This window comes from Leucobacter sp. UCMA 4100, assembly GCF_027853335.1.
Lineage (GTDB): Bacteria > Actinomycetota > Actinomycetes > Actinomycetales > Microbacteriaceae > Leucobacter_A.
In genome coordinates this window covers 2,523,352-2,752,360 of the sequence record NZ_JAFEUS010000002.1, presented here as the reverse complement: position 1 = coordinate 2,752,360, position 229,009 = coordinate 2,523,352, and the positions used below count along the sequence as shown (strand labels likewise).

Here is a 229,009-nt window from a genome sequence, read left to right as displayed (position 1 = left end):
CGGTCTGGTCGGTGAGCTGCGTCACCTCTCGCACGCCGATAATGTTCACGCCCGAAACGAGACGTGAGTAGGTCGCGGGGTGAACGGTCGCCAGGTGCGCAATGAGCGCGTCGAAGCTGTCGTCGGTGACCCGGTCGCCCGAGTTAATCCCGTCGGCGAGCATAAAGCGGTAGGCCTCGTCGGTCAGGACGACTGCTTCGCCCTCGAGGTCGCGCTGGCGGTAGTCATTGCCATCAATGCGGATCGTCACAAAGCGATCGCTCATCGCCTGAATCTCGCGCATGAAGTCTTGCGCCGCAAACCGCCCCTCACCGAGCGCGTTGGGGGGCGTGTTCGAGGTGGCAATGAATTTCGTGCCCGTCGCGGTAAGTTCGCCGATGAGTCGGGTCATGATCATGGTGTCGCCCGGGTCATCGAGCTCGAACTCGTCAATACAGATGAGCTGTGCGCCCTTCAGCGTTTCGACGGTTTGCGCGTAACCGAGCGCGCCAACGAGCGAGGTGTACTCAATAAAGGTGCCGAAATACTTACGCCCGTGGGCCGCGTGCCATGCCGAAGCGAGCAGGTGGGTCTTGCCCACGCCAAAGCCACCGTCGAGGTACACGCCCTGATGCGTGATGCGCGCTGGCTGTGGCTCTGCTGGCGCCTTTTTCTTGCCGAACGAGAAGAAGCCGCCCCGCTGCTGGGCTTTCGGCGGGTTCACAAATGTTTGCAGCAGTTCCTTCGCCTCACCCTGTGATGGGTGGTCGGGGTCTGCCCGGTACGAGTCAAAACTCGCCTCGGCGAACTGCGGTGGTGGTACCAGCGTCGCTACAATCTCTGCCCCTGAAATCGTGGGCGTTCGGTTGACCAGGTGGGCTGGGGTTCTTTGTGCATCGTCAGACATCACGATCATTCTATCCCTGGCCCGGCGCCGCCGCGGCACAGGGCGTGCGGGCGGCGTCATTTGTCATATTTCGTCACACTAAACATAAGACACTCTAATGATACTGATAAGGTTTGCTTTGGCATCTTGCACTCCAACCGCTCAGCAGAAAGGAACACCGTGTCTTCTTCCCCAGCCACAGCTTCAGCCGAAGCTCCGGCCGCAGAACCGGCCCGGCCCCGGTGGTACGCCTCGTTCGGCACCCAGATTCTGATCGCGCTCCTCTTAGGTCTCGTACTCGGCGGCGTCGCACTCAGCATCGGCAGTGGCCCGAACGACGAACCCAACTGGCTTCACGCAACCCTCCAAACCATTGGGCAGAGCTATGTGAAGATCTTGCGGGCGGCAGTTGTTCCGCTCATCTTTACCGCCATCGTCTCGAGCATCGTGGGCCTGCAACAGGTCACGAACGCGGCACGCCTCGCCGGCCAAACCCTGCTGTGGTTTGCCATCACCGCCCTTATCGCGGTGACAATCGGCATCGGCCTCGGCGTCGCGCTGCAGCCGGGCGCAACCGCTTCGCGCACCGAGCTCACTCCGTCAGAGCCGTATCGGGTTGGCAGCTGGGTCGACTTCTTGACCGGTATCATCCCGTCGAACTTCCTTGGCCTCACCGTGAGCGGCTCTGCCGACCTCGAAACGGGCGCGCTCGACGTGGCGCCCGGGTTTAACATCTTGCAGGTGATCGTCGTCTCTGCCGTCGTCGGCATCGCGGCGCTCAAGCTCGGCCAAAAGTCTGCCCCGTTTATCGCGTTCACCCAGTCGGCGCTCGGCATTATTCAAACGATTCTGTGGTGGATCATCCGCATCGCCCCCATCGGCACCCTCGGTCTCATCGGTTTTGCGGTGGTCGAGTACGGCTGGAGCACCATGAGCTCGCTCACCTGGTTCGTCGTGGTTCTGTATATCGGTCTCGCGGCCGTACTCTTTGTCGTGTACCCGGTTCTCATCAAGGCGCACGGGCTCTCGGTGAAGCAGTACTTCTCTGGCGTCTGGCCCGCGGTGCAACTCGGCTTCGTGAGCCGTTCATCGATCGGCACGCTGCCACTCACGCAGCGCGTCACTGAGCGCAACCTCGGCGTCCCGAGCGGCTACGCCTCGTTCGCTGTTCCCCTCGGCGCCACAACCAAGATGGATGGTTGCGCCGCAATCTACCCGGCGGTAGCGGCGATCTTCGTGGCCCAGTTCTTCGGTATCGAGCTCACCCTTATCCAGTACCTGCTCATCGCGTTCGTCTCGGTCGTCGGTTCGGCCGCGACCGCCGGCACGACGGGCGCAACGGTCATGCTCACACTGACGCTCACGACCCTCGGTCTGCCGCTCGAGGGAGTCGGTCTCTTGATCGCGGTCGATCCGATCATCGATATGGGCCGCACCGCGGTCAATGTCGCCGGCCAGGCGCTCGTGCCGACCATCGTCGCAAAGCGCGAGGGCATTCTCGATCACGAGCTCTACAACGCACCGCGTAATGGCCTCGCCTTCGATAATGCCGACGCGAGCGCTGTATCGCAGGCGGCAGAGCCACCAGCTACGAGCGACTCGCAGCCTGGCCCAGAAAAGCAGCTGGCCAGCGTCGCCACTGAGCCCGCTGCCACCCGCTAGAAAAGCAGCTGCTGCGCACGCATCGTGCCCCGGTCGTCGTTCACACGCGATGACCGGGGCACGGCTGTATAGAGAGAGGGTTCACGACAGATAGGAGCCTCGTCACAGAGGAGAAGGCTTAGCCGCGCGACCCATCACCCAGGCACTGCCGCCCAAATCCGTAGAGGGCAGCCTCCCACACGGCGCGATCATGATTCCAGAGCTTCACGTGCTCGGCGCCAGGTACCTCGACGGTACGCACAAGATCGGGGCGCAGCCGAGCGAGCCGCAGAGCACCAGCCGCGGGAACAAAGGTGTCTTCCCTGCTCACCAGCTGCAGCACCGGCACACGCAGCCCACTGGCGAAACGCTCTGGAGTAAGCCTCGAAACCGGTACGGGGCCGAGCACTCCGGTGGCACGCGATCCGCGTTCAAGCAGACGAGCACCGAACCTCGCGGCAGGCGACGGAACGCGTGAGCGGCGCGCCTGGTGTCGCAAGATGCCTGGCCAATCAATTCCGGGGGATTCGAGCACGATGCCAGCGATGAGCCCATGCTTGGCTCGCTCTGCGGCGATCAGTGCGGCCGCGGCCCCCATCGACCAGCCCACGAGCAACACCGTTTCGGCGCCGTTCGCTACGGCATAGGCAATCGCGGCCGAGACGTCTTCGCTCTCGGTGGCCCCAAGCCCGTACTTCGCATCGGGCGCCGCCGGGGCTCCCAGGTCGTTGCGATAGCTGAGCACAAGGTGCGAGAAACCAGCCCTCGTCAGCGGATCGACCCCGCGCAGCGTCTCCTCCCGACGTGCACCGCGGCCGTGCACGTGGATCGCCCACGCTCGGCTTCCCTGCCCGGCTTCGCCGATGCGCCACGCTGGCAAGTCGCCGAGCGGCCCGGGAACCGTGACTTCGCTCCAGTCATCACTCACCTCATCAGGGCCCGTAAACCACCAGCCGGTAATGCGCCCAGTCGCGCCGGCATCGAGCCTGCCCCGCTCGATCGAAAGCAACTCGCGCTCGACCGTGCCGTGCTGTTCCCGCACGACTGCACCAACCCTTGCGTGGCCGTTCCCCTCGGCAAAGATAAAGGACTGATCACCCGCGAGCGCAGCGTCTTCGCCCTGCGTGAGCACGATGGTGTCACCGTTTGCAGAGCGCCGAACCTCGTGCACCGTAAGCGGCGCCGCTGGCACCCGGGCTGGCGTCACGACTGCGCGCCCAAACGCAACGGCGAGCCCGTAGCCTCCCGCGGCGATGCTGGCAATAATCGCCGTAGCCGAGGCAATGAACCCCCAGGTCTTGCGTGCAGGGCTCATTTTCGATCCCTCCTGCGGCGTGGCTCCGTAGCAACCAGCCGCTGGCTCTCTACTGTGTAAGTTGTGGCGACCATACATGAATCATTCCACGACGAGTTTGACCTCGCATGTGAGTCGATCCGTGGTGCGAAGATTCGCCCAGAACTCGACTGGCAAGAGATCCCTTCACCCGAGCGCACCGTCGAGCATTCGCTCGCCCTCGCGGCCGGAGTCAAGCAGGGCTCAGACACCCCTTCGTCGATCGATTCGCCATCGGGCGCCGGTCGCTTCATGCTGCTCTACGACCCCGCGTCGTTTGATGAGTGGGGTTCTGCGTTTCGAGTGGTGTGCTTCGTGCAGGCCCCCCTCGAGCTCGAGATCGGGCTCGACCCCTTCATTGCCGAGGTCGCATGGGCTTGGCTTCGCGACGCCCTCACGCTGCGCGGCGCCGAGTACGAGCATCTCGCGGGCACCGCGACCAAAATCATTTCAGAGGGCTTCGGCCAATTAAGCAGCCACGGCAAGGGCTCGCAGCTCGAGCTCCGCGCCTCGTGGAGCCCCAAAGATACGAACTTCGCAGCGCACGCCGAAGCCTGGGCTGAGGTACTCTGCTCTATAGCGGGTTTCCCGCATCAGGAGGGCGCCGTGTCACTCGACGCCTTCAGAAATGCGCACAAGCGATAACCATTTAGGAGCATTTGCCACCGTGCCTCAACCGCAGCTGCCACACGAAGAGTGGACCCTCGTCGAAAGCCCCGAAGCACTCCTTCAGGCGGCCGATCAGCTAGCGAATGGCCTCGGGCCCGTCGGCGTCGACGCCGAGCGCGCATCGGGGTACACCTACTTTTCGCAGGCCTACCTCGTGCAGATGTCTCGCCGGGGAGCGGGAACGTTCGTGTTCGATCCAACGCTCATCGACGACTTCGATCCGCTCGCTCAGGCCATCGACGATGACGAGTGGATCTTGCACTCGGCCATCGCCGATCTCGACTGCCTCCAAGAAATCGGCCTCACGCCCCCGAGCCTCTTCGACACTGAATTGTCGGCGAGGCTGCTCGGCATGGAGCGGGTCGGACTCGGCGCCGTCGTGAACGAGCTGCTGGGCGTCGAACTCGCGAAGGCGCACTCGGCCTCAGACTGGTCGAAGCGCCCCCTGCCCCATGACTGGCTCGAGTATGCGGCGCTCGATGTGAGCTACCTGCCCGACCTGCGCGACGCCATGCACGACAAACTCGTCGACGCCGAGAAGCTCGACATTGCCTCGCAAGAGTTCGAAGCGGTGCTGCACGCCCCGCCCAAAGAGAAACCGCTCGAGCCATGGCGCAAAATCTCGGGCCTTGGCCGGGTCAAGAACCGCGTGGGCCTTTCGATCGCGAGAGAACTGTGGATCGCACGCGACCAGTTCGCCCAATCCGTTGACACCGCGCCTGGCCGACTGCTGCCCGACTCGGCGATCGTTGCGGCGAGTCTGCAGCAACCCCGCTCGATGAGCGAGCTCGCCAAAAACAAAGACTTCAAGGGGCGTGCGAGCCACAGCGAGCTACGCCGCTGGTGGCTCGCGATCTTGCGTGGAAAGAAGAGCGATGACCTACCCTCGCTGCGCACCGCGGAGCGATCCGCGTTTCCGCATCACCGCAACTGGGAGCGCAAAAAGCCTGAGGCGCACCAGCGTCTCGTTACGGCCAGGGCGGCGCTCGAGGCCGAGTCTGAGCGACTCAACATTCCCCTCGAAAATCTCCTGAAGCCAATCATGCTGCGCGAACTTGCCTGGGCTCCGCCCGAGGTCATCAGCGATGAGGCCGTCGCATTGCAGCTCGAGAAGCTCGGCGCGAGGCCGTGGCAGCGTGATGCGACCTCACAGATTATTGCCCGCAGTTTTGTAGAGACCCAATAACGTCTCGCGGTTTCATCGGCGGCGATTCACCGGTTATCCAATGCCGAATGTCTAACTCAGGATTGCTTTCATAAAATACAATCACTACCGTCAAATTTCAGCCAAGGAAGGCAGAGTGGCCACAATGAGAGAAGTCGTCTTTGTCGACGGGGTACGCACCCCGTTTGGACGCGCAGGCGAAAAGGGCATGTACTGGGGTACCCGTGCCGACGACCTTGCGGTGAAAGCACTGCAGGGTCTCATCGAGCGCAACCCCAACCTGCCGCTGGACCGTGTCGACGATGTTGGTATCGCCGCCACCACGCAGCAGGGCGACCAGGGGCTCACCCTCGGCCGCAGCGTAGCAATTCTCGCGGGTCTGCCCGTCACCGTGCCGGGCTTCGCGCTCGATCGCATGTGCGCAGGCGCCCTCACGACGAGCGCATTTATGGGCGGTGCGATTGGCGCAGGCCAGTACGACATCGCAATCGCCGGTGGCGTCGAGCACATGGGGCGTCACCCCATCGGAATCGGCGCTGACCCGAACCCCCGCTTTGTTTCGGAGCGCATCGTCAGCCCCGACGCATTGAACATGGGCATCACCGCGGAGCGACTGCACGACCGCTTCCCCGAGCTCACGAAGGAACGCGCTGACCGCTTCGGCATGCGCAGCCAGGAGCTCGTACAGGCCGCATACGATCGCGGCGACATTCAGAAAGACCTCGTGCCGATCGCTACGCAGAGCAGCGCTGGCTGGGGCCTCGCAACCGAAGACGAGGGCCGCCGCCCCGGCACGACCATGGAGGCACTCGCAGGGCTCAAGACCCCGTTCCGCCCCCACGGCCGCGTCTCAGCTGGCAACGCCTCGCCCCTCACCGACGGTGCAACCATGGGCCTGCTCGCCGGTGCTGACACGGCGAACGAGCTCGGGCTCACCGCAAAGATGAAGCTCGTCAGCTTCGCTTTCGCTGGCGTCGCGCCAGAGGTCATGGGCCTCGGCCCCGTCCCCTCGACCGAGAAGGCGCTCAAGCGCGCTGGTCTCTCGATCACCGACATCGGTCTCTTCGAGCTCAACGAGGCGTTCGCCGTTCAGGTGCTCTCGTTCACCGACCACTTCGGTATCGCTGACGATGATCCGCGCGTGAACCCTTGGGGCGGTGCCATCGCGCTCGGCCACCCCCTCGCCGCATCGGGCACCCGCCTCATGCTGCAGCTCGCACGCCACTTCGAAGAGCGCCCCGACGTTCGCTACGGCCTGACCGCAATGTGCGTTGGCCTTGGCCAGGGCGGCACCATCATTTGGGAAAACCCCTATTTCGACGGCAAGAAGGGTAAGTAACGTTGACTGATTACAGCAAGATCGATTTTTCTCCCATCATTGAGGCGTCAGAAGATGAGGTGATCACCGAATCGTTCGTACGCGACGTCACACTGCCCTCGGGCGGTACGCTCGCGCTCATCACGCTCGACAACGGTCGTGACCACACCCGCCCCAACACGCTCGGCCCCCGCACCCTGCAGGCGCTCGACACCGTGATCGAGGCGCAGAAGGCACGCGCTGCCGCTGGCGAGATCAAGGCCGTTGGCATCACTGGCAAGCAGTTCATCTTTGCCGCAGGCGCTGACCTCTCAAAGGTCTCGACCATGGCGACGAAGGACAACGCACTGCTCATGGCCCAGTACGGCCACTACGTTCTCGGCAAGTTCCACAAGCTCGGCGTACCCACCTTCGCCTTCGTCAACGGGCTCGCGCTCGGCGGCGCAATGGAAATTGCCCTGCACTGCGACTACCGCACGGTCGATGCTTCGGCAGCCGCGCTCGCGTTTCCCGAGGTCTTCCTCGGCATCATCCCAGGCTGGGGCGGCGCGACACTCGTGCCAAACCTCATCGGCATTGAAAACGCCCTCGAGGTCGTCGTTTCGAACCCCGTCAAGCAGAACCGTATGCTCAAGCCCAAGCAGGCTCACGAGCTCGGCCTTTTCGACGAGATCTACCCTGCCGCACGCTTCCTCGAGCAGTCGATTCTGTGGGCCGATCAGGTACTCACGGGTGCAGTAAAGGTCGAGCGACCCAACGTTCCCGGCAAGATGGAGCGTCTCACCAAGTGGCCCATCGCCATCAAGATGGCGCGCGAGACGCTGCAGGCTCGACTCGGCACCGCTGCCCGCTCACCCTACGCCGCTCTCGAGCTGCTCTCAGCAGCAAAAGACGGCGACCGTGAGGCAGGCTACGCACGCGAAGACGAGATGCTCTCGGAGCTCATCGCGAGCGACCAGTTCGCCGCGTCGATCTACGCCTTCGACCTCGTGCAGAAGCGCGCAAAGCGCCCCGCTGGCGCTCCTGACAAGGCGCTCGCTCGCCCGGTCAACAAGGTCGGCATCATTGGCGCAGGCCTCATGGCAAGCCAGTTCGCGTTGCTCTTCGCACGCAAGCTGCGCGTTCCCGTGCTCATCACCGACCTCGACCAGGGCCGCGTTGACAAGGGCATCGCGTACATCCACGGCGAGATCGACAAGATGCACGCGAAGGGCCGCCTCTCGGGCGACGATGCAAACCAGATCAAAGCACTCGTCACCGGCACGACCGACAAGTCGCTCTACGCTGACTGTGACTGGGTCATCGAGGCCGTCTTCGAAGAGCTCTCGGTCAAGCAGGCCGTCTTCGCTGAGATCGAGCCGATCATCAGCCCCGAGGCGATCATTGCGACCAACACCTCGTCACTCAGTGTGACCGAGATCGGCGCAAACCTGAAGCACCCGGAGCGCCTCGTCGGCTTCCACTTCTTCAACCCTGTTGCAGTGATGCCGCTCATCGAGGTTGTGAAGATCGACAGCACAAACGATGAGAGCCTCTCGACCGCGATGGTCGTTGCACGCAAGCTCGGCAAGAGCGCCGTCATCACGGCCGACCGCCCCGGCTTCGTCGTCAACCGCCTCCTCGCAAAGGTCATGGGCGAGGCAGCACGCGCGCTCGACGAGGGAACCCCGCTTCCCACCGTCGAGCAGGCTTTCGCACCCATTGGTTTGCCGATGGGCCCCTTCGAGCTCATCGACCTCGTCGGCTGGAAGGTTGCAGCGCACGTTCAGGACACCATGGTCGGGGCCTTCCCCGAGCGTTTCTACGCTTCTGAGAACCTGCACAAGCTTGCAGACATCGAGGAGCCACTCGTCAAGAACAAGCACGGCAAGGTCGAAGACCTCTCGAAGACCGCGAAGAAGCAGCTGACCTTCGGGTCAACCGTCGCCACGAGCGCCGAGCTGCTCGAGCGTGTCGAGAACGAGCTCGCGAGCGAGATCAAGATCATGCTCGACGAGGGCGTTGTCGCCGCGGCCGAGGACATTGACCTCTGCCTCATTCTCGGCGCAGGCTGGCCGTTCCAGGCCGGCGGTGCAACCCCGTACCTCGACCGTGTCGGCGCCAGCGAGCGCGCCTTCGGCGGAGCGTTCCACGAGCCACGGATCGCGGCCAAGCAGTAGCGTCACCACGCACCCGGTGGTGCTCGCGGCCACGCGCCCCGAGCACCACTAACCCCGGAGGGGGCAGGAAGCCATAGCGGCTCCTGCCCCCTCCGGCGTTTCTGCGGCCTTTCGGGCCGCGACGTCGGGCTTCGGGCTTCGGGCTTCGGGCTTCGGGCTTCGGGCTTCGGGCTTCGGGCTTCGGGCTTCGGGCTTCGGGCTTCGACGCCATCCCAACTACTTGACGAAAAGCAGGGTGTTTGTCGCGAAACACCCTGCTTTGTGACAAGTAAACGCCAGAGCGGCGATCAAAAACACCAGCGGCAGTCCATTTGACGAAAAGCAGGGTGTTTCGCCAGATTTACCCTGCTTTTCGTCAAGCCACGACCGCTGCCACAGGGGTCGACGCGGCAGCTCGCCCACAAACGCCAAAGGGGGCGGAGCCCGAACGGAGTCGGGTTCCGCCCCCTTCAGGAGCGCACTCGCGCGGGGCGAGCAGCTGCGCGCGTCTTAGACGAGCGAGCGCAGTACGTACTGCAGGATGCCGCCGTTACGGTAGTAGTCGGCCTCACCCGGGGTGTCGATGCGAACTACGCCGTCGAATGAGATCGTCTGGCCGTCGGCCTTCGTCGCCGTCACGTTCACCGTCTTGGGCGTCTTGCCCTCGTTCAGCTCGGTGATGCCGGTGATGTCGAAGTGCTCAGTGCCGTCGAGCCCGAGCGAATCAGCGCTCTGGCCTTCGGGGAACTGGAGCGGCAGCACACCCATGCCGATGAGGTTTGAACGGTGAATACGCTCGAAGCTCTCGGTGATGACGGCCTTGACGCCGAGCAGCGAGGTGCCCTTTGCAGCCCAGTCACGTGACGAGCCTGAACCGTACTCCTTGCCACCGAGCACGACGAGCGGGATGCCCGCGGCCTGGTAGTTCTGCGACGCGTCGTAGATGAACGCCTGGGGAGCACCCTCCTGCGTGAAGTCGCGGGTGTAACCGCCTTCAACGTCGGTGAGCAGCTGGTTGCGCAGACGAATGTTCGCGAAGGTACCGCGAATCATGACCTCGTGGTTACCACGGCGTGAGCCGTACGAGTTGAAGTCGCGCGGAGCGATATTGTGCTCGGTGAGGTACTGACCGGCTGGAGTGTCGGCCTTGATGTTACCTGCGGGGCTGATGTGATCGGTGGTGACCGAATCGCCGAGCTTCGCGAGCACGCGTGCACCCGTGATGTCGCTGACCGGAGTCAGCTCAAGGGTCATGCCGTCGAAGTACGGTGGCTTGCGCACGTAGGTCGACTCTGCATCCCACTCGAAGATGTCGCCATCAGGAGTGTTCAGCGAGGTCCAACGCTCGTCGCCGTCGAAAACGCCCGCGTACTTCTCGATGAACATGTTCGAGTCAATCGAGCTGTCAACGATCTGCTGAACCTCGGTCGGGTCAGGCCAGATGTCGCGCAGGAAGACCTCGTTGCCCTCGGTATCGGTGCCGAGTGACTCGGTATCGAAGTCGAAGTCCATCGAGCCGGCAAGTGCGTACGCGATGACGAGCGGAGGGCTCGCGAGGTAGTTCATCTTGATGTCGGGGTTAATGCGCCCCTCGAAGTTACGGTTACCCGAGAGCACTGCCGAGACAGCAAGGTCGTTTTCGCGTACCGCGGCCGAGACCTCTTCGTTCAGCGGGCCCGAGTTACCGATGCAGGTCACGCAGCCGTAACCGACGAGGTAGAAGCCGAGATCTTCAAGGTGTGACTTGAGGCCTGACTGCTCGTAGTAGTCGGTAACAACCTTTGAACCAGGAGCGAGCGTGGTCTTAACCCAGGGCTTCGCCTTGAGGCCGCGAGCGTTCGCGTTCTTCGCGAGCACGCCGGCGGCGAGCATCACGTAGGGGTTCGAGGTGTTGGTGCACGAGGTGATTGAAGCGAGGGTTACCGCGCCGTGGTCAATCTCGTACTCGCTGCCCGAGGGATCTTTCACCTTGGCTGGGTTTGCAGCCTCGGCGTAGTTCTTGAGGTCGTTCTCGAACTGGGTCTTTGCGTTCGTGAGCTCGATGCGGTCCTGGGGACGCTTCGGGCCGGCGATTGAGGCAACGACGGTTGAGAGGTCGAGCTCGAGGTACTCGCTGAACTCGGGCTCTTCGTCTGGGTTGAGCCACATGCCCTGCTGCTGTGCGTACTCGCGAACGAGATCGATCTGCTCTTCTGGGCGGCCGGTGAGGCGCATGTAGTCGAGCGTGACATCGTCGATCGGGAACATTGCAGCGGTCGAGCCAAACTCGGGGCTCATGTTACCGATGGTTGCGCGGTTTGCGAGCGGAACCGAGCTCACGCCCTTGCCGTAGAACTCGACGAACTTGCCGACAACGCCGTGCTGGCGCAGCATCTGCGTGATCGTGAGCACGACGTCGGTCGCGGTCACGCCAGCGGGGATCTCGCCCGAGAGCTTGAAGCCTACGACGCGAGGGATGAGCATCGAGATCGGCTGGCCGAGCATTGCGGCCTCTGCCTCGATACCGCCAACGCCCCAGCCCAGAACGCCGAGGCCGTTCTGCATGGTGGTGTGCGAGTCGGTGCCGACGCAAGTGTCGGGGTACGCCTGCAGCACACCGTTAACCTCACGGGTGAAGGTGATGCGCGCCAGGTACTCAATGTTCACCTGGTGCACGATGCCGGTCCCAGGAGGAACCACCTTGAAGTCGTCGAAGGCGCCCTGGCCCCAACGGAGGAACTGGTAACGCTCGCCGTTGCGCTGGTACTCGATCTCAACGTTCTTCTCGAACGCGGTCGGGGTGCCGTAAACGTCTGAAATGACCGAGTGGTCAATGACGAGCTCGGCGGGAGCGAGCGGGTTGATCTGCGAGGGCTCGCCACCGAGATCACGCACGGCCTCACGCATCGTTGCGAGGTCGACCACACATGGAACGCCGGTGAAGTCTTGCATGATCACGCGGGCTGGCGTGAACTGAATCTCGGTGTCGGGCTGGGCATTCGGATCCCAGTTGCCGAGCGCCGCGATGTGCTCCTTCGTCACGTTCGCGCCGTCTTCGGTGCGAAGCAGGTTCTCGAGAAGGACCTTCAGGCTGTACGGAAGACGGCTGCTTCCAGGAACCTGGTCAATCTTGAACACCTCGTAGGATTTCCCGCCTACCTCGAGAGTGCTTTTCGCACCATAACTATTAACAGCTGTCATGACCAGACTCCTCTTCGTGTCATTATTGCCTTCGTGTGAGACCATTGTGCCTTTTTTGCGAGCCTTTTGCACCTAAGGAGACCCTTAATTGATGCATAATTTATCTCTACATCAAGATAGTTTAGCAGTTATTTTTCAGAGGTCCGTTCAGGCGACGGCATGTTGCGAAACATGAGCCAGGTGGCGAGGATCACGAGAGCGAAAAGGGGCGTTCCCATAACAAGGCGCGCGACACCAAGTGCCGCCACGTTCTCGGCAAAGTAGAGCGGTAGTTGAACCGCGAGCCTCAGCAGGAACATCGTGAGCCACAGGAGACTCGCAACGGTTGCGGTGCGCCGAATCTTCGGCACGCGGCGCCAGCCGGTGATATCGCCCTGGAGTGCCCCGACGATAAAGCCGAGAATCGGCCAGCCCACGACGAGTGATATGACGAGCGCGACCGACCAAGCCGTGTTGATCCAAAAACCGGGCAAGAAGAAATCTTCACCTTTGCCGCTCATGAGGGTCGTGGCAACGCAAATGCCAACGCCGAGCAAGCCCGAGAGCGAGGTCACGAGGGTCTGCCGCTGAGCCAAACGCCACACAAAGGCGGCAACGGCAATCGCGGCCGGCGCGATGACGCTCAATCGAGCATCTTGCGTGATGATGAACATCACGAGGTAGAGAAGACCGGGCAGGAGCGCCTCGGTAATGCCGCGCACTCCCCCGATCGCTTCGAGGATCCCTTGCCCGCTCACCTCTTCACCGCTGAGCCCAGCAGAAATGCCCTTGGCAAGACCACCACGTTGCACCAGCGATGGTGATGGCTCAGCCTGAGAAGCTGATTCCAGGGGCAGATCGGGCGCGACCTCGGGCGAAGGCGAGGTCGCCTCCCGTTCTTCGTCAGTCACGACCTATGACTTCCCTTGCACGCCCGCGGGAACCTTCATGGGCAGCAGCTCGTTGGGAGGCATTGGGAGGTCGCCGCGCACGACGACGAGCTCGCGGAAGAGTTGCTCGACCTGGGCTGCGGCTTCGGGATCGGCAGCGGCTTTACCCGTGATCGATCCGCGAAGAAGCCAGCGCGGGCCGTCGACGCCGATAAAGCGCACGGGGGTCACGCCGCCGCCGCGTTCTTCAGGAACGCGCACGCTCGTGACGATCTCCTGCCCGAGGAAGCCTTCACGCTCGGTGAACTGGGCCTTCTGCTTGGTAAGCAGTGCGCCGACCTGGCGGCGTACCTCGTGCCAGAGGCCCGTGCTCTTTGGCGCCGAAAACGCCTGCACCTGCAGGGTCGAGCCCTCGAAGTCGAGCGACACCGCGACGATGCGCTTGGCCTGCTCGTCAACGTCAAGCCGCATCTGCAGCCCCTCGCGGGGCGGCACCTTAATGCTGCCGAGGTCGACGTAGGGGCGCATTGCGGGCACCTCGAGAATGTCGAAGGGGCCGTTCTCGGCGCGGTCGGCGGGTGCCGACTTCGTCGTGTCGAGCTCTTCTTCGACCTCCTGAGCCTCTACCTCTGGCTCGTGTACTTCAGAACCCTGTTCAGTCATCTCGTTACTTCCTTCCCTCGTCACGAACACCCGTTGACCCAAAGCCGCCGGCGCCGCGGTCACTGCCGGGCAACGTTTCGACGGGCACAAAGGTTGCGCGCGTGACGGGCATGATAATCATCTGTGCAATGCGATCGCCCACCGCGACCTCGAACGCGTTCTCGCGGTCGGTGTTGAGCAGCGTCACCTTGATCTCACCGCGGTAGCCAGCGTCGACCGTGCCGGGCGAGTTCACGACCGTGATTCCGTGTTTTGCTGCGAGGCCACTGCGCGGGACAACGAAAGCGGCGAAGCCATCGGGCAGTGCAATCGAGACGCCCGTGCCAATGAGCTTGCGCTCGCCTGGCTGAAGCACCACGGCTTCACTACTCTTCAGGTCGGCCCCAGCATCGCCGGGGTGTGCATACACGGGAATATCGTCGGCCTTGATGAGCACTTCGCATCGTTCAATCACCTTCCGAGGGTATCGAACTTTACTGTTTCACGCAGGGTGGTGTCGCCAGCACGCAGGATTTTCTTCAGGTGAACAGGCGATAATACGAATATGGCAGAACACACTCCCGGGACATTCGCCGAGCGACTGTACCCGTCGACCTCATTCTTTCTCGCGGTGCTGCTGCTCATTCCAGCACTCACCGTGCTCTTTACCCCTTACTCGCTCCAGGCCGGCATCATCGCAGGCGTTGTCGCGTACGCACTCGTGTGCGCTATTTTCATCCTGACGAGCCGCAAGGTCGAGGTTCAAGACGGGGTGTTCAACGCAGGCGGCGTCAAGATCGACGTCAAGCACCTCGGTGAGATCGAAGTGCTCGACTCACAGCAGCTGCGCGTCGCCATCGGTCGCCGCCTCGACGCTCGCGCCTACCTGTGCGTGAGCGGCTGGGTGCACAGCGGGGTGCGCGTCACCATCACCGACCCCAGCGACAACACCCCCTACTGGGTGGTCACGAGCCGCAAGCCGAAACAGCTTGCCGCAGCGATCCGCGAGGCTCAGGGAGCATCGACCAGCGCGGCATAAGCAACCGCTTGAACGCCTGAGCCCCCGCTCTCATCAATACGAGAGGCGGGGGCTCAGGTGTTTCTGTGAACCTTTGAGAAGACTCAAGCAGCGCACTCTCGGCAAATAGGGCCGAGATCGCTCTGGTGATCCACCTGTGAACGGTGGCGCACCAAGAAGCAGTTCATGCAGGTAAATTCGTCATCCTGCTGAGGCAAGACAACAACGTCAAGCTCAACGTCAGAGAGGTCTGCGCCCGCAAGCTCAAACCCTGGATTATCGGCATCTTCTGCATCAATTGCTGAACCAGACTGGCTGGGAACGCGCTCCTTCAGCGCCTCAATCGAGTCGGCGCTGTCTTCTTCAGACTTGCGTGGTGCATCGTAATCGGTAGCCATGCTCTCCTGCTCTTGCTTCCTGTGCCTTTCGGCGTCGCATTCTCTGCGGCATTAGTTTGGTCCATGCTGGCCAAAGACGCAAACTGGCAGGCTGTGAATCTGCCGCACGCCTCGCGAAATGCCTAAGAGATTTATGCCACACCCTCGTCAATCTGGCAAAACCATGGCGCTTCATGCCACACTCTCTACCAAAGCCGTGAGGAGTGTTTACCCATGCAAGATCTTCGCTTGATTGAGCGGCGCGATCAAACCCTGGTACTTGAGTCGATCGATGGAACCGAGTTCACCCTCGAGGTGACCGAAGAAGTCGTGACCGCCGTGCACGTCATTACCCGGGCCCAGCAGGCCAAGGCGAGCGAGACGAAAGTCAGCCCCCGCGAGGTACAGACGATGCTGCGAGAGGGCAACAGCGTGATCGAGGTTGCCGTGGCCCTCAACATCGAAGAAGAAGACGTTGAGCGCTACGCCGAGCCGATCAACGCAGAGTTCCGCTTCATTCTCGACCTCGCCCTCGGTGTTCCTGTGCGCGCAGACGTGGCCGATCAGGACGAGCCACAGTTCTTTGGCGCCGTCATCGAGGCCCGCCTCGCGAAGCTCGGTGCGACGACGCATGCGTGGCGCACCTGGCGCGACCCCGAAGACGGCTGGATGGTGTTGCTCACCTTCACCTCGCACGACGTTGAGCACGAGGCGCGTTGGGCGTTCGAGCACCGCAAGCGTCTGCTCACCCCGATCACGCCCGACGCGATTAACCTCTCAAAGCAGGGCGACGTGGGAGACAAGCTCATCCCTACTCTGCGTGCCGTCGACCGCCCCGAGGAGCGCGGCAGCTTCAACGCCGTGAACTTCGAGCCCGAGGCGGCCGAAGAGCCAGCCGAAGCAGCCGAGAACGAGGCTCCGGCCGAGACCGAAGAGCCCGTTTCGCCGCACTCCGATTTCGAGCGTCGCCAGGCCATCGAGCAGCGCACCATCGCGACCGAGCCAGAGCCGCGCGACCTCGGCCAGACTTCAGACCTGCTTGATGCGCTTCGCAAGCGCCGTAGTGAGCGCGATGCCCAAGACCTCGAGCTCGACCTCGATTTGCCAGAGACTCGCACGCAAGAGGTCATCCAGGTGACCCCCGCAGCATCGGCAGACGAATCGGCAGAAGAGGGCGGATCGACGCCTGCCGACGAGCCACAGCCCGAAGTCAAGCCAAACGTCAATATCTGGGCACCGCCCGCCGGGCCTTCTGAAGCCAAAACCGAAGAAACCACAGCCGCTCCAAAGCCCGAGGCTGTGAAGTCTGCGGCTGCTGAGCCAGCCGAAGCGAGCGAGCCAGAACCGCAGGGTGACGAGAAACGCTCGAAGAAGGGTCGCCAGAGCATTCCGAGCTGGGACGAGATTCTCTTCGGCACACGAAGCGAAGACGACTAGCCTCGACGCGTCTCCGGGCCACTGCGACCGCGGTGGCCCGCTCAGTGACGCTTTTTGCGGGGCTTCCGTACGGCCCCGATCGAGCGCGCGTTACGCTCGATCGCCTCGAGAAACGCCTCACTCGGGATGGCACCGGCCATGAGCAAGGGAACGTCACGTTCGATCTCAGAGATACTCCCGTGTTGCCCCACCATGCGCCTGCTCGCTGGGGAATCTTCAGCGCCGTAGATTGCGGTCTCTCCTAGAGCCGCGATGACCACATCGCCGATGCGCTGCTCGACCTCTGGCGCGACTCGACCAAACCAGCCGGCGTGCACCGCTTCTTGCCTCGTCGCAACGCTCGCCCGCTCGCCGAAGAATGATCTCGCTCGCTCAGCAATCTCTTCCGCTCGCGCATCGTCTTCGAGATACCAGTACCTGAGACGGGGCTCTCCCCCGACGGCAGAGACGCCCTCAAGCACCTCGTCACCCGCGGTAATCTCGATGTGCGCTTCGGCGTTCACATCGACCATGCCGTGATCCGCCGTCATCAGGATGCCGGTGTTGCCGGGCACGCGCCGCAGCAGGCCCGCGACCTGGCTATCGAGCCGTTCAAGTTGCTCGACCCAGGCGTCGCTCGCAGCACCGCGCTCGTGGCCGGCACGGTCAAGTTCGTCAACGTACAGGTAGACGAGGCGAGAGCCCTCGCCAAAGGCCAGCTCAATCGCGCGGTCGAACCGGGCCTCCATCGCGTCTTCAGCGACGTAGGCTGCGCCGGTCAAGATCGCACTCGTGAGCCCTCCAGTCTCGTGCGCGGCGCGGCCAATCACGTGCGCCGCAACACCTGCCTCACTTGCGCGCTCGAAGACGGTTGGCTGCAGCTGCCAGTCCCGCACCTGCTCAATGCCCTGCCACTCGGTGAGCGTTGTGCGAAGGCCGAGCTCTGGGTGCATGATGCGGTACCCGACGAGGCCGTGCTGCCCCGGAAGCGTTCCCGTGGTGATCGCGGTGAGGGCCGCTCCCGTGGTGCTCGGAAAGACCGTGCTCACGCGCTCACTCGTGAGCTTCGACAGGGTTCTCGCATAGCCCGCATTCGCGCGGAGATTATGCCAGCCAAGGCCATCGGCGACAATCACGATAACGCAGTCGATCGCGGAGCCCTCGCCCACCCCGGGTTCGGCCTCGAGCAGCGAGAGCGCTGTTGGCATAATTGCGGCAAGCCTCGCACCGTTTTCTGTTGGAGTCTGTAGCATAAACTCCATCGTATCCGTCACGAGAAAGGCGCACCCGCGAGTGTCAGATTCTTCGCTTGATCTCGAGCAGCACCCCCTTCACGGCGAACGCATCGAAGATGTCGATGTTCTCGCCGAAATGGAGACCTCGTTTCTGGAGTACGCGCTCTCGGTCATCTACTCGCGCGCACTGCCCGACGCCCGCGACGGCTTGAAGCCCGTTCAACGACGCATTCTGTACATGATGACCGACATGGGGCTGCGCCCCGACAAGGGTCACGTGAAGTCGGCACGTGTCGTGGGTGAAGTCATGGGCAAGCTGCACCCCCACGGCGACTCGTCGATCTATGACGCGCTCGTGCGTCTCGCACAGCCCTTCGCGATGCGCCTGCCCCTCGTCGACGGCCACGGCAACTTCGGCTCGCTCGATGACGGGCCCGCCGCCTCGCGGTACACCGAGGCCCGCCTCGCCGGCGCTGCCCTCGCGATGACGGCCGACCTCGACGAAGACGTGGTCGACTTCGTGCCGAACTACGACAACCAGTTCATGCAACCCGGCGTGCTGCCCTCGGCCGTGCCCAACCTCCTCGTCAACGGCGCGAGTGGTATTGCCGTTGGCATGGCCACGAACCTTGCACCGCACAACCTCATCGAGGTCGTCGAGGGGGCGAAGCACCTGCTCTACAACCCGCAGGCGACCACCGAAGACCTCATGTCGTTCATTCCTGGCCCAGATCTTCCGGGCGGCGGCATTATCGTCGGCCTCGACGGCATTAAAGAGGCCTACGAGACGGGACGCGGCGCGTTCAAGACCCGGGCGAAGGTCACCGTCGAAAAGGTGAGCGCACGCCGCACAGGCCTCGTCGTGACCGAGCTTCCCTACCTCGTCGGGCCCGAGCGGGTCATCGAGCGCATCAAGGTCGGCGTCGAGAACAAGAAGATCTCGGGCATCGCCGACGTCGTCGACCTCACCGACCGCAAAAACGGCCTGCGCATGCTCATCACGCTCAAGAGCGGCTTCTCACCAGAGGGCGTGCTTGAGCAGCTCTATCGCACGACGCCTCTCGAAGACTCGTTCAGCATCAACTCGGTCGCGCTCGTCGACGGCCAACCGCAGACGCTCGGTCTCAAAGAGATGCTGCGGGTCTTTCTCGATCACCGCATCAGCGTCATTACGCGCCGCAGCAACCACCGACTCACGAAGCGCAAAGAGCGGCTGCACCTCGTTGAAGGCATGTTACTTGCGATCGTTGACATTGACGCGGTCATTCAGATCATTCGAGCGAGCGAAAACACCGAGCAGGCAAAAGACCGTCTCAAGACTGCCTACGACTTCTCTGATCTGCAAGCCGAGTACATTCTTGAGCTCAGACTTCGCCGACTCACGAAGTTTTCGCGGGTCGAGCTCGAGACCGAACAGGCCGCGCTCATCGCCGAGATCGAAGCGTTGCAGGCCATTCTCGCTGACCGCGACCGTCTGTACGGCGTCGTCGCTTCAGAGATGGACGAGGCGGCCGAGCGCTACGGCACCCCGCGTCGCACGCTCCTCACGGGTGCCGTCTTGCGCCCGACCCGCAGCAAAGAGAAGGCCGCGCTCGAGGTACAGGACGCCCCCTGCCGCGTGCTGCTCTCGGCAACCGGCCTCGCCCTGCGCATCGACCTGCCTGAGGCAGCCGAGGGCCAGTCGACGCTCACCGCAGCGATCGAACGCCCAAAACCCCACGGTGCCGTGCGCAGCGAGATTCACACGACGACGCGCGCCGAGATTGGTGCTGTGCTCGCCGACGGAACGGTGCACCGCTTCACCCCCGTCGAGTTGCCGCATGTGCCCGCAAACAGCATCTCGTTTGAGGCCGGTGTGCCCATCGAGCGCTACCTCGGCCTCGATGAGAAGAAGAGCCCACGCGTGGTCGGTTTCGTCGCGCTTGGTTCAGAGACCCCCATCGGCATGTTCACCCGGGACGGTGTCGTGAAGCGCACCTCGCTCGATACGCTGCCCAACAAAGACACCTTCGAGATCATCACGCTCAAAGACTCCGACGTGCTCGTGAGCGTCTTCGAGGCCCCTGACAACACCGAGTTCGCTGCGGTGACCTCTGACGCGCAGCTGCTGCGCTTCTCGGCATCGCTCGTGCGACCGCAGGGCCTCAGCGCGGGCGGCATGAACGGCATGAACGTCAAGGCTGGTGCTGCGGTGCTCTTCGCTGCAGCTTTGCCCGAGGAGACAGAGGCTCAGGTCGTGACCGTGGCGCAGGGGGCTGACTCGCTCCCCGGTGTTGCCTCATGCAGCACGAAGGTCTCTGACTTCGCAGAGTTCCCTGCAAAGGGGCGCGCAACCGGCGGCGTTCGAGCTCACCGCTTCCTCAAGGGCGAAGATCGCTTGTGTGCGGCGTGGATCGGCGCCGGCGAGCCTCGTGCCCTCGGTGAGAACGGCGAGGTGCGCGAGCTCCCCGAAGAACTTGGGCGCCGTGACGGCTCAGGCTACCTGCAGCACGACGGTGATATCGCCTATGTCGGGAGTGCGCCGACCGCCGAGGCCGAGTAGAGCCCGGCTCCGAGCGCTCCTGTGCGCGCCGTAGCGGCGTCGTACACACGAAGAGGGGCCCCCAGTGATTCACCACTGTGGGGCCCCTCTTGACGTTGTGGAGGCGCTTACGGGGCGATGCCCGCTCTAGCGCGCTCTACCCGCGACGCACTACTCGGCGTTGCGGTACTGGCGTTTGTGGTCAACGACGCCCGCGAAGCGGTAGTCGCCGTTCGTCTGTCGCTCGGTCTCGTAGCTGCCGGTGAGCTCGTCGTAGGCTGCGTGACGGGCACGGTAGTCGGCGTAATCGATGTTCGTGCGCTGGTCGAGCATCTCGGCGTGGTGTGCAACGCGGAGGTGCTTCTCGTAGCCCTCGGGAATGATGCCCGTGAAGAACTCTGCGACTGCGCCCGATCCGTAGCTAAAGAGGCCAACACGCTTGCCAGCGAGGTTCTCGCTGTTATCGAGCAGTGACAGGAGCGCGAAGAAGACCGAGGCGGTGTAGCTGTTGCCGAGCCTACGGTTGTAGATCATCGTCGGTTCGAGGGTCGCAACCGAGGCATCGACGTCTTCGACCTCGCAAATCTCGGTGAGGCGACGGTGCGCCTTGACCGCCATGCGGGTGAAGGGCTGGTGGTAGCAGAAGTAGTCGATCTCGTCGAAGCTGTTGCCGCCGGCCTGCTGGAAGTCGCTCCATGCTTTGCCAACGCTGTCGAGGTACACCTGCATCGAGTAGTGGCCGTCGACGACCGCGGTTGAGCGGTCGTTCGGGCGCCAGAAGTCCATGACGTCGCTCGTCCAGAGTCCCGTTGCCGGCTCGATCTCGAAAAGGGCCGGGTCGGCGCTCACGAGCATTGCGACCGCGCCGCCGCCCTGCGTTGGCTCGCCGCTCGAGTCGAGCTCGTAACGGGCGATGTCGCTCGCGATCACGAGCACCTTCTCTTCGGGCTTGCGGGCAACCATGGCAACGGCGAACTGCAGCGCGGCTGTTGCCGAGTAGCAGGCTTCTTTGAGCTCGACGACGCGGCAGTTTCCGGGAAGGCCGAGGAGGCCGTGCAGGAAGACACCGGCCGACTTCGACTGGTCAACGCCTGACTCCGTGGCAAAGAGAATGGTGCGAATGTTGTCGCTGCCGTGACGGTCAAGAATGGGCTTCGCCGCGCGAGCCGCCATCGTGACGATGTCTTCATCAACCGTGTTGATGCTCATCTCGAACTGGCCGATGCCGCGATGAAACTTTGCGAGGTCAGTGCCGGTGTTCGTCGCGATCTCAGCTAAATCGAGAACCAGACTTCCAGTTGCCGCGGCGATGTCGTGGATCCCGATCTTCATTTTGACTCTCTTTCAAATTTCACATGGGCCGCCATAAGTTCGCCCGGGTTCGTCTGGGCTGCCATCAACGATAGCTCGCCACATAACACGGTGGCGGCACACAACACAGCAAGCTTACGTGCATTTTCGCCAGCGTGTGCCTCTTCTCGACATCCCAGTCTCTCAAGGTTTTCTGTAATCAGGCTTAAGCCCTTACCGTTTCCTACAGATCCGACAATGAGATTGGGGATCGTGCATGAGAAGTAGAGGTCGCCATTTCGGTTCTCGGCGTGGGTAATTCCCTGCGACCCCTCAACGATATTTGCGGCATCCTGCCCCGTTGCGAGGTAGAAGCCGAGCAGCATATTCGCGTAGTGCGCGTTGGCCGAACGCAGGCTTCCCGCGACCGTGCCACCAACGAGATTCTTGCGAATGTTGAGCTGTTCCATTTCGTGTGCGGTCGTGCGCAGGCGACGCTCAAGCAGTTCTTTGGGAATGAGAATCTCAGCAACGACGTTTTTACCGCGACCCCAGATACCGTTGACCGCCGAGGTTTTCTTATCGGTGCAGAGGTTGCCCGAGATCGACCCATAGTGAAGGGTCGGCTGGTCACGCAAGATCGCGTCCATGAGCTTTTCTGAGGCGAGCGTGACCATGTTGTGGCCGGCAGCGTCACCCGTCGTGAATTCGAAGCGCACGAAGAGCAGGTTGCCCACGATTTCAGTGTTGATGCGAATGAGCTTTGCAAAGCGGCTCGTCTCGGTCACAACCTGCGCGAGTTGCTCTTCGCTCGCTGTGATCCGCTGGGCAGCCTCGTATGCCGCCGCGGCGGTTCCGCACTCGAAGAGCACCGAACGCGTCATGCGCTCGTCAATGAGGGTGCACTGAATGCCGCCCTCAACAAGGGTTGAAACGTGCGCACCGCGCCTCACCGACGGCCACAGGGTCGTTTCGTAGGTCGCGAGAGGAACCTCTTGCTCGCCCTGAAACACGTTGCCACCGATACGAATGGGCCCGAGCCACCGAAGTGGCACCGGGGCAAATAACTGCTCTGGTTCATCAGCCGTCATGCAAGCTCCTACGTTTGTGCGCGCCACGCTGGGCATAGTGAGTAATGTCGATTCCCCTGAGTCGTGCGAACTCTGCAACACCACCGGTGATGAGCAGGTCGCTTCGCAGTAAATCGCTCGGGCGCGCCGCGCCGGTGAGTGCCTGGATCGCACGGAGCTGTGCATTCCAGCGGTGGATCTCAGCAATGAGAGCCGCCTCACCTTCTCGCTGCAAGACATGAAGAAAGCCTCCCGCGACCCCGACGGCGACGCTGCCGAGGCTGAGCGCCTTGGCTACGTCGAGCGGGCCACGTACTCCCCCGGAGGCTAAAACCGTGACGCTCTCGCGCTCAGCGGTCTCGGCAACGTCGACGAGGCAGTTGGCGGTGCTCTGACCCCACGAGAGCAGGGCCGCATAGTCGTTCTGGTCGCGACGCGCGTTTTCGATCGCGGCAAAGTTCGTTCCTCCGCGGCCGCTGACGTCGACGTAGCGAACACCGAGGGCAGCGAGCTGCGCAACGGTCTCGGCGCTCAGCCCGAACCCGACCTCTTTGACGACCACGGGAACACCTACGGCGGTCACAATCGCCGCAATGTTCTCAGTCCAGTGGCCAAAGCTTCGGTCGCCCTCTGGCATCACGATCTCTTGTGCACTGTTGATGTGAATTTGCAGGGCGTTCGCCTCGACCGCGTCGACCACGCGACGGGCCTCGGCGACGGTTGCGTTTGCACTGAGGTTCGCGAACACGAAGCCGTTGGGGTTGAGTTTACGCAGCGAGGTGAAGGTTGAGGCCGAGGCCTCGTCTTTCAAGAGGTGACTCATCGAGCCCGAGGCGATCGCGGTTCCGGTCTCGGCGACAACACGGGCGAGCGACTCATTGATGCGGCCGGTCGATGCTGATCCGCCCGTCATGGCATTGATGTAAATGGGGCTTCCCCATGAACCGTCGAAAATCTGGGTCTCGGTCGTCACCGAGTCGAAGTCGGCCGCGGCAAGCGCATGATGCATGAATGTGACATCATCAAAGTCGCCCGGTTGCTGGCGAGCATCGGCTTGTTCGGTAGCGAGCCGCACGTGATCATCTTTTCGGGAGGCTGAAGTCGTCACATTTGCGTGATTCATCGGGACTCCTCCTGAAGATAGGCCGAGAGGCTAAGCTCGGTGATGTCTGCTTTGTGCCACTCACTCTTCATTCTATGGAGTTCTCTATGCCTCTCGCACATTACAACGCCGCAGTCGCCGCCGCCAGCTCCCGAGGGTTTGGCAATAGCGCCCTCGTTTTCGGCGATTTCACGCAGTTTTCGAAGCTTCATCGTCTCGATGCCGCCGTTGCCTCGGGCGTCGTACCCGAGCAGCGCGTCGCGAGAGGCGGCATAGCCTTGAAGAATCGCTTCGGCGTCGTCGCGTTCGACCGCTCGAGTGAGATCGTCAACCGCCGCCCGTGACTCGGTGAGGAATTGCTCGCGTGATGCCGCATCGTAGCGTTGCTCTGCTACGAGGGTGTCGGTGTCGGCCGGGCTGCCCGTCCAGCCAACCGCCCACTGCACCGATCGAGGTACGGGGAGGCTCCTCAGTTCGAGTCCTGGCCAGTCTGCCTCGAGCGTGGCAACGAGGCCGCGCTCTGCGAGCATCACGGCGACCGCTTCTCGGTCGGGAGCTGCATAGCGTACCCAGCCGCCGAGTGTGCTCGTTGCAAGGTCGCCGCCAGACGCGTGCGGTGAAAACCTGAGCGTGATGAGAAGGGCGAGACGGTAGCGCTCTTCGTCGGTGAGTTCGAGCCGCCATGACTGAGCGAGTGCCTGCACGAGCGCCACGGTGACGGCGCCACTCGATCCAAGCCCAAATTTGGTGCCGTGCGCGTCGACGAGCTCGCTCGTAATGGTGAGCTCAAGCGCTCGGGGAATAAGATTGCGAGCCCTGGCGAGCTCTGCGGTGCGCACGAGCGTCTCAGAAACAAGGTCTGGTATTCGCTCGGTTTCTGGATCAGCAAAGCGAATCTCGCCGTCGGCGTTCGCGCTCCAGCGAGGCGGATCTACGTAGTGCGTCGAGTGCACTCTTCCCCACGCTCCGGCTTCTCCGGTGGGTACTTCGGCGACGTCGACGTGCATGAGCCGGTCGACCGCCATGAGTATCGCGGGTTGCCCTGGGGTAACCACCGCGTGTTCCCCGGCGAGGTAGAGCTTGCCCTGGGCCGAATAGCGGGTCATGCCACCGCAGCTTCGGTGAGATGGGCGCCAGCCCCGAGACGAGAGGTGAGTGTTGTCGCTTGGGGAAAACGCTCTGACAGCCAGGCGTGAACATCGTCGAGTTCGGCAACCGTCGTGAGTACCTTGATGTTGGGGCCCGCGTCAGCGGTCGCGTACGCGGTCAAGCCTTCATTTCTCAGTTCAGCAACTGCGTCAAGCACGGTGAAGCTTTCGCCGGTGAGGTAGCGAATCGGCGGCACCGCGCCGAGCATCGAGGCGTGCATGCGCATCGTGCTGAGTTCGGTGAGCTGGCCGAGCTCAGCAAGTTCGCCCTCAGCAACGGCCGCCATGGCCTGTTCGACGAGCCGTTGATTCGAGGTGACCCAGCCTTCGTAAAAGGGTGAGGTCTCGATCGTTCTCGTCATACCCACGCGTGAAGAAATCGCCTTTTGCGCCGCGCTCAGCTGCACGATAACGAGGGCGAGGTCAGGGCCGTTCCAGTCGATTGGTTCGGCGTACGAGGTGAGGTCGTCGTGCCCCCGGTGCCAGCGCACCATGCCTCCGAATACTGATCGAGAGGCTGAGCCCGAGCCGAGCCTCGCGAGACGAGAAACGCCCGTCGCATCAAGACCGAGCGCATACGCATTGTTGACCGCGGTCGCGAGTGCGGCGAAACCCGCCGCTGAAGACGCGAGCCCCGCTGCCGTAGCGATCGTGTTGGTCGAGGTGATTGAGGCCGCTCTATGGTCTCCCGAGAGCTCTCTGGCCCGGTCGAGCACGCGGCGCATGCGCATCGTTTCGGCTTCGGTGAGCTGTCGACCGTTGAGCACGATGGTATCGAGTTCGTCATCACTCAGTTCAACCGTGGTGGTCGTCGGAAAGCCGTCGAGCGTCAGTGAAATGCTGTCGGTTGCGGGAAGAATGAGCTCCTCGTCAACCTTGCCCCAGTACTTAATGAGGGCGATGTTCGGCTGCGCGATTGCGGTGCTCATGATTGCTCCTTGTGCACTGGCCAGACGTTTTTCGCACCCGCGCTCAGGAGCGCGTTGCGTACCGTGTGCTCGTCTCGTTCTGAACCGACGAGGGCGACCATGCAACCGCCAAGCCCGCCGCCGGTGAGCTTGGCGCCGAGCGCGCCCGCGTCTTTACTAGCCTTCACGAGTGATTCGAGTGGATCAGCACTCACGCCGAGTTCCCGCAGAATCTCGTGGTTGCGATCCATCTTCGCGCCGAGCCGCTCATGATCGCCCTCTGCAAGGTCGGTTCCGGCGTCTTGCGCGAGTTGCGCGGCCTCGGCCAGTAGGGCTTCAACACGGGGTGGGTTCTCATCGTGCAGGGCTCGAACGCGACGCACCGCTTCTGCGGTGTGCCCGACGATGCCGGTGTCGGCGACGAGCAGCCGCGGCTCGCTGAGTACGCGCAGGGGCTTAGCCTCGCCTTTTTCAAACCAGATCGGCCCTGCCTCGGTTGTCGCGTAGGCATCAAGTCCGCTCGGGGTACCATGGGCTACCCGTTCGACCGACTGCACAAGTTCAAAACGTTCGTCACGACTCAGTTCACGTCCGTACGCACGCGAAACCGCCTGGGCGATCGCGCCCGCAACCGCCGCGCTTGACCCGAGACCGCGAGCGGGAGGAATGAGCCCGCTCACTCGCACCTCAATACCGCTCGGAGCTTCTTCGAGAAACTCGAGCGTGTTGCTCAGCGCGATCTCAGAAAGCTTGCGTTCAAGTTCGACGGTTTGTGCCGTCTCGCGGTCGAGCGAGTGGAACGGGGTAATTACCCGGTGCCCCTCTCCCGAGACCGTCACCTTGGCCTCAAGCTCGAGCGAAAGCACCGGAAACGCGATGGCGGGGTTGCCGTAGACAACCGAGTGCTCGCCAAGCACGATGACCTTCGCGTGAGTTTTGCCGCTGCCCACAGGGGCCGCCTGAGTAGTGTGCGTTTGCATGATCCTGCCTACGCGTCGATTCGCTCTTGGTCGAGGTCGTCGGCGTGATCGATAATAAATTCTTTTCGAGGGGCCACCTCGTTGCCCATGAGGAGCTCAAAGACGCGCGACGCTTGCTGTGCGTCAGCAACGCCAACGCGTCGCAGCGTGCGCTTGTCGCGATCCATGGTCGTCTCGGCCAGCTGATCAGCGTCCATCTCGCCGAGACCTTTGTATCGCTGAATGGGCTCCTGGTACTTCTTGCCCCGCTTCTTGAGGTCTTTCAGCAGCACCTCGAGTTCGCGCTCGCTGTAGGTGTAAATAAGGTCGTTCGGTTTACGCCCGCTGTTTTGCACGACCACCCGGTGGAGCGGCGGAACCGCCGCAAACACACGCCCTGCCTCGAGCATGGGTCGCATGTACCGGAAGAAGAGGGTGAGCAGGAGCGTTCGAATGTGCGCGCCGTCGACGTCGGCGTCGCTCATGAGGATCACTCGCCCGTACCTGGCGGCGTCAAGGTCGAAGTCGCGACCAGAGCCGGCACCGATCACCTTGATGATCGCGCTGCACTCAGCGTTCGACAGCATGTCGGCGAGTGACGCTTTCTGCACGTTAAGAATCTTGCCGCGAATGGGCAGCAGAGCCTGAAACTCGCTGTCACGAGCGGGGCGCGCCGTACCGAGGGCGCTGTCGCCCTCGACGATGAAGAGCTCAGTGCCTTCAACGTCGCGCGATCTGCAGTCAATGAGTTTGGCTGGCAAGCTCGAGCTTTCGAGCGATGATTTGCGCCGCTGCGTGTCACGCTGAGCACGAAGAGAGATGCGCGACTTCATCTCTGAGACCATCTTCTCGAGCAGCAGCGCGCACTGAGCCTTGTCGGTGCGTTTCGCAGACTCGAAGAGCGTTGAGAGGTGGTTCGTCAGCTGTTTTTGCACGATTGAGCGGATCGCTGCCGTACCCAAGACCTCTTTCGTCTGCCCCTCAAACTGCGGTTCGGGAAAGCGCACCGTCACCACGGCGGTGAGGCCCGCGAGCAGATCATCTTTTTCTGGCTTATCGCTGCCGGCCTTCAACCGGCGAGCGTTTTTCTCGATCTCTTTCCGGAAGAACCGCACGAGGCCCTGCTCAAAACCAGCAAGGTGGGTGCCGCCCTTCGGCGTCGCAATGATGTTCACGAAGCTTCGGATTTCAGTCTCGTAGCCAGTGCCCCAGCGCAGTGCGATGTCGACCTCGCACTCGCGTTCGACCTCTTGCAGATCCATGTGGCCCGTCGCTTCGTTCAGCACGGGGATCTTCTCGCTGAAGGTATCGGAACCGGTCATGCGCCAGACGTCGGTGACGGGGCCGTCAACGGCGAGGTATTCGACAAACTCTGAGATGCCGCCATCGAACTTGAAGCTGTCAACCACCGGTTCTTCACCGCGCTCGTCAGCAACAATAATCTCGAGCCCCGGCACAAGAAATGCGGTCTGTCGGGCACGCTCTTTGAGCGCGTCAAGCTCGAACTGCGCAGTCGGCAGGAAGATTTCTGGGTCGGCCCAGTAGCGAACCCTGGTGCCGGTAACGCCCTTCTTTACCTTGCCTTTTGCCGTGAGCTTTGACGCATCGGTGAAAGGCGAGAAAGCACTCGTCGGCTCGTCACCGGCGAAGGTGCCCGGCTCACCATGCCTAAACGACATGCCCCAGCTCTTACCGTCGCGATCAACCTCAACGTCAAGCCTTGCAGAAAGTGCGTTCACGACCGAAGCACCGACGCCGTGCAGACCGCCCGAGCTCGAGTAGCCACCACCGCCGAATTTACCTCCGGCGTGCAGCTTCGTGAACACCAGCTCGACACCAGAAAGGCCCGATTTAGGCTCGATGTCGACGGGAACGCCACGCCCCTCGTCGGTGACGGTCACGCTTCCATCAGCGTGCAGCCGCACCTCAATACGATCGCCGTAGCCGCCGAGCGCCTCATCAACTGAGTTGTCAATAATTTCCCAGAGGCAGTGCATGAGACCACGCGAATCGGTCGACCCGATATACATACCGGGTCGTTTGCGAACCGCTTCGAGCCCCTCGAGCACGGTTAGGTGTCGCGCGGAATAGCTTGATTCAGCCACATTAGTACCTTTCTGAGACTATCCACATAGCGTACTTCACACCCCAGACATCTCTGCACAGGCGAGCGGCGAGTATCGTGCGAAGCAGTACGCTCCCCGCGAAATACACCACGTTATTCTCATACCTATAGGTTTTCTGTGCTTGGATAGGGTCACACACAAGAGGAGGGAGTTCGATCATGACTACAACAGAACAACCCACGATGGAGCACACCGGCGTTGAAACTGCGACCGATGATGCGCAGCTTGCGACGCGCACGCTCAGTGGCCTCGATCGCTGTGACAGCTGCGGGGCGCAGGCTTACGTGCGCGCGATGCTCGGAGGAAGCGAGCTCCTCTTCTGCGGCCATCACGCCAAACAGCATGAGGCTAAGCTCAAATCAATTGCAGACTTCTGGCACGACGAGACGCACAAGCTCGAATCGTAACGAGACGCATCAATCGGTTATCGCCACGGTGCGATGATCAACAGAAAGGGCCTGGCCGGTAAAACGACCAGGCCCTTTCTCTGTGCCCCGAGTATTACTCGAGGTAATCTTTCAGCTGCTGCGAGCGTGACGGGTGGCGAAGCTTCGCCATCGTCTTCGACTCAATCTGACGAATACGTTCACGGGTCACTCCGAAAGTGTCACCGATCTGGTCGAGCGTTTTCGGCATCCCGTCGCCCAGGCCGAAACGCATGCGGATCACGCCCGCCTCACGCTCTGAGAGCGAGTCGAGCAGCGACTCAAGCTGCTGCTGTAGCATCGTAAATCCAACCGCGTCGGCCGGAACGACCGCTTCGGTATCTTCGATGAGGTCGCCGAATTCGCTATCGCCGTCTTCACCAAGCGGGGTGTGCAGTGAGATCGGCTCGCGGCCGTACTTCTGCACTTCAATGACCTTTTCAGGGGTCATATCGAGCTCCTGGCTCAACTCTTCAGGGGTTGGTTCGCGACCAAGGTCCTGGAGCATCTGGCGCTGTACGCGCGCGAGCTTGTTGATGACCTCAACCATGTGAACAGGAATACGAATCGTACGGGCCTGGTCTGCCATCGCCCTCGTAATCGCCTGACGAATCCACCAGGTGGCGTAGGTCGAGAACTTAAAGCCCTTGGTGTAGTCAAACTTCTCAACCGCGCGAATGAGGCCGAGGTTTCCCTCTTGAATGAGGTCGAGGAACTGCATACCGCGGCCCGTGTAGCGCTTCGCGAGCGAGACAACGAGTCGCAGGTTGGCGCCGAGCAGGTGGCTCTTCGCCTTGCGTCCATCACGAGCAACCCACTTCAGCTCGCGAGTGAGCTTTTTCGAAAGGTCTGTCTCGGTTGCGAGCTTCTCTTCGGCGAAGAGGCCGGCTTCGATACGCATCGCGAGCTCGACTTCTTCGGCCGCGTTCAACAGCGCGACCTTACCGATCTGCTTGAGGTAGTCCTTCACCGGGTCGGCTGTTGCACCGGGAATCGCCGTCGTAACGGTGGGGACATCGACCTCGTCAGAGGCCTTCAGTACGATCGCGCCGGTAGGCAAAGGCTCAACCGACTCAGGCTTTGCCTTCTCTTCGGTCTCGGCTTCTTCTTCGTCGCTTGCCTCGAGGTCTTCGTCAACTTCGGTGCCTTCGGCGTCGTTTTCAAGTTCTTCGAACTCTTCAGCCTCTGCAGCCTTCTTCGACTTCGTAGTCTTGGGCTTAGCCTTCGCGGCAGGAGCCTTCTTTGCAGCGGGTTTCTTCGCTGCAGGCTTCTTCTCTGCCTTCTCTTCTGCTGCCTTTTTCGTTGCGGTGGCTGTTGTCTTCTTAGCCGCGGTGGTTTTCTTGGCCGCGGTCGTAGTGGTCTTCTTAGCCGTGGTCTTCTTGGCGGGGGTCTCTTCAGACACCTTCGCTGAGGTTTCAGTGGCCACGCAGCCGCCTCTCTGTGTTAGTACGTGCCAAGCGCTTCGCTGTAGATCAGCGAAACGCGCATAAACTCCTAAAGCCCGTGTCAAGTCTGGTGTTTTTCAACAGCAGTTGGCACAGGTTTCCCTTTCATTATAGCCGAGAACACGTCAAGACCCCGTGACGGCTCCCAGGGAGCGCTCAACCAGTGCTACATTCCAGCGATGCCGGGACCGTTACCCTCCTGAGGGTTCTCACCCCAGTATCGCGCCAAGTATTCTTCAAGCTGCGTCGCAAGTTGGTCTGCCGTTGGCAACTCTTCAGCCTCGGCAAGCGAATCTGGCTCGTCAGTTTCGCTCGCCTCACGAACGCGCTCCCGCACAAAGTCGTCGTAGCGTTGCTCGAGCGCTTCGACCATCTCTAGCGACTCTCCGTTCTCACGAATCTGCTCGGTGACCTGACGAGTAAACGCGTCTTCTCTAGCTTCAACTTCTGCCGTCGAAAAGAGCAGCCCTGTCGCATTCATGATGTTCTTCAGGCTCGCGGTGAGCGTGTGCGGGTACTGCGTGTTGGCAAGGTAGTGCGGGACAAGTAACACGAATGCCACAACCTCGTGCCCCGCACGAAAGAGCGCATATTCAATCGCGTGCCCAACCGAAGCCGAAAGTTGCGTCGTCGGCTGCCAAATGCTCGTTGCGTCGATGAGCGGTTGTTTCGATCCGCTCACGGTTGCGCCAATGGGCCTCGTGTGAGGAACAGGCATCGGAATCGCATGCACCCAGGTTGTGACGGTTACGCGGAACTCTTGCACGATCCAGGAGACCTCACGTACGAACGTCTCCCAGCGAAAATCGGGTTCGTAGCCGGCAAGAAACAGGAACGGCTCACCGATCTCATCTTCGCCAAGGTACAGCGAAAGCTTTTTGGGCTGGTAGTCGGCAAGATGATCTTTAATGAAGGTGATCGTTGGGCGCCTCGCTCGATAATCGAGAAAGACGTCGTTCGAGAACTCGGCGAGGAGTGTCATCGATTCGTCGCTCAAGATATGGTCCATGAGCTGATCAACCGCGTTGCCCGCGTCGCTAAAACCCTCGAGTGAAATAATCAGCGGCAGGCCCCTGGGCGCGCGCTCGAGCCGCTCCGCATGAACTACTGAGTACAGTGACTTATCCACACCCATATTCTAAAGAGCGCTCCTGAATCCCCATGCAGGGACGGATGAGTTTCGCTCATGGCGCATTACCATGTCCTATCGGACTGCTCAGAGTAGTAGGCTTGTCGAAGGAGTGAAACGTGTTCGACCACAATCTGACACGGACCCACCCGCATCTCGATGCAACTACCACCAGCTAGGGAGAACACACTTGGCCGTTCAAAACTTTGACATTGTTGTTTTAGGTGGCGGAAGCGCCGGTTACGCAACAGCGATCCGCGCTGTTGAACTCGGCATGACCGCTGTCGTTATTGAAAAGGACAAGCTTGGAGGCACCTGCCTTCACCGTGGCTGCGTTCCCACCAAAGCGATGCTGCAGGCTGCAGAGGTCGCCGAGGTTGCACGCGACAGCGCACACTGGGGCGTCGTTTCAGAGTTCAAGGGCATTGACATCGAAGCCGTTGGCGCGTTTCGCGATGGCATCGTCTCCAAGAAGTTCAAGGGCCTGCAGGGCCTCATCAAAGCCCGCAACATCACCGTCGTCGACGGCGAGGGCAAGCTTGTCGCGCCCAACACCGTACAGGTTGGCGACGATCAGTACGTCGGCAAGAACGTCGTTCTGGCCACGGGCTCATACTCACGCTCGCTGCCCGGTCTCGAAATTGGTGGCCGCGTGATCACGAGCGAGCATGCCCTCCAGATGCAAGAGATTCCCGGCAGCGTTGCCATTCTCGGTGGCGGCGTTATCGGCGTTGAGTTCGCGAGCGTTTGGAAGTCATTTGGCGCAGAGGTCACGATTATCGAGGGCCTGCCCAACCTTGTTCCCAACGAAGACGCGACGCTCTCGAAGCAGCTTGAGCGCGCCTTCCGCAAGCGCAAGATCAACTACAAGCTTGGCGTTCGCTTCCAGGGCGTTACGCAAGACGAGAACGGCGTTGTCATCACGCTCGAAGACGGCACGACGATCGAGGCAGACTACCTGCTCGTCGCTGTAGGCCGCGGCCCTGCGACCGCGGGCAACGGTTTCGAAGAAGCCGGTATCACGATGGATCGCGGCTTTGTTCTCACGAACGAGCGCCTGCAGACCAACGTTCCCGGCGTCTGGGCCATCGGCGACATTGTTCCCGGTCTCCAGCTCGCACACCGCAGCTACCAGCAGGGCATTTTCGTCGCTGAAGAGATCGCCGGTCTGAACCCCGTCATCATCGAAGACGTCAATATTCCGAAGATCACCTACTGCGAGCCCGAGGTTGCCTCGGTCGGCCTCAGCCAGGCGAAGGCCGAAGAGCTTTACGGCGCTGAGAACGTTACCGCTTTCGAGTACAACCTCGCGGGTAACGCACGAAGCGAAATCATCGGCACCGGCGGCATCGTCAAGGTCGTGCGCGAGAACGACGGCCCTGTCGTCGGCGTGCACATGATCGGCGGCCGTGTTGGTGAGCTCATTGGTGAAGCGCAGCTCATTGTGAACTGGGAGGCGACGCCAGAAGACATGGCACCGCTCATTCACGCGCACCCGAGCCAGAACGAAGCTATCGCAGAGGCAATGCTCAACCTTGCAGGCAAGCCCCTGCACACGATGTAAGTCGCCGCACTTTTCTAGGAGAAATTTTTATGAGTGAGAACATTGTTCTTCCCGCACTGGGTGAAAGCGTCACCGAGGGCACCGTTACCCGCTGGCTCAAGCAGGTAGGCGAAGAGGTCGCGGTCGACGAACCGTTGCTCGAGGTCTCGACCGACAAGGTCGACACCGAGATTCCCTCACCTGTCGCAGGCGTTCTTGAGCAGATTCTCGTAGACGAAGACGAGACCGCCGAGGTCGGCGCTGTGCTCGCTGTTGTCGGCGATGGCTCAGGCCAGGGCGCTGCGCCCGAGGCTCCAGCAGCAGAACCTGCTGCAGAGCCAGCGGCTGCGCCCGCTGCTGAGGCTACAGCCGAGACGCCCGCTCCCGAGGCTGCTGCTCCCGCTGCATCGTCAGCTCCCGCTGCTGGCGCAGCCGAAGACATCGTTCTTCCCGCACTGGGTGAAAGCGTCACCGAGGGCACCGTTACCCGCTGGCTCAAGCAGGTAGGCGAAGAGGTCGCGGTCGACGAACCGTTGCTCGAGGTCTCGACCGACAAGGTCGACACCGAGATCCCCTCACCCGTCGCAGGCATTCTCGCCCAGATTCTCGTTGGCGAAGACGAGACCGCCGAGGTCGGCGCCGTGCTCGCCCGTGTTGGCAGTGGCCAGGCACCCGCGGCGGCTCCCGCTGAGCCCGTAGCAGAACCAGCCCCGGCGGTAGCACCAGCGCCAGCCGCGCAGGCAGCACCTGCAGCTGCGCCCGCAGCTCCGGCTGCTCCTGCAGCAGCCCCCGCTGCGCCCGCGGCCCCTGCCGCTCCAGCGGCACCTGCAGCTCCAGCCGCACCCGCTGCTCCCGCAGCTCCCGCTCCTGCTGCCGCGCAGGCACCCGCTGGCGCCGCCGCAACCGCCGGCTACGTCACCCCGATCGTGCGCAAGCTTGCACGCGAGCTTGGCGTTGACCTTTCGACCGTGAAGGGCACCGGAACCGGCGGCCGCATTCGCAAGGAAGACGTTCAGGCCGCACAGACCTCAGCTCCCGCAGCAGCTGGCGCATCAGCACCGGCAGCGGCAACCAAGGTCGAGGTTTCAGAGCTTCGCGGTACAACGGCACGCATGAGCCGTCTTCGCCGCGTGATCTCAGAGCGCGCAGTTGAATCACTCAACACGACCGCTCAGCTGACCACCATGGTTGAGGTCGATGTGACTCGCGTGGCGGCCTTCCGCCAGGCGCACAAAGACGAGTTCCTCGCCAAGACCGGCGCAAAGCTCTCGTTCCTGCCCTTCTTCGCACTGGCTGCGGCAGAGGGCCTGCGCACCTACCCGATCATCAACTCAACGGTTGACGGCACGAACATCGTGTACCCCGAGACTGAGAACCTCAGCATCGCGGTAGACACCGAGCGTGGCCTGCTTACCCCCGTTCTGCGCAACGCGGGTGATAAGAACCTCGCTGAGATCGCGGTTGAGATCGCCGACCTCGCGGCACGTACCCGCGACAACAAGCTCAGCCCAGATGAGCTTGCGGGCGGCACCTTCACCCTCACGAACACCGGTTCACGCGGCGCGCTCTTCGACACGCCCCTCGTGTTCCTGCCCCAGAGCGCCATTCTTGGCACTGGCGCAGTCGTGAAGAAGCCAGCCGTCGTGAGCGGCCCCGAGGGCGACGCTATCGCGATCCGCTCGACGGTGTTCCTCGCTATCTCGTACGACCACCGCATCATCGATGGCGCAGACGCAGCCCGGTTCCTGACCCAGCTGAAGAACCGCCTCGAAGAGGGTAACTTCGCAGCAAACCTGGGAATCTAAGACCTCCCGAGTTTCGTTTCACGGCGCCCCGGCACTTTCGACTGCCGGGGCGCCGCTGTATCGTGAGGTGGCCTGGGATGCGCGACAAGGGCTAGTTCATCGATAATGAGCTTCTCGACCGAAACCTCAGGCTGCACACTGCGCCATTGCTCGAGAGCAATAACGCGCCCCTCTGCCCCGGCCACCGCGTCACGAACGCCACGCACGATGGCCTCTTCGACGAGCAGCCTGCCGTGCACTCCATCGCAGGCTTTCAGGAGCGCGAGGAGCGTTCGTTGCGGGACGCCCACCACCCCGCAGCCAGCGTCATGGCTCACCCGTTGCCACCGTGCTGCCTCGTGAATCCACGAAGCAAACCGGTCTCGGGCTCGGCTAGCAATCGTCGATTGAGCACGACGAAGCCGCTGATCGACCACCTCGAGGTGCCTCAAGCGCAGGTTACCGAGGCACTTCCCTTCCTCCCGCATGAGCGCACCGAGCCGCAGCACCTCGATGAGTAACCAGACGAGGTGTGAGAGCCTTCGTACCCGCAGGTCATTCGTGTGCATGCCATCAGCATGACGGAGTGTGAAGCACCTCCGGTCATCGTTCACAGGTGAAGCACCACACGGGTTTTTACGTCTGTGGTGAACGGTGAACATACGAGGCGCCGAGAACCGGTATCCTATGAGGTATGGCTAAAGACAAGAAGACGAGCGCGCCGAAAGAACCGGGCCGCATTAAGCAGATGTGGCAGGTCTTTCAGACCACGGGCAAGCACGATAAGCAACTCACCGCTCTCGTACTGCTCTCGTTGATTCTGCCGATTCTCGCTGGTGTTCTCGTCGCGGTACTGCTCAAGGGCGGCATCGCTTCGATGATCCTCTGGCCGATCACGGGCATTCTCGTGGGCGTTCTGCTCGCGATGATCGTGCTTGGTCGACGCGCAGAGCGAACCGCATACCGCCAAATCGCTGGGCAAACCGGCGCCGTTGGGGCCGTGATTCAAAACGCCCTGCGTCGCGGCTGGCAGGGCACTGAAATGCCCGTCGCCGTGAACCCGCGCACCCAAGAGGCAATTTACCGTGTGGTTGGCCGCGGTGGCATCGTGCTCATCACCGAGGGTTCAGAGTCACGTATGCAGCGACTGCGGGGTGACGAAGAGCGCAAGGTCAAGCGCATTCTCCCGAACGTGAAGGTCACGCACCTCACCGTCGGCGTTGAAGAGGGCCAGGTGCCCCTCGAACGTCTCTCACGCACGCTCGTGAAGATGCCGAAGACGCTCAAGCGAGCTCAGGTCACGCAGATTCAGAACCGACTCATGTCGCTGCAGCAGAACGGCCCCATGGGCATTCCCAAGGGCATCGACCCCATGCGTGCGCGCGCTCAGCGCCCACGCTAAATCAACCACCCGCCCCTTGCCTGGCTCCCATGCCACGGGGCAAAGCGAAAGCCCCGGTCTCATCGTAGAGATCGGGGCTTTCGCTTTCGGGCGGCTACGCTCGGGGCGGTTGTTCGTTGCAATGCAGCCGCGCCCCACTGTGGAGCGCGGCTGCCGCTCAGCGGCACATCGCGCTTTACGCGCGAACGAGCACCGTGCCGGCAATCTTGTCGTGGAAGCCGCGCTGGTCTGAATCCCACACGATAACGGGCAGAATGAGCATGAGCAGCAGCGTGCGCACAGCGGGTCGCCACACGCCGACCCAGCCGCCACCGAGCTTGATGACGCGCATGCCCATGGCACGGTGTCCCACCGATCCGCCAATGGTCGGGATGAAGATGATCTGCATGACGGCGAAAATCGCGCCGGTCACGAAGCCCTCGGCCGAGCCCGAAACAGGAATAAGCATCGTGATCATGAGGGCTGCAACCCAGTCAATAATGATCGCTCCGACGCGCCTGCCGACGCGACCGATCGAGAACTGACCCTCGTTGGGAAGCCCAAGCCGTTCACCCGGCCATGCGCTGGGTTCAAGGTCACCGAACTTCTGAGGGGTACGTGGGTTGGCCATGTGCTCGATTCTATCGAACCCGGCGATGCCCACTTGTGAAAGGCGTGCGTGCGTTTCTTTCAGCGCCCGCACGCCTTTCGTGCTTAGAATTATGGCTGTACCGCTGATCCGTACGCGGTCAAACAGTTAAGGAAACTCAATGTTTCAGAGCCCAGCCGAAGTTATTCGCTTTATCAAGGAAACCGACGTCAAGTTTCTTGACATCCGCCTCTCAGATTTGCCTGGCGGCCAGCACCACTTTAATGTGCCTGCGCAGACGGTTGATGACGACTTCTTCGACACCGGCCAGATGTTTGACGGGTCATCGTTGCGAGGCTTCGCCGGTATTCACGAGTCAGACATGCAGCTCATTCCCGACTTCACGAGTGCCTATATCGACCCGTTCCGCGTCGCCCGCACCCTTGTCATCGTGTGCGACATTAGGAACCCTCGTACGGGCACCATGTACGAGCGCGATCCGCGCCAGGTCGCGAAACGCGCCGAGGCGTACCTCGCGGGAACCGGCATCGCCGACACGGCATTTTTCGGCGCCGAGGCCGAGTTTTACATCTTCGATCACGTACGCCACGAGGTAACTCCTCGCCGCTCGCTCGTCGAGATCGACTCAAACGAGGCCTACTGGAACTCGGGCGCGACCCGTGACGGCCACAACCTGGCCCACACGATCAACGAAAAGGGCGGCTACTTCCCCGTCTCACCACAGGACAAGCAGGCCGACCTGCGCGACGCGATCTCGCTGCACCTCATCGAGGCGGGCATGACGGTCGAACGCGCGCACCACGAGGTTGGTGCGCCCGGGCAGGCCGAGATCAACTATCGCTTCGGCACCCTCGTGCAGGCAGCCGATGACATGCAGAAGTTCAAGTACATCGTCAAGAACACCGCCGACCAACACGGCAAAACGGCAACCTTCATGCCAAAGCCAGTCTTCGGCGACAACGGTTCGGGCATGCACACGCACATGTCCCTCTGGAAGGGCGGTGAGCCGCTCTTCTACGACGCCGAGGGGTACGCAAGGCTCTCTGACACGGCACGCTGGTTCGTTGGCGGCATTCTGCACCACGCTCCCGCTTTGCTCGCCTTCACGAATCCGACGACGAACAGCTACCGTCGACTCGTGAAGGGCTTCGAAGCCCCCATTAACCTCGTGTATTCAGAGGGTAACCGCTCGGCAGCGATCCGCGTTCCTATCACGGGCTCAAACCCCAAGGCTAAGCGCATCGAATTTCGCGCGCCGGACGCCTCGGGCAACCCCTACCTCGCGTTCGCCGCACAGCTCATGGCCGGCATCGACGGCATTGAAAACCGCATCGAGCCGCCTGCCCCGGTCGACAAAGACCTGTACTCGCTGAGCGCCGAGGAGGCGCGCGATATTCGCATGCTCCCGGCAAATCTCGAAGAGGCCCTCACCTGCCTCGAGGCCGATCACGAGTTCTTGACGCGTGGCGAGGTATTTACCCCCGCGCTCATCGAGAGCTGGGTCGAGATGAAGCGCACGCTCGAACTCGAGCCCATGTCGCTACGCCCGCATCCCTACGAGTTCGATCTGTACTACGGGGTATAACCAGTTGCTCACCGAAGAACACTGCGCTGCGGCCCAGGCGTCACTCGCCTGGGCCGTTGAAGCGCTCACCGAGGCCGATTTGCCAACCGTTCGCGTCGCCCAGTACGTCGCGCCAAGAAAGCGGTTGCTGCTCACCCAGAAAGCACGTTTTGAAGACGTCGCGTGGGCCTGGCCGCTGGGTGTTCTTTTGCTGACCCCTGAACAGTCGCTCATGACTATCGGCGAGACGACGCGTGCGGTTGCCCCCGGCTACCCCGGCCACGTCTCAGCCGAGCGCGAGCGACGCCGCGAGCTCACGCGCGTCGCTTCAGAGAGCGGCTTCACGCCGGGCGAAGTGATCTATTTCGATTCGGAGCCGATCACGCTTGAGCCCGGCGAGCCTTTGGCAGGCGGATCGCTTCTGAGCACCGAGGGCGATACGCTCATGATTCGCTGGAACCCGCGCATGGTGGGAGCAAGTCTCGTGCCCTTCGACCGTTACCTGCGCGAGCAGGTCTCACTGCGCATCGAGCACCGCGGCGCCTAATTACCGGGCGTTCTCAAGCTCGCGGGCTGGTCGCCATCAGGCAAGGTCAGTTCAACCAGCCGATCCCTTGCCCGCACGAGGTGATCGTCGCTGAAGGTTGATTCAACGAGCCAAGCCCCCACCGCGCCCTCTGCTGCGAGGCGAACGATGAGAATGACGTCGTCGTCGAGACCGTCGGCAGCAAGATCGGTCTCCCACTGCACCGAGTCGCTCTGAAAGATCTCTTTGGCGCCCGCGTAGCTCTGCAGTTGGGTCCACAAGCCAGAGCTCGAGAACGCACGCATCACGAACTCGCTGCCGCCACAGAGGGCCCGCACGTAGGCGCGCAACACCTTGCCTGGAACGTTTTCTGAGAGATCGACGAACTGCATGACCTCTTCACGAAAGCGCTCGTTCGCGTCGATGAGCGCCGCGTAGAGCAGATGATCGCGGTTCTCGAAGTGGTGCAGCAGGCCCCCCTTCGAGACGCCCGCGTCTTGCGCGATGCGCGCGAGCGTGACCCCCGTACCCTCGGCCGAGAGGAGCCGTACGGTGCTGTCGAGGATGTGGCGCTTTGTGCGCTCGGCGTCCCTGACCTGGTTGACCTGGCTCACCGTTCCTCCTCGCTGACGACCTCGATGGGGCCCGTGATGTCATCGACCGACGACGGAATGAGCTTCCAGGCGATAAAGCCGGCTACGAGGGTGATCACTCCGGCAATGACCGAGGTGAACTGCATGGCGTCGGTGAACGCGGCGCGCGCCATTTCAAGCAGTGCCTCTGCCCCGCCGCCCTGACCGTGCAGTACGCCGTCAGCGGTCGCGAGCGACTCGTTCAGCGCATCAGCAGCACCCTTCGGGGTCCCTTCAGGCACTGCAAGGTGGGCACGGTAGAAGACCGTTTGGAGCGAGCCGAGCACCGCGATGCCGAGCGCCACGCCAAGTTCGAAGGCGGTTTCAGAGACCGATGAGGCCGCACCCGCACGCTCACGCGGCACCGAGCCCACCACCGCATCGGTCGAGAGCGTCGAGGCGACGCCGACGCCGAGGCCAATGACGACGAGCACGGCCGCCATCCACACGTAGTCGCTGAGGCCTTCGGCAACAGCCAGGGCAAAGAGCCCGATGCCGCCGAGCCACAGCCCGACCGCGATCGAGCGGCCAAGCCCCAGCGTGCGCATGAAGAACCCGATGAGAAAGACGACGGTGATCGCGGCGATCGTCAGCGGCAGCTCGGCCAGCCCTGCCTGTAGTGGCGAGAAGCCGCGCACGAGCTGCAGGTACTGCGAGAAGAAGAAGAGCAGCCCGCTGAAGGCGAAGATCGCGATCATGTTCGAGAAGATCGCGCCCGAGAACGCGGGAATCTTAAAGAGCGTGATGTCGACGAGCGGCACCGGGAGCCGCTTCTGCCTGCGCACGAAGGCCCAGCCGGCGAGCAGCCCGATGAGCAGGAGCGGCACGAGCACGGGGCTGAGGCCCTTGCCAAAGAGCTGCTTCATCACATAGATGATGGGCACGATCGCGACGATCGAGAGCAGCGAAGAGATGAAGTCGAGCGGCTGTGCGTTCGGGTTCTTCGACTCGGGCAGCAGCCACGCACCAAAGATCACGAGCACGAGCATGACCGGCACGTTGATGAGAAACACCGAACCCCACCAGAAGTGTTCGAGCAGCGCACCGCCGACGAGCGGCCCGAGCGCCGAGCCAGCGGTCGCGCCAACTGACCACACCGCGATAGCTCGGGTGCGTTCCTTTGGCACGGTAAAAATATTGCGGATCAGCGAGAGCGTCGATGGCATGAGCGTCGCGCCGCTCACGCCGAGCAGCACGCGCGCGGCGATAAGCATCTCTGCGCTTTGCGAGTATGCGGCGAGCACCGAGGCGAGGCCGAAGCCAACACTGCCGATGAGCAGCAGTCGTTTGCGGCCGATGAGGTCGGCCACATTGCCCATCGTCACGAGCAGACCGGCTATCACAAAGGAATAGATGTCGCCGATCCACAGGATCTGGGTTGCCGTCGGTTTCAGGTCGGCCGAGAGCGCTGGTACGGCGAGGCCGAGTACGGTGCCGTCAATGGCGATCAGCCCGACCGCGAGGGTTAATACGACGAGGGCGCCCCACTCGCGGGGGCCCGCATGCTTACGAATGTCTGAACTCACCCGATTAGCCTACCCTGAACCGACCGTTTGGTCGCTTAACAGAACCTGAACATTTGTTTACTCGCCTGTTTGGTCGCAAAAAATGTTCGCAAGCCCTTCTGAGGGCTCGCGCTGCCGGGGTTTTGCCTGCTACGATTACCGCTATGTTTGCAATCCGTTTCTGGTGGCCCGCCTTCTAGGCGGTGTGTTTGCAAACCCTTCACAGACCGTCGCACGAGACGGTCTTTTTCTTTGCGCCAGAGCATGGGCCGTCTCTTCGCCAAGAGAGAGAACATCATGGCCCTTACGCTCACCGAACTGCTCGCCCAGCAACACTCGTATGCGCTTCTCAGCCGTACGCCAGGCTCCATCGAGGTGCTCCAGGGAACGCTTGAAGACGTGGCGACCATCGCAGAGATTCCACTCAACACCGCCGATGGCCGCCCACAAGAGGTCCTCAGCCTCGTGCCATACCGCCAGGTGACAGAACGTGGCTTCGAGTGCATCGACGACGGCGCTCCGCTGCGCTGCCTCGTCGTCACCGACCGCAGCACCGTCACCACACAAGCATTTCTTGATGCCCACGCACAGACGGAAACCCCAACGACCATCGAGGGCGGCGCCTTCGATCAGAGCGACGAGCAATACGCCGAGACGGTTCGCCGGGTCATCACCGACGAGATCGGTAGCGGCCAAGGCGCGAACTTCGTCATACGCCGCGACTACGTCGGCACGGTAAAGGGTGGCGATTTCGCGGCCGCTCGCAACGCTTTCGCGTCGCTCATCACCCAGGAACGCGGCGCGTACTGGACCTTCATGATCGTCACCCCCGATCTCTTGGCCGTTGGCGCGAGCCCCGAGGCTCATGTGACCGTGCACGACGGAACGGTGACAATGAACCCCATCTCGGGAACCCTGAGGCACGGCACCTCTGGCCCCACGGCACAAGCGCTCACCGCTTTTCTCGACAACACGAAAGAGACCGAAGAACTTTTCATGGTCGTCGATGAAGAGCTCAAGATGATGGCTGAGGTGTGCTCGTCTGGCGGCCAGGTAACGGGCCCCTCACTCAAACGCATGTCGCAGCTCACCCATACCGAGTACCGACTGCGGGGCACGAGTTCACTCGATCCGCGAGACATCGTTCGCGCCACCATGTTCGCCCCGACCGTGACCGGCTCACCGATGCAAAACGCGTGCTCAATCATCGCCAAGCACGAGGCACGCCCCCGAGGCTACTATTCGGGAATCGCCGCGCTGTTCACGCCCGCGGCAGGTGGGAGCGGGCACGACCTTGACGCCCCCATTCTCATTCGAACCGCGTACTTCGCTGACGGCACGGTTCGGGTACCGGTCGGGGCAACGCTCGTGCGACACTCTGATCCAGCTGGCGAGGTGAGCGAGACACACGGCAAGGCCGCAGGGGTCTTGCGGGCGCTCGGGGTGCTCGGCGATGCCGGTCGCCGTGCCGCTGGCACGCCCGAGCACCACGGCCAAGCACATGACGATCACGAGCCACGCCTCAGCACCGCTGACGAGCAAGCGCTGCTGCACGCCCGCAACGAGCGACTCACCCCGTTCTGGCTCAACCCGCAGAGCGTCGCCCCAAACGCACCATACGTGGGCATGACCGCCGTGGTGGTCGACGCCGAAGATCGTTTCACGACCATGCTCGCACACCAACTACGCCACCTCGGCTTCACGGTAACCGTCGTCCCGTGGAGCGACGTGAGCACCGGATCGCTTGGAGCCGACCTCGTGGTTGCGGGCCCTGGGCCCGGCGATCCGCTCGACGTGACCGACCCCCGCATCGCCCGCATGCACGCAATCATCGCGGCTCGCGTCGAGGCCGGGCTGCCGCTACTTGCAGTGTGCCTCAGCCACCAGATTCTTGCGCACCTCAACGGCTTTGCACTCGCTCGACTCCCCGAGCCGAGGCAGGGCGTGCAGCTCACGGTAGATCTTTTCGGGAAGCCCGCGACAATCGGTTTTTACAACACGTTTACGGCACGCATCGCGGCGGGCGGAGTACCGCTCGGCGGGCCCGAGGTCGCGAGCGACCCCGCAACCGGCGATGTGCACGCGTTGCGGGGTCCTGGCTTTGCCTCGGTGCAGGGGCACCTTGAGTCGATCCTCTCGCGAGACGGGATCGAGAGCCTCGGGCGGCTCGTGCACAGCGCGCTTAGGGAGTAACGCTCTTGAAACCGCGCAACCGCAGGCTGTTGCCAACGACGAACACGCTGGAGAAGGCCATCGCGGCACCGGCGAGCATGGGGTTCAGCATGCCGAGCGCGGCGACAGGAATCGCTGCGGTGTTGTAGGCGAAGGCCCAGAACAGGTTCGTCTTGATGGTGCTGAGCGTTTTACGTGAGAGCCGAATCGCATCGACGGCCCCCATGAGGTCGCCCCTCACGAGGGTGATGTCAGAGGCCTCGATCGCGACGTCGGTTCCGGTCCCCATCGCAAGGCCAAGATCGGCCTGAGCGAGAGCCGGGGCGTCGTTCACGCCGTCGCCCACCATCGCCACGATCTTGCCCTCTGACTGCAGCCGCGTCACAACGTCGACCTTTTCGCTTGGCAATACCTCAGCGATTACCTCGTCGATGCCCACCTCGTGAGCGATGTGACGTGCGACAGCCTCGTTGTCGCCCGTAAGCAGCATCGGGGTGAGACCGATCTCGCGGAGTTTTGCGATCGCGGCCGCACTCGTTGGCTTGACCGTGTCGGCAACCACGAGCACGCCTCGCGCCTCGCCATCCCAGCCAACCGCGACCGCGGTCTTTCCCTCGCTCTCGGCCTTTGCTTTCGCTGCCGCGACCTCGGGGGTGAGGTGTTGTGCCCAGTCTGCGAGCAGCGTTTCGCGGCCAACAACAATCGAGTGTCCTGAGACGACACCCTGCACGCCCTTCCCGACGATGTTCGCAAAATCTTCGGGCGTGGGCAACGCACCAACCTCGGCCGTCGCCGCTGTGGCAATGGCCTGCGCGATCGGGTGTTCTGAGGCGTTTTCAATCGCTCCCGCGAGCTGCAAGAGCTGCGAACGCTCGGTGCCGGGCTCGGTGATGACGTCGACGAGCGACATTTTGCCCGTCGTCACGGTGCCGGTCTTGTCGAGCACAATGGTGTCAACCTTGCGAGTCGACTCGAGCACCTCGGGCCCCTTGATGAGAATGCCCATCTGTGCGCCGCGTCCGGTACCCACGAGCAGCGCAGTGGGTGTCGCGAGGCCGAGAGCACAGGGGCACGCAATGACGAGCACCGCGACCGCCGCAGTGAAGGCGGCTGAGACGGGAAAACCTGCCCCGAGCCACGCGCCGAGGGTGACGACCGCGACCATGATGACGATGGGCACGAAAATGCCCGAGATACGGTCGGCAAGGCGTTGCACCTCTGCCTTGCCCGTTTGTGCGTCTTCGACGAGCTTCGCCATCTGCGCGAGCTGGGTGTCTTCTCCCACACGCGTGGCGCGCACGATGAGACGGCCCCCTGCGTTCACGGTGGCACCAGTGACGGCGTCGCCCTCGACAACTTCGACGGGCACTGATTCACCCGTGAGCATCGACTCGTCAACGGCCGAGCTTCCCGAAACAACGAGACCATCGGTTGCAATCTTCTCGCCCGGCCGCACGACGAACTCGTCGCCGACCTGTAGCTCGGCGGTCGCAATGAGCACTTCTGCCCCGTTGCGGATCACCGCCACCTCTTTCGCCCCCAACTCGAGCAGGGCGCGTAACGCTGCCCCGGCCTGACGTTTCGAGCGTTTTTCGAAATAGCGGCCCGCGAGAATGAACATGGTGACGCCAGCACCAACCTCGAGGTAGATATTCGATGCCCCGTCGGAGGGCGCGATCGTGAACTCGAAGGCGTGCGTCAGCCCGGGCTCGCCCGCAGTGCCGAAGAAGAGCGCGTAGAGAGACCAAAGAAATGCGGCGCTCGTTCCCATAGAGATGAGCGTGTCCATGGTCGCGGTGCCGTGCTTGAGGTTGACCCAGGCGGCCTTGTGAAACGGCCAAGCAGCCCACACGATGACGGGAGCAGCGAGTGCGAGTGATGCCCACTGCCAATACGTGAACTGCAGAGCGGGAACCATGGCCATCGCGATGACGGGAACCGTGAGCCAGACCGACCCAATCAACCGGTGCCTCAGCGCGATGAGCTCGCGGTCGTCGGCTGTCTCGCCGTCATCAGCCGAGCTCGCACCTGGCGCCTTCGGGGGCTTGGGAAGCGCCGCGGTATAGCCTGTTTTTTCAACCTCGGCAACGAGCAGCCCCGGGTCATAACCCGCCGGAACCGTGACCCGTGCTTTCTCGGTCGCATAGTTCACAGTGGCTTCAACGCCATCGAGCTTGTTGAGTTTACGCTCGATGCGATTTGCGCACGATGCGCACGTCATGCCACCGATCTCAAGCTCGAAACCGGTGACGCCTGCGGCCTCTGCCGGTGCGGTCATGATGTCTTCCTCTCAACCCCTGCGTCGCTGCCTAACGTCAGCGCTGGGGCATACCGTGGGTGGTGTTAGTGATGTTCGCCGTGGTGTTCGGTGGTTGCAGCCCGCTCGTTCCAGTCATGAACCACCGAGTCAGGCACGAGCACGCCCGCGAGCCCGTATGCGGCCGCGAAGGCGACGATGAGCCCCGCCCCGTAAAAGGCGAGCTTCGTGCCGGCTCGCATTAGGCCCTCACAGCCGAGTATCCGGCTTCGGTGACGGCGGCAAAGACCTGATCATCACTCACATCAGTCGTTGCGTTCACAATCAGCTTGCCGTCGGTATGGCTTACCTGCACGCTCTCAACGCCTGCGATCTCTGAGACCTCTTCGCGAACCGACATCTCGCAGTGTCCACAGGTCATTCCGGTGACGGTGTACTCGGTCGTTGTCATAGTCTTTATCCTCTCATCAGATACCCCGAGGGGGTATGTTCACCTGTAACGATATACCCATTTGGGGTATTCCCGTCAATGGCAATTTCACACAATGCGCTTCACAGCACTGCCCCGTGCCGACCGCCAAAGACATTCACACCCCACCCTAGAAATATACCCCGCGGGGGTATATGGTGAACACATGCAGAGCAATCACCATCATCACGATCCCGAGGCCCATCCGGCAGCGATGGGTGATCACCATGGCCACGAAGCGCCAGCCGGGCTCGATCCGCACGCAAACCACAGCGATCACGATGGCCATGGCGGCCACGCCGACCACGCCGGCCAGTTCAGACGACTCTTCTGGGTCATGCTCGTACTGGCCGTTCCCGTCGTGAGCTACAACGCCATGTTTGCGAGCCTGCTCGGCTATACGCTCCCCTCTGCGTCCTGGGTTGCATGGGTCTCGCCAATCATCGGCACCCTCATGTACGCCCTTGGCGGTTGGCCATTCCTGAGGGGCGCCGCAGGAGAGCTGCGAGACCGCAAACCAGGCATGATGCTCCTCATCAGCCTCGCCATCACCGTCGCGTTTCTCTCATCATGGGGCGCAAGCCTCGACCTCTTGAGCCACGAGCTCGACTTCTGGTGGGAACTCGCCCTGCTCGTCGTCATTATGCTGCTCGGGCACTGGATCGAGATGCGCTCGCTCGCCCAAACCACCTCTGCACTCGATTCACTTGCGGCCCTACTGCCCGACGAGGCCGAAAAGATCGTGGGCGACCAGATCATCACGGTCTCGCCGACCGACCTCTCTGTCGGCGACACGGTTGTGGTGCGCCCAGGAGCAGCCGTGCCAGCCGACGGCCGCATCGTTGATGGCTCTGCGAGCATGGACGAGTCGATGATCACGGGCGAGTCGCAGACGGTGCGCCGCGATGCCGGCCAGCACGTTGTCGCGGGAACAATCGCGACCGACTCGGGGCTTCGGGTCGAGGTGACCGCGACGGGCGACGACACGGCGCTCGCGGGAATTCAGCAACTCGTTGCCAGCGCCCAGGCCTCGTCTTCTCGTGCCCAACGCATTGCCGACACCGCTGCTGGCTGGCTCTTCTGGTTCGCGCTCGGTGCTGCGGTTATCACGGCGGTCGCCTGGTCCCTCGTTGGGTTGCCCGACGCAGCCGTGGTGCGCACCATCACGGTGCTCGTCATTGCCTGCCCTCACGCGCTCGGCCTCGCGATTCCACTCGTCGTCTCGATCGCAACCGAACGCGCGGCTCGCGCCGGGGTGCTCGTGAAAGATCGCCTCGCGCTCGAGTCGATGCGCCAGGTCGACACCGTGCTCTTCGACAAGACCGGAACGCTCACGAAGGGCGAGCCAACCGTCACCGCCGTCGAACCCGCCCGCGGTTTCACTGAGCAACGCGTGCTCGAGCTCGCCGCGGCGGCAGAACACCGTAGCGAGCACCCCTTAGCTCGAGCCATCGTCGGCGCAGCCGAAGCGAAGGGGCTCAGCGTGAGCGGCGCGAGCAACTTCTCGTCGTCGCCCGCCGTCGGAGTTCGCGCGCGGGTCGGCGCAGCCACGATCGAGGTCGGAGGCCCCTACCTGCTCGAGCAACACTCGGCGAGCGAGCTACCCGTCGCTGACGAGTGGCGAGCGGAGGGCGCGATCATTCTGCATGTACTAGAAGACGGGGCCGTCATTGGAGCCCTTCGGCTCGCCGACGAGATCAGGCCAGAGTCATTCGATACGGTCAGAGCACTGCACCGTTCAGGCGTGCAGGTCGTCATGATCACGGGCGACGCTCAGGCGATCGCCGAGACCGTCGCCGAAGCACTCGGTGTCGACCGGGTCTACGCAGGCGTGCGCCCCGAAGACAAGGCCGCGAAGGTCGCCGAGCTCCAAGCCGAGGGGCGTCGGGTCGCCATGGTCGGCGACGGCGTGAACGATGCCCCGGCTCTCGCGCAGGCCGACGTTGGCATCGCGATTGGCGCGGGAACCGACGTGGCCATTGGATCGGCTGGCGTGATCCTCGCCTCATCTGACCCGCGATCAATACTGTCGATCATCGAGCTCTCGCGCGCGACGTACCGAAAGATGACGCAGAACCTCTGGTGGGCGGCAGGGTATAACCTTCTCTCGGTCCCACTCGCTGCGGGCGTGCTCGCTCCCATCGGCTTCGTGTTGCCGATGAGCGTCGGCGCAATACTCATGTCAGCGTCTACAATTGTGGTCGCCGCCAATGCGCAGTTGCTGCGGCGCCTCGACCTCGCACCAGAACAGAGCATCGCCCGCATTCTCGAAGGCCCTGCCATTCAGAGCCCGCCACCTACCCCAGCACGATCAGGAGCCGCATCATGACCGCCGAACCTCAGCACGAGCACGCACACCACGGCTACATCAGCGATAAAGACCGCTACCTCGCGCGCCTCAAGCGCATCGAGGGGCAGGCACGCGGCGTGCACCGCATGGTCGATGAAGAGGCCTACTGTATCGACATTCTCACGCAAATCAGCGCGATCACCTCGGCCCTCGAAAACGTCGCCTTGGGCCTGCTCAGTGACCACCTCGGCCACTGCGTCGTCGACGCCGCGAAACAGGGCGGCCCCGAAGCCGAGGCAAAGCTCAAAGAGGCCTCTGACGCCATCGCGCGGCTCGTGAAGTCGTAACTTGTCGCGCGGTTGCCGGCGAACGTTCTGCGAGCAACCGCGCGTCTCAGGTTATGCCGATGGCAGCGGATCAGCCTCGTAGGTCACCCACCTCGCCCGCGTCGCGAGCGTGTTGTAGAGGGCCTGGGCCTGGAGGTTGTCGTCGGCGGTGACCCACTCGACTCCCGAACGCCCCTCGGCTGCGGCCATGGCCTGGAGCCGTTCGATGAGTGCGCGCCCGACACCGCGACCACGCGCGGCAGGGTCGGTGAAGAGGTCGTCAAGGAAGATGCTCGTGGTCGCCGTATAGGGCGATGAGACTCGGCGATGGTGCGCGATGCCAAGGAGTGTTCCCTGCTGCTCGGCGACGAGCGCCTTGCACTCGTGCGTCGGGTCCATCATCCACCCCCAAGCGGTCGAGACGACGGCTTCCGAGGGTTCGAGCTCGTAGAACTCGCGGTATGCGCGAAAGAGTTCACGCCAGCGGGCTTCGTCGGCCATTTCGAGTGGGCGTACGGTGAGGGTGTTCTGTTCAGTCATGGGTTTCTTTCTGTGGGTACGTTCAATTGTGCTCGCCTCTCGGGCGACGCGCCAGTGCGCCGAGCGATGGCGGGGCACGGCCCTGAACACACTCCCTCACCGAAGAGCACCCAGTAACGCTCTTGCAAAATTGAGAGTAACGTTATCTAATAGCTTCATGATCCACGATAACAGAGCAGACGCAATCGCCGCGACTCTCGCCTATGAGGTCGCTCGTATGCGCACTGGTGAGAGACTTCCCGGAGTGCGCGAACTCTCAAAGCGGTTTCAGGCAAGTGCGGCGACGGTTTCTGACGCGCTCGCGCGGCTCGCGGCCCACGGGCTCGTGCGCACTGAGCCGGGCCGTGGCACCTTCGCGTCAGGCCCCAAACGCACGAGTGAGCCCGACTACTCCTGGCAGTCACAAACGCTCGGGCCAGCGCGTGTCGATGCCGACCGGGCAAGCCGGCTCGGCAGCTACGGTTCGGGCGAGCATCTACCCCTCTCGTGGGGCTACCTTTCGGGCGATATCCTCCCGCAAGAAGACCTGCAACGCATCACCTCAAGAGCCGCAAGGAACCCTCGCTCCTGGAGCATGACGGCCCCTGCGGGCTCGCCAGAACTCCGCCGCGTCATCGCAGCAGAGTATCGAGCCGACCCCGCCGATGTGCTCGTCGTCTCTGGCGGCCAACAGGGACTCGTGTTCGCGATGCGCACCCTCGCCGAACCCGGCGCAACGGTCATTACCGAGAGCCCCAGCTACCCCGGCGCAATTCTCGCAGCCCAGAGCGCAGGGCTCTCGATCGCGTCTGTTCCGGCCGACGCCGACGGGATCATCGTCGAGCGACTCGCGGGAGAACTCGAGCGCACCAAGGCCCGCATCATCTATCTCCAGCCAAGCTTCGCGAACCCAACCGGAGCCGTGCTCAGCCCATCGCGTCGGGCAGCCGTCATCGAGCTCGCTGCAGCACACGGCGCGTTCATCATCGAAGACGACTGGGCGAGACATCTTGCGTTCGCGCAGCAGCCTCCGCCGCCACTCTTTGGCGACGATCCGCACGGCCATGTCGTCACGGTGACGACCTTTTCAAAACCCGCTTCGCCAGGCCTGCGGCTCGGAGCGATCATCGCACGCGGGCCCGCTGGCGAGCGTCTTCGAGCATCGCGCACCGCCGACGACCTGTGCGTCTCTCCCCTCACCCAAGAGATCGGTGTGGCACTGCTCACCTCGCAAGCCTGGCCGAGACACCTGGGGCGCTTGCGCACCGCGCTCACCGAACGACGCAATGCACTGCTCGCAAGCCTCGAGACTTCGCTTCCCGAGGCCACGGTCACCACGAGACCCACTGGCGGTTTGCACCTCTGGGCGAAATTGCCGAGCGGCACCAACACCTCGCAGCTCACCGATGCCGCGTATCGCGCTGGACTCCTCGTGGGCGACGGCAGACATTTCTTCGTGAACGAACCCCCGGCACCATTCATACGGCTCTCGTTCGGCGCGGCAACACCAGCGCAAATCGCCGAGGGCGTTCGCGAGCTCGGCGCCGCGCTGAGGGACCTCACGAGCGCAGAGTAAGCGCAGCAACGCGATACAGTGAGGGGTATGCACGTGACGCAGCGAAACGAGACTCAGGCCACCGCTCACCACTTGCCCACCAGGGCAGCCGAAACCTCAGGAAGGTTCGTCGAGCGTGGAGCAATCGCTCACCGTTGGCTCGCCCTCGCGTACCGGGCCGGGGCGATTATCGCGATCGCGATGGGTATCGCGCGCATCACCGGGCTTTTCAGCGGATCACCCTCGTGGGACAGCCTGCTCTTTTTCACGGTGCAGAGCAACATCCTGTGCCTACTGTGGGTCGCAGCCCTCATCGTCGTGACCCTTCGCGACCTCGCCACTTCTGGAGCACACGGCACCTCGACGCCCTCAGCTCGCGTGAGCGGGGCTATCATGATGGCCATCACAGTGACGATGCTCATTTATCTCGTCGTGCTCGTTCCCACGACCTTCGAGCAGGCAGGCGACTACGAGGTTTTCTCACTCACCGACAACCTCGTGCACATCATCACCCCGTGCCTCGTGATCGTTGACTGGCTACTCTTCGTGCCGAAGGGATCGTTTCGCTGGATCGAGCCGCCCCTCTGGGCGCTCATTCCTTATGCGTACCTCGTTTTTGCCTTTACTGCGGGGGCAGCCGGGGTCGAGTTCAACCCCGGCCAGACCTACCCATACCCGTTCATGAACGTCGCCGAACTCGGCGTCGGCGGCGTTGCGCTGTGGATCATTGCCCTCAGCGTCGCGCTCATTGGCTTCGGCTACGTGTACGTCGTGGTCGACCAACTGCTCTCGCGAGTCGGCAAGCCCACTACATAAGCCTGGTCGACTCGATCGCCTCGATGAGCTTCTGGTTGCCCTTCATGAGCGGCCTGCGCAGTACGAGCCCGAGCAAGAGCGTGGGCACGAGGAAGAGCGCGAGCGAACCGATCGAGATCCAGAAATCGCCCTGATAGGTGCCAGCGAGCGCCGAGCGCAGCGCACTCACCGCGTGGGTTGCCGGCAGGAATGGGCTGATGTTCTGGAACCACTGAGGGAGCAGCTGCAGCGGGTATGCGCCGCCTGAACTCGAGATCTGAATCACGAGCAAGAGCACCGCGATCGCCTTGCCGGCGTTGCCGAAGGCGACAACGAGCGTGTAAATGAGCATGGTGAAGACCGTTGAGATCACCCAGCCGGCAAAGACGAGTAAGAACGGATGGGCTGGCTGCACCTGCACAAAGAGCATGAGACCAAGGCACAGGACGGTGCTCTGGAAGAGGCCGACGAGTGCAAAGATGCCGTAGCGGCCAATGTACGTTTGCGTTGGCGTCAGCGGCGTTTCGAGCTCCATGCCGTGGCGCGAAACCCCGACGCGAATCGATACGGCGGCGAGCAACGCACCGACCCATAGTGCGAGCACCGTGTAGAGCGGAGCCATCGCCGTACCAAAGCTCGAAACCTCGAACACCGGAATGCGGTTGAAGCTTGCCGGTTCTGAGAGCACGGCAGCGAGCATTTCTGGGTTCGCGCCTATGACGTCTGAAATAGCCGTGAGGTCACCAGAGTCGAGACTCTTCTCGAGAGCTTTCGAGAGCTTGTCGAAGCGCTCGGCTACCTCGGTGAGATCGTCAGCCGCCTCGGCCGTCGTCTCTTCGGCGCTCGTGAGCGCTTCGACGAGCGAGCCAGCGCCAGAGAGTCCGTTGGTGAGGCTTGAAAGGTCGGCGCCAACGCTTGAGACACCCGCCTTCACATCGGTGAGGGTTGCAGCGAGCTGCTGAAGCTTGGGTTCGAGACTCTTCGAGTAGGCGTCTGCCGCGTCTTGCACAGCGCCCTTCGCCTCATTCACAAGGGCAAGAATGTCCTGCTTCGTCTGCTGCTGTGAGGCCCGCGAGTCAGTGATGCTCTTCGCAGCAGCGTGCAAGCGGTCGCTCGCCGCCTGCTGCCGATCAATCGCACGGTCCATACTCTTGACGACCGCGTCAAAGCCAGGCTTGCTCTCGGGCGGCAAGATCGGCCCAACGGTGTTCACGAGTTCGTTGCGCACCGACCTAAAGTTCGCGATGTGCGTGTCGATGCTCTTCGCTGCCGCGGTCGTCGTTGATGCGAGGCTGCCAGCCTGCTGATCGGCGGCGCCGTACAGCGTATTGAGCTTGTCGGCGACCGCCCCGTAGCTCTCGGCGCTCGAGCTAAAGGCCTGACCCAGCGCCGAGAGCGCCACGTCAACCGTGTTCTTGAGTTCGTTTGCGCCCTGCACCGCGGTGCCTGAGGCATCGGCAACCTCACGCAACGACGAGCCGGCGGCCTCGGCAATGTCTGAAGCACTCGTCACGAGCGATGTGCTTGCACCAATGAGGGTGCTGAACATCTGCGCGGTCTCTGCCCCGGCTTTGAGTTGCGCCGAGATTTCACCCACGTGGGCCTGCATTTTCGACAGGGCAATTTGCGTGTCGGCGTCGTCGATGTACGACGAGAGCGAGTTGATGACGGTGAGTCCGACCTCGTTGAGGGTCTTCGTAAAGGCCTCGTTGATTTGTCGCGAGACCGTTCCAGCCCCCTGCTCGGTGATCTTCGGCGCGAGCGCGTTCTTCTTCTCGTTCGTGTAGTACTCGATCTCGGTTCGCTCGCTGCCGTGGGCATAGAACGAAAGCATGCGCGTGCTGAAGTCTTTCGGCATCACGATCGCGGCGTAGTACTCGCCGGTCTGCGTGCCCTCAATAGCCTCTTCCTCGGTGGTTACCACCCAGTCGAGGTCATCGTTGGCACGCAGCGCTGAGAGCACCTGCTCACCCACATTGATGCGCAACGGAAAGAGCTCGCTCTCGTGCCCCTCGTCAGAGTTCGCAACGGCGACCGTGAGCCCCTTCGTGTTCTCGAACGGGTTCCAGCTCGCAATCACGTTGAACCAGGTGAAGAGCGAGGGAATGACGATGAGGCCGAACACGACGATCATGGCCGTCATGTTCTGCGAAACACGTCGCATATCTTGCAGAAAAACCTGTGCGATATTTTTCATTCTCGCTCACCCCGGTCATGATCGTCGTGCTCACGCTCACGTTCTACTCGCTCATGCTCACGTTCGAGCATCGCTTCAAGTACTGCAAGCCCGTCTGGGTAAGCTTCATCGGCGACGGTGGTCTCTGCGATATCTTGCTTCGGCAACACCGCCGTTGCGGTCGGTTCAGCATCTGGCAGCGTGCCGCCCCACCCTGCTCCCATAGGAGCCGAGAGGATGAGTTTCTCACGAAGCTCTGCCTCACTCATGTCGCCAAGCTCGCTCGCCGAGCGAAGCGCCTGTCTGAGGTACTCGAGAATGATGAGGCTCGCGATAATGAACAGGCACACGCCAACCCAGAGGCCAAGGTAGGTCGCTGCGTTGTCGGGGTTTAGCCACGCAGCAAAGCCGAGCAGCACGAGAATCGCGATACCAGCGCTAATGACCACGCGCACAATCATTGGGTAGCGTCGCAAGAAGTTGAGAGCTTTGGGAACAACCTCTCGTCGGTAGCCTTCTTGGTTCGAGAGGGCCTGAATCACCCGCCCGAAGCGGTAGCGGCTGCCGACTACCTGTACGTCTTCGCTCACGAGCAGGTGCGTCGCAGCGATATTGCGGTTGAAGAAGAGGGTGAAGTGGCCGAGGTACTGACGCAAGACAAGCCCGAGCACCCCAGCAAGCGCGAAGAAGATCGCGAGAATGCCCATGCAGCGCCAGTACTCGCCGCCGTAGAAACCGCTCACGGTTTCACGAATCGCATCGATGCCATAGGTGAACGGCAGATACGGGTTCAACATCTTGAAGAACTCGGGCATCATCTCAATCGGGTAGAGACCCGCCGCGCCAGGAATCTGCATGATCACGAGAATGATGCAGAGACCCTTGCCCACGTAGCCAAACGACACCGAGAGGGCGTAGATGATGCTGAAGTAGGCGAGGCCAATAAGCACACCCGTTGTAATGAACACGACAGGGTTCACCGTTTGCACCCCGAGCATGAGCGTGCCGACGCACAGGAGCACCGCCTGCAGAACGCTCAGCACGGCGAGGAACAGCCAGCGGCCAACGTACGCTTCGCGCACGGTAATATCGCCCACCTCATCGCGGTCAACCTCAAGCCTGAAAATAACCATGAGCACGAAGGCCCCGATCCACAACGAGAGGTTCATGAAGAGCGGCGCCATAGCGTCGCCGTATGCTTCGACGGGAAAGAGGACGTGCTCGTTGACCTCGACTGGCGACGCCATGAAGTGCGCGATGCGCTCGGCATTCAGCCCCGTGAGGGTTTGCAGCTTGTTCCAGGTGTCGGCGCTGCTGAGTGCGAGCACATCAGTGCGAATCGTCTCGAGGCTTTTCTGGGTCGCCGCAAGGTTCTTGTCGAGCGCTGCGAGGGCATCATTCGTGCCGCCCAGCTGCGTCTCGAAGTTGTCGAGCAAATTCGAGACCTGCACGAGCTGCGTGCGCTGGCCGTCGATCGTGGCTGAGAAGGCCTCGGCGCTCGAACCCAGCAGTGAGATTGCACGGTTCAAGTCTGGCACCACCTGCGCGAGACTATCGCGGGTCTTTGCCGACGATGAGGCTGCCTGTTGCACGGCGTCGTTCAACGAATCGGCCGTCGCCTGTGTCGCGGCCATCGTTGAATCGAGGTCACCGTTCAAACTCTTCAGGCTCTTCAGCATGTCTTGATGCGCTGCGTTACTCGCCTCGACCGAAGCAATCGCCTTCGAAAGCTTGTCGGCGAGGTCTGAGGCCGGGTCGGCGTCTTCGAGCATGCTCTGCAGGTCGCGGAGCACCGCTCCATGGGCCGCCACGCTTGCTTCGACGGTGTCGATCGCGGTCGTGACCTCGCCGTTTGCCTGATGCACGCTCGTCGTGAGCTTCACGACCGTATCGTTCACCTTCGACGACGCGTCGGCAATACGGCCCGTTGCGGTCACGTAGGCGTTCAGCACCGTGTCGGTGAACTTCACGACCTCGCTCTGCAGTTCGACCGAGAGCGTCTGGATTTGGGCAACGGCGCTCTTCAGGTCGCCAAGCGTCGCATCGATCGAATCGATCGTGCGCTGGGCCGTGGCGATCTTGCCAGAGAAACCGTCCATCGTGCCCTGCAGCGAGGCGATGCGTTCGCGCGTCTCATCGACCTTGTCGGCCGTTTCGCGAAGCGCGTCGCTTGTGCCCTGCTGCGAGCTCGTGAGCTTGTCGGTGAGGTCTTCGCCAGCACCCTTGAGCGCCTCGGTGACGGCTTTGGCAACCTCAGAGATAAACGCGCTATTCACCTGGGCGTCGAGCGTTGATGCGCCGACGTCGGTGATCTTGGGGGCGATCGCGTTTTCTTTTTCGTTGACGTAGTACTGAAGCGTCGGGCGTTCGATCTTGCCATCGGCCAGCCCCGCGAAGTCTTCGCTGAACTCGGCCGGAATGATGATCGCGGCGTATGTGTCGCCCTTGCGCACCGACTCTAGGGCCTCTTTTTCACCGAGAAACTGCCACCCGAGATCATCGTTATCGCGGAGCTGTGTCTCAAGCTCTTCGCCAATATTGATGTCACCCGTCGCCTCCGAGGTTGCCCCCCTCATCGAGGTTCACCACGGCGACGGCGATATTTTCAGTGTTTGAGTATGGATCCCAAAACGCGGCGATATTGAACCAGGCGTAGAGCGACGGAGTCACAATTACGCCAACAATAATGATCCACGCTTTGGGTACGCGTGCGACTCTCTTGAAGTCGCGAGTAAAAACTCGCCAAACGTTACGCATCGCACCCCTTTTCCTAGCATCATCGAGTATATGCGCCTGGTGAGAACATACAATTTCACCGCGCCACTGTCGTTGATACCGCTACAAGTGTTCCGGGAGCTGACGTTAGTGCTGCACGCGGCTCGCCCCTAGCGAAGCGCTACCCCCATTCGTCAGGGGAGTAGCCGTTTCTGCGATCTCACGACCAAACTCTAATGGTATCCCTCTTGTGGGGCGCCATACCTGAACATCACCGTGGGCCACAATCAGCATTGTCGTCTCTGGATGTTTACTGAGAGCGTTCACGACGCGCTGTTCAGTCGCCGCGTCAAGCGCCGAGGTTGCTTCGTCGAGCACCAGAACGGGGGCGTTCTTGAGCAGCGCCCGCGCAATCGCAACACGCTGCTTTTCTCCTCCCGAGAGGGTGCTGCCACGATGCCCGACCCGCTGATGAATTCCCTGCGGATCACGCCCGAGCACCCCCTCAAGCGCTGCGAGACGCGCCACGCGCAAGACGTCATCGTCGCTGGCGAGCGGATCGCCGAGGCGAATGTTGTCGGCAAGACTCGTCGAAAAGATGACGGGGTCTTGCGCGACGTAGGCGACGCGGTTGGCGAGTTCTGAGTAGCGCAGTTCGGTGAGCGGCACCCCGCCGAGGGTGATCGCCCCTTCATCAGGGTCTTCAAAGCGCATGAGAAGGCCGAGCAGTGTGCTTTTCCCACTGCCGGTGGGGCCTGAAATAACGACGCGCTCCCCCGCAGCAATCGTCTCGTCGAGCGGACCGAGCACGCCTCGGTGCGACCGCACCGAGATGCCGAGTTCAGCCGACTGGGGTGTGCGTGGCTGTTCAGCCTCTGGTAGCACGGGAGCACCGGTGACCTCACGGAACTGTCTGAGCGAGTTTTGCAGGTCACGCAGTGACAGCCCCGCGGTGACGAGCGTTTCGAGGGGAGCCGCGGCTCGCATCGTGAGGAGCACGAGAGCGAGCGCCTCGGCGGGGCTGCTGCCGGGGCCCCAGACCAGGGTGAGCATTGCAGCGGCAAGCGGTGCTACCGTTGCGGCGCTCGCTGCCCCGGTAGCGAGCGCCGAGGCGCGGTTGATGCGTCGAAGGAGCTGCTGCTGGTCACGCTGCGCGGCACGCAGCCGCTCACTCGCGCGCTCTGGGCCAGCCATCGCGCGAAGGAGCTCTCGGTGCTCAAGCAGTTCGGTGGCGCCCACGGCAACCGCTTCGTCGCAGGCTGCTCGCCCTTGGTCGGCCCGAGCGAGTGAACGCTGTGCCACATACTGTGCGCAAAGAGCGACACCGAGACCCACGCCAACCCAAAGCGCCGCCGATGGCCGCACAACGAACGCCATCCCTCCAACGAGCAGCAGCGGAACGAGCGGAGCAACGATAAAGGTTTGCAGCGTGTGCGCTGGAACGCTCATCATCGAGGGAATAACTCTCGACGCGACGCCCGTCACGAGCGACCTGTTGCGCTCGGTAAACCACGAAAGCCTCGTTTCCGCGAGTGCCCCGCCGAGCTTCTCAAAAAGATCGCCGGCGAGCTTGGCGCCAGTGAGGTACCCCGACCGCTGCACCAGCACCGTCACTCCGAGCGCAACGAGGCTCGCCACGGCAACCGCCCCAGGCCCCTTTCCAGAAACGATGCTGAGCGCGAGAACGATATAGGCCGCAGCCTCACTAACGGCGACGACCACCCACCCGAGTGCGATGACGGCCAATCTTTTGCGTGTCTTACCGCGCATCCTGTGCTCCTTCTGGTGCCGCTACGCGCTCTGTGCGCGCGCACTGTTCTTCCTGGTGATTGTCTCCGCTGCGCTCCCCCGTGCTTTCTCCGAGCACCAGGGTCTCGTGCGCCAAGCCTGCGACTTCGTCATCGTGAGTGACGACGATGAGTGCGATCTCGGCTCGCTCACACTCGATGAGGAGCTCTCGCATGACCCGCTGCGCCGTATCTTGGTCGAGCGCGCTTGTCGGTTCATCGCACAGCACCACCCGCGCGTCGCCCACAAACACCCTCGCGAGACCAAGCCGTTGTTTCTCGCCTCCTGAGAGCACTGCGGCGTCGGCATCGAGCGCAACCGTGAGCTGGGCTCGGTCGAGGGCTTCGAGCATCGAAGCATCGCTCGCAGCGGGCGCGGCCACTGCGAGGTTTTCGCGCACGGTGCCCGCGAGTACGTCGGAGCCCTGCATAATGAGCATTACCCGCTCGTGAAGCGGGCGCTCGCCCGCCGTCTCTCCCGGGTCGCCGTGCAGCACGACGTTGCCGCTCGTTGGATCTTCGTGACCCGCCATGCAGCGAAGAAGCGTCGTTTTGCCCGTTCCTGAGACGCCACGAATGGCCGTCATCGTTGCAGGGCGAAAGTCGTGGCTGAGGTCGCGCCAGAGCACACGCTGCTCTGCCTGGAGCGAGACCCGGTCGAGTGAAATCACCGCGTCTACGGGACGAGCACCAGGAGAACCCACATCGATCCCGCTTTGCATCATCGTTGGGCCTCGCGTCTCGGCCTCCGCCGCAAAGGCTTTGAGCTCACCGGCGGCTATGCGCCCCGCACGAACGTAGTCGAGGCCGTGGCCAAGCCTGAGCGCGGGTGTGACGACCGCGAGGCTGAACATGAGCAGCACCGACAGCACCTCAACACTGTTCCCGTAGCCCACGAGGTACGCCACCGCATAGGTCACTGCGGCCTGCATCGCTGCCACCGCAACGCTGCCGAGGGTCGCGACCCGTTTGATCCACGTCACCATGCCACTGGTAAAAGCCCTGCTCTCGCGTTCGTAGTCGGCGCGAGCACCGGCCTCTGCACTGTAGAGCCTGCAGGTGGCGATGCCGCGCGTGTAATCATCGACCGCCGTGACGATGTCGCCCATGACCCGCATGCTCTCGGCTCCGTGCTTTGCCGAGGTGCGAGGCACGACCCACAGGTAGTACCCCGAGGCGATGAGCCCTGGAATCAGCGCAAGCAAGGAGAGCGGGCCGGCAACCGTGACTAGCGTCACGATCGAAGCCGCCGGCACGACCACGAGAGCGGCAATCTCTGCTGGCAGGTGCGCGACCATGTGGTGCAGAGCCGTGATGTTGTCGGTCACGAGCCTGCGCAGGTCGTTGCCACTGTAGCGCGCGACGGTACTCTCAGGCAACCGCATGAGGTGAGCCACCACCGATTCGCTCAGCCGGGCCGAGAACTGAGCCTCGGCATTGTGCGCGAGCCAGCTCGAGAGCGAGGCGCTCACAGCCGTCGCAACCCACAGCGCCCCGACCACGACCACCTGCCGCACGCTTGGCTGAACGATCACATCAATGAGTCCCCAGAGCGCGGCGAGCGAGAGGAGACCGGAGAGCGACGCGCAGAGCACCGCGCTCGCGAGCCCTGCCCGGCTCGGCCGCAGTGCACTCGCGATCATGCCTCGCTCCGCTCTGGCGCCGTTTGCGGTTCGGTGTCGTGTCATTGCAGTGCCCCCTCGGGTTCGGTGCGTTCGGTGTTGAGCGGTTGCTCGCTTGGCCGCTGGCCTGTGCCGCCGCCTTCACAACCCCGCTCGCGGGCCCGAGCACGGCCCCGCTCGCGGCCGAGCGGAACGACCTGCGGGGTGCCCACGGCGGGATCGTCAGTGATGAGGCAGCGAACCCGAAACACCCGCTCGACGAGGTCAACCGTTAAGACCTCATCAGGCGGGCCTTCAGCAACGATGCGGCCCTCATGCATAACGATGAGGTGTGTCGCATACCGGGCAGCCTGGTTGAGATCGTGTAGCACCGCGACGAGCGTGTGCCCCTGCTCATGCAGGTCAGTGCACAGCTCGAGCACCTCGATCTGGTGAGTGAGGTCGAGAAAGGTGGTCGGCTCGTCGAGCAGCAAGATGTCGGTTTGCTGGGCCAGTGCCATCGCGATCGAAACCCGTTGGCGCTGACCGCCCGACAGCTCTGCAACGAAGCGCTCCGAGAGCTCGGTCACGCCCGTCATTCGCATCGCGTCCCGCACCGCCGCCTCGTCGGCGCTCGACCACTGCCGCACGAGCCCCTGGTGAGCGAAACGACCGCGAGAGACAAGATCAGCGACGCGGATGCCGTCTGGGGTGACCTGGTTCTGTGGCAAGAGCCCCAGCTTCTTGGCAGCCTCTTTTGGCGCGTAACGCCTCAGCGGCTTGCCGTCGAGCAGCACCTCGCCGTGGCTCGGCTTGATGAGCCTCGCGAGTGCGCGCAGGAGCGTTGACTTACCGCAACCGTTTGGCCCGACGATGACGGTGAACGAGTTGTCGGGAATCGCCACCGACAGGTTCTCACTAATGAGTGTCCGCTCGTAGCCGATGCTCACGTCTTCTGCGCGCAGTCGCGAGGTCTGTGCGCCCGCCGTTTCTGAGGTTGCGCGGGTTACCTGCGCGTTCGTCATGAGTGCTTCCTTGTCTCTCGAATGAGCAGCCACATGAGATAGAGGCCGCCAAGGCACACGGTGATGAGGCCAACGGGCACCGTGCGAAAGAAGTGTGCGCTCGTGAGCGCGAGCAGTTGTGCCGCCGCGAGTAACGCGGCACCCATGCACGCCGAGGCTCCGAGCGTTACCCCCGCGCTCTTCGTGAGTCGTTTCGCGAGCTGCGGCGCAGAGAGTGCGATGAAGGGAATCGGGCCTGCCGCGGCCGTCACAATCGCCGTGGCAGCAACACCCAAGACGAGCAGGAGCGGCTTCGCGGTCACCGCGCGCACTCCCTGCGAGACCGCCGTGTCATCACCCAGTTCAAGCTGTCTGAGGGCTGGGGCGAGTGCGGCGAGCGCCACAAGCAACCCGCAGGCGAGCAGCAGTGCCGGGACGAGCGCCTGCCAGCTGATTCGGCCCAGCGATCCTGCATTCCAGAACCCGACGCTCATTGCGTCTTCAATATCGGCCCTCGTGATGAGGTACGAGTTGATCGAGCCGAGCATTGCTGAAACCCCGATGCCCACGATAATGAGGCGAAAGCTCTGGGTGCCGCCGCGATATGACAGCGCATACACGATCAGCGCGGTGAGAAGCCCGCCAACCATTGCGGCGAGCGCCACCGACCAGTAGTTATTCTTGCCCGCAATGAGCACCACGAGAACGACGGCGGTATATGAACCTGCGTCAAACCCGATGACGTCGGGTGAACCCAGCGGGTTTTTCGTGAGCGATTGAAACACCGCTCCCCCGGTTGCGAGCAGTGCGCCGCAGAGCACGCTTGCGATCGCGACGGGAAGCCGCCATTCTGTGACGACCATGCGGTGAAAGCTCTCACCTCCTCCGCCGAGTGCCTCAAACACCTGCCCGGGGCTCAGCGGATAGTCGCCAAAGCCGAGCGAGAGAAACGCCATGATGACGGCGAGCAGTGTGAGCACCGTGCACACGACCATGGTTCTCGTCCCCATACGCAGTGCGACCGAGCCACGGCGTACCGTAACAGCCCGATACCCGAAGCGAACCGGAGGCTGCGTTTCAAGACCCGCGTTCATAGACCGCTCGCTTTCTTCCGGCGCACGAGCGCGATGAGCACTGGGGCACCAACGAGTGCGGTCAAGACGCCAGCCTCCATCTCTCCGGGCCTCACGATGACCCTTCCGAGCACGTCTGCGGCGAGAACGAGCACACCCGCGGCGAGCGCTGTGTAGACGATGATCCACCGCTGATCAGGACCGGTGAACCAGCGCACGAGGTGCGGCACCGCAAGACCGATGAACGCGATGCCTCCCGTAAGTGCCGTCCCGGCACCCGCGAGCAGTGTCACCGCGACGATGCCAAGCACCCGAGTGCGCATCACGTTTGCCCCGAGAGCCACGGCTTGGTCATCGCCGAGGGCAACCGCGTTCAGCGATGTCGCGATCATGAGGGCAATCAAGATCCCGAGAGCAATGAAGGGCACGACGGTGAGCGTCTCTGTGACCGTGGTCCGAGCAACCGACCCCAGCCCCCAGCGACGAAACGATTGAAAGGTCTGCTCATCAATGAGCGTGAGAAACGTCGTGAACGCCATCAAGACAGCGGTGAGGGCAATGCCCGCGAGCACGAGCGTCACCGGCGAGGGCGACGAAGAGCCAGCAGCCCCCACGAGGTAGACAAGAACGGTGGCGACAACGGCCCCGATCATCGCGCACCAGACATAGCCCATGATGTCGGCTACCCCGAAAAACCCGACCCCGAGCACGACGGCGAAGCCCGCGCCCGCGTTCACACCGAGAATGCCTGGATCGGCGAGGGGGTTTCTCGTCATCGCCTGAATAAGCGCACCGGCAACACCAAAGGCGGCACCAGCAACAATCGCTACCAGGGTTCTCGGCACACGCAGACCCCACACGATCGACGAGGTCTCAGAGCCATCGGGGCTCACGATGCTCCGCCAGACGTCACTGAGGCTGAGCGGGTTGGCCCCGACGCTCAGGCTCAACGCAATGCCGAGTATGAGCAGGGCGAGCAGCACGACCGCCCCGAGGGCGCGACGAGCCGCGACCGTGCGGCGGGTGCTCCCGTGTTCGTCAGCCCTCACGGCTTGTGAGCCTTCAGGCATTCCGCGCGGTGGGGTGCTCGCTTGACCGAGTGCGGTCACGGGTTCTCCTTATCTGGCGTTCGGGCAACCGTTCTTGGTGGGCGGCGGCACCGAAGCGGCGGCGCCCACCAAGAACGGGTCATGGAACTCTTGCTGGCTTACAAGGTGTCGGCGAGCAAGGGCACGAGGTGGTCAGCGGCCCAGGCATTGCCGATTGGCCCACCGCTCGTGATGGCCCAGAGCAGATCGCCACCATCTTCGGTTTTGGGAGGCAGCTGAATAAAGCGACCAGAGGTGACCGCCCCAAGGTTCTGGAAGAGGTCGCGCCCCGTGAGCGCATCGAGTTCGGCATCACTTGCCGCAGCACTCTGACCGAGCAGGAGCACGTCGGCGTCAATCTTGCCGACGAGTTCGTCACTCACGGTCGTATCGCCGCTAAATGACGCGGCCTCGGGATTCTTCTCAAAGCCCAGGTCGGTGAGGAAGCCCTCGGGCGCCGAGCCTTCCTGCGAGAAGTACTGCAGCCCGTTGGCGGGGCCGTAGTAAATGGCCCAGGTTGCGGTTTTTCCAGCGAACTCTGGGTGCGCTTCACGAATCTCGGTGAAGTGCTCGTCGTGCTGCTCGATGACCGAGTGCGCGGTATCACTCAGGTCGAGCGCCTCACCAATGATCTCAATCGAGTCTTGCCAGCGGATCATGCGCTGGTCTGAGGCCGGGCTCGCAGCAACGGGAGCGATACTTGCGAGCTGGTCGTAGGAGTCGCCCAGGTCGCCGAAGCCCGGCACCCAACCCACCGCGATGATGAGGTCGGGTTCGCTCGCTGCGATCGCCTCGATGGGGATATCTTCGCCCATCATGTACTCGTAGGTCGTGAGTTCTTCAGCTCCGTGCTCGGCAAGGTAGCCTCCCTCACTCACAAAGTTTGAGCTCAGAACCGGCGTGACGCCAAGCGAGAGGAGCAGTTCGGTGTCGATCGCGTTTGGCACGATCGCAGCCACTCGCTCTGGGCGCTCTTCAAGCACTGTCTCGCCGTACGGCGTTTCGAGCGTGAGCGGGTATTCGGTCTTGCCTTCAGCAGCCGGCAGGAATGACTCAGCGCTCTGGCCGCTGTTCGTTGAGGCCTCGGCGTCGGAGTCAGCGTTCTTCGCGCAACCGCTCATGAGGAGGGTGAGGCTCAGCGCGAGGCCGACCGACCCGAAGAACCGTGTGGATGTGGTGTTCAATGATTACCTTTCGTTTGCGGCATCGGTATCGTGCCGGTGGTGTTTCCAGTAGCCGGTAAAGTCAATGTCGGTTTTCGGCACTCCGTGCACGTGGTGCAGAAACCTTCTGAGACCCTGCACCTCAGACTGTTCACCCGCGAGCCACACGAAGGGCTCGCCTTCAGGCCACTCAGCGACACGCAAGAGGTCGCTTGGGACGGGTAATGAGCCGTGTTCAGCGGTGTGCTCGGCCCGGTCTATCCAGTGCACGCTCACGGCAGCGGGATGCGTGAGCTCGATGCGGTGCGCATGCTCTGCGACCGAGATGACCGCGAGGCCACGCGCGCTGGCTGGAAGCTCTTCAAGCAATCTCGCGATCGCGGGAAGTGCCGTGTCATCGCCGTACACGAGCCACCAGTCAGGGCTTTCGGGCAGGCTTTTCGTCTGCCCTGGGCCAACGATGTGCATCGGTGAGCCCGGCCGGGCCGCCTGAGCCCACTGCGAGGCCACCCCGTCGTCGCCGTGCAACACAACGTCGAGATCGATCTCACCGGCGTCGGCATCGTGCCTGCGCACCGTGTATGCCCTGGCAATTGGCCTCCGCCCTGGAGCGAACTGCACTCGCCCGCTCTCGTCGATCTCAGGTAAGACCGGCAAGGCCTCGCCCGGATACGGAAAGAGCATCCGAACGTCGTCGTCGAAACCCGTTGAGACAAACGGCGGGAACGCTTCTGTGCACAACGCCTCGCCAGCGAGGGTCACGCGCTTCATTGCGGGGCTCACGTCACTCACCCGCACGACCTCGAGCTCGCGCACCACGACATCGATCAGGCTCACTCGCCGACCCGTTTGAGACACCCGTTCCCCACTTCCTGCAACACGCTGCGACGGCTCCAGAGCTGCCAAGCGGCAACCCACCGAGTTAGGCTAGCCTTACCCAAAGCAGATCAGTTATCCCGGGTGCACGAGACGTACCCTGCGAACCAACGGAGGGCGAGGCTTGCACACGACGACCCCATGGGCACCCGATATCAATGCCCATTGGACCGAACCGAGAACCTTCATCAACGAACACGACACCGCCGCCATCTGGGTGCACTCGGGCACCGCGATCGTTCGCACGGGAACTGAGCGGCACCCCCTCACCGCCGACACCGTGCTGCTTATTCCGCCGGGAGTTCCCTACTCGATTCACCCCGCGCCCGAAAGCACCGTCATCCCCATCGCCTTCACCCCGGAGTCGCAGGGGCCGACACCCTTCGCCCACACGTTGACCATCACCCTGGGCACCGAATGGCACACGGCGCTGTTGCATCAATTTGCCCTGAGCCTTGGCTACCTGCGAGGTCCCGCCCACACGAACACCCTCTTCGAGGCGCTCAGAGCCATGCGCCCCCCCCCCCCCCCCCCCGAAACCGCACCCACGAACCGCAGCGGCCGCGGTGAGCTCGCCCAAGCTCCCCTTCTCACCCGAAGCCCGTCTTGTCGCCAACCACCTCATCGAGCACCCTCAGCATGAGGGCGACGTACACTCGCTCGCCTCGCTCGCACACCTTTCGGCCCGCGCACTCCAGCAACAGTTCACCGACGAAACAGGACTAGCACTCGGCCAGTGGCATACGGCAACGCGCGTGAGCGTTGCCGCCCAGCTCATGCACGAGGGGCTCCTCGTCAAAGACGCTGCGACGAGGGTCGGCTTCGCAACACTCGCGGGCTTCACGAAGGCATTCACTGCACGCACTGGCATGCTCCCGAGCACCTACCGTTCCCGCATCGATGCGGTCGCTCAGCCGCGAACGCCGAGTGTGACGCTCCCCGCTCCCGGAGAGCACCAACCCCCGGCACCGACCGAGGGCTTGTCGACGTGGAGCCGAATCAACCCCTTTCACGTCATCGTTTGGGCGTACCGCGGCGGGGCCCGCGTCACCATTGGCGGCCGCGAACAACGGCTCTGCGAGGGCTGGGCCACGTGGCTACCGGCGGGCATCGCGAACACGCTTGAGCTCGAACCGGGCGCCGTCGTACTCCCCCTTGGCTCACTGCCCGCCGGCCAGTGCTCCGATATCGAGCCGGGCGCGACGCTGCGTGTTGCCCCCTTAAGCGAGTCGGCGCTCCTGCGCACGGTCGTCGCGAACTACACGAGGCTCGCCCCACAGCACCACCGCCATTCACTCATCGCGAGGCTTTTCTCCGACGAGGTACGCAAGACGAGGCGGTCAAGGCCAAGCCACAACAGCCCCACCCAGCGGGCGGTCGACCGCATCATCGCCCATACGCATCACAGCCCCGGTGACGACCGCACGCTCGCAGCGTGGTCTGATGAGCTCGGGGTTGAAGCCGGGGTGCTCGGAACCGCGTTCGCCCTGCGCACGGGCCAGCACTTCTCAGACTGGCGAGTGGGGCTACGCATGACGCTTGCTCGCGAGCACCTTGAGGGCAGCTGGAGCGTCGAAGAGACCGCACGCAAGCTCGGCTACGCCCACCCGAGCGGCCTCTCAAAGGTCTTTCGTAAAGAGCACGGCATGCCTCCCGGAACCTACCGGCGGTCGGGCTGGCACCATTCCCGAGAAACGTGGATCACGAGATAGCTCTGTTGCCCGGGCCACCGCTCGGCTAATCTCACAACTATGAAGATTCTTCAGCGCCTCGCGATCACCCTCGGAGTGATCGCGGTGCTCGGGGTGTTACTCGAGCTGTGCCTTCGTGCGATCTTGCCCTCTCTCGTCGAAACGGGCGCAAGACTCGCCCTTCGCGTTCCGAAAGCCGAGACCGTCACGGTTGAGACGCGCGGCTCAGTCCTGCTCAACGCCCTCGCGTGGCGCATCAGCGACGTCACGGTGACCGCCTCTGGTGTGCCGCTCACCCCAGAGGTCGACGCGACGGTGACCCTCACGGTTGGCCGCATGCCGCTCCTGCCCACGTTCGGCAAGCTGCATGACGGCACGGCCACGTTCACGGCCGACGCCGACGACCTCGACGGTATCGTCAGCATCATGAGCCGAGGGCTCGCTAGTCACGGCGAGATGCGCGAGGGGCAGCTCGTCATGAGCGGAGTACTCACCGACGAGCACTTCGACCTGCCCCAGAGCCCGGCCTTTGAAATCGCCTACGAAGCTCCCATCGACCTCGAAGCCGTCAATGGCGAGGTGCTCGTCACTCCCCACGACGTAGTCGTGCAGGGGGAAGGCCCCGTCGCAAGCTTCCTTCAGTCGACCATGAGCGAGCAACGCTCCGTGTGCGTCGCAGATGCTCTCCCCGCGGGGCTCACCCTCACCGGTATCGAGGTTGAGCAGAGCGGCGCCGTCACGCTCACGGGCAATCTCGCAGAGCGGCTCATCTCAGACCCAGACATGCGGCGGCGGGGCTCATGCGAGTGAGGCGGGCGTGAACGCACTCACGCCCGCCTCACTCGACGAGATCTGTTTGCCAGCTCAGGCCACCTACTCGTACATTCCAATGTTGATGGGGCCGGTGAGATCAGGAGCCGGGTTCTTAAAGCCGCGCGTCTTCACGAGCAGGTAGATGAAGCCGGCGATGATCCACCCGCCTCCAATCATCATCGAGAGCGAGTCGAGGCTCGCCCAGAGCCCGATGTTAATCGCCGCCCCGATGCCGGGCACGATGACAAACAGCAGCACGCTCTTCAGATCTCGTCGCTGCAAGAACTTGAAGAAGACGAAGATCACCGAGAGGTTCACGAAGGTGAAGGCGATAAACGCTCCAAAGTTAATCATCGAGGCTGCCTGATCGAGGTCGACGAACAGCGCGGTGAGTGCGATCGCGGCAACGATCATGACGTTGACCACGGGAACGCCCGTGCGCTTGTTGATCGAGCTGAAGACCTTCTTGGGCAGGGCGCCATCGCGGCCCATTGCATAGAGCAGGCGAGCAGCGCTCATCTGCTGCGTAATGCCGCAGCCGAGCACGGCCATCATGTAGCCGCCAACGAAGATAGCCTGGAAAGCGGCACCGCCAATGTACTGGGCAATCTCGGGCGAAGCACCCACGATGTCGCCCAGCTCGGTCACATCAGGAAAGAGCACCTGCATGACGTAGGTCACGGTGATGAAGAAGGCGCCCGCGACCGCGATGATGATGAAGATCGCCCGTGGAATATCTCGGGTCGGCTTCTCTGCCTCTTCGGCGAGGGTCGAAACCGCATCGAAGCCCAGGAACGAGAGCGCGAGAATCGCGGCACCGGCTGCAATTGAGACGACCTGAATATCGCTCGAGAAGAACGGCGCAATCGTAAAGGCAGCATCGTTGGCACCGCTCATAATGTTCTTTACGGTGAGCACCACGAAGATGACCGCCACCACGAGCTGAATGCCCACGAGAATCATGTTCATGCTCGCCGCGAGCTTCACCCCGACGAGGTTCAGCACCGTACAGATCGCGATCGTCAAGACGACCCACACCCCGAACGGCACATCGGGCATGATTGCGCCCATGTAAATGCCCGAGAGAATCGCGTTGATCATGGGCAAAAGCAGGTAGTCGAGCGTTGCCGCCCACCCCACGAGGAAACCTACGTGTGGGTTAATCGCCTCTTTGGCGTAGGTGTAGGCCGAGCCCGCGATGGGAAAGAACTTCACCATCTTCGAGTAACTGTACGCGGTGAAGAGCACCGCGACCATGACGACGAGGTACGCGAGCGGCACATGGCCACGCGTCTCTTCTGCGACGATACCGAACATGTCGAATACCGCGAGCGGGGCCATATACGCCAGGCCGATAAAGACGAGGTGCCTTAGCTTCAGCGTGCGCTTCAGCCCCTCCTGCCCCTTTTTATTTGAGGGTGTGCCGCTCTGGCCCGTCGCACTGGGTGCTGATGGCAACGTTGACATCGATGATCACTTCTTTCTGTATGAGGTTCTCGGCTATGAATTGTGCTGGTGAGGTATGCCCTGCGCGGCGTCGCCGCACGAGCTCTCGCCCACGCTCCAGTCACTGGCGTTTGCTGCGTGCGGGGCGGCTTGTGGCCCGCCCTGCTCGCCGTGACTGTCGTGAATGGCTTCGCCCCTAACAACCGTGAGGTCGGCAGACTGCTGCAGAATTTCGGCCGGCTCCATCGCGTAGAGGTCTCCCGACCACACAACGAGATCGGCGAGGTAGCCGGCCCGCAGCATGCCGAGTTTGTTCTCCTGGTGAAACGCGAAGGCGCCAGCCTGCGTGTAGGCGTGCAGGGTGCGGTCAAGGTCGAGCCGCTCGCCCTGGGTCCAGCCGTCGCTGCCATCGAGGCGCGCTCGAGTCATCGCACTGTAGACCCCAACGAGCGGATCCATCTCGCCGACCTGCCAGTCGCTCGAGAAGGTCACCTTGGCACCCGACTCGATGAGCGAGCGGTACCGCCATGCCCTGTCCCAGCGCTGCTCACCAACGTTCTCCATCCAAGTACCCGCAACGAGGTCTGGCGATGCGTGGCGTGGCTGCATAGCCGCGACCACGCCGAGCTCGGCAAAACGAGGAAGATCATCGGGTGCGAGGCACTCAACGTGCACGATGCCGTGCCGGCTGCGTGTGCCGTTCGCGCGCTGTGCGGCCTCGATCGAGTCGAGCGTGAGGCGGGTGCCCCAGTCGCCAATCGCGTGCGTGTGCACGAGGTAGCCGAGCCGGTCAAGCTCGATGAAAAGCTTCGTGAACTCGGTCGGCTCGAGGCTCGTGTGCCCCCTGTGCCCCGGGCGGTTGGCGTAGTCTTCGAGCATCGCCGCGGTGTGCGGCTCGATCACGTCGTCGGCGTAGAGCTTCACCGGCCCGAGCTTGAAGCGCTCGTGCTGCGGGGTCTCGGCAATCGCCTCAGTGATGCGGGCGCGAAAATCACCGTCTGCGCCAACCGGGTGGTAGATCGCGGCGATCGTGCGCGAGGTCAGCTTGCCCTCGTCGTTCGCCCTCGCGAAGAGGTCGAGCTCGGCAAGGGGCACCTGCGGCTCAACGACCGTCGTGATGCCGAAGCGAGCGGCCATGTCGAGGCTGTTCGTCACCTTGCGGTAGCGGCGGTCTGGCGAGTACATGGGAATATCCCGCTGCAACTCTGCGAGCCCCGAGATCGTCATGGCGCTCGTGTAAAAGTCGGTGATCCACCCCGTGGGCTCGCCCGTCACGCTGTCGCGCTCGGGCTTGCCCCACGCGATCTCGGCCCCGTTGAGAATGCCGAGCTTCGCGAGCGCGGGCCTATTGAGCCACACCGAGTGCTGGTCGTAGGTCGTGATGAACACTGGCTTATCGGTCACGCCCACAAGGTCGTCGGCATTCGGCCTACGCCCCTCGACGACCGAGTAGAGCGCGTTCTCGGCGCAGATCCACTCGAGCTCGGGGTGCGTCTCAGCGAACTCGGCGATGCGCGAACGCACAACATCGAGGCTCTCGACCTGGTCGAGGCTCACCGCGAGGTCGTCGAAGCCGAGCAGCAGGTGGTTGTGCGTGTCGGCGACGCCCGGGGTCACGAGGCGGCCCTCAAGCTGCACCGTGTGGCGAGCGGCTGGCGCGTCGGCGCTCGGCCCCACGTAGGTGATCGTGTCGCCCGTCACGCCGAGAGCTTCGGCCCACGGTTGTTCGGGATCAAAGGTGCGGATCTTGCCGCCGGTGTACAAGGTATCGAGCATCGTCGCCACTCCTGGTGTTATCGCCCGCGGTCTCGCCGCGAACCGAGAAATCTGTGGTGCGCTTGTGGCACCGTACTCACACAAGAATAAGTTATTTTACTCAGATGTCAAAAAACTCTTTTGAGGTTGCCCTCAGGCAGTGAGATACTGTTGGCATGGCACGACCGAGCACCCAGCAGCAGCGCAGACAAGACGTGGTGAACGCGGCGCTCGCCGCAGCCTCAGAGCACGGGCTGCGTGAACTCTCGCTCACCGACGTGGCAAACCAGGCCGGTGTCACCCGCGGCGCCCTGCTCTACTACTACCAAGACCTCGAGGCGATTCTCGTCGAGGCGCACGCCGCCGGCATGGAGCGCGTCGTCACCGAGCGCGAGGCACTCGTCCAGGAAAAACAGAGCGCGACCGAGAAACTCACCGTCGCAATTCACGCGGGACTGCCCCACGGGCCAGACGATGCACTCATGCGTCTGCTCTACGAATTCGACATGCTCGCGGGCAAGTCACAGCTGCACGACGAGCTCGTGCGCAAGCTCTACGACGCACAGCTGAAGCTCTACCGGGACATTCTCGGCGAAGGCGTTGCCGACGGCAGCTTTACACTCACCGGGCCACTCGACACCATCGCGATGAACTTCGTAGCACTCGAAGACGCCTACGGGCTTCACATCGTGGCGGGCGGCAGCGTGACCGTTGCCGAGGCGCTCGGCGCCATCGAGCTCTTCGCCGAGCAGGTCGGCGCGCGGGTTACCCGTTAGCGGCCGGAGCCGTACTGCTGTCTCACCCGAGCGGGAAGATGAGCAGACTACTCGACGCCGTCGCAACGACCTTGCCGTGCTTATCGAGCACCTCGCCCTCGGCAAAAGCGACTCGCCTTCCGGGTTTCGTCACCCTGCCGTTGACGATGAGCGGCCCGCTCTCTTTCGTCACCGGACGCAGGTAGTTGATCTTGATCTCGATCGAGGTGTAGCCGACCCCAGCGGGCAGCGTCGTGTGGGCAGCGCAGCCGAGGGCCGAGTCGAGCAGCGTGCAGACAAGGCCGCCGTGCACCGCACCAATCGGGTTGTAGTGCGACTCATCGGGTTCGCTGACAAAGGTCACCGTTCCCTCACCCACCTCGGCGAGCTGCATTGCCGCGTGAGCGGCGATCGGCGCCCCGGGAAGCTCGCCCGCCTGCATCTTGCGCAGGTACTCGATGCCAGAAAGGCCAGGCATCGCGTCGAGAGCGTCGGTGGGGTCTTGCCAGGTAATAGTTTTCTCACGGTGCGTCATCGCTATCCTTCGCTTCAAAGCCGGCTTCCCCAGCGACTGCTGGCTTCATTCCTAGCTGACTTGTATAATCAAAGTTAGCCAGTTCGGCTACCACGTGTCAACCAAAGGAGCACCATGCAGTGGCTCGACTACGACGCCTCAAACTGCTCGGTCAAACGGGCGCTCGAGATGATTGGTGAGAAGTGGACGCTGCTCATCTTGCGCGAGGCGTTTAACGGCATTCATCGCTTCGACGACATCCGTGACCACCTAGGCGTCTCAGACTCGGTACTCGCCGACCGCCTGCACAAGCTCGTCGCCGCCGGCATCCTGCGCGCCGTCGAATACCAGGAGCCCGGCATGCGCGCTCGCCGCGAGTACGAGCTCACGCCAAAGGGCAGCGACCTGTTTCCCGTCATCATCGCGCTGCTCACCTGGGGCGACAAGTACTACGCCGACGAGGCCGGCCCCGCGATCACCGTGACGCACCGAGGCTGCGGATCACCGCTCTCAAGCGCTGTGCAGTGCGAGAGCGGCCACACGATCGCCGCGGCTCACGAGGGCAAGGCGACACCTGGGCCGGGAGCGCTGGTATCAGCTAGCGCCGAGACTAGAGCAGCTGATGCTGGCGGCGCTCGATGAGCTCTCTCAGCACAATCGAGGTTGAGGTACGAATCACTCCGCGACAATCAAGTATTTTCTGAGTGATGCGGTAAATATCGTCAGAGTCGCGGGCAACCACTTCGAGGGCGAGGTCACTGCCGCCTGAGACCACGAGACACTCAATAATCTCGGGAATCTGCTCGAGATCGGCGATCATATGGTTCAGCAACTCTTGATCAGTCTCGACCGTGATCTTCGCCCGCATCGGCCACCCCAGGGCGGTCGGGTCGATGCGTAGCGAGTGCGCCCGCAACGTTGCGGCGTTCTGCAACCGTTCGATTCGCGCGTGCACTGTGCCTCGCGCAAGACCCAGGCGCTGTGAGAGCGCTTGCACCGTGGCCCTCGGGTCATGTTCGAGGGCCGAAAGAATACGCCGATCAGTGGCGTCAAGTTCACTCATACTGATCAGAATAGCGCTCATGCACCCGATGAGATTGATCATTCTGATCAATGAGAAGTTACCCTCTTGCACAAAACGTAAAAAGGTACTGAGATCGTCGGTAGGCACACCACCGCCATCAACGAAGAGGAATAGGTCACCATGCAGTCAGTTTTTGCCACGTTCGATCACGAGCAGCTCACGGTCGCGACGGGTACCCGCTCGGGTCTCACCATCGCCGTAGCCCTTCACAGCACGGCTCTCGGCCCCGCGCTCGGTGGTTGCAGGCTGTGGAGCTACAACAGCCGTGACGAGGCCGTGGCTGACGCACTGCGCCTCTCAGAGGGCATGACGTCAAAGAACGCGCTCGCAGGCCTCAGCTCGGGCGGCGGCAAGGCCGTTATCGCTCTCGCACCAGGACAGACGTTGAGCCCCGAAGAGCGCCACGCAGCATTTCTCGACCTGGGCGACATCGTCGAAAAGCTCGGCGGGCTCTACAAAACGGCAGAAGACGTTGGCACCACCGCGGCCGACATGGCGAGCGTCTCAGAGCGTACCAAGCACGTGGTCGGCCTGCCTGCTGGTCAGGGCGGGCTCGGCGACCCCGGCGCATACACCGCTCGTGGCGTTCATGCCGCGCTGCAAGAGACGCTGCGTCGACTGACCGGCGAAACATCGGCGAGCGGCCTCCGCATCACGATCGTTGGCCTCGGCCACGTCGGCTCGGCACTCGCGACACAGCTCGCCTCAGAAGGTGCGCACCTCACACTCTCAGACATCAACACCGCCAAGAAGTCGCTCGCCGACGAGCTCGGCGCCGAGTGGGTCTCACCCGAGACCGCGCACACCGTCGAGGCTGATGTGTTCATGCCCGCGGGTGTTGGCGGCATGCTCACCCCGAAGGTCATTAGCGAGCTCAACACGCGCGCCGTCGTCGGCCCCGCTAACAACCAGCTCGCAGAACCTTCAGGCGCCGAGGCGCTCGCAGCGCGCGAAATCCTCTACGCACCCGACTACCTCGTGAACGCTGGTGGCGTGATTTACCTCGGCGCCGAAGACGCGTCGATCGATGAGAAAATCGAGCGCATCGATGCCATCAGCCAAACACTCTCAGAGGTGTTCGATGAGGCGCAGGCTTCGGGCATCACCACCATCGAGGCCGCCGACCGCCTCGTACAGCAGCGTCTCCAGGCGGTGGTAACGGCATAGTCAAGCACTCCCGAGGCGGCATCGCAAACTTCCCCTTGCGAACACTACCTAGGTATATGCAATACTTAGGCACATGAGTGACGCGCAACAGGAACAACGCTGGCCAGCTCCATGGTCACGTGCCGCTCTCGGGACTGCCGTGCTCGCAAGTCTCGAGCTTGGCCCACTTCACGGCTACGGCATCGCACAGGCAGTGAGTGAACGGGGGTTTGGGCGCCCAAAAGGGGGCTCCCTGTACCCGCTCTTGGCCGCGCTGGAGCACGACGGTGCGGTTGTCACAGAGTGGCAGGAGGGACAGAACGGGCCAGGAAAGCGAAACTACGTTCTCACCCCGAAGGGCAAAGCTCGGCTGCAGTCTGAACGAGAAGCGTGGCGCACTCTTGTCGATGCAATGCACAACACAGGAGGCACAGCATGACTCACGAAAACTCCCAGCCTTCGAACCCTTCTCAGTTCGACCAGGTCAATACCGCATTCCGTGACGCACGTGGAGCCGACGCCGACGAACACTGGGCCCGTTCGGCGCAGGCCCGCTTACTGCTCGACGACGTCAGCCCTAAAGTTGCCGAGACAGCGCTCACACAGCTGGTGCCGTTGCTACAGGACGCCAACGAACCCGCAGAAGACCTTTTCGGGTCCGCACACACCTGGGCGCGTGAACAACAGCAGTGGTGGCGCGAGACAGGTGTGCAAGCGTACAGCCGAGACGAACCACTCACCCTCGCAACGTTCCTGAGCTTAACCTTCTCGGTAGCGCTGTGGGTGACGGCGCTCACCATGTTCGTCACACTCATCGATGATGGCTGGACAACCAAGGTTTTCCTACCGATGGTTCTTTTACCCTTAGCCATCGGCCTGATGAGCATATCGGTTCGACAGATCTGGCTACTTGCCTTGCGAAAGTTCTCTCGCCCGAAGGCGATCGCGGTAACGGGAATCTTTCTGCTCGCTGCGGGGGTAGCGCTCGGTGGCCTCGCGGTTGCGAGCAACACTGTAGTGCTCGGCACCGGTTCAACACTGTGGCTTCTCGCCCCGATACCCGTCTACGCTTTGCTGTCTCGCTTCAGCCGTCTCTTAGCCTCTCCCTCTCGACGCCGCCTTCAAGACCAGCACACTTCACCATTGCCCGATGACCAGTGGAGCAGAGGCTTAATGGAACAGCTTCGCCTCCGTCAAGACATCTCCGAAACTGAGATTCGAAGCATTGTGAGCGAAGCACAAGCACACGCGCGAGAGGCAAAAAGCTCGCTCCACGACGAATTTGGCGCGCCAGAGAGTTACGCAGCACGGTTTAGCCTAAAGGCGAGCAGAAAGGCTCGCACTGAGGCGTTTGGATGGACCTCAGGCGCGATACTTGCCGGCGGGCTGACCTGGCTATCAATCGCCACAGCGGGAACAATATTCTCCTGGAATACGGCCTTGTACGGCCTGTTTTTCGTTGCGACGTCACTCTACGCTTTAGCCGCATGGCGACGCTCTGTGACGCAGGAATAACCGAGCAACGCAATCACCTACAGCTCACGCCAGCCGCTCACATCGCCCCGCATCGCTGGGCTGGGCCGTCGACAACATTCGAGAGGGTTCCAACGCTCTTCGTGCATAATAATGAGATGGCCCGCGCGCAAGACATTCTCGACACACTCATCGACGCGGTAGAGGCCGACGGTTTTCGCGCGATCGGCATACACGTGCTCGTGGGCGACGAGGCGGCATCGCATCTGTGGCACAACGACACGCGCCGCGATGTGCAATCGGTCGCAAAAGCCGTCTGCGTTATCGCCGCCGCAATGGCTGCCGACGAAGGAATCTTCGATATTGACGGCCCGGTGTCACAGTACTTCCCGAACGTCACGCTCGGTGAGGGCGTCGAGCACGTCACGGTACGGCACCTGCTCTCGATGACGAGTGGAATCGACCTACCGTGGTCGCCAACCCTCATGACCGACTGGCCCGACCTCGCACACGAGTTCCTCTCGCGAGCGACGCAGGGCAGAACTTTCCAGTACTCGAACGCGAGCACTTACACAGCGATGCGGGCCCTCGCAACGGCAGTCGGCGACGTCTCGGCGTGGGTGAACTCACGCCTCTTCGCACCGCTCGGCATTCAGGAGCCACACTGGGATCGCTGCCCGGGCGGCTGGGTCGTCGCGGGAGGCGGGCTGCATCTCAGTCTCAATGAGCTTGCGCGCTGTGCGCAGCTCATTCGCGACGGTGGCACGTGGCAGGGCACTCGCCTTGTCGACGAGAGGTGGATCACGGCGATGCACTCGAACTGGACAGTCTGCGAGGGCCCGCGCGGCTATGAGCGCTACGCGCTCGCGGGTTGGGATGGCCCGGGAGCGGCGTGGCGGCTCCACGGAGCCTACGGCCAGCTCGTTGTCTTCACCGGCGACGCGGTCGTCACCGTTACGGCCGACGATCACGAGGGCGCAGATCTCATGTGCGAGCGCATCGTGGGCGCGGTCAGGCTCGCCCGATGACGACACCCTCCCGCGGGGCATGGGCACGCGAGCCCCATACCTTCATCGTCGATGAGATTGACTCGCCCACGAGCGTCGAGAGCCCCTTCAGCATTGCCGTCGAGCGGGCCTTCATTCCGGTGCCCCTCGAGTTCGAACCGCACGCACACCGGCTGCACGAGCTCGTGTGGGTGTGCGACGGAACCATGACCGTGAAACTGCCAGACCGCGTGGTCACGATTCCCGAGGGCCAAGGGCTGTGGATCCCTGCGCACACCGTGCACTCGGGTCGCGTCACCGCCGGGGCCTCGCTCATTGATGCCCTCTTCGAGCCAGCCCGCTCGCCGCTCGATTTTGCCGAGCCGGTCGCGGTGCGCATCACTCCCCTGGTTGCGAGCCTGCTCACGCACCTCGAGCAGTCCAGCCTCTCAGTCGACGAGAGGTGTCGCGCGGAGGCCGTCGTGTTCGACGTTGTCGAGCCTTCCCCACACCAGCTGAGCCTCAGGCTTCCGGGCGAAGGGCACATCACCGTCATCGTCGAGGCGCTCGTGCAAGACCCGACGAATACCCGTTCCCTCGCCGAGTGGGCCGAGCAAGTGGGCATCAGCGACCGAACCGTGGCGAGGCTCTTTCGTAAACACACGGGTCTCTCCTTCCTGCAGTGGCGCCAGGTGCTCCGCATCCACCACGCCGTTGCACTCCTCAGCGAGGGTCTCTCAGTGAACGAGACTTCGGAGCAACTCGGGTTCTCTCAGCCGAGCACCTTTATCGCCTCGTTCAAGCGCGTGCTGGGTACGACCCCTGGCTCCTATACCTCAACGGTGTCTGATTCGCCACATTCCCTGTCCTGATTACTTGATTGCGCATTGATTTGAGCGCGGCTACTCTTGGTGAAGCAAGGCTGCCCTAATTCACATCAGACTTAACGCATGATGCATTGGGCCCTGTTTCGTGCCAACATTTTGAGCGCAGGAGCCCCTCATCACTACCCCATTTCTTTCTGCCCAGTCAGCGGAGCCATCACCCTCGCACGGTGGCCCCGGGCGCGCAGCGAGTTCTCTCCGCGCCGAGGGACTCACCATGAGCTTTCGGGACCGCAAAGCCATTGATGACGTTTCGGTTTCACTGAGGCCAGGCCGCGTCACCGCGCTCATCGGCCCGAACGGCTCGGGCAAGTCGACGCTCCTCCGCAGCCTCGCGCGACTGCACACTCCCGCAGAAGGCACGACGGTTCTCGAGCGGGAACACGAAGAACAGCCCACTCCTATTCACACCATGCCTCCCCGCGCTTTCGCGCAAGAGGTCACCCTGTTCGCACAGTCACGCATGGCGCCGCAGGGGCTCAGCCTGCGAGAGGTCGTCGCGTTTGGCAGACACCCCTATCGCAGGCGATTCGCTGGGTTCACAGCTGAAGACCGCAACGCCATCGACGAGGCTCTCCGAGCAACCGGCCTCACCGATATGGCTGACCGTGCAACGGGCGAGCTCTCTGGCGGCGAACTGCAGCGGGTCTGGCTCGCCGCCTGCCTCGCGCAGCAGACCGGCATCGTCCTGCTCGACGAGCCAACAAACCACCTCGACCTGCGCTACCAGACCGAAACGCTCGACCTCATTCGCGACCTTGCCGACGACTACGGTGTCGCGGTCGGCGTCGTGCTGCACGACCTCGACCACGCGGCGAGCGTCGCCGACGACCTCGTCCTCCTGCACTCCGGACGTATCGTCGCAGAGGGCACCCCGCTCGAGGTGCTGACCGAGGCGCACATTTTTGCGGCCTACGAGATTCGCGTGTCGGTCACGGTTGACGAGCGAGCGGGCAGGCTGCGCATTGATCCGCTCAGGCGCCATGCCGCTCGCGTGCCGCGCTAGACCAACAATCGTTACCCACTTCTCTCACTCGAAAGGACACCACATGAAGACACCCAGGCGCGTTACCGCCGTCACCGTCGCGGGAATCGTCGCGCTCACGCTCTCAGCGTGTGGCACGACCGACATTGATGCAGCCGAAGAGACCGCTGACAAAGCGGCAATCTCGCAGAGCTGCACCGCAGACACGACCAAAACTTCGACCGACCCCGTCTCGATGACCGACAGCCACGGTCGCGAGATCAAGCTCGACAAACCGGCTGAGCGAATCGTCGTGCTCGAGTGGCAGCAAACCGAAGACCTGCTGACGCTCTGCATTGCCCCGGTCGGCGCGGCCTCGATCGACGGCTTTGCGACCTACATCAACGCCGAGTCTCTGCCCGAGTCGGTCGTGAACGTCGGCGAGCGCGGCGAGCCAGATCTCGACGCCATCTACGCGACCGATCCCGACCTCATCATCATCGAGGCCAACAGCCCCGATGATGAACTGCTCAAGAAGCTCGAAAAGGGCGACGTGCCGGTTCTCGCGACCGTGGGCACCGACACCAGCGGTCAGATCGAGAACATGAAGAAGGTCTTCTCGCTCATCGCCGAGGCAACCGGACGCACCGAGCGCGCCGAACAGGTCATCGGCGAGTTTGACGATCACCTCGCGAAGGCGAAGACCGAGGTCTCGACAGCCTCGTTGCCGACCACAGACTTCGTCTTCTTTGACGGGTGGATCGAATCAGGCAACGTCGTCATTCGCCCCTATGGCGAGGGCGCCCTGTTCACCGAACTCGGCGAAGAGCTCGGGCTCACCGGGGCCTGGACCGACTCAGTTGACGCCTCCTACGGCAGCGGCGGGGTCGACCCCGCCTACGGCCTCGCGCAGACCGACATCGAGGGCCTCATTGGCGTCGGTGACGTGAATCTCATCTTCGCCAATGACGGAACCCCCGACAGCTATGTGCTCGAGCTCGAAAAGAGCCCGATCTGGAAGTCGCTGCCGGCAGTGAAAGACGAGCGCGCCTTCGAGTTCCCTCCCGGCATCTGGGGAGCCGGCGGTCCACGCTCAAACGAGCAGGCGATCGACGCCTTCGTCGACGTGATCACCGACAGGTGACAACAACCCTTACCCGCGGCGCTGCCGGCCGGGCTCCTGAACGCAGGGGTTTGGCCGGCGGTTTCGCGCTACTCGCGGGGCTCGTCGTCATCATCGCAGCGGTGGGCCTCTGGCACCTGACGCAGGGCACCTCCGGTCTCACCGCGGCCGACCTCTTCAGAGGGCTCCTCGGCGAGCCGGTTCACGTGGGCGGCGTTTCGGTCGATGCCGTGTTTCTCGGCTCACGACTCCCCCGCCTCTTCGCCGGCGTTGCCGTCGGCTTCTCGCTCGGCGTCGCTGGCGCGCTCCTGCAGTCGGTGACGAGAAACCCTCTCGCCTCGCCCGACACCCTCGCCATCACCTCTGGCTCGTACTTCGCATTAGCCGCGGTCGCGGCCTTCAACGTGTCGGTTCCCTTCTGGGCCTCGAGTGGCGTGGCGTTCTTCGGCGGGGTGCTCGCCGCCGCGCTCGTGCTCGGGCTCACCGGCAGTGCGGCAGGCTCGGCAAACACCCGCCTCATTCTCGCGGGTTCGGCAATCTCGATGGCGCTGAGCGCAGGCACCGCCATGCTGCTCATTCTCTTCAAAGAAAGCACGAAGGGGCTTTTCGCCTGGGCCAACGGCTCACTCGCGCAGCTCAACATCGACGCCTCGGTTCGCGCGGCACCGCTCATCGCCGTCGTGCTCACCCTCGCCCTCCTCTTCTCCCGCCGGCTCGACGCTCTCGGCCTCGGCGACGATACCGCCGCCTCGCTCGGGGTCTCGGTGCGATCAACCCGCATGACCGCGGTCATCTACGCCGTTCTGCTCACGAGTACCTCAGTCACGCTCGCCGGCCCCATCGGCTTTGTCGGCCTCGGTGGCCCCGTGCTCGCCCGGCTCCTCGCAAACCGGGTCGCGGCACTGCGCAAACACGCCTTTCTCATTCCCACTTCTGGATTCCTCGGCGCCCTGCTCATTCTGCTCGCCGATGCGCTCCTGAGGGCCGCGCTCACACCAGAGGGCGCCACCACGATTCCCACCGGAATTCCCACCGCGTTCATCGGCGGCATCATCATTATTGTCTTGGCCATGCGACTGCGCGACGCGGGTTCGGCACGCGTCGCATCGAGTGCGTCGTCGATCCGCACCCATCGCCGTTTCGTCACGGTTCTCGTGATCGTCACCTCGCTGCTCATCGCTGCGATTGTTGTCGGCCTGCTCGCGGGCAACGTGTGGTTGCGCCTCGGCGATCTCGCCCTGTGGGCGCAGTCGAGCGCCCCCGACCTCGTTCGCAGGGCCCTCGACGAGCGAGCCGCTCGGGTGGCGGCGGCACTCGTGGGCGGCGCTGCACTGGCCCTCGCCGGAACCGTCGTGCAGGGCACCACCCGAAACCCGCTGGCAGAGCCCAGCCTGCTCGGCATCTCGGCAGGTGCCGGCGTGGGCGCCGTGTTCGTCGTAACCACAGGGTTTGCGGGCGGAGGGCGACTGCCCCTCGTCGTGATGGCCGTGCTCGCGGCGCTCGCGACCTTCGCCCTCGTGACGCTGCTGTCATGGCGCGGCGGCCTTCTTCCCGATCGCTTTGTGCTCATTGGCATCGGTTGCGGCTTCGCGTTGACCGCCGTGACCACGTTCATGCTGCTGAGTTCAGACCCTTGGCAGACCCCGCGCATTCTCACCTGGCTCTCGGGCACAACCTACGGCAGGTCGTTCTGGGATGCGCTGCCCGGCGCTGCCGTGCTCGCCCTCGCGGTGCCCTTCTTCGCCTCGCAGCACCGCGAGCTCGATCTACTCTCGGTCGACGACGACACCCCGAGACTTCTCGGGATCCGTCTCGAACGAACGCGGCTGTGGGTGCTCACCATCGCCGCGGTTCTCGCAGCGGTCTCGGTTGTCGCGGTCGGCGTCGTCGGCTTCGTGGGACTCGTCGCACCCCACTTCGCGCGCACCCTCGTTGGTGCTCGCCACGCCCGCGTGATACCCGTCGCGATGCTGCTGGGCGCGCTGCTCGTGCTCGTCGCCGACACGCTCGGCAGAACGCTCATCTCGCCGGCACAGCTACCCGCCGGCCTCATGGTCGCGCTCGTCGGCGCACCCTATTTCGTGTGGTTGCTGCGCAGGTCGCGCGGGTGAGCTGCATCATTTCGCTTTGCGAGTTCATTTCGCCTTGCGATCAAGGCAAAACCCGTTGCGAAGAATGGCATCGCGAGACACAGGAAGAACCCAACGTTTGCACCCATGAGCAATGAGAACACCGCGAAAACGGCACCTCCTGCGAAGTATCCAATGATCGCTTTGCGTGACGTGAACTTCATCAAGAGCCCCCTCTTCGCCCCGAGTCATTACCGTAGACCTTCCACTCCACAAAACCATGAATCTGCGAAAGATTCAATAATCACGGGCTTATCCGAGTTCGACGAGAATCACGCCCGCGATGACCAGACAGATACCGACAAGCATTCGCTTGGTGAGCGGATCACGCCAAATCGCTCGGGCGAGAACCGCGATCAGGGCGATGCCAACGGCGGTCCAGATGCCGTAAGCGACGGCGACTGGCATGCCCGCGGCAAGGGCAAAGCCGAGAGCGGTGAACGCGAGACCATACCCCGCCACCACCGGCACGAGCCAGACCTTGCGACGAAACCCGTTCGAAGCGCGGAGGCTCAGCGTTGCCACCACTTCACACAGAATAGCGATACTTAACCAGACCCAGCTCACGTCAGCACCTGCTCCGATCCGCCATCTGAGCTTGGCTCTGGCCGCGACCCGGCCTCAATCAGGAATACCCCGACAATGATGACCGCGATTCCGATGACCGCTTGAACGCTCAACATCTCGTCGAACATGATCGCTCCAAGAAGTGCGACCAACGCCACCCCGACGGCACCCCACACCCCATAGGCAACCCCGATCGGCATGCCCGCCCGCAGCGCAAAGCCGAGAAGCATAAACGCTGCCAGGTAGGCGGCGACGGTGAGCGCGACCCAGGCGGGGTGCTCAACCGTTGCACGGAGCGCGAGGGTGCCGGTAACCTCGCAAATAATCGATCCCGAGAGCAACACCCAGGCCCTCATCGAGCAGCCCTCCCCTCGGCGATCTCGATGAGTTCGAGCGCGTGGGCACGAACAGGCCCGAGGTCGTCTGCCTGCATGACGCCTGTCGCCTCTGACATCCACGCCCCATCAGCGCAGAACCGGGCCGCGGTCAGTGGGCCTCGTGCATGCTCAGACGCCCCCTCAAGCGCGAACCAAGGACCAAGCCACTCTTGCCACGCCCCTGATAGCGAGGGATGGTAGAGCGCGTCAGAAAAGATCCAGTAGTCTGCACGCGACACCTCAGCCGTCGTGGCAACCTCAACGTAGGCCCGATACCGAGCGAACACCGAGAGCTCCGCGGGCTCTGCCCCCGCGTGCTCGCGCAGCATGTCGTGCCACTGCTGCGCCGCAAATTCGACCAGGCCCACCATCAGGGCTTGCTTGTTCGGAAAGTAGTACATGAGGCCAGGCTTCGTAAGCCCGACGCGTTTCGCAACCGAATCAAGCGAGAGCGCAACGCCCTCGAGCTTCGTGTGCTCGGCCACGATCTCTTTCGCGGCCTGCATGATTCGTACGGGGGTATCAGCGGTCATCTCTCCACTTTACCATCCGGAAGGTAAAGTGTGACACTCACACGGGTCACGCTCACGCCATCGCGAGGCTGGCAATCCAAGAAATACCGAAGATGCCAATCGCAAAGAACACGAAGATCCAGTTGACGAAGAGCGGAAATGATTTCTTCTCTCGCCCATTCGCCGGCTCATCTTGCACCTCAAGCGGATCGACGACCTCGTCTTCATTACCGCCGCGCAGCGTCGCAATGGTGCCGATGATGGCCAAGATGACGATTGCCGCACCGGAGGTCACCAGAATAGCGAGCGGCGACAGCACAAGCCAGGCCTCGGCCTCCGCCGTTGGCGCAAACAGCTTCGCTGTTGCACTCGTGACAGCGATACCGAGAGCGAGCACCACGAGAAGCCAGCGTTTTCGAAACACTGCACGGGCGTAGAACGGGAACGAAAAGAGCACGACCAGCAGCACAGGAACAGACATCAGAAGCGCCTGGGGTACCGAAAGCAACACGGGGCTTCCTGCGAACCAAGGACCGCTTGCGAGAGCGAAGGCGAGGAACGCCAAAAGGCCCAGTGCCGGCAAGAAGAGCATTTTCAACGCTTGGTAACCTGCCCCTTTCGTAGGGAGCTCAAGCGAGGCAGCGTATTCACGCGCCGGCCCAAAGGCCTCTTCAGCGCCCTGCCCCGAGTCTGCAATGAACTCCCAGACGCTGGCGACCGCGTCGCCGATCACCGGGCCGGGAACTCGACGCATGCGCAGCTCGACAATCAACAGATCGATCCAGTCTTGGTCAGTCATTGTTGCGTTCATGAGCGCCCTTCTTTCCTCATCTTCGTACTGTCGAGATAGTCGCTGGTGCTGCGAGCGAAGAGCAACCAATCGGCACGCATACGCTCTAGCTCGCTATGCCCGAGAGGGGTAAGCGAGAAGTACTTGCGCCCGGGGCCAGTTGTTCCTGGCCGCCACTCAACGCCCACGAGTCCCGCCGCTTCATAGCGGGTCAAGAGCGGGTACAGAGTGCCGCCTTTCACAGACCCCATACCGTTGGCTTCTAAATCGGCGATGATGGCGTACCCGTACGACGGTCCCGGCTCCAACGATTGGAGCGTCAGTAAGCCAAGAACCGCTCGCATCCAGTCACTCGGCCATTCCGGCGACTGCGCGTCGACAACGTTGCGCTTCTCTTGCATAACTAGATTGTATCTCTAACTAGTCATGCTGTCAACCTCTGCAGGGTTGACACACTGCACCACTCAAGCAGCTCAGGAAAGCGCGCGGCTACTCCGTGGCTGCAGGCAAACGTGCGGGGCGCCCGGCAAGCAACCACGCAGCTGGCCCGATGATCGGCACGAAAATCACGACTAGGCCCCAGATCAACGCTTGCCACGAGGTAAGACTTTGGCGATTTCTCCTGATAGAGACGAGCGCAATGGCGATCATGACGACCGTGCAAGCCACGAAAGCGATCCACACAACGTCATATCCAGCGGACATAAGGGGGTTCACGTTAGCGTCCATTGCCATTCTCCGTTACTCAGGCGGGTGATGCTCTCAACTGTCAGTATCGCACGGAGCGAGCTGCTGGCAACGTTTTTCTTACTGCCCTTCTGATTGCCCTGTTCGAAACAGCGGCGTCTCAGCAACGGGCCGGTCGAGCGCCCCGCCGCTTGAAGCCGCATAGTCCTTCGAATACACTTGGCTCAATCGCGCGCAGGTTCTTTGAAAGTGTTCATTGCGGGTAGCCCCTGTCTCACGAAAGGCACGAACCAGTGGCCACCCGCAGCAAACGTTTCTCACGGTCGAGGTACCGAAGCGAAGACCAAATGACACGCTTGACGTTGATGAAGATCACCGCTGAGGCGCTCAAAGGGGTCGTCTACCTGGCAGCGCTGTGTCTCATCGTCTTCGGCTTGCCGCTGCTCCCCCTGCTCAATACCGATGAGGCATACATCGCCGTGATGCCACTCGCTTTCGGACTCTTAGGCGTCGCAACCGTGTCAGCAGTGACACTCCAGAATGGCTCAGGTGACTGGTTTATATCGGGCGTAACCATCGACGCTCTCGGAAAAATCAGCATCTTTGCTGGGATCCTGATGCTCCCCTATTGGGTGCACGGCCTTCACAGCATTCAGAACGTCTATCTCAATACCACCTTGAGCATGTACTGCATTGTGCTGCTCGCTTACCCCCTTGCCTTTGTTTATCGTTCTCCTCAGTTCACAAAGACAACGAAAAGCGTGGCACTTCTCGCGCTCAACATTCTTCCGCTCATGACCTTCGCTATCATCGCCGTGGTCACGTTGTTATCGCTTCGGTGAACACGCTTCGCCTATCGACCCTCCCAGCACGCGGCGTGCAACCTGATCCACCGATCGGCAGCGCGATAGTTACCAGCAAGTGGATCCCAAAGCGACGGCAGAGCCCAACCGACCGGAGTGAAGAGCTTTTCGGCTTCGAACGTTGCACACGCTTCGGCACTGTCGATCGCAACGGGGGCGAGAACCGTCGAATGCCTCGCAGCGTGCAATTGCGCGGCAGCGAGTGTCGCAGTAGCCACCGCACCCGTGTCGAGCCCCGCCAGGTCGAACTCCGAGGGCAGCACCACGTGCGGTCCTGTAAACGTTATGCACCTAAAGGCCGATCATTCTCGAAACCAGGTGACCCGGTCTCACGCTATAAGTGGGCTAACGGCATCAGCCGGTCTCCATTCATCGAGCGCCTCTTCACTCTCGGTGAAGCACGGCCGGAAGCTTCTCGGCCCACGCGAGAGAGTCCCTTACCCCGTCAGCAATGGTCAGCTCGGCGTTCCAATCGAGAAGTCGTGCCGCCTTCGCCGTCAGCGTCGCGCACCCCACAACATCACCAAGCCTAGGGGCAGCTGTCTGCACCTCCAAGGGTTTGCCTGTCGCGTCGCCAAATGCGTTGGCGAGCTCAAACACCGTCGTTCCCGTTCCGGTGCCGAGATTGATAACGTCGAACCCGGCCACCTCAGACTGAGCGATGACCTCATCAAACTTTTGAAGCGCCGCCACGTGGGCACGTGCGAGATCCCACACGTGCACATAGTCACGAAGCGCTGAACCATCTCGCGTCGGCCAATCAACACCTGTTACTGTGAAGGCACCACCGCTTCGATACGCCTCGATCATCTTGCCAAGGGCGTGGGTAGGCTGCGGGTCTTGAAGACCGCTCCGCATACTCGGGTCTGCCCCAATCGGGTTAAAGTAACGCAACGCAATCGAGTTCATCGCCCCGGTTGCTGCGAAGTCACGGAGCACCCGCTCTAACATCCATTTCGAGGCTGAATAAGGACCCTGAGGAGCGACCGCGCCAGACTCATCGACCATATAGTCATCGCCGGCTTCATACATGGAGGCTGTCGAACTCAGGATGAAACGGCGCACCCCAAGCCGTGAAAGCTCCCGCAGAAGGGTGATCGATTTGGCAACGTTGTTCTCGTAATAGTCGAGTGGCACCGACACAGATTCGGGCACGACAATCTTCGCTGCACAGTGGATGACCGCGTCGATGTCAGGGTGCTCAGACACGATGCGCTGGATCAGAGAGACATCGGCGATGTCGCCTTCGTAGTTCGCATACGGCTGCGAGAATTCCCTCAGCCCTTTGCTGTAGTCGTCAAGGATGACGGGCGTGATATCGCTGTCTGAGCAACATGCCGCAATGGTTGAACCGATATACCCTGCTCCACCAGTGATGAGGACCTTCAAACTAGCCTCCAGCCGTTATCTGCACCTGCTGCTTCCACGCAACACCTGTCTTTGTCATGATACACACGGCAAAGAGCGCCTCGTCGAGCAGGGTCGGGATTCGTAGCGTCGAAGAGAGCAGAGTCATCGCTGTAGAGCTCGAACTGAGAAATAAAAAAACTCACCGCTATGGGTGAGTTTTTGTTTTTCCATAAACAACGTAATGGAATGTCGTGAGTTCAGTGGTGGACCTAAGGGGACTCGAACCCCTGACCCCCTGCATGCCATGCAGGTGCGCTACCAGCTGCGCCATAGGCCCTGAACGAAGTCGGGCGAATGCTCGCCCGACAACATCGTCTACCTTAGCGAACTTATGCCCGCTCTGGCAAACCGACGCTCGGCGTGGGTAAATCGAGCGTTGGGCAGTCGCGCCAGAGGCGTTCGATCTCGTAGAAATCGCGCTCTTCGGCGTGAAAAACGTGTACGAGAAGCTCGCCGAAGTCGAGCAAGATCCACCTGCCGCCTTCGCGGCCCTCACGACGATTCGTGCGGTGACCGCCAAGGTTCATCTCTTTTTCGATTCGGTCGGCGATCGCCTGAACGTTACGCTCAACCTCGCCCGTCACGATGAGAAAGGCGTCGGCAAACGGGAAGCGCTCTGACACGTCGAGAGCGACCGGATCGGCTGCTCCCATCGCGTCGGCAGCTTCTGCCGCGATCTCCAACATGGGCTGTGTTGCGGGGGCTAATGCCAAACCAGTGTTCCTTACCGTCTTATTATCCAAAAAGTCCCGACTGAGCGGCCCAGATGCCGCCGCCGATGAGCACGAGAATGAGACCGCCGCCGATGCTCATGTACACGAGCGACTTCTTGTTGTTGTGCTTCACCTCGGGTGCGGTGATGCCGGTCTTCTCGATCGATCGGGCGCTCACCGCTTTGCTAGCCGAGACCGGGGCCGAGTCAAACTCGTTCGTCTCGTAAATGTCAGAGAGGTTGAGCATGTCGATTGGGTCGGTCTCTGCCGTCCCTGCCCCGTCTACCGACTCTTGGAGCTTCGCGTGACCGCCAGTCTCGCCGATCGACTTCGGTAGCTCAATCGAACCGGTAACAAAGAGCTCACCCGTTGAGCCGATGGCTCCCGAGATGCCGTCAGAGCCGGGCAACGTTGGCAGAATGAGCGAAGAGGTACCCGAGTGCACCGATGCGTTTTCATCAGCAACCGCGCGCTCGATCATGTCTTCAAAGCCGGTGCCGGTAGCCGTTCCATTCGTTACCGAACGCTGCGATGGATCATCGAAGATCGGCCGGTCAACCTCGAGCGGCTTAATGTCGGGGAACGTGTAGCCGTCTTCGTCGGCAGCAACCGCTGGCATTGCGGTGGTCGCGGGCGTCTCAGCAGCCGCCTCCGCTGGCTCCTCGACAATGATCTCTTGCTCAGCCTCGGGCGCTTCTTCATCAGCGACCTCGACTTCTACCTCGACAGCCTCAGCCTCAGCCCCGACAGCGTCGCCCTCTGCCATCTCCTGAAGATCTTCAAGCGTCAGCGCTTCGGTGGGCACCTCATGTGCCTCAAAGTCGCTTTGCTCCTCGTCGTCAACAACGGGCTCTGCAGCCGGCTGCTCCTCGACCTCGGGCTCGGCGACGGGATCCGCCTCAGCCTCTGCGGTTTCTGCCGCTTCGGCAGCGGCTTCAGCCTCGGCAGCCTCCTGGGCCTCGCGTTCACGCTCGAGCTCTGCGAGCTTCTCCTGGCGCAGAGCCTCAATAGCCTCTTCGCGCAGCTGCCGCATTTCGCGCCGTGACAGCTGGTTACCCTCGGCATCAACCGTGGGAACCTCGATGAGTGACTCGTCGATCTCAATTTCGGGGGTCTCGACCCCCTCGGCAGCGGTCTCTTCAACCGCGGCCTGAGCCTCTTCGGTCTCGTCTACCGGAAGTGTGGTGTCGGTTTCTTGCGCGAGTTGTTCCATCTCGAGCTGACGGCGTTCTCTGCGTGTGAGCGGCCGTTCTGGAGCGTTGTCACTCATTCGTCGCCTTCCCCGTTGTGATACAAATCGTGCTTGGCTATGTACTGCACCACTCCGTCAGGAACGAGGTACCACACGGGTTTACCCGAGCGCACCCTGCTTCTGCAGTCTGTTGATGAAATAGCCAAGGCTGGTATTTCTAGTAAGCTTACGTGTTCTTCGGGAATACCGTGCAGAGAAAGCTCGTGCCCCGGTCGTGAAACACCGATAAAGTGCGCGAGGTCCCACAGCTCGTCAGCGTCTTTCCAGCTGAAAATCTGGGCGATCGCGTCGGCCCCCGAGATGAAAAACAGCTCTGCCTGCGGGTACAGGGCTTTGAGATCGCGCAGCGTATCGACCGTGTAGGTCGGGCCGATGCGATCAAGATCGACGCGGTTTACCCGAAATTGCGGGTTCGACGCGGTCGCAATCACCGTCATAAGGTAACGGTGCTCGCCCTCGGTGACCCTCAGCTTCTGCCAGGGTTCGCCCGTGGGCACGAAAATCACCTCGTCGAGATTGAAGCTGTCTGCAACTTCACTTGCCGCGACGAGGTGACCGTGGTGAATCGGGTCGAATGTCCCGCCCATGACGCCAATTCGGCGCGGGCGGGCTGCATCGACGGGATTAGTGCGTCTCTGAGCCGTGCTCACGCGCGTATGCCTCAGCCTTGTCTGCGTGACGGTTTGCGACGTCACGGAAGCTGAAGGTCACGAACCCGAGTACGACAAAGATGGTGAGCGTGATCGCACCGAACACTGGTGCGGGGAACGGAAGTTCGTTCACGACATGAACAGCCTCGCTGGCAGCGGCGACTGAAGTGATCAATGACATCGAAAATTCTCCTCGTGACGTAAATGGTCTATCTCTCCAAGTGTAGCCGTTTTCAGCCAGAGAGATTGTGTTGACACTGTTAGTGGCGAATTTGCCCTGTACCTCGCACGAGCCACTTCGTGCTCGTCAGATCGGCGAGCCCCATCGGGCCGCGCGCATGGAGCTTCTGGGTCGAGATGCCAACCTCGGCGCCAAAGCCGAATTCTCCCCCGTCGGTGAAGCGAGTTGACGTGTTGACCATGACAACCGCTGAGTCAACCTCGGTCAAGAAGCGTTCGGCGTTGGCGAAGTCTGAGGTCACGATCGCGTCGGTGTGGTGGGTCGAGTATGCGGCGATGTGGTCAATCGCCTCGTCCATGCTCGAAACGACCTTGACACCCATCGCGAGCGAGTGGTGCTCGGTGCGCCACGTCTCGCTGCTCGCAGCATGCACGCCGCTGTGCTGCGACCTCGCGGTTTCGTCACCCAAGATCTCGACCCCTTCTTCGGTGAGCATCTCGAGGAGCGCTGGCAGCAAACGCTCGGCGGCCGACTCGTGCACGAGCAGCGTCTCGGCAGCGTTGCACACGCTGGGTCGATGTGTCTTTGCGTTGCGCACGATGTCGAGAGCCATCGCTTCCTCGGCACTCGCGTCAACGTACACGTGCACGACACCCGACCCCGTCTCGATCACGGGAACGGTTGATTCGCGCACGACCGCTTGAATGAGGTCGGCGCTACCGCGTGGGATGAGCACGTCGATGTAGCCACGAGCCTTCATGAGCGCGCTCGCGCCTTCACGGCCGAAGTCGTCGATGCTGAGGAAGGCTTCGCCAGGAAGCCCTGCCCCGGTAATCGCTCGCTGCATGACGGCGACGAGCACCTGGTTCGTTTGGGCCGCCGCGCTCCCGCCACGCAACACCGCTCCATTGCCGCTCTTGAGCGCGAGCGCGAGAATATCGACCGTCACGTTTGGGCGTGCCTCGTAGATAGCACCGACCACGCCGAATGGCACGCGCACCTCGCTGATGCGTACGCCGTTTGCGAGGGTGTTGCCACGCACGATCTGCCCGACGGGGTCTGGGAGCGCGATCACATCACGCACAGCGCTCGCGAGAGCGATAATGCGCTTCTCGTCAAGCAAGAGCCGGTCGAGAAGACCGCCCGCGATGCCTTCCTCGGCTCCACGCTGCAGATCTCGCTGGTTTGCCTCGACGATCTCTGGCACCGACGTTTCGAGCCCCTCGGCAATTGCCTCGAGCGCAGCATTCTTTTGCTGCGTGTTGACCGTCACAAGCCCGCGGGCTGCCTTACGGGTGGTGCCGAGCAGGGTGTAAAAATCGTCGCTGAGTGCCATGGGCACCATTCTAGACGATCGCGTCAGCCGCCTCGAACCACGTTCCCGCGTCGGCTCCCTCGAGCACGCCCGCGAGCAGGCTCACCTCGGTAAGCAGCACGGTCGCGCCCTTCTCGGTTGCCAGCCTCGCGGCCGAGACCTTGGTCACGGCTCCGCCAGTGCCCCAGCCCGACTGCGCATCGCCGATCTTGACGCCCTCAAGGGTGTCGCCGTAAGGCACCGAGGCGATGCGCTCAGCACCAATCTCGGTCGGCGGCGCGGTGTAGAGCGCGTCGATGTCAGAGAGCAGAATGAGTGCGTCAGCTTCAAGCATGCGCGAGACAAGGGCAGCGAGCCGATCGTTGTCGCCGAAGCGAATCTCGTGCGTAGCGACGGTGTCATTCTCGTTGATGATCGGGATCACACCGAGTTCGAGCAAGCGCTCAAGGGCACGGCGAGCGTTATCGCGGCTCGTCGGGTTCTCAATGTCCTGAGCGGTGAGCAGTACCTGCCCCGCAATCTCGTTGTGTTCGCTCAGCGCACGCTGATAGCGGTTCACGAGTACGTTCTGCCCCACAGCCGCCGCGGCCTGTTGCGTCGCGAGGTCGTCAGGCCGCTCTTCGAGCTGCATGAATGGCACCCCGGTCGAGATCGCGCCCGACGAAACGAGCGCGACCTCGATACCTCGTGCTTTGAGCTGCACGAGCAGATCAACGAGCTGCGGAATCTGGTGAGCCTTCTCGCCGCTTACTGACGAAGAGCCAACCTTCACGATGATCCTGCGTGCCTCGAGAATCTTCTGCACGCTAGTCATCGTCTTCGCTCCAGAGCCCGGCGCGACGCTCCTCTTCAAGCTCGTCGCGTGCCTCCTGCTTCGCGTCCATACGCGCGTGGTGGCGCTCGCGACGCTCTGCAGTGGTTCGCCTGTTACGCGGATCAAGCCGGTCGTCCTGACCACGTGATCCGAGCATGACCTCGGCGGCACTCGTGAGGCTTGGCTCCCAGTCAAACACGATGCCCGCGCCCTGGCCAATGACAACGGTCGAACCGGGCTCTGCCCCGGCCTTCACGAGCGCGTCATCGATCCCGATCTTCTGCAGGCGGTCAGAAAGGTAGCCCACGGCCTCGTCATTCGCAAAATCAGTCTGCTCGACCCAACGCTCTGGCTTCGTGCCGGTGATGCGGTAGAGGTTGCCGTACGATCCGCCCTCAATCGAGATCTCGAAGGGGCGCTCGCGCACAGCCTTCGGGGTGAGCACGATGCGAGGCGCGGCCTCGGCTTCGGCGATGGCCTGCTGGCGGTGGTCGGTCACGATCTTGCCGAGCGCGAGCGAGAGCTGACGAAGCCCCTCGTGCGCCGCGGCTGATATGAGAAAGACGGTGAACCCGCGCGCCTCAAGCTCTGGTTTCACGAACTCTGCGAGCTCGCGCGCCTCAGGAACGTCGACCTTGTTGAGCGCGACGATTTGCGGGCGCTCAAGCAGTGGCACCTGACCCTCAGGCACCTCGTAGGCCTCGAGCTCACGCTCGATGACCTCGAGATCTGACAGCGGATCGCGGCCTGGTTCAAGGGTCGCGCAATCGAGCACGTGCAGCAGCGCGCTGCACCGCTCAACGTGCCTCAAGAATTCGAGACCGAGCCCCTTGCCCTCGCTGGCGCCCTCGATGAGCCCAGGAACATCAGCGACGGTGAAGCGGAACTCTTCGGCCTCGACGACGCCAAGGTTCGGGCGCAACGTTGTGAACGGGTAGTCGGCAATCTTCGGCTTCGCGGCGCTCATCGCGGCAATGAGACTCGACTTGCCCGCCGAGGGGTAGCCCACGAACGCCACATCGGCAATGGTCTTCAGCTCAAGCTGCAGGCTGCGTTCTTCGCCGGAGGTTCCGAGCAGGGCAAAGCCGGGAGCTTTACGCTGACGGCTCGCGAGACTCGCGTTGCCAAGCCCGCCGAGACCACCCTTCGCGGCGAGAAACCGCGCGTCGGGTTCGGTCATGTCTGCGAGCACATTGCCATCGTTATCGCGCACGACGGTACCGACCGGCACGGGAATCACGAGGTGCTCGGCGTTCGCGCCACCCCTCATATCACCCATACCAAAGCCGCCATTGTCGGCAGCACGGTGCGGCCTACGCTGAAACTCGAGCAGGGTCGTCACCTGCGGATCAGCCACGAGTTCGATGTCGCCGCCGTGCCCGCCGTTGCCTCCATCTGGGCCGGCGAGGGGCTTAAACTTCTCTCGTCGCACCGACACGCAGCCGTCACCTCCGCGCCCTGCCCGTACGTGCAGGGGCGCCTCATCGACGAACGACACCATTTTTCCTCCTGTATACGCAAAAAGCGAGCCGAAGCTCGCCTTTCACGTGGTTATGATCGATTACGCAGCTGCGACGATATTCACAATCTTACGCCCACCGCGGGTACCGAACTCCACTTCGCCTGCTGAGAGAGCAAACAGCGTGTCGTCGCCGCCACGGCCAACGTTTGCACCTGGGTGGAACTGGGTTCCACGCTGGCGAACGATGATTTCACCGGCGTTAACAACCTGGCCAGCGTAGCGCTTCACGCCAAGGCGCTGAGCATTTGAGTCACGGCCGTTGCGAGTTGAACTCACACCCTTCTTTGATGCCATGGTCTTTCTCCTTAGATCTTAACGTTTATGAAGACGAACTACTTGATACCGGTAACCTTCAGGCGCGTGAGCTCCTGACGGTGACCCTGGCGAGCCTTGTAGCCGGTCTTGTTCTTGTACTTCTGGATGATGATCTTGGGGCCACGGAGGTCTTCAACAACCTCGGCGGTGACCTTGACCTTCGCGAGCTTGTCAGCGTCGGTGGTGATCTTGTCACCATCAACGAGAAGCACTGCGGGAAGTTCTACTTTGCCCTTGTCGTCGCCAGCAACACGGTTGATGGTGATGACTGAGCCAACCTCAACCTTTTCCTGACGCCCACCGGCGCGCACTACTGCGTAAACCACTTGTGTACCTTTTCTCTGGTTTGTCCGTGTTGGAGCTTTAGCCACACGGGTGGGCCTTGCTCATCAAGCAACTCACGCGGAGTTGCACCAGCAATCAATATTACGGCAAAACTGCTGGTTCGGTCAAATGACACGGAGTTTTCTCTGAATTATTTATTGATCTTCAAGCTCAGTAAAGAGCTGTTTGGGGTCGACGCCCTGCTGCCTGCGCGTCGCTCGTCGCGAACACAGCCGGCTCTCACCGGTCTCAGGCGCGTCTGGGAGCGCGTTGAGAACCGAATCGAGCAGATCTTTCGGAGCCGCTGCCGCGGCCCTGTCGACGGTCTTTGGAGCCGTGAACGCCTGCTGAACGGCCGCGGCAATGTCGGCAGCCTGCTCGTTACGTGCGCCGTGGTCGGCGCCTGATGGCTGCTGCTCGCCCTGGCTGGCCTCGGCTTTCTGCGCCGCCTGGGCCCGCTTTTGCGACTGCTGTGACTTCGCGCGCGCCCTGCGGGGCTTCGTCGCGGGAGCCTCAGCTGCCTGCTCTCCCTCAGCAGAGGGAGCGATTGTTGAAGCAGCAACCTGGGCAAGCATGTTCTTCGCGCCGTCGCTAATCGCGTGCGGCTGCGACTGCTGCTGACTTTGCTGCTGCTGTTGTTGCTGCTGCTGGTGGTTCTGCTGCTTGCCCCGCTTACCGCTCGAGCGGTGCTGGGTTTCTCGGTGCACCGGCTCCTGGTGCACGATAAGCCCGCGACCGGCGCAGATCTCGCAGGGCTCGCTGAATGACTCGAGCAGGCCGAGACCAAGCTTCTTACGCGTCATCTGAACAAGCCCGAGCGAGGTTACCTCAGCAACCTGGTGCTTCGTACGGTCGCGACTCAGGCACTCGACCATGCGTCGCAGAACGAGGTCACGGTTCGACTCAAGCACCATGTCAATGAAGTCGACAACGATAATGCCGCCAATGTCGCGCAGACGCAGCTGGCGCACGATCTCTTCGGCCGCTTCGAGGTTGTTCTTCGTCACGGTCTCTTCGAGGTTGCCGCCTGAGCCGACAAACTTGCCGGTGTTCACGTCAACAACGGTCATGGCTTCGGTGCGGTCAATCACGAGCGAGCCGCCAGAGGGCAGCCAAACCTTGCGGTCGAGCGCTTTCGAGATCTGCTCGCTGATGCGGTAGCGATCGAAGATGTCGCGCTCGTCCTGGTAATGCTCGAGTCGCTCACACAGCTCTGGCGCAACCTGCTCGAGGTATCGCGAGATAACGCCGTACGTGTCGTTGCCCGAGATGATCATCTTCTGGAAGTCTTCGTTGAAGACATCGCGAACGATTTTGATGAGCATGTCCGATTCTGAGTGCAGAAGCGACGGCGCGTTGTCCTTCTTCGAGCGCTCCTGAATCGACTCCCACTGTTTGGTGAGTCGCTGCACATCGAGCGTCAGGTGGTCTTCGCTGGCACCCTCAGCTGCGGTACGCACGATGACGCCAGCGCCGTCGGGAAGGACCTCCTTGAGGATCTTCTTGAGGCGCGCACGCTCGGTGTCGGGCAACTTGCGCGAAATGCCGTTCATGGCACCGCCAGGAACGTAGACCAGGAAGCGGCCAGGCAGTGAGACCTGGCTCGTCAGGCGTGCACCCTTGTGACCAACCGGATCTTTCGTCACCTGCACGAGCACCTTGTCACCGGGGCTCAGCACATTCTCGATCTTGCGCGCCGACTGTGCACCGTCAAATGATGACCAGTCAACCTCGCCCGAGTAGAGCACTGCGTTGCGGCCGCGCCCGATGTCGACGAACGCCGCCTCCATGCTCGGCAACACGTTCTGCACTTTGCCGAGGTAGACGTTGCCGATGAGCGAGGTCTCGCTCGAGCGCGCAACATAGTGCTCCACGAGCACGTTGTCTTCGAGCACACCAATCTGAATGCGATCGTCGAGCGAACGAACAATCATCTGGCGGTCAACCGACTCGCGCCTCGCCTGAAACTCTGACTCAGTGATGACGGTGCGACGGCGGCCTGCCTCGCGCCCCTCGCGGCGGCGCTGCTTCTTCGCTTCAAGCCGGGTCGAGCCTTTGAGCCGCTGCGGTTCAGAGACGGGTGCGGCCTGCTTGCGCTCCTGGCGCTGTGGCTGTTGGGGCTGCTCATCAGCGCGCTGCGAATCCTGCGGTGAACGACGGCCACTGCGGTTGCGGGTGCGGCGCGATGTCGCGTCGTTCTCGCTCGACTGGGTTTCCCGGTCGAGCAACTCATCAAGATCGATCGCCTCTGAGCGGCGCGACCTCGGCTGAATAGGTGGCACATCGGGGGCAATAAAGAGCAACTCTTTACTCGCCATGAACTGCTCAAGTGGGGTGAGTGGCTCGGGAGTTTCTTCGCTCACGGCGGCCGGCTCCTGCTGAGTCTCGGCTTCTCCCGCGGAGGGCTCCTCAGGGGCCTCGGAAGCCTGAGGATCCGCTGTAGCCGCTTCGTCTGACTCGGGCGCTGCAGCCGAATCAGCCACGGCCTCGGGCTGCGCTTCAGAAGCCACAGCTTTCGTGTCCTGGGGCTCAGGCTGCGTCTCGGGAGACCCTGCCTCCGGGGTCTCGCCCACGGCCTGCTCTGCCCCGGGTTCGTTCTGCTCTGATTCGTATTGTGTCTCTTGCACCATTTCTGGTGAACTCCTTATACCCGTGCTTTAACGTTGCACGGAACTCTTGTTGCGAGAAGGTTCTCGCGAAAACTCTTTGGGATTTCACCCTGCTCGACCGTGCCGGTCGCTCGCTTCATCGATCAGCGAGAAAACTTAACGCACATACATCTGCATGTTGTGCTGCGTCTATTATGCCATGCGGCGCAGGAATGTGGTCGGACTCAACACACATGTTGTAAAGTTTCAGGTTTCTTGCGTAAGAATAATGACTATGGCAACCGAAACCGCCCAGCTTCCCCCTTCACGACGCACCGCCTACAGCGTGTTCAGCATTATTGCTGGCGTCATCGGCCTCTTCGCTTCATTTGAGCTGCTCACCGAGTACCTCAAAACCCTCGTTGAGCCCGACTACTCGCCCAACTGCGACATCTCGGTGCTCGTCACCTGCGGCCCCAACATGGCCTCATGGCAGGGCAGCATTTTTGGGTTCCCGAACGCCATCATTGGCGTCGCCGCTTTCACTGCACCGATCATTGTCGGTGTCGCACTGCTTGCCGGGGCAACCTTCAAGCGCTGGTTCTGGATCGTTTACCAGCTCGGACTGCTCGGCGGCTACGTGTTCGTGTGCTGGCTGCAGTACCAGAGCATCTATGACCTCGGCACCCTGTGCCCCTGGTGCATGGTCGTGTGGACCGTCATGATTCCATTGTGGTGGATCTCGCTCTTCACGAACTGGTCACGCGGACTCTTCGGCGGCTCAGAACGCTTCCGAAACGTTGGCACAACCCTCACCCAGTGGGCCTGGGTCATCATCGTGCTCAACTTCATCGCGATTGCAACCGCCGCCCAGTTCCGTTTGAACTGGCTCTTCACCGAGTTCGGAATCGGCGCTTTCTAGACCCCGCTGCCGCCTTCGCGCTCGCTCTTGCCTGCGCGAAGGCCTCGATCCGCCACGAGTTTGTGCCAGAACGCATCGGTCTGGGCAATCGTCTCTTCGACGGTTCCTGAGGTATCGATCACGACGTCGGCGACCGCGCGACGGGCCTCGTTCGTGACCTGGTTCGCGATACGCGCCCTCGCCTCATCTTCGGTCATGCCGCGCAGTTCGACCATGCGCTCGATGCGCGCCTCATCGGGCGCGTCGGCGACGACCACGAGATCCCAGACGTAATCATGATCGCTCTCAACGAGCAACGGGATGTCATACACGAGCACCCCATCAGGGTTCTCGGCCTCAAGTTCGCTGATCACGCCCGCGACGTGCTGCTGAATCGCGGGGTGCACGATGCCGTTCAGCACCGCAAGCCGTTCGGGGTCGCGAAACACGAGCGCCCCGAGCGCCGCACGGTCAAGGCTCCCGTCGGCCGCGATGACGCCGTCTCCAAACGCCTCGCGCACCTGTTGCAGCCCCGGCGTTCCTGGTTCGACGACGACTCTCGCGAGCTGGTCAGCGTCGAGCGTCACGGCCCCGAGCTCTGCAAGCCGCCGCGTGATCGTTGATTTGCCCGAGGCAATGCCTCCGGTGAGACCGATGAAGAACATCTCTCGATGATACCGCCGCCCAGTCACCGCGAAAAGCGCCATACACTGTTCACATGATCGCGATGCTCACCGGACTCCTGCTCGCCACTGCCGCTGGCCTCAACGCTTACGTTCCGCTGCTCGCGCTCGGCCTGCTCGCGCGCTTCACCCAGCTCATCGACTTACCCGAGACATGGTCGTGGATCGCGAGCGATTGGGCACTCATCGCCCTCGCCGTGCTCTTCGTCATCGAGGTCGTCGTCGACAAGGTGCCCGCGCTCGATTTCGTCAACGATATCGCGCAAACCGTGGTGCGCCCCGCATCGGGCGGCATGGTGTTCAGCGCAGGTCTCTCGAGCGATACCGTTTCGGTGGCTGACCCCGGGGCGTTCAGCGACGTCTCGTTCTGGTGGCCGATGGTCGCGGGCATCGTCATTGCGTTACTTCCCCACCTGTTCAAGGCAATCGCACGGCCCGTGCTCAACACACTGAGTGCCGGAGCCGCCGCCCCGATCGTGAGCGTTGCCGAAGACACGGGTGCCGTGGGCCTCTCACTCGCGGCCATTATCGCTCCCCTTATCGGGCTCGTGCTACTCATCGCCCTCGTCTGGGTCGCGATTCGGGGTATGAAAAAGGCCCGGCGCGCTCGTGCGCACCGGGCCAATTCGCGGAGTAACTAGCGGGAGTTACTTGCCTTCAAGCTGTGACCTGAGTGCAGCGAGTGCCTCGTCGTCGGCGAGGGTACCAGCCGAAGCGGGTGCGCTCTGTGATGCCGAAGATGATGACGACTCTGCGGGGTTGGCGATGGCCTCTGCCTCTGCCTTGATTGCCTCGGCAACCTGCAGCTTGTGAGCCTCCCAGCGTGACTGTGCGGCAGCGTATTCCTGCTCCCACTTCTCGCGCTCGGTCTCGAAGCCTTCTTTCCACTCCTGCGTCTCAGGGTCGAAGCCTTCTGGGTACTTGTACTCGCCGTTCTCGTCGTACTCGGTGGTCATGCCGTAGAGTGCGGGGTCGAACTCGGTGCCCTCTGGGTCGACGCCCTCGTTAGCCTGCTTGAGGCTGAGCGAGATGCGGCGGCGCTCGAGGTCGATGTCGATGATCTTGACGAAGCACTCGTCGCCGACCGAGACAACCTGCTCGGCGAGCTCAACGTGCTGGCCCGAGAGCTCTGAGATGTGCACGAGGCCCTCGATGCCGTCTGCGACGCGAACGAACGCACCGAACGGAACGAGCTTGGTAACCTTGCCCGGTGCAATCTGGCCGATTGCGTGGGTGCGGGCGAATACCTGCCAGGGGTCTTCCTGCGTTGCCTTGAGCGAGAGTGAAACGCGCTCGCGATCCATCTCGACCGAGAGCACCTCGACGGTGACTTCCTGGCCAACCTCGACGACCTCTGAAGCGTGGTCGATGTGCTTCCAGCTGAGCTCTGAAACGTGAACGAGACCGTCAACGCCACCGAGGTCGACGAACGCACCGAAGTTAACGATCGACGAGATGACACCCTTGCGTACCTGGCCAGGAGTGAGGTCCTGGAGGAAGCTTGAGCGGCTCTCTGACTGCGTCTGCTCGAGCAGAGCGCGGCGTGAGAGAACAACGTTGTTGCGGTTCTTGTCGAGCTCGAGAATCTTTGCCTCGATCTCCTGGCCCAGGTAAGGGGTCAGGTCGCGAACGCGGCGCAGCTCGATGAGCGAAGCAGGAAGGAAGCCACGGAGTCCGATGTCAACGATGAGACCACCCTTGACAACCTCGATGACGGTACCGGTAACGACGCCGTCTTCTTCCTTGATCTTCTCGACGTCGCCCCATGCACGCTCGTACTGTGCACGCTTCTTCGAGAGCAGAAGACGACCTTCTTTGTCTTCCTTCTGGAGCACGAGAGCCTCAACGGTGTCGCCAACTTCAACGACCTCGTCGGGGTTCACATCATGCTTAATTGAAAGTTCGCGTGAGGGAATAACACCCTCAGTCTTGTAACCAACGTCGAGCAGAACCTCGTCGCGGTCGATCTTCACAACGGTGCCCTCGATGAGGTCGCCATCGTTGAAGAACTTCAGCGTCTCTTCGACCGCGGCCAAAAAGTCTTCTGCAGAGCCGATGTCGTTGATCGCAACCTGCTTCGGCGCCTTGGCGGTCGTTTCGTTTTTCATGTAATTAAACTCCGATATGAGTATGTAATCGGGCGCATGGAGAAGCCGTTGCAGTTTGGCCCCTGGATTCCACGCGCAGTGGACAGAAATCATCACAAAAGTGACATCTCAGCTTACCGCAGTTTTCTGCGTAACTTCAAGCGGCTCGGGCCTTCTCACCCGGGCGTGTCGCGGGGCACCTGCCTGCTACCGCGAACTACTGCTTGGGCCAGGGTGAAAGCTGCGCGATCCGCCGCCGTTTTTGGGCTGTTGCGGGGTTCTTGCGGGGTTCTTGCGGAGCTGTTGCTGGGCTGCTGCGGAGCTTTCGCCCTCGTTTCGCCCCGCCCCGGCATCTACTTGACGAAAAGCAGGGTGTTTGCGCGTCGACACCCTGCTTTTCGTCAAGTAAACGGGAAAAACACGAGCAGCGACCGGCGGACAGCGACCGGCGAAGCGGCAGCGAGCGGCCGGCAGGCAGCGAGCGACGAACCGCAGCCGGCCACCGGCCTGCTAGTGCGCCGCCGAGTTCCAGTTCTCGCCGCGACCCACCTGCACCTCGAGCGGCACGGCCAGCTCGGCGGCGCCACCCATCTCGGCGAGCACGATCGCTTCGAGAGCGTCCCACTCGCCAGGTGCCACCTCGAACATCAGTTCGTCATGAATCTGCAGCAGCATGCGCGAGGCGAGCTTCGCCTCGCGCATGCGGTGCTCAATGCGGATCATCGCGAGCTTGATAATGTCGGCCGCGCTGCCTTGAATTGGCGCGTTGAGCGCCGCACGCTCCGCGTTCTCGCGAAGCACCCGGTTCGGGCTTGCGAGATCGCCGAAGGGACGACGCCTGCCGAAGATCGTCTCGGTGTATTGGTCGACGCGGGCCTGCTCGACGACCGAGCGGAGGTAGTCGCGCACCCCACCGAAGCGGTCGAAGTAGTCGAGCATGAGCTGCTTGGCCTCGCCGGCAGAGATGCCGAGCTGCTTTGAGAGGCCGAACGCTGAAAGGCCGTAGACGAGGCCATACGACATGGCCTTCACCTTCGAGCGCATCTCTGAGGTCACGTCGGCGGGTTCGACGCCGAAGATGCGAGAGCCGACGAAACGGTGCAGGTCTTCGCCCGCGTTGAAGGCTTCGATCAGCCCTTCGTCACGCGAGAGGTGCGCCATGATGCGCATCTCAATCTGCGAGTAGTCGGCGGTCATGAGGCACTCGGTCTCGGCCGAGTGGGTGAAGGCCTCGCGAATCCGGCGGCCCTCTTCTGAGCGCACCGGGATGTTCTGCAGGTTTGGCTCGGCTGAGGCGAGGCGACCGGTGCTCGCACCGATCTGCTGCAGCGTCGTGTGAATGCGGCCATCGTCGCCGACCGACTTCATGAGCCCCTCGACGATCTGGCGCAGCTTGTTGACGTCACGGTGCTCAAGCAGCGCGTCGAGGAAGGCGTGCGGGCTCTTCACCTGCAGATCAGCGAGAGACGCGGCATCGGTCGAGTAGCCGCTCTTCGTCTTGCGGGTTTTCGGCATATCGAGCTGGTCAAAGAGCACCTCTTGCAGCTGCTTCGGCGACGAGAGGTTCACCTCGCGGCCAATCGCGTCAAAGGCGCGCTGCTGCGCGGCCTGCACGCGGTCGGTGAGCTCAGCATGGTGAGCTTCGAGCAGCGGGGTGTCGATCTCGACGCCGCGCATTTCGAGCTTCGCGAGCACCGTCACGAGCGGCAACTCAATATCGCGATAGACCTCGCCGGTGCGATCCTCGAAGAAGGTCTCGACCTGCGTGTGCAAGCGGCGGGTGTACCACGCGAGCATCGCGGGGGTCGCGATCGACCCTTCCTCTGGTACGAGCTGCTGCGGATCGCCCTCGGGAACCTCTTCACCGAGATAGCGCAGCACGGCGTCGGCGAAGCTCTTCTCGGCCTGCGTCGGGCGCACGAGCCATGCGGCGAGATGAGCGTCACCGGCGAGGCCGCCGAGCTCGACACTGTGGCCCGCAAGCAGCTTCACGAGTGGCTTCGCCTGGTAGACCACCTTGGGTGCATCAGAAGCGAGCCATGCCTCGAACAGAGCGTAGTCGCGCCCCTGAGGTTCCCATACAAACTCAACCGCCTCGTCGGTGGTCGCAATGCCGACCGTCAGCTGCGGCCCCTCGGCGACAACGGTGAGCGCGGGATTCTCGACCCGGCGCAGCCACGCATCAAGCTCTTCGTCAATGAGCAGCTTCGGCTCGGGAAATTCTGGGGTTGCGACCTCGGCTGCGGCTCCAGCGTCGCTACCCGCGGCCGGCACTTCCTGCCCCGAGAGCTTCGCAACGCGCTGCAGCAGGGTGCGAAACTCGAGTCGCTGGAACATGGGCTGCACTGCCGTCATATCGATTTCAGGCCGCATGAGGTCTTTCGGCGCCACGTCGAGTTCGACGTCGCGAACGAGGCGGTTCAGCCGGCGGTTCCGTTCGGCGAGGTGCGCGTTCTCGCGCAGGCTCTCGCCAACTTTGCCACCGATCTCGTCCTGCCTGCGCAGAATCTCGTCGAGCGAACCAAACTGGTTGATCCACTTCACCGCGGTTTTCTCGCCCACCTTCGGCACGCCGGGCAGGTTATCGCTCGTCTCGCCGACCAGCGCTGCGATTTCGGGATACTGCTCGGGCCGCACCCCGTACCGCTCCATGACCTTGTCGGCATCGTAGCGGGTCAGTTCAGACACGCCCTGCTTTGAGGGGTACAGCAGCAGAACGTTGTCGTCGACGAGCTGAATCGTGTCGCGATCACCGCTCACAACGAGCACTTTAAAGCCCTCGGCCGAACCTTGTGTAGCGAGTGTCGCGAGAATGTCGTCGGCCTCGTACTGCTCTTTTTCGATCGTGGTGATGCCCATCGAGTGCAGTGCCTCTTGGAGGAGCGGGATCTGCCCCTTGAACTCTTCGGGCGTCGCGCCGCGAGTGCCCTTATATTCGGGGTACTCCTCGGTGCGGAACGAGTGCCGCGAGATGTCAAAGGCGACCGCGAGGGCATCGGGGTTTTCGTTTTGCAGAAGGCTCAACAACATCGAGATGAAGCCGTGAATGGCATTCGTGTGTTGGCCGTCGGCGGTACGAAAACTGTCGACGGGAAGCGCGTAAAAAGCACGGAAGGCAAGCGAGTGCCCGTCAATGATCATGAGTGTAGGCTGAGCTGTATTCGACACCCTCTAAGACTACAAGTCTTCGCCGAAACATTCAGGAGCAAAGATGACACAGCACACGCCAGCAGAAAACCTCGACGGTCTCGAATTCGTTCGCACACGTGGGCTCGGAGCTCTCGCCGACCGCATGGGCATCACCATGAAAGAGTTTTCGCGTGAGCGCGCCGTGGCAACGATGCCGGTCGAAGACAACACCCAGCCGATCGGGCTGCTGCACGGCGGCGCCTACTGTGTGCTCGGAGAGACCCTCGGGTCGATGCACTCGAACCTCATCGCCCCCAAAGGCAAGGTTGGCGTGGGCATCGACATCAACGCGACGCACACCGGCTCGGTAACAAGCGGATCGGTGACAGCCGTCTGCACCCCGATTCACGTGGGCCGCTCACTGAGCGTCCATGAGATCGTCATTAGCGATGAGGCCGGGCGACGCTGCTCGACCGTTCGCATCACGAACATGTACAAAGACCTGCCCTCGAACTAGGTTCGGGACAGGTCTTTTCGATCGAGCTGAGGCGCTTGCGGGCGCCGACTGGCGGCCCGCAAGCGAGCGAAGCGTTACGCCTTCGTCTGCGCCCCCAGCTGATCGATGATGGTCTTTGCGACGTCTTGCATCGTCAGACGGCGGTCCATTGACGCCTTCTGAATCCAGCGGAACGCCTCAGGCTCACTGAGCCCCATCTTGTCGTTGAGAATGCCCTTGGCACGGTCAACGAGCTTACGGGTCTCGAAGCGCTCTGCGAGGTCAGCGACCTCGTTCTCGAGCGCCGTAATCTGCTGGAAGCGCGAGATTGCGATCTCGATGGCAGGCAGCAGGTCAGCAGGCGTGAAGGGCTTCACCACGTAGGCGAGGGCGCCCGCGTCGGTTGCACGCTCGACAAGCTCTTTCTGGCTGAAGGCAGTCAGGAGAACAACGGGAGCGAGGTGCTCTTTGTTGATCTCTTCTGCCGCAGAGATACCGTCAAGCTTCGGCATCTTGATGTCCATGACAACAAGGTCGGGCTCAAGCTCGCGCACCAGCTCAACAGCACGTTCACCGTCGCCGGCTTCGCCGACAACGTCGAAATCGTTGTCGCGAAGGGTCTCAACAATGTCCATGCGGATGAGAGACTCGTCTTCGGCCACGACAACGCGGCGTTTGGTACTAGGGGTAATTTCTTCGTCAGTCACACCACTAGCGTACGCCACAAACGTGAAAACTCCATGCTGATTCCTCACAGCTCCGTGAAGTTTTTTTGCGAGAATGCTCCATTCTGGCCGACCACTGTGGAAAAAATGAACGCCGTTCTTTCGTTTGCGGGTTTCCGCTCCCCGCTAGAGCGATGTTGTCACGGCAATCGCGATCGATCCGCCACGGCTTTTCGCAGAGTGCACGAAGGGCCCTCCCGCAATCAAGCGAGAGGGCCCCTCGTGTTTGGTACCGGATGTGGGACTCGAACCCACACGTCTTTCGACAACGCATTTTGAGTGCGCCGCGTCTACCGATTCCGCCAATCCGGCATTCGGCCTTTCGGCCACGAAGTAACACTACCCTACGGCAGCCCCTCCGTAAAAATTTGTTGCGCGATTACTTCGTTTCTGAGGCAACCTTTGCACCGGGCTCGAGGCGACCGCTCGCTTCGCCCAGTCGGTGAATGCGCAGCGTGTTCGTCGTGCCGACGACACCCGCCGGAGTGCCCGCGATCACGATGACCGTCTCGCCGAGGTGCTCAAGGCCACGTTCAAGCAGCACGTCATCAACCTGGGCGAACATCTCGTCAGTCGAGGCAACGCGTGCCGTCTCGTAGCTTCGCGCGCCCCACGTCATCTCAAGCTGGCGGCGCACCGAACTGCTCGGGGCGAAGCTGTAGATGGGAATCGGGGTGCGCAGGCGTGAGACTCGGCGAACCGTGTCGCCCGACTCGGTGAAAATGCAGATGCTCTTCGCTCCGAGTGTTGCCGCGACCTCTGCCGCAGCGAGCGTGAGCGCGCCACCCTGGGTCTTCGGCCGCGTGCGCATCGGCTCAATGCGCTCCAGCGCCTGTTCTTCGGTCGACTTGATGATGCGAGCCATGGTCGAGACCGCTTCAATGGGCCACGCGCCAACACTCGTCTCTCCTGACAGCATGACCGCGTCAGCACCATCGAGCACGGCATTCGCGCAGTCAGAGACCTCGGCGCGCGTTGGCCTCGGGTTCTCGATCATTGACTCGAGCACCTGGGTCGCAACGATGACGGGCTTCGCGTGTTCGCGGGCCAACGAAATCGCCTGCATTTGCACAACAGGAACCTGCTCGAGGGGCAGTTCAACACCGAGGTCGCCACGAGCAACCATGATGCCGTCGAAAGCGTCGACAATCTCTGCAAGGTTCTCGACAGCCTGCGGCTTCTCTATCTTGGCGATCACTGGCAGGCGAACGCCCACCTCGTCCATGATCTCGTGTACACGCTCAATGTCTTTCGCGTCACGCACAAACGAGAGCGCAATGTAGTCGACGCCGAGCTTGAGTGCCCAGCGCAGATCGTCTTCGTCTTTCTCAGAGAGCGCGGGAACGTTGACTGCAACGCCGGGCAAGTTGATGCCCTTGTTGTTCGAAACGTCTCCTGGCACCTCGACAACCGTGTGCACGGTGTCTTCGGTCACGCGGGTCGCGCGCAACGTCACTTTACCGTCGTCAATGAGCAGCGGATCACCGACACTCACATCGCCTGGGAGCGCCTTGTGCGTCGTGCCGCAGATCGTTGCGTCGCCAACAATGTCGCGCGTCGTGATCGCGAATTCGTCGCCCTCTTCGAGCGAGTATGGTCCGCCTTCAAACTTGCCGAGGCGAATTTTGGGACCCTGCAGGTCTGCGAGAATCGCGATCGGTCGCCCGACCTCTTCTTCGGCGCGGCGAATGTTGCGGAACACGCCCTCATGAATGTAGTGCTCACCGTGTGAGAGGTTCATCCTCGCAACGTTCACACCAGCCTGAATGAGGGTGAGGGTGTTGCCGTAGCTTGAAACCGCTGGGCCCCACGTGGCGACGATCTTTGCGTGACGCATGATGCTCCTAATGGCCTAGTTGGCCGGCTGAGGGTTGAGCTTTGGTGAGGTGTGCTCGAGCACGTGGTAGTACTCTTCGGGGTCGTTCGTTGCGACGAGCGCGAGTTCATCGTTGCGCATGCGGCCGGGCAGGTACACCGATGCTTCGAGGCCTGGGTGCCTGCGGCGCTGGACGAAGTACAGTACGACGCCGAGCAGAACGATCGCAAAGGCCATGAGCACGTTGGTGCGGAAGCCGAAGAACTGGTAGCTCGGGTCAACGCGCACCGACTCGATCCACGCGCGGCCGATGCCGTACCAGATGAAGTAGAGCGCGATGAACTGGCCCCAGCGAGGCGCGAGGCGCTTCTCGATTGCGAGCAGCACAACGATGCCCAGAATGTTCCAGATGATCTCATAGAGGAAGGTCGGGTGGAAGAGCGTTCCCTCAGGCATGCCAACGGGAAAAGCCGGGTTCGTCGTCTCGATCTCGAGACCCCAGGGCAGCGTGGTCGGGCCACCGAAAAGCTCATGGTTGAACCAGTTGCCGAGGCGGCCAACAGCCTGAGCAAGAAGCAGGCCAGGAACGAGCGCGTCTGCGAACGAGAAAAAGCGAACACCCGTGAGGCGTGACGCGATGAGAATACCGAGTGCACCGCCCAGCAAGGCACCGAAGATTGCGATGCCGCCGTGGTCGATACGAATAATCTCGATCGGGTTCTTGCCGGGGCCAAAGTAGTCGCCCGCGTGGGTCAGCACGTGGTAGAGGCGCGCACCAACGATACCGAGCGCAACCGCCCAGAGGGTGAAGTCGAGCGCGACACCAGGCTCTCCCCCACGCTTGGTGAGGCGTGACCCCGTCCAGATGCGAGCAACGACCATGCCGGCGATGAGGCACAGTGCGTAGTATGCAATCGGAACAGACCCGATGTTAAACGAGTTCGTGTCAGGGCTCGGAATGCTCATGAAAAGCATCAATGCAGCCTACTTTCTTGTCGGTAACGTCTCACACCATCTTAGACGGCGTAATACCAGTGTGCGGCTGAGCGTTGAGGCTCTGCCAAGGTTCGTCTAGCGGAGTTTTCCGGTCGCGAGTTCTTCAGCGACCTGTTGCACGCGCGCTACCCCGCCCTCGGCGAGGGCCTTTACGAGCGCAGAGCCCACAATGGCGCCGTCGGCGTACTCAAGCACCTCGCGCACCTGGGCTCCCGACGAAATGCCGAGGCCAACGCAGCTGTTCTCACAGCCCACGTCACGAAGCCTGCCGACAAGCTCACGCGCTGCATGGTCGACGTCGGTTCGAGTACCCGTGACGCCCATGGTCGAGACCGTGTAGACAAAGCCACGGCTCAGTTCGCTAATACGCTCAAGACGCTGCTCGGTCGAGGTCGGGGCCGCGAGAAAAATGCGATCCAGTTCGAACTGATCAGAGACGCTGATCCACTCAGCTGCCTCGTCGGGAATGAGGTCTGGAGTGATGAGGCCCGCGCCACCCGCGTTCTTGAGACGCTCGGCGAAGTGTTCAACGCCCTGGCTCATGACGAGATTCCAGTACGTCATGATGACGACCGGAACGTCAACGCGTTTCGTGAGTTCTTCGATCGCGGTGAACGCGTCAGCGACCTTGACACCGTTTTTCAGTGCCTCGACGGTGGCGGCCTGAATCACAGAACCATCCATGCCCGGGTCTGAGTATGGAAGGCCGAATTCAATAATGTCGACGCCTCCGCGCACGAGAGCCTCTGCCGCATCGATGCTTGTCGCCACATCGGGAAACCCGACCGGCAGGTAACCGATGAGGGCACCCCGCGAGTCGTCACGGCGAGTGCGAATCATGTTCGTGACTTGGCTCATGACGCCTCCTGGCCTGCTGAATCGAAGAGGCCGAAGTACTGGCCCGCGGTTTCCATGTCTTTGTCGCCGCGCCCCGAAAGGCTCACGAGCACCGTCTCGTCTGGGCTCATCGTCGCGGCAAGTTTGAGTGCGCCAGCGAGCGCGTGCGAAGACTCGATCGCGGGAATGATTCCCTCGGTTCGAGAGAGGTCGAGCAGCGCCTGCATCGCCTCGGCGTCGGTCACGGGCTGGTACTGAGCGCGCTCAATCGAGTGCAGCCACGCATGCTCGGGGCCGATGCCCGGGTAGTCGAGCCCTGCCGAGATCGAGTGAGAATCGAGGGTTTGGCCGTCTTCGTCTTGCAAGAGCAAGCTCTTCGCACCGTGCAGCACGCCGGGCCGACCAAGCGTCAGTGTTGCCGCGTGCTTCGAGGTCTCGACGCCCTCACCGCCGGCTTCGAAACCATACAGCGCAACCGCTTCGTCGTCGAGAAAGGCGTGGAAGATGCCCATCGCGTTTGACCCGCCGCCCACACAGGCTGCGATCGCGTCGGGAAGCTTGCCGGTTCGCTCGAGCATCTGCTCGCGCGCCTCGACACCAATGACACGTTGCAGGTCGCGCACCATCTCGGGGAAAGGGTGAGGGCCCGCGACCGTGCCGAACACGTAGTTCGTGGTCTCGACGTTGGTCACCCAGTCGCGAAATGCCTCGTTAATCGCATCCTTGAGCGTGCGAGTGCCCGCCTGGACCGCGATGACCTCGGCGCCGAGCAGGCGCATCCGGGCGACGTTCAAGGCTTGGCGTTCGGTATCGACCGCCCCCATGTAGATGGTGCATTTGAGCCCGAACAGCGCTGCCGCCGTCGCGGTCGCGACACCGTGCTGCCCCGCGCCCGTCTCGGCGATGATGCGATCTTTGCCGATGCGCTTTGTCAGCAGAGCCTGACCGAGAACGTTGTTGATCTTGTGCGAACCGGTGTGGTTCAGATCTTCGCGCTTCAGGAAAATGCGCGCACCACCAGCGAGTGCCGCGAACTTCTGCACCTCGGTAATCGGCGAGGGCCGTCCCGTGTAGTCCTTGAGTAGTGCGTCGAGTTCTTCGTGGAAGGCGGGGTCAGCCTTGGCGGCTTCCCAAGCAACCGTGAGATCGTCGAGCGCTTGAATGAGCGATTCGGGAACAAACCGACCGCCAAAATCTCCGAAGTATGGGCCCTGAGCTTGGCCGAGCCCCTCTTGCTTCGTCATCGAAACCTCTATCTGTGTTATCTGATGGTTAGGCAACCTGGGTGAATGCGCGAACAGCTTCGCGCGGTGCGCCCTCGATCACGAGTGCCTCGCCGACGAGCACCACGTCAGCCCCGGCACGGCGGTAATGCTCGACGTCGTCGACGCCACGAACAGCCGATTCAGCAACCTTGATGGTTCCCTTCGGAATCACGTCGCTCACGCGACCAAACAGCTCGCGATCGAGCTCAAAGGTCGTCAGGTCACGTGCGTTGACGCCAATGAGCTTGGAACCCAGCTGAATCGCGCGGTCAACCTCTTCGTCAGAGTGCGCCTCGACGAGTGGTGTCATCCCGAGCTCAATGATGAGTTTATACAGCGACTCGAGCGTCGATTGCGGAAGCGCCGCAACGATGAGCAAAACGAGGTCTGCCCCAGCAGCCCTCGCCTCGTACACCTGGTACGCGTTACCAATAAAGTCTTTGCGCAGCACAGGAATGTTCACAAGCTGGCGAACACTGCGCAGATCGTCGAGCGACCCCTTAAACTTGCGTCCCTCGGTCAGCACGCTCACGGTGCTCGCACCGCCAGCCTCGTACTGCATCGCAAGTTCGTGAGGCTCGGGAATCTCGGCGAGGTCGCCGCGAGAAGGACTCGCACGCTTGACCTCGGCAATCACCTTCATATGATCGGCCGGAGCAAGAAACTCGAGCGCGTTCAACGCTGCAGGGGCCTCTAACGCAAGCGCTTCGAGGTGGCTCAGTGGTAGCTGAGCCTCCCTCGAAGCAGCATCGTCAAGCGCCCCGCGAAGCAGGTCGTCTAGCACGGGTTAGTCGTGAGACTTAGGAACGAACTTTGGTCCCTTAACGCCGTAGCCTGCTTTAGCCATGATCACGCCTACCAGGAGACCAAGCACGAGCACGCCGGCGCTGATCCACACCAGCCAAGCCTGGTGGAAGAAGAAAGCAACCGTGCCCACAGCAAATGCAAGCAGCATAATCAGCACTGCAGTCCATGCAGCCGGTGAATCTCCGTGGCCATACTCATCAAGGCGGTCAGTCATGAATCTCCTTTTATCAAGTCTTCACATCACAGTTTAGCCGGTCGCTCGCAAATGAGCGAACTCTCGCCCGGCGTGGTTCAGGAGCGACCCGGCGCTTCTGCGCTGTCGTCGCCGCCACCGAAGTCTTCTGGCCCAAGTTCATCGCTCGGATCGTCGCCCTCAGAGAGTGCATCCCAGTCGGCAATCCGGTCGGCTGAGCCATCGGGACGCGGCGCCTTCTTCTCGCGCGGCGAGCCCTTCGCTTCATACCGTTTGCCGCCCTGTGCCCATTTCCAGCCAAACACCGCGACCCCGATGCCCACGAGCAGCACAAGCAAACCGAGCACCACCGTGACCGTCGGCCACACCGTGACCTGCATGAGGTCAACGACCTCGATGGGCGATGACGAGAGAATGCCCGTCGCCTCGGCAATCGAAGCTTTTGCGAAGTCGATCTCGGCATCTTGCCCGCCGAGCACTCCAGCGAAGGCCGACCAGGCGATCCACCCGCCAAACACCGCGGTGAGCGCGCCGAGGGCAACCCTGAGCGCGCGGCCCGCAATGCCGAGCACGGCGCCGATAGCCAGGAGCGCAATCGCCACCGGCATGAGCGCCTTGTTCCCCGCGGTTCCCGTCACTGTCACGTCACCGTGGGCGGCAGCACTCGGGATGAGCTGCAGTTCAAGCCAGGGCCTGGTACTCGCGAAGAGCATCGCCACCGCGAGTAGCAGCAGCAGCGAAACAAGGTTGCGTTTGGTCATGCCTACGTTACTTCTCCTCAACGAGTGTGTTTGCGATTGCGACTGCACGCAGCGGCGCGGCCGCCTTGTTGCGGCATTCCTCGTCTTCCGAGGCGGGAACCGAGTCGGCAACGATGCCCCCACCCGCTTGAACCGTCGCAATACCCGAGCGGATCGTGGCCGTTCGAATCGCTATCGCGAGGTCGGCATCGCCCCCGAGCCCGAAGTACCCGACAACCCCGCCGTATACTCCCCGGCTTGCCGTTTCGAGCTCATCGATGATCGCGAGTGCTTTCGGCTTCGGATCTCCTGACAGCGTGCCCGCCGGGAACGTTGCCCGGAGCGCCGACACCGGCGATTCCTCGGGTCGAAGCTCACCCTCAACTGTCGAAACGATGTGCATGACGTGGCTGTAGCGCTCGATGCGCATGAGGTCGCTCACGTGCACACTCTCGGGCACGCAGAAGGTCGAGAGGTCACGCTTTGACAGGTCAACGAGCATCTCGTGCTCGGTGCGCTCTTTCTTGTCGGCGAGCAGTTCTTTCTCGAGCTGCAGGTCGTGACTCGCGTCGGTTCCGCGCGGCTTCGATCCGCCAATCGGGTGCGTGATCACCCGGCCACCGTTGACCGTGATCAGAGCTTCAGGGCTCGAACCGACGACCGAGAACGGCTCACCATCGTGCCCCTCATACGAGAGCAGGTACAGGTAAGGGCTCGGGTTGAGGTGTCGCAGCACGCGGTATACGTCGAGCGGATCGGCCGTGCACTCGCTGTCGAACCGCTGCGAGACTACGACCTGGCCGGCCTCGCCCTCACGAATGCGGTCAATGGTGAGTTGAGCGAGCCTGAGGTACTCGGCCTGCGGCGTGACCCGCTTCGCCTCGGTCACCGCCTCGCGGTTGAGCGTCGCGACCGGCGCCGCCGCACTCGCGGCGAGTGAACGTTGCAGCCCGTCGAGGCGGGCCTGCGCATCGTCCCATGCGTTGTCGAGCGGCACTCCCTCTTCGTCGGTCAAAACATTGGCGATGAGAATGACCGAGCCCTCGCGGTGATCGATCACGATAAGTTCAGAGACGAAGCTCAGCCCCTGCACGGGAACCGCGGCCGGGCCAAAGCCTGGGTCTGGCAACGTCGTCTCAATTTGGCGGATCGTGTCCCACCCGATGTACCCCACGAACCCGCTTGTCAGCGGCGGCAGCCCGTCAACCTGATCGGCCTTCCAACGCTCGTAGGCGGCCTGCACCGCCTCAAGTGGCTCAAGCGAGACGACGCCCCCTGGCAAGAGTCGCTCTTCAGTCATCGCCGATTCAGGGCTCGCTGCCCAGTAGGCGCGCCCGTCTCGCTCACTCAGGACACCGAAAGAGCCGGCGCCAACGAACGAAAAGCGGGTCCATACCCCGCCCTGCTCTGCCGATTCGAGCAGGAAGGTTCCGGGTCGCGATGCCGCGACCTTTCGGTAAATGCTCGCCGGAGTATCAGAGTCTGCGAATACCTCACGGCACACAGAAACGATCGGGTTCGTTGCTGCCGCCTGGTCAAAGGCGGCACGGGTTGTCGTGAGGGTCATCGGGTCGCTTACTCGTCGGTGATTTCGGTGACGACAGCAGGAACATAGCCGTCGATGAAGCAGGTTCGGGTGCCGGTATGGCAAGCGGCGCCCTGTTGAATAACTCTGATGAGCATCGTATCTTGGTCGCAGTCAAACGACACTGAACGCACGTACTGCCTATGCCCGGAAGTATCGCCCTTGCGCCAGTACTCAGAGCGTGAGCGCGACCAGAAGGTCACGCGCCCCTCGGTCAAGGTGCGTCTGAGCGCCTCACGGTTCATCCACGCGAGCATGAGTACGTCGAGCGACTCATCGTCCTGAATGATCGCGGGCACGAGGCCGTCATCGGTGAAGGTGATGCGGTCAAGATACGGAGTGATCTCTTCCTCTGACACCTCGTCGCGAAACAGCGTCATTTGGTTACCTCGCACCCTGCTGCGGCGAGCGTCTCCTTGACGGCCTGAACCGTGAGGGTGCCATCGTGAAACACGGAGGCCGCGAGCACGTGTGCCGCGCCTGCCTGCACCGCGGGAGCAAAGTCTTCGAGCTTGCCGGCTCCACCCGAGGCGATCACGGGCACCTGCACGGCGGCTGCGATCTGGGCAGTGATGTCAAGGTCATAACCGTCGAGGGTTCCATCGGCGGTGAGCGAGGTCAGAAGAATCGACCCCGCACCACGCGAGGCAACCTCTTCGGCCCAGGCAACCGCGTCAACGTTTGCTGAGGTCTTACCGCCGTGTGTGAGCACGGTGTAGCCCGAGTCCTGCGCCTTATCGACTTTGACGTCGATCGCAAGCACGAGCGCGTCAGGCCCGATGGCTTCTGAGAGCTCGGTTACGAGTTCAGGACGTTGGATCGCGGCGCTGTTGACGCCGACCTTCGTTGCACCCGCTTCAAGCAGTTTCTTCGCGTCGTCGACCGAGCGAACGCCACCACCGACCGAGAACGGAATCGGAATCTCTGCCGCGACGCGGCGCACCATGTCGACCGTGGTGCCGCGTTCTTCGACCGTGGCCGAGATATCAAGAAAGACGAGTTCGTCTGCGCCCTGGGCGACATAGCGCCTCGCGAATTCAACGGGGTCGCCCTTATCTTGGAGGTCGACAAAGTTCACACCCTTGACAACCCTCCCCCCGTTAACGTCCAGACATGGAATTACGTGCACGGCTGCCATTTCAGCTCCCTTCGGAATGAGTGTGTAGTGTCAAATCCTCGCAGCGTGAATCGCGGTTACGAGAATGGCTTTCGCCCCGATGGCCTGCAATTCGTCCATGATGTCGGCAGCTTCGTTGGCCGGTACCATGACGCGAACGGCGACCCACTCTTCATCAAAGAGCGGCTGAACCGTGGGCGATTCAAACCCTGAGGCAATTGCCGTTGCTTCTTCGAGCTTCTCGGCGGGCAGGTCGTAATCCATGATCACGTAGTTACGCGCCACGAGCACGCCCTGCAGCCTGCGCAGTAGTCGATCGACGGCGCCATTGTGTTCATTCGGGCCACCGATCAAGAGTGCGGTTGACTCGAGAATCACCGGGCCAAAGATTGAGAGGCCTGCGGCCCTCAGGGTTGCCCCGGTCGAAACCACGTCGGCGACCGCGTCAGCAACACCCAAGCGCACCGCTGATTCGACGGCTCCGTCAAGTTTGACGGTGACCGCGTGAATGCCGCGCTCAAGCAGGAAATCGTCGACAAGCTTCGGGTAGCTCGTTGCCACGCGCTTGCCTTCGAGCTGCGCGAGGTCGGTGATGCTGTCTGCGGGAGCGGCAAAGCGGAACGTCGAATCTGCGAACTGCAGTTCGGCGATTTCGTAGGCTCCGGCTCCTGAATCCCTCAGCAGGTCACGGCCGGTGATGCCCACATCGAGCGCACCCGATGCCACATAGGTCGCAATGTCCCTTGGACGGAGGTAGAAGAATTCAACGCCGTTTCGTTCGTCGGCTGAAACGAGTGTTCGTGAGTCGCGACGGCCGTTGTAGCCGGCTTCTGCAAGCATTTGTGCTGCAATTTCAGAGAGTGAACCCTTATTTGGAATCGCTACGCGAAGCATGGGGGCCTTTCAGAGTGAGGTAACAGAGAAGGTTTGAGTGCGTTCGATCACAGATGTCGATGGACATCGTCGAGCGTCAGACCCTTCGCGACCATCATCACCTGAAGGTGGTACAGCAGCTGGCTGATCTCTTCAGCGAGCGCTTCGTCGCTCTCGTACTCTGCAGCCATCCATACCTCGGCTGCCTCTTCGACAATTTTTTTGCCGATTGCGTGTACTCCGGCATCGAGCTGCTTCACCGTTCCGCTGCCCTCTGGGCGCGTACGTGCTTTCTCAGTCAGCTCGACAAAGAGTGTGTCAAAGGTTTTCACGTTCACCATCGTACCGCGATTCTTAGGCTTTGGTGTGCACATGTGCGTTTGCTGCTGCTCGCAGCTCAGCGATGCGCTGCTCTGGAACCCCGCCGTACACGGCCGAACCAGCAACGAAGGTGTCTGCGCCTGCCTCGGCGGCCATGCCGATGGTATCGACCGTAATTCCTCCGTCAACCTGAAGCCAGATGTCGAGCCCGTGCGCTTTTTTCGCCTCTGAGGCCTGCTGCAGTTTGGGCATCATGTCGGGCATGAACGCCTGACCACCAAAACCCGGCTCGACGGTCATAACGAGCAGCTGATCGAACTCCGGCAGCAGCTCGAGGTATGGCGCAACGTCGGTACCTGGTTTGAGCGCGATGCCGGCACGGGCGCCAATGTCGCGAATCTTTCGGGCAAGGGCGACTGGATCGTTCGTTGCCTCTGCGTGAAAGGTCACTGAATAGGCGCCGAGTTCTGCATACCCTGGCGCCCAGCGATCAGCGTCGGCGATCATGAGGTGCATGTCGAGGGGCACGGGTGAAACCGCCTGGATGCGCTCAACAATGGGCGGCCCCATGGTGAGATTTGGCACGAAATGGTTGTCCATCACGTCGACGTGCACGAGGTCTGCGCTAGCAATCGCCTCGAGTTCTGCCTGGAGGTTGACGAAGTCGGCAGAGAGAATGCTGGGGTTAATGCGGGGGCTCTTCACAACTATGTATCCTAAGGCTTCTCGGTGGTCTCTGCCCCGCGCGCGTCTTTCTTGCGCATGAGGGCAATAAACATTGCGTCAGCGTTATCGCGGTGCGGCCACAGTTGCACGGCAGTCGGGTGGTCGCCCGCATCGTTCACTCGAACCGTGCTTTCGCAGAGTTCAAGCTCTTCGTGTTCGCGCAGGTGCTTTTCAATAACGTCCCGTGTTTCGTGCAGGTGCGGTGAGCACGTCACATATGCCAGGAAGCCACCGGGCGCCAGGTGTGCGGTTGCAGCCGACAACAGTTCGCGCTGAAGGGTGTGCAGCGGTTCAATGTCAGACGGTTTCTTACGCCACCGTGCTTCTGGCCTGCGGCGTAACGCCCCCAGCCCGCTGCACGGAGCATCAACAAGAATGCGGTCGTACTCGATTGCGTCGTAGGCCTCTTCCGAGCGCCCATCGTGCGAAACGATAGTCACGACGTCGGTAAAGTCTTTCACTGACGAACGCACCAGCTCTGCACGGTGAGGGGTCACTTCGTTCGCACGAACGGTCGCCCCGTGCTGCCTCGCGGCAGCCGCAAGCACCGCGGTTTTGCCGCCGGGCCCAAGCGCAGAGATCAAGCCAGGCTTCACCATCGCGCACTGGTGCCGCCTCGGTTAGGGTCAGGGCTGCGAGCTGTGAGCCCTGGTCTTGCACCTTGGCGGTAACGCCGGCACCGGTGAGCGCTGCAATAACCTGAGCTGGGTTACCTGAGCTGAGCTCATACGCAAGGGGTGAAGCACCCGTCGCGATCAGTGTTTCTCCTGCAAGCTCAGGGGTCATCTCACCCTCGAGAATCGCAAGCTGCACTCTCGGCGGCTCGTTATTGGCGATAAGGGTCGCCTCGAGTTCGCTGCCACGGCCTTCGGCGTCAAGCGCATCAGCGAGCGCGTCGACGATCCACCTCGGGTGTGAATGCAGCGTCGCGAGCCGGTCTCGATCATTATCGATGCCCTCGACAATACGGGCTTCCCAGTCTTCGGGACTCGTGCGAGAAACCGTGCGAAGTACCCCGTTGACGAAGCCGGAGGTGCGCATTCCGGCGACTCCCTTCGCGAGTTCAACCTGTTCGTGAATCGCGGCGTGTTTTGGGGTTTCGAGCGTGACGAGTTGGTGCACGCCAAGCTGTAAGACGGTGTGCACCGCGGGGTCGATCGCCGAGATCTTCCTGCCCGTTGCGAGTTCGATGATGGCATCGTACTTCCCTGCAAAGCGCAGCGTTCCAGAGGTGAGCTCTGTCGCGAAGGCCGCGTCTTGGTCATTCAGCCGCGCTTCACGGATGCGGGCTTGCAGCGCAAGGTTGGCGTAGGCGTCACGATCGGCAACGTCTCGCAGCACCTCGTAAGCGACAAACCGTGCCGGCGAGCAGTGGGGCTTCTTGCGATGCTGTGCCCCGCTCATGAGATCACCTGCTCGCCGCCGCGACCACGCAGCCAAGCCGCACCGTCCATTGCGCCCTTGCCTGCTGGCTGCACACGCACGAGCTCTACCGGGCCGGAGGCTGTACCGAGCAAGGCTCGTTTACCGACGATGCGTGCGGTACCCGCAGAGAGCGGCTCTTCGGTTTCTCCCGCTCGAATCTCGTGAAGCTTCACCGGCTCGCCATCGGCAAGCACAAAGGCTCCTGGCTCGGGGGTCACACCTGCCCAGTGAGCCATGAAGGTCTCCATGGGTTCGGCTGGATCGAGTTTGCCATCGCTGCGCTCAAGCTTGTGCGCATAGTTCGCCTCTCCCACCTGCTCCGTTCCCACCTCAGGGTTGATTTCAAGCGCATCAAGCGCCTGCAAAATAAGCGGACCGCCCTCGACCGCGAGTGCTTCAAGCGCAGCGCCTGCCGTGGTGCCAGGTTCAAACCGCGCCGTCGCGTTGGCAACTATGTCGCCAGCATCAAGCGCCTCAACAAGCCGAAACACACTCAGCCCAAGCTCTTGCTCACCGTTCATGAGCGCGCGTTGTACGGGCGCCGCACCGCGCCAGCGTGGTAACGATGAGAAGTGCAGGTTCACCCACCCGAGGCGTGGCGTTTCAAGCAACGCTGGCTTCAGGAGACCGCCGTAGGCAACCACGACGCCCAGGTCGGCGTTGAGATCACGAACCCACTCAGTGACCTCTTCGCCCAGTCGGTTCGCTTTGACCACAGGAATTCCGTGCTCGTCGGCGAGCGTTGCCACGGGCGACGGGGTAAGCACGCGTTTTCTTCCAAGCGGGGCATCTTCTCGCGTGATCACCCCTACAACCTCATGGCGCGAGGCCACGAGTTGATTGAGAGCCGAGGTCGCGACCTCCGGCGTTCCTGCAAACACTACCCTCATTCGAGTTCGTCTCCTTGTTCGTCAAACGCCTGCGCGTCGTCAAATCGTAGTCGCAGGGCACCTGCTGGAGCCCCACGTTTTGCGCCTTTTTTGCGTGCCGCATATGCTTTCGCTGCCGAAGAAGCGGCTTGCGAGACGAGAACCGCACGAAGTTTCGCGGCGACCTCAGCCCCATGCGAGTACCCGAAACGTACGATGGCTCGTACGGTTGAGTCTGGAGCCGGTGTTGGTCCCAGCACGTCAAGGTTTTGAACCCCCGAGACCGCGTCAAGAGCTTCTTGCACCAGCTCGCGAGCACCCGTCACGGTTGCAATGCGAACCATCGGCGGAAAGCGTAGCTGCTTGCGGTCACGGAGCTCACTGCGCAGCCAGTCATGTTCACGCCCCGTCACGAATGCACGCACCATGGGCCCTGCACCGCCGGTAATCACGATCGGAGCCTCTTCTTTCGCGAGCGAAGCTGCCCCGTGCCACCAGCGCAGCGCGTCTTCGCCCGCTTTCAGCGAGGGAGCGCTCACGATTCGGTCGACATCGAGCAACACGACTGCGCGGTAGCCGCCTGCTGCGATGGGCTCAGCACCTCTCGTCGCTACCACAACCTGTGGCCGAGCATCGACTCGGCTTCGCTGATGATTCCCGTCGCTCACGACGATCATCGTCTCGGGAAACATTTGCGCAAACTGCTCTGCGGTGCGCTCAGAACCAGCGCCACGTATCTCAAATCGAGTGCCGCGGCATGTTTCACAAGAGATTCCACGTGCGCTCGAACCACACCAGCGACACGAAACGGTACCGCCAGCCGATTGCCCCAGCGGGCCTCGACAGTGTGAACACCGCGCCATATCGTGGCACTCGGCACACACCATGACCGGCGCGTAGCCAGGAGCCGCAACCTGCACGAGCACCGGGCCCTCGAGCAGCCCCTCGCGAAGCTTCTTCGTTGCGAATTCCGGTATACGGCCAATGACCCGTTCGTCGGCGGTGAGCGAGCCCGAGTGCATGATCTTTTGCCGCCGTGCACCCGTGGCACCTTCAGCGAAGTAGCCCATGTCAACGAATCGCTGCGCCTCTGCACTCATAACGTGCGACCCCAGGAGCAGCCCTGCCCCGCTCTGCTGCGCCCGAACGAGCGCAGCATCTCTCACGTGCACGTACGGAGCAAGCGGTTCTTCAAAGAGCGGATCGCCGTCGTTCCAGAGCAGCATAGCCCCCAGCTCATGGGCTGGAGCGTAGAGCGCAGAGCGGTTGCCGATGAGCAACCTCGGGCGTGCTTCTAGCGCGTTGAGAAAGCTCGTGTATCGCTCAGCCGCAGGGCGGCGGGCGTCGAGCCGAATGACCTCTTGCGCTCCCAGTGCTTTGAGCGTGTCATCCAGTTGATCAAGGTCACGGTAATCGGGCACTGCGATGATGGCGCTTCGTCCAGAGGCGACCGTTGCAAGCGCAATTGAGGCAAAGTGATAAGCCCATGCGCTCACCCACTCTCCGGTTTCGAGTCGCACGGGCGCGCCAGAGACGGTCAGAGCGAGACGTGCTCCACCACACAGCTGTTCGGCCGCGTTCACCGCCTCGGTATTGGCGATATGTACGGGGTCTGCCGCGAAGCCACCGTCGCCCTCGCTCACCGAAGCCGAGTCAGCGCTCTCGAGCGGCTGCCCGCTTTCGCTTTCGCCCGAAAGCTCACTCTCTTTCGAGGCAAAGTAGGCTTTTTCGGCTCGAACGTGACGGTTTGGTACCCCTAGCCGAATAAGGTCGGCCGCGCTACCGCCAGCTCTGTCGGCAACAGCCCGCACCAAATGCCATACCTCTGACGTGAGCATGGGCACCGGAGAGACGATCTGCGAGAGTTGCGCCAGCTCGCCCTGAAACGCTGATTCTTCGACAAGTTCGATAACGAACCCAAGACTGTCACGTTGCCGCGATCGAAGAGGCACCTTAACGCGCTGCCCCACCCGTATCTCTTGCCTCAGTGGCTCGGGAACCTCATAGTCAAAAAGGTGGTCGAGCTGCGGAAGCCCGGAGTCCAGGAGCACACGCGCAACCCTCGGTGTTGCTGGGGTATGCACCTGACGCTCCACCGTACTCGCCCTTATTCGAGGCCTGCTGCGAGACGCAGCTCGTCGACGCGAGGCGTCTGCTCCCATGTAAATTCTGGCAACTCACGACCGAAGTGGCCGTAAGCAGAGGTCAACGCATAGATTGGCCGCAAGAGGTCAAGGTCACGAATAATGGCAGCGGGTCGCAGATCAAAGACCTCGCGAATAGCTCGCTCAATCGTCTCGAGTGGAACGGTCTCGGTACCGAATGCCTCGACATAAATGCCAACAGGCTCTGCCCGACCGATCGCGTATGCAACCTGCACTTCGATGCGGCGTGCAAGGCCCGCGCGAACACAGTGCTTTGCGACCCAGCGCATCGCGTAGGCACCTGAACGGTCAACCTTCGAGGGGTCTTTACCGCTGAAGGCGCCACCGCCGTGACGGGCGGCACCACCATAGGTGTCAATAATAATTTTGCGTCCGGTCAGCCCGGCATCGCCCATAGGCCCGCCAACGACGAAAGGTCCCGCAGGGTTAATGAGCAACTGCGCACCGTCTGAAGTGAGCTGAGGAACCGACTGAAGAACCGGGCGAATGACCTCCCGCTCGATGTCTTCGTGAATCTGCTCTTGGGTCACGCCGGGAGCATGCTGCGTTGAAACAACAACCGTTTCAACCGATACCGGGGTCTCACCCTCGTAGCCCACCGTGACCTGTGTTTTCCCGTCAGGGCGAAGGTACGCGAGCGTGCCGTTCTTGCGCACCGCGGTGAGCTGCTCGGCAAGGCGGTGTGAAAGCCAGCTCGGAAGCGGCTGCAGCTCGGGGGTCTCGTCACAGGCGTAGCCGAACATGATGCCCTGATCGCCCGCCCCAAGCTGGTCGAGCTCGTCAACCCCTCGGTTTTGGCGTGCTTCGAGTGAGGTATCAACACCCGCTGCGATATCGGGCGACTGCTGCCCGATAGACACTGAAACACCGCACGAGTTCCCGTCAAACCCCATCTCGCTCGAGACAAACCCGATCTCGTTGAGCACCTCGCGCACAACGTCTGCGACGGCAACATAGCTCTGTGTGCGAGCTTCACCAGCAACGTGCACGAGGCCCGTCGTCGCAAGCGTTTCAACCGCAACGCGAGATGCAGGGTCATCACACAGCATCGCATCGAGGATCGAGTCTGAGATGCGGTCACAGATTTTGTCGGGGTGCCCCTCGGTGACCGATTCTGAGGTAAAAAGTCGCAGTGCCATGGTGTGCTCCGTCTGAAGGTTCGTGCGTTACTAAGCAATAAAAGAACGCCAGCTCTCTCACAAAGATAGCTGGCGCCACTGACATTCGAGGCTGAACTCTGGGGTCAGTGTTTAAGCGAGGTTACTCCTCGTCAATCTGCGTCATCTGCAGCTTGCCCTCGACGATCTCATGAAGAGCAATCGAGAGGGGCTTGTCATCAACCGACGAGTCAACGAGAGGGCCCACGTTGTCGAAGAGGTTTCCGTCGTGCAGATCGGTGTAGTAGCTATTGATCTGGCGTGCACGCTGCGCGGCAAACGTCACGAGTGCGTACTTTGAGTCAACGTGCTTGAGCAGCTCGTCGATGGGGGGTTCGATAATACCGTTCGACATAGTGTTCTCCTTGTTCCAACTCTCTATCTTACCTGACTGATACTGCAGCCTGAAAGCCTCACAGCATTCCGATCTGATCGCGCACAAATACGTCACCGTATTCGGTCGTGAGACGCAGCCACGTGCGGCTTCTCGAAACGAGCACGAGTTTCTGATCGCGCAAAAATCCCATCGAGTCGAGAGCGAGTGCGGCCGCGGCAGGAATACCCGGCGCAATTTCCAACGACCAGACCGCTGCCCGCGCTTTATCGACGAGCAGCTGACCCGGGTTCTCTGGCAACATCTGGGCAACCCGGTCGGCCCCTTGAATGGCGATGTCGTGGAGCGGGCCAGCCTCAAGCGTTGCCTCTTGCTGCCACCCAGAACGCGGCGGAAGCATGCCAGCCCAAGCAACGGCGAGGTTCACCGGAGGAATCGGCAGAGCCCATGGCGCCTCGTCAATGCGAGCAAGCCGGTCAAGCACCGCGCGGGTCTCGACCACGGTGTCAACGGCTTCTGCGAGCGGGGCCCCAAGGCCAACCGCACGGTGCACCAGCACCAACTGCGTCGCATCACCCAAATGGGCCGGCGCTTGGGTACTCCCGAACAAGGCGAGAGAGCCGTTCTCTGCCCTCAGACGCACTTCTGATCCGCCAACACGATCAAGACGCTGCATGAGTTGCACAAGGTCGCTCACCGCATGCTCGTCTTCTAGAAAAACTTCGTTCACACGCACACGCTACCCCGAGCGGCTTGAGGAATGCCCATAAGCGACGCCCTCCCATGCTGACCAGCGCGGCTCGCCGCGTGCGGCCCGCAAGCGCGGGCGTCAGCCAGAACGCATAGAATAGTGACCATTGTCAGCACTGAAGGAGGCAAGATGCTTGCTGGAGTTCCCAATCTCGGCGACATGCTCGCGGTCATCGACCTAGACGCACGCACACGGTACGACGTTTTCACCGGCCCCGCTCTCCCCACGCCCCACGGTCGCGCATTTGGAGGGCAGGTGCTGGGCCAGGCCATCGCCGCAGCCAGCGAGACGCTGCCAGAGGGGCGCAAGATTCACTCGATGCACGGCTATTTCGTGAGGCCGGGCGACAGCGAGAAACGCATGACCTTTGAGGTCGCTCGTCTGCACGACGGGCGTACGTATTCGACCCGCCGCACGCAGGCCTACCAAAATGGCGAGGTGCTCATGTCGATGATCTCGTCGTTTCAAGACGACAGTGCAGGCGTCGAGCACCAAGACAGCATCGACATCACCCAGTTTCCCGAGCCAGAGAGCATCCCGAGCATTTGGGATCGATATGGTCACCTGACGCTCGACCGGCAAGCGAGCTGGATACTCAATCGCCCCTTCGATTTTCGACACGTCGAGGGTGACATCGTGCTCAATGTCCCTGAGAACCGGTCAACGCAACACGTTTGGCTCCGGTCACGCAACGACATGCCTGGCCCGCACAGCTTTCAGTGTGCCGCATTAGCCTTCGCGAGTGACTACCTGCTCATGGAGCCGGTCATGCGCAAACACGGCATTCCCTGGGCCACGCCAGGCATGAAGGGCGCGAGTCTCGACCACGCGATGTGGTTTCACCGCCCCTTTAGGGTTGACGAGTGGCTGCTCTACGAGATCACCTCGCCAACGGCGCAGTCGGGCCGAGGCCTCTCGCACGGGCGCTTCTTTAACATGAGCGGCGAACTCGTCGCGAGCGTTTCGCAGGAGACCGCGGTGAGGCTCCCCGAGGAGTAACCCTTTGGTACGCGAAAGGGGGCTGTGCGGCAGACATTCGTTGCCGCACAGCCCCCTTTTCTATCGCTAGCGTCTCCCGAGCTTCAGCGGCTCGTCGGTCCACTTCGAAGCCGCTTCACGGGCTTCTTCGGTCAACCGCTTCGGCCGCATCGTCGTGCCATCGACCACAACAGCGGTCGTAACGCACCTCGCTGCAACACGCTTCTCGGGGCCGTGGGTAAAGAGCTCGCCATAGATGTCGAGACTTGCACCACCCAAACGACCGAGCCACAGCTCGATGCTCAAAGGCTCCGACGAATACACGATCGGCTCGAGAAAATCGATGGTCTGACTCGCAACCACCATTTTCATGCCGCCCGGGCTGTCATCGCGAAAGAGCTTTTCGAGGCCGGTATCTTCACGGGTGTCCCCCATGAAGAAAAGCTTTATTCGAGCCTCTTCAAAGTACCTCGCGTAGGCAACGTTGTTGACGTGCTGATATGCATCCATATCAGACCAACGTTGCTGCAATTCAACGTGAATTCTCGCCATGAACGAGCCCTAGTCGCGTGTGAGCTTGCGGTAGGTAACGCTTGATGGCTTGGCCGCTTCAGGGCCGAGACGATCAATCTTGTTCGCCTCGTAGGCCTCGAAGTTGCCCTCAAACCAGTGCCAGTTCGCGGGGTTCTCTTCGGTGCCCTCATACGCCAGAATGTGCGTTGCGATGCGGTCGAGGAACCAGCGGTCGTGCGTGATCACCACGGCACAACCGGGAAACTCGAGCAGCGCGTTTTCGAGGCTCGACAGCGTTTCGACGTCGAGGTCGTTCGTCGGCTCGTCAAGCAGCAGCACGTTGCCGCCCTGCTTCAGCGTCAGCGCGAGGTTCAAACGGTTACGCTCACCGCCTGAAAGCACACCGGCTGGTTTCTGCTGATCGGGTCCCTTGAATCCGAAGGTTGAGACATAGGCGCGAGAAGGAATCTCGGTGTTGCCAACCTGCATGTAGTCGAGACCGTCTGAAACGACCTCCCAAACCGTCTTATCGGGGTCGATACCGCCACGGTACTGGTCTACGTAGCTCAGCTTGACGGTGTCACCGATGCGAAGCTCGCCGCCGTCGAGAGGCTCGAGACCAACGATCGTCTTGAAGAGCGTCGTCTTACCAACACCGTTCGGGCCGATAATACCGACGATACCGTTGCGCGGAAGCGTGAACGAAAGACCGTCAATGAGCGTTCGCCCGTCGAATCCCTTGTTGAGGTTCTTGGCTTCCAGCACGAGGTTACCGAGTCGGGGCCCCGCTGGGATCTGGATCTCTTCGAAGTCAAGTTTGCGAGTGCGCTCTGCCTCGGCAGCCATCTCTTCGTACCGCGCGAGACGCGCTTTCGACTTCGCCTGGCGACCCTTCGAGTTTGAGCGAACCCACTCAAGCTCTTCTTTAAGTCGTTTCTGCATCTTCTCGTCTTTACGACCCTGAACTTCGAGGCGCTCAGCCTTCTTTTCAAGATAGGTCGAGTAGTTGCCCTCGTATGGGTAAAGGCGACCGCGGTCAACCTCACAGATCCAGGTCGCAACGTGGTCGAGGAAGTACCTATCGTGCGTCACGGCCATGACGGCACCGGGATACTTCGAAAGGTGCTGCTCCAGCCAGAGCACGCTTTCTGCGTCAAGGTGGTTCGTAGGCTCATCAAGGAGCAGCAGGTCGGGCTTTTCAAGCAACAACTTGCAGAGTGCCACGCGTCGCTTCTCGCCACCCGACAGGTGCTTCACCTGCGCGTCTGATGGAGGGCAACGCAGCGCATTCATGGCCTGCTCAAGCTGCGAGTCAAGGTCCCAGGCGTCAACCGCATCGATTGCTTCCTGCAGTTCGCCCATTTCTGGGAGCAGCACGTCGTAATCGGCGTCTGGGTTTGCCATCTCAGCAGAAATCTCGTTAAAACGGTCAACCTTGCCCTTGATCTCGGCAACGCCCATTTGCACGTTCTCGAGAACAGTTTTCTCTTCGTCGAGCTCTGGCTCCTGCATGAGAATACCGACCGAGTAGCCGGGAGTGAGAATGGCCTCGCCATTCGAAGGGGTATCAAGGCCTGCCATGATCTTGAGGATCGTCGATTTTCCAGCACCGTTCGGGCCGACAACACCAATTTTTGCTCCGGGCAGGAAGGCCATGGTTACGTCATCAAGAATAACTTTGTCGCCGTGCGCTTTTCTCGCGCGAACCATCTGGTAAATGTATTCAGCCATATGAATTGTGGGCACACGAAGCGCCCTATCTCCTTGAAATACGTGGTCTCTGTCAGTACCTGTCTAGGGTACCTCACCGCGCCTATAAAGAGGTCACGGCTTTTCAGCCCCGTTCGCCAGGCACCTCACACCCTGCCTCCGAGACTCGACAGAATACCTCTTGAGCGGATCGCGGAGGGCAAGCGCCTCCGCGATCACTCGTCGGTCAGCGGCTCTGTTTTTCCGATCAGGCACAGATCATTGTCGGGGCCAACCGTGGGCATGATTTCAGCCTCGATGGTGCGGTCGGCCGTAACAATCTGGCCGACGAGGCACTGGTCGCCAAACCGAGCGCTCACAAACATGCTCTCGGTTTCAAGGTCGGTCTTGGTGCGGTCCTGCGACACCTGCATGCTCTCAACGGCAAACCCGACATCGATAAAGCGTTGAGCAAGTGCCCGTGATTCAAAGGCGCCTTCTTGCTTCGACGCGTCACTGAGCGTTTTCAGGAAGACCGGCAGGTTATCTTCTGCTGAGCCACCCTCAACATACGTCGCTTCTTCATCGGGGGCAACGACGACCGGACGGTCGGGACGTTCGGGTGTCGGCCCGTCAAGCAGCGAGCAACCCGCGAGTGAGATGGCAATGACAGCGGCAGACGCAGCGGTCGCAACCGACCGGAACCCTGACTTGCGGTTTTGCAGATGTTTTTTCAGCACGTGGTCATCATATTGTCACTGGCTGAAAACACCTGCCGGAATACGCCAGACAGCTCACTCTGCCGCGTCAAACGGATCATCACTCGTTTCAGGAACAAACCAGCCAGGGCTTGAGGAGCTTTCTGCGGTGGTGGCTCCCCCAGCATCAGCCTCAGGGGTAAACCCGGCTTCCTCGCTCACCGCAAGCTCAGCGCCGCTATCGTCGGCTCGGGCAGCGTTCGACTGAGACGCAGTGGTTGCTCCACTTCCCTGCTTAGCATGGGTTCGCTTCGTGAACACGCTCGTACCCCACCGTAACTCCGGCCCGAGAGCATCGGCATCAATTTCAACAGCGGTGCCGCTGCGCTCGTCTTTCTCCCACTGTTTAACGCGCAATCGACCAGCAACAATCACCCGGTCTCCCTTGCTGAGTGACTCGCCGGCGTGCGTGGCGAGCGCACGAAAGGCATTCACGGTAAACCAGTTGGTATGGCCGTCGATCCACTCTTTCTTCTCAGCGTCGTAGCGACGCTCGCCATCGGCGAGACGGAAAGTACAGAGCTCTGCCCCTGATGGAAGGGTGACGGTTTTGGGTTCAGTCGCTACGGTTCCAACGACGCTGACGGTAGTAGACATAGGGTTCTCGCTTTCTTAAGCGCGGGATCTCCCGCACTACCAGTGTTGCTACGCAAAGGCCCCGTGCAGCAGTTATGCACGGGGCCTTTGCGTAAACACGACGAGACCGTTCCTGTGAACGAAGAACGAGGCTACTGCGAGGCAAGCGCCGCTTCGACACCAGCCGGCGCAGGCACACCAAGCTCTTGAGCGCGCCTTGCCAGAAACTCGGGAACTCCCGTGCGCACTCGGTCGACGTCTTCTGGCGTGCCAAAAATCTCGAAGCGGTACAACAGCGGCACCTGGAGCTTGTTCGACACAATGTCGCCAGCGATACCGTAGGCCTCGCCAAAGTTCGTGTTGCCAGCCCCAATAACGCCCCAAATGAATTGACGGTTCTGTTCGAGGTTCAAGAACTGCACAACCTGTTTCGGGACGGCCTTTGAATGCGGCCCGGCGCCGTAGGTAGGAATGATGAGCACGCATGGCTCAGTAATCTCGATCATGCCTTCAACGCGAGGCCGAAGGGGGATGCGCACCGAGGGCAGCCCCAGCTTATTGACAAAACGATGCGTGTACCCGCTCGAAGACGAGAAGTACGTAATCATGTTGCTGACTCACCTTCACTAGAGAATGTAGCTACGAAAACTCGCGCGAACCTTCTGCACCTTGGGCACCGCCACGGCAAGGCAGTACGCCTGCTCAGGGTTGTTCGCGAAGAAATCCTGGTGGTGTTCTTCGGCTTTCCAGACGGCCCCAAGAGGTGAAATACGGGTCACGATTTCGTTGGGGTACCATTCCCTGGCACGCTCGCGAGCGGCCTCAAACAGTTCTTTCTGGGCCTCGCCATCGTAAAACATTTCGCTCCGGTACTGAAGGCCAATATCGGCACCCTGTCGATTGAGTTGAGTCGGGTCGTGCATCGTGAAGAATGCGTCGAGCACAACTTCGGGTGGCAAAACCTCAGGGTCAAACGAAACGCGCACGGCTTCTGTGTGGCCCCCGTGACCGGCACACACTGCCTCGTAGGTCGGGTTCTCGGTCGTTCCTCCCGTGTACACCGAGTCAACCGAGGTCACCCCGCGAAGCACGCGGTAAGCCGCGTCGAGGCACCAGAAGCAGCCGCCAGCAAGCACGAAGGTTTCAGTTGTTTTCGTCATAGTGTTCTCCACCAATCATCTCTCGGAGTTACGGGTAGTTCGCGCTTGTGCTGAGAACGAGAGAAGAGCGCGCTTAATCGCCCCTCTTCGTCTGAGCTCACGGGTTCGCCGGTCAAAAACGCGTCAATAGCTTCATAGCTCACCCCGAGCGAGTCTTCATCAAGGTCCCCAGGCTGTTCATCGAGCAGATCGGCTGTCGGAGGCTTCTCGATGAGCGTTGGGTCGGCTCCCAACGTTCTCAGGAGTTGCCTTCCCTGCTCTTTCGTGAGCCCGGAGAGCGGCATCACATCGGCTGCTCCGTCACCGAACTTCGTGAAATAGCCGGTCAGTGCCTCAGCCGCGTGGTCAGAGCCAACGACGAGAAGATTGCGGTCACCAGCGATCGCGTATTGCACGACCATGCGCTGTCTCGCTTTGATATTGCCCTTGTTGAAGTCGGTCACGGGTTCACCGGTCGCCGAGGCGACCGACTCAACGGTCGCGTCAACAGCGTCTTTGATCTGCACCGCATACGAGACGTCGGGAGCGATGAACGAGAGGGCACGCTGCGCGTCATCTTCATCGCTCTGCACACCGTACGGCAGGCGCACTGCGTAGAACTTCGCGTCGTGCCCGATCTCTCGCAAACGTTCGACCGCGAGCTGGCACAGTTTTCCAGCGAGCGTAGAGTCTTGCCCCCCAGAAATTCCTAGGACAAAGCCTCGGTTGCCGGGAATCGAGGTCGCATATTCGACGAGGAAGTCGACGCGTCGCTGAATCTCGGCATGCGGGTGTACCTCGGTGGTCACACCAAGGGCTTCAGCAATGTCTGCACGTGATGTCATGCGGTTTCTCCTATACGCTCAAACAGTTCGGGCCGAGCAGCCCCTTTAGCTCGCCAAACAGGTCGCTCGCAATCTTGACCTGCATCGGCAGTTCGAAGAGTCGAATCGACGTATCGGTGTGTAGCCGGAGCGTCACGGGATGAGGGCCGCGGTGGCGCTCGAGCATTGCCTTGAGGTCTTCCATCACCGCTGGCGTCGCACGTGTCTCAGTGAGCGAGATAGTGAGTTCACCACCGTCGTCTATCTGCCCCGTGTCGACCGGTTTCACCCCGTACGCGTGCATGGCCACACCATCGTCGCGCTGGTTCAAGCGCCCACGAATCGAAACGATGACGTCGGGCTGCAGCACGTCTTGAAACTCAAGGTAGGTTTTGCCCATGAACAGCACTTGCATCTCACCACTGAAGTCTTCGAGGGTCACCATGCCGTAAAGGTTGCCCGACTTCGCAGTGCGGTGTTGCACGCTGGTAAGCAAACCCGCGAGCGTCACAATTTCACCGTCGATATCGGCTTCGCTCTCGGCGACCTCGAGCACCGTCGTCGAGGCTTGCTTCGCGAGCACGAGTTCAAGTCCCTTCAGTGGATGGTCTGAGACGTACAGACCCAGCATCTCGCGTTCGAAGGCAAGCTTGTCACGCTTTGACCACTCGGGAGTATCAGGAATACGCGAGTCGATGTTGCTGGTGTCACCCTCTTCGGCAAACAGTGAGTCGAAGTCGAAACCGAGGTTTCCGTGCTCGGCATCTTTCTTCTCTTTCGAGGCCTGGTCTACGGCTCCCTCGTGAATCTGCAAGAGCGCTCGCCTTGTCGCGCCCATCTCGTCAAAAGCTCCGGCCTTAATGAGGGCTTCCACGGTGCGCTTTGAGATGGCCTGCTGCGGCACTTTCTTGAGGTAGTCGTGGAATGACTCGAACGAGCCCTTCGCTTCACGCGACTCACGAATACCGGCAACCACGTTTGCGCCAACGTTACGAATTGCGCCCAAACCGAAGCGAATGTCGTTGCCTACCGCAGAGAAGTTCGCAAATGATGCGTTCACGTCAGGAGGAAGCACCTGAATGCCCATGCGGCGGCACTCGTTGAGGTACACGGCGAGCTTGTCTTTCGAGTCGCCAACACTCGTGAGCAACGCCGCCATGTACTCACCCGGGTAGTGAGCTTTGAGATATGCGGTCCAGTATGAAATCACACCGTAGGCAGCTGAGTGTGCCTTGTTAAACGCGTAGTCAGAGAAGGGCAGCAGAATGTCCCAGAGAGCCTTGATCGCGGCCTCTGAGAAGCCCCGATCTTTCATGCCCCCGGCGAAACCCTCGTACTGTTTGTCGAGCTCCTCTTTCTTTTTCTTGCCCATTGCACGGCGCAAAATATCTGCCTGGCCGAGCGAGAAGCCCGCAACCCGCTGCGCAATCGACATCACCTGCTCCTGGTAGATGATAAGACCGTAGGTCGTGTCGAGAATGTCTTTGAGTGGCTCTTCAAGCTCTGGGTGGATCGGGGTGATCTCTTGCAGCCCATTCTTGCGCAGCGCGTAGTTCGTGTGGGAGTCGGCGCCCATGGGGCCAGGGCGGTAGAGCGCGAGAACGGCCGAAATGTCTTCAAAGTTATCGGGCTTCATGAGGCGCAACAGCCCACGCATGGGCCCGCCATCAAGCTGGAACACCCCGAGAGTGTCACCTTTTGCCAGTAGATCGTACGAAGCCCGGTCGTCAAGTTCAAGGTGTTCAAGGTCAAGATCTTCGCCACGGTTCAAGCGAATATTTTCGAGCGCATCAGAGATAATCGTGAGGTTACGCAACCCCAGAAAGTCCATCTTGATGAGGCCGAGGCCTTCACAGGTCGGGTAGTCGAACTGTGTGACGATCTGCCCATCTTGCTCGCGCTTCATGATCGGAATAATGTCGATGAGCGGATCGCTCGACATGATCACGCCTGCCGCGTGCACGCCCCACTGCCGCTTCAACCCCTCGAGCCCGAGCGCGGTCTCGTAAACGAGCTTGGCGTCAGCATCTTCGTCGAGAACCGTTCGAAACTCAGCGGCCTCTTTGTACCTAGGGTGCTTCGAATCGGTGATGCCCGAGAGCGGAATGTCTTTGGCCATGACCGCAGGGGGCATCGCCTTCGTGAGCTTCTCACCCATGCCGAAGGGAAAGCCCAGCACGCGCGAGGCGTCTTTCAACGCCTGCTTCGACTTAATCGTGCCGTAGGTCACGATCTGCGCTACACGCTCATCGCCGTATTTCTCGGTCACATATTTAATGACCTCGCCACGGCGGCGATCATCGAAGTCGACGTCGAAGTCGGGCATCGAGACACGGTCTGGGTTCAAGAACCGCTCGAAAATCAACCCGTGCTCAAGCGGATCAAGGTCGGTGATGCGCATTGCGTAAGCGGCCATTGAGCCTGCTCCCGAGCCACGCCCCGGGCCCACGCGAATCCCGTTGTCTTTCGCCCAGTTGATGAAGTCGGCAACGACGAGGAAGTAGCCGGGAAAGCCCATCTGCACGATGACGCCGGTCTCGTACTCTGCCTGCTTACGCACGTCATCGGGGATGCCCTGGGGGTAACGGTAGTGCAGGCCCTTCTCGATCTCTTTGATGAACCAGGTCTCTTCGGTCTCACCATCGGGAACGGGGTACTTCGGCATATAGTTGGCGCTCGTGTTGAAGGCCACTTCACATCGCTCAGCGATGAGTAGCGTGTTGTCGCACGCCTCGGGTAGCTCACGAAAGAGGTGCCGCATCTCTGCCGCACTCTTCAGGTAGTAGCCGTTGCCGCTGAACTGGAATCGGTTGGGGTCGTTCATTGTCGAGCCCGACTGCACGCACAGCAGAGCCGAGTGCGACTCGGCGTCGGCAGAGTGCACGTAGTGCAGGTCGTTCGTCGCAACGAGCGGAATCGAAAGGTCCTTCGCGATCGCGAGCAGGTCGGTCTTGACCCTGCGCTCAATCTCAAGACCGTGATCCATAATCTCGCAGAAGTAGTTCTCTTTGCCAAAGAGGTCTTGGAAGTCAGCAGCGGCAGCAAGCGCCTCTTTGTACTGGCCGAGGCGCAACCTCGTGTGAATCTCGCCAGAGGGGCAGCCGGTCGTGGCGATGAGGCCCTTGTGGTAGGTCTGGAGCAACTCGCGATCCATGCGCGGTTTGAAGTAGTAGCCCTCAATCGATGAAAGTGATGAAAGCCTGAAGAGGTTGTGCATGCCTTCGGTGCTCTCAGAGAGCAAGGTCATGTGCGTGTAGGCACCGGCACCCGAAACGTCGTCGCCTGCCCCGTCGCCCCAGCGCACTCGAGTGCGCTCGGAACGGTGCGTGCCGGGCGTGACATAGGCCTCGATACCGATGATCGGTTTCACGCCACGGTCGGTTGCCGTCTTCCAAAAATCGAACGCGCCAAAGGTATTGCCGTGGTCGGTTACCGCGACCGCCGGCATGTTCTGCTCGGCGACCGCATCAATGAGGGGCTTAACGCGGGCAGCCCCGTCAAGCATCGAGTACTCACTGTGCGAGTGCAGATGTACAAAACTTTTTTCGGCCACTCATCCTCCAAATCACGCACCTCAAGGGTACCGCTCCCCACTGACGTTTGCGCTGAGACTACTGTGCGCGAAGGATCGCTAGGGCGTGTTGCAGGTCGTCGGGGTAACCGCTTTCGTACTCAACCCATTCGCCGGTTGCGGGGTGGTCAAAACCAACCTTGACCGCGTGCAACCACTGCCGGTCGAGCCCGACGAGTTCAGCCATCACGGGGTCGCTGCCATACATAGGGTCGCCCACGAGCGGGTGCCGCTGTGCTGACATGTGCACACGAATTTGGTGCGTACGCCCGGTCTCAAGACCGACTTCAAGCAACGAAGCAGCGCGAAACACCTCGAGCGTGTCATAGTGCGTGATCGAGGGTTTCCCGCCGTGCACGACCGCGAACTTCCACTCGTGTTTCGGGTTGCGGGCAATCGGGCCATCAATGGTGCCAGACAGCGGATCGGGGTACCCCTGAACCACCGCATGGTACGTTTTTTCGACCTCTCGATTGCGAAATGCCCGCTTCAACATTGTGTAAGCGTGTTCACTCTTCGCGACGACCATGAGTCCGCTCGTCCCAACGTCGAGTCGCTGCACGATGCCCTGCCGTTCTGGCTGACCCGAGGTCGAGATGCGAAAACCCGCTCCCGCGAGCGCGCCCAGCACGGTCGGGCCGCTCCAGCCGAGCGATGGGTGCGCTGCAACACCGGCCGGCTTGTCGATAACGACGATGTGTTCATCGTCGTGAATGACCGAGAGCTCGGGAACGATAACGGGCTCGATTGTTGGCTCTGCCTTCGGAGTCCATTCAACGACGAGCATGCCACCAGCGTGCAGACGGTCAGATTTTTGCAGCGGAACGCCGTCGAGCGTTGCTTGTCCCGCCGCAATCACCTGCTGTGCGAACACCCGTGAAAAGCCCAACAGCTTTGCGAGCGCAGCGTCAGCACGCTCCCCTACGAGCCCATCAGGCACGGGAAGGTGACGAAGCTCACTCATCGTCGCTCCAGGCCCGACTCAGGGTCGGTGTGCGTGGTCTCGGTTGTGGCATCGGCAGCCTGGCGTTCACGTGGCTCACGCTTGCCGTCGAAGCCCACCCCCAGGAGCATGCAGATGAGAAAGAGGCCCATGCCCGAGACAACTGCGATATCAGCAACGTTGTAAATGGCGGGCAGCATCCATGGGGTGTAAACAAAGTCGACCACATGCCCCTGGGCAAAACCAGGTTCCCTGAAGAAGCGATCGAGCACGTTCCCGAGAGCGCCACCGAGCACGAGGCCCGCGACTACGGCCCACAGCGTCGACTGGGCTTTACGCAGGTAGAAGGCGATCACGACAACCACGAGGCTCGAAATGATCGTAAACAGCCAGGTCGCATTGCTCAAGAAGGAAAACGCGGCGCCCGAGTTAAACATGAGCATCCACTGCAGGGCCTCACCAAAAACGGGAACCGGAGTTCCCTCGGTGAGGTTCTGCAGCGCCCACTGCTTCGTGACCTGGTCAGTAGTAATGACCACGGCCGCAACAAGAACGGCAAATACGGTCCAGCGAGCACGGTAGCGTGTGGCTACCGTGCTCGCTGCCACGTTGTCGTTCGGAGACGCGAGGGGCTCCAAAATACGCGACTAGTTCAGGTTGCCCGGCTTATCACCGGGTTCTGGCGAACCATCGAGGTTGCGCAGCTGCGCCTCAATGTATGAGCGCAACGTGCCGCGGTATTCACTCTCGAAGTCGCGAAGGTCGTTGATGCGGTTCTGCAGGTCGAGACGACGGCCGTTGAGGTCGTCGAGCACGTCTGAGCGCTGCTTCTCTGCTTCGGAAACGAGTTCGCGTGCTTTCTTCTCACCAACCGTGATGAGCTCGTCGCGAGTCGATTCGCCCTCGTTGACGTACTTGTCGTGCAGTTCGAGTGCGAGCTGCAGCATTGCGCTCGACTTGATCGCATCGGGGTTGGTCGCGCCAACAGCCTCTGCGGTCGCTGCTGCAGGCACCTCGGGTGCAGCGGCAGCCTGCGGCGCTGCAGGCACAGCTGAAACCGGCTGAGCCTGGGCGGCAGCGCGCTGCTCTTCCAGCTGTGCGGTAAGTTCTTCAACCTTGGCACGCAGTTCGTCGCGCTCAACCTCGACCTGGCGCAGGTCTTCGCCAATCTTGTCGAGGAAGTCGTCAACCTGATCCATGTCGTAGCCGTCACGGAATTTCGTGATGGCAAACTTCTGGTTCAGAATGTCATCTGAGGTAAGGGCCATGTCCTACTTCTTCTTTCGTTGGGATTTCATGCCAAGCGTTCTGCATATACGCTACCAAATAAATTGGAGGGCAGCGCAATCAGATCGGGTAACGGCACTCGGTTACGGAAGGATTGCGATGATGATTCGGCAGGCAACGATCACGACGATCCACGCAATATCGAGCATGATGTTGCCGATTCTGATGGGTGGAATCACCTTGCGCACAAGCCTCAAGGGTGGATCGGTCAGGCGGTAGACACCGTCAACGAGAATGAGGAAAAAGCCCTTGGGCCGAAAATCACGTTTGAGGACAACAACCCAGTCGAGAATGAGCCTCGCCCACAAAACGTACGTGTATATGAGCAGCGCGATCTGAAGACCGAAGCTGACACCAAAAAGAATCGACACGGCTTACTGAGCGGTTACGAAGAACGAACCCGAGCCAGACTCGTGGCTCACCTGCTCCTGCGGGCCGCTCACCTCGATGTGCTCGGGGCTCAGCAAGAAGACCTTGCTCGTGACGCGCTCGATCTTGCCGCCAAGGCCCATCACGAGACCACTCGAGAAATCGATGAGACGTTTAGCGTCGTTCTCATTCATTCGTGAGAGGTTCAGGATCACCGGGATACCCGCGCGGAAATTCTCAGCAACGGTCTGTGCGTCGCTGTACTGCGTCGGGTGCATGGTCAAAATTTCGTTCATGGTCCCTGCTGCTGGCTTCGTGACGGGAGTCACACGGCGCAGAGGCGTCACCGGGGCCTTGGCCTCAGTGGCGACAGGCGCGACGGGCGCGCTCTCAGCTTTTGGCGCCTGGCCCTTGGGCTGCTCCACGGGCATCTCTTCGAGCTCTTCTTCGGCAAGGCCGAGAAAGACCATCGTTTTCTTGAGTGGATTGCTCATGGATTTCTCCCTGCGTTTCGTGTCTCGATACTTCGAGCGTAGTGTCAGTACGCTCTATTTCCGGTGATTGCGCTGCCAATTCTCAGGTGTGTCGCGCCCCACCGCAAGGCTTCTTCGAAGTCGTGGGTCATGCCAGCAGAGATCGACGTGGCCTCGGGGGCGAGCGCTTGAACCCGCTCAGAGTAACCGCGCAAGCGCTCGAACGCCCGTCCTGCTTCTTCGCCAAGAGGCGCAACCGCCATAACACCGCGCAGCGTGATTGCCTCGACGCCGAGCACATGCTCGGTCATGCGCTCAAGGTCGGCCGGTTCGATACCGCCCCGACCCTCGTCTGCAGTCATGTTGACTTGCAAGAAACCGTCAATGGGCTGCTCGATGGTCGCGAGCGCGTCAATGACGGCCTCGCGGTCAAGCGAGTGAATTGACGAGGCATACTGCGCAGCTTGACGAGCCTTATTACTCTGCAGCTGACCGACAAAGTGCCAGCGAATATCAAGGTCTTCGGTCTCGCGGGCTTTTGCCCTCGCCTCCTGGTGGCGGTTCTCGCCGAAGTCCTTGACCCCAATGCTCGCGAGAGCACGAACCGTCTCCTGCGGGTGAAACTTTGACACCACGATGAGCGTCACTTCATCTCGCGAGCGGTCGCTCTCGCGACATGCCCGCTCAATGCGCTGCTCGATTTCGGCGATCCGCTCGGCGTAAACATGCGCTTCTTCAGTCACAGCAATACCCTTTCTTCGCGTTTGGGCTCAGGTACGTCGGCCTACTTGAGGAAATCAGGAATGTCGAGGTCGCTGTCATCGCCGCTCACGAAGGCATCGTCTTCGGTCGGCGTTGAGGCTCCGAGGAGCCCCTCAACGGCCGCATCGCGTGACGAGTCTCCCGTGATCGAGGCGACAACCTCTTCTTCTGCCTCGGCAGCGGCTGTGAAAGGGTCAACGTGAATGCCGCGACGGCCTCGCTCGACCTGTGGCTCAGCCACAGCCTTGTTGTCGTCGAATCCTGCCGCGATGACGGTCACGCGAACCTCGTCGCCGAGCGTGTCATCAATGACGGTACCGAAGATAATGTTTGCCTCGGGGTGCACGACCTCTTGCACGAGCGACGAAGCCTCGTGAATCTCGTGCAGTGCAAGGTTCGATGAGCCCTGAATCGAGAGCAGCACACCGTGCGCACCCTCGACCGAAGCCTCAAGCAGCGGTGACGAAACGGCGAGCTCAGCGGCCTTGATCGCACGGTCAGCGCCGCGCGCCGAGCCAATGCCCATGAGCGCCGAACCGGCACCCTGCATGACCGACTTCACGTCGGCAAAGTCAAGGTTAATGAGACCCGGGGTCGTGATGAGGTCGGTAATGCCCTGGACGCCCGCGAGCAGCACCTGGTCAGCGGCCGCAAAAGCCTCAATCATGCTGATGCCGGGATCAGTAATTTCGAGCAGGCGATCGTTCGGAACGACGATGAGGGTATCAACCTCTTCGCGCAGCGCTTCAACACCGGCGTCGGCCTGGGCCGAGCGGCGCTTGCCCTCGAACCCGAAGGGGCGGGTGACAACGCCAATGGTGAGGGCACCGACCGACTTGGCAATACGGGCCACAACGGGGGCCGCACCGGTTCCGGTGCCACCGCCCTCACCCGCGGTCACGAAAACCATGTCAGCGCCAGAGAGCGCCTCTTCAATCTCGTCGGCGTGATCTTCAGCCGAGCGGCGACCCACCTCGGGGTCTGCCCCGGCACCAAGACCGCCGGTGAGCACTCGCCCAATACCGAGCTTGACGTCGGCTTCGCTCATAAGCATGGCCTGAGCGTCGGTGTTGACCGCGATGAACTCGACGCCGCGAAGCCCGAGCTCGATCATGCGGTTCACCGCGTTGACGCCGCCGCCGCCAACGCCGACGACCTTGATAATGGCGAGGTTGTTCTGGGTGGACAAGTTCGTCTCCGCTCTTTCTGCAACCTTAAACCTCTACTAGAGGGTTAAAGTATATGCTGCGTATACCTTTATGCCTTCACGGTACGGCGTGATGCCCAAAGGCTCAGCACGACACACCGATGAGACAACTTTTTTGCTGAAACATTGAGATTCGACCCTACCCCGCCGGAATATAGACGGGCGCGTCGGGCGAAGAAACGTCGATGCTCTGCAGCGCGACGTCACCGAGCGCCGTGAGCATCGCCTCAAGAACCGCCGACTTTCTGGCGTTATTCGCCGAGTCGCCCCACAACACCGGAACGCCAGAACCCAGTGTGACCTGCACCTGTTGCGGGGTTTCTGCGCTGATCTCGGTGATGCGGTTTCGCGTCACGTCGGGCATCGCGCTCAGCACGGTCGCCATAGCGGTGAACGCGTCAGAGCTAAAGTCGGTTCCCACGCCCCGCACCAGCGGAATACCCTCTGGCCGTTCGGCCTGTGGCACCACGTCGATGCGAACACCGGAAGCATCAACAAGCATGACCTCTTCGTTCTGCGGCACGGCAACAACGGGAACACGCTCTTGCACGACGACAGTAAGCGTGTGCGGCGGAATCTTTTCAACCTCAAAGTTCTGCAAAAGGGTGAGCCCCTCGAGCTTCTCGTGCACCGCGTCATCGGTCACGAGCGCGAGCGGCATCCCTTTAACCCCATCGAGTGCGTCGATAATTTCGGCCTCGGGCACGCGGTCTGCCCCGCGCACCTCGATAACCCGAACCGACATGAGCGGCGTGAAAACGCCGACGAGCACAGAGAGCACGAGAATGCTCACCGCGCTCAACGCAATGAGTTGCACCCTGCGTCGTTGCCGCTGGTGTTGTGAAAATCGCAACCGCTCGTGCCGTTCACGCTTTTTCCTGCCACGCTCGGCGGCGCGAACCTCTTTCTTGGCATCACGGTACTGCGCGTCGGCGGCACGTCGGTCTGAAAAAGCCTCGAGCTGAGCGCCCGCCTTCCCTCGAAATCGCGAGACTCCTGCGGGCACAATCGAGACCGTCGGCTGGGCATCTTCATCGTCGCCCCACGAGCCCGCTTCCGCGCCCTCATCTGCCTCGTCGGCCTGCCCCGATCCGCTGCCAACCGCATCGTCGTGAGCAGGATATTCGCGAGCTACACCATCGCCGAGCTGCGCATCAAATGCGTCGGCGTCAAGAGCATCGTCGAGAGCCGGCAGCTCACCGAAACCGTCAAACCGCGCCGAGGTTCCGCTCGAGAGCTGTACCGTTTCGGCTGAGGTCTCGTCGCTTTGCCCACCGATGTATTGTGCCGCAACAACATGCGGCGCTTCGGGCTCACCCGACGGTTCTCTCTCCCCCGGTTCTTCGTGATCACGAGGCCGTGGCCACTCTCCCGGGGTTCCTTCTGAATACCGAAATCCCTTAGGCCGTTTCACAGGGCGCCCCTAGGCAAACTTTCGCTCGAGCGCGTCAAGCAGCTGCGGAATGATCTGGTACACCGTGCCGCAGCTCATCGTCACGCAGACGTCACCGGGCCGCGCGATCTCAGCAAGATGCTCTGCGGCGCCCTGCCACTCTGGCTGGAACGACACCTTCGCCCCATCGCGAAATTTCGAGCTCACAATCTCACCGGTGACCCCCTCAACCGGGTCTTCGCGGGCAGCATCGATCGCGAGCACGAGCGTGTAATCGGCGTTCTGCTCGAGAACGTCGGCGAACTCCTGAGCGAACATCTGCGTGCGGCTGAAGAGGTGAGGCTGGTGGATCGCGATTAGTCTCCCCTCACCAACCACCGGCCTGATCGAGCTGAGCAGCGCCTCGACCTCGGTCGGGTGGTGCGCGTAGTCGTCGTAGACCCGAACGCCTGCGACCTCACCGTGAAATTCGAACCGGCGCCTCGTTCCCCCGAACGATGCCACCGCGGCCGCCGCCTCTTCGAGGCTGAAGCCGAGCGTGAGCAGCACGCCGACAACACCCGCCGCGTTGACGGCGTTGTGTCTGCCGTACACCGACAGACCGGTGGTCGCGCGCTGGCCGTCGTATTCGAGCGTGAGCCGAACCGTGTCGGTGTCGTCGATATCAACAACGCGCAGGTCGCAACCTTCGCTCTCACCAAACGTAAAGACCTTCTTGGCATCGAGCCGCGGCAGAATCTCGCGGGTTCCGGCGTCATCGCCCGAGATGACGATGCGCTCGCGAGCGCCATCGGCGAACTCGACGAACGCGTCCATAAACGCATCGCGACTGCCGTAAAAATCAAGATGCTCAGGATCGACGTTGGTAATAAGCGCGATCGCCGTGTCATAGAGCAGGAACGATTTGTCTGACTCGTCTGCTTCGAGCACGAAGAGATCGTCGTCGCCGTGCGCCGCGCTCACGCCGAGCGATTCGATGACGCCGCCGTTGACAAACGAGGGGTCCCGCTTCAGTTCATGCAGCGCGTTGACCGTCATGCCGGTGCTCGTGGTCTTCCCGTGAGCCCCGGCAACGGCGATCGTTCGCTTGCCGCGCGACAACCACGCGAGCGCCTGTGAACGGTGCAGCACCGGGATATCGTTTCGAAGCGCGTACTGGTACTCAGGGTTGTCCTGCCACAGCGCACCGGTCACCACGAGCGTGTCTGCCCCGTGCGCATGCTTCTCGTCGTGACCGATGCCAATCGAGATGCCGAGTTCTTGAAGCGCCCGCGTGTTCGCGTTCTCGCTTCGATCTGACCCACTCACCTGAACACCAGCGGAGTGCAGCATTCGCGCGATACCGCTCATGCCCGATCCGCCGATGCCAACGAGGCAAACGTTTCCGAGCGATTCGGGAATCGTGACGTTCAGGTCAGGGTAGATCATGGGCTGGGCTCCTAAGCTCTTCGATGTCGAGGGTAGCGCGTTACGGCTGTAGTCGGGCTGAGCCGCGCGGCTGTGGGATGTTAGCGCGTTCGCAGCACGTCGAGCACGACATCATAGAGCTGCTCTGTGCCCGTCAACGTGCCGACCTGTTTGGCGAGGGCCCCCATGCGTTCGAGTTGCTCCTGGTCGGTCGCAAGCGGAATGAGTTCGCGCAGCACCCACTCGGGCGTCAGCACTTCATCGGCGACGAGGATCGCGCCGCCGGACTCAACAACAGAACTCGCGTTGAACGCTTGCTCACCGTTGCCGAAGCCGTAGGGAACGAGAATCGACGGAATACCGAGACCCGAGATTTCACTCACTGCAGTTGAGCCGGCACGGGAGACCACGAGATCGCACGCCGCAAACGCAAGATCCATGCGGTCACAGTACTCGATGACGTGGTACCCCTCGACACCAGGGTCGACCATCTCGGTGAGGCCGCCCCACACGTGCAACACTTGGATACCCTCGGCAACGAGCGCACGCGCGTTTGCCGAGATGCCCTCGTTGATGGCCTTTGCGCCGAGCGAACCGCCCGTCACGAGCAGCGTCGTGCGCTCGGGGTCAAGCCCGAAGTGCTCGCGCGCGGCAGGCCTCGCGGCGGTGATGTCAAGCGAGGTGATCTCGGGGCGAAGCGGCATGCCCGTGACAATCGCTCCCTGAATCGGCGTGCCAGGAAAGGTCACGGCGACGGCGGCCGCTCGTTTCGCGCCCTGCTTATTCGCGAGCCCCGGTTTTGCGTTCGCCTCGTGAATGACCGTCGGCACGTTCTCGAGCTTCGCCGCGCGGTACGCGGGAGCGGAGGCATAGCCGCCGAAACCGACAACAACGTCAACGGCTTCGTCGCGGATCATCTCGCGCACGATCGAGACCGCCCGCAAGTATTTCGCCGGGAACTTCAACGCGTACCCACTCGGCTTTCGCGGAAACGGGAGCCGGTCGATGGTGCGCAGCTCGTAACCGCGTTGCGGAACGAGACGCGCCTCGAGCCCCTCCTTGGTTCCGAGCACGAGAATCTTGCTCTCGGGCTCCCGCTCACGAATGAGATCGGCGAGGGCGAGCAGCGGGTTCACGTGCCCCGCGGTGCCACCCCCCGCGAGAAGATACGTCGTCATGCACCCGTTCCTTTCGTTTGCACGGTTCCCGTGCGCAATTCTTCCTGATACTGAGCACCGTCGCGCGCAATCGATAAGACAACACCCATGGCGATCAGGGTCGCGACGAGGGCTGTTCCTCCAGAGCTAATGAGTGGCAGGGGCACGCCGATGACGGGAAGCAACCGAACGACGACGCCGATGTTGAGCAGCGCCTGCCCCACGATCCACACGAGCACCCCACCGACGACGCCCTTACCGAAGCGGTCGCGTGACATCCCGATGACCTTGAAGAGCAGGTAGGCGAGGCCGACGTACAACAGCATCGTGGCAACGGCGCCGACGAACCCGAACTCTTCGCCGATGATCGCGAAGATGTAGTCGTTGTCAGCTGCGGGAAGCCATGACCACTTGGCTTTCGAGCTCCCGAGGCCAGAGCCAAACATCTCGCCCCCAGCGAGCGCCCAGATGCCGTGAAGTGGCTGCCAGTCGTGGCCGCTGTAGTCTTCTTCGTTACTCACGAGCCCCATAAGCCTTCGCATGCGGTTCTCGCTCGTCACGAGGAAGAGCAGAGCAGCGGCAACCGCTGCTGCCACCACGAGACCGATCGTTTTCCAGTCGATATCGGCAAAGATGAGCACACCAATGACGATCGCAAACATGACCATCGCGGTACCGAGGTCACCACCGAAGAGTACCGTCGCAACGGCCAGCACGGCACCGGGAATGACCGCTGGAATGAGCGCATGAATCGGCTTCGCGATGAGTTTCTCTTTGAACTGCAGTACCGTCGACATCCACACGATCATCGCGAGCTTCAGGAACTCGGAAGGCTGCAGGCCGATTGTCTCGGTGATGCGCACCCAGTTTCGGTTACCGCCAACTTCGAAACCCAACGGCGTGAACACGAGCATCTGAAGCACGAGACCGAGGCCGAAAAAGCCCCACGCCCACTTCTTCCAGAACCACAGCGGTATGCGAGAGGCGATGATCATGAGCAACAGGCCGAAGAGCGCGTAAAGCGCCTGGCGCTGAAAGCCGCCGAGAAACCCCGCACCGTTTAAGTACGAGGTAATGGACGACGCCGAAAGCACCATGATGAGCCCGAAGGCCACAAAGAGCAGGGTAATGCCCCACAGCATGAGCACGGTGACGTTCGATTCGGCAACACGACCCTTCGTGAGCCGAATGCGAACGACCCTAGTGGTCAGCGGCGTCGTCTGAGGCTCCTGGGGATTCTGCTCGGTGTGCGGCATTATCTTCCCCCTCCATCATGTCTCGAAGCGCTGCCTGAAAGCGTTCACCGCGATCACTGTAGCCCGTGAATTGGTCGAGCGAGGCGGCGGCCGGTGAGAGCAGAACCGTATCACCCGTGGTCGCGAGCTCACTGGCAACCGCGATGACCCGGGGCATGATCGCCTCGGTCTGGGTCTCTGACACCTCAACGACCGTGAGCTCAGGGGCATGTGCTCCAAGCGACGCAAGCACTTCACTCCGGTCTTCACCAATCACGACGGCGGCGCTCAGCCGCGCGAGGTTCTTGGTCACGAGTTCATCGATTGATGCGCCTTTGAGCTGCCCACCGACGATCCACACCACCCGGCTAAAAGCTCGGAGCGAGGCGTCGGCCGCGTGCGGGTTCGTCGCCTTCGAATCGTCGATCCAGGCGACGCCGTCGTGGGTGCCGAGGCGCTGTACACGGTGCGCGTCGGGGGCGAAGCTGAGCACCGCAGCCGCGATCGCTTCAGGGGTGACCCCGAGCGACCTCGCGAGCGCTGCCGCCGCAAGAACGTCTTCGACGAGATGTGGTGCAGCCAAGCCGCGCCCATCGAGCTCTTCGACGCTCAACAGTTCGAGGGCCGTTGAACGGCGCTCCTCGTGGAAGCCTCGGTCGATGAGCAGGCCTTCAACAATGCCAAGGCCGCTCGGTGGCGGGGTGTCGAGCCCGAAGCTCACGGCCCGCGCCCCCTCGACCACGTCGGCATCGCCTACGAGTCGCTCGGTCACGGCATCGGCGCGGTTGTACACGCAGGCAAAGCGCACGTTCTCGTACACGCGCCCCTTCGCGAGCTCGTAGGCCTCGCGCGAGCCGTGCCAGTCGAGGTGATCGTCGGCGATGTTGAGCACGACGCTCGAGTGCGGCGAGATCTCGCCGAGGCGGTGCAGCTGAAAGCTTGAGAGTTCAACCACGAGCGCGTCGAAGCCCTCGGGGTCGCGGATCGCATCGAGAATCGGCACGCCGATATTGCCAACGGGCGCGGCTTTGAGCCCGCCCGATTGAAGCATGTGCGCGGTGAGCTGCGAGGTCGTCGTTTTCCCGTTGGTGCCGGTCACGCACACCCACTCGGCGATGCGGTCGGTTTTGTCGCGCAGTCGCCACGCGAGCTGAATATCGCCCCAGACGGGAATGCCCGCCTCTTCTGCCCAGACGGTGAGCGGGTGATCGGGGCGATAGCCGGGCGAAACGACCACGAGGTCGGCTGCAAAACCCTTGAGATCGGCAAGCTGGCCCTCGGTTTCGGCAATTGCCGTGTGCGAGACGCCGAGCACGTCGAGAATGCGTTCGGTATCGGGGTCAGGGTTCGCCGAGATAACCCGCACCGTTGCCCCGAGCTCGGCGAGGGTGTCTGCGACCGAGAAGCCGGTCACGCCGAGGCCGAGCACCGCGACTCGCAGGCCCTTCCAATCGTCGTGCCAGCTGTTCAGCGCGAGAACCCGCTCTGCATTCCACTCGCTCACTGCTGCAGCACCCACTCGCCGTAGAAGAGCGCGATGCCCGCGAGCACGAGCACACCGGCGATGATCCAGAACCGCACAACGACCGTGACTTCAGCCCAGCCTTTGAGCTCGAAGTGGTGGTGAATGGGACTCATGAGGAAGATGCGTTGCCCCTTAGTGATTTTGAAGTAGAGGCGTTGCACGATGACCGAGCCAGTCTCGATGATGAAGAGGCCACCGATGAGCAGGAGCAGGAGCTCGGTCTGCGTAAGAATCGCGAGTGCGGCAATCGCGCCACCGAGGCCGAGCGAGCCGGTATCGCCCATGTAAATGTGTGCGGGGCTCGTGTTCCACCAGAGAAAGCCGATGAGGCCGCCGATGAGCGCTGCGGCGATGACGGCGAGGTCGAGCGGATCGCGCACGTCGTAGCAGCCGGGCTCAATGCGAATGGCGCAGGCCTCGTTGTGCTGCCAGAAGCCGATCATGACGTATGCCGAGAGCGCGAGAATCGAGGCCCCCGTTGCGAGACCGTCGAGACCGTCGGTCACGTTGACCGCGTTCGAGGTCGAGGTGACGATCACGATGATCCAGATCACGAAGAGGATTGTGCCGGCGATGAGGCCAAACTGCATGAAGTCGAAGGGCAGGTCTCGAAAGAGCGAGATGCTCGTTGACGCAGGCGTGAGACCGCGGGCGTTTGCAAAGCGGATCGCGAGCAGCGCGAAGAGCACCGCAACAACGACCTGGCCGAAAATCTTTGCCCAACCGCCGAGTCCGAGTGACTGCTGCTTATGGGTCTTGAGGAAGTCATCAATGAAGCCGACGACGCCTAGGCCGACCGTCATGAGAATGACGAGCAGGCCTGATGCGGTCGGGGGCGACCCCGCGGCGAGGTGACCGACGAAGTAGGCGATCACCGAACCAGAGATGAAGATGAGGCCGCCCATCGTCGGGGTGCCTCGCTTCGAGTAGTGCGACTTTGGCCCGTCTTCACGAATGAACTGGCCCCACTGCAGTCGCTTGAAGCCCCGAATAAAGACCGGGGTAAGAGTAAGTGAGAAAAGCAGCGAGAAGGCTGCGGCAACGATGATAGCAATCATGAGAATTCCTTCCCAAGTCTATCCCCGAGATGGCGCAGACCAGCGGCATTTGACGACTTTACGAGCACGGTGTCGCCGGGCTGCAAGAGACCCTGCACGTAGTCGAAGGCCTCGTCTTGCGTTTCGAAGAACACGCTCTCGCCGTCCCATGCACCCTCGTTGATCGCGCTGATGTGCATGCGGCGCGCCTCGGCGCCGACAATCACAAGCTGGCTGATGCGCAGGCGCACCGCGAGCAGACCGATCCGGTCGTGCTCAGCACCCGAGTACTCACCGAGCTCGCTCATTGCACCCAGCACCGCAACGGTGCGCGCCTCTGGCTGCGCGATCTGGGCGAGGGTTTTGAGGCCAGCGGCCATGCTGTCCGGGCTCGCGTTGTAGGCATCATTGATGATCGTGATGTTATCGCGGCCCCCGAGCACCTCCATGCGCCACTTCGCGGGCCGGGTGGTCTTCTCGAGCACTTCAACGATCGTGTCGAGCGTCACGCCGAGCTCGAGCGCAGCGGTCGCTGCCGCGAGGGCGTTCATGACGTGGTGTTCGCCGAGTACCGGGAACGAGACGGGCGCTTGCTGCCCGTCGGCGTGAAGGGTGAAGCGGGTGCCCTTGGCGCTCGTCGTCACGTCGTCAGCCCATACATCGGCACGATCTGACATGCCGAACCAGCGCACCCTTGCCCGGGTGAGCGCCGCCATCTTGGCAACACGCGGGTCGTCAATGTTGAGCACAGCGACCGAGGTCGGCGCGAGATCGCGAACCATCTCGCTCTTTGCCCGGAACGTTGCTTCGATGTCGCCGAACTCGCCCGCGTGAGCGAGACCGACCGTCAGCACGATACCGATGCTCGGGGGCGCCATGCGCACGAGCCGAGCGATATCGCCTTCGACGCTCGCCCCCATCTCGGCGACAAGCACCCGAGTGTCTTCCTCGACGCGAAGCGCCGTCAGCGGCCCTCCGACCTCATTGTTGAACGACTTCTCTGAGGCCACGGTCGATCCGACCGTTTCGGCCATGCGCTGCAGCAGATTCTTGGTCGTGGTTTTTCCGTTCGAGCCAGTCACGCCTACCGTGAGCAGGTGGCCGCGCTCATTCACCCGAGCGAGCACCTCGGTCGCGAGCATTGCGAGCGCATCGGTCGCGTCGCTCACCACGACCTGCGGCACCGTGTCAAGCACATCACGCTCGACCACGAGCAACGCTGCGCCTCGTTCGACGGCCGGCTCCACGAAACGGTGGCCGTCGGTCTCCTCGCCACGGCGGGCGAAGAAGATCTGGCCGGGCCCCACCTCTCGTGAGTCGGTCTGTGAGATACCGTCAATCGTGGCATCGGCCGTGAGCCCGCTTGAGCCCAAAAGCAACGTACCGTTGACCGCGGTTGCGATCTCGGCGAGTGTGAGTGTAATCACGCCATCAGTCCTGCCTCGCGGAGTGCCCCGCGTACTTCATCCCTTGCTGAATACGGGAGCATCTGCCCCGCCACTTCCTGGTAGGTCTCGTGCCCCGGCCCCGCATAGACGATGATGTCTTCGGGTCCTGCCGCGCTGATCGCGAAGCGGATCGCCTCGCGGGGGTCGGCGATCTCGTGAATGCTCGTACGTCCACCGGCTTGCCGTGCTCCCTCGAGCAGTTGCGCCCGAATTGACGCCGGGTCTTCGAAGCGCGGGTGGTAGTCGCAGATGATGAGGGTGTTCGAACCAGCGGCAGCGATCCGCCCCATCTCGGCTCGCTTCGTGGTGTCGCGGTCGCCATCGGCACCAAACATGAAGATGATGTTGCCGGTCGCGACATCGCCGAGGCCATCGAGCATCGATTCAAAGCTGCCGGGCGTGTGACCGTAGTCAACGAAGAACTTCGGGCCCTTCGCACCGGGGTTCATGAGTTCGAGGCGCCCGGGAATGGAGACGGGAATCGGCTCTGTGGCGAGCAACGCTTCAAGGTTCGAGAGGTCGATGCCTGCCTCGTGCATCATGATGATCGCGAGCGCGGCGTTCTCTGCCATGAAGGTGCCGAAGAGGGGAACCCGCCCGCGGAAGTACGCGTTGTCGGGGCCCTGCAACACAAACGAGACCCCATCGACCGTGTGGTTCGTGATCGCGAGATGCCAGTCGGCCGACTGACCGTAGGCGGTCGAGAGCGTTGTGACCGGGATCTCGCTCTCTTTAGCGATGCGCTGGCCGTGGGGTGAGTCGACCACCACGACGCCGCGTGCCGCGTGCTGCTTCGTGAAAAGCGCTTGCTTCGCAGCAAAGTAGGTTTGCATGTCACCGAACTCGTCGAGGTGATCCTGCGAGAAGTTATTGAAGGCGACGACGTCGAACATGATGCCGTCGATACGGTGCCTCACGACCGCCTGAGCCGAGACCTCAAGCGCCACCGCGGTGACGTCATCTTCGATCATGCGAGCGAGCAGTCCGTGCATTTCTGAGGCTTCAGGAGAGGTGAGATTGCTCTCGATCGCGACGTCGCCAATGCGGCGCTCGGCGGTCGTCGAAATGCCGGTGGTGTGCCCGACCAGTCGCAGGAGCGCATCGAGCATGTAGACCACGCTCGTCTTGCCGTTCGTGCCGGTAATGCCGAAGACCTTAGCGTCAAGCTCACCGGTACGGTAGATGTCGGCCGCGAGAGCGCCGAGCAGCGTTCGCGGGTGAACCTCGGTCACGAGCACCGGAACGCTCACACCGACGAGCTTCTCAGCCCCAGCAGCATCGGTCACAATCGCGACAGCACCGTTGCCGATCGCCTGCGCGCCAAACGATGCACCGTGTTGCTTGGCACCGGGCATGCCGACGTAGAGATCGCCGGGCCTCACGTCTCGCGAATCGAGCGTAATTCCCGAGATCGTAGCCTCGTTCCCCTGAGGCGCAACTGCCTCGATGATACGCAGACCGTGCGCGGCAGCAAGTGCCCTGGTCTCGGCCGGTTCCCCCCGTTTTGGCCTGATCGTCATTCCCTCGCTCATGCGGTGAGCCCTGATCGCTGAAAGTGTCGTTTCACGTAATGCACCCACCTACTCTATTCGGAATATATGGGAAGGGGTTCAAACGTGCCCGTTGAAGGCGCAACTTGGAGGGTTCGGATGGCCGCTTCTTCGATCTCACGAACGAGACTCACCGATGAGGTAGTGCCGCTCGTGTACGAATCGGGAAATCCGAGCGACGCAACAACGACATATTGTGGATCGTCGATGGGAAAGATCGAGGCGAAGGAGTGCACGTAATCGGTGCGGTAGTGCCCTTGCCCGTCGCTCTGCTCGCCGGTTCCCGTTTTACCGCCGATGCGATAGCCGGGAATCGTCAAAAAGTCTTTCCAAGTGTCGTCAACGAGGGTCTCCATCATCTGCAAGATCGAGCTCGCAGTTTCTTGAGACACAACGTTCACGGGGTCACCAGACTCATGCGGAGTAAAGCTGCCGTCTTGCGCGCGGCACCCCTTCACGAGCTTTGGCGGTATGCGCACTCCCCCGTTCGCGATGGTCTGGTAGACCCCTGCGGTTTGAATGATCGTTGACGAGAAGCCCTGCCCAAAGGTGACGTTGTAACTTGTCTGCGCGTCCCATTTCTCTGGCTTGTAGAGCAGGCCCGAGTCTTCGAGCGGCAGTCCCGTCTCGGTTGATTCGCCGAGCCCAAACTTGCGCATATACTCGTACCGGGTTTTGGCCGGCACCTGTGTGCCGAGCATCGCGGTGCCAACGTTCGATGACTTCACGTAAATGCCCGTCAGGGTCCACGGTTCAACCGCGTGCTCGAACCAGTCTGAGAAGCGAACGCCAGCCTCTGGTTGCATCGTCCACGGGGTGTCATACGGCGTGAGTGGCGTCGCAACGCCCTCTTCAAGCAACGTCGCGACGGTCACGGTCTTGTGTGTCGAGCCGGGCTCGTAGGGGCGCACGAACGACCTTGCCTCGCGCTTCTCGGGGTCGCCCGCGTTCAAGTCGCCGGGGTCAACCGAGCCGTCTTCGGCTACCGCAAGGAGTTCTCCCGTCTTCGCGTCCATGAGCACCGCGTAGACCCACTCGGTACCGAGCCGAGCGTTGTATTCGTCGACCAGCTGCTGAGCCTGCCACTGCAGGTCGCGATCGATCGTGAGTTCAACGGTTCCGCCGTTCTCAGCTTTCTCACGCACGACGTGGCTTCCAGGCAGCGCGACACCGTCGGCGCCCTTCTCGTACGTCTCAACACCGTCGGTACCGGCAAGGCACGCATCTTGCGAGCGTTCGACCCCGGCCTGCGGTATCTGGTCGCTACTCGAGAACCCGATGAGGTTCCCGGCTACCCCACCGTTCGGATAAAACCGCTGGTAATTCGGGGCAAAGGTCAGCCAGGGCACTTTGAGGGCCTTGAGGGCGTTCAACTGATCAAGCGTGATCTCGCGCTGCACGTAGGCGAAGTCAGACTTCTTATTCTTCGCGAGCGCCGAGTCAACGATGTCACGGAGCTCGCCGGCGGTCTGCCCCGTGATCTCAGCGATCTCGGTGTAGGCCTCCTCGGTCGTCACCGCGACGGTGCCCGATTGCCCCTCTGGAGCCTGCCGGTAGAAGACCCCGTCGCGCACGAGCGTGTTCTTCGGTGAAAGCTGCACGTCGTACCGTTCGTCGGTGCTTGCGAGCACGACGCCGTTGCGGTCAGCTATGTCGCCGCGCAGGCCCGGGATCGAAACGGGAACGGCTCGCTTGTCTTTCGAAACCTCGTTGTATGCCGAGGCCTGAACCACCTGAATTTGAAACAACCGTGCCGAAAAAATCATCGTCACGAGAATGACGAGAACCATCGCGGCAACGCTCCTGGCGTTGCGTTTCACGCGTTTCGTCATGCTGCTCCTCGTGCCCTCTTAGTGCGTGGCGGGTGCCGGGAGGGATCCGCTCCAGGCTACCGGCTCAGCAGGCTTCGAAGGCTTAGCAGAAGCTGTTTCTGCGGCGGCTGCATCGGCCGCCGCTTTCTTCTCGGCCTCGGCCTTCTTTTCGGCCGCAGCGGCACGCTCGGCCTTGCGCTTGTCGGCCTCTGGTGAGGTGAACTCGGTCAGCGCAGCATTTGCGATCGTATTGGCGCGCGCTTCTGAACTGCGCTGCGTGAGCTCACCTTCAATTGCCGCACCGGCAAGCGCGAGGAATGCGGGCTGAGCATTCTGCACCATGCCCTGCCCAGCGGCCTGCTGCGAGAGGTTCTGCGGTGAGCTGTAGAGCTCGACCTCTTGCTGCATGACGCGCTCGGCACGCACGAGCTCGCGCTCCTCAAGAATGAGGTCGTTGGCCTGGTATGCACCGGCCGAGGTGGCAACGCTCAGCCATAGCTGGGTCGCGAAGATACCGAGCACAGCGATGATTGCGACGATCACGAGCATGAGCGTCGCGGGCTTTGCCTGGTTAGCCGGGGCGTCCTGAACGGGCCCCAGGTGCCTGCGAGGCTCGGGAGCGCTCGGTGCCTGCTGGGGTACAGCGGTGAATTTCAACGCATTAGCCATCTTCTCTCACCCTTTCAATGGCGCGAAGTCGTACGGGAATAGAACGTGGGTTGCGTTCTTGCTCTGCCTGCGGGGCCGTCTCGGCGCCCTTCGTCACGAGCGAGAACTTTGCGATGTGCTCTGGGAGCTCGACCGGCAACCCGGCGGGTGCGGTCGACTGTGTCGCCTTCTGGAACGCGCGCTTGACCATGCGGTCTTCGAGCGACTGGTACGACATAACAACGGCTCTGCCGCCAACCGCGAGGGCCTTGAGCGCCTGCGGGATGACCCCTTGCAACGCCCCAAGCTCGTTATTCACCTCGATGCGCAGCGCTTGAAACACGCGCTTTGCGGGGTGCCGCTGCCGCTTCACCGCGGCGGGCGTCGCCTCTTGAAGCACGTCGACGAGTTGTCCAGAGCGGCGGATCGGCTCGATCTCTCGTGCCCTCACGATCGCCCGTGCGTAGCGGCCCGCGAGTGGCTCGTCGCCGTACACCTCGAACAGCTCTCTGAGGCGACCCTCGGGCTCCTGTGCGATGATCTCGGCGGCGGTAACGCCCGAGGTTTGGTCCATGCGCATATCGAGCGGTGCGTCTTGCGCGTAAGCAAAGCCCCGGTCTGCCTGATCAAGCTGAAGCGACGAAACGCCCAGGTCGAGCAGCACGCCGTGCACTCGCTCAAAGCCCTGCTGCTCGACAGCGTCGATGAGCCCGTCGTACACCGTGTGCACGGGGCGAAAACGATCGCCAAAGCGAGCGAGGCGCTTCGAGGCGAGCCCGAGCGCTTCGGTATCGCGATCAAGGCCAATGAGCGTGAGCTGCGGGAATCGGTCGAGCAGCGCCTCGCTGTGACCGCCCATGCCGAGCGTCCCGTCAACGACAACGGGGTTCTCAGCCTCAAACGCGGGCTGAAGTAACTCGATGCAGCGGTCGAGCATGACGGGGTCGTGAAGCTCGGCGATCTCGTCGGGCGAACCCATCTCGCGCGCATCGCTCTGAGGTGTCTGAGTGTTTTCGTTCATCATCACGGGCTAGAACATGCCCGGAATCACCTCATCTTCAATCTCGGCAAACACGGTCTCTTGCTCATCGAGGTACTGCTGCCATGCCTCGGCGTTCCAAATCTCGGCACGCGAACCGGCTCCAATGACCACGAGCTCACGGTCAAGCCCCGCATACGTTCTCAGCGCCTGCGGAATCGTCACTCGATGCTGCTTGTCGGGCACCTCTGCGTGAGCGCCCGAGAGGAACACACGCATAAAGTCACGCGACTGCTTCGAGGTGATCGGGGCCTGGCGCACGCGCTCGTGCAGTTCACCGAACTCACGCTCGCTGAACACGTACAAGCAGCGCTCCTGCCCTCGGGTGATGACGAGCCCGTTGCCGAGCTCATCACGAAACTTCGCGGGAAGAATGACGCGGCCCTTTTCATCAAGCTTGGGAGAGAACGTGCCAAGAAACACCGGGCGCCTCCTCTCCCTTTCGGCTCGCGATTCACATTGAGCCCCACTTTACTCCACTTCAAACCACAAAGCACTCTTTTTCATATAGATTTCGGAGCTTGCGCAAATATTGCCCTTTATTTGAGCCATTTTGAGAGGTGGAGGGAAATGGAGCACTTTTGCCCACTTTTGGGCGCGCAAAGCCGCCCCGCGGCCAACTCGCGCACGATCAAGCGGATCCCGGCGCTCCACTGCCCCGCGATCCGCCCCCGTCTTCACGCACTCGGGATCTTCGGCGGCGCGTGGGCATAAAAAATACCGCCGATTTCTCGACGGTATTGTGAGCTCTCGCTCGGGGTTCAGCTGAAGCGGCTGAGACGGTATGGGCTAGCGTTCGCCATCCATACGCTCTTCCCAGCGCTGCTGTGCACGGTCGGCGTACGAGTCTCTAGGCTTAGCCTTTGACGACGAACCGTTCTTGGTGGTTTGCACCCGGTTCTTCGGGTCGAACATAAAGAGCGCCCCACCGAGCATCGCGACGAAGCCGATAAGGCCAAGCCAAATCAACCCACCGGCAACGCCACCAACCAGAACTCCTACTCCGGCAAGAATAATGAGAGAGCCGATGACAATGGCTCGATACGAGGGGCCACCACCCGAGGCACGACTGGTAACGACGCTGTCTGCTTCACTCGCATACAGCCCCCGCTCCATCTCCTCGAGCAACCGCTGCTCGTGTTCTGAAAGGGCCACGATTTCCTCCGTAGAAACTGGACTTGCTTACTATGCATTCTACCCTGCCCGCCCCACAGTAGGCTATGAATGTGCACCATACTCAAACCCTCGCAGAAATGACCCAGCAGCGCCTTGACGAAATCATCGCCCAGCAGCGGGAAGGCCTCAAAGAAATAGGTCCCGATTTCGCCCCTCTCCTTGATGAGGCCCACCTGTTCTTGCAGGGCGGCAAACGCCTCAGGGCCCAATTTCTCGTACTCGGCTACGAAGCAGTAGCCGGCAGCCACGAGCGCAATGCCTCACCCGAGGGAGCCTTCTCTGCCGTCATCGACGCGGCATGCGCCCTCGAGCTCTTTCACGCGGCCGCCCTCGTGCACGATGACATCATCGACCGCTCAGACTCGCGCCGTGGCAGGCCCGCCTCACACCGTTTCTTCGCTGGGCTCCACCGCGAACGCGACTACCGGGGCGACGCCGATCACTTTGGCGAGGCCGCCGCAATTCTGCTCGGCGACCTTCTGCAGTCGTGGGCTGACGAGACCCTGCAACGGGCGCTCGACGCGCTGCCGAACCGCGAGGCGGCCCTCGGCGCGAGGCAACACTTCAACCGCATGCGCAGCGAGGTGGCCGTCGGCCAGTTCCTCGATGTGCTCGAAGAGCAGCACCAGGCATTCGCCGAACACGAGGTACAGCTCGAACGCTCGACCAGGGTGCTCGTCTACAAGTCGGCGAAGTACAGCATCCAGGCCCCCATTCTCATCGGAGCGGCGATGGCGGGCGCATCGCCCAAACAGCTCGGAGCGCTCGCTGACTTCGGCCTGCCCGTTGGCGTTGCCTTTCAGCTGCGCGATGACCTGCTCGGCGTCTTCGGCAACGAACAGATCACCGGCAAGCCGAGCGGCGATGACCTCACCGAGGGTAAGCGCACCGTACTCGTCACGCTCGCCCGCGAGGGCCTCCCCGCAGGGCCAAAGCGTATCTTCGACGATCTGCACGGCGACCCGACGCTCAACCGCGAGCAGGTCAAAGTACTGCAAGACACCATCAGCCAGACCGGAGCGAAAGCACGGGTCGAGACGATGATCTCAGGCAACGTTGGGCTCGCGCGCGAGGCGCTCACCGAGGCCGCGTTCGACGAGAAGGCCGTGGCAGCCCTCATCTCGCTCGCAGAGTTCGCCGCGACCCGCGACGCCTAGCCCGCGCTACTCGTACTGCCCGCTAAGCGAGCATCTGAATGGCGCGACGCACGGGAGCCTTGTGCCCCTTGCGCAGCTCATCGATCGGGGTGCCGCCAAGCTCTTCGCTCTCTGAGAGCACCCAGTCGATCGCTTCGTCATTCGAAAAGCCCGAGTCTTCGAGCAGAATGAGCGTGCCACGCAGCCCAGAGATCGTCTCCGAGTTCAGCAGGAACAGCGCTGGCACGCGCAAGACGTTGTCGATGCGCTTAGCCGCGAGATGACGTTCCTCGATGAGTCGCCGAACCTGGCTCGGAGTTATTTCGAGCATCTCGGCAACATCAGGAATCGAAAGGTATTCTGGCTTTGTTTCATTCACAGGTAACACTTTGCCACGGTTCGGCTGAATGTTTCAAAACTGCATGCTCGCTGGAATGCGGCGCGTGTACTCCCAGAAGCCCCTAGTGTTCCGTAGACTTCTCGTGTGACTTCTGTTTCCTCCGACCCGCTGATTGGGCACACCCTTGAGGGGCGCTACGTGATCCATTCGCGGATCGCGCGAGGAGGCATGGCAACCGTTTACATGGCGACTGACAATCGCCTACACCGCACGGTAGCCATCAAGGCGATGCACCCGCACCTCGCTGAAGACCCAGATTTTCGCAACCGCTTCGAGCAAGAAGCCCGCAATGCGGCAAAGCTGACGCACCCGAACCTCGTGAGCGTACTCGACCAGGGCGAAGAGGGCGAGACCGTCTACCTCGTCATGGAGTACCTGCCGGGCATCACGCTGCGTGAACTCCTCAAACAGCAGCGCTTTCTCACGACCGAGCAAACCATCGAGGTCAGCGAGTCCATTCTCTCGGGGCTCAGCGCCGCCCATGCCGCGGGCATCATTCACCGCGATCTCAAGCCCGAAAACGTACTGCTCGCCGACGACGGTCGCATCAAACTCGCCGACTTCGGCCTCGCACGCCCCGCGAGCGCAAACACCGGAACCGGTCAGGCACTGCTCGGCACCATCGCGTACCTTTCACCCGAGCTCGTCACGCGGGGCGTCGCCGACAAACAAAGCGATGTGTACGCCTTCGGCATCATGATGTTCGAGATGCTCACCGGCGAGCAGCCCTTCACGGGCGACCAGCCGATGCAGATCGCATACCAGCACGCCCACGACGAGGTGCCCGCCCCCTCGACCCTCAGCACGCAGTCGACCCCAGAGCTCGATGCGATCGTGCTCTGGGCGACCGACAAAGAACCCGAAAAGCGCCCTGCTGATGCCGCCGAGATGCTGCAAGCCGTTGAAGCTTCGCATGACGGCCCCGCACCCGACTTCGCGACCAAGGTGCTCGGAACGCAAGTACTCACGACGCAGTTGCCGCGCACGACTGTCGTCGATCCGCTGCCAGAGGAGCAGCCAGAGCCCAACGCGCAAGCGCACACGCAAGACGCGGTCGAGCCTCGCTCGGCCACCGCGCTCGCGTACACGAAGGGCCGCAAACAGCGCCGCAAGGGTGCGATCATGCTCGCGGTCGTCGTCGGCCTGGCGGCTCTCGCCGCCGGTGCGGGCTGGTACTTCGGCTCTGGCCCCGGCTCCCTCGTGACCGTGCCAGAGCTCGAGGGCCTCACAGCCGAAGAGGCGACACAAACGCTCGAAGACATGAACCTCACCGCCACCACGAGCGAGTGCTACGCGCTCACCACCGAGGTGGGCGGTGTGGTCGACCTCGAACCTGCGCCAGGAACCCGGGTCGAGCGAGAGTCGTCGGTGAACCTCTGCATCTCGATCGGTCCCGAATCACTCGAGACTCCCGACCTCACCGGGCTCAACCTCGAAGAAGCCCAGAAGAAGATCAACGAGGCCCGCTTCATCTTCGGCAAGGTTCGCGCCGAGCAGTTCAGCGACCAGCCAGAGGGAACCGTGCTCTGGACGAGCACGGAAGACGGCGACGAGCTTCCGCAGATGATGCCAGAGCAGAGCGTCATCGACGTGGTGGTCTCTGCCGGCACGCTTCCCGAGATCAGCGACCTGAGCGACGCAGAGGCACGCGAAAAGCTGTCAGAAGCCGGCCTTGAGGTCGACGACGAGCTCGGGTGGCTCGAGTACAGCGATTCGGTCAAGGCCGACCGCGTCATCTCAGCGCACTACCCCGCCGACACCATGTACCGCGGCGACAGCGTCGGTCTCGTCGTTTCGCGCGGCCCAGAGCTCTTCGAGGTTCCCGATGTTTCGGGCATGAAGCTGCAGGAAGCGATGGACCTGCTCTCAGAGGCTGGCTTCGAGCCGAGCACGCTCGTGCCGGAGATTCTGCGCGGCATGGCCGAGGTCAAAGAGACCGTTCCTGCTACTGGCGAAATGGCGCCGAAGGGCTCCGAGGTTCAGGTCAAGAGCGTTATCTCGCTGTAGCCTCGCGCCACGAGCCGTGAGCTACGAGCTACGAGCTACGAGCTACGAGCTACGAGCTACGAGCTACGATCCACGCTACGCACGACGTGCCGGGCATCGCGGTCGTCGCGCTCCTGGCATGGCGTGCCGGTCGAGGCTTACCGGTCGTCGCGGTTCGGATCTTCTGGCGACACTGCGCGAATGGGCCGATTCGCCAGCGCGCGCAATCCATATGACAAAAAGCAGGGTGTTTCTCCTCAAACACCCTGCTTTTCGTCAAGTAAACCACAAAAAGGCAAACAGCGCGGCAGCGGCCACCCGAAAGGCGAGACCGGCCCGAGCGGAGGGCGCGGCAGCCGCCATCCGGAAGGCCCGCAGCGCCCCAGCCCACCCTCTAGTGGCGGCGCTTCAGCTCCTCGGCCACTTGGAAGGCCAGCTCAAGCGACTGGCGGTGGTTGAGGCGTGGGTCGCACACTGACTCGTAGCGCGCCTCGAGTGCGAGCTCGTCGATGTTCTCTGCGCCGCCCAAGCATTCGGTGACGTCATCGCCCGTGAGCTCAACGTGCATGCCGCCCGGGTAGGTGCCGACCTCGCGGTGAGCCTCAAAGAAGCCCTTGAGCTCGTCCATGATCTCGTCGAAGCGACGCGTTTTGAAGCCATTCGGCGTCGTAATGCCGTTGCCGTGCATCGGATCGGTGACCCACAGTGGCAGGGCGCCGGCATCGCGCACGCCCTCGAGCAGGCCAGGCAGCACGTCACGAATCTTGCCCGCGCCCATGCGCGTGATGAAGGCGAGGCGGCCAGGCTCGCGCTCTGGGTCGAGCTTATCGATGAGGCGCAGGGCGTCGTCGAGCTTCGTCGTGGGCCCGAGCTTGACGCCGATGGGGTTCTTGACCTTCGAGAGAAACTCGACGTGCGCGCCGTTGATGTCGCGCGTACGCTCGCCGATCCACAGCATGTGTGCCGAGGTGTCGTAGATGTCGCCGGTGCGCGAGTCGGTGCGGGTGAGCTGGCGTTCGTACTCGAGCAGCAGCGCCTCGTGGCTCACGAAGAACTCGGTGCGTTCGAGCGCGCCGAAGTCGACCCCGCAGGCCATCATGAAGCGCACGGCACGGTCGATCTCGGCCGCGAGGGCCTCGTAGCGCTGGTTCACGGGGTTCGAGATGAATCCCTTGTTCCAGTCGTGCACGAGCCGCAGATCGGCGAAGCCGCCCTGGGTGAACGCGCGAATAAGGTTCAGCGTCGAGGCCGAGACATGGTAGCCCTGCAGCAGGCGCTCGGGGTTCGGTGTGCGCGACTCCTCGGTGAAGTCGTAGCCGTTCACGAGGTCGCCACGGTACGCCGGAAGCGTCACGCCGTCGCGGGTCTCGGTGTCGCTCGAGCGGGGCTTTGCGAACTGCCCGGCCATGCGGCCAACCTTAATCACGGGCATCGAGGCGCCGTACGTAAGTACGACGGCCATCTGCAGCAACGTTTTCACACGATCGCGGATCTTATCAGCGGTTGCCGCCTCGAATGTCTCAGCGCAGTCGCCGCCCTGCAGTAAGAACGCCTCGCCGCGGGCTGCGGCGGCGAGTCTCGACTTCAGAACGTCTGCTTCACCGGCAAAGACGAGCGGAGGTTGCGTGCTGAGCTGCGAGAGCACGCCGTTGAGCGTCTTCTCGTCATTCCAGACAGGCTGCTGTTTCGCCTCGAGATCGCGATAGGTATCAAAGCCTTGCATCCCGACTGACTGCAGATTCGTCTGAATATCCTGGTGATCCACGCACTTATCCTTAAGTTTCGAGAGTACGCCGAGCTGACGTATCCCCATTGTAAACGGGGTGTCAAATCGTTGTCGCGGTGTTTACGCCTTCGCGCGGTTTCGTACGCTTGAGGCGTAAATATCGACGTATTCTTGCTGGCTGAGCTTCTGAATTTCGTACATAATTTCGTCGGTGACGCTTCGCAACACGAAACGGTCGGCGGCCATGCCCTGAAAGCGAGTGAAGTCGAGTGGCTCACCGATGATCGAACCAATGCGGCGCACCCGGGGAATCTTCTTTCCGATCGGAAGCGCCTTTTCGGTGTCAACCATGATCGCGGGTACAACGACCGCGCCTGACTCGACGACGAGGCGGGCGACACCCGTGCGGCCGCGATACAGGCGCGCGTCTGGGCTGCGCGTACCCTCGGGGTACATCGCGAGCATGTTGCCCTTATCGAGCACCCCAAGCCCGGTGTTGAGCGCCGCCTCAGACGCCTTGCCTCCCGAGCGATCGATGGGAATCTGACCGGTAGCGAGCATGAAGTGCTTCACGAACCAACCGCTGAGCCCCTTGCCCGTAAAGTAATCGCTCTTGGCAAGAAAGTGCACGCGGCGGTCGATCATGAGCGGAAGAAAGAACGAGTCGATGACCGAGAGGTGGTTGCCCACGATGATGACCGGCCCTGTCGGCGGGATGTTCTCAGCCCCCTCAATCCAGGGGCGATAGATAAGTTTGACGAGTGGCCCAACGATCAGGTGTTTGAGGATCCAATAAATCATCGAGTTTCTCTCCAAAGGAATGACGGTTGAGGCTCTCAAAGAATATACCCCAGCACCAATGCGATAAGGGTATTGAGCATGTCGGGGCTAAGGTGGTTATGACAAGATGCCCGTAACGGGTCGGCAAACCTACCGTCCTAGAATAGGTATCAAAGGAGCTACCGTGAATCAAACTGAAACCCCCCTGCTCGTTCCGCTCACACCAGAGAGCAATATCACTTCACTTCTTGAAGAACGAGTTCAGGCCACGCCTCACCAAGCACTTTTTGCCGTTCCGCAGGGCGACGGGTGGCGTGACATTACCGCGACCGAGTTTCGCAACCAGGTCGTCAGCCTCGCAAAGGGCCTCATTGCCCAGGGCATCAAGCCCGGCGACAAGATCGCGTTCATGTGCAAGACGAGCTACGAGTGGTCACTCATCGACTTCGCCATTTTCTACGCTGGAGCGGTCATGGTACCGATCTACGAGACCTCGTCACCACTGCAGATCCATTGGGTCCTCGAAGACTCGGGCGCACGCGCGATCATTCTGCAGGCTGAGGAATACCACGAGCGCTTCTCAGAGATTCGCGGCAACACCCCAAACATCGACCTTGTCTGGCGCATGGACGAGGGCGACCTTGATACTCTCGCTGCCGCAGGAGCAGAGGTCAGCGACGAGACCCTCGAAGAGCGCCGCAGTGCGGCCAAGGGCGACGACATCGCGACACTTATCTACACCTCGGGTTCGACCGGCCGCCCCAAGGGCTGCGTGCTCACCCACTCAAACTTTGTCGATCTGTCGCGCAACGCGGCCGCGGGCCTCAACGAGGTTGTTCGCGAGCCGGGCGCCTCGACCCTCCTCTTCGTAACCCTCGCCCACGTCTTCGCCCGCTTCATCTCGGTACTGTGCGTGTACTCAGGCGTCCGCGTCGGCCACCAGCCCGACACCTCACAGCTCGTGCCCTCGCTCGGCTCGTTCCGCCCCTCGTTCATTCTCGCGGTACCCCGCGTGTTCGAGAAGGTGTACAACTCGGCAGAGCAGAAGGCAGAGGCCGGCCGCAAGGGTAAGATCTTCCGCGCCGCAGCTGCCTGCGCCGTTGAGTACTCAGAGGCACTCGAAAAGGGCAAGGTCGGTTTCGGCCTGAAGCTCAAGTACGCGCTCTACGACAAGCTCGTCTTCGCGAAGCTGCGCGAGACCCTTGGCGGCCGCGTGAAGTACGCCATCTCGGGCTCAGCACCCCTGTCGCGCTACCTCGGCCACTTCTACCACTCACTCACCATCAAGGTGCTCGAGGGCTACGGCCTCACCGAGACGACCGCACCGGTCACCGTGAATCTGCCCGACAAGTTCAAGATCGGCACCGTTGGCCCCGCACTGCCAGGCCACACCGTGCGCATCGCTGACGACGGCGAGATTCAGGTGAAGGGTATCGACGTCTTCAAGGAGTACTGGAACAACCCAGAAGAGACCAAGAAGGTCTTCACCGAAGACGGGTTCTTCAAGACGGGCGACCTCGGCACGCTCGACGCCGACGGCTACCTCAGCATTACCGGCCGTAAGAAAGAGATCATCGTCACCGCCGGCGGCAAGAACGTCGCCCCGGCCGTTCTCGAAGACGCGATTCGCGCGAACCCGATCGTCGGCCAGATCGTCGTTGTCGGCGACCAGAAGCCGTTCATCGCGGCCCTCGTCACCCTCGACACCGAAATGCTGCCGACCTGGCTCACGAACAACGGTGAAGACCCGAACATGTCACTCAACGAGGCAGCGGCTCACCCCAAGGTGCTCGCCGAGATCCAGCGAGCGGTCGACGAGGGCAACGCGTACATGTCGCGTGCCGAGTCGATCCGCAAATTCGTGGTACTGCCCACCGATTTCACCGAAGATTCGGGCCATCTCACGCCCAAGATGAGCATCAAGCGCGACAATATCTTGCGTGATTTCCAGGCAGACATCGACAAGATCTACGGCGATAACCCGCAGACTGAAGCCTTGCACACGCACGGCAAGTAGGCACTCGCCACTTCACGAGAAAGGGCCCCACGCATGATCTGCGCGGGGCCCTTTCTCGTATGATTGTGGCGGATCGCGCCCGGCATGACCCGGGTTCCCTACCGCCGCGCGATTGACGCTTTAGAACCATGAGGAGGCGCGAATCTCGCGAAGCGCTTTGCCGCGCTCGGCACGCTCAAGGCGATCGAGATACAGCTTGCCATCGAGGTGATCACACTCGTGCTGGAGCGCCTGTGCGAGGAGCCCCTCGCCCGTGATGACGACCTCGGTACCTTCAAGGTCGATACCGCGAACGGTGGCCTTCGGGTACCGCATGACGGGGTACCAAAGGTCGGGCACCGAGAGGCAGCCCTCGCCCGTAGCGACAGGCTCTCCCTCGAGCGAAACAATCTCGGGGTTCAGAACGTACTGAAGTTTGCCCTCGATGTTGAGGCTGAAGGCACGCAGCTGGTGGCCGATCTGGTTCGAGGCGAGCCCCGCACGGCCATCCATGTCGACGGTGTCGAGTAGGTCTTGCACGTGCTGCCTCACTCCATCGTCAATGTCCCCTACTGGTTGGCACGCAGCAGCAAGAACGGGATCGCCGAAGAGGCGAATGTCACGAATAGCCATAACGAAGAGGCCACCTATCTCATGAGTCGATGTGTGAAGAAGACAATGAGACAAATTCTAACGAACTGTGCCAAAGATATTGCCCAGTGCTCAGTTTTCTTCGAGCCTTTCAAGGTTCACAGGGTAGAGTTAAAGCGTGCATGTTTTGAGTATTAGTTCTTTAAAAGGCGGCGTCGGTAAGACGACGGTGACACTAGGCCTCGCCTCTGCAGCGTTCTCGCTGGGGTTGCGCACCCTCGTTGTTGACCTCGACCCGCAGTCAGACGTTTCAACGGGCCTCGACGTATCGCCGACCGACGAGACCAAGAACATCGCAGATATTCTTGAGAATCCGAAGGATGTTCGCGACGCGATTCTCCCGAGTGGGTGGAACAAACACCACGACGGCGCGATCGACCTGCTGCTCGGTAGCCCCTCAGCGATTAACTTCGATGGCCCTCACCCGACCATGCGTGAGATTTGGAAGCTCGAAGAAGCGCTCGCAACGGTTGAGCCCGACTACGACCTCGTGCTCATCGACAGCTCCCCCTCGCTCAACGCCCTGACACGCATTGCGTGGGCCGCGAGTGACCGCGTCGTGATTGTAACCGAGCCCGGCCTCTTCGCCGTTGCCGCGGCCGACCGTGCGCTTCGCGCGATCGAAGAGATTCGCACCGGCATCAGCCCGCGTCTCGAGCCACTCGGCATCGTCATTAACCGCACGAAGCCTCAGTCAATGGAGCACCAGTTCCGCATTCGCGAGCTGCGCGAGATGTTCGGCGAGCTCATTCTTGATCCCCAGCTCCCAGAGCGCACCTCGCTTCAGCAGGCCCAGGGTGCGGCAAAGCCGCTGCACATGTGGCCCGGCGAATCAGTGCAAGAGATGGCATCGCACTTCGACACGATTCTCGGCCAGGTGCTCGACTCGGTCGGCTTCGATGTTGACACGTTGCGCAAGGCCCGTCGCACCTCGATTACGGCCACGCAGGCCGTTGTCGACGTCAACGCCGACGACGAGCAGTAGCAGCACACTCAAACACGCTTTACCCGCCTGTGCCGCACCCCCATTTTGGGAGGTGCGGCACAGGCGTTTCTGGGCCCTCTCCCCGCCGTAGCGCGCTCTCATGCACCCCCGATGAGGTGGCAACGCAAAAGCTCCGAGCGCACGATGGTGTGCGGCTCGGAGCCTTGGGCAATACTGACGGGACGAGACGCCCCGTCGCTTGCTAAGAAATCTTTTTGGCGCGGCGCTGGGCGAGCTCGTCGTCGGCCGAGTCAGTGACCACAACCTCGCGGTGCTCTTCGAGGTCAACGAGCGTCGTTGAGACCTCCTGCAAGACCTTGCCAACAGCAATACCGAAGACGCCCTGGCCCTGGCTCATGAGGTCAATCACCTCGTCGGGCGAGACGCACAGGTACACGCCCGCGCCATCGCTCATGAGGGTCACCTCTGCGAGATCTGAGACGCCGGAGGCGTGCAGCTGCTCGATGGCGGTGCGGATCTGCTGGAGCGAGATACCGGTGTCGAGCAGGCGCTTCACGAGCTTCAGTACGAGAATGTCACGAAAGCTGTACAGACGCTGCGTACCTGAACCGGCCGCACCACGAACGGTGGGCTCAACGAGACCGGTGCGCGCCCAGTAGTCGAGCTGACGGTAGCTGATGCCGGCAGCGCGAGCTGCTACAGCACCCTTGTAGCCACCATCAGTGTCAGGTTTGGGAAGGCCGTCGTCAAACAGCAGAGCATCTCCGATTGCGTCGTTCGATTCACTCGACGGCGCATCTGGCCCCTGTTGCATGTTTGCCTCCCACGTATTGAACTCCCCTAACCGTACCCAGAGGGGTGCCCACTTTCAATGAACGACTCACCTTTTTTCGTCGTGTCGCAAAAAAGTTATCGAGCGTTACTTACAAGCGTATTTCGTAGCATACCCGAGCGCACGGTTTCGAGGTGCTCGAGCATCTCGAGGGCCTCTTCGCGGGCGTTCAAACTTGCGTCGGGGCGGGCCCGCAACTGGGCGGCCTGGTGCAGAAGTTCTGCTTCACGCTCAACCGAAACGCGCATCATGCGCAGGTGCCTCGGGGTGATGCCGCGCTGCTCAAGGGTCACGAGTGAGCGGAGTTGCTCAAGCGCGTCAGCCTGAAACACTTCGACCGCCGGCAGGAGCCCCGCAGAAATCGCGTCGGCGAGCAGCTTGGGGCTCGCGCCGGTCTGTCGCATCATTTCTTCACGATTAAGGATCGTGACGGGACGCAGCATCGAGGTGGTTCCTGCTGCCGCGCCTGGAATCTCTGGAGACTTCCCGTCATCGAGGTCTTGCAGGTACTCTGCGATGACCTTGAGCGGCAGATAGTGGTCTCGTTGCAGCGTGAGCACGAGCCGAATACGGTCGATGTGCGTTTGGCTGAACTTGCGGTAGCCCGAGCTCGTTCGCTCTGGCGTGACAAGCCCACGGTCTTCAAGGAAACGAAGTTTCGAGAGCGTGAGGTCGTCGAAGTCAGCACTCAGCCGATCGAGCACCTGCCCAATGCTGAGGCGATCACCCCGCGACTTTGCGGCACCAGCCGCGGTCATGAGAAATCTTCACCGGCCAGGTCAAACCGTGACGGGAAGAACGTGAACTTGAACTTGCCCACCTGCACTTCAACCCCATCGGCGAGCACCACGGTGCCATCGATGCGGCTGCCACCAACAAAGGTGCCGTTCAACGAGCCGAGGTCGCGAACCGAGAACGTGGTGCCCTCGCGGCTGAACTCGGCGTGCTTGCGCGATACCGTCACATCGTCGAGGAAGATATCGACCTCGGGGTGACGGCCCGCGACCGTCGAAGCCTGATCGAGCAGAAAACGTGCTCCTAGATCGGGGCCGCGACGAACGACGAGTAGTGCGGCGCCTGATGGCAGCGACTTCACGGCTTCGATTTCGTCGACCGAGAGGTCGGTTACGCGTGACCGAATCACGGAGTTCACATCTTCACGGAAACGCTCCGTCTGAAAGACGCCTCCGTCTGCCGGCTTGCGACTTGAACTTTCGATGTTCACCGAACCTCCTACCCTCTATTGACTGTCCCATCTACGCTACCGTAGGTCGCTGAGACACGCACAATTTCTTGTCTGATTGCGACTGAAGTTTTCGTTTATGACCGGCCGGGCTTTTCGTGGCGCTCAAGAAACTCAAAAACCCGCAGCGAATCGACACCGGGAAAGGTGCCGGTCGGCAGCGCTGCGAGCAGGCTCGTTGGCGTCGCAGCCTCGGGCCATGCGTTATGCCCCCACTTCTCGCCCAGGTCATCTGGCGCCGAACGACAGCACGACTCTTCCGGGCACCACGAGCGGGTGCGGTGCGGGGTGTCACGGCCGCGAAACCACTTCACCTCGTCGAAAGGCACTCCGACACTCACCGAGAAGTCGCCCTCTTTTGCCCCCTCGATGCGCGAGGTGCACCAGTAGGTTCGCCCGTCTGGCATGTCGGTGTACTGATACCAGGGGTTGAAGCGGTCTGCCTGCCCGAACACGGTGCGCGCCGTCCATCGCCTGCAGACGGTCGCCCCCTCGAAAGCCCCGAGCACGTCACTCGGAAAACGCACGTGGTCGTTCTCATACGCCTTAATAAGCGTGCCTGACTCGTGCACCTTCATGAAGTGCACGGGAATGTCGAGGCGCTCGGTCGCGAGGTTGGTGAAACGGTGGGCTGCCATCTCGTACGAGACCGCAAAGGCGTCGCGCAGATCTTCCATCGAGATTTGCCGTTGCTTTCGTGCGTTCTCGAGAAAGGCGACCGCAGGCTCCTCCGGCACGAGCACCGCGCCGGCCAGATAGTTCGCTTCGACGCGCTGCCGCAAGAACTCGTCATAGCCGGTCGGTTCTTCGTGGCCGCACACGATGCTCGCGAGCGCACGAACAATCGGCGTTCGACTGTAGCGCGTGTTGCCGTGGCTCCCAAGGTAGATGCGCCCGTTACGCTTGTCGACCACCGAGCGCGTCGAGTGCGGCAGGTCGTTCACATAGTGCAGCGAGTAGCCGAGTCGCTCAGCGATATCGGCCACGGTGCGCTGTGAGACGGGACCACCCGTGTAACCCGAAACAGCGAGCAGCTCTTTGGCATGCGCCTCGAGTTCGGCGAAGTAGTTGTTGCGCACCCGCATGTCTTTGCGAAGCTCGGTGTTCGTGCGCCGCGCCTCCTCGGGGGTTGCCGCCCGTTCCCGGTGCAGCCGCGTGACTTCTTCGTGCAGCGCGAGCACGGCGCGCAACGTTTCGTCGTTCGTCGCCGAAGAAACGCGGATCGGCTCAATGCCGAGCGTCTGAAAGACCGGCCCACGTTGCGCTCGTTCGACGGCGATCTCGAGCGCTTCTCGTTCGCCCACCTCATGAATGTCGAGCAACGATGCGGCACTCGTGCCGAGCGCCTGAGCAATGCGGCGGATCATCGTGAGCTTTGGCTCCCGTCGCCCGTTCTCGATCGCCGAGAGCTGCGAGGGGGCCCGGTCGATCTTTGCCGCGAGCTGCTCAAGGGTCAAACCGCTCTCTTTGCGGCGAGCGCGAATGTTGCGACCGAGGGTGAGCGCGTCGAGCGATTCTTGGTCGTCATCGACTTCGTGAGCGTCTTCAATCATGCCCTCATGATGGCACACGAGGGTTATTTCTCACAAACAGAAATATCGCATTTCTTCACCCCCAAATTGGTGACCTGACGGGGTTGACGGGCTTCAGAATGTAATCAACCCACTCATTTTCAACGAAGAACAAGGAGCACCTCATGTCTCTCACCATGTCTCCCACTCACGCAGATAACGGCCAAGCGTTCTCAACGAACGCGACGACCACCGTGACTCCCCCGGTCGCCGGGCGCCATCGCATCGAGGTCATCGGCCCCATGCACGACCGCTACGACGAGATCCTCACCGAAGAGGCTCTCCAGTTCGTGGCCGACCTGCACCGCATGTTCGCGAGCGGCCGTCACGACCGCCTCGCTGATCGCCAGCGTCGTCGCTTTGAAATCGGTAACGGCCGCGATCCGCACTTCCGTGCCGACACGAAGCACATTCGCGAAGACCTGACATGGAAGGTCGCTCCCCCGGCGCCCGGCCTCACCGACCGTCGAGTCGAGATCACCGGCCCGACCGACCCCAAGATGGCCATCAACGCCCTGAACTCAGGCGCGAACGTATGGCTCGCTGACCAGGAAGACGCGACGAGCCCCACCTGGCGCAACGTGATCGGCGGCCAGCTGAGCCTGTTCGACGCGATTCGTGACCAGCTCGAGTTCACGAGCCCCGAGGGCAAAGAGTACCGCGTCACCGCGGAGCAGACCCCGACGATCGTCATGAGGCCTCGCGGCTGGCACCTCGTCGAGAAGCACCTGCGCTACATCACGCCTCACGGCCAGGGCAGCGCAACCTCAGGAAGCCTCGTTGATTTCGGCCTCTACGCGTTCCACAACGCAACCGAGCTCGTCGCGCGTGGCCGCGGCCCCTACTTCTACATTCCGAAGATCGAGTCGAGCGAAGAGGCGCTGCTGTGGAACGAGATCTTCACGTACACCGAGTCAGCGCTCGGCCTCGAGCACGGCACGATTCGCGCGACCGTACTTATCGAGACGCTGCCCGCCGCGTTTGAGATGGAAGAGATTCTCTACGTCATGCGTGACCATATCTCGGGCTTGAACGCCGGCCGCTGGGACTACATCTTCTCGATCATCAAGCACTACCGCGGTCGTGGCGCCCGCTTCGTTCTGCCAGACCGCAGCGAGGTCACCATGACGGTGCCGTTCATGCGGGCCTACACCGAGCTGCTCGTGAAGACCTGCCACCGCCGCGGAGCAATGGCAATCGGCGGCATGAGCGCGTTCATCCCGAACCGTCGTGACCCCGAGGTTACCCGCAACGCCGAAGAGAAGGTTCGCGCAGACAAGGAGCGCGAGGCAAACGACGGCTTCGACGGCACCTGGGTTGCACACCCCGACCTCATTCCCATCGCACGAGCAGCCTTCACCGAGGTGCTCGGTGACCGCCCGAACCAGCTCGAGCGTCAGCGCGACGACGTCACCGTCACCGAGGCCGACCTGCTCAACATGCACATCGGTCGCGACATCACCAACGAGGGCGTGCGCGAGAACGTCTCGATCGGCATTCGCTACATCGAGTCGTGGCTGCGCGGCGTAGGCGCCGCAGCGATCGACAACCTCATGGAAGACGCTGCGACGGCCGAGATTAGCCGTTCACAGATCTGGCAGTGGATCCACCAAGACCAGAAGACGGCCGAGGGAACCCCGATCAAGGCGGCGTGGGTGCGCGAGCTTATCGCCGACTTCCTCGAGAACACCCCTCGACAGGAGGGCGATCGCTTCGATACCGCGGCAGAGATCTTCGCAGAGGTTGCCCTCGGCGAGACCTTCCCGACGTTCCTGACGGTCTCGGCCTACAGCACACACCTCGTCGAAACCGAGTAAGAGAGTAAGCCAGCGTTTTGCTCGCATTGTGGTCAGGGAGACGGCCACAATGCGAGCAAAACGTTATTGTGCGGTCTGTACTTCGCACACAAACCCAGTGAGAATAGGGTAATGACAACAGAACGAACTGTTCCTCTGCTCAGCGCACGTGACGTCTCGATCGACTTTCGCACGATGGACGGTGTGGTTCACGCGGTGCAAGATGTCAGCTTCGAGATTTCGCCCGGCGAAACCGTTGCCATCGTTGGCGAGTCAGGGTCGGGCAAGTCAACAACAGCCATGGCCCTCATCGGTCTTCTCGCCTCGGGCGGCCACGTCGTCTCAGGCAGCATCACCCTCGACGGCAACGAACTCGTGGGGGCGTCAGAGTCGACGCTCCGCGGCATTCGCGGCCGTGACATCGGCATGGTGCCGCAGGACCCCATGTCAAACCTCAACCCCGTCTCAAAGATCGGCACCCAGGTCGCCGAGACCCTCCTTGCCCACGGCCTCGCGACGAGACACACGGTCGATGCCAAGGTGATCGAGGCGCTCGAGGCAGCGGGCATTCCCGAAGCCGAGCGGCGCGCCAAGCAGTACCCGCACGAACTCTCGGGTGGCCTACGCCAACGCGCACTCATCGCGATCGGCCTCGCCTGCAACCCCCGCCTGCTCATCGCCGACGAGCCCACGAGCGCGCTCGACGTAACGGTGCAGCAAACCATTCTTGACCAGCTCGACGCCATGACCACCGAACTCGGCACGAGCGTGCTCCTCATTACTCACGACCTGGGCCTCGCAGCCGAACGCGCCGAGCGCGTCATCGTCATGTACCGAGGCCGCATCGTCGAGCAGGGCCCCGCACTCGAGATTCTCGAGAACCCGCAACATCCCTACACGCAGTCGCTCGTGCAGGCGGCCCCCTCGGTCGCCGCCGCCCGTCTGCAGCCTGCCGCTCACGAGCCTGCCGTGCGCGACGCGGCCGAGACCGCCCCAACCGACACCATCGTCGAGATTGAAAACCTCACGAAGGTGTATCCCGTGCGCGGCATGAAAGACGGTTTTCATGCGGTGAGCAACGTCTCGCTCGAGATCCCACGGGGCAAGACCGTCTCGATCGTTGGCGAATCGGGCTCAGGCAAAACGACCACCGCACGCATGCTCCTCAAGGTGATCGAACCGACAAACGGCACGATCCGCTTCGAGGGTAAAGACATCTCGAAGCTTTCGAAGGCCGAAACCCGAGACTTTCGTCAGCGAGTGCAGCCCGTCTTCCAAGACCCCTACTCGAGCCTCAACCCGATGTTCACGATCGAGAGGCTCGTCGGCGAGCCACTCGAGTTCTACAAGCGCGGCGATGCCAAATGGCGCCGCGAGCGGGTCAAAGAGCTACTCGACAAGGTCGCCCTGCCCCAGTCGCTCATGCGCCGCTACCCCTCGGAGCTCTCGGGCGGCCAGCGGCAGCGCGTCGCAATCGCCCGCGCTCTCGCCCTCGAGCCCGACCTCATCGTCTGCGACGAGCCGGTCTCGGCGCTCGATGTGCTCGTGCAAGACCAGATTCTCACGCTACTGAGCGACCTGCAGCGGGAGCAAGGCCTCAGCTACCTCTTCATCTCGCACGACCTCGCGGTCGTTCGCCTCATCAGCGACTACGTCTGCGTCATGAAAGATGGCGAGCTCGTCGAGGCCGCAACGAGCGAGGAGATCTTCGCAAACCCCCGCGACCCGTACACGCGCCGCCTGCTCGCGTCGATTCCGGGCAACGCGCTGAACATCGCGTAGGCCGGCTCCGCCAGCGAGCCATCGGCGGTTTGCGCGTCGGCTTCTGCGGCTGTCGGCGTCTACTTGACGAAAAGCAGGGTGTTTGCCGCGGAACACCCTGCTTTTCGTCAAGTGAACGAGAAAACGCCGTGCAAACAGCTACCCGAGCGCGAGCGCGAGCACGTGCCCGAGCGAGCGCGGAACGCCGCCCGCTACCGCGCCCTGGTACGCGGATCCATCGCTTCTCGCAGCGCCTCACCCAACAGGGTAAACCCGAGCGCCGTCACCGCAATGCAGATGCCCGGCAAGAAGGCGAGTTGCGGTGCAATCGAGAGCTCGTTCTGAGCGTAGGTGAGCATGCGCCCCCACTCGGCCGTTTCCGGCCGGCCGCCGCCGAGGCCCAGGAACGAGAGCGCAGCGGCGTCGATCACGGCGGTTGCGAGGGTGAGCGTGCCTTGCACGATGACCGGTCCGATCGCGTTGGGCAGCGTGTGGGTCATCGTGATCTTGCCCCGGCCAAGGCCCAGGGTTTGCGCCGAGAGCACGTATTCAGAGATGTTCTGTTGCAGCATCGACGAGCGCAGGAGCCTTGCGAAGATGGGAACCTGCGAAGCACCGATCGCAATCATCACCGCCATCGGGGTTTGACCGAGGATCGCCGCGATCGAGACCGCGAGCAGCAGGTTCGGCACCGAAAGGATGATGTCGACGAAGCGCATGATCAGCGAATCGACCCAGCCACCGAATGTGGCGGCGAGAAGACCCAGAATCATGCCACCGATGAGGCCGAGCGCGGTCGATAGGACGCCCACGATGAGTGAGGCACGGGCGCCCCAGATGAGCTTCGAGTAGACGTCGCCGCCGAAGCGGTCGAGTCCCAGCGGGAAGCCGTCGATCTCACCGGGTCCCGGAATGTTCGTCGGGGTAATGTGCCGCGCACCGGGCAGAGCCGTCTCAGGGTAGAGCGTGAGCAGCGGCGCAAAGAGCGCGACGAGTAAGAAGATGGTGACGATAACGGCGCCGATCCACGCGGTTGGGTTGCGCTTCAGCCGGCGAAAAACGTCGTTCCAGAAGCCGCCGCGGGTATCTTCGCTGCGCTGCTTCGCCTGAACGGCGTGGGCCACGGTGTCGACGGGCACCTGTGATTCTGGGGGTGTCGGGAGTTGCGTCACTGTACCCTCACTCTCGGGTCAATCAACGTATACGAGACATCGACGATGAGGTTGATGAGCGCGTACGCGAGTGCGATGAAGATGATGAAGCCCTGCAGCACCGGGAAGTCTCGCTGGAAGATCGCCGTCGCGAGAAACGATCCGATGCCAGGAAAAGCGAAGACGGTCTCGGTGAGCACCGCTCCTGAGATGAGTAGGCCCGCTTGGAGGCCAATGGTGGTCACGACCGGCAGAAGCGCATTGCGCATGATGAAGCGCGTGCGGAGCGTGCGGGGTGCGACGCCCTTACCCTTGCCCGTGCGAACGAAGTCGGCGTTTTGCACCTCGAGCACGCTCGCTCGCGTGATGCGAACAATGATTGCGAGGGGGATCGTTGCGAGTGCGACGGCGGGCAAGATGAGGTGCACGATTGCGTTCCACGCGGCATCGAATTCGCCGGTGATGATGCCATCCCACACATAGAACCCGGTCGGGTGTGTGGCGTCGATGCGGGGGCTCTGCCGCCCGTCTGATGGCAGCCAGCCGAGCTTGACCGCGAAGATGAACTTGAGAATGAACGCGAGAAAGAAGACCGGAATGGTGATGCCGACGAGGCTCAGAATGACCGAAGCGTGATCACTCACTTTCCCGTAACGGCGTGCTGCAAAGTAGCCGAGCGGTACGCCGATACCAACCGCAATGATGAGCGCGAGAAGTGACAGCTCGAGCGTCGCCGGGAAACGGCGCATGAACTCGTCGACCACGGGCCTTGAGGTTTGGATCGAGGTTCCGAAGTCGCCCTGCAACAGCCGCCCCGCCCAGATGAAGTATTGCTCATACCAGGGGCGATCAAAACCATACAGTTCGTTGACCCGCTCAATAGCCTCTGGGGTTGCTTTCTCTCCGAGGAGCGCCACGGCGGGCCCTCCCGGGAGTGCACGCACCCAGGCAAAGAGCAGGATACTCAGACCGATCATCGTGGGAACGAGCAGCAGCAGTCGCTTGCCGATTACACGAAGCACTCAAACCTCCGTTGGGTAAAGCACTGATGCGCTGGGCCTTTCGCAAACGACGACCCAGCGCATCAGTGACGAACTACTTCGTGAGAACGATCTCGTTGTAGACCTCGTCGTTCACCGGGCTAGCCGGGTAGCTTTCGACGCGGTCTGAGAAGGCGAGCGTTGGTGCTGGGTGCGCGAGTGGCACACCTGGCACAAACTCTGCCACCTGTTCGTTAATCGCTTCGTAGAGCGGGGTCTGCTTCTCGAGGTTTGGCTCGCCTCGGGCAGCCTGCAGAGCGTCGAAGAGCGCTGCATCGCTGAAGCCCCACTCGAGGCTTTCCTGGCCGAAGAACACGCCGACGAAGTTATCTGAGTCGTTGTAGTCGCCGGTCCAGCCGAGCAGGTGAATACCGTGGTTATCGGTTCCGGTCGTGAGGTTAATGTAGTCGACCCACTCGTTCGTGATCGGGTTGACCTTGATTCCGGCCTCTTCAAGCTGGCTCGCGAGCACCGTGAAGGTCTGCTCGGGGGTCGGCATGTACGGGCGCGAAACGTTTACCGGGTAGTTGAAATCGAGCGTGAGCGGGTTGCTCTCGTCATAGCCGGCCTCTGCCAGCAGTGACTTCGCCTTCTCAACGTCATAATCGTAGGTCTTCACCGACTTGTTGTAGCCGTTGACCACCTCTGGCATAAACTGCGTTGCCTTCTGGGTGCCCGCAGGCATGACCTGGCTGATGAGCGCGTCTTTATCGATCGCGTACGAGATGGCCTCGCGAACCTTGACGTCTTGCAGCTCGGGAATTGCCTGGTTGAAGGCGAGGTACAGGATGGTGAAGGGTGGGCGTGACTCCATGTGGTAGCCGGCCTCTTCAAGCGCTTCGGTGTCAGCGGGGCCGACGAGGTCGTACCCGTCGATCGCGCCCGACTCGAGTGCCTGGCGACGTGCTGTTGGGTCGTCGATGACACGGAAGATGATGTCGGTCACCTGTCCCTGCTCGCCCCAGTAGTCTTTGTACGCCTTGAGCTTGATCTGCTCGCCCGGCGCCCACTCGACGAATTCGAAGGGCCCAGTGCCCGTCGGGTGCTTCGTCGCGTACTCAGACATGCTCGGTGACTCTTCGGTACCGCCAACGTTGTCTGCCTCGAACTCTTCAAGCGCCTTGGGGCTCTGCATCGCAAACGCGGGCAGCGAGAGCGACGCAATGAAACCTGCGAAGGGCTTGTTGAGCTCGATCGTCACTTCGTGGTCGCCATTCGGGGTGCACGACTTGTACACGGCATTCTCGGGGTCATCCGAGAAGGCCTGGAAGAGTTTGCCGTAGTAGTAGGCAAAGGTCGGGCTCGTTGCGATGCCTTCCCAGTGGTACCAGCGCTCGAAGTTCGTGCACACGGCTTCAGCGTTGAAGTCGGTGCCGTCGTGGAAGGTCACGCCCTCTTTGAGGGTGAAGGTGTGCGACATGCCGTCGGGAGCCGACTCCCATTTCTCAGCGAGCAACGGAGCGGGGTCAGCCGTTCCCGGCTTCACGCCGATGAGGCCCTCGAAAATGTTGCGTGAGACACGGAACGATTCGCCATCCTGCGCAAACGCGGGGTCAAGGCTTGCCGGGTCACTCGAAGCGGCGAAAACGAAGGTGCCGTCGACGTCTTTCGAGGCACCCCCTTCGCCGCCATTGCCACGTTCACTCTGAACGCAACCCGTCAAAACGAGAGCGGCAGCGAGGCCACCGGCGAGCAATCCTCCGAGTCTTCGGAGCGGGGTCTGGTGCATCTTTGCATCCTTCCAAGGTCAGCGCTTCAGCGCGCAAAAGAACGACAGAGTCGATCGGTTACCCTCGAGCCTAGCTAATCGCCCGTCGCTTCTTAAGGGCTTCTCGTCTCAGTTTGATCACAAACGTTCGGCACCATCACCGAGAAACTCGAGCACTGCGGTGCACAACGCCCTCACTCCGGTATCGATCGTCGGCTGCACGACGGGAACCATGCGCGGCGAATGGTTGGTGGGAATGTCTGTTGCGACGCTGCCCCGGGCCTCGGCATCGTGATACTCGGCAGCGTCCCAGCCACCCCAGTACCAAAAGCCGAGCGCAACGCCGGCGTCGCGCGCAAACCATGACACGTCTTCGCTGCCTGGCGACATGCCTGGGTCACTCACGTTTGCATCACCAAAGGTGTCACGAAACGCCGCCATCACTCGGTGGGCGACCGCTTCATCGTTGATCGTCGGCGGCAGTGTCTCGGTCACCTCGATCGTGGGGAGCGTCTCGGCCCCCGACGCAAGGGCCTCGGCCTCAACGATGCGTCGAATGTGGGTAAGCAACTGCTCACGCACACTCTCCTTCGCGTAGCGAATGCTCACGTCGAGAGTTGCGACCTCGCCAATGATGTTGTCCTTATGGCCCGCGCGCATCGCCCCTACGGTAACAACGGCCACCTCAAGCGGATCGATGTGCCGAGAAACGACCGTCTGCAGTCTCATGACCGTCGCCGCGGCCATCACGACCGGGTCAACCGTGGTGTGGGGCCTCGAGCCGTGGCCTCCGCGCCCGTGCAATGTGATGCGCAGTGTGTCGCAGCCGGCGTTCTGCGTGCCGGGGTGCATGCGCAGGGTGCCCGCTGGCGCCGGGTACAGGTGCTGCCCGAGCACGAGGTCTGGCCGTGGCGCGAGGTCGAGCGCACCATCGTCGAGCATCGCTCGCGCCCCGGCGCCGAGCTCTTCGGCCGGCTGAAACACGATCACGACGGTTCCAGCCCACGTGTCACGCTGAAGGCTCAGCCGTTCTGCAGCACCGACCATTGCGGTCATGTGCATGTCATGGCCGCATGCGTGCATCACGGGAACCGTTTCACCAGACTCGTCGATACCGGTTGCCCGGCTCGCGTGAGAATGCTCACCCTGCTCTTGCACCGGCAGGGCGTCCATGTCTGCGCGTAGCCACAGGCACGGCCCCTCTCCGTTACGAAGCACGCCGAGCACCCCGGTCTTACCGACGCCCTCGGTAACCGCAAACCCTAAAGCACGCAGGTGCGAGGCAAGAAGATCTGCCGTGCGGTGTTCTTGAAACGACAGCTCGGGGTTCGTGTGAAGGTCAACGTAGAGTGCTTCGAGATCAATGGCCATACCCCAGGGTACGACGCGGTCTCAGGAAACGGTAGTGTCTGGAGCTGCACCGGTCTCGGTACCACCGTCAGAACCGGCACCGCCCGCGTCCTCTTCAGCGTCAACCTCGTCGGCGTCGTCGGCTTCCTCGGGCACTTCAGCAACCGCGGGGGCCAGCTCATCAACAAGCAGGTGCTCAGTATCAATGTCGCCCGTACGGTACGAGGCACGCCCCACCATGTGAGCTGCAACGGGGGCCGTGAGCGACTGGAACACGAAGACCGGCAGCAGCGCGAAGAAAACGACCCAAGACTGCATCGACAGCACGATCGCGAGAATTACGAGAATCAGGCCGAGAACCTGAGGCTTCGTCACCGCGTGCAGCTTCGTGAGCACGTCAGTGAAGCGCAAGAGACCCACGCCAGCGGCTACCGAGAGCAGCGAGGCCCCGAGCAGCAGAATCGCGGGAAGAATCACCGAGAAGAAATCACTCATACGAACCCTCCACCGGTGGAACCGCTCTTCCCTGCCTGCGCCGCACGTAAATAGCAACCATGATGGTCGCGAGCACCGAGGTCGCCGCGAGCAGCACCATGAGGCCGATCGTTGTCGTGTGTTTGTTGATGACCATCTCGGTACCAACAACGAGCATGAGGGTCGTTACGAGCACGTCAGAGGCGACCATGCGATCAAGAATCGTGGGCCCGAAGATGACCCTAATGAGCGCAAGCACAGCCGTTACCGCGAAGCCTGCGCCGGCAACGACCGTGATCCACATTGCAATGGTTTCAGCCAACGAGCTTCACCTCTTCTCGAGACCCCAGCGTACGAATGAGCAGTCGCTCGATGTGTGCGACCTCGCGCCGCATCTTCTCGACCGCTTCCTGGTCGGGGGTGTTCAAAACGTGGAGGAACAAGACCTGGTTTTCGCGATCAACATCGACGATGAACGAGCCAGGAATCAGCGAGATCGTCAGACCGACGAGCGTCACAATAAAGTCGGAGTTCGTGCGCAATCTCACGGCAATGATCGAGCGCAGTGGCACGGGCTTCGGGCGTACGGCGATCCACGCCACCTCGAGCGAGGCAATCGCGACCTGCGAGAAAAAGTAGCCAACGTACCGCAGGCACCACCACAGGTTAAAGCGGCCCGCGAGCTCTACCGGAGGCAGGTAAAAGACGCGCATGACGACAAACGCCACGACCACGCCACCGATAAAGGTGAAGAGCGAGAATTCGCGCCACAGGGCCATCCACGTGATGACGAGCCCGAGCAGGAGCGGAAACTCGTACCGCCGAATCTGGCGTTCAATCTTGCGACCTTCGACACTCACGGCACGACCTCCTTCATCTCTGAGTCAGGAACCGTTGTTTCGCCGTCGCCGCTTCCCTGCCCCGAGTCGGGGTTGTTGAGCACGGCGTCGATGATTGTTTGTGGCGACATGAGCGTCTCGCCCGCAGCCGTTGCGTAGGTGAAAAGCGGGCCTGCGAACACCGTCAGCGCGAGGCTCACCGTCACCATGCCACCGGTCGCCCAGCTCATGAGCTTCGGAATGTCACGGCGTTCCTGCACCTCAACGTGTTCCTGCGCATCAAGCTGCGAGAGCACCGACTTAAAACCGAGCGTATTGGTGACGGTCGGGGTCTGGTTCGGGCTGCGCCAAAACGCGAGGCCCCAGGCGCGAAGCAGCGCGTAGAGCGTGAGCAGTGAGACCACGGCGCCGACCCCGATGAGCCAGTATGCCTCGGCGGTCCCGAGTTCGGCCGCCGCTTCAAAGAGAGCGAGCTTGCCGATGAATCCCGAGAACGGAGGAATGCCGCCGAGATTGAGCAGCGGGATGAAGGTGAGCACCGCGATCCACGGCGCCTTCTTGAGCAGCCCACCGAGCCGCAGCAGCGATGTCGTACCGCCCTGCCGCTCAATGAGGCCGACCGCCAGGAAGAGCGTCGTTTGCACAATAATGTGGTGCGCAATGTAGTAGGTCGTGGCGGCATACCCGGCCTTCGAGGCCATTGCCACACCAAAGATGAGGTAGCCGATGTGGCTGATGAGCGTGAACGAGAGCAACCGCTTAATATCGAGCTGGGCGATCGCACCCAGAATACCGACGACAAGGGTGAGCCCGGCAATCACGAACAGCAGCGTGTTGATGTTCGAGTCGTAGAAGATCAATGACTGGCTGCGAATGATCGCGTAGACGCCAACCTTCGTGAGCAGGCCCGCGAACACGGCGGTGACGGGAGCCGGCGCCGTCGGGTACGAGTCGGGAAGCCAGAACGCCAGTGGGAAGACCGCGGCCTTCACGCCGAACGCAATGAGCAGCAAGAGGTTGAGCATGAGCTGCACGTCATAGGGCAACTCGGCGATGCGCAACGAGAGGTGCGCCATGTTCACGGTTCCGGTCGCACCGTAAATGAAACCGATTGCGGCAAGAAAAATAACCGACGAGACGAGCGAGACCACAATATAGGTCGTGCCCTGCCGGATGCGCTGCGGGGTACCGCCGAGCGTAATGAGCACGTAGCTCGCCACGAGCAAGATCTCGAAGCCGACGTAGAGGTTGAAGAGATCGCCCGCAATAAACGCGTTCGTGACGCCCGCCCCAAGCACAAGGTAGGTCGGTGCGTAGATCGAGACCGGTGCCTCATCGTCGCCATCGGCAAGGCCCTGCCCCAGCGAGAAGAAGTACACGCCAAGTAGCACAATCGCCGAGACACCCACCATGAGCGCCGCGAGCCGATCTACGACGAGCACGATGCCGAAGGGCGCGGCCCAGCCGCCAATCTCCATCGTGAGCACACCGTACTGCGTGACGCCGTACATGAGCACGCCGCTCAGCACCACGATTGTCGCGAGCGCGAGCACCGTAATGCCCTGCTTCACCTTTTGGCGCTTCGGAATAATCATCGTGAGCGCAGCCGAGACGAGCGGCACGAGCACGAGGAGCGGGATCAGGTTATTCATGAGCGCGCCCCTTTCCCGCCGCGAGCACTGTCGGTCTCAGCGTCGTTATCGCTCTCGCCGTCACTGAACTCTGGCGTTTCGGCAACGTCTTCGTCTGAAATCTCCTCGAACGTGAGCGTGTCAGTGGTCTGCGCCCGCTCGATATCTTCAAGGTCGTCTTGCACCGCGTCGTCGAGATCTTTCGCGTGGCTCCACGAGCGATAAATGAGGGCGAGCATGAACGCGGTCACGCCGAAGGTAATCACGATCGCTGTCAGAATGAAGGCCTGGGGCAGCGGATCGGAGGTCTCACCCTCGGCACCCATGATCGGCGCGGCACCAAAGCTCCCGCTCATGAGGAAGAGCAGCAGGTTCGTCGCGTTGCCGGCCAGCAAAAACCCGAGGAGCACCCTCGTCAGGCTTCGGTCAAGCAGCAGGTAGAAGCCGCAGGCGTACATGACCACCATCGTGATCACGAGAATGAGGGGCATCGTCATGATTGCTCGGCCTCCTCTTCTGCCATGGCCAGTTCGTGTTCTTCTTGTTCGTCGATCTCAGACCCGAGACTTCGCAGCACGTCGAGCATGAGTCCAAAGACCACGAGGTACACGCCGATGTCAAAGATGGTCGACGTGACGAATGAGATTTCACCGAAGGGCCCAAGCGAGAGGTCAAACCACGACGAGGCAAGCGCTGCCTGGCCGAAGAAGAGCGGCACGAGCGCGGTTCCTGTCGCAAGAATGAGCCCGAGCCCAAGAATGCGCCCTGCGTTGAGCGTCACTGTGGCGGCAAGCTCGTGCCTTCCGCCAGCCTGGTACCGCGCGACGAGCGCCAGACCCGCCACGAGGCCTGCAGCGAAACCGCCGCCAGGGGCGTTGTGTCCAGCGAGCAGGAGGTAGATCGAGACGATGATGAGCGCCGGGAAGAGCAGGCGTACGACGACCTCAAGGATGATCGAGCGGTGCTCTGGCAACAGCTTGTAGCCGGCGAGGCTCCACCTCGTGAGGTTTGTCGGATCGTTGGGGTCGGCAACGCGCTTCAGGTGCTGGCGCATGTTGAGGCGGGCTGCCTTGCGCCCGGTCTTGGGCAGATTGTCGCCACGCGTGTTCAAGAAGATGAGCGAGGCGACACCGGTTGCTGCAGCGAGAACCACCGAGAGCTCTCCCATGGTGTCCCAACCGCGAATGTCGACGAGGGTCACGTTCACGACGTTGACGCCGTGGCCGCCTTTCACGGCGAGCTCGCCGAAGAACTCTGAGATCGGTGTTGCGGTTCGTGCCGAGAGCGACAGCAAGGCAACCATGCCGAGGCCCAAGGCAACCGTGACGGCGATAACACCGCGCAAAATCTTGACCTTCGTTGAGGCCGTGACTTTAATGTCGATGGGCAGCTGACGAATCACGAGAATGAAGGCGATCATCGTGATCGTCTCAACGAGCGCCTGAGTGACCGCGAGGTCAGGGGCGCCGTGCAGCGCGAAGATAGCGACCATGCCGTAGCCGGTCACGCCGACGAGCACGACCGCTTTAAAGCGGGTCTTCGCCTGAGCAGCGCGGATCGTCGCCGCGATCATGATGATCGCGAGCGGCAGTTGGGCCCAGTTCGTCAGGAACGTGTACTCGTCAGGCCATGTACCAGGCACGAGGAACAGCACCGCGAGGGCGACGATCATCGTGATAAGAATAGTGCCGATGTAGAAGGGCAGCGAGCCTCGCTGCGTGGTCGCCGTGGTCTTCACCGACATGACGTCGAGCAGGTTCATAACGCGCCAGTAGGCGTGCGAAGCACTGTACCGCTCGGGCATCGTTGGCAGGTGCGCTTCGTGATCGCGGATCGCTGCAAACACAATGAGGCCTGTCGCAACCATGAGCAGTGTGACGATCAGCGCCGGCGTGATACCGTGCCAGAGCCCGAGCTCGCTCACAGCCCTGCCGTCGGTCATCAGCGTGAGCCAAGACTCGAACTTCTTCGAGAAAAGACCGCCGAGCGTCGCGAGAACCACGAACGCCGTTGGGGCGACGTAGATCCACTTCGAAACCTTGTGTACCTCGGGTGGCGTAGGCACGCCCTTGCGGTTGCCGAACGCGCCCCAAACGAAGCGGGCCATGTATGCGACCGTCAGCGCGCTGCCCCCAACGAAGGCGACCAGGGCGACCCAGACGAGCCAGGAGTCGCTGCGTTCGGTGAGTAGCGCGGTCAGTGCCGCTTCCTTGGCAACAAAGCCAATGAAGATCGGGAGGCCAGCCATCGATGCTGCAGCGATCGTACCGATGATCGCAAGTCCGGGATGCCGTTTGGCGATGCCACTGAGGTTACGAAGGTCACGCTCACTCGTTGAGTGATCGATGATACCGACGGTTAAGAAGAGGGGGGCTTTTGCGACGGCGTGGGCAAACAAGAGGGTCAGCGCCGCATACTCGATGCCTGGCATTCCAAGGCCGAAGAGCATCACGAGCATACCGAGCTGGCTTACGGTGCCGTGAGCAATGATGAGTTTAATGTCGTACTGGCGCAACGCCCTCATCGCGCCCCACACCATCGTGATGGCGCCGAGTAAGACGAGCATGGGAAGCAGCCCTGGAACGAAGCTATAGGCGGGCACGAAACGCGCAATGAGGTACACGCCGGCCTTTACCATTGCGGCTGCGTGAAGGTATGCGCTCACCGGTGTCGGCGCCGCCATTGCGCCTGGAAGCCAGAAGTGGAACGGGAAGATCGCCGATTTGGTGAGCGCACCCAGCATGATAAGCATGATGGCCGTCGTGAGGGTTCCCGAAGCGGCCGGTGGGTTCGCAAGCATTTCAGCGAGAGACGCTGTACCGGTCATATTCGCGAGAATCACGAAGCCTGCGAGCATACCGAGCCCACCGAGCGTGGTCACGACGAGTGCCTGTAGCGCTGCTGATCGGGCGATGCTCGAGCGGTGGTTGTGCGCGACGAGGAGGAAGCTGAAGACTGTTGTGCTCTCCCAGAACATGAAGAGCAGGAAGACGTTGTCAGAGATGACCAGGCCGAGCATGGAGACAGAGAACGCGAGGAAGATCGCCGTGAAGCGGGCTGTGGCCTGGTCGTTCGGGTGGAAATACCACCGCGAGTAGAGCAGGATGAGCGCACCTGCCCCGGTCACGAGTAACGCGAGCGAAAGACTCAGGGCGTCAACCCGCAAGGCAAGGTTGAGGCTGAGCTGCGGCAGCCACTCGATGTTTTCTTCAATGACCTCGCCTGCAGCCACCTGAGGAATGAACGTGAGGTATGAAACACAAATAGCTCCGAGCACAAAGACTCCATAGAGGAAGCCATTGCGCCCGAAGCGTCGTACTACTGGGTGTGCGGTAAGGGTCGTGAAAACCAGCACAATCACTGTGCCAGTAAACCATCCCATGGGCACCTCCCTACAATGTATAGCTTAGTCGAACTCTGTCCGACTATGAAAAAAGGGGCTGGTCTCGATACTGAGACCAGCCCCTTTCCATTAAAAAGAAGTCCGGCGGTGTCCTACTCTCCCACGAGGTCCCCCTCGCAGTACCATCGGCGCAGTCAGCCTTAGCTACCGGGTTCGGAATGTAACCGGGCGTTTCCCTGACGCTATCGCCGCCGTAACACTATTAAACTATCAACACACACCCAACCCAAAACAGGGCTAGTGAATGTGGGCCGCAGGTTGAGAACCACAAAGTGAACGCGAATTCATCGTTACGCAAAATCTTTTGAAACATTATGTTTCCCACCACAAACGGTGAGAAGAAATCAAGTCTTCGGTTTATTAGTACCAGTCAGCTCCACACATTACTATGCTTCCACATCTGGCCTATCAACCCAGTCGTCTACTGGGAACCTCACACCCTAAAGGGCACGGAAATCTCATCTTGAGGCCGGCTTCCCGCTTAGATGCTTTCAGCGGTTATCCATCCCGAACGTAGCTAATCAGCGATGCCCTTGGCAGAACAACTGACACACCAGAGGTTCGTCCAACCCGGTCCTCTCGTACTAGGGTCAGATCCTCTCAAATTTCCAACGCACGCAGCGGATAGGGACCGAACTGTCTCACGACGTTCTAAACCCAGCTCGCGTACCGCTTTAATGGGCGAACAGCCCAACCCTTGGGACCTACTCCAGCCCCAGGATGCGACGAGCCGACATCGAGGTGCCAAACCATGCCGTCGATATGGACTCTTGGGCAAGATCAGCCTGTTATCCCCGAGGTACCTTTTATCCGTTGAGCGACAGCGCTTCCACAAGCCACTGCCGGATCACTAGTCCCGACTTTCGTCCCTGCTCGACCTGTCAGTCTCACAGTCAAGCTCCCTTGTGCACTTACACTCGCCACCTGATTGCCAACCAGGTTGAGGGAACCTTTGGGCGCCTCCGTTACTTTTTAGGAGGCAACCGCCCCAGTTAAACTACCCACCAGGCACTGTCCGAAAACCCGATCAGGGTTCGTCGTTAGATGTTCAATATGACCAGAGTGGTATTTCAACAATGACTCCACGAATACTAGCGTATCCGCTTCACAGTCTCCCACCTATCCTACACAAGCCACACCGAACACCAATACCAAGCTATAGTAAAGGTCACGGGGTCTTTCCGTCCTGCTGCGCGTAACGAGCATCTTTACTCGTAATGCAATTTCGCCGAGTTCATGGTTGAGACAGCTGGGAAGTCGTTACGCCATTCGTGCAGGTCGGAACTTACCCGACAAGGAATTTCGCTACCTTAGGATGGTTATAGTTACCACCGCCGTTTACTGGGGCTTAAATTCAAAGCTTCGCAACCGAAGTTGCTAACCTCTCCTCTTAACCTTCCAGCACCGGGCAGGCGTCAGTCCGTATACATCCAATTGCTTGTTAGCACGGACCTGTGTTTTTAGTAAACAGTCGCTTCCCACTGGTCTCTGCGGCCACCACACCCTTTCCGGAGTAAATCCGTATAAGTGGATGGCCCCCCTTCTCCCGAAGTTACGGGGGCATTTTGCCGAGTTCCTTAACCACGATTCTCTCGATCTCCTTAGTATTCTCTACCTGACCACCTGTGTCGGTTTGGGGTACGGGCAGCTAGAACCTCACGTCGATGCTTTTCTCGGCAGCATAGGATCAGTGACTCGCTCCAAAAAGGAGCTCCCCATCGCATCTCAGCCTTAACGAATGGCGGATTTACCTACCACTCGGCCTACATGCTTAGCCCAGGACAACCATCGCCTGGGATCACCTACCTTCCTGCGTCACACCTGTTAATACGTTAACCACCCGAGTTCGGGTTCGAAGCATCCACAAAGCAAACACCCGAAGGTGAAAGCAAAGCTTCAGTTTTCTTAGCACTACTCGTTAGGTTCTTGTCGGTTCTTCGCCGGTACGGGAATATCAACCCGTTGTCCATCGACTACGCCTGTCGGCCTCGCCTTAGGTCCCGACTTACCCAGGGAAGATTAGCTTGACCCTGGAACCCTTGGTCTTCCGGAGGACGGGTTTCTCACCCGTCTTTCGCTACTCATGCCTGCATTCTCACTCGTGTAGCATCCACGGCTGGATCACTCCGCCGCTTCACTCGCCACACGACGCTCTCCTACCCATCCATACGGCTGGACCACGAAGGCCTACCTGTTATATGAATGACACAATTTCGGTGGTGTGCTTGAGCCCCGTTACATTGTCGGCGCGGAATCACTTGACCAGTGAGCTATTACGCACTCTTTCAAGGGTGGCTGCTTCTAAGCCAACCTCCTGGTTGTCTCAGCAACTCCACATCCTTTTCCACTTAGCACACGCTTTGGGACCTTAATTGGTGTTCTGGGTTGTTTCCCTCTCGACTATGAAGCTTATCCCCCACAGTCTCACTGCTGCGCTCTCACTTACCGGCATTCGGAGTTTAGCTGACGTCAGTAACCTTGTAGGGCCCATCGGCCATCCAGTAGCTCTACCTCCAGTAAGAAACACGCAACGCTGCACCTAAATGCATTTCGGAGAGAACCAGCTATCACGAAGTTTGATTGGCCTTTCACCCCTAACCACAGCTCATCCCCTCAGTTTTCAACCTAAGTGGGTTCGGTCCTCCACGTGTTCTTACACACGCTTCAACCTGGCCATGGATAGATCACTTCGCTTCGGGTCTAGGACATGCGACTGAATCGCCCTATTCAGACTCGCTTTCGCTACGGCTACCCCACACGGGTTAACCTCGCCACATGCCGCTAACTCGCAGGCTCATTCTTCAAAAGGCACGCAGTCACCCCACAAGGAGGCTCCTACGGATTGTAAGCAAACGGTTTCAGGTTCTATTTCACTCCCCTCCCGGGGTACTTTTCACCTTTCCCTCACGGTACTAGTCCGCTATCGGTCATCTGGGAGTATTTAGGCTTATCAGGTGGTCCTGACAGATTCACACGGGATTTCTCGGGCCCCGTGCTACTTGGGATACACACGACGCGGTCAAGCAATTTCGAGTACGGGACTCTCACCCTCTCCGATCAGGCGTTCCAACCTGTTCCTCTATCACTTGAACACTCACGCTGAAGGCTCAGTAGCGCCTTCCCATGCGTCCCACAACCCCTCTGATGCAACGCCTACCAGCTATCACACACCAAAGGTTTAGCCTCATCCGGGTTCGCTCGCCACTACTACCGGAATCACATGTTGTTTTCTCTTCCTGTGGGTACTGAGATGTTTCACTTCCCCACGTTCCCCCCACACACCCTATATATTCAGGTGCGGGTCACCAGGTACGCACGCGCCCTGGCGGGGTTTCCCCATTCGGAAATCCTCGGATCACAGCCCGTTTATCGGCTCCCCGAGGCTTATCGCAGATTACTACGTCCTTCTTCGGCTCCAGATGCCTAGGCATCCACCGTTCGCTCTTAGCAACTTGAAATCACATAAGTAAATTATTAATTAAAAATTATCCAAAAGAATCATTTGAAACCACCCACACAAACGTGTGAGCAGAGTCCAATGATACATAAACAACACACAACCCAAACAAAAGTTCAGATCATCTGTTGTCGATGCTCGCGTCCACTGTGTAGTTCTCAACATACGGTCGATACACACCCCCATGACAACACGTTCATGAAAGCATGCCCGAAAGACCAAACCAACACCCACAAAGAGTGCCGCCTAGGCCTTCAGGACCCAATAGTATGCACCACGACCTGCTTCAACACCCCACACCCTTTCCTACCAGGAACTAAATCCCAATGTACTCGCAGCATGAAACGCATCCACACATCATCATCAAATGTTCCACCCATGAGCACCCAGCAAGAAACATTCGTTCTTGAACCAGGCTTCTCTACATCACAAACGTGATGAGTGCTCCTTAGAAAGGAGGTGATCCAGCCGCACCTTCCGGTACGGCTACCTTGTTACGACTTAGTCCTAATCACCAGTCCCACCTTCGACGACTCCCTCCAAAAGGTTAGGCCATCGGCTTCGGGTGTTACCGACTTTCATGACTTGACGGGCGGTGTGTACAAGGCCCGGGAACGTATTCACCGCAGCGTTGCTGATCTGCGATTACTAGCGACTCCGACTTCATGGGGTCGAGTTGCAGACCCCAATCCGAACTGAGACCGGCTTTTTGGGATTCGCTCCACCTCGCGGTATCGCTGCCCATTGTACCGGCCATTGTAGCATGCGTGAAGCCCAAGACATAAGGGGCATGATGATTTGACGTCATCCCCACCTTCCTCCGTGTTGACCACGGCAGTATCCCATGAGTCCCCGGCATAACCCGCTGGCAACATAGGACGAGGGTTGCGCTCGTTGCCGGACTTAACCGAACATCTCACGACACGAGCTGACGACAACCATGCACCACCTGTAACCGAGTGTCCAAAGAGTCCTGTATCTCTACAGTGTTCTCGGTTATGTCAAGCCTTGGTAAGGTTCTTCGCGTTGCATCGAATTAATCCGCATGCTCCGCCGCTTGTGCGGGCCCCCGTCAATTCCTTTGAGTTTTAGCCTTGCGGCCGTACTCCCCAGGCGGGGAACTTAATGCGTTAGCTACGACACAGAAACCGTGGAATGGTCCCTACATCTAGTTCCCAACGTTTACGGCATGGACTACCAGGGTATCTAATCCTGTTCGCTCCCCATGCTTTCGCTCCTCAGCGTCAGTAGCGGCCCAGAGATCTGCCTTCGCCATCGGTGTTCCTCCTGATATCTGCGCATTCCACCGCTACACCAGGAATTCCAATCTCCCCTACCGCACTCTAGCCTGCCCGTACCCACTGCAGGCCCGAGGTTGAGCCTCGGGTTTTCACAGCAGACGCGACAAGCCGCCTACGAGCTCTTTACGCCCAATAATTCCGGACAACGCTTGCACCCTACGTATTACCGCGGCTGCTGGCACGTAGTTAGCCGGTGCTTTTTCTGTAGGTACCGTCACTTTCGCTTCTTCCCTACTAAAAGAGGTTTACAACCCGAAGGCCGTCATCCCTCACGCGGCGTTGCTGCATCAGGCTTTCGCCCATTGTGCAATATTCCCCACTGCTGCCTCCCGTAGGAGTCTGGGCCGTGTCTCAGTCCCAGTGTGGCCGGTCACCCTCTCAGGCCGGCTACCCGTCGTCGCCTTGGTGAGCCATTACCTCACCAACAAGCTGATAGGCCGCGAGTCCATCCAAAACCGATAAATCTTTCCAACAACGACCATGCGATCATTGCTCATATCCGGTATTAGACGCCATTTCTAGCGCTTATCCCGAAGTTAAGGGCAGGTTACTCACGTGTTACTCACCCGTTCGCCACTCTTCCACCCAGCAAGCTGGGCTTCATCGTTCGACTTGCATGTGTTAAGCACGCCGCCAGCGTTCGTCCTGAGCCAGGATCAAACTCTCCGTAAAAACTGAATGCATACACACACCCGGAATAAGGGCACATGCAGCGAGTTTGATCTGACTAAATAAAAACAAACCGTAGAACCAGAAAAACTGGCTCAAACTGGCCGAAATTATGTTAATCCAAAAAAGGAATCTCTCCAAAAACGGAGGATTACAAAAAATTGGCATTTGACAATTTAGTGCACACTATTGAGTTCTCAAGGACCAGGCCCTCCACGCTTATTCGTTTCACCGAACACTCATGGGGCGCTTGAGTTGTAGCACGCTCTTATAATCACTGAAGTGTTATCAACTTCAGTAAGAAGAGCAGCAGATACATAATCTAGCACGAGGCTTTAGATTCTGCAAGCTGCTTTGCTAGTTGTTCTGGCCCTTCCGGCTTTCCGCCGTGCGGGCCAACAGATGAAAACTTTACGCCGATCTGCCCATGCCTGCAAATGGCAGCAAACCCCGGGCGTGTCTTCGCCTATTCACGCGGTTTCTCATCTTTGTCACCCGCTAATGGTTGAATAGTCGAGTGAACACGAACCAGTCAGAGCCCACCGAAGCCCCCTTCTCCTTTGCCCTCGGTACCCGTCAAAACGAAGGGAGCTTTCGAGGTACCGACGATCGACCTCTCGGGCGAACGGGCACGATCCGCACCCCTCACGGCGAGATCAGTACCCCCGCGTTCATTCCGGTGGGAACCAAAGCAACCGTCAAAGCGGTTCTTCCCGAGACGATGGATGACCTCGGCAGCCAGGCGCTTCTTGCGAACGCCTATCACCTCTTCTTGCAGCCGGGCAGCGACCTCGTTGATGAGGCTGGCGGTCTCGGGCGCTTCATGAACTGGCCCGGCCCCACGTTCACTGATTCAGGTGGGTTCCAGGTCATGTCACTCGGTGTCGGCTTCAAGAAGGTCATCTCAATGACCGAAGCCGAGCACACCGACCTTGAGGTCATCGCGAAAACAAAAGATCGACTCGCACGCGTCGACGAAGACGGCGTGACGTTCAAGTCGTTCATCAACGGTGACACCCACCGTTTCACGCCCGAGGTTTCGATGCAGATTCAACATCAGCTCGGCGCCGACATCATGTTCGCTTTCGACGAGTGCACGACCCTGCTCAACACGCGCCCCTACCAGGAAGACTCGGTTGCACGAACCGCTCGCTGGGCAGTGCGGTGCCTCGATGAACACGCAAAGCTCACCGCCGAGCGCACGCACCGCCCCTATCAAGCACTCTTTGGCGTGGTCCAAGGTGCGCAGTACGAAGACCTTCGCCGCGATGCTGCACGAGGGCTCGCCGAGATGACGGGCAGCGAACACCCCGAGCAAATGTTTGATGGCTTCGGTATTGGTGGCGCCCTCGAGAAAGCCGACCTCGGCCGTATCGTTTCGTGGGTCACCGACGAACTCCCAGAACATAAGCCCCGCCACCTACTCGGCATCTCAGAGCCAGATGACTTCTTCGTCGCGGTTGCCGCGGGCGCCGATACGTTCGACTGCGTTGCGCCATCGCGTGGCGCGAGGGGTGGCACGCTCTACACCTGGAATGGGCGCTTGAACGCGAAAGCTGCCGCACAGCGTCGCCGCTTCGAACCTCTCGACGCTGAGTGCGACTGCTACACCTGCGAAAACTACACCGCGGCCTACGTGCACCACCTCTTCAAGTCAAAAGAGATGCTCGCGTCGACCCTCTCGACCATTCACAACGAGCGCTTTCACGTGCGACTCGTCGACCGCATCAGGCAGAGCATCGAAGACGACACCTTCGTCGAGCTCCGCGAAGAAGTCATCGGCAAGTTTTACGGGCCCGACTTCCTCAGGGAGTTTCTCGCAACGCGCGTGGCTTAGAGCTCGGGGGTCACGCCCTCGCGCCTGCGCACCCACGTAATCACGCGGGTCGTAACCGGCAAGAGAACCACCTCTGCCCCGACCTTGATGACGTAGCCGAGCACGGTGTACCCGAGAAACTGCCAGCCGACGATCACGCCGTAAAACGCGATTATACAAAACACCGTCGTGTCAACAAGCTGGCCAACCGCGGTTGAGCCAATAAGCCTGAACCAGAGTGATGCTGCTGGCCCTTTCGCCTGCCGTGCCCGGTCTCGCAGTTTCACGAGTACCCATGCGTTAACGAGTTGACCGGCGAGGTAGCCGGCCATGCTCGCGGCAACAATGCGGGGAACGAACCCGAGAATCTCTTCGTAGGCAGCCTGACCGCCCCACTCGGCCGCGGCTGGTGAAACTTGCACGAGCAGAATCGTTGCTGTCGCGAGAATTGAGAGCGCAAAGCCCGTGAAAATAGCTCGCCGAGTGCCTTTAAAGCCGTAGACCTCGGCGAGCACATCACCCACGATATACACGAGCGGAAATAGGAACACTCCCCCATCGACCGTGAGCGGGCCAAACGAAATGAGCTTGACCGCTACGACGTTTGAGATCACGAGCAAGCCCGTGAACAGCGCAACAATGACGGCGTAGCTACCGTGAATTTCTGGGGTTCGGTACTGGGCCGAGGTGGTGTGTGGCACGAATCAGATCCATATTCATACGAAGGGCGGTCTGAGCGCCGGCCCCCGCTGCAATCATGAGAGACCTCGGGCCTGGCGGCACGATGTCTCCCGCAGCATAGAGGCCTTGAACCGAGGTTTCACCGCGTGCATCGACGAGAAGAAGACCCCAGTCATTGCGCTCAATCTCGCGTTCTGACAAGAATTCAACCGGCGCGTGCCACCTGGGCCTTACGAACCCACCGACCCTCGGAATCACAGTTGAATCCTTGAGCCGCACACCGGTCATCTCCGATTGTACCCCGACGAGATCATCGATTTCACGTCGATCGACGGGTATGTCGATGGAGCGCAAGTAAGCTTCTTCAGCTTCGCTGATGGTGTCGGCACCGTTCGTGAAGACGACAAGGTCGCTGCTGAAGCGCCCCACGAGCAGCGCACGCTGAAAGAGATCGGTGGTTTCACCGATGAGCGCGAGCGGCGCGTCGCTCTTTTCAAAGCCGTCGCACTCGACACAACTGTGCAATGCCGTGCCATAGAAGACGCGGATCGAAGCAAAGGCTGGTAGTTCTTCGACGAGACCCGCAGTCACGAGTACACGCTGGGTGAAGAGGTGCACGTCAGGGTTGCCCCTCACACCCGAAGCTGTGATCTCGAAGCCGATCCCATCGCTGAAGCCTTGATCACGCGCTTCCTCAGCCGAAAGCGGACGAACACTCGTCGCCTTCGCCTGGTGAAAGTTGGCGTGTTCGTACGCCTCAAATTCTTCGCGCCCGATGCGGCGAAGCTCGCTGGGCGCGATACCGTCTCTCGTGAGAAAGCCGTGAGCCGTGAGTGTTGCTGAGTGTCTCGGCCGATTCGAGTCGAGAATCGTGACCCTGCGAAGGTTACGAACGAGGCTCAGGCCGGCGGCAAGCCCCGCGGGGCCGCCGCCGATGATGACGATCTCAGCGTGCTGCAACGATTACTCCCGGTGCTCAAGGAAGGTGGCGAAGCGATCGAGACGTGCAATCGTCTCGGGCTTACCCAAAATCTCAAACGATTCGAACAGGGGCGGCGAGATACGCTTGCCAGATGCGGCTACTCGCAACGACCCAAACGCAATTCGGGGCTTCAGGCCAAGACCGTCAATGAGCGCGTCCTGCAGCGCTCCCTGAATCGACTCAGTGTTCCAGGCCGACGCCTCGACTCCTTCGAGCGCGGCACGCCCCGCTTTCAACGCCTCGAGCGAGCCGTCTTTGAGTGTCTTGAGTGCATCATCTTCGTAGACGATGTCTTCGCTCTTCGCAAAGAGGAACTCCGTAAGGCCGACAACCTCGCTCATGACTGCGACGCGTGACTGCACGAGGGGTGCTGCCGCGCGAACAATCTCGAGCTCTTCGACAGAGGGCTCCTCGCCGATGAGGCCGCCATCGACGAGGTAAGGCACCATGCGCTCGGTGAAGTCGGCTTCTGCGAGCAGACGAATCTGGTCACCGTTAATCGAGTCGGCCTTCTTCTGGTCGAATCGGGCAGGGTTCGGGTTCACGTCTTCGACGTCAAAGGCCGCGACAAGCTCGTCAACCGAGAAGATGTCACGGTCGGCAGCAATTGACCAGCCAAGCAACGAGAGGTAGTTAATCAGCCCCTCGGGAATGAAACCGCGCGCGCGGTGATGCAAGAGGTTCGACTCTGGGTCACGCTTCGAGAGCTTCTTGTTGCCCTCACCCATGACGTATGGCAGGTGGCCGAAACGTGGGATCGCGGTCTCGAGACCAATCTCAACGAGCGCGTTGTGCATCGCGATCTGACGCGGCGTCGACGAAAGGAGGTCTTCGCCGCGCAGCACGTGCGTCACCCCCATGAGTGCATCATCGACGGGGTTCGTGAGCGTGTAAAGCGCAGCGCCGTTCGGGCGCACGACCACGTAGTCAATGGTTGAACCGGCAGGGAACGAGATCTCGCCACGCACCAGGTCGTCGAACGAGAGGTCAAGGTCGTCAGGAATACGGAAGCGCAACGCGGGCTCGCGACCCTCGGCACGAAACGCTGCCTTCTGCTCGTCGGTCAGCGTGCGGTCGTAGTTGTCGTACCCGAGCTGCTTTGGTCGACCAGCGGCCTCGTTGCGGGCATCGATCTCTTCTGCCGTTGAGAAGCTCTCGTAGAGGTACCCTGCTTCAAGCAGGCGCTTCGCGACATCGGCGTAAATTTCGCCACGCTGTGACTGGCGGTACGGGCCGTGCGGCCCGCCAACATCGATGCCCTCGTCCCAGTCGAGACCGAGCCAGCGCATCGATTCAAGAATTTGGCCGTAGCTCTCTTCGCTATCACGGGCGGCGTCGGTGTCTTCGATACGAAAGACGAACGTGCCTCCGGTGTGGCGTGCGTAGGCCCAGTTGAAGAGGGCTGTGCGCACCATGCCGACGTGCGGCGTGCCGGTCGGCGAGGGGCAAAAGCGTACGCGAACGTCGCTTCCGGTAGCGGTTGAAAACTTCGGAGCAGAATCACTTGTAGACATCACTACCACTTTACTCTGCCTTCTGAGAATCTGCCCCGCTCGCGGCTCGTGCGCGTGCCGACTCGCGGGCAACAGCCACGGTGGCGATGATGCCTACCGCGATGAGCACGAGGCACACGAGCGCAATGAGCTGGTACCCGCTCACGGCAAAAGCGATGCCTGCGAGCACGCCGGCGATCGCGCCCGATCCGCTCATAATCGCGTCTGATTGGCCCTGGCGTTTCGTGCGGTCAGCGACCGGCGTGAGCTCGGTGATGAGCGTCGCGCCTGCCACCGTAACGGCTCCCCAGCCGACGCCGAGCAGCATCATTGACGCTTCCATCACAATGGGCGAGGTGTGAGCTACGAAGGCGAGCCCAACCGAGACGAGCAGAATGGCCCAGCCGATGCTCACCACCGCGGGGCGCCCGATCTTCATCGCGAGCATGCCGAAGACCGGAGAAAGCACGTACATGCCGGCGATGTGCAGGCTCAGGGTGAAGCCCACGCGCTCGTGGGTGCCACCCGTGTCCATGATGTGGAGTGGCGCCATCGCCATGAGCGCCACCATGACCGCCTGCGCCATGGCGATGAGCACGATGACCCGCGCCTGGCCGCCGCGACTAATGGGCACGGCGACGGGAGCGTTCGAACCTGCGGCAGAGACGTCTTCTGCCGGGAGGTCACGTGCGGTGAGTAGCGGATCGGGCCGCAGCCCAAACCAGCTCACGGTGGCCGCGAGCAGCTGCGCGGCAATCGTGAAGACGAACACGCCCGCGAGCGGGTTGATGCCGAGCACTCCGCCGATCCACGCCCCCGGCCCCATGAGGTTCGGGCCGACAACAGCGCCGATCGTGATGGTCCAGACCACGAGCGAGAGATCGCGCGCGCGGTTTTGCGGCAGTGCGAGGTCAGTCGCGGTGAAGCGCGCGAGCAGCTGAACCGAGCTCGCAACACCGAGCACGAGAATACCCAGCGCGAGCACCGGCCACACCCCGATCGAGGTGCCGTAGACCGCGGTGACCGCACCAACCATCGCGACGCTGTTGCCGGTGACGATTGCGCGGCGGCGGCCCTTCGCGGCCGCGAGCTTTGCAAGCGGAATACCCGCGAGCGCCGCTCCCATGTTGAACATCGCCGAGGCGAGCCCCGAGATGCCGGCCGAGCCGCTCACCTCTGCAAGCAACAGGGCCCCGACCGAGAGCGAGGCGCCAACGCCGAGACCGCCGAGGATGGTGCCCGCAGAGAGCACCCAGAGCGTTTTTCGTTGCAGTGCGCCGCCGCGCTCCAGCGGGTACCGACTGTGCCGTGCCTCGACGGGGCTCGCGGCGGTCACCGAGCGACTCGTTCGGTGAGGAGGTTCCAGGTACTGCCGTCGATGTTGCCGAGCAGCCGCTTCGCGAGTTTCACCGCGGGGCTCTCGTTGGCGGTGTCAACGTTGATGAGACCAATCGTTCGATACTCAGGCTCTTCGAGTCGCAGCGCGCGAGCTCCCGCAGGCAGCGTCGGCTGCGCAGCGAGCGCCAAGCCGGGCACCATCGAGACCGAGTTACCGGCGGCTACCATCGCGATCGAGGCCGGCATATTGTCGGTTTCTTGCACAATCTCGGGTTCAAAGCCGTGGCGCTTGGTCGCGCGGGTCAGGTGGCCGCGGCAGCGGGTGCAGCCCGCGATCCACTGGTCATCACGAAACGCGGAAAGCGCCGCACGTTCCATGCCCTGCGAGCGCTCTTCGGGAACGACGAGCCACATCTCCTCGCGCCAGAGCGGCGTGAACTCGAAGAGCGTCGGCAGGGGTTCAGACTCTGAGTACTGAAAGACGAGCGCGCAGTCAACCTCACCGTCACGCAGCAGCTGAATCGCCTCTGGCGGCTCCTGCTCGCGGTACTGAAAGGTCACCTGAGGTGCCTGCTCCTGCAGCATGCGCATGAGCCGCGGAATCACCGTGGCCGAGGCCGAGGGGAATCCTGCCATGCGCAACACTCCCCCGCGGTCGCCTCGAAGGTCATCGATGGCTGCGAGAGCGGCGTCGATCTCGGCGACCACGGTACGCCCGTGATCGGCGAGAATCTGGCCTGCCGGGGTGAGCCGAACACCCCTCCCCTGCCGTTCGATGAGCGGCACCGCGAGCCGCTGCTCGAGGCGCTTCAGTCGTTGGCTGATCGCGGGTTGGCTCAGCCCCAGGGTCGCAGCGACCTGGGTGAGCGACCCGGTGGTCGAGAGCGCATGAAGAATGCGCATCTCGGTTGAGTCAATTGAGTCATACGACTCGGCATTACGCAGCGTGGTCATACCCGCAGTATAAGCGATTGCATGCTTTATCGCATAACTCTTTTGAAGATCTTATGAATCGCTCGCCGCGATGCGCTGTGCTTCCTGCTTATCGGCCTCGGTTGCAACGAGCTGCCCGCATGCACCATCGATGTCTTTACCGCGCGTATCACGCAGTGTCGTTGGAATGCCGGCGGCATTGAGTCTGCGCACGAACTCGTCGGTGACGTCGGGATCGCTCGAGGTCCAGATCGACCCAGGGGTCGGGTTCAGCGGAATCGGGTTCACGTGCACCCAGCCCCTCCCCCTTGCGTTGAGCCGCTCGGCGAGCAAATCAGCACGCCAGGCGTGATCGTTCATGTCTTTAATGAGGGCGTACTCGATCGAGACGCGTCGCCCGGTCGTGTCAAAGTAGTGCTTTGCAGCGTCGAGCACCTCGTCGACTTTCCAGCGACTGTTCACCGGGATGAGTTCGTCGCGCAGTTCGTCGTCTGGCGCGTGCAATGACAGCGCAAAGGTGACGGGAAGGTTCTCGTCGGCAAGCTTGCGGATCGCCGGCGCGAGCCCGACGGTCGAGACCGTGATGCCGCGCGCGCTCATCCCGAGGCCCTCGGGAGCCTCGGCCGCCATGCGGTGCACGGCGTTCATGACGCGCTTGTAGTTCGCGAGTGGCTCACCCATGCCCATGAACACGATGTTGTTGACGCGCTCTTCTGAGAAGTGCACCGAGCCGCGCCTCGTGCCGCCAAGCTCGCCGGCACGAATGATGCGGTTTGCCTGCACGACCTGGTCGAGAATCTCGGCGGTCGACATGTTTCTGGTGAGGCCCGCCTGCCCCGTCGCACAGAAGGGGCAGTTCATACCGCAGCCACACTGGCTTGAGACGCACAGCGTGATGCGGCCCGGGTAGCGCATAAGTACCGACTCGACGAGGGCACCGTCGAAGAGTCGCCACAGGAACTTGATGGTGTCACCGTTGTCGGTTTGCAGCCGCTTTACCTCGGTGAGCAGCGGCGGGAAGAAACGATCGGTGATCGCCGCGCGTGAATCCTTGGGCAGATCGGTCATTGCCTCAGTGTCTGAGGTGTAGTGCTCGAAGTAGTGCTTCGAGATCTGCTTCGCACGAAACCCGGGCAACCCGAGCTCTTTGATAGCGGCCTCGCGCTCTTCGAGCGTCATGTCGGCCAGGTGCTGCGGCGGCTGTTTCACGCGCGGCGAGGCAAACTGCAGGGTCGGGCGGCCGTCTGGGTTCGTCGCCTGAACCCAGCCCTCGGCCTTCGGGCGAACCTGTTTTGGCCTGGTTGACCGGTAGCCGTTGCCGTCGGTGTGCGCGAGTTTTGTGGGATCCATAGTGTCCCATTCTCTCACAGTCGCCCTGAGGCGTTGCCCAGGGCACTTCGGCGCGCCCCGGGCCGTGCCGAGCCCTAGCGAACGGGGTTACGCAGAACGCCGATGCCCTCAACTTCGACCTCAACAACGTCGCCGGGTTCAAGCGCCCCGACGCCCTCAGGCGTGCCCGTGAGAATCACGTCGCCGGGAAGCAGCGTGAAGGCCTGCGAGGCATGCGCCACGAGCTTAGGGATCGAGTGAATCAGGTGAGCCGTCGACGAGCGCTGCTTGACCTCGCCGTTAACGCGGGTCTCGATCGCGAGATCACTGAGGTCAAGATCGGTTTCGATGACCGGCCCCAACGGGCAGAACGTGTCGAAGCCCTTGGCCCTCGCCCACTGCCCGTCGGCGTACTGCAGGTCGCGAGCCGTCACGTCGTTGCCACAGGTGAAGCCAAAGACAACCTCAAGCGCGCGTTCTTCGGGAACCTCTTTAGCGAGGGCGCCGATGACGATCGCGAGCTCACCCTCAAACTCCACCTGGTTCGACAGTGATGGTCGCACGATTGCATCGTCTGGCCCGATGACCGCTGTGTTGGGCTTCAGGAAGAGCAGCGGCTCTTTGGGAGCCTCGCCTCCCATGCCCCGTTCTTGCATCTCGGCAACGTGATCGAGGTAGTTCTTACCGATGCACACGACCTTCGATCGTGGAATCACCGGCGCGAGAAGGGTCACCTCGTCGAGCGAGAAACGGCGACCCGTGGTCTCGTAACCGGCAACGAGCGGATCGGCGACGAGCTCTACAAGCTCCTCGCCCTCGCCATTCTCGGCCTCGTCAAAAACGCCGAAGGCAATCGTGTTATCTGCCGCGCGAAATCGTGCTACCCGCATGAGAACCCCCTACGCGCTCTGCTCGCTTGAAACGATCTCGGTGAGCCAGCCCCGCGTGTCTTCACGGGTGCCGGTCTGGATGCCGGTGAGTTCTTCACGAAGCGACATCGTGAGCTCGCCGGGAGCCTTGTCGCCGAACGAAATGGAGAAGTCGGGCGACTTCAACTCGCCGATCGGCGTGATGACCGCTGCCGTGCCACAGGCAAAAGCCTCGGTGATCGTTCCGTCGGCAACGCCCTCGCGCCACTCGCTCACGGTGACCGCGCGCTCTTCGACACGGTACCCGCGCGCCTCGGCGAGCTCGATGAGGCTCTTGCGGGTAATACCCGCGAGAATATTGCCGTTGAGTGCCGGAGTGAGCAGCGTCTTGTCTGAGCGCACGAGGAAGAGGTTCATGCCGCCGAGTTCGTCGATAGTATCGACCGTGTTCGAATCGGTGAAGAGTACCTGCTGGCAGCCGTTCTCGGCCGCGATGTTCTGTGGCAAGAGCGAAGCGGCGTAGTTGCCGCCACACTTTGCGGCACCGGTACCGCCGTGACCCGCGCGCGAGAACTCCTGCGAAAGCCAGATCGACACGGGCTTAATGCCCCCGGTGAAGTAGGCACCGGCAGGGCTTGCGATGACGATGAACCTGGCGCGCTCGGCCGCACGAACCCCGAGGAAGCTCTCGTCGGCGATCATGAAGGGACGAATGTAGAGGCTCTGGTCTTCGCCTCGGGGCACCCAGTCGGCATCGATCGTGACGAGCTGCTTGACGGCCTCGACGAAGAGCTCAACGGGCAGCTCTGGCAGCGCGAGACGCACAGCCGACTCGTTGAGTCGACGGCCGTTCTCTTCGGGCCTGAAGACGACGATCGAGCCATCCTCGTGACGGTATGCTTTGAGACCCTCGAAGATCTCCTGGCCGTAGTGGAGCACGCTCGAGGCAGGGTCGACCGGAATGGGGCCATAGGGCAGAATCTCTGCGTCGTGCCAGCCCTCGGCGGCGCTCCAGGTAATCGATGCCATGTGGTCGGTGAAGTGCGTGCCAAACCCGGGGTTCTGAAGAACCGCCTCGCGCTCTGCGTCAGTGCGGCGCTCAGCCTCGGTCGTGGTGAAAGTGATGTTCGTCATCAGTGTGCCTTCTCTCATGATGAAAAAGAACGGAAGAAAAATTAGAGGTGAGCGAGAATTGCCTGGGCGATCTCGTCGGTTGATCGTGACGCGTCGTCTCGGCTCGCAAGATCGGCGCGAACGGCCTGCCTCACTCGCTCCGCCTCGGTGGGCAGTTCGAGGTGATCGAGCATGAGCGCTGCCGAAAGAATCGCCGCGGTCGGATCAGCAATACCCTTACCCGCAATGTCGGGCGCTGAGCCGTGTACCGGCTCAAACATGCTCGGGAAGGTTTTATCGGGGTTCACGTTACCCGAGGCCGCGAGGCCAATGCCGCCGCCAATGGCGCCAGCAATGTCGGTCAGGATGTCACCAAAGAGGTTGTCGGTGACGATGACGTCAAACCGTGCGGGGTCTTGCACGAAGAAGATTGTTGCGGCATCAACGTGCAGGTAATCAACCTGCACGTCTGGATACTCGGCGCCGACGGCTTCGACGGCGCGCTGCCAGATCTTGCCCGCGTGCACGAGCACGTTGGTCTTATGCACCCAGGTGAGCTTCTTGCGGGGGCGCGACTGCGCGAGTTCAAAGGCGTACCGCACCACACGTTCGACGCCGAACGCGGTGTTCACCGAGACCTCGGTCGCCACCTCGTGGGGGCCGCTGCGGAGCGATCCGCCATTGCCAACGTACGGGCCCTCGGTACCCTCGCGCACGACAACAAAGTCGATGTCGCCCGGGTTCGCGAGTGGTGAGGTGACCCCGGGAAAGAGCGTGCAGGGGCGCACGTTTGCGTAGTGGTCGAAGTCGAAGCGCAGCTTCAGGAGCAGGCCTCGCTCAATGTTTGCCCCACGCAAACGCTCGTCGCCGGGCACTCCACCGACGGCTCCGAAGAGAATTGCGTCGTGCTCGGCGATGGCACGCTGCTCATCTTCGGGCAGGGTATCGCCGGTCGCGAGAAACCGCTCGGCACCGAGCGGGAACTCAGTTCGCTCGAACACCACGTCGCTGTCGCGAGTGACGGCATCGATCACGCGATTCGCTTGCTGTACAACCTCGGGCCCAATTCCGTCGCCGGGAATAACTGCAAGCTTGATGGTGCGTGTCACCAGTGCCTCCTCGATATAACTGTGGTGTTCAGGCCATCCTACCGCGAGCAGGCACTCAGAAACGACGAAGCGGCGAGACTCTCTACAGAATCTCGCCGCCCGTTCTCACGGCCATTGCCGCTCATGAAACCCGTTACTGCTGAAGTGTGGCCTGCACGTCGAGTGCAATCGTGACGTCGCTGGCGAGCACGAAACCGCCCTGGTCCAGCGCCGAGTTCCAGTTCACACCGAAGTCTTCGCGGTTCACCACGGTCTTCGCTTCAAAGCCCGCCTTCGTCTGGCCGTAGCCGTCAACGACAACGCCGCCGAACTCGAAGTCGAAGGTGACGGGCTTCGTAACGCCGCGCATCGTGAGGTTACCGTCAACCTTCAGTTCGCCGTTCTCTTCGCGAGCACCGGTCGACTCGAAGGTGAGCTGTGGAAACTCGTCAGCCTTGAAGAAGTCGCTCGTGCGAAGGTGTTCGTCGCGCTGCGCCTGCTTCGTGTTCACCGAGGCAACCTCAACGGTCGCTTTCACGGTCGAGTCGAGAGGGTTCGGAGCGGTGACGAACGTGGCGTCAAAGTTCTCAAAACGGCCCTTGACCTTACTGATCGCCATGTGCCGCACTGAAAAGGTCACCTCTGAGTGGGCCGGGTCAATGGTCCAGGTGCCAGCTTGGTAGCCAGGAATCTGTTCAGCGGTAATGGTCATAAGGGTTTCCCTTCGTGATAAGCGTGTCACGCCAATTGGCGTATGCATGGTGTAACGCCGCCCCTGCAGGGTTTATTCCCAAGACTGAAAACCCGCGTCTTCACAGCCTCGGTGCCATACTTGAGTGCAATGGATCGCTCGTTTTTCTTCGCTCACGCGCTCGAGGTGGCACCACGCGTGCTCGGTACGCTGCTCACGGTCGACTCACCAGCCGGACAGGTCACGCTGCGCATCACCGAGGTCGAGGCCTATCACGGAGTCGGCGTGCCGGGGCCATACGATGCTGGCTCGCATTCGAAAGATCGCAAGACCGATCGCAACGCGTCAATGTTCGGTGATCCCGGACACGCATACGTCTACCTGAACTACGGCATGCACTACGCACTGAACCTTGTGTGTTCGCCAAGCGGCATCGCCTCTGGGGTTCTCGTGCGCTCAGCCGAGGTCGTCGATGGCGCCGACCTCGCGATCACCAGGCGCCTTGAAAAACGCGGATCGCGCAGCACGGCTACCCCCATCGCGCACGCCGCTCTCGCGAAGGGCCCCGGCAACCTCGCTGCAGCTCTCGGCATCACCCGCGAAACGCACGACGGGCTCGATCTGTTTGCCGCCCCATTCCATTTGGAGTTCCCATCCCCCGCTCCCACCGCATCAATCATGAGCGGCCCGCGAGTGGGGGTTGCGGGTCATGCAGGGGGTACTGACTTTTCATGGCGCTTCTGGCTGTCAGGCGACCCGACCGTTTCAGCATTTCGCCCCGGCCGGGGCGCACCGGCGTGGCGGCCTCCCAGTACATCGCACTGACTTGGTCGCCCCGGAACGGTGGCCACAAACACAACGTCGGCCTTACCCGTGAGGATAAGGCCGACGTTGTCGTGCTTCGGCGCTTCGGCGCTTCGCTACGAGGCTACGCCGTCAATCGCGTTAAAGACTGGTCTTAGAACTCTACGATCTCATCGTCAGCAGGAGCTTCAACCTTCATGTCCTTGCCCCAGTCAGAGAAGGTAATAACCGTCTCGCCATCGCCCATTGGCATGACGATGCGCTTTGGAAGGTCATCGCTATCGACGTACATCTCGTAGGTGAGGGTATCGCCAAGGAGCTCGCTCACCTCGGGGGTCATCTCTTGCCCGCCCTCTTCAACAACGATCTTCGTGTCGAGTGAGAGCGTGTACTTCGTGGTCTCAACGCCGTCGATCTTTTCAGTGTCGCCAACCTTGAAGTCGGTGAGTGCTTTTTCGAAAAGTTCAAACTGTGCTGCTGGGTTGCTCTGCGATTCGAGATTGCCCATGCCAGCGCCATCAAGCTCATCGAGCGAGAGCTTGGCGAACTTGTTCTGGGTCATCTCGCCCATGTTCATGTACGCGTCGGTACCGATCATGATCATTTTCATCTCACTGTCGGTGCCAGGCATGCTCATGGTCATGCTCATCGCAACGTCTTCAGGCTTTTCAGAAATGACCACATCGGCGGTTGCCTCCATGTCCATTCCCATCTGCGACATTTCCATGAGCATGCTTGCTGAACCAGCCTTGTACTGAGCATCATTGATGCGCTGCACAAAAGTATCGGCCGTGAGCTCGCTCGTCGAAGCTTTCTCTGCCTGCTCCTGGCCTTTCGGTGCCGAAGCCGGCTTAGCGTCATCGCCGCAACCGGTCAAGCCGAGGGTCGCAACGAGCGCAAGAGTAGTAAACGCGGTGATCTTTTTCAATGATGCCATGTACCCAGCATAGAAAGAGCTGAGCCCGCGTCACAACTTGAAACCCACCCTGATGCATAATTACGGTGTCGCCGGATCACGCAGGCGACACGACACCTGTCGCAAAAGTGTGAGCTGACTAGCACTTTCTCCGATTTCACTCGTTTCGCAGCGGATCATAAAAAATCTTTCATCCCGTTCACCGCTCACAAGCGAGCCTCTGCGCGGCAGCCCCGAGCGCCACTCGGGGCTCTGCAAGCTTGTACATATATTGGGGCGGTATATTTAATGCATACGTTTGTATAGTTTGCGTCACGGTCCCGGCACCGTGACGATGCGAACACGCCGCACCCAACCGCGGCATCCCAAGTCACAGGTCGCACTGGCTTGAGAAAGGTCAGATCCGCATGCCCGCTAGCGGGTTCTCAGAAGATAACCAACCGCTTTCGAACGTTCCCACAACTGCCAAGAACGATCGCGAAGCCGCTGCAAGAGAGAGTGTTGCGGCTCCCGAATTCTCGGAGCTCGCAGACGCAGCGGTCTTCTCTGAACGCAGTCGCGGCACCGACGCAAAAATCGCGTCACGGGCCGACGGCGACACGTTCAGAGCCACATTTGCCAGGTACTACTCGCTCACGAAGCCTGGCGTACTCTATGGCAACGTACTCACCGCGGCTGCCGGCTTTTTGCTGGCCTCTGGTGTCGCCCGCGAATTTGATACTCCCCTCTTTCTCGCGACCATCTTCGGCACGACGCTCGTCATCGCTGCTGCATGCGTGCTGAACAACGTACTCGACCGCGACATCGATGACCGCATGGAACGTACCAAGAAGCGGGCAACCGTTTCGGGCAGCATCAGCGTGCGCAACGCTGTGGTCTTCTCAATCGTGCTCTTCGTTGTTGGCAACGCCATGCTCGTCGCCTGGACCAACTGGCTCGTGGTGATCACCGGACTCGCCGGTTTCTTCACCTACGTTGTGCTGTACGGGATGCTCTCGAAGCGCATGAGCGTGCACGGCACTCTCGTCGGCAGCATCTCGGGAGCGGCACCGATCTTCGCCGGGTACGTCGCTGTCACCGGCAGCATCGACGCGGCCGCGGTGCTCGTCTTTCTCGCGATTTTCTTTTGGCAGATGCCTGAGTTCTACTCGATTGCGGTGTACCGCCGTGACGAGTACGCCCGCGCCGGTGTGCCCGTCATTACGGTCGTCCATGGCGTGCCAGCGGCAAAGGTGCAGATTCTCATCTACACCGTCGCTTACGTCGCATCATCAATCGCCCTCACCCCGCTCGGGTACACCGGCTGGGTGTATGCGGCGGTCATGGGGGTGCTCGGCATCTGGTGGCTCGTCATTGGCGTGCAGGGCTTCAAAGCGAAAGATGATAACGCTTGGGCCCGCCGCATGTTCCGCTTCTCGCTCATCATCATCATGGCCTACAGCCTCATGATCTCGATCGGGCCGTTGCTGCCGTAGCAAGACAGGTGAGCTGGCTACGATTGCCCGTTTGAGGGGCAACCGTAAACCTTCAGGCCCGGCAAAGAAGTCAGATATCAAAAACGTAGGGGCGGAAGCATTCGAATGCTTCCGCCCCTACGTTTTCTTACGGTACGCGAGGGGGGACTTGAACCCCCACGTCAAAGACACTGGAACCTAAATCCAGCGCGTCTACCAATTCCGCCACTCGCGCTCGCTCGCTTCATTGCACGAACCAGATAAGTCTAGCGTGCATGAGGCAGGTTGCACCACGCGTGGCGCGCCGAAGCGTCGCTTAGCGTAACGAACGAGTGCTCGCAGCCCACTCCGAGAGCCACTCAGGCACCTCTGGCATGGCAGCAAGGTCGCTCCCGAGGAATGCTCGCAGTTCGTCGTCACTCACCTTTCCCCCGGTCTTTTTGAGGAAACGAGCACGCAGATGCACCTGGGCGCACACATGCTCTCGGGTGCGGAAGGTGTGCTCGATGTACACACCATGCTCGTCGAATCCGAGCATACGTGAGGTGAGCTGAAACTTTTGAAAGGGGTTGAGCGAGCGACGATAGCTCACCATCTGGCCTGCGACGACCGGATACCAGCCCGCTGCCGTGAGCCGTTTCCAGTACCCAGAACGCATCATGAGGTCCATGCGGCCCAGATCGCAGAGGGTGAGGTAGCGACCGTTATTCATGTGGCCCAAGAGGTCGAGGTCGTTGGGCATGACACGAAACGTCTTCGTTCCCGTGCTCCACACCCCAAGCTTCGAGCGACGCCACTGCCCTAAATACAGCATCAGCAGACGAAAATACAGGTTCATGCATGCGATGGTAACCGGCTGCTCACGCAATCTGAAATGATAGTGAGGTGCCTTGCAAACCACCCTTCTCAAGCCCCACCGTCATTGACGAAAGTCACGAAACACGAGTGTCTCGTCGAGCCGTCGGGTTCGACGCGTGACCGCCGCAAGTTGGGGCGCGCTGCTCATCGCGTGGCTCGCCGCTATTGCGATGCCCGGGCCCGATATCTTCCTGCTCCTCAAGCTCGGCATTCGTGACCGTCACCCCGCCGTGCTCGCGGCGCTCGGCATCATGACCGGCAACCTCGTGTGGGCAACGGCATCGGTGCTCGGTATGAGTGCGCTCATTCGCACCTTCCCCGTGCTGTTACCGACGTTGCAGGTCGCGGGCTCGTGCGTGCTCATCTGGCTCGGCGTGAAGAGCCTTCGGGGTGGCATCGCTCAGTTGCGTGAGCGCAGCGAAACTCCCGACGTCACCGTGACGAGCCGCCCATTTCTGCTCGGCTTTGTGACGAACATTGCCAATCCGAAGGCGCTCATCTTCTTCACCGCACTGCTCAGCCAGTTTCTTCCGGCCCACACCGATTGGGTCACGAGTGCGACCATCATCGCGGTCATGGTGTCAACCGGCGTCGTCTGGTTTGTCGCCGTAGCCCTCGCATCGTCTTCACAAGCCTTTCGGGCCTGGTTCGGCCGCGTTGCTCCATGGTTCGACGTCGTCGCGGGCGCCGTGTTCATTCTCGTGGCGCTCACGATTCTCGCAGAGGTGCTGCTCGCTCTACTCAGCTAGTCGGTTGAGATCAGCAACGAGCGCCGTGAAGGCGCGCGTGCGATGCGACTCGGCATCTTTCTCGGCGGGCGTGAGTTCTGCCGCCGAACGCTCGAAACCATCGGGCTGAAACAGCGGATCGTAGCCGAAGCCGTTCGCTCCCCTTGGCTGCTCAAGAATCGTACCTCGCCACTCACCCATGCGGGTCACCTCGTCGCCGTTCGGCGCGACGAGCACAGCAGCACACATAAATGCGCCACCACGGTGCGGGTGCGCGACATCGCTCAGCTGCCACTTGAGCAGCTCGAGGTTCGCGAGATCGTCGCGAGCCGGGCCTCCCCAGCGAGCCGAGAAGATGCCCGGCGATCCGCCGAGAATATCAACGGCGATGCCAGAGTCATCGGCGATCGCTGGAAGGCCAGTGTGAGCCGCTGCGGCTCGGGCCTTGATGAGGGCGTTTTCGGCGAAGCTTGTGCCGTCTTCAACCGGCTCGGGGCCGTCGTAGCCCACGAGTTCGATCGCGGGCACCTTCGGGCCGATGATACGACGGAGCTCTTCAAGCTTCTTGCGGTTGTGCGAGGCGAGAACGACGCGCATCACGAGAGCTTCTCCATGAGCGTCTTGGCCTGCACGCCTGTGAGCGTTTTTGCTCCGCCCACGGCAAGATCGAGCAGCGCGTCAAGCTCGTCGCGCTTAAAGGGTGCGCCCTCGGCGGTTCCCTGCACCTCGACGAAGTCACCGCTGCCGGTCACGACAACGTTCATGTCGGTCTCGGCGCGCACGTCTTCGACGTAAGGGAGATCGAGCATGGGGGTTCCATCGATGATGCCGACCGAGACGGCCGCGACGCTGTCGGTGAGCACCTCGGCCTTTTGCGAGATGAAGCCATTCTTGCGGCCCCACTCAACCGCGTCGACGAGAGCAACGTACGCACCCGTAATGGCTGCCGTGCGGGTTCCGCCGTCGGCCTGCAGCACGTCACAGTCGATGACGATGGTGTTCTCGCCCAGCTTCTTCGTGTCGATGATGGCACGAAGCGAGCGGCCGATAAGGCGCGAGATCTCGTGCGTGCGGCCACCAATCTTGCCGCGAACCGACTCGCGATCCATGCGCTCGTTCGTCGAGCGAGGCAGCATCGAGTACTCGGCGGTGACCCAGCCGGTGCCCTTACCCTTCAACCAGCGCGGCACACCGTTCGTAAACGATGCGGTGCACAGCACCTTCGTGTTACCGAACGAGATAAGGGCGCTTCCCTCAGCCTGGGCGCTCCAGCCTCGCTCGATCGTGATCTCGCGCAGTTCGTCGGGGCTGCGACCGTCGGCACGTTGGGTCATGGTGTTACTCCTTTTCGAGCGGCAGGGCCTTGAGCGCTGGTGTCGCGCTTGGCGCTGTCAGTTGCTTCGTGTGTTGTCTCATGATGTTCGGAATGCTCACGCCGAGCATTCGGTTGGCAAGCTCTCGCTGCACCGCCGACTCTGACCCGGTGCCCTCGAACGTCACGACGGGATCGTGGTCGCTCTCGGGGGCGTTGAGGTGCAGGTCGCTCAGTACTTCGTAGACCTGGTTAGCGGTTTCAATGTCGCTCGAGACGAGCGTGACGCGCGGGCCCACCACCTGGCGAATTGCTCCACGCAAAAACGGGTAGTGGGTGCAGCCGAGCACGAGCGTGTCGATGTCTTCGTCGATGAGCGGCGCGAGATACTCAGTTGCGACCTGCACGACCTCTTCGCCAGAGGTCTTTCCCGCCTCAACGAGTTCGACAAAACGCGGGCACGCGACCGAGTTCAGCGTCACATCGGGGCGCACGGTGAAGAGATCGTCGTACACGCGCGAGGTAATCGTCCCTTCGGTACCGATGAGCCCTACCCTGCCGGTCTTCGTGATCGCGAGCGCGCTACGCACCGTCGGGGCGATAACCTCAACAACGGGCACATCGTAGCGCTCGTAGGCGTCGCGTAAGACCGCCGCAGAGGCGGTGTTGCAGGCAATCACGAGAATCTTCACGCCACGCGCGACCAGGTCGTCAAGCACCCTCAGGGCGAGCTCGCGAACCTCGGCGATAGGCCGTGGGCCGTAAGGAGTGTGCGCCGTATCGGCGACATAAATGAGTGACTCGTGCGGCAACAGGTCGCGAATAGCTCGCGCCACCGTCAGGCCGCCGACCCCAGAATCGAACACCCCGATGGGCGCCGAGGCGTTAAGCGTTTCGTTGAGCACGGTCTTTAGTGTACCGCGCGCTCGATGGTGTTCGGCTTGATCCAGCTCGCCCGGTGCTGCGGGGTGAGGCCGTACTGCCTGATGCCGTCGTAGTGTGCCGTGGCGCCATAGCCTTTATTTTTGTTCCACGCGTAGTGCGGCAGCGATTCGTGTGCCTCGAGCATCAGTCGATCACGCTCGACCTTAGCTCTCAGCGAAGCCGCCGCGACGCTCGCGTGTTGCCGGTCAGCGCCAACGCGCGTCAACACGTGCAGGGGCTGCAGGAGGGCCTCAGAGAGCCAGTCGTGCGAGCCGTCGACCACGATGAGGCACTTGCGCACGTCGATGCCCTGCTCGTGCACCGAGAGCAACGCATCACGTCCCGCTCTACCGAGCATTGTCGTGATGCCGTGCTCGTCGATATCGCCCGGCTGACCGAAGCCAACCGCGCCGACGCCCCATTCGAGCACCGTTGGAAAGATCCACTCCCGCCTCGCTTCGCTCAGCAGCTTCGAGTCGCGCAGTCCCTCGGGAAACGAGGTCGTGCCGCGCTGAACAACGTGCGCACCGACCGAGACAGGCCCCGCAATCGCGCCGCGCCCCGCCTCGTCAAGGCCGATCACGCCAAGGTAGTCGGGGTAACGCTCAAGCTGCTCGTGTTCAAACGCAAGCGTCGGGTCTTTCTCGGGGTCAGGTGCAAGCGCCCGCACCGCTACTGCTCCTTGGGCTTTTCGTCGTCTTCGTTGCGCTGGGCATCGTCGCCGCCCTCTTGCGGCTCGCCGTCACCCTGCTTCGCATCGTCAAGGCCGGCAAACACGTCAGAGTAGCTGTCAAGCAGCCCAAAACGGTTGAGCGGCCAGTTCAGCAGGAAGGCCCGGCCCACGATCTCGTCTTCGCTCACGAAGCCCTTGCCCGGCTGGTCTTGGTTGTAGCGTGAATCTTTCGACGCGTACCGGTTGTCGCCCATAACCCAGACCGAACCCTCGGGAACCGTCACGTCAAAGTCGATCTCAGAAACCCTCGTTGCACCCTCGGGCATGACCACGTAGGGCTCCCGAATCGGCACACCGTTAATCATCATGAGGCCGTTCATGTCACAGCACTCGACGTGGTCGCCGCCAACACCAATCACGCGTTTGACGACGTACTCGTCGGTGACCTCAGCGGCGAGGCCGATCTGCTGCAGCACTTTCTGAAAGCCGTTCGCCTCTGGCATTGCCTGTGGGTATACCCACCCGCCCGGGTCACGAAAGACGACGATGTCGCCTCGGTCAACCTTTTGCACGTTCGGCACGAGCTGGTTGACGAGAATGCGGTCATTCACCTGCAGGGTCTCTTTCATCGAGCCAGAGGGAATGTAGAAGGCGCGAACGAGAAACGTCTTGAGCGCGTACGAGGCAACGAAGGCGATAACGACGATGACGAGAAGATCTCGAAAAAACCTGAATACCTTCGCGGTGCCAGAGATCGTTTCTTCTGCGCGCTGTGCCATTCTTGCCTCGTCTTTCTCCGTACCCACCCGAGCTTACTCGTCACCCGGTCTCGGTTTGCTCTGAATATTCACGGGTTGGCCGGCCCGCATTCGTTTGAGACAAACAAAATGGGCCCCGAGAAAATCCCGGAGCCCATTCATGCTGTTGCGCTTAGTTTTCGCGCTTCTCTTTGATCTTCGCCTTCTTACCGGTGAGACCGCGGAGGTAGTAGAGCTTCGCACGACGCACGTCGCCACGGCTCACAACCTCGATCTTGTCGATCGCGGGTGAGTGAACGGGGAACGTACGCTCGACGCCTACCTGAAAGCTGATCTTGCGAACGGTGAAGGTCTCGCGAACGCCATCGCCCTGGCGGCCGATGACGAGGCCCTGGAAGACCTGCACACGTGAACGGCTACCCTCAACAATGTTGACGTGCACCTTGACGGTGTCGCCAGCACGGAACTCGGGAATGTCGCTCTTCAGCGATGCTGCATCAATGAAGTCAAGCTTCTGCATCTGTATCTCTCTGCGCCCGCCGCAAGTCGAAACGCTGTGATTAAAGTGAAAAAGTATTTGGCGTCATGCGTTGTGCAAACCCTTGCGGCAGCGTGCACCATGACACAAACGCCTATTATGCCACACTCGGGGGCTCCCACGCCAGCCGGCGCGACGGTCTATTCGTCGTCGCTCAGCAGGTCGGGCCGCACACGCCTCGTGCGTTCAATCTGTTGCTCGTGACGCCATGCAGCGACCTTCGCGTGGTCACCGCTCAAGAGTACTGGCGGAATCTCACGGCCCCGCCACTCGGCAGGCGCTGTATAGCTCGGGTACTCAAGCAAACCGCTCTCGTGCGACTCCTCGACGAGGCTCTCGGGGTTTCCCACGACGCCCGGGATGAGCCTGGCGATCGCCTCGATCATCGCGATCGAAGCCACCTCTCCCCCGTTGAGCACGTAGTCGCCGATGCTCACGAGACGAACCCGCGCACGCTCTCCGTACTCGTCAAACACGCGCTGGTCGATGCCCTCGTATCGGCCGCAGCCAAAAATAAGGTGATCTTCGCGCGCGAGCTCGCGAGCCATCGCCTGCGTAAACACGTCGCCCGCTGGCGACGGGAAAATAATGAGCGGATCATCGCTCTTTTCGATGAGCGGGTCAAGCGTGAGCGCCCACGGTTCTGCCTGCATCACCATGCCCGCACCACCCCCGGCCGGCTTACCGTCGACCGTGTGGTGGCGATCGGTTGTCACGTCACGAAGGTTGTGAGCCTCGAAGGTGATGATGCCTCGCTCGCTCGCTTTACCGAGCAGCGAGATGCCGAGCACGTCAAAATACTCAGGAAAGATGCTGACCGCATCAATTCTCATGAGGCTGGCCCCTCGGCATCAGCCTCTTGCTCGGGGAGCTCTTCAAAGAGCCCGAGCGGCGGAGTCACCGTCACAACGCGAGCCTCGGCGTCGACATCGGGAACGATTGCTTCAACGAACGGCACGAGCACCGAAGCACCCGCGGTCGTTTTCACGAGCAGCAGGTCGTGGGCAGGCATGTGCTGAACCTCACGAACCTCGCCGATGACCTCGCCATCACGCTTGACGGCCATGCCAACGAGCTGCTGGTCGTACCAGGCGTTGTCTTCGCTGCCAGCTTCAACCGCGACCTCGTCGATCCACAAAATTGCTCGCACTGCGCCCTCGACCGCGGTGCGGTCGGGAAGCTCTGCAAAGAAGCCGACGGGCATGTCGTTGTACCAACGCAGCTCGCGCATCGTGATGGTCTTTGCGAACCAGGGCGACTCTTCGGGCACCTGCAGGTGAAATACCGCTCCCGGCACGAAACGCAGCTCGGGGTTATCGGTGAACAGTTCGAGCTTGACTCCGCCCTTGAGCCCGTGCGGCTTCGAGAGTCGACCGACACGAAGGCCCCCCGAACCCAGATCGGGTCGGGGAGCCTCTTGACGTGAACGCGGATCAGCCAACGGAATCTTGGTTATCAGTGTCGACAACGTCGATGCGCACGCGGCGGTCTTGCACAAGCGCACCAACAACGGTGCGCAGTGACTGCGCGGTGCGGCCGCTTCGACCGATCACACGGCCGAGATCTTCGGGGTTCACACGAACCTCGAGAATGTCGCCGCGTGCGGTCTCACGGGTGCTGATCTTCACATCTGCAGGGTGATCAACGATTCCCTGAATCAGGTGCTCAAGCACCGCATCGGTCTGAACCGCCGACAAGACTACTCTGCGCTCTCTTCGGCTGCCTCAGCGGCAGGTGCTTCTTCAGCTGCTGCTTCTTCGGCAGGAGCCTCTTCAGCGGGAGCCTCAGCAGGCTTCTCAGCCTTTGGCTTGATAACCGACTTCTTCGAGGTGTCAGCGACGAACTCTTCCTTGTCGCCAGCAAACTGCACCTTCGACTCGGTGTCACCCTCGCCGGTAAACTTTGCCCAGTCGCCCGTGAGCTTGAGCAGAGCGGCAACCTGCTCGGTGGGCTGTGCGCCAACCGAGAGCCAGTACTGTGCACGCTCTGAGTCGATCTTGATGACCGAGGGGTTCTCGGTCGGGTGGTACTGACCGATCTCTTCGATCGCGCGGCCATCACGCTTGGTGCGTGAGTCAGCAACAACAACGCGGTAGTGCGGTGCACGGATCTTACCCATGCGCTTCAGGCGAATCTTTACAGCCATGAATTTCTCCAAAATCTTGATGTCTTGAGACAAGGCGCGGTAGTCGCGCAAGCCTCGTTAATTTTGACACACAATAGCACCAAAAAGCAATGTATTGCGTGACCTGGGGTTTTCATGAGCGCTGCCACGTGATCGTGACGCTACACGCACAGAATTCGCGGATCTGGGCCGCAGCCGGGTCGCGCCCCGAGACTAGCTCTCGCCGATCCGCGCCCGCGCCTGTGCCCGCGCCAGTGCTCGTGCCCGCGGCAAACTATTGCCTGATCTTAAGCCCCAGAAAGCAGGTTTTGAGGCCAAAATCGCTCTAAAATCACGCAATGGTTGCTGAGCGAAGCGCATAGCGAGAGACGGGGTGCGCGCAGCAACTCGGGGCACGCATACGTCGCGCTACAAGCCTCGAGAGGCGATGCGCATCTCGAGAGCCGTGAAGAGCCGCTCGACGACGTCGCCCATGCGAACTCCGTCGTGCTCGTACTCGTTCGTCACCCAGGCGTGCAGGTTCTTGACGCGGCTCGCGGTGTCGAGTGAGAGCTGCGCGTCGACGAACATGTCGTCGTAGTACACGGCGGCCTCGATGGGCACCTCGTTCGCCGCGAGGCGTTCGTGGTCGTAGAGCTCGATGGGCCAGGCCCTGCTCGCGAGCAGACGCCAGCCCTCAGCGAAGGGGCGCAGTTCGGCGAACTGCTCGGCCATCCACGGGAACGTCATCTCGCCGGTAAAGCGCAGCGGCCTCGCGGCTGGGTTGAACTCGGGGTGCAGGCCGCGCTCACGCTCGGCCGACCAGTTGGTCGGGCCCGCGCCGTAGATACTCTCTTGCAGCACCATGTAGAGCGGGTTCGAGGCGTAGCCGGTGGCGATGAATACCTCGTTCACGAAGGTCTCGCTGAGCACCGTTTCGGCCTCGTCGGCAAACGCCTCGTCGAGCAGCCAGTGCACGCGGTCGAAGCCGATCTCGACTCCGAAGCTCTGCCCGAGGGTCTGAAAACGTTCGACGGTGAGACGGTCACCGCCCGGCATGAGCACCTCGTCGCGCTCAAGCAGGTCGGCAATGCGGTCGACGCGGGCCTGCAGGTGCGGGAAACGGGCAAAGAACTGCTCATTTTTGGCGAGCGTACGCGGGAAGGTTCGGCGGTACACCTCATCGGGGTCAGCATCGATGCTGGGCAGCCCACCCGTGATCGCACTCGCGACGACGGCCTCGGGCGCGACCGAGAGGTAGTGCAGGGTCAAGAAACCGCCGTAGCTCTGCCCCATGGTCCACCATGGTTTGCCACCGAAGTGCTCCTTGCGCAGCGCCTCGAAGTCTTGAACGATCGAGTCAGCCCGCATGAGCGAAAGGCGCTTTGCTGCGGTCTCAGCGTCGAGCTTCGCGTATTCGCTACCTAAGGCAGGGGTCGAGCGCCCCGTGCCGCGCTGGTCTGGCAGCACAACACGAAAGCGTTTGAGCGCGGCCGTGAGAAACGGATCGCGTGCGAGTGGCCGAGCGCCCTTGCCACCGGGCCCACCCTGAAGGTAGACAATCGCCGGCACGTCGTCGAGGCCCGCCTGCAGCCTCGCCGGGTCGGCGAACTCGCGAGCGAAAATGCGAATCTGCTCACCCTCGGGCTCACTCCAATCGAGCGGAACCTCGGTCCAGATATCGCGAGCGAGCATGTCACGCCCTACCCTGTACCAGTTCGTCATGTGCGCCTCTTTCTCGCGCTCGCGCGCGCTCTACTCACATGGTGGGCACGTGGCTAGCGCTTGGCGCCCTTCAACATTTGCTGAATGTCGTCAAGATCAGACTGTTTCGGTGCCTGGGCCGCCTGGCCACCGCCGAAGCTTGACCCGCTCGAGCTCACCGCGCCGGTCTGCTTCTGGGTTGCTTCCTGAGCCCGCTTTGCCGGGTTACCCGAGCGCGATGCGCCCTTCTTCTTGCCCTTTTGCTGCTTCTTGCGGCCGCCCATGCCCCCCATGCCGGGAACGGGCCCCATGCCTGGAATCTGCGGAACGCCGCCCTTAGCGACCGTCTTCATCATCTTCGCAGCCTGCTCGAAGCGCTGCACGAGCTGGTTCACCTCGGTCACGGTACGGCCCGATCCCTTGGCGATACGCAGGCGGCGTGAACCGTTGAGCAGCTTCGGGTTATCGCGCTCGGCCTTGGTCATCGACTGGATGATGGCCTCGGTGTGCACGATTTCGCGTTCGTCGAAGTTGTCGAGCTGGTCTTTCATCTTGCCCATGCCGGGCAGCATGCCGACCATCTTCTTGAGCGAGCCGGCACCACGAAGCTGCTGTAGCTGCCCCAGGAAGTCATCGAGCGTGAACTGATCCTTCTGGATCTTCTCGGCCATCTTGCGTGCTTCGTCTTCGTCGAAGGCATGCTGGGCCTGCTCGATGAGCGTGAGAATATCGCCGAGGTCGAGAATACGGCTCGCCATACGGTCTGGGTGAAACTGTTCGAAGTCGTCGAGGCCCTCGCCCGTTGAGGCGAAGAGGATCGGGCGACCGGTCATCTGCCTGATCGACAACGCCGCACCACCGCGGGCGTCACCATCGAGCTTCGTGAGCACAACGCCAGTGAAGTCAACACCCTCTTGGAACGCGTTGGCCGTGGTCACGGCGTCTTGACCGATCATCGCGTCGATGACGAAGAGCACCTCGTCGGGGTTCGTCGCACGGCGAATATCGCCGGCCTGCTGCATGAGCACCTCGTCGACGCCAAGGCGGCCGGCGGTATCGATGATCACGAAGTCGTGCTGCTTACGCTTGGCTTCTTCGACGCCTTCTTTGGCGACCTTGACGGGGTTGCCAACGATCTCGTCGGTCTCTACTCCGGTGTTGCCAGGGTGCGGTGCGTACACAGCAGCGCCGGCCTGCTCGCCAACGACCTTGAGCTGGGTTACGGCGTTCGGGCGCTGCAGGTCACAGGCGACGAGCAGCGGCTGGTGCCCCTGGCCCTTGAGCCACTTGGCGAGCTTGCCCGCGAGCGTCGTCTTACCGGCACCCTGAAGGCCCGCAAGCATGATGATGGTTGGCGGGTTCTTCGCGAACTGCAGCCTGCGCTGCTCGCCACCGAGAATCTCGATGAGCTCTTCGTTCACGATCTGAACAACCTGCTGGGCTGGGTTCAGTGCACGGTTGACCTCGTCGCTGAGCGCACGTTCGCGTATCTTCTGGGTGAAGCTCTTCACCACGTCGAGCGCGACGTCGGCCTCGAGCAGCGCGCGTCGAATCTCGCGAACGGTACCATCAACGTCACTCGCCGAGAGCTTTCCCTTCGTGCGAAGGTTTTTAAAGGTATCGGTCAGCCGCTGTGACAGGTTTCCAAAAGTAGCCATGATGGTCTCGATTCTACCCGAGGTCGGGCGCTTCAGTTGCCGCAAACGCAAACAGCCCCGGCGAGCAGTGTGCGCCGGGGCTGTTTCGGTACGGTGAGTGACTACTCGTAGGTGTAGAACCCGCGACCGGCACCCTTACCGAGGTAGCCCTTGTCGATGTAGTCGCGCTTGATCATCTCAGCGAACTCGCGCATGACGGGGTTGTCACTGTCTTTGTTCAGCATGTACGGCGTCATCATGCCGACGATGTCGTAGATCTCGAAGGGGCCGAGGGGCGACTTCGTGGCGATCTTCCACGTGCTGTCGATGTCTTCAGGAGTTGCGACGCCGCGCACGAGCAGCTGGCCGGCGGCGCTCAGGAACGGCACGAGGAGCGAGTTGAGCACGTAGCCCGGCTGTTCCTTATGAATGCGGATCGGCACCATGCCGATCTCTTCAGCGAATACCGCGACGGCCTCGAACGCCTTGGGATCGGTATCGGCGTGGCCCATGACCTCGCCAGTGTTGTTGATCCAGACCTCGTTGGCGAAGTGCAGCGCGAGGAACTGTGCGGGGCGACCGGTGAACTTTGCGATGTCGCTCGGCAAGAGGGTCGAAGAGTTGGTGCAGAAGATGGTCTTTTCGGGAGCGAGCTCGCCGACCTTCTCCCAGGTCTGCTGCTTGATGTCGAGGCGCTCAGGAACGGCCTCGATCACGATGTCTGCGTCTTTGAGCGCGTCGCCCAAGTCTGATGAGGCGCGAATGCGTGCGACGGCAGCGTCGAGCTTTTCGGGGGTGGCATCGGGAAGATCGCGCAGGTAGAGCGGCTTCAGGTATTCCCAACGCTCGGGCAGCTTCGCGAGAATCTCGTCAGAGATGTCGTAGGCCACGACGTCTTTGCCTGAATAGGCCGCCTGAAAGATAATCTGCGAGCCAAGCACGCCGGTACCAAGCACTGTGAGGTGTTGCATAGTAGGGGTCCCCTTTCGAAGGTGTGCACCCTTGAATTCCGGGCGCCTTTCGCGGGACTCCGTTGTGACGGGTCTTTCCCGCTTCACCTCTTAGGTTTACTCTCTTTCGGCCGGAAAGTCACGCGGGTTCGCCAAAAGCTAAGCTTATTAGCCAAAGCCCCCAGTTCGACCCCGACTGACTCCCAAAGCATGGGAGGTTTCGGCAAAGCCCGCTCCAGCAGGAGCCTCTCAAGCCGCAGTCGGGCGTGTCGCTAGCCGACGAGCTGCGCCGCGAAGACGTGCGGAGTGAAGCCGGTCAGGTCACCCATGCCCTCACCCTGGCCCACGAGTTTGATGGGCAGGCCCGTCTCCTGCTGCACCGCCAGTACGAAACCGCCGCGGGCGCTGCCGTCGAGCTTCGTCAGCACCAGACCGGTCACACCGGCGACCTCGAGAAAGGCCTCGGCCTGAGCGAGACCGTTTTGTCCGGTGGTCGCGTCGAGCACGAGCAGCACCTCGGCGATGTCTGCCTGCTTCTCGATGACCCGGCGGATCTTGCCGAGCTCATCCATGAGCCCCGACTTCGTCTGCAGACGTCCTGCCGTGTCGATGATCGCGACATCGTAGTTACCCTCGATGGCCCGCTGCACCGTTTGGAACGCGACCGATGCGGGGTCTTGCCCCTGCTGCTCAGGCTTCACGATGTCGGCGCCGGAGCGCTCGGCCCAAGTGCCCAGTTGCTCGACCGCCGCGGCACGGAAGGTGTCGGCAGCCCCCAAGATCACACGCTTATCGAAGGAGCGCAGGTAGTTCGCGACCTTACCGATGGTCGTCGTCTTGCCCACCCCGTTAACCCCAACCACGAGAATAACCGCGGGGCGATTCTTGAGCGAGAGCGTCGGGTCAAACTTCGCGAGCCGCTCTTCGATCGCGTCACGCATCACACTGCGGAGCTCGCGTGCGTCGTCGATGTGCAGACGCTTGGCATCAGCACGCAGGTCGTCGATGATGCCCTCGGCGATTTCAGGGCCAAAGTCGGCGGTAATGAGCGCCGTCTCAATGTCGTCCCAGGTCTCGTCGGTAATGGGCTGCGGAACATCTTTGGGTGCCCCACCACCGAACAGGTTCCGAAAGGCACTGCCGAACGACCACGACTTCTCTTGACTCATGCACTCATTGTAGCGAAGAAGGCACTCGCTTCAGGCTCCCCATTGCGGTCAGGACATCCAGCCAGTGCGCGGCGTACAGTAGGGGCATGACCACTCGACGCGAAGCGCTGCTTAATCTCGCAGAACCGCTCCTTGAAGAGCTCGGGCCAGACGCCTTCGGGCTCGGGGTGCTCGCGAGGGCAGCAAACATCAAGACCCCCAGCCTGTACAAACACTTTTCGAGCGCTGCCGACCTCGAGCACGCGCTCATCTCACGCGGGTTCACGTGCCTCGCCGAGGCCTTTACCGAAGCAGCACTCGAGGGCGAGACGCCCCTCGCGAGGTTTGCCAGGCTCTACCGACACTGGGCGCACGAACGCCCCGCGCTCTACCAGCTCATGATGTCGCGCCCGCTCGACCACGATCTTCTCGAAGACGGGGTTGAAGAGCAGGCGATGTCGGCGATTCTTGCCTACTTCGGAGAAAGCACGTCAGAGCACCCGAAAGCGCGCGTCGCTTGGGCGGCAGCGCACGGCCTCGTGGCCTTAGAACTCGCCGGCAGGTTTACGCCAGGCGCCAACCTCGACGAGACGTGGATCGCCCTCACCGAGATGCTCGAGAACACCTCGAACCGTGGCTCATAGCCCCGCTTTGGCCCCGGTTTCTTCTTTACCGACCCGCTGACCAATCACGGCCGAAACCCCGTCCTGGCGCATCGAGACACCATAGAGCGCATCGGCAATTTCCATCGTGCGCTTCTGGTGCGTGATGACGATGAGCTGAGAGTGCTCACGCAACGTCTCAAAGGCCTGCAGCAGACGCCCGAGGTTCGCGTCGTCGAGTGCCGCCTCGACCTCGTCCATGATGTAGAAGGGGCTGGGTCGCGCGTGAAAAATCGCGATGAGCCAGGCCACCGCCGCGAGCGACCGCTCGCCGCCCGAGAGCAGCGAGAGCCTCTCGATGTTCTTGCCCGCGGGACGAACGGCGACGTCGATGCCGGTCTCGAGCATATTGTCGGGATCGGTGAGAGAGATGTCGCCCGATCCGCCGGGAAAGAGAATCGGGAAAATCTCGCCGAACGCCTTCTTCGTATCCTCAAAGGCCTCGACAAAAATGCCCTCCATTTTCGAGTCGAGCTCTTCAATGATCGACACGAGGTCGGCGCGCGTTTTTTGCAGGTCAGTGAGTTGCTCACTCAAGAAGCTGTGCCGCTGCTCGAGCGCCGCAAACTCCTCAAGCGCGAGGGGGTTAATGCGCCCAAGCTCGGCGAGTGCCCGATCGGCCTTGCGCAACCTGGCCTCTTGCTCGGCAACGTCGAAGGCGATGGTCTGCGGCTCGGCATCGTCTGTGGTCGCGACGGGAATCGGCACGTTGGGGCCATACTCGGCAATGAGCACCTCTTCGACGAGGCCCAGCTCTTGCCCGGCCCGCTCAAGCAGGCTCGAGAGATGCAGCTTGCGCTCGTAAAGCCTCAGCTCAGAAGAGTGCGCGCTTTCGGTGAGCTTCTGCAGCCTCGCACGCAGCCCCGCCTCTTCAGAGCGAAGCAGGGTGAGCTCCTGGCTCTGCTTCGCACGCAGCGCCTCGGCCTCTTGCTGCTTGACGCGCGCCTCGGCGAGTGAGCGGTCGCACGCGGCGGTGATCGCTGGCAGTAGCGCCGAGACGCGCTCGGCCTCGGCGACCTGTCTCGCGCGAAGCACGGCCCTCCTCGCGGCCTCCTCGGCCGCCCGCTGTTCGCGCTCGTGCTGGGCGACGAGCGCGTCCCGGCTCGCGGCCTGCGCGCGGGCCCGCTCTCTCGCGGTCTCAAGCGTGAGCCTCAGCTCGACCTCTTCGTCGCGCTTCTTCTCGACGAACGCCGCGGCCTCATCTCGCGAGCTCGCGTCGAGAATCGGCCTGGGCTTCGTGCTCGCCTTTTCGTAGAGCCGTTCTGCTTCTGCCACCCGAGCCTCAGCCTCGCGGATCGCGGTCGTCGTCGCCTCGCGCCCCTCGGCAACGCGAGCGAGCTCTGACGCGGCCGCCTCGTGCTTCGCAACGAGCTGACGCTCTTTGGCCCTGGCCTCGGCGAGGGTTGCGTCGGCGGTTCGCAGGGTCTGGAAGAGCGTGTCGACCCGTTCCTGAGAGGTCTTGGCCCGCTGCAGGCGCTCTTCGAGGGTGGCCCGTGCCTTCTCGAGCGTGGCCTCGTGCGCTTCGAGCTGCTCGGTCGCCCGGTCGCGCTCGGCTATGAGTTCGAGGCGCGAGGGCGATTCGCCGGCTCCGCCAGACATGGTGTGCGGTGTCAGCACGTCACCTTCGGGGGTGACCAGGGTGTACGATCCGCCGCCAAGGGCTTCTCGGAGCTTGGCCTCGCTGGTGATGGCCGCTGCGAGATCGCTCGCGATATAACTCGCGCCGAGTACCCCGAGCACGCCGTCTGGTGCGGTGACGACATCGGCCACGCGCACGAGCCCGTCGATCTCAGGCCCCGGCCGGGCCGCGGCGCTCGCGATGACGACGCCGAGTCTGCCGAGTGCCCCGTCGCGCGCCTGCTCGATGATGCGTTGGGCCGCCCCAGAGTCGGCGACCAGGACCGCGTCGCTAAAGACCCCGAGCGCGGCATTCACCGCGGCCTCGTGCCCGGCTTCTACCTGCACGTGATCTGAGACGCGACCGAGGCTCGATGCTTCGAGCGCCCCGCTCGCGTCACGCACCTCGGTTGCGCTCAGCAGTGCCGAGATTTTCGCGCTCAGGGCGGAATGCTCACGCTGGAGTTCGTGCACAGCATCGCGCGCCTGATCGCGCGCCTGCTCAAAGCTCGCGTGCCGCTCGCGCTCGGCGGCATAGGAGCGTTCGAGCTCTTCAGTTTCGGGCAGCGCTTCGGCCTCGCTCGCCTCGGTAAACTCGGCGAGGGCAGCCTGCGCGGCGGTGAGTCGCTCTTCGGCCTGCGCGTGCGCTTCACTTCTACGCCCCGCCTCGCGCATGAGCGTCTCGAGCGACTGTTTGGCCGTCTCAACGCGACCACGCAACCCCGCAAGTTCAAGGTCGTGCTGCGACACGAGCGCACTCTGCTGAGCAATGTGCTCGTCGATGGCGTCAAGCTCTTGCGCCGCGATGCGTGTGGCCTGCTGTGCCTCTACTGATGCTGCCTCGGCATCGGGAATGAGCGCCGCCAAGCGTTCTGCCTCGGCATCGGCCTCTTCGATCGCGTGCTGCGAGACACCCTGCAGTTGCTCGCCGGTTTCAGCCTGGGTAGCAAGAAAGGTGAGGCGCTGCTGCACCTGGCTGTAGAGCCCCTGGAGCCGGTGCTGCACGCGCTCAAGGTCGAGCGTCACGCGCCTCGCAGTGTCGACGTCATCGCCGTGCTGCTCTTGTTCGATGCGCTTCACCCGGAGCGTCTTCTGCTCGAGCTGCTCCTGCAAAACAATGCGCTCTGAATGCCTCGCGGCGTCATCCTTGGTCAGCTCACTGAGTTCTTCGCGCAGGTGAAAAACCTCGTTGGCGAGCAAACGCGACTTCGCGTCGCGTGCCTCGGCAGCGATGTGCTGGGCCTGGCGGGCAACCTCTGCCTGACGGCCGAGGGGCTTCAACTGACGGCGAATCTCGCCAGCGAGATCGTTGAGCCTCGTCAGGTTCGTCTCCATCGCCTCAAGCTTGCGCAGGGTGCGCTCCTTGCGACGGCGGTGCTTCAAGATGCCGGCTGCCTCTTCGATAAAGCCGCGGCGGTCTTCGGGTGTGGCCCGCAGCACGGCGTCGAGCTGTCCCTGCCCCACGATGACGTGCATTTCGCGCCCCAGCCCAGAGTCGCTCAGGAGCTCCTGCACGTCGAGCAGGCGGCATCCCTCTCCGTTAATCGCATACTCACTCGCGCCATTGCGAAAGAGAATGCGACTAATCGTCACCTCGGTGTACTCGATGGGCAGCGCCCCGTCGCTATTGTCGATCGTGAGCTTCACCTCAGCGCGGCCGAGCGGCCCGCGAGTCGAGGTGCCCGCAAAGATCACGTCTTCCATCTTGCCGCCGCGCAGCGTCTTCGCACCCTGCTCACCCATGACCCAGGCGAGAGCGTCAACGACGTTTGATTTACCACTGCCGTTCGGGCCAACGATCGCGGTCACGCCAGGCTCAAACTCGAAGGTCGTGGGCTGCGCAAACGACTTGAAGCCCTTCAGGGTGAGCGACTTAAGGTACACGCACCCTCCTTCTTCCTCGGCATGCCGCTTGCGGTCGTAGCGGCCTCTGTGCGGTTGGTCTGGGTACAGCGTATCGCGCGCCGACCCCTTTACGGCCGATTTCGGCACTGGCGTGGCCCTGACTGAGAGTAGTGTTGGCCCCATGGCCATACTCATCGACGCACCGCTCTGGCCCGCCCACGGGATGCTGTGGAGCCACCTGGTCTCTGACTCGAGCTACGCCGAGCTGCACGAGTTTGCTCGCGCTTCGGGGCTCGCGAGACGCAGCTTCGACCTCGACCATTACGACGTTCCCGAGACGCGCTACGCGTCGCTCATCGCCGCGGGCGCCATTGCCGTCGACCCTCGCGAACTCGTGCACCGGCTGCGCGGCTCGGGCCTTCGCGTGAAGTCACGAGACCGCGAAGCGCTGCGGCCTGCCCGAAGACTCGCTTACCTCACCGAGGAGTGGCGGGCGCTGCCTACGCTCCTCACCGCCGCGGGCTCGGCGCCGCAGATCGAGGGCTGGGTCTCGCTCGGCGACGAACTCATCGACCGTTGGGCCGAGCCGCACCGCGCCTACCACACGCTCACGCACCTCGAAGACGTACTGCTCGCGCTCGACCAGCTCTCAATTCGTGGCGAAGCGATCGCGGTCGAAACGCTGCTCGCGGCCTGGTTTCACGATGCCGTATACACGGGCCACGGAAACCGTGATGAACGGGACTCGGCGGGCCTCGCGGTCGCTCGGCTCGACTCGGCTGGCCTCGATCCGCGGCTTTCGAAGCTCGTCGGCGAGCTCGTGATCGAGACGATACCGGGCGGCGCAGGCGCTGCCGGGAACGAGGGCGCCCGGCACCTGCTCGATGCCGACCTCGCGATTTTCGCGGCTCCCGAGTCGCGATACACCGAGTATCGCGAGGCCGTGCGTCGCGAGTACGCGCACGTACCCGACGACCAGTTTCGGCAGGGGCGCTCGCGCATTCTTGACGCTTACCTTGAACGTGAGCGCATCTACGCGACCGCTCCGGCGCACGAGTTGTGGGAGGGACGCGCCAGGGCGAACCTCGCGGCCGAGGTGAAAGCGTTCAAGGCCAACCAACTCTGAGCAACCAGGGTTGACAAAACCCAATCAAGCAACGTAGGTTGACACCATGCACGCAACTCACATTGCCGAAGCCGCGGCAGACACAACGCACCCACGAGATGGACTCAGGGCCGTCGCTGCCCTGCGTAGCCTCACCGACCGCCTCGAACTCGCGCAGGTCGAGGCAGCCCTGCGCGAAGGCATGGGCTGGCCCGACATTGCCGAGGCGCTCGGCGTGACCCGTCAAGCGGCGCACAAGAAGTACGCGAAGAAGGTCGACCAGAGCATTCCGATGCCGCGGAGAAACGCATGAGCCGTCTCACCCGCATGCTTGCCGCATCGCAGGCCCTCTCGATCACGGCTATGGAAGAAGCTTCGCGGGTCGGGCTTCGCACCGCGACGATAGAGCACCTGCTGCTCGCACTGACGGTCGACGAAGGTATCGCTGGCCAGGCACTCCGCGCAAACGGCGTCACCATCGAGGCTGCGCGTGACGCCATCGCACAAGAGCAGGCAGCTCAGCTCGCCTCGATCGGCGTTGAGTCGAGCTATGCCCCCGGGCCCATCGTTTTTCACTCAACGGGCGGGTACGAGTGGAGCGACCAAGCGTTGGCAGTACTGCAAGGCGCCGACGCCAAGCACCCCGCGGGCTACCCGGGCGCCGTGCTCGCAAAGCTCTGCGCAGAGCAGAACCATTCGGCGAGCGCGATCATACGGCGCTGCGATGCTTCACCCGAGGCGGTACTCGCAACCCTCGAACACGCGGCGAGTAACCTCAGCCCCGCAACCGGCACCACGATCGAGGCCCGCAAACTGCGAGGCCGAACAACCGCTTTCATCCCCGCTCCACCGAGCGAGGTCTGGGCGCTGCTCGAAGCACCCGAGAACCTGCCGCTGTGGCAGGAGCTCGTCGCGACCGTCACGCCCGTCATAAGGAATGACGCCCAACAACCCCAGCAGTGGATCACCACGCAACTCACCACCCTGCCAAACGGCAAGCCGTTGCGCCAAAAAGCCGGCTTCGAGAAGCAATTCGTGACTCTGGTGCTGCATGAGCCTGAGCACACGCTCGCCTGGCGCTTCGAATTTCCCGACAAGCCACAGACCAACGCCCGGCTCATCAGCTTCTCGCTCGAACCCGCCGCTTCGGGAACACAGCTCGCAATCAGTCACGCGTGGGAGCGACCCGCCGGGCGCAAACCCGCACCGCTCGTGGGCTTCATCATGAGCCCGCTCTATCGCTTTGCCCTATGGATGCAACTGGGCGTTCTCTCGCGAGCGGTGAGCAGAGCGTTTCGGTCAGCTGAGCACTGACCTCACCTGCGCGAGACCACCCCGAAGAGCAGCCGCTCAAACGATTCAGAAAGCGGGGTCTGGGTTTCAGGAAGCCCCTCAGTTTCTCCCGCGATGGCTCCGAGAAACGTGTGCAGCGATTCGGCGACCGTGGTCGTTGCCTCAAAATCGGGCGCCTCGCCGTGCACGACCGACCCGTCTGCGGCGAGCGCCAGATACTCGTAGCCACCTCGAACCGAGAGCAAGATCGGAAGGTAATCGCGCCAGAACTCGGTGACGGCCTCCCGTTCAGTTTCGGTCACAGCCTCCCTGATGCTCAGCCGCTCGAAGGCGTCCCAGCTAAAGGTGTCGTCGGTTTCTGGCCCGTAGTCGTCTCGGGCCAAAAACCAGACCGTCTCATCAGGCGACGCGAGGTACGAGAAAGACGACACCCAGGTGATGAGTTCGTCTGGGGCGGGTTCGAGCACCTCTGGCAGTGGTGTCTCTGAGACACTCACCGGCTCGCACTGCCAACCCCGCTCGCGCAGGTGCGCGATAGCGGCCTCAGCCAACTCCCTCGTGTACATGCCTCCAGTCTCACGGGTTTTGGGTGATTTGCATAGCCCCACGTAAACCCGAGTACCGAGGCATAGGCCCGTTGTGAGAGGCTCACGGTTCGCGATACAGTGACGGTTGGGGTAATCGGGAGACTTGGTTCGCGTGAATACCCGCGAGCCTTGTCCCCCATCAGCCATGTCGCACCAGGGGGTTTCTACAGTGAAGGTTCTGTCAACACACCGAGCAAAGGTGGCTAGGGCAACGAGCGTGGGGGCAGCGATCATGCTCAGCGCAGGCCTCGGTCTTTCGCTCACAGGGGTAGCAGCACACGCGGCACCCAAGGCCGCGAACACCGCACAACCAGAGGTCGAGCTACCACACGATCCCCCGCCAACCGAGGGTGAGCCGATGGGTGACCCGCAGCAGGACGAAGATCGAGGATTGAGCGACCGCCTGGATCGCGAGATTCCACTCCTCGTTGACCCTTCGTCACCAGATTCACCCGAGATGAGCCCCGGTGATGCGCGACCGAACCGTCTCACCCTGACGCAGGACGGGAATGTCGTCTATGCGACCGACCGGGTCAACAACAAGATCTACGTCGTTGATCTCACGAAGAACCGTCACGTGCTCACCATCGACGGAGTATCGGGAGAGACCCTCGGCCGGCTCACCGTCAGTGAAACCGGCAACAGAGCACTGGTTCGCCCCGCGAATGGGGTGTGGTGGGTCATCGACACAACGACACACGAGATCGTGTCAGAACTCACAGCGCTCCCCCGCAACCTCGGCGAAGAGGTGATATCGGCTGACGGCCGCTCCGCCTACGCGCTCGGCCCCGGAACAAAGCTTTACCAATTCGACCTCGAAACTGGCGAAACGCTCACCGAAAAGACGCTCCCGGGCAATGCGATCGAAACGATCCGTCTGGCCCCTGGCGGAGAACGCTTGATCCTGGCCCGGGAAGGTTCAGATATGTCGGTGCAGTTCGTTGATGCACGCACATTTGACCCCATTGGTCCAGCCATCACCGCCCCAGACGTGTGGTTCTTCTATGACCTGGGTTTTGCTGGCGACGATGCCAGCCAGCTCTACATCGTTGATTACTTCCAGTACATTTTTCGACTGAACGTAGACGAGAACGCAGAGCTCAGCGACGCAGAACGCATGAAGAAGGTTTCTGTCGGCAGCGCCATGACTGGCTTTGCTGGGAGCCCCATCGATAACCGCGCATGGGGCACATCCCTGAACTACAGCCTTGTCCAACTCGCAGACTACGAGACTGGCACGCGGCCCGAGGGCTTTCGAGCCGTTCCCGGCGGCCCCGGCAACGTGGCACAGCGCCCGAATGGCGAGCTCGTTGTCTCAAACGGCCTTGACGGTAAGCGTGAGTCGTTGCCTGTTATCACCGTGCTACAAACACCGAGCATGACCGATCCTGTATCGACGCCGGTACAGCTCCTCGGCGACGAAGTCGCTTTTCGCGTCGAAACAACAGGCATCAAAGAAGACAAAGCCGGCGGCGTTCAATGGCAAAGCTCGACCGACGGCGTCACCTGGTCAGACATTGACGGAGCAACGAGCCCCCTGCTCACATTCGAGGTCAGCGCGGCAACGGCTCACCTGCAATACCGGGCCACGTACCATGACGACTTCTGGAACCAGAGTGGCACGAGCAAGACCGTCACCATCTCCTCACCCGCTCCGAGTTTCACGACGACATCGACAACGGTTCGAGGCGTCGCGGGCGAAGAACTCGAGCCGGTGGCTCTCACCGCCAAAGCGCAGAGTGACCAGCGGTGGAGCGCTACACCGCTTCCCGAGGGCATTACGCTGAACCACGAGACGGGGGTGCTTTCAGGAACCCCAGAACAGTCTGGCTCACTGACCGCCACGGTAACCGTCGATGACGCCTTTGGCACCGCAACCACAGAGGTGCGCTTTGCCATCGACGAGCCGGGCGGTTCAGGGGGAACCCCGGTCGACCCAGACCCTAACCCGGGCACAGGCCCTGAAACTCCCGACCCCACCAAGCCCGGGCAAGGAACCAATGGCGGCAACAGCGGAGGGGACGAGACGCCCCAGCCGCCTCACGCAGGAGACGGGAAACAGCCAAACGCTGATGGCAAGACGCATCAGGCTCTCCCGAACACCGGCTCGATGTTGCCCGCTGTGGCGTTCTCCGCAGCAGCACTACTCATGCTCGCTGGAGTTGTGACGGCGCTCCGGGCTCGGAGGCCTTAACCAACGCATAGTCATGAAAGAGGGCCTGGCTTCGTGAAAAGCCAGGCCCTCTTTTTGTGCGTCAGTCAGCGGTGTTTAGCCGAACTGGTTCATCGTGTTGTCTTTGCCGCCGGCCTTCAGCGCCGCGTCGCCAGCGAAGTATTCCTTGTGGCGGTCACCGATGTCGCTACCGGCCATGTTCTGGTGCTTCACCGTCGCGATGCCCTGACGAATCTCTTCACGCTGCACGTCGCGAACGTAGGTGAGCATGCCCTCGTCACCGAAGTAGCCCTTCGCGAGGTTGTCGGTCGAGAGCGCCGCCGTGTGGTAGGTCGGCAGGGTGATGAGGTGGTGGAAGATCCCCGCGCGAGCCGAGCCGTCCTGCTGGAAGGTGCGAATCTTCTCGTCGGCGAGACGAGCGAGATCGGTCTCGTCATACTCGACACTCATGAGACGGTCGCGATCGTACGCCGAAACGTCCTGACCGTCTTCGAGCATGGCATCGTACGCCTGCTGACGGAAGTTCAGCGTCCAGTTAAACGACGGGCTGTTGTTGTAGACGAGCTTTGCGTTCGGCACGGCTTCGCGAATGCGGTCAACCATGCCAGCGATCTGCTCAACGTGTGGTTTCTCAGTTTCGATCCACAGCAGGTCGGCGCCGTGCTTAAGCGAGGTGATGCAGTCGAGCACGACGCGGTCTTCGCCCGTTCCGGGACGGAACTGGTAGAGGTTCGAAGCGAGACGCTTCGGGCGCAGCAGCTTACCGTCACGCTTGATCACGACGTCGCCGTTGCCGAGCTGAGACTCTGAGATCTCTTCGACATCGAGGTACGAGTTGTACTGGTCACCGAGGTCACCGGGTTCGTTTGATACGGCGAGCTTCTGTGTGAGCCCCGCGCCAAGCGAGTCGGTGCGGGCCACGATGATGCCGTTTTCGATGCCGAGCTCAAGGAACGCGTAGCGTACGGCGTTGAGCTTCGCGATGAAGTCTTCGTGAGGAACCGTGACCTTGCCGTCCTGGTGGCCACACTGCTTCTCGTCTGAAACCTGGTTTTCGATCTGGATCGCGCAGGCCCCCGCCTCGATCATCTTCTTCGCGAGCAGGTACGTCGCCTCAGGGTTACCGAAGCCCGCGTCAATGTCGGCGATGATCGGCACAACGTGCGTTTCAAAGTTGTCGATTTGCGACTGCACAAACTCTGCGGTCGTCTCGTCGCCAGCGAGGCGAGCCGAGTCGAGCTGTTCGAAGAGCAGATCGAGCTCGCGGGCGTCAGCCTGGCGCAGGAAGGTGTACAGCTCTTCAATGAGCGAGGGGACCGCGTTCTTCTCGTGCATCGACTGGTCGGGCAACGGACCGAACTCTGAGCGCATTGCGGCGACCATCCACCCCGAGAGGTACAGGTAGCGCTTGTTCGTCGTCTTCAGGTGCTTCTTCACCGAGATGAGCTTCTGCTGACCGATGAAACCGTGCCACACGCCGAGCGACTGCGTGTACACCGATGAGTCGGCATCGTACTCAGCCATGTCGCGGCGCATGATATCGGCCGTGTACTGGGCGATCTCAAGACCGGTCTTGAAACGGTTCTGCGCACGCATTCGAGCAACGTACTCGGGGTTAATCTCTGCCCAAGCAGAACCCTGCTCAGATTTCAGAGCCTCTACGGCTTCGATGTCGTTCTGGAATGCAGTCATGGTGACTCCTTTGTAGTGATGACCTGATCACGACCTCGGTGATCTAACGGGGTACTTCTCACTCTGCACCCCACAAACAGCACCGAGAGCACAATTTGGGGGTGAAGAAACGCCGAATTTCTGCGATCTAGAAAAATCTCGGGGTTCTGGAGCAATTCGTCCGCCGCGCCGAGGTCCTGAGATCAAGGAGCGCTGCCTCGACTCTTCGATACACTTCTGGGCATGACCCCACCGGTGATGACCTCAACCATCGCACCCAGTCACACGAACACCTTCGATGCACAGCTCTCAGTAACCCACGAGCAGTTCATCGCGCACCGCCCCGCGCACGCCGACGAAGACGTGCACATGCACCAAGTGGTCACCGATCATGCACTCAAGGCGTTCTCAGAACCCGGAGATCTCGTGTTCGATCCCTTCGCCGGGTTCGGCACGACACTCACCAGGTCGCTCGAGCTCGGCCGATCGGCGCTCGGCATCGAGCTGTTGCCTGAGCGCGTCGAAGCGCTCGCGAACCTCGCCCCAGAAGCGCGGGTTATCGAGGGCGATGCACGCGAGCTCCTGCGCCTCGTTCCCCGAGATCTCGTCGGTAGGCGGATCGCCCTCGTGCTCACATCACCGCCCTACATGGCGGCGCATGGTGCCGAGCCCGATCCGCTCACCGCGTACGAAGCCGATGGCGGCGATTACCAGCGATACCTCGCAGAACTCGAACTCGTGGCCGCTCAGTGCGCACGCGTCGTCGCGCCCGGCGGCCACGTCGTGTGGAACGTCGCCGACCTCAAGCGCGGCGACAACCTCACCCCACTCATTGACGACTGCGCAGCGATTCTCTCGAGACACCTGAGTCCTGTTGCCATGACCGAGATCGTATGGGATCACTACCCTCACGACCTCGTTCGTGACGCGCTACTCATCTTTCGCCGGGAACATCGATAGCGGTTCCAGTCACTCGGCGATCCACCCCGACCACGACGGCGGGTACACGACAGCGCGTACCCCGGCCGACTCGAGCGCGAGAGCCGCGCCCGCGGCGGTCACGCCGCTGCCGCAGTACAAGGCGACCTCGCCCTCAAGGTCAACCCCAAGGCGTTCAAGCTCGGCGCGAACCAGCCCTGGCTCGGCCATGCCACCATCACGCGTCAGGTGTGACATGGGAAGGTTCACCGCGCCCTCGATGTGGCCCGCGACGGGGTCGACCGGCTCTGATTCACCCGAGAAACGCTCTGGAGCCCGCACGTCAACGAGCATGCCGCTCGCAGCGTAGCCTGGCACCGCATCACGATTGATCGCCGGGGCCACCTCAGGAGTCGGCACAAGGGTGACCGTGCCGCTGGTCGGGCGCACCTCGCCTTCTTCAAGCCGGCCGCCCGCAGTAATCCAGGCCTGCAGACCGCCATCGAGCACACGAACCGTGCGCACGCCGTTCCTGCGCAAAAGCCACCAGGCACGTGCTGCGGCTGGCCCCGAAACGTCGTCGTACACGACGAGCTCGTCGCCATCGTTAACACCCCACGAGCGAGCAGACGCTTGCAACACCGCGGTCGTTGGAAGGGGATGGCGGCCTTCTGTCGGCTCATCAGCAAAGTTCGAGAGTTCGGTGTCAAGCGACACGTATACAGCGCCCGGCAAGTGACCCGAGCGGTAGGCCTCGCTCCCATCTGGCTGCTGCAACGACCAGCGCACATCGAGCAACACGGGCGGCTTCGGCCCACGCAACGCCTCGCTCAGCTCGTCGACAGATATCAGGGGTGAAGGTGCCACGGTGCTCTCCTGTTGTTCGGGTACCCC

The 229,009-nt window shown here is 61.7% G+C and carries 210 protein-coding genes, 3 tRNA genes, 3 rRNA genes and 1 pseudogene (1 of these 217 cut by a window edge); 53 read left to right on the top strand and 164 right to left on the bottom strand.

Annotated elements, in window-relative coordinates; translation table 11 throughout:
• A protein-coding gene (gene zapE, locus JSO19_RS12755) for a cell division protein ZapE (RefSeq protein ID WP_270912027.1) crosses the window boundary here: on the bottom strand, nt 1–886 show its 5' portion. Its footprint begins 176 nt before the window's first position; the window shows 886 of its 1,062 coding nt (coding positions 1–886); its start codon is at nt 884–886; its stop codon lies off the left edge, out of view.
• Nucleotides 887–1,045: 159 nt separating this feature from the next.
• Between zapE and JSO19_RS12750 the strand changes: the two genes are divergently transcribed.
• Nucleotides 1,046–2,527 (top strand): dicarboxylate/amino acid:cation symporter, encoded by a 1,482-nt coding sequence (locus JSO19_RS12750; RefSeq protein ID WP_270912026.1) that lies wholly within the window; start codon nt 1,046–1,048, stop codon nt 2,525–2,527.
• Nucleotides 2,528–2,645: 118 nt separating this feature from the next.
• On the opposite strand, the gene JSO19_RS12745 is transcribed toward JSO19_RS12750, so the two are convergent.
• The gene (locus tag JSO19_RS12745) at nt 2,646–3,821 is read right to left on the bottom strand and encodes an alpha/beta hydrolase family protein (protein ID WP_270912025.1); all 1,176 of its coding nucleotides are present in this window, start codon (nt 3,819–3,821) and stop codon (nt 2,646–2,648) included.
• 63 nt (nt 3,822–3,884) lie between these two features.
• Between JSO19_RS12745 and JSO19_RS12740 the strand changes: the two genes are divergently transcribed.
• From JSO19_RS12740 to JSO19_RS12725, 4 genes are all read left to right on the top strand, one after another.
• Nucleotides 3,885–4,484, top strand: coding sequence for a DUF3000 domain-containing protein (locus tag JSO19_RS12740; protein ID WP_270912024.1), 600 nt, complete (start codon nt 3,885–3,887; stop codon nt 4,482–4,484).
• Nucleotides 4,485–4,506: 22 nt separating this feature from the next.
• The gene (locus JSO19_RS12735; RefSeq protein WP_270912023.1) at nt 4,507–5,694 is read left to right on the top strand and encodes an HRDC domain-containing protein; all 1,188 of its coding nucleotides are present in this window, start codon (nt 4,507–4,509) and stop codon (nt 5,692–5,694) included.
• A 124-nt stretch (nt 5,695–5,818) separates the two neighbouring features.
• Nucleotides 5,819–7,012 (top strand): thiolase family protein, encoded by a 1,194-nt coding sequence (locus JSO19_RS12730; protein ID WP_442915718.1) that lies wholly within the window; start codon nt 5,819–5,821, stop codon nt 7,010–7,012.
• 2 nt (nt 7,013–7,014) lie between these two features.
• Complete coding sequence (locus JSO19_RS12725; RefSeq protein WP_270912021.1) at nt 7,015–9,150, top strand: 3-hydroxyacyl-CoA dehydrogenase NAD-binding domain-containing protein; 2,136 nt, start codon at nt 7,015–7,017, stop codon at nt 9,148–9,150.
• A 489-nt stretch (nt 9,151–9,639) separates the two neighbouring features.
• Here the strand turns inward: JSO19_RS12725 and acnA are convergent, their stop codons facing one another.
• The 4 genes from acnA to dut all read right to left on the bottom strand — a co-directional run bounded on the left by acnA (nt 9,640) and on the right by dut (nt 14,295).
• Nucleotides 9,640–12,309, bottom strand: coding sequence for an aconitate hydratase AcnA (acnA, locus tag JSO19_RS12720; protein WP_270912020.1), 2,670 nt, complete (start codon nt 12,307–12,309; stop codon nt 9,640–9,642).
• A 128-nt stretch (nt 12,310–12,437) separates the two neighbouring features.
• On the bottom strand, nt 12,438–13,199 hold the full coding sequence (locus JSO19_RS12715) for a DUF3159 domain-containing protein (protein WP_270912019.1): 762 nt from the start codon (nt 13,197–13,199) through the stop codon (nt 12,438–12,440).
• A gap of 3 nt (nt 13,200–13,202) precedes the next feature.
• The gene (locus tag JSO19_RS12710; protein WP_270912018.1) at nt 13,203–13,841 is read right to left on the bottom strand and encodes a DUF3710 domain-containing protein; all 639 of its coding nucleotides are present in this window, start codon (nt 13,839–13,841) and stop codon (nt 13,203–13,205) included.
• Between the two features lie 4 nt (nt 13,842–13,845).
• Nucleotides 13,846–14,295 (bottom strand): dUTP diphosphatase, encoded by a 450-nt coding sequence (dut, locus tag JSO19_RS12705; RefSeq protein WP_270912017.1) that lies wholly within the window; start codon nt 14,293–14,295, stop codon nt 13,846–13,848.
• A gap of 90 nt (nt 14,296–14,385) precedes the next feature.
• Between dut and JSO19_RS12700 the strand changes: the two genes are divergently transcribed.
• Complete coding sequence (locus JSO19_RS12700) at nt 14,386–14,859, top strand: DUF3093 domain-containing protein (protein ID WP_270912016.1); 474 nt, start codon at nt 14,386–14,388, stop codon at nt 14,857–14,859.
• Nucleotides 14,860–14,942: 83 nt separating this feature from the next.
• Here JSO19_RS12700 and JSO19_RS12695 read toward each other — a convergent pair whose 3' ends face one another.
• Nucleotides 14,943–15,236 carry a DUF4193 domain-containing protein gene (locus JSO19_RS12695; protein WP_217132415.1) on the bottom strand — a complete coding sequence of 98 codons (294 nt, stop codon included), beginning with the start codon at nt 15,234–15,236 and terminating at the stop codon, nt 14,943–14,945.
• 213 nt (nt 15,237–15,449) lie between these two features.
• On the opposite strand from JSO19_RS12695, the gene sepH reads away from it, so the two are divergent.
• A complete protein-coding gene (gene sepH, locus JSO19_RS12690; RefSeq protein ID WP_270912015.1) occupies nt 15,450–16,652 on the top strand; it encodes a septation protein SepH in 1,203 nt (400 codons plus the stop codon).
• A gap of 41 nt (nt 16,653–16,693) precedes the next feature.
• Here sepH and JSO19_RS12685 read toward each other — a convergent pair whose 3' ends face one another.
• On the bottom strand, nt 16,694–17,884 hold the full coding sequence (locus JSO19_RS12685; protein ID WP_270912014.1) for an alkaline phosphatase family protein: 1,191 nt from the start codon (nt 17,882–17,884) through the stop codon (nt 16,694–16,696).
• A 40-nt stretch (nt 17,885–17,924) separates the two neighbouring features.
• Between JSO19_RS12685 and JSO19_RS12680 the strand changes: the two genes are divergently transcribed.
• Nucleotides 17,925–20,408, top strand: coding sequence for a DNA gyrase/topoisomerase IV subunit A (locus JSO19_RS12680; RefSeq protein WP_270912013.1), 2,484 nt, complete (start codon nt 17,925–17,927; stop codon nt 20,406–20,408).
• A gap of 150 nt (nt 20,409–20,558) precedes the next feature.
• Here JSO19_RS12680 and JSO19_RS12675 read toward each other — a convergent pair whose 3' ends face one another.
• Genes JSO19_RS12675 through JSO19_RS12645 form a run of 7 tightly spaced genes read right to left on the bottom strand, consistent with a single transcriptional unit; the run spans nt 20,559 to nt 28,969 of the window.
• Nucleotides 20,559–21,719: a hydroxymethylglutaryl-CoA synthase gene (locus tag JSO19_RS12675; RefSeq protein ID WP_217132420.1), complete on the bottom strand. Its 1,161-nt coding sequence runs from the start codon at nt 21,717–21,719 to the stop codon at nt 20,559–20,561.
• Nucleotides 21,716–22,768, bottom strand: a complete 1,053-nt coding sequence (locus JSO19_RS12670; protein ID WP_270912012.1) for a hydroxymethylglutaryl-CoA reductase — start codon at nt 22,766–22,768, stop codon at nt 21,716–21,718. Before JSO19_RS12670 ends, JSO19_RS12675 begins: the two co-directional genes overlap by 4 nt.
• Nucleotides 22,758–23,870, bottom strand: coding sequence for a type 2 isopentenyl-diphosphate Delta-isomerase (fni, locus tag JSO19_RS12665; RefSeq protein ID WP_270912011.1), 1,113 nt, complete (start codon nt 23,868–23,870; stop codon nt 22,758–22,760). Before fni ends, JSO19_RS12670 begins: the two co-directional genes overlap by 11 nt.
• Nucleotides 23,867–24,955 (bottom strand): phosphomevalonate kinase, encoded by a 1,089-nt coding sequence (locus JSO19_RS12660; protein WP_270912010.1) that lies wholly within the window; start codon nt 24,953–24,955, stop codon nt 23,867–23,869. Before JSO19_RS12660 ends, fni begins: the two co-directional genes overlap by 4 nt.
• Nucleotides 24,952–25,926 (bottom strand): diphosphomevalonate decarboxylase, encoded by a 975-nt coding sequence (gene mvaD / locus JSO19_RS12655; protein ID WP_270912009.1) that lies wholly within the window; start codon nt 25,924–25,926, stop codon nt 24,952–24,954. The genes JSO19_RS12660 and mvaD overlap by 4 nt, the downstream gene beginning before the upstream one ends.
• Complete coding sequence (gene mvk / locus JSO19_RS12650) at nt 25,923–26,885, bottom strand: mevalonate kinase (RefSeq protein WP_270912008.1); 963 nt, start codon at nt 26,883–26,885, stop codon at nt 25,923–25,925. Before mvk ends, mvaD begins: the two co-directional genes overlap by 4 nt.
• Before the next feature lie 8 nt (nt 26,886–26,893).
• Entirely contained in the window at nt 26,894–28,969 is a 2,076-nt protein-coding gene (locus JSO19_RS12645) for a DNA gyrase/topoisomerase IV subunit B (RefSeq protein WP_270912007.1), read from the bottom strand.
• A gap of 203 nt (nt 28,970–29,172) precedes the next feature.
• On the opposite strand from JSO19_RS12645, the gene JSO19_RS12640 reads away from it, so the two are divergent.
• Nucleotides 29,173–29,397 carry a DUF7455 domain-containing protein gene (locus JSO19_RS12640; RefSeq protein WP_217132716.1) on the top strand — a complete coding sequence of 75 codons (225 nt, stop codon included), beginning with the start codon at nt 29,173–29,175 and terminating at the stop codon, nt 29,395–29,397.
• 94 nt (nt 29,398–29,491) lie between these two features.
• On the opposite strand, the gene JSO19_RS12635 is transcribed toward JSO19_RS12640, so the two are convergent.
• Both JSO19_RS12635 and JSO19_RS12630 read right to left on the bottom strand, forming a co-directional pair.
• Nucleotides 29,492–30,841 carry an RNA polymerase sigma factor gene (locus JSO19_RS12635; protein ID WP_270912006.1) on the bottom strand — a complete coding sequence of 450 codons (1,350 nt, stop codon included), beginning with the start codon at nt 30,839–30,841 and terminating at the stop codon, nt 29,492–29,494.
• Between the two features lie 185 nt (nt 30,842–31,026).
• A complete protein-coding gene (locus JSO19_RS12630) occupies nt 31,027–31,989 on the bottom strand; it encodes a PAC2 family protein (RefSeq protein WP_270912005.1) in 963 nt (320 codons plus the stop codon).
• Nucleotides 31,990–32,179: 190 nt separating this feature from the next.
• Here JSO19_RS12630 and lpdA point away from each other — a divergent pair, with 190 nt between their 5' ends.
• Both lpdA and sucB read left to right on the top strand, forming a co-directional pair.
• Nucleotides 32,180–33,553: a dihydrolipoyl dehydrogenase gene (gene lpdA, locus JSO19_RS12625; RefSeq protein ID WP_270912004.1), complete on the top strand. Its 1,374-nt coding sequence runs from the start codon at nt 32,180–32,182 to the stop codon at nt 33,551–33,553.
• A 29-nt stretch (nt 33,554–33,582) separates the two neighbouring features.
• Nucleotides 33,583–35,337 (top strand): 2-oxoglutarate dehydrogenase, E2 component, dihydrolipoamide succinyltransferase, encoded by a 1,755-nt coding sequence (sucB, locus tag JSO19_RS12620; protein ID WP_270912003.1) that lies wholly within the window; start codon nt 33,583–33,585, stop codon nt 35,335–35,337.
• Here sucB and JSO19_RS12615 read toward each other — a convergent pair.
• Nucleotides 35,334–35,885: a hypothetical protein gene (locus tag JSO19_RS12615; RefSeq protein WP_270912002.1), complete on the bottom strand. Its 552-nt coding sequence runs from the start codon at nt 35,883–35,885 to the stop codon at nt 35,334–35,336. The genes sucB and JSO19_RS12615 overlap by 4 nt on opposite strands.
• 125 nt (nt 35,886–36,010) lie before the next feature.
• Here JSO19_RS12615 and JSO19_RS12610 point away from each other — a divergent pair, with 125 nt between their 5' ends.
• On the top strand, nt 36,011–36,718 hold the full coding sequence (locus tag JSO19_RS12610; protein WP_270912001.1) for a DUF4191 domain-containing protein: 708 nt from the start codon (nt 36,011–36,013) through the stop codon (nt 36,716–36,718).
• Nucleotides 36,719–36,893: 175 nt separating this feature from the next.
• Here the strand turns inward: JSO19_RS12610 and JSO19_RS12605 are convergent, their stop codons facing one another.
• Nucleotides 36,894–37,328: an RDD family protein gene (locus tag JSO19_RS12605; RefSeq protein WP_217132442.1), complete on the bottom strand. Its 435-nt coding sequence runs from the start codon at nt 37,326–37,328 to the stop codon at nt 36,894–36,896.
• Between the two features lie 139 nt (nt 37,329–37,467).
• Here JSO19_RS12605 and glnA point away from each other — a divergent pair, with 139 nt between their 5' ends.
• Both glnA and JSO19_RS12595 read left to right on the top strand, forming a co-directional pair.
• The gene (glnA, locus tag JSO19_RS12600; RefSeq protein WP_270912000.1) at nt 37,468–38,892 is read left to right on the top strand and encodes a type I glutamate--ammonia ligase; all 1,425 of its coding nucleotides are present in this window, start codon (nt 37,468–37,470) and stop codon (nt 38,890–38,892) included.
• Between the two features lie 4 nt (nt 38,893–38,896).
• Nucleotides 38,897–39,418 (top strand): hypothetical protein, encoded by a 522-nt coding sequence (locus JSO19_RS12595; protein ID WP_270911999.1) that lies wholly within the window; start codon nt 38,897–38,899, stop codon nt 39,416–39,418.
• Here the strand turns inward: JSO19_RS12595 and JSO19_RS12590 are convergent.
• Both JSO19_RS12590 and JSO19_RS12585 read right to left on the bottom strand, forming a co-directional pair.
• Nucleotides 39,415–40,011: a TetR/AcrR family transcriptional regulator gene (locus JSO19_RS12590; RefSeq protein WP_270911998.1), complete on the bottom strand. Its 597-nt coding sequence runs from the start codon at nt 40,009–40,011 to the stop codon at nt 39,415–39,417. The two genes, JSO19_RS12595 and JSO19_RS12590, sit on opposite strands and share 4 nt — an antisense overlap.
• Nucleotides 40,008–41,555 carry an MFS transporter gene (locus tag JSO19_RS12585; RefSeq protein ID WP_270911997.1) on the bottom strand — a complete coding sequence of 516 codons (1,548 nt, stop codon included), beginning with the start codon at nt 41,553–41,555 and terminating at the stop codon, nt 40,008–40,010. Before JSO19_RS12585 ends, JSO19_RS12590 begins: the two co-directional genes overlap by 4 nt.
• Before the next feature lie 276 nt (nt 41,556–41,831).
• Here JSO19_RS12585 and JSO19_RS12580 point away from each other — a divergent pair, with 276 nt between their 5' ends.
• The gene (locus tag JSO19_RS12580; protein WP_270911996.1) at nt 41,832–43,727 is read left to right on the top strand and encodes an anthranilate synthase family protein; all 1,896 of its coding nucleotides are present in this window, start codon (nt 41,832–41,834) and stop codon (nt 43,725–43,727) included.
• Here the strand turns inward: JSO19_RS12580 and JSO19_RS12575 are convergent.
• From JSO19_RS12575 to JSO19_RS12565, 3 genes are all read right to left on the bottom strand, one after another.
• Nucleotides 43,717–45,984: a heavy metal translocating P-type ATPase gene (locus JSO19_RS12575; RefSeq protein WP_270911995.1), complete on the bottom strand. Its 2,268-nt coding sequence runs from the start codon at nt 45,982–45,984 to the stop codon at nt 43,717–43,719. The genes JSO19_RS12580 and JSO19_RS12575 overlap by 11 nt on opposite strands.
• 65 nt (nt 45,985–46,049) lie before the next feature.
• Complete coding sequence (locus tag JSO19_RS12570; protein WP_270911994.1) at nt 46,050–46,205, bottom strand: hypothetical protein; 156 nt, start codon at nt 46,203–46,205, stop codon at nt 46,050–46,052.
• On the bottom strand, nt 46,205–46,414 hold the full coding sequence (locus JSO19_RS12565; RefSeq protein ID WP_270911993.1) for a heavy-metal-associated domain-containing protein: 210 nt from the start codon (nt 46,412–46,414) through the stop codon (nt 46,205–46,207). The genes JSO19_RS12570 and JSO19_RS12565 overlap by 1 nt, the downstream gene beginning before the upstream one ends.
• 184 nt (nt 46,415–46,598) lie before the next feature.
• On the opposite strand from JSO19_RS12565, the gene JSO19_RS12560 reads away from it, so the two are divergent.
• Both JSO19_RS12560 and JSO19_RS12555 read left to right on the top strand, forming a co-directional pair.
• The gene (locus JSO19_RS12560; protein ID WP_442915697.1) at nt 46,599–48,761 is read left to right on the top strand and encodes a heavy metal translocating P-type ATPase; all 2,163 of its coding nucleotides are present in this window, start codon (nt 46,599–46,601) and stop codon (nt 48,759–48,761) included.
• The gene (locus JSO19_RS12555) at nt 48,758–49,069 is read left to right on the top strand and encodes a metal-sensitive transcriptional regulator (RefSeq protein ID WP_270911992.1); all 312 of its coding nucleotides are present in this window, start codon (nt 48,758–48,760) and stop codon (nt 49,067–49,069) included. The genes JSO19_RS12560 and JSO19_RS12555 overlap by 4 nt, the downstream gene beginning before the upstream one ends.
• 51 nt (nt 49,070–49,120) lie before the next feature.
• Here the strand turns inward: JSO19_RS12555 and JSO19_RS12550 are convergent, their stop codons facing one another.
• The gene (locus JSO19_RS12550) at nt 49,121–49,588 is read right to left on the bottom strand and encodes a GNAT family N-acetyltransferase (RefSeq protein WP_270911991.1); all 468 of its coding nucleotides are present in this window, start codon (nt 49,586–49,588) and stop codon (nt 49,121–49,123) included.
• Nucleotides 49,589–49,745: 157 nt separating this feature from the next.
• Between JSO19_RS12550 and JSO19_RS12545 the strand changes: the two genes are divergently transcribed.
• A complete protein-coding gene (locus JSO19_RS12545) occupies nt 49,746–51,143 on the top strand; it encodes an aminotransferase-like domain-containing protein (protein WP_270911990.1) in 1,398 nt (465 codons plus the stop codon).
• A 27-nt stretch (nt 51,144–51,170) separates the two neighbouring features.
• Nucleotides 51,171–51,938: a Pr6Pr family membrane protein gene (locus JSO19_RS12540; RefSeq protein WP_270911989.1), complete on the top strand. Its 768-nt coding sequence runs from the start codon at nt 51,171–51,173 to the stop codon at nt 51,936–51,938.
• Here the strand turns inward: JSO19_RS12540 and JSO19_RS12535 are convergent.
• The 10 genes from JSO19_RS12535 to JSO19_RS12490 all read right to left on the bottom strand — a co-directional run bounded on the left by JSO19_RS12535 (nt 51,931) and on the right by JSO19_RS12490 (nt 65,361).
• Nucleotides 51,931–54,114: a YhgE/Pip domain-containing protein gene (locus tag JSO19_RS12535; RefSeq protein WP_270911988.1), complete on the bottom strand. Its 2,184-nt coding sequence runs from the start codon at nt 54,112–54,114 to the stop codon at nt 51,931–51,933. The genes JSO19_RS12540 and JSO19_RS12535 overlap by 8 nt on opposite strands.
• Nucleotides 54,111–56,669 carry a YhgE/Pip domain-containing protein gene (locus JSO19_RS12530; RefSeq protein WP_270911987.1) on the bottom strand — a complete coding sequence of 853 codons (2,559 nt, stop codon included), beginning with the start codon at nt 56,667–56,669 and terminating at the stop codon, nt 54,111–54,113. The genes JSO19_RS12535 and JSO19_RS12530 overlap by 4 nt, the downstream gene beginning before the upstream one ends.
• Complete coding sequence (locus tag JSO19_RS12525; protein ID WP_270911986.1) at nt 56,638–56,850, bottom strand: YhgE/Pip domain-containing protein; 213 nt, start codon at nt 56,848–56,850, stop codon at nt 56,638–56,640. The genes JSO19_RS12530 and JSO19_RS12525 overlap by 32 nt, the downstream gene beginning before the upstream one ends.
• Nucleotides 56,851–56,955: 105 nt before the next feature.
• On the bottom strand, nt 56,956–58,578 hold the full coding sequence (locus JSO19_RS12520; protein ID WP_270911985.1) for an ATP-binding cassette domain-containing protein: 1,623 nt from the start codon (nt 58,576–58,578) through the stop codon (nt 56,956–56,958).
• Nucleotides 58,568–60,283 carry an ATP-binding cassette domain-containing protein gene (locus tag JSO19_RS12515; RefSeq protein WP_270911984.1) on the bottom strand — a complete coding sequence of 572 codons (1,716 nt, stop codon included), beginning with the start codon at nt 60,281–60,283 and terminating at the stop codon, nt 58,568–58,570. Before JSO19_RS12515 ends, JSO19_RS12520 begins: the two co-directional genes overlap by 11 nt.
• Nucleotides 60,280–61,221 (bottom strand): ABC transporter ATP-binding protein, encoded by a 942-nt coding sequence (locus tag JSO19_RS12510; protein WP_270911983.1) that lies wholly within the window; start codon nt 61,219–61,221, stop codon nt 60,280–60,282. Before JSO19_RS12510 ends, JSO19_RS12515 begins: the two co-directional genes overlap by 4 nt.
• Nucleotides 61,218–62,294 (bottom strand): FecCD family ABC transporter permease, encoded by a 1,077-nt coding sequence (locus JSO19_RS12505; RefSeq protein ID WP_270911982.1) that lies wholly within the window; start codon nt 62,292–62,294, stop codon nt 61,218–61,220. The genes JSO19_RS12510 and JSO19_RS12505 overlap by 4 nt, the downstream gene beginning before the upstream one ends.
• Nucleotides 62,291–63,382 carry a FecCD family ABC transporter permease gene (locus JSO19_RS12500; RefSeq protein WP_270911981.1) on the bottom strand — a complete coding sequence of 364 codons (1,092 nt, stop codon included), beginning with the start codon at nt 63,380–63,382 and terminating at the stop codon, nt 62,291–62,293. Before JSO19_RS12500 ends, JSO19_RS12505 begins: the two co-directional genes overlap by 4 nt.
• Nucleotides 63,383–63,480: 98 nt before the next feature.
• Nucleotides 63,481–64,545 (bottom strand): ABC transporter substrate-binding protein, encoded by a 1,065-nt coding sequence (locus tag JSO19_RS12495; protein ID WP_270911980.1) that lies wholly within the window; start codon nt 64,543–64,545, stop codon nt 63,481–63,483.
• Nucleotides 64,546–64,548: 3 nt separating this feature from the next.
• Nucleotides 64,549–65,361 carry a siderophore-interacting protein gene (locus tag JSO19_RS12490; RefSeq protein WP_270911979.1) on the bottom strand — a complete coding sequence of 271 codons (813 nt, stop codon included), beginning with the start codon at nt 65,359–65,361 and terminating at the stop codon, nt 64,549–64,551.
• A gap of 163 nt (nt 65,362–65,524) precedes the next feature.
• On the opposite strand from JSO19_RS12490, the gene JSO19_RS13155 reads away from it, so the two are divergent.
• Genes JSO19_RS13155 through JSO19_RS12480 form a run of 3 tightly spaced genes read left to right on the top strand, consistent with a single transcriptional unit; the run spans nt 65,525 to nt 67,901 of the window.
• Nucleotides 65,525–66,043: an AraC family ligand binding domain-containing protein gene (locus JSO19_RS13155; protein WP_442915696.1), complete on the top strand. Its 519-nt coding sequence runs from the start codon at nt 65,525–65,527 to the stop codon at nt 66,041–66,043.
• Nucleotides 65,967–67,112, top strand: a complete 1,146-nt coding sequence (locus JSO19_RS12485; RefSeq protein ID WP_270911978.1) for a helix-turn-helix transcriptional regulator — start codon at nt 65,967–65,969, stop codon at nt 67,110–67,112. The genes JSO19_RS13155 and JSO19_RS12485 overlap by 77 nt, the downstream gene beginning before the upstream one ends.
• 39 nt (nt 67,113–67,151) lie before the next feature.
• On the top strand, nt 67,152–67,901 hold the full coding sequence (locus JSO19_RS12480; RefSeq protein WP_270911977.1) for an LmeA family phospholipid-binding protein: 750 nt from the start codon (nt 67,152–67,154) through the stop codon (nt 67,899–67,901).
• A 63-nt stretch (nt 67,902–67,964) separates the two neighbouring features.
• Here the strand turns inward: JSO19_RS12480 and JSO19_RS12475 are convergent, their stop codons facing one another.
• Entirely contained in the window at nt 67,965–69,371 is a 1,407-nt protein-coding gene (locus JSO19_RS12475; protein WP_270911976.1) for an APC family permease, read from the bottom strand.
• 33 nt (nt 69,372–69,404) lie between these two features.
• A complete protein-coding gene (locus tag JSO19_RS12470) occupies nt 69,405–71,126 on the bottom strand; it encodes an amidohydrolase (protein ID WP_270911975.1) in 1,722 nt (573 codons plus the stop codon).
• 155 nt (nt 71,127–71,281) lie between these two features.
• On the opposite strand from JSO19_RS12470, the gene JSO19_RS12465 reads away from it, so the two are divergent.
• Nucleotides 71,282–71,881, top strand: coding sequence for a TetR/AcrR family transcriptional regulator (locus tag JSO19_RS12465; RefSeq protein WP_270911974.1), 600 nt, complete (start codon nt 71,282–71,284; stop codon nt 71,879–71,881).
• Between the two features lie 22 nt (nt 71,882–71,903).
• Here the strand turns inward: JSO19_RS12465 and JSO19_RS12460 are convergent, their stop codons facing one another.
• Entirely contained in the window at nt 71,904–72,395 is a 492-nt protein-coding gene (locus JSO19_RS12460) for a PaaI family thioesterase (RefSeq protein ID WP_270911973.1), read from the bottom strand.
• A gap of 114 nt (nt 72,396–72,509) precedes the next feature.
• Here JSO19_RS12460 and JSO19_RS12455 point away from each other — a divergent pair, with 114 nt between their 5' ends.
• Nucleotides 72,510–73,016, top strand: coding sequence for a winged helix-turn-helix transcriptional regulator (locus JSO19_RS12455; RefSeq protein ID WP_270911972.1), 507 nt, complete (start codon nt 72,510–72,512; stop codon nt 73,014–73,016).
• On the opposite strand, the gene JSO19_RS12450 is transcribed toward JSO19_RS12455, so the two are convergent.
• The gene (locus tag JSO19_RS12450) at nt 72,985–73,437 is read right to left on the bottom strand and encodes an Lrp/AsnC family transcriptional regulator (RefSeq protein WP_270911971.1); all 453 of its coding nucleotides are present in this window, start codon (nt 73,435–73,437) and stop codon (nt 72,985–72,987) included. The two genes, JSO19_RS12455 and JSO19_RS12450, sit on opposite strands and share 32 nt — an antisense overlap.
• A 141-nt stretch (nt 73,438–73,578) precedes the next feature.
• On the opposite strand from JSO19_RS12450, the gene JSO19_RS12445 reads away from it, so the two are divergent.
• The 8 genes from JSO19_RS12445 (at nt 73,579) to JSO19_RS12410 (ending at nt 82,145) form a co-directional block, all read left to right on the top strand.
• A complete protein-coding gene (locus JSO19_RS12445) occupies nt 73,579–74,625 on the top strand; it encodes a Glu/Leu/Phe/Val dehydrogenase family protein (protein WP_270911970.1) in 1,047 nt (348 codons plus the stop codon).
• Nucleotides 74,626–74,698: 73 nt separating this feature from the next.
• A complete protein-coding gene (locus JSO19_RS12440) occupies nt 74,699–75,043 on the top strand; it encodes a PadR family transcriptional regulator (protein ID WP_270911969.1) in 345 nt (114 codons plus the stop codon).
• Nucleotides 75,040–76,119 (top strand): hypothetical protein, encoded by a 1,080-nt coding sequence (locus JSO19_RS12435; protein WP_270911968.1) that lies wholly within the window; start codon nt 75,040–75,042, stop codon nt 76,117–76,119. Before JSO19_RS12440 ends, JSO19_RS12435 begins: the two co-directional genes overlap by 4 nt.
• Nucleotides 76,092–77,105 carry a serine hydrolase domain-containing protein gene (locus JSO19_RS12430; RefSeq protein ID WP_270911967.1) on the top strand — a complete coding sequence of 338 codons (1,014 nt, stop codon included), beginning with the start codon at nt 76,092–76,094 and terminating at the stop codon, nt 77,103–77,105. Before JSO19_RS12435 ends, JSO19_RS12430 begins: the two co-directional genes overlap by 28 nt.
• Nucleotides 77,102–77,935, top strand: a complete 834-nt coding sequence (locus JSO19_RS12425) for a helix-turn-helix transcriptional regulator (RefSeq protein ID WP_270911966.1) — start codon at nt 77,102–77,104, stop codon at nt 77,933–77,935. The genes JSO19_RS12430 and JSO19_RS12425 overlap by 4 nt, the downstream gene beginning before the upstream one ends.
• 229 nt (nt 77,936–78,164) lie before the next feature.
• Nucleotides 78,165–78,953, top strand: coding sequence for an ABC transporter ATP-binding protein (locus JSO19_RS12420; protein WP_270911965.1), 789 nt, complete (start codon nt 78,165–78,167; stop codon nt 78,951–78,953).
• 43 nt (nt 78,954–78,996) lie between these two features.
• The gene (locus tag JSO19_RS12415) at nt 78,997–80,055 is read left to right on the top strand and encodes an iron-siderophore ABC transporter substrate-binding protein (RefSeq protein WP_270911964.1); all 1,059 of its coding nucleotides are present in this window, start codon (nt 78,997–78,999) and stop codon (nt 80,053–80,055) included.
• Entirely contained in the window at nt 80,052–82,145 is a 2,094-nt protein-coding gene (locus JSO19_RS12410) for an iron ABC transporter permease (protein ID WP_270911963.1), read from the top strand. The genes JSO19_RS12415 and JSO19_RS12410 overlap by 4 nt, the downstream gene beginning before the upstream one ends.
• Before the next feature lie 270 nt (nt 82,146–82,415).
• Here the strand turns inward: JSO19_RS12410 and JSO19_RS12405 are convergent, their stop codons facing one another.
• From JSO19_RS12405 to JSO19_RS12380, 6 genes are all read right to left on the bottom strand, one after another.
• Nucleotides 82,416–82,730, bottom strand: a complete 315-nt coding sequence (locus JSO19_RS12405; protein ID WP_270911962.1) for a DMT family transporter — start codon at nt 82,728–82,730, stop codon at nt 82,416–82,418.
• A complete protein-coding gene (locus JSO19_RS12400; RefSeq protein WP_270911961.1) occupies nt 82,727–83,086 on the bottom strand; it encodes a DMT family transporter in 360 nt (119 codons plus the stop codon). The genes JSO19_RS12405 and JSO19_RS12400 overlap by 4 nt, the downstream gene beginning before the upstream one ends.
• The gene (locus JSO19_RS12395) at nt 83,083–83,640 is read right to left on the bottom strand and encodes a TetR/AcrR family transcriptional regulator (RefSeq protein ID WP_270911960.1); all 558 of its coding nucleotides are present in this window, start codon (nt 83,638–83,640) and stop codon (nt 83,083–83,085) included. Before JSO19_RS12395 ends, JSO19_RS12400 begins: the two co-directional genes overlap by 4 nt.
• A gap of 52 nt (nt 83,641–83,692) precedes the next feature.
• On the bottom strand, nt 83,693–84,430 hold the full coding sequence (locus JSO19_RS12390) for a hypothetical protein (protein ID WP_270911959.1): 738 nt from the start codon (nt 84,428–84,430) through the stop codon (nt 83,693–83,695).
• Complete coding sequence (locus JSO19_RS12385; protein ID WP_270911958.1) at nt 84,427–84,810, bottom strand: PadR family transcriptional regulator; 384 nt, start codon at nt 84,808–84,810, stop codon at nt 84,427–84,429. Before JSO19_RS12385 ends, JSO19_RS12390 begins: the two co-directional genes overlap by 4 nt.
• A gap of 88 nt (nt 84,811–84,898) precedes the next feature.
• Entirely contained in the window at nt 84,899–85,060 is a 162-nt protein-coding gene (locus JSO19_RS12380) for a PLDc N-terminal domain-containing protein (RefSeq protein ID WP_270912150.1), read from the bottom strand.
• Nucleotides 85,061–85,443: 383 nt separating this feature from the next.
• Between JSO19_RS12380 and JSO19_RS12375 the strand changes: the two genes are divergently transcribed.
• Nucleotides 85,444–85,938 carry a hypothetical protein gene (locus tag JSO19_RS12375; RefSeq protein ID WP_270911957.1) on the top strand — a complete coding sequence of 165 codons (495 nt, stop codon included), beginning with the start codon at nt 85,444–85,446 and terminating at the stop codon, nt 85,936–85,938.
• A gap of 11 nt (nt 85,939–85,949) precedes the next feature.
• On the opposite strand, the gene JSO19_RS12370 is transcribed toward JSO19_RS12375, so the two are convergent.
• The 14 genes from JSO19_RS12370 to JSO19_RS12305 form a co-directional block, all read right to left on the bottom strand.
• On the bottom strand, nt 85,950–86,225 hold the full coding sequence (locus tag JSO19_RS12370) for a hypothetical protein (RefSeq protein ID WP_270911956.1): 276 nt from the start codon (nt 86,223–86,225) through the stop codon (nt 85,950–85,952).
• Between the two features lie 118 nt (nt 86,226–86,343).
• The gene (gene galE / locus JSO19_RS12365) at nt 86,344–87,348 is read right to left on the bottom strand and encodes a UDP-glucose 4-epimerase GalE (protein WP_270911955.1); all 1,005 of its coding nucleotides are present in this window, start codon (nt 87,346–87,348) and stop codon (nt 86,344–86,346) included.
• Between the two features lies 1 nt (nt 87,349).
• Nucleotides 87,350–87,475: a hypothetical protein gene (locus JSO19_RS12360; RefSeq protein WP_270911954.1), complete on the bottom strand. Its 126-nt coding sequence runs from the start codon at nt 87,473–87,475 to the stop codon at nt 87,350–87,352.
• Between the two features lie 95 nt (nt 87,476–87,570).
• A tRNA-Ala gene (locus JSO19_RS12355) sits at nt 87,571–87,646 on the bottom strand.
• 52 nt (nt 87,647–87,698) lie between these two features.
• Complete coding sequence (rsfS, locus tag JSO19_RS12350; RefSeq protein WP_369807954.1) at nt 87,699–88,082, bottom strand: ribosome silencing factor; 384 nt, start codon at nt 88,080–88,082, stop codon at nt 87,699–87,701.
• Between the two features lie 22 nt (nt 88,083–88,104).
• Nucleotides 88,105–89,352: a hypothetical protein gene (locus JSO19_RS12345; protein WP_270911953.1), complete on the bottom strand. Its 1,248-nt coding sequence runs from the start codon at nt 89,350–89,352 to the stop codon at nt 88,105–88,107.
• Nucleotides 89,349–89,984: a nicotinate-nucleotide adenylyltransferase gene (gene nadD / locus JSO19_RS12340; RefSeq protein WP_270911952.1), complete on the bottom strand. Its 636-nt coding sequence runs from the start codon at nt 89,982–89,984 to the stop codon at nt 89,349–89,351. Before nadD ends, JSO19_RS12345 begins: the two co-directional genes overlap by 4 nt.
• Nucleotides 89,959–90,165: a hypothetical protein gene (locus tag JSO19_RS12335; protein WP_270911951.1), complete on the bottom strand. Its 207-nt coding sequence runs from the start codon at nt 90,163–90,165 to the stop codon at nt 89,959–89,961. The genes nadD and JSO19_RS12335 overlap by 26 nt, the downstream gene beginning before the upstream one ends.
• Nucleotides 90,166–90,244: 79 nt before the next feature.
• Nucleotides 90,245–91,501 carry a glutamate-5-semialdehyde dehydrogenase gene (locus tag JSO19_RS12330; protein ID WP_270911950.1) on the bottom strand — a complete coding sequence of 419 codons (1,257 nt, stop codon included), beginning with the start codon at nt 91,499–91,501 and terminating at the stop codon, nt 90,245–90,247.
• 10 nt (nt 91,502–91,511) lie between these two features.
• Nucleotides 91,512–92,294 carry a glutamate 5-kinase gene (gene proB / locus JSO19_RS12325; RefSeq protein WP_270911949.1) on the bottom strand — a complete coding sequence of 261 codons (783 nt, stop codon included), beginning with the start codon at nt 92,292–92,294 and terminating at the stop codon, nt 91,512–91,514.
• On the bottom strand, nt 92,287–93,795 hold the full coding sequence (gene obgE, locus JSO19_RS12320) for a GTPase ObgE (protein WP_270911948.1): 1,509 nt from the start codon (nt 93,793–93,795) through the stop codon (nt 92,287–92,289). Before obgE ends, proB begins: the two co-directional genes overlap by 8 nt.
• A gap of 60 nt (nt 93,796–93,855) precedes the next feature.
• On the bottom strand, nt 93,856–94,110 hold the full coding sequence (gene rpmA / locus JSO19_RS12315; RefSeq protein ID WP_217132552.1) for a 50S ribosomal protein L27: 255 nt from the start codon (nt 94,108–94,110) through the stop codon (nt 93,856–93,858).
• A 38-nt stretch (nt 94,111–94,148) separates the two neighbouring features.
• Complete coding sequence (gene rplU, locus JSO19_RS12310) at nt 94,149–94,457, bottom strand: 50S ribosomal protein L21 (protein ID WP_270911947.1); 309 nt, start codon at nt 94,455–94,457, stop codon at nt 94,149–94,151.
• A gap of 153 nt (nt 94,458–94,610) precedes the next feature.
• Nucleotides 94,611–97,085, bottom strand: a complete 2,475-nt coding sequence (locus JSO19_RS12305; RefSeq protein ID WP_270911946.1) for an Rne/Rng family ribonuclease — start codon at nt 97,083–97,085, stop codon at nt 94,611–94,613.
• A 253-nt stretch (nt 97,086–97,338) separates the two neighbouring features.
• Between JSO19_RS12305 and JSO19_RS12300 the strand changes: the two genes are divergently transcribed.
• Nucleotides 97,339–97,965: a vitamin K epoxide reductase family protein gene (locus JSO19_RS12300; RefSeq protein ID WP_270911945.1), complete on the top strand. Its 627-nt coding sequence runs from the start codon at nt 97,339–97,341 to the stop codon at nt 97,963–97,965.
• Here the strand turns inward: JSO19_RS12300 and coaE are convergent.
• Entirely contained in the window at nt 97,962–98,609 is a 648-nt protein-coding gene (gene coaE, locus JSO19_RS12295; RefSeq protein ID WP_270911944.1) for a dephospho-CoA kinase, read from the bottom strand. The two genes, JSO19_RS12300 and coaE, sit on opposite strands and share 4 nt — an antisense overlap.
• A 53-nt stretch (nt 98,610–98,662) precedes the next feature.
• Here coaE and JSO19_RS12290 point away from each other — a divergent pair, with 53 nt between their 5' ends.
• Nucleotides 98,663–99,268 carry a DUF4126 domain-containing protein gene (locus JSO19_RS12290; protein ID WP_270911943.1) on the top strand — a complete coding sequence of 202 codons (606 nt, stop codon included), beginning with the start codon at nt 98,663–98,665 and terminating at the stop codon, nt 99,266–99,268.
• 6 nt (nt 99,269–99,274) lie between these two features.
• On the opposite strand, the gene rpsA is transcribed toward JSO19_RS12290, so the two are convergent.
• Nucleotides 99,275–100,735, bottom strand: coding sequence for a 30S ribosomal protein S1 (rpsA, locus tag JSO19_RS12285; protein ID WP_270911942.1), 1,461 nt, complete (start codon nt 100,733–100,735; stop codon nt 99,275–99,277).
• 489 nt (nt 100,736–101,224) lie between these two features.
• Nucleotides 101,225–103,855: a DNA polymerase I gene (gene polA / locus JSO19_RS12280; protein WP_270911941.1), complete on the bottom strand. Its 2,631-nt coding sequence runs from the start codon at nt 103,853–103,855 to the stop codon at nt 101,225–101,227.
• Between the two features lie 70 nt (nt 103,856–103,925).
• Here polA and JSO19_RS12275 point away from each other — a divergent pair, with 70 nt between their 5' ends.
• Nucleotides 103,926–104,360 carry a hotdog fold thioesterase gene (locus JSO19_RS12275; protein ID WP_270911940.1) on the top strand — a complete coding sequence of 145 codons (435 nt, stop codon included), beginning with the start codon at nt 103,926–103,928 and terminating at the stop codon, nt 104,358–104,360.
• Nucleotides 104,361–104,434: 74 nt separating this feature from the next.
• Here the strand turns inward: JSO19_RS12275 and JSO19_RS12270 are convergent, their stop codons facing one another.
• The 22 genes and pseudogenes from JSO19_RS12270 to JSO19_RS12170 all read right to left on the bottom strand — a co-directional run bounded on the left by JSO19_RS12270 (nt 104,435) and on the right by JSO19_RS12170 (nt 123,020).
• Nucleotides 104,435–105,046 (bottom strand): ANTAR domain-containing response regulator, encoded by a 612-nt coding sequence (locus JSO19_RS12270; protein ID WP_217132567.1) that lies wholly within the window; start codon nt 105,044–105,046, stop codon nt 104,435–104,437.
• 245 nt (nt 105,047–105,291) lie between these two features.
• A tRNA-Leu gene (locus tag JSO19_RS12265) sits at nt 105,292–105,376 on the bottom strand.
• Nucleotides 105,377–105,443: 67 nt separating this feature from the next.
• Complete coding sequence (gene pyk, locus JSO19_RS12260) at nt 105,444–106,901, bottom strand: pyruvate kinase (protein WP_270911939.1); 1,458 nt, start codon at nt 106,899–106,901, stop codon at nt 105,444–105,446.
• Nucleotides 106,902–106,916: 15 nt separating this feature from the next.
• Nucleotides 106,917–107,855 (bottom strand): prolipoprotein diacylglyceryl transferase, encoded by a 939-nt coding sequence (gene lgt / locus JSO19_RS12255; protein ID WP_270911938.1) that lies wholly within the window; start codon nt 107,853–107,855, stop codon nt 106,917–106,919.
• A 96-nt stretch (nt 107,856–107,951) separates the two neighbouring features.
• Entirely contained in the window at nt 107,952–108,734 is a 783-nt protein-coding gene (trpA, locus tag JSO19_RS12250; protein ID WP_270911937.1) for a tryptophan synthase subunit alpha, read from the bottom strand.
• The gene (trpB, locus tag JSO19_RS12245; RefSeq protein WP_270911936.1) at nt 108,731–109,957 is read right to left on the bottom strand and encodes a tryptophan synthase subunit beta; all 1,227 of its coding nucleotides are present in this window, start codon (nt 109,955–109,957) and stop codon (nt 108,731–108,733) included. Before trpB ends, trpA begins: the two co-directional genes overlap by 4 nt.
• 28 nt (nt 109,958–109,985) lie before the next feature.
• A complete protein-coding gene (gene trpC, locus JSO19_RS12240) occupies nt 109,986–110,762 on the bottom strand; it encodes an indole-3-glycerol phosphate synthase TrpC (RefSeq protein WP_270911935.1) in 777 nt (258 codons plus the stop codon).
• A gap of 3 nt (nt 110,763–110,765) precedes the next feature.
• Nucleotides 110,766–110,999, bottom strand: coding sequence for a DUF6704 family protein (locus JSO19_RS12235; RefSeq protein WP_217132579.1), 234 nt, complete (start codon nt 110,997–110,999; stop codon nt 110,766–110,768).
• Between the two features lie 77 nt (nt 111,000–111,076).
• Nucleotides 111,077–111,739 (bottom strand): Trp biosynthesis-associated membrane protein, encoded by a 663-nt coding sequence (locus tag JSO19_RS12230; protein ID WP_270911934.1) that lies wholly within the window; start codon nt 111,737–111,739, stop codon nt 111,077–111,079.
• 7 nt (nt 111,740–111,746) lie between these two features.
• On the bottom strand, nt 111,747–113,285 hold the full coding sequence (locus JSO19_RS12225) for a chorismate-binding protein (RefSeq protein ID WP_270911933.1): 1,539 nt from the start codon (nt 113,283–113,285) through the stop codon (nt 111,747–111,749).
• A gap of 8 nt (nt 113,286–113,293) precedes the next feature.
• Nucleotides 113,294–113,683 (bottom strand): phosphoribosyl-AMP cyclohydrolase, encoded by a 390-nt coding sequence (hisI, locus tag JSO19_RS12220; protein WP_217132585.1) that lies wholly within the window; start codon nt 113,681–113,683, stop codon nt 113,294–113,296.
• Nucleotides 113,680–114,441: an imidazole glycerol phosphate synthase subunit HisF gene (gene hisF, locus JSO19_RS12215; protein WP_270911932.1), complete on the bottom strand. Its 762-nt coding sequence runs from the start codon at nt 114,439–114,441 to the stop codon at nt 113,680–113,682. The genes hisI and hisF overlap by 4 nt, the downstream gene beginning before the upstream one ends.
• A 30-nt stretch (nt 114,442–114,471) precedes the next feature.
• Nucleotides 114,472–115,314, bottom strand: a complete 843-nt coding sequence (hisG, locus tag JSO19_RS12210; RefSeq protein ID WP_270911931.1) for an ATP phosphoribosyltransferase — start codon at nt 115,312–115,314, stop codon at nt 114,472–114,474.
• 47 nt (nt 115,315–115,361) lie between these two features.
• Nucleotides 115,362–115,625 (bottom strand): phosphoribosyl-ATP diphosphatase, encoded by a 264-nt coding sequence (locus tag JSO19_RS12205; protein WP_217132588.1) that lies wholly within the window; start codon nt 115,623–115,625, stop codon nt 115,362–115,364.
• 22 nt (nt 115,626–115,647) lie between these two features.
• Nucleotides 115,648–116,319, bottom strand: coding sequence for a ribulose-phosphate 3-epimerase (gene rpe / locus JSO19_RS12200; protein WP_270911930.1), 672 nt, complete (start codon nt 116,317–116,319; stop codon nt 115,648–115,650).
• A gap of 11 nt (nt 116,320–116,330) precedes the next feature.
• On the bottom strand, nt 116,331–116,939 hold the full coding sequence (locus JSO19_RS13085; protein ID WP_333735217.1) for a hypothetical protein: 609 nt from the start codon (nt 116,937–116,939) through the stop codon (nt 116,331–116,333).
• A 454-nt stretch (nt 116,940–117,393) separates the two neighbouring features.
• Nucleotides 117,394–117,744 (bottom strand): annotated as a pseudogene (locus JSO19_RS13080) (transcription antitermination protein NusB); the annotation flags it as partial.
• Nucleotides 117,741–118,655, bottom strand: coding sequence for a methionyl-tRNA formyltransferase (locus JSO19_RS12190; RefSeq protein WP_270911929.1), 915 nt, complete (start codon nt 118,653–118,655; stop codon nt 117,741–117,743). The pseudogene JSO19_RS13080 and the gene JSO19_RS12190, both read right to left, overlap by 4 nt.
• The gene (locus JSO19_RS12185; protein ID WP_270911928.1) at nt 118,652–120,718 is read right to left on the bottom strand and encodes a hypothetical protein; all 2,067 of its coding nucleotides are present in this window, start codon (nt 120,716–120,718) and stop codon (nt 118,652–118,654) included. Before JSO19_RS12185 ends, JSO19_RS12190 begins: the two co-directional genes overlap by 4 nt.
• Before the next feature lie 23 nt (nt 120,719–120,741).
• A complete protein-coding gene (metK, locus tag JSO19_RS12180) occupies nt 120,742–121,938 on the bottom strand; it encodes a methionine adenosyltransferase (RefSeq protein WP_270911927.1) in 1,197 nt (398 codons plus the stop codon).
• A 121-nt stretch (nt 121,939–122,059) separates the two neighbouring features.
• Nucleotides 122,060–122,311, bottom strand: coding sequence for a DNA-directed RNA polymerase subunit omega (gene rpoZ / locus JSO19_RS12175; RefSeq protein WP_217132596.1), 252 nt, complete (start codon nt 122,309–122,311; stop codon nt 122,060–122,062).
• A 58-nt stretch (nt 122,312–122,369) separates the two neighbouring features.
• On the bottom strand, nt 122,370–123,020 hold the full coding sequence (locus tag JSO19_RS12170; RefSeq protein WP_270911926.1) for a hypothetical protein: 651 nt from the start codon (nt 123,018–123,020) through the stop codon (nt 122,370–122,372).
• Between the two features lie 150 nt (nt 123,021–123,170).
• Between JSO19_RS12170 and JSO19_RS12165 the strand changes: the two genes are divergently transcribed.
• Nucleotides 123,171–124,040, top strand: a complete 870-nt coding sequence (locus JSO19_RS12165; RefSeq protein ID WP_270911925.1) for an acyl-CoA thioesterase — start codon at nt 123,171–123,173, stop codon at nt 124,038–124,040.
• A gap of 66 nt (nt 124,041–124,106) precedes the next feature.
• Here JSO19_RS12165 and JSO19_RS12160 read toward each other — a convergent pair whose 3' ends face one another.
• The 28 genes from JSO19_RS12160 to JSO19_RS12025 all read right to left on the bottom strand — a co-directional run bounded on the left by JSO19_RS12160 (nt 124,107) and on the right by JSO19_RS12025 (nt 153,535).
• Nucleotides 124,107–124,571, bottom strand: a complete 465-nt coding sequence (locus tag JSO19_RS12160) for an acyl-CoA thioesterase (protein WP_270911924.1) — start codon at nt 124,569–124,571, stop codon at nt 124,107–124,109.
• 9 nt (nt 124,572–124,580) lie between these two features.
• Nucleotides 124,581–126,263 carry an energy-dependent translational throttle protein EttA gene (ettA, locus tag JSO19_RS12155; RefSeq protein ID WP_270911923.1) on the bottom strand — a complete coding sequence of 561 codons (1,683 nt, stop codon included), beginning with the start codon at nt 126,261–126,263 and terminating at the stop codon, nt 124,581–124,583.
• Nucleotides 126,264–126,457: 194 nt separating this feature from the next.
• Nucleotides 126,458–126,961 carry a DUF6993 domain-containing protein gene (locus tag JSO19_RS12150; RefSeq protein ID WP_270911922.1) on the bottom strand — a complete coding sequence of 168 codons (504 nt, stop codon included), beginning with the start codon at nt 126,959–126,961 and terminating at the stop codon, nt 126,458–126,460.
• Nucleotides 126,962–127,015: 54 nt separating this feature from the next.
• The gene (gene ssb / locus JSO19_RS12145) at nt 127,016–127,576 is read right to left on the bottom strand and encodes a single-stranded DNA-binding protein (protein WP_270911921.1); all 561 of its coding nucleotides are present in this window, start codon (nt 127,574–127,576) and stop codon (nt 127,016–127,018) included.
• A 131-nt stretch (nt 127,577–127,707) separates the two neighbouring features.
• On the bottom strand, nt 127,708–128,163 hold the full coding sequence (gene nrdI, locus JSO19_RS12140) for a class Ib ribonucleoside-diphosphate reductase assembly flavoprotein NrdI (RefSeq protein WP_270911920.1): 456 nt from the start codon (nt 128,161–128,163) through the stop codon (nt 127,708–127,710).
• A gap of 18 nt (nt 128,164–128,181) precedes the next feature.
• Nucleotides 128,182–128,715 carry a peptide-methionine (S)-S-oxide reductase MsrA gene (msrA, locus tag JSO19_RS12135; RefSeq protein ID WP_270911919.1) on the bottom strand — a complete coding sequence of 178 codons (534 nt, stop codon included), beginning with the start codon at nt 128,713–128,715 and terminating at the stop codon, nt 128,182–128,184.
• Nucleotides 128,712–129,539 (bottom strand): ammonia-dependent NAD(+) synthetase, encoded by an 828-nt coding sequence (gene nadE / locus JSO19_RS12130; protein ID WP_270911918.1) that lies wholly within the window; start codon nt 129,537–129,539, stop codon nt 128,712–128,714. The genes msrA and nadE overlap by 4 nt, the downstream gene beginning before the upstream one ends.
• Nucleotides 129,540–129,549: 10 nt before the next feature.
• Nucleotides 129,550–133,023, bottom strand: a complete 3,474-nt coding sequence (gene dnaE, locus JSO19_RS12125) for a DNA polymerase III subunit alpha (RefSeq protein ID WP_442915695.1) — start codon at nt 133,021–133,023, stop codon at nt 129,550–129,552.
• Nucleotides 133,024–133,129: 106 nt separating this feature from the next.
• On the bottom strand, nt 133,130–134,053 hold the full coding sequence (locus JSO19_RS12120; RefSeq protein ID WP_270911916.1) for an RluA family pseudouridine synthase: 924 nt from the start codon (nt 134,051–134,053) through the stop codon (nt 133,130–133,132).
• A complete protein-coding gene (gene lspA, locus JSO19_RS12115; protein WP_270911915.1) occupies nt 134,050–134,640 on the bottom strand; it encodes a signal peptidase II in 591 nt (196 codons plus the stop codon). The genes JSO19_RS12120 and lspA overlap by 4 nt, the downstream gene beginning before the upstream one ends.
• Before the next feature lie 39 nt (nt 134,641–134,679).
• On the bottom strand, nt 134,680–135,300 hold the full coding sequence (locus JSO19_RS12110; RefSeq protein WP_270911914.1) for a DivIVA domain-containing protein: 621 nt from the start codon (nt 135,298–135,300) through the stop codon (nt 134,680–134,682).
• Between the two features lie 102 nt (nt 135,301–135,402).
• Nucleotides 135,403–135,690 carry a YggT family protein gene (locus JSO19_RS12105; RefSeq protein ID WP_270911913.1) on the bottom strand — a complete coding sequence of 96 codons (288 nt, stop codon included), beginning with the start codon at nt 135,688–135,690 and terminating at the stop codon, nt 135,403–135,405.
• A 3-nt stretch (nt 135,691–135,693) separates the two neighbouring features.
• Nucleotides 135,694–136,182, bottom strand: coding sequence for a cell division protein SepF (locus JSO19_RS12100; protein ID WP_270911912.1), 489 nt, complete (start codon nt 136,180–136,182; stop codon nt 135,694–135,696).
• Between the two features lie 44 nt (nt 136,183–136,226).
• A complete protein-coding gene (locus JSO19_RS12095; RefSeq protein WP_270911911.1) occupies nt 136,227–136,904 on the bottom strand; it encodes a YggS family pyridoxal phosphate-dependent enzyme in 678 nt (225 codons plus the stop codon).
• Between the two features lie 41 nt (nt 136,905–136,945).
• Nucleotides 136,946–138,112 (bottom strand): cell division protein FtsZ, encoded by a 1,167-nt coding sequence (ftsZ, locus tag JSO19_RS12090; RefSeq protein ID WP_442915694.1) that lies wholly within the window; start codon nt 138,110–138,112, stop codon nt 136,946–136,948.
• A 157-nt stretch (nt 138,113–138,269) separates the two neighbouring features.
• Nucleotides 138,270–139,544, bottom strand: coding sequence for a cell division protein FtsQ/DivIB (locus JSO19_RS12085; protein ID WP_270911910.1), 1,275 nt, complete (start codon nt 139,542–139,544; stop codon nt 138,270–138,272).
• Between the two features lie 9 nt (nt 139,545–139,553).
• Nucleotides 139,554–140,951 carry a UDP-N-acetylmuramate--L-alanine ligase gene (murC, locus tag JSO19_RS12080; RefSeq protein WP_270911909.1) on the bottom strand — a complete coding sequence of 466 codons (1,398 nt, stop codon included), beginning with the start codon at nt 140,949–140,951 and terminating at the stop codon, nt 139,554–139,556.
• Nucleotides 140,952–141,031: 80 nt separating this feature from the next.
• Nucleotides 141,032–142,108, bottom strand: coding sequence for a UDP-N-acetylglucosamine--N-acetylmuramyl-(pentapeptide) pyrophosphoryl-undecaprenol N-acetylglucosamine transferase (locus JSO19_RS12075; RefSeq protein WP_270911908.1), 1,077 nt, complete (start codon nt 142,106–142,108; stop codon nt 141,032–141,034).
• Nucleotides 142,105–143,343: an FtsW/RodA/SpoVE family cell cycle protein gene (locus JSO19_RS12070; RefSeq protein ID WP_270911907.1), complete on the bottom strand. Its 1,239-nt coding sequence runs from the start codon at nt 143,341–143,343 to the stop codon at nt 142,105–142,107. Before JSO19_RS12070 ends, JSO19_RS12075 begins: the two co-directional genes overlap by 4 nt.
• The gene (gene murD / locus JSO19_RS12065) at nt 143,288–144,826 is read right to left on the bottom strand and encodes a UDP-N-acetylmuramoyl-L-alanine--D-glutamate ligase (RefSeq protein ID WP_270911906.1); all 1,539 of its coding nucleotides are present in this window, start codon (nt 144,824–144,826) and stop codon (nt 143,288–143,290) included. Before murD ends, JSO19_RS12070 begins: the two co-directional genes overlap by 56 nt.
• The gene (gene mraY, locus JSO19_RS12060; RefSeq protein ID WP_270911905.1) at nt 144,823–145,905 is read right to left on the bottom strand and encodes a phospho-N-acetylmuramoyl-pentapeptide-transferase; all 1,083 of its coding nucleotides are present in this window, start codon (nt 145,903–145,905) and stop codon (nt 144,823–144,825) included. Before mraY ends, murD begins: the two co-directional genes overlap by 4 nt.
• Entirely contained in the window at nt 145,902–147,311 is a 1,410-nt protein-coding gene (locus JSO19_RS12055) for a UDP-N-acetylmuramoyl-tripeptide--D-alanyl-D-alanine ligase (protein ID WP_270911904.1), read from the bottom strand. The genes mraY and JSO19_RS12055 overlap by 4 nt, the downstream gene beginning before the upstream one ends.
• Complete coding sequence (locus JSO19_RS12050) at nt 147,308–148,864, bottom strand: Mur ligase family protein (protein ID WP_270911903.1); 1,557 nt, start codon at nt 148,862–148,864, stop codon at nt 147,308–147,310. The genes JSO19_RS12055 and JSO19_RS12050 overlap by 4 nt, the downstream gene beginning before the upstream one ends.
• A gap of 53 nt (nt 148,865–148,917) precedes the next feature.
• Nucleotides 148,918–150,714, bottom strand: a complete 1,797-nt coding sequence (locus JSO19_RS12045) for a peptidoglycan D,D-transpeptidase FtsI family protein (RefSeq protein ID WP_270911902.1) — start codon at nt 150,712–150,714, stop codon at nt 148,918–148,920.
• Between the two features lie 18 nt (nt 150,715–150,732).
• On the bottom strand, nt 150,733–151,362 hold the full coding sequence (locus tag JSO19_RS12040) for a hypothetical protein (protein WP_270911901.1): 630 nt from the start codon (nt 151,360–151,362) through the stop codon (nt 150,733–150,735).
• Nucleotides 151,355–152,320 (bottom strand): 16S rRNA (cytosine(1402)-N(4))-methyltransferase RsmH, encoded by a 966-nt coding sequence (gene rsmH, locus JSO19_RS12035; RefSeq protein ID WP_270912149.1) that lies wholly within the window; start codon nt 152,318–152,320, stop codon nt 151,355–151,357. Before rsmH ends, JSO19_RS12040 begins: the two co-directional genes overlap by 8 nt.
• Nucleotides 152,321–152,371: 51 nt before the next feature.
• The gene (mraZ, locus tag JSO19_RS12030; RefSeq protein WP_270911900.1) at nt 152,372–152,803 is read right to left on the bottom strand and encodes a division/cell wall cluster transcriptional repressor MraZ; all 432 of its coding nucleotides are present in this window, start codon (nt 152,801–152,803) and stop codon (nt 152,372–152,374) included.
• Nucleotides 152,804–153,169: 366 nt separating this feature from the next.
• A complete protein-coding gene (locus JSO19_RS12025; RefSeq protein WP_270911899.1) occupies nt 153,170–153,535 on the bottom strand; it encodes a DUF3040 domain-containing protein in 366 nt (121 codons plus the stop codon).
• A gap of 98 nt (nt 153,536–153,633) precedes the next feature.
• On the opposite strand from JSO19_RS12025, the gene JSO19_RS12020 reads away from it, so the two are divergent.
• A complete protein-coding gene (locus JSO19_RS12020) occupies nt 153,634–154,713 on the top strand; it encodes a polyprenyl synthetase family protein (RefSeq protein ID WP_270911898.1) in 1,080 nt (359 codons plus the stop codon).
• 22 nt (nt 154,714–154,735) lie between these two features.
• On the opposite strand, the gene JSO19_RS12015 is transcribed toward JSO19_RS12020, so the two are convergent.
• Entirely contained in the window at nt 154,736–155,071 is a 336-nt protein-coding gene (locus JSO19_RS12015; protein WP_270911897.1) for an Rv2175c family DNA-binding protein, read from the bottom strand.
• A 189-nt stretch (nt 155,072–155,260) separates the two neighbouring features.
• On the opposite strand from JSO19_RS12015, the gene pknB reads away from it, so the two are divergent.
• The gene (gene pknB, locus JSO19_RS12010; protein WP_442915693.1) at nt 155,261–157,099 is read left to right on the top strand and encodes a Stk1 family PASTA domain-containing Ser/Thr kinase; all 1,839 of its coding nucleotides are present in this window, start codon (nt 155,261–155,263) and stop codon (nt 157,097–157,099) included.
• A gap of 373 nt (nt 157,100–157,472) precedes the next feature.
• Here the strand turns inward: pknB and JSO19_RS12005 are convergent, their stop codons facing one another.
• Nucleotides 157,473–158,801, bottom strand: a complete 1,329-nt coding sequence (locus tag JSO19_RS12005) for a class II 3-deoxy-7-phosphoheptulonate synthase (protein ID WP_270912148.1) — start codon at nt 158,799–158,801, stop codon at nt 157,473–157,475.
• A 123-nt stretch (nt 158,802–158,924) separates the two neighbouring features.
• Complete coding sequence (locus JSO19_RS12000) at nt 158,925–159,605, bottom strand: lysophospholipid acyltransferase family protein (protein WP_217132649.1); 681 nt, start codon at nt 159,603–159,605, stop codon at nt 158,925–158,927.
• A 163-nt stretch (nt 159,606–159,768) separates the two neighbouring features.
• Between JSO19_RS12000 and JSO19_RS11995 the strand changes: the two genes are divergently transcribed.
• Nucleotides 159,769–161,601 carry an AMP-dependent synthetase/ligase gene (locus JSO19_RS11995; protein ID WP_270911895.1) on the top strand — a complete coding sequence of 611 codons (1,833 nt, stop codon included), beginning with the start codon at nt 159,769–159,771 and terminating at the stop codon, nt 161,599–161,601.
• A gap of 120 nt (nt 161,602–161,721) precedes the next feature.
• On the opposite strand, the gene def is transcribed toward JSO19_RS11995, so the two are convergent.
• Nucleotides 161,722–162,213: a peptide deformylase gene (gene def, locus JSO19_RS11990; protein ID WP_270911894.1), complete on the bottom strand. Its 492-nt coding sequence runs from the start codon at nt 162,211–162,213 to the stop codon at nt 161,722–161,724.
• Nucleotides 162,214–162,349: 136 nt separating this feature from the next.
• Here def and JSO19_RS11985 point away from each other — a divergent pair, with 136 nt between their 5' ends.
• The gene (locus JSO19_RS11985; protein WP_217132655.1) at nt 162,350–163,216 is read left to right on the top strand and encodes a ParA family protein; all 867 of its coding nucleotides are present in this window, start codon (nt 162,350–162,352) and stop codon (nt 163,214–163,216) included.
• 202 nt (nt 163,217–163,418) lie between these two features.
• On the opposite strand, the gene JSO19_RS11980 is transcribed toward JSO19_RS11985, so the two are convergent.
• The 4 genes from JSO19_RS11980 to JSO19_RS11965 form a co-directional block, all read right to left on the bottom strand.
• The gene (locus JSO19_RS11980) at nt 163,419–163,991 is read right to left on the bottom strand and encodes a MerR family transcriptional regulator (RefSeq protein ID WP_270911893.1); all 573 of its coding nucleotides are present in this window, start codon (nt 163,989–163,991) and stop codon (nt 163,419–163,421) included.
• A 95-nt stretch (nt 163,992–164,086) separates the two neighbouring features.
• The gene (ftsR, locus tag JSO19_RS11975; RefSeq protein ID WP_270911892.1) at nt 164,087–164,767 is read right to left on the bottom strand and encodes a transcriptional regulator FtsR; all 681 of its coding nucleotides are present in this window, start codon (nt 164,765–164,767) and stop codon (nt 164,087–164,089) included.
• Nucleotides 164,764–165,162: an FHA domain-containing protein gene (locus JSO19_RS11970; protein WP_369807963.1), complete on the bottom strand. Its 399-nt coding sequence runs from the start codon at nt 165,160–165,162 to the stop codon at nt 164,764–164,766. The genes ftsR and JSO19_RS11970 overlap by 4 nt, the downstream gene beginning before the upstream one ends.
• A 167-nt stretch (nt 165,163–165,329) precedes the next feature.
• Nucleotides 165,330–166,805 carry a helix-turn-helix transcriptional regulator gene (locus JSO19_RS11965; protein WP_270911891.1) on the bottom strand — a complete coding sequence of 492 codons (1,476 nt, stop codon included), beginning with the start codon at nt 166,803–166,805 and terminating at the stop codon, nt 165,330–165,332.
• A gap of 155 nt (nt 166,806–166,960) precedes the next feature.
• On the opposite strand from JSO19_RS11965, the gene aceB reads away from it, so the two are divergent.
• Complete coding sequence (aceB, locus tag JSO19_RS11960; protein WP_442915717.1) at nt 166,961–168,640, top strand: malate synthase A; 1,680 nt, start codon at nt 166,961–166,963, stop codon at nt 168,638–168,640.
• Nucleotides 168,641–168,751: 111 nt separating this feature from the next.
• Nucleotides 168,752–170,401, top strand: coding sequence for an ABC transporter ATP-binding protein (locus JSO19_RS11955; protein WP_270911890.1), 1,650 nt, complete (start codon nt 168,752–168,754; stop codon nt 170,399–170,401).
• 191 nt (nt 170,402–170,592) lie between these two features.
• On the opposite strand, the gene JSO19_RS11950 is transcribed toward JSO19_RS11955, so the two are convergent.
• From JSO19_RS11950 to JSO19_RS11890, 13 genes are all read right to left on the bottom strand, one after another.
• Nucleotides 170,593–171,504 (bottom strand): ABC transporter permease, encoded by a 912-nt coding sequence (locus JSO19_RS11950; RefSeq protein WP_270912145.1) that lies wholly within the window; start codon nt 171,502–171,504, stop codon nt 170,593–170,595.
• Nucleotides 171,505–171,548: 44 nt separating this feature from the next.
• Nucleotides 171,549–172,553 carry an ABC transporter permease gene (locus tag JSO19_RS11945; protein ID WP_270911889.1) on the bottom strand — a complete coding sequence of 335 codons (1,005 nt, stop codon included), beginning with the start codon at nt 172,551–172,553 and terminating at the stop codon, nt 171,549–171,551.
• A gap of 73 nt (nt 172,554–172,626) precedes the next feature.
• Nucleotides 172,627–174,300: an ABC transporter substrate-binding protein gene (locus JSO19_RS11940; RefSeq protein ID WP_270911888.1), complete on the bottom strand. Its 1,674-nt coding sequence runs from the start codon at nt 174,298–174,300 to the stop codon at nt 172,627–172,629.
• Between the two features lie 117 nt (nt 174,301–174,417).
• Nucleotides 174,418–175,650: an amidohydrolase gene (locus JSO19_RS11935; protein ID WP_270911887.1), complete on the bottom strand. Its 1,233-nt coding sequence runs from the start codon at nt 175,648–175,650 to the stop codon at nt 174,418–174,420.
• Between the two features lie 21 nt (nt 175,651–175,671).
• Entirely contained in the window at nt 175,672–176,124 is a 453-nt protein-coding gene (gene mnhG, locus JSO19_RS11930; RefSeq protein ID WP_270911886.1) for a monovalent cation/H(+) antiporter subunit G, read from the bottom strand.
• Nucleotides 176,117–176,425: a monovalent cation/H+ antiporter complex subunit F gene (locus JSO19_RS11925; RefSeq protein WP_333735215.1), complete on the bottom strand. Its 309-nt coding sequence runs from the start codon at nt 176,423–176,425 to the stop codon at nt 176,117–176,119. The genes mnhG and JSO19_RS11925 overlap by 8 nt, the downstream gene beginning before the upstream one ends.
• Nucleotides 176,418–176,963 (bottom strand): Na+/H+ antiporter subunit E, encoded by a 546-nt coding sequence (locus JSO19_RS11920; RefSeq protein ID WP_270911885.1) that lies wholly within the window; start codon nt 176,961–176,963, stop codon nt 176,418–176,420. The genes JSO19_RS11925 and JSO19_RS11920 overlap by 8 nt, the downstream gene beginning before the upstream one ends.
• The gene (locus tag JSO19_RS11915; RefSeq protein WP_270911884.1) at nt 176,960–178,594 is read right to left on the bottom strand and encodes a Na+/H+ antiporter subunit D; all 1,635 of its coding nucleotides are present in this window, start codon (nt 178,592–178,594) and stop codon (nt 176,960–176,962) included. The genes JSO19_RS11920 and JSO19_RS11915 overlap by 4 nt, the downstream gene beginning before the upstream one ends.
• Nucleotides 178,591–179,070, bottom strand: coding sequence for a Na(+)/H(+) antiporter subunit C (locus tag JSO19_RS11910; protein WP_270911883.1), 480 nt, complete (start codon nt 179,068–179,070; stop codon nt 178,591–178,593). The genes JSO19_RS11915 and JSO19_RS11910 overlap by 4 nt, the downstream gene beginning before the upstream one ends.
• Nucleotides 179,067–181,955, bottom strand: a complete 2,889-nt coding sequence (locus JSO19_RS11905) for a Na+/H+ antiporter subunit A (protein WP_270911882.1) — start codon at nt 181,953–181,955, stop codon at nt 179,067–179,069. The genes JSO19_RS11910 and JSO19_RS11905 overlap by 4 nt, the downstream gene beginning before the upstream one ends.
• A gap of 100 nt (nt 181,956–182,055) precedes the next feature.
• Nucleotides 182,056–182,172: ribosomal RNA gene (rrf, locus tag JSO19_RS11900) — 5S ribosomal RNA — on the bottom strand.
• Between the two features lie 144 nt (nt 182,173–182,316).
• Nucleotides 182,317–185,434: ribosomal RNA gene (locus JSO19_RS11895) — 23S ribosomal RNA — on the bottom strand.
• Between the two features lie 451 nt (nt 185,435–185,885).
• Nucleotides 185,886–187,406 (bottom strand): 16S ribosomal RNA (locus JSO19_RS11890).
• The 16S, 23S and 5S rRNA genes sit together here, the layout of an rRNA operon.
• 514 nt (nt 187,407–187,920) lie before the next feature.
• Between JSO19_RS11890 and tgt the strand changes: the two genes are divergently transcribed.
• Nucleotides 187,921–189,240 carry a tRNA guanosine(34) transglycosylase Tgt gene (gene tgt, locus JSO19_RS11885; protein WP_270911881.1) on the top strand — a complete coding sequence of 440 codons (1,320 nt, stop codon included), beginning with the start codon at nt 187,921–187,923 and terminating at the stop codon, nt 189,238–189,240.
• Here tgt and JSO19_RS11880 read toward each other — a convergent pair.
• The 10 genes from JSO19_RS11880 to JSO19_RS11835 all read right to left on the bottom strand — a co-directional run bounded on the left by JSO19_RS11880 (nt 189,237) and on the right by JSO19_RS11835 (nt 199,757).
• Nucleotides 189,237–189,920 (bottom strand): queuosine precursor transporter, encoded by a 684-nt coding sequence (locus tag JSO19_RS11880; RefSeq protein ID WP_270911880.1) that lies wholly within the window; start codon nt 189,918–189,920, stop codon nt 189,237–189,239. The two genes, tgt and JSO19_RS11880, sit on opposite strands and share 4 nt — an antisense overlap.
• Entirely contained in the window at nt 189,871–190,860 is a 990-nt protein-coding gene (locus tag JSO19_RS11875; RefSeq protein WP_270911879.1) for an NAD(P)/FAD-dependent oxidoreductase, read from the bottom strand. The genes JSO19_RS11880 and JSO19_RS11875 overlap by 50 nt, the downstream gene beginning before the upstream one ends.
• A gap of 3 nt (nt 190,861–190,863) precedes the next feature.
• Nucleotides 190,864–192,396, bottom strand: coding sequence for a glutamate--tRNA ligase (gltX, locus tag JSO19_RS11870; protein ID WP_270911878.1), 1,533 nt, complete (start codon nt 192,394–192,396; stop codon nt 190,864–190,866).
• A 10-nt stretch (nt 192,397–192,406) separates the two neighbouring features.
• Nucleotides 192,407–193,711: an MFS transporter gene (locus JSO19_RS11865; protein ID WP_270911877.1), complete on the bottom strand. Its 1,305-nt coding sequence runs from the start codon at nt 193,709–193,711 to the stop codon at nt 192,407–192,409.
• Nucleotides 193,708–194,667, bottom strand: a complete 960-nt coding sequence (locus JSO19_RS11860) for a LysR family transcriptional regulator (protein ID WP_270911876.1) — start codon at nt 194,665–194,667, stop codon at nt 193,708–193,710. The genes JSO19_RS11865 and JSO19_RS11860 overlap by 4 nt, the downstream gene beginning before the upstream one ends.
• A gap of 51 nt (nt 194,668–194,718) precedes the next feature.
• Entirely contained in the window at nt 194,719–195,996 is a 1,278-nt protein-coding gene (gene rlmN, locus JSO19_RS11855) for a 23S rRNA (adenine(2503)-C(2))-methyltransferase RlmN (RefSeq protein ID WP_270911875.1), read from the bottom strand.
• Nucleotides 195,997–196,070: 74 nt separating this feature from the next.
• Nucleotides 196,071–196,865, bottom strand: a complete 795-nt coding sequence (locus tag JSO19_RS11850; RefSeq protein ID WP_217134799.1) for a fumarylacetoacetate hydrolase family protein — start codon at nt 196,863–196,865, stop codon at nt 196,071–196,073.
• A gap of 9 nt (nt 196,866–196,874) precedes the next feature.
• Nucleotides 196,875–197,978 carry a branched-chain amino acid aminotransferase gene (locus JSO19_RS11845; RefSeq protein ID WP_270911874.1) on the bottom strand — a complete coding sequence of 368 codons (1,104 nt, stop codon included), beginning with the start codon at nt 197,976–197,978 and terminating at the stop codon, nt 196,875–196,877.
• A gap of 41 nt (nt 197,979–198,019) precedes the next feature.
• On the bottom strand, nt 198,020–199,066 hold the full coding sequence (locus JSO19_RS11840) for a 3-isopropylmalate dehydrogenase (protein WP_270911873.1): 1,047 nt from the start codon (nt 199,064–199,066) through the stop codon (nt 198,020–198,022).
• Between the two features lie 133 nt (nt 199,067–199,199).
• Nucleotides 199,200–199,757: a YceI family protein gene (locus JSO19_RS11835; protein WP_270911872.1), complete on the bottom strand. Its 558-nt coding sequence runs from the start codon at nt 199,755–199,757 to the stop codon at nt 199,200–199,202.
• A 129-nt stretch (nt 199,758–199,886) separates the two neighbouring features.
• On the opposite strand from JSO19_RS11835, the gene JSO19_RS11830 reads away from it, so the two are divergent.
• Nucleotides 199,887–200,561: a DNA-3-methyladenine glycosylase gene (locus JSO19_RS11830; protein ID WP_270911871.1), complete on the top strand. Its 675-nt coding sequence runs from the start codon at nt 199,887–199,889 to the stop codon at nt 200,559–200,561.
• Between the two features lie 133 nt (nt 200,562–200,694).
• On the opposite strand, the gene JSO19_RS11825 is transcribed toward JSO19_RS11830, so the two are convergent.
• Nucleotides 200,695–201,477, bottom strand: coding sequence for an LppX_LprAFG lipoprotein (locus JSO19_RS11825; RefSeq protein WP_270911870.1), 783 nt, complete (start codon nt 201,475–201,477; stop codon nt 200,695–200,697).
• A 386-nt stretch (nt 201,478–201,863) separates the two neighbouring features.
• On the opposite strand from JSO19_RS11825, the gene cyoE reads away from it, so the two are divergent.
• Nucleotides 201,864–202,931 carry a heme o synthase gene (cyoE, locus tag JSO19_RS11820; protein ID WP_270911869.1) on the top strand — a complete coding sequence of 356 codons (1,068 nt, stop codon included), beginning with the start codon at nt 201,864–201,866 and terminating at the stop codon, nt 202,929–202,931.
• Between the two features lie 133 nt (nt 202,932–203,064).
• Here cyoE and JSO19_RS11815 read toward each other — a convergent pair.
• A tRNA-Leu gene (locus tag JSO19_RS11815) sits at nt 203,065–203,145 on the bottom strand.
• An 81-nt stretch (nt 203,146–203,226) separates the two neighbouring features.
• Nucleotides 203,227–203,748: a thioesterase family protein gene (locus JSO19_RS11810; RefSeq protein WP_270911868.1), complete on the bottom strand. Its 522-nt coding sequence runs from the start codon at nt 203,746–203,748 to the stop codon at nt 203,227–203,229.
• Nucleotides 203,749–203,884: 136 nt separating this feature from the next.
• On the opposite strand from JSO19_RS11810, the gene JSO19_RS11805 reads away from it, so the two are divergent.
• Entirely contained in the window at nt 203,885–204,517 is a 633-nt protein-coding gene (locus JSO19_RS11805; RefSeq protein ID WP_270911867.1) for a LysE family translocator, read from the top strand.
• Here JSO19_RS11805 and JSO19_RS11800 read toward each other — a convergent pair.
• The 14 genes from JSO19_RS11800 to ftsY form a co-directional block, all read right to left on the bottom strand.
• Entirely contained in the window at nt 204,506–205,093 is a 588-nt protein-coding gene (locus tag JSO19_RS11800) for a non-canonical purine NTP pyrophosphatase (RefSeq protein WP_442915716.1), read from the bottom strand. The two genes, JSO19_RS11805 and JSO19_RS11800, sit on opposite strands and share 12 nt — an antisense overlap.
• Nucleotides 205,093–205,830, bottom strand: a complete 738-nt coding sequence (gene rph, locus JSO19_RS11795; protein WP_270911865.1) for a ribonuclease PH — start codon at nt 205,828–205,830, stop codon at nt 205,093–205,095. The genes JSO19_RS11800 and rph overlap by 1 nt, the downstream gene beginning before the upstream one ends.
• Nucleotides 205,831–205,834: 4 nt before the next feature.
• The gene (murI, locus tag JSO19_RS11790; RefSeq protein ID WP_270911864.1) at nt 205,835–206,713 is read right to left on the bottom strand and encodes a glutamate racemase; all 879 of its coding nucleotides are present in this window, start codon (nt 206,711–206,713) and stop codon (nt 205,835–205,837) included.
• 5 nt (nt 206,714–206,718) lie between these two features.
• Nucleotides 206,719–207,402, bottom strand: a complete 684-nt coding sequence (locus JSO19_RS11785; protein WP_270911863.1) for a ribonuclease HII — start codon at nt 207,400–207,402, stop codon at nt 206,719–206,721.
• Between the two features lie 2 nt (nt 207,403–207,404).
• Nucleotides 207,405–208,184, bottom strand: coding sequence for a signal peptidase I (lepB, locus tag JSO19_RS11780; protein ID WP_270911862.1), 780 nt, complete (start codon nt 208,182–208,184; stop codon nt 207,405–207,407).
• A gap of 151 nt (nt 208,185–208,335) precedes the next feature.
• On the bottom strand, nt 208,336–208,683 hold the full coding sequence (gene rplS / locus JSO19_RS11775; protein WP_270911861.1) for a 50S ribosomal protein L19: 348 nt from the start codon (nt 208,681–208,683) through the stop codon (nt 208,336–208,338).
• Between the two features lie 158 nt (nt 208,684–208,841).
• Nucleotides 208,842–209,534 (bottom strand): tRNA (guanosine(37)-N1)-methyltransferase TrmD, encoded by a 693-nt coding sequence (gene trmD / locus JSO19_RS11770; protein WP_270911860.1) that lies wholly within the window; start codon nt 209,532–209,534, stop codon nt 208,842–208,844.
• The gene (rimM, locus tag JSO19_RS11765) at nt 209,531–210,142 is read right to left on the bottom strand and encodes a ribosome maturation factor RimM (RefSeq protein ID WP_270911859.1); all 612 of its coding nucleotides are present in this window, start codon (nt 210,140–210,142) and stop codon (nt 209,531–209,533) included. The genes trmD and rimM overlap by 4 nt, the downstream gene beginning before the upstream one ends.
• Entirely contained in the window at nt 210,135–210,398 is a 264-nt protein-coding gene (locus JSO19_RS11760) for an RNA-binding protein (protein WP_270911858.1), read from the bottom strand. Before JSO19_RS11760 ends, rimM begins: the two co-directional genes overlap by 8 nt.
• Nucleotides 210,399–210,400: 2 nt before the next feature.
• Complete coding sequence (gene rpsP / locus JSO19_RS11755; RefSeq protein ID WP_270911857.1) at nt 210,401–210,847, bottom strand: 30S ribosomal protein S16; 447 nt, start codon at nt 210,845–210,847, stop codon at nt 210,401–210,403.
• Between the two features lie 387 nt (nt 210,848–211,234).
• Nucleotides 211,235–212,530 carry an alpha/beta fold hydrolase gene (locus JSO19_RS11750; RefSeq protein WP_270911856.1) on the bottom strand — a complete coding sequence of 432 codons (1,296 nt, stop codon included), beginning with the start codon at nt 212,528–212,530 and terminating at the stop codon, nt 211,235–211,237.
• A 53-nt stretch (nt 212,531–212,583) separates the two neighbouring features.
• Nucleotides 212,584–214,167, bottom strand: a complete 1,584-nt coding sequence (ffh, locus tag JSO19_RS11745) for a signal recognition particle protein (RefSeq protein WP_270911855.1) — start codon at nt 214,165–214,167, stop codon at nt 212,584–212,586.
• A gap of 101 nt (nt 214,168–214,268) precedes the next feature.
• On the bottom strand, nt 214,269–215,117 hold the full coding sequence (locus JSO19_RS11740) for a 3-hydroxyacyl-CoA dehydrogenase (protein WP_270911854.1): 849 nt from the start codon (nt 215,115–215,117) through the stop codon (nt 214,269–214,271).
• Nucleotides 215,118–215,368: 251 nt separating this feature from the next.
• Nucleotides 215,369–216,265 (bottom strand): signal recognition particle-docking protein FtsY, encoded by an 897-nt coding sequence (ftsY, locus tag JSO19_RS11735; protein ID WP_270911853.1) that lies wholly within the window; start codon nt 216,263–216,265, stop codon nt 215,369–215,371.
• A gap of 86 nt (nt 216,266–216,351) precedes the next feature.
• Between ftsY and JSO19_RS11730 the strand changes: the two genes are divergently transcribed.
• The gene (locus JSO19_RS11730; protein WP_270911852.1) at nt 216,352–216,888 is read left to right on the top strand and encodes a TetR/AcrR family transcriptional regulator; all 537 of its coding nucleotides are present in this window, start codon (nt 216,352–216,354) and stop codon (nt 216,886–216,888) included.
• On the opposite strand, the gene smc is transcribed toward JSO19_RS11730, so the two are convergent.
• The gene (gene smc, locus JSO19_RS11725; RefSeq protein ID WP_270911851.1) at nt 216,883–220,407 is read right to left on the bottom strand and encodes a chromosome segregation protein SMC; all 3,525 of its coding nucleotides are present in this window, start codon (nt 220,405–220,407) and stop codon (nt 216,883–216,885) included. The two genes, JSO19_RS11730 and smc, sit on opposite strands and share 6 nt — an antisense overlap.
• 142 nt (nt 220,408–220,549) lie before the next feature.
• On the opposite strand from smc, the gene JSO19_RS11720 reads away from it, so the two are divergent.
• Genes JSO19_RS11720 through JSO19_RS11710 form a run of 3 tightly spaced genes read left to right on the top strand, consistent with a single transcriptional unit; the run spans nt 220,550 to nt 222,787 of the window.
• On the top strand, nt 220,550–221,494 hold the full coding sequence (locus JSO19_RS11720; RefSeq protein WP_270911850.1) for a DUF4031 domain-containing protein: 945 nt from the start codon (nt 220,550–220,552) through the stop codon (nt 221,492–221,494).
• Between the two features lie 46 nt (nt 221,495–221,540).
• A complete protein-coding gene (locus tag JSO19_RS11715; protein ID WP_270911849.1) occupies nt 221,541–221,786 on the top strand; it encodes a hypothetical protein in 246 nt (81 codons plus the stop codon).
• Nucleotides 221,783–222,787, top strand: a complete 1,005-nt coding sequence (locus JSO19_RS11710) for an SRPBCC family protein (protein ID WP_270911848.1) — start codon at nt 221,783–221,785, stop codon at nt 222,785–222,787. The genes JSO19_RS11715 and JSO19_RS11710 overlap by 4 nt, the downstream gene beginning before the upstream one ends.
• A gap of 2 nt (nt 222,788–222,789) precedes the next feature.
• Here the strand turns inward: JSO19_RS11710 and JSO19_RS11705 are convergent, their stop codons facing one another.
• Nucleotides 222,790–223,332, bottom strand: a complete 543-nt coding sequence (locus tag JSO19_RS11705; RefSeq protein WP_270911847.1) for a hypothetical protein — start codon at nt 223,330–223,332, stop codon at nt 222,790–222,792.
• Nucleotides 223,333–223,552: 220 nt separating this feature from the next.
• On the opposite strand from JSO19_RS11705, the gene JSO19_RS11700 reads away from it, so the two are divergent.
• A complete protein-coding gene (locus tag JSO19_RS11700) occupies nt 223,553–225,547 on the top strand; it encodes a putative Ig domain-containing protein (protein ID WP_270911846.1) in 1,995 nt (664 codons plus the stop codon).
• A gap of 75 nt (nt 225,548–225,622) precedes the next feature.
• Here the strand turns inward: JSO19_RS11700 and JSO19_RS11695 are convergent, their stop codons facing one another.
• The gene (locus JSO19_RS11695) at nt 225,623–227,218 is read right to left on the bottom strand and encodes an isocitrate lyase (RefSeq protein WP_270911845.1); all 1,596 of its coding nucleotides are present in this window, start codon (nt 227,216–227,218) and stop codon (nt 225,623–225,625) included.
• 222 nt (nt 227,219–227,440) lie between these two features.
• Here JSO19_RS11695 and JSO19_RS11690 point away from each other — a divergent pair, with 222 nt between their 5' ends.
• The gene (locus tag JSO19_RS11690) at nt 227,441–228,157 is read left to right on the top strand and encodes a DNA methyltransferase (RefSeq protein WP_270911844.1); all 717 of its coding nucleotides are present in this window, start codon (nt 227,441–227,443) and stop codon (nt 228,155–228,157) included.
• Nucleotides 228,158–228,166: 9 nt separating this feature from the next.
• On the opposite strand, the gene JSO19_RS11685 is transcribed toward JSO19_RS11690, so the two are convergent.
• Nucleotides 228,167–228,982, bottom strand: a complete 816-nt coding sequence (locus JSO19_RS11685) for a sulfurtransferase (protein ID WP_270911843.1) — start codon at nt 228,980–228,982, stop codon at nt 228,167–228,169.
• Nucleotides 228,983–229,009 lie beyond the last annotated feature (27 nt).

Excerpts from the sequence above, each read along its gene's own strand:
- JSO19_RS12610 (WP_270912001.1), top strand. The coding sequence starts at position 36,011 with ATGGCTAAAGACAAGAAGACGAGCGCGCCGAAAGAACCGGGCCGCATT.
- JSO19_RS11750 (WP_270911856.1), bottom strand. The coding sequence starts at position 212,530 with ATGACGAACTGGTACAGGGTAGGGCGTGACATGCTCGCTCGCGATATC.
- JSO19_RS12530 (WP_270911987.1), bottom strand. The coding sequence starts at position 56,669 with ATGAGGGGGGCAACCTCGGAGGCGACGGGTGACATCAATATTGGCGAA.
- aceB (WP_442915717.1), top strand. The coding sequence starts at position 166,961 with ATGTCTCCCACTCACGCAGATAACGGCCAAGCGTTCTCAACGAACGCG.
- polA (WP_270911941.1), bottom strand. The coding sequence starts at position 103,855 with ATGATCATTGACGGGCACTCGCTTGCCTTCCGTGCTTTTTACGCGCTT.
- JSO19_RS12415 (WP_270911964.1), top strand. The coding sequence starts at position 78,997 with ATGAAGACACCCAGGCGCGTTACCGCCGTCACCGTCGCGGGAATCGTC.
- JSO19_RS12360 (WP_270911954.1), bottom strand. The coding sequence starts at position 87,475 with ATGACTCTGCTCTCTTCGACGCTACGAATCCCGACCCTGCTCGACGAG.
- JSO19_RS12235 (WP_217132579.1), bottom strand. The coding sequence starts at position 110,999 with ATGACTGACCGCCTTGATGAGTATGGCCACGGAGATTCACCGGCTGCA.
- JSO19_RS12045 (WP_270911902.1), bottom strand. The coding sequence starts at position 150,714 with ATGACGAAACGCGTGAAACGCAACGCCAGGAGCGTTGCCGCGATGGTT.
- JSO19_RS12570 (WP_270911994.1), bottom strand. The coding sequence starts at position 46,205 with ATGCGAGCCGGCACGAAGCTCGCCTTTTACGGGGCGGGGCTCATCGTC.
- trmD (WP_270911860.1), bottom strand. The coding sequence starts at position 209,534 with ATGAGAATTGATGCGGTCAGCATCTTTCCTGAGTATTTTGACGTGCTC.
- JSO19_RS12555 (WP_270911992.1), top strand. The coding sequence starts at position 48,758 with ATGACCGCCGAACCTCAGCACGAGCACGCACACCACGGCTACATCAGC.
- JSO19_RS12100 (WP_270911912.1), bottom strand. The coding sequence starts at position 136,182 with ATGAGCAATCCACTCAAGAAAACGATGGTCTTTCTCGGCCTTGCCGAA.
- JSO19_RS12375 (WP_270911957.1), top strand. The coding sequence starts at position 85,444 with ATGACACGCTTGACGTTGATGAAGATCACCGCTGAGGCGCTCAAAGGG.
- JSO19_RS12290 (WP_270911943.1), top strand. The coding sequence starts at position 98,663 with ATGATCGCGATGCTCACCGGACTCCTGCTCGCCACTGCCGCTGGCCTC.
- JSO19_RS12165 (WP_270911925.1), top strand. The coding sequence starts at position 123,171 with ATGCTTGCTGGAGTTCCCAATCTCGGCGACATGCTCGCGGTCATCGAC.
- JSO19_RS12075 (WP_270911908.1), bottom strand. The coding sequence starts at position 142,108 with ATGACGACGTATCTTCTCGCGGGGGGTGGCACCGCGGGGCACGTGAAC.
- cyoE (WP_270911869.1), top strand. The coding sequence starts at position 201,864 with ATGCCCGCTAGCGGGTTCTCAGAAGATAACCAACCGCTTTCGAACGTT.
- mvk (WP_270912008.1), bottom strand. The coding sequence starts at position 26,885 with ATGCAAACGCACACTACTCAGGCGGCCCCTGTGGGCAGCGGCAAAACT.
- rplS (WP_270911861.1), bottom strand. The coding sequence starts at position 208,683 with ATGCAGAAGCTTGACTTCATTGATGCAGCATCGCTGAAGAGCGACATT.
- msrA (WP_270911919.1), bottom strand. The coding sequence starts at position 128,715 with ATGACGAAAACAACTGAAACCTTCGTGCTTGCTGGCGGCTGCTTCTGG.
- JSO19_RS11905 (WP_270911882.1), bottom strand. The coding sequence starts at position 181,955 with ATGGGATGGTTTACTGGCACAGTGATTGTGCTGGTTTTCACGACCCTT.
- JSO19_RS12525 (WP_270911986.1), bottom strand. The coding sequence starts at position 56,850 with ATGCGTAACGTTTGGCGAGTTTTTACTCGCGACTTCAAGAGAGTCGCA.
- JSO19_RS12730 (WP_442915718.1), top strand. The coding sequence starts at position 5,819 with ATGAGAGAAGTCGTCTTTGTCGACGGGGTACGCACCCCGTTTGGACGC.
- nrdI (WP_270911920.1), bottom strand. The coding sequence starts at position 128,163 with ATGATTACGTACTTCTCGTCTTCGAGCGGGTACACGCATCGTTTTGTC.
- JSO19_RS12480 (WP_270911977.1), top strand. The coding sequence starts at position 67,152 with ATGAAGATTCTTCAGCGCCTCGCGATCACCCTCGGAGTGATCGCGGTG.
- rpmA (WP_217132552.1), bottom strand. The coding sequence starts at position 94,110 with ATGGCATCAAAGAAGGGTGTGAGTTCAACTCGCAACGGCCGTGACTCA.
- JSO19_RS12020 (WP_270911898.1), top strand. The coding sequence starts at position 153,634 with ATGACCCAGCAGCGCCTTGACGAAATCATCGCCCAGCAGCGGGAAGGC.
- JSO19_RS12330 (WP_270911950.1), bottom strand. The coding sequence starts at position 91,501 with ATGGCACTCAGCGACGATTTTTACACCCTGCTCGGCACCACCCGTAAG.
- sucB (WP_270912003.1), top strand. The coding sequence starts at position 33,583 with ATGAGTGAGAACATTGTTCTTCCCGCACTGGGTGAAAGCGTCACCGAG.
- ettA (WP_270911923.1), bottom strand. The coding sequence starts at position 126,263 with ATGGCTGAATACATTTACCAGATGGTTCGCGCGAGAAAAGCGCACGGC.
- JSO19_RS12400 (WP_270911961.1), bottom strand. The coding sequence starts at position 83,086 with ATGAGGGCCTGGGTGTTGCTCTCGGGATCGATTATTTGCGAGGTTACC.
- JSO19_RS12545 (WP_270911990.1), top strand. The coding sequence starts at position 49,746 with ATGATCCACGATAACAGAGCAGACGCAATCGCCGCGACTCTCGCCTAT.
- JSO19_RS12510 (WP_270911983.1), bottom strand. The coding sequence starts at position 61,221 with ATGACGAACGCGCAGGTAACCCGCGCAACCTCAGAAACGGCGGGCGCA.
- mnhG (WP_270911886.1), bottom strand. The coding sequence starts at position 176,124 with ATGAGTGATTTCTTCTCGGTGATTCTTCCCGCGATTCTGCTGCTCGGG.
- JSO19_RS11740 (WP_270911854.1), bottom strand. The coding sequence starts at position 215,117 with ATGCAACACCTCACAGTGCTTGGTACCGGCGTGCTTGGCTCGCAGATT.
- mvaD (WP_270912009.1), bottom strand. The coding sequence starts at position 25,926 with ATGAGCACCGCAATCGCGCAGCCGAACATCGCCCTCATTAAGTACTGG.
- JSO19_RS12385 (WP_270911958.1), bottom strand. The coding sequence starts at position 84,810 with ATGCAAGAGAAGCGCAACGTTGTCGACGCGCAGTCGCCGGAATGGCCG.
- JSO19_RS12580 (WP_270911996.1), top strand. The coding sequence starts at position 41,832 with ATGGCCCTTACGCTCACCGAACTGCTCGCCCAGCAACACTCGTATGCG.
- JSO19_RS12615 (WP_270912002.1), bottom strand. The coding sequence starts at position 35,885 with ATGCACACGAATGACCTGCGGGTACGAAGGCTCTCACACCTCGTCTGG.
- hisG (WP_270911931.1), bottom strand. The coding sequence starts at position 115,314 with ATGCTTCGCGTAGCGATTCCAAATAAGGGTTCACTCTCTGAAATTGCA.
- JSO19_RS12110 (WP_270911914.1), bottom strand. The coding sequence starts at position 135,300 with ATGGCCCTTACCTCAGATGACATTCTGAACCAGAAGTTTGCCATCACG.
- JSO19_RS12450 (WP_270911971.1), bottom strand. The coding sequence starts at position 73,437 with ATGAGTGAACTTGACGCCACTGATCGGCGTATTCTTTCGGCCCTCGAA.
- JSO19_RS12465 (WP_270911974.1), top strand. The coding sequence starts at position 71,282 with ATGGCACGACCGAGCACCCAGCAGCAGCGCAGACAAGACGTGGTGAAC.
- JSO19_RS12120 (WP_270911916.1), bottom strand. The coding sequence starts at position 134,053 with ATGAGTGAGCTTCGTCACCTTCCCGTGCCTGATGGGCTCGTAGGGGAG.
- JSO19_RS12475 (WP_270911976.1), bottom strand. The coding sequence starts at position 69,371 with ATGTCAACGTTGCCATCAGCACCCAGTGCGACGGGCCAGAGCGGCACA.
- JSO19_RS12345 (WP_270911953.1), bottom strand. The coding sequence starts at position 89,352 with ATGAGTGACAACGCTCCAGAACGGCCGCTCACACGCAGAGAACGCCGT.
- ftsY (WP_270911853.1), bottom strand. The coding sequence starts at position 216,265 with ATGAGTCAAGAGAAGTCGTGGTCGTTCGGCAGTGCCTTTCGGAACCTG.
- JSO19_RS12455 (WP_270911972.1), top strand. The coding sequence starts at position 72,510 with ATGCAGTGGCTCGACTACGACGCCTCAAACTGCTCGGTCAAACGGGCG.
- JSO19_RS12430 (WP_270911967.1), top strand. The coding sequence starts at position 76,092 with ATGGCGACGCTCTGTGACGCAGGAATAACCGAGCAACGCAATCACCTA.
- ftsR (WP_270911892.1), bottom strand. The coding sequence starts at position 164,767 with ATGACCGCGGCTGGTGCCGCAAAGTCGCGGGGTGATCGCCTCAGCATT.
- JSO19_RS11860 (WP_270911876.1), bottom strand. The coding sequence starts at position 194,667 with ATGACCACGCTGCGTAATGCCGAGTCGTATGACTCAATTGACTCAACC.
- sepH (WP_270912015.1), top strand. The coding sequence starts at position 15,450 with ATGCAAGATCTTCGCTTGATTGAGCGGCGCGATCAAACCCTGGTACTT.
- JSO19_RS12565 (WP_270911993.1), bottom strand. The coding sequence starts at position 46,414 with ATGACAACGACCGAGTACACCGTCACCGGAATGACCTGTGGACACTGC.
- JSO19_RS12675 (WP_217132420.1), bottom strand. The coding sequence starts at position 21,719 with ATGAAGATCGGGATCCACGACATCGCCGCGGCAACTGGAAGTCTGGTT.
- JSO19_RS11935 (WP_270911887.1), bottom strand. The coding sequence starts at position 175,650 with ATGGCCATTGATCTCGAAGCACTCTACGTTGACCTTCACACGAACCCC.
- JSO19_RS11730 (WP_270911852.1), top strand. The coding sequence starts at position 216,352 with ATGACCACTCGACGCGAAGCGCTGCTTAATCTCGCAGAACCGCTCCTT.
- JSO19_RS13085 (WP_333735217.1), bottom strand. The coding sequence starts at position 116,939 with ATGGTGAAGCCTGGCTTGATCTCTGCGCTTGGGCCCGGCGGCAAAACC.
- JSO19_RS12275 (WP_270911940.1), top strand. The coding sequence starts at position 103,926 with ATGACACAGCACACGCCAGCAGAAAACCTCGACGGTCTCGAATTCGTT.
- JSO19_RS12605 (WP_217132442.1), bottom strand. The coding sequence starts at position 37,328 with ATGGCCAACCCACGTACCCCTCAGAAGTTCGGTGACCTTGAACCCAGC.
- JSO19_RS12005 (WP_270912148.1), bottom strand. The coding sequence starts at position 158,801 with ATGCAAGGCTTTGATACCTATCGCGATCTCGAGGCGAAACAGCAGCCT.
- rsmH (WP_270912149.1), bottom strand. The coding sequence starts at position 152,320 with ATGGGTTCGCCCGACGAGATCGCCGAGCTTCACGACCCCGTCATGCTC.
- JSO19_RS11800 (WP_442915716.1), bottom strand. The coding sequence starts at position 205,093 with ATGCGCGTCGTTCTCGCCTCGCACAACCGCAAGAAGCTTGAAGAGCTC.
- JSO19_RS11690 (WP_270911844.1), top strand. The coding sequence starts at position 227,441 with ATGACCCCACCGGTGATGACCTCAACCATCGCACCCAGTCACACGAAC.
- JSO19_RS12460 (WP_270911973.1), bottom strand. The coding sequence starts at position 72,395 with ATGACGCACCGTGAGAAAACTATTACCTGGCAAGACCCCACCGACGCT.
- metK (WP_270911927.1), bottom strand. The coding sequence starts at position 121,938 with ATGGCACTGCGACTTTTTACCTCAGAATCGGTCACCGAGGGGCACCCC.
- JSO19_RS11980 (WP_270911893.1), bottom strand. The coding sequence starts at position 163,991 with ATGCAACAGGGGCCAGATGCGCCGTCGAGTGAATCGAACGACGCAATC.
- JSO19_RS12425 (WP_270911966.1), top strand. The coding sequence starts at position 77,102 with ATGACGACACCCTCCCGCGGGGCATGGGCACGCGAGCCCCATACCTTC.
- JSO19_RS12710 (WP_270912018.1), bottom strand. The coding sequence starts at position 13,841 with ATGACTGAACAGGGTTCTGAAGTACACGAGCCAGAGGTAGAGGCTCAG.
- rlmN (WP_270911875.1), bottom strand. The coding sequence starts at position 195,996 with ATGGATCCCACAAAACTCGCGCACACCGACGGCAACGGCTACCGGTCA.
- obgE (WP_270911948.1), bottom strand. The coding sequence starts at position 93,795 with ATGGTGTCGTTCGTCGATGAGGCGCCCCTGCACGTACGGGCAGGGCGC.
- coaE (WP_270911944.1), bottom strand. The coding sequence starts at position 98,609 with ATGTTCTTCATCGGTCTCACCGGAGGCATTGCCTCGGGCAAATCAACG.
- JSO19_RS12070 (WP_270911907.1), bottom strand. The coding sequence starts at position 143,343 with ATGCCGCACACCGAGCAGAATCCCCAGGAGCCTCAGACGACGCCGCTG.
- proB (WP_270911949.1), bottom strand. The coding sequence starts at position 92,294 with ATGACTAGCGTGCAGAAGATTCTCGAGGCACGCAGGATCATCGTGAAG.
- JSO19_RS12660 (WP_270912010.1), bottom strand. The coding sequence starts at position 24,955 with ATGACCCGCTATTCGGCCCAGGGCAAGCTCTACCTCGCCGGGGAACAC.
- JSO19_RS11715 (WP_270911849.1), top strand. The coding sequence starts at position 221,541 with ATGCACGCAACTCACATTGCCGAAGCCGCGGCAGACACAACGCACCCA.
- rpsP (WP_270911857.1), bottom strand. The coding sequence starts at position 210,847 with ATGGCTGTAAAGATTCGCCTGAAGCGCATGGGTAAGATCCGTGCACCG.
- mraY (WP_270911905.1), bottom strand. The coding sequence starts at position 145,905 with ATGATTGCTATCATCGTTGCCGCAGCCTTCTCGCTGCTTTTCTCACTT.
- JSO19_RS12190 (WP_270911929.1), bottom strand. The coding sequence starts at position 118,655 with ATGAGGGTAGTGTTTGCAGGAACGCCGGAGGTCGCGACCTCGGCTCTC.
- lepB (WP_270911862.1), bottom strand. The coding sequence starts at position 208,184 with ATGGCACAGCGCGCAGAAGAAACGATCTCTGGCACCGCGAAGGTATTC.
- JSO19_RS11835 (WP_270911872.1), bottom strand. The coding sequence starts at position 199,757 with ATGACCATTACCGCTGAACAGATTCCTGGCTACCAAGCTGGCACCTGG.
- JSO19_RS11705 (WP_270911847.1), bottom strand. The coding sequence starts at position 223,332 with ATGTACACGAGGGAGTTGGCTGAGGCCGCTATCGCGCACCTGCGCGAG.
- def (WP_270911894.1), bottom strand. The coding sequence starts at position 162,213 with ATGGCTATTCGTGACATTCGCCTCTTCGGCGATCCCGTTCTTGCTGCT.
- JSO19_RS12335 (WP_270911951.1), bottom strand. The coding sequence starts at position 90,165 with ATGTCATTGATCACTTCAGTCGCCGCTGCCAGCGAGGCTGTTCATGTC.
- JSO19_RS12300 (WP_270911945.1), top strand. The coding sequence starts at position 97,339 with ATGGCAACCGAAACCGCCCAGCTTCCCCCTTCACGACGCACCGCCTAC.
- JSO19_RS12700 (WP_270912016.1), top strand. The coding sequence starts at position 14,386 with ATGGCAGAACACACTCCCGGGACATTCGCCGAGCGACTGTACCCGTCG.
- JSO19_RS12440 (WP_270911969.1), top strand. The coding sequence starts at position 74,699 with ATGAGTGACGCGCAACAGGAACAACGCTGGCCAGCTCCATGGTCACGT.
- JSO19_RS11940 (WP_270911888.1), bottom strand. The coding sequence starts at position 174,300 with ATGCACCAGACCCCGCTCCGAAGACTCGGAGGATTGCTCGCCGGTGGC.
- JSO19_RS12520 (WP_270911985.1), bottom strand. The coding sequence starts at position 58,578 with ATGCGCGGTAAGACACGCAAAAGATTGGCCGTCATCGCACTCGGGTGG.
- JSO19_RS12535 (WP_270911988.1), bottom strand. The coding sequence starts at position 54,114 with ATGAAAAATATCGCACAGGTTTTTCTGCAAGATATGCGACGTGTTTCG.
- JSO19_RS11710 (WP_270911848.1), top strand. The coding sequence starts at position 221,783 with ATGAGCCGTCTCACCCGCATGCTTGCCGCATCGCAGGCCCTCTCGATC.
- JSO19_RS11955 (WP_270911890.1), top strand. The coding sequence starts at position 168,752 with ATGACAACAGAACGAACTGTTCCTCTGCTCAGCGCACGTGACGTCTCG.
- JSO19_RS12515 (WP_270911984.1), bottom strand. The coding sequence starts at position 60,283 with ATGACACGACACCGAACCGCAAACGGCGCCAGAGCGGAGCGAGGCATG.
- JSO19_RS11965 (WP_270911891.1), bottom strand. The coding sequence starts at position 166,805 with ATGATTGAAGACGCTCACGAAGTCGATGACGACCAAGAATCGCTCGAC.
- JSO19_RS12000 (WP_217132649.1), bottom strand. The coding sequence starts at position 159,605 with ATGATTTATTGGATCCTCAAACACCTGATCGTTGGGCCACTCGTCAAA.
- JSO19_RS11825 (WP_270911870.1), bottom strand. The coding sequence starts at position 201,477 with ATGGCATCATTGAAAAAGATCACCGCGTTTACTACTCTTGCGCTCGTT.
- JSO19_RS12380 (WP_270912150.1), bottom strand. The coding sequence starts at position 85,060 with ATGATCGCCATTGCGCTCGTCTCTATCAGGAGAAATCGCCAAAGTCTT.
- dnaE (WP_442915695.1), bottom strand. The coding sequence starts at position 133,023 with ATGCTTGACGGGGCTGCCCGCGTTAAGCCCCTCATTGATGCGGTCGCC.
- rph (WP_270911865.1), bottom strand. The coding sequence starts at position 205,830 with ATGACCCAACGTGCCGACGGTCGCAGCCCCGACGAACTGCGCGAGATC.
- ffh (WP_270911855.1), bottom strand. The coding sequence starts at position 214,167 with ATGGCTACTTTTGGAAACCTGTCACAGCGGCTGACCGATACCTTTAAA.
- JSO19_RS11830 (WP_270911871.1), top strand. The coding sequence starts at position 199,887 with ATGGATCGCTCGTTTTTCTTCGCTCACGCGCTCGAGGTGGCACCACGC.
- JSO19_RS12670 (WP_270912012.1), bottom strand. The coding sequence starts at position 22,768 with ATGACGGCTGATGAACCAGAGCAGTTATTTGCCCCGGTGCCACTTCGG.
- JSO19_RS12435 (WP_270911968.1), top strand. The coding sequence starts at position 75,040 with ATGACTCACGAAAACTCCCAGCCTTCGAACCCTTCTCAGTTCGACCAG.
- JSO19_RS12420 (WP_270911965.1), top strand. The coding sequence starts at position 78,165 with ATGAGCTTTCGGGACCGCAAAGCCATTGATGACGTTTCGGTTTCACTG.
- fni (WP_270912011.1), bottom strand. The coding sequence starts at position 23,870 with ATGAATCACGCAAATGTGACGACTTCAGCCTCCCGAAAAGATGATCAC.
- gltX (WP_270911878.1), bottom strand. The coding sequence starts at position 192,396 with ATGTCTACAAGTGATTCTGCTCCGAAGTTTTCAACCGCTACCGGAAGC.
- JSO19_RS12395 (WP_270911960.1), bottom strand. The coding sequence starts at position 83,640 with ATGACCGCTGATACCCCCGTACGAATCATGCAGGCCGCGAAAGAGATC.
- JSO19_RS12305 (WP_270911946.1), bottom strand. The coding sequence starts at position 97,085 with ATGGTGCAAGAGACACAATACGAATCAGAGCAGAACGAACCCGGGGCA.
- JSO19_RS12390 (WP_270911959.1), bottom strand. The coding sequence starts at position 84,430 with ATGAACGCAACAATGACTGACCAAGACTGGATCGATCTGTTGATTGTC.
- JSO19_RS11845 (WP_270911874.1), bottom strand. The coding sequence starts at position 197,978 with ATGACGAACATCACTTTCACCACGACCGAGGCTGAGCGCCGCACTGAC.
- trpB (WP_270911936.1), bottom strand. The coding sequence starts at position 109,957 with ATGACGAAGCAAGAGGGGCTCGGCCAAGCTCAGGGCCCATACTTCGGA.
- JSO19_RS11810 (WP_270911868.1), bottom strand. The coding sequence starts at position 203,748 with ATGAACCTGTATTTTCGTCTGCTGATGCTGTATTTAGGGCAGTGGCGT.
- JSO19_RS11915 (WP_270911884.1), bottom strand. The coding sequence starts at position 178,594 with ATGAATAACCTGATCCCGCTCCTCGTGCTCGTGCCGCTCGTCTCGGCT.
- JSO19_RS12695 (WP_217132415.1), bottom strand. The coding sequence starts at position 15,236 with ATGGCTACCGATTACGATGCACCACGCAAGTCTGAAGAAGACAGCGCC.
- rpoZ (WP_217132596.1), bottom strand. The coding sequence starts at position 122,311 with ATGTCGAACGGTATTATCGAACCCCCCATCGACGAGCTGCTCAAGCAC.
- JSO19_RS12470 (WP_270911975.1), bottom strand. The coding sequence starts at position 71,126 with ATGCTCGATACCTTGTACACCGGCGGCAAGATCCGCACCTTTGATCCC.
- JSO19_RS11910 (WP_270911883.1), bottom strand. The coding sequence starts at position 179,070 with ATGACGATGCCCCTCATTCTCGTGATCACGATGGTGGTCATGTACGCC.
- hisI (WP_217132585.1), bottom strand. The coding sequence starts at position 113,683 with ATGACGCTGTTTCGCGACGAGGTGTCAGAGGAAGAGATCACTCCGTAT.
- JSO19_RS12505 (WP_270911982.1), bottom strand. The coding sequence starts at position 62,294 with ATGAACGCGGGTCTTGAAACGCAGCCTCCGGTTCGCTTCGGGTATCGG.
- JSO19_RS11850 (WP_217134799.1), bottom strand. The coding sequence starts at position 196,865 with ATGCGGGTAGCACGATTTCGCGCGGCAGATAACACGATTGCCTTCGGC.
- acnA (WP_270912020.1), bottom strand. The coding sequence starts at position 12,309 with ATGACAGCTGTTAATAGTTATGGTGCGAAAAGCACTCTCGAGGTAGGC.
- JSO19_RS12685 (WP_270912014.1), bottom strand. The coding sequence starts at position 17,884 with ATGCTACAGACTCCAACAGAAAACGGTGCGAGGCTTGCCGCAATTATG.
- JSO19_RS12050 (WP_270911903.1), bottom strand. The coding sequence starts at position 148,864 with ATGAGCGAGGGAATGACGATCAGGCCAAAACGGGGGGAACCGGCCGAG.
- lgt (WP_270911938.1), bottom strand. The coding sequence starts at position 107,855 with ATGCTTTTCATGAGCATTCCGAGCCCTGACACGAACTCGTTTAACATC.
- JSO19_RS11695 (WP_270911845.1), bottom strand. The coding sequence starts at position 227,218 with ATGACTGCATTCCAGAACGACATCGAAGCCGTAGAGGCTCTGAAATCT.
- JSO19_RS12745 (WP_270912025.1), bottom strand. The coding sequence starts at position 3,821 with ATGAGCCCTGCACGCAAGACCTGGGGGTTCATTGCCTCGGCTACGGCG.
- ssb (WP_270911921.1), bottom strand. The coding sequence starts at position 127,576 with ATGTCTACTACCGTCAGCGTCGTTGGAACCGTAGCGACTGAACCCAAA.
- glnA (WP_270912000.1), top strand. The coding sequence starts at position 37,468 with ATGTTTCAGAGCCCAGCCGAAGTTATTCGCTTTATCAAGGAAACCGAC.
- pknB (WP_442915693.1), top strand. The coding sequence starts at position 155,261 with ATGGCAACCGTTTACATGGCGACTGACAATCGCCTACACCGCACGGTA.
- trpA (WP_270911937.1), bottom strand. The coding sequence starts at position 108,734 with ATGAGCCAAGTCACGAACATGATTCGCACTCGCCGTGACGACTCGCGG.
- JSO19_RS12160 (WP_270911924.1), bottom strand. The coding sequence starts at position 124,571 with ATGGCGAGAATTCACGTTGAATTGCAGCAACGTTGGTCTGATATGGAT.
- JSO19_RS12575 (WP_270911995.1), bottom strand. The coding sequence starts at position 45,984 with ATGACCGCACCGGCAGAGGCCGCAGGCGTCACCGGTTTCGAGCTTGAG.
- JSO19_RS12445 (WP_270911970.1), top strand. The coding sequence starts at position 73,579 with ATGCAGTCAGTTTTTGCCACGTTCGATCACGAGCAGCTCACGGTCGCG.
- hisF (WP_270911932.1), bottom strand. The coding sequence starts at position 114,441 with ATGGCAGCCGTGCACGTAATTCCATGTCTGGACGTTAACGGGGGGAGG.
- JSO19_RS12540 (WP_270911989.1), top strand. The coding sequence starts at position 51,171 with ATGCACGTGACGCAGCGAAACGAGACTCAGGCCACCGCTCACCACTTG.
- nadE (WP_270911918.1), bottom strand. The coding sequence starts at position 129,539 with ATGACATCACGTGCAGACATTGCTGAAGCCCTTGGTGTGACCACCGAG.
- rpsA (WP_270911942.1), bottom strand. The coding sequence starts at position 100,735 with ATGAAAAACGAAACGACCGCCAAGGCGCCGAAGCAGGTTGCGATCAAC.
- JSO19_RS12230 (WP_270911934.1), bottom strand. The coding sequence starts at position 111,739 with ATGACCAAACGCAACCTTGTTTCGCTGCTGCTGCTACTCGCGGTGGCG.
- murC (WP_270911909.1), bottom strand. The coding sequence starts at position 140,951 with ATGATCTACCCTGACCTGAACGTCACGATTCCCGAATCGCTCGGAAAC.
- JSO19_RS12225 (WP_270911933.1), bottom strand. The coding sequence starts at position 113,285 with ATGACCCTCACGACAACCCGTGCCGCCTTTGACCAGGCGGCAGCAACG.
- JSO19_RS12640 (WP_217132716.1), top strand. The coding sequence starts at position 29,173 with ATGGAGCACACCGGCGTTGAAACTGCGACCGATGATGCGCAGCTTGCG.
- JSO19_RS11720 (WP_270911850.1), top strand. The coding sequence starts at position 220,550 with ATGGCCATACTCATCGACGCACCGCTCTGGCCCGCCCACGGGATGCTG.
- JSO19_RS12550 (WP_270911991.1), bottom strand. The coding sequence starts at position 49,588 with ATGACTGAACAGAACACCCTCACCGTACGCCCACTCGAAATGGCCGAC.
- pyk (WP_270911939.1), bottom strand. The coding sequence starts at position 106,901 with ATGCGTCACGCAAAGATCGTCGCCACGTGGGGCCCAGCGGTTTCAAGC.
- JSO19_RS12040 (WP_270911901.1), bottom strand. The coding sequence starts at position 151,362 with ATGGCTAATGCGTTGAAATTCACCGCTGTACCCCAGCAGGCACCGAGC.
- JSO19_RS12560 (WP_442915697.1), top strand. The coding sequence starts at position 46,599 with ATGCAGAGCAATCACCATCATCACGATCCCGAGGCCCATCCGGCAGCG.